The organism is Paenibacillus allorhizosphaerae, from assembly GCF_042659105.1.
In the GTDB taxonomy this organism is placed as follows: Bacteria; Bacillota; Bacilli; order Paenibacillales; family NBRC-103111; genus Paenibacillus_G; species Paenibacillus_G allorhizosphaerae.
This window is the reverse complement of the sequence record NZ_JBHSRV010000002.1, coordinates 746,139-976,824: the sequence shown is the minus strand read 5'-3', so window position 1 is coordinate 976,824 and position 230,686 is coordinate 746,139. Positions and strand designations below refer to the sequence as shown.

The 230,686-nt window shown below is 50.1% G+C and carries 211 protein-coding genes, 5 pseudogenes, 1 riboswitch and 1 other annotated feature (1 of these 218 running past the window's edge); of the genes and pseudogenes, 40 read left to right on the top strand and 176 right to left on the bottom strand.

The window, feature by feature from the left end:
• Positions 1-62: 62 nt before the first annotated feature.
• Both ACFQI7_RS13230 and ACFQI7_RS13225 read right to left on the bottom strand, forming a co-directional pair.
• On the bottom strand, positions 63-476 hold the full coding sequence (locus ACFQI7_RS13230) for an Imm26 family immunity protein (RefSeq protein ID WP_218103189.1): 414 nt from the start codon (positions 474-476) through the stop codon (positions 63-65).
• A 274-nt stretch (positions 477-750) separates the two neighbouring features.
• Positions 751-1,650: a LysR family transcriptional regulator gene (locus tag ACFQI7_RS13225; RefSeq protein ID WP_218103188.1), complete on the bottom strand. Its 900-nt coding sequence runs from the start codon at positions 1,648-1,650 to the stop codon at positions 751-753.
• A gap of 195 nt (positions 1,651-1,845) precedes the next feature.
• On the opposite strand from ACFQI7_RS13225, the gene ACFQI7_RS13220 reads away from it, so the two are divergent.
• Positions 1,846-2,313, top strand: coding sequence for a DinB family protein (locus tag ACFQI7_RS13220; RefSeq protein WP_218103187.1), 468 nt, complete (start codon positions 1,846-1,848; stop codon positions 2,311-2,313).
• An 868-nt stretch (positions 2,314-3,181) separates the two neighbouring features.
• On the opposite strand, the gene ACFQI7_RS13215 is transcribed toward ACFQI7_RS13220, so the two are convergent.
• The 10 genes from ACFQI7_RS13215 to ACFQI7_RS13170 form a co-directional block, all read right to left on the bottom strand.
• Complete coding sequence (locus ACFQI7_RS13215) at positions 3,182-3,688, bottom strand: isochorismatase family protein (RefSeq protein WP_268966868.1); 507 nt, start codon at positions 3,686-3,688, stop codon at positions 3,182-3,184.
• Positions 3,689-3,852: 164 nt separating this feature from the next.
• Positions 3,853-4,863, bottom strand: coding sequence for an alpha/beta hydrolase (locus tag ACFQI7_RS13210; RefSeq protein WP_218103185.1), 1,011 nt, complete (start codon positions 4,861-4,863; stop codon positions 3,853-3,855).
• A gap of 478 nt (positions 4,864-5,341) precedes the next feature.
• Positions 5,342-6,868 (bottom strand): endonuclease/exonuclease/phosphatase family protein, encoded by a 1,527-nt coding sequence (locus ACFQI7_RS13205; RefSeq protein ID WP_230415730.1) that lies wholly within the window; start codon positions 6,866-6,868, stop codon positions 5,342-5,344.
• Positions 6,869-6,877: 9 nt separating this feature from the next.
• Positions 6,878-7,177: an endonuclease/exonuclease/phosphatase family protein gene (locus ACFQI7_RS13200; protein ID WP_218103198.1), complete on the bottom strand. Its 300-nt coding sequence runs from the start codon at positions 7,175-7,177 to the stop codon at positions 6,878-6,880.
• Positions 7,178-8,593: 1,416 nt separating this feature from the next.
• Complete coding sequence (locus ACFQI7_RS13195; protein ID WP_218103184.1) at positions 8,594-10,375, bottom strand: VOC family protein; 1,782 nt, start codon at positions 10,373-10,375, stop codon at positions 8,594-8,596.
• A gap of 83 nt (positions 10,376-10,458) precedes the next feature.
• The gene (locus ACFQI7_RS13190; protein WP_218103183.1) at positions 10,459-12,177 is read right to left on the bottom strand and encodes an RNA polymerase sigma factor; all 1,719 of its coding nucleotides are present in this window, start codon (positions 12,175-12,177) and stop codon (positions 10,459-10,461) included.
• Between the two features lie 90 nt (positions 12,178-12,267).
• The gene (locus tag ACFQI7_RS13185; RefSeq protein ID WP_218103182.1) at positions 12,268-12,498 is read right to left on the bottom strand and encodes an isochorismatase family protein; all 231 of its coding nucleotides are present in this window, start codon (positions 12,496-12,498) and stop codon (positions 12,268-12,270) included.
• Between the two features lie 742 nt (positions 12,499-13,240).
• Positions 13,241-13,606 (bottom strand): DUF2185 domain-containing protein, encoded by a 366-nt coding sequence (locus ACFQI7_RS13180; protein WP_218103181.1) that lies wholly within the window; start codon positions 13,604-13,606, stop codon positions 13,241-13,243.
• Positions 13,607-13,836: 230 nt separating this feature from the next.
• Positions 13,837-13,932: a hypothetical protein gene (locus ACFQI7_RS13175; protein WP_329958303.1), complete on the bottom strand. Its 96-nt coding sequence runs from the start codon at positions 13,930-13,932 to the stop codon at positions 13,837-13,839.
• A gap of 556 nt (positions 13,933-14,488) precedes the next feature.
• A complete protein-coding gene (locus tag ACFQI7_RS13170; RefSeq protein WP_218103180.1) occupies positions 14,489-15,157 on the bottom strand; it encodes a Type 1 glutamine amidotransferase-like domain-containing protein in 669 nt (222 codons plus the stop codon).
• Positions 15,158-15,319: 162 nt separating this feature from the next.
• On the opposite strand from ACFQI7_RS13170, the gene ACFQI7_RS13165 reads away from it, so the two are divergent.
• Positions 15,320-15,670 (top strand): tyrosine-type recombinase/integrase, encoded by a 351-nt coding sequence (locus tag ACFQI7_RS13165; protein WP_329958304.1) that lies wholly within the window; start codon positions 15,320-15,322, stop codon positions 15,668-15,670.
• Here the strand turns inward: ACFQI7_RS13165 and ACFQI7_RS13160 are convergent.
• The 15 genes and pseudogenes from ACFQI7_RS13160 to ACFQI7_RS13090 all read right to left on the bottom strand — a co-directional run bounded on the left by ACFQI7_RS13160 (position 15,612) and on the right by ACFQI7_RS13090 (position 31,257).
• Complete coding sequence (locus ACFQI7_RS13160; protein WP_230415723.1) at positions 15,612-16,181, bottom strand: tyrosine-type recombinase/integrase; 570 nt, start codon at positions 16,179-16,181, stop codon at positions 15,612-15,614. The two genes, ACFQI7_RS13165 and ACFQI7_RS13160, sit on opposite strands and share 59 nt — an antisense overlap.
• An 84-nt stretch (positions 16,182-16,265) precedes the next feature.
• Positions 16,266-16,775, bottom strand: coding sequence for a hypothetical protein (locus tag ACFQI7_RS13155; RefSeq protein WP_218103179.1), 510 nt, complete (start codon positions 16,773-16,775; stop codon positions 16,266-16,268).
• Between the two features lie 265 nt (positions 16,776-17,040).
• Positions 17,041-17,607, bottom strand: coding sequence for a hypothetical protein (locus ACFQI7_RS13150; protein ID WP_218103178.1), 567 nt, complete (start codon positions 17,605-17,607; stop codon positions 17,041-17,043).
• A gap of 178 nt (positions 17,608-17,785) precedes the next feature.
• Positions 17,786-18,256 carry an effector binding domain-containing protein gene (locus tag ACFQI7_RS13145; RefSeq protein ID WP_218103177.1) on the bottom strand — a complete coding sequence of 157 codons (471 nt, stop codon included), beginning with the start codon at positions 18,254-18,256 and terminating at the stop codon, positions 17,786-17,788.
• A complete protein-coding gene (locus ACFQI7_RS13140) occupies positions 18,250-19,287 on the bottom strand; it encodes a VOC family protein (protein WP_218103176.1) in 1,038 nt (345 codons plus the stop codon). Before ACFQI7_RS13140 ends, ACFQI7_RS13145 begins: the two co-directional genes overlap by 7 nt.
• Positions 19,288-19,302: 15 nt before the next feature.
• Complete coding sequence (locus ACFQI7_RS13135) at positions 19,303-20,637, bottom strand: helix-turn-helix domain-containing protein (RefSeq protein WP_230415732.1); 1,335 nt, start codon at positions 20,635-20,637, stop codon at positions 19,303-19,305.
• Positions 20,638-21,451: 814 nt separating this feature from the next.
• On the bottom strand, positions 21,452-21,820 hold the full coding sequence (locus tag ACFQI7_RS13130) for a hypothetical protein (protein ID WP_218103174.1): 369 nt from the start codon (positions 21,818-21,820) through the stop codon (positions 21,452-21,454).
• A gap of 258 nt (positions 21,821-22,078) precedes the next feature.
• Positions 22,079-22,240 (bottom strand): annotated as a pseudogene (locus ACFQI7_RS13125) (sigma factor-like helix-turn-helix DNA-binding protein); the annotation flags it as partial.
• Positions 22,241-22,877: 637 nt separating this feature from the next.
• Positions 22,878-23,258: an IS66 family insertion sequence element accessory protein TnpB gene (tnpB, locus tag ACFQI7_RS13120; RefSeq protein WP_218103173.1), complete on the bottom strand. Its 381-nt coding sequence runs from the start codon at positions 23,256-23,258 to the stop codon at positions 22,878-22,880.
• On the bottom strand, positions 23,239-23,550 hold the full coding sequence (tnpA, locus tag ACFQI7_RS13115; protein ID WP_218103172.1) for an IS66 family insertion sequence element accessory protein TnpA: 312 nt from the start codon (positions 23,548-23,550) through the stop codon (positions 23,239-23,241). The genes tnpB and tnpA overlap by 20 nt, the downstream gene beginning before the upstream one ends.
• 284 nt (positions 23,551-23,834) lie before the next feature.
• A complete protein-coding gene (locus tag ACFQI7_RS13110; RefSeq protein WP_377516893.1) occupies positions 23,835-25,262 on the bottom strand; it encodes a TnsD family Tn7-like transposition protein in 1,428 nt (475 codons plus the stop codon).
• Positions 25,263-26,109: 847 nt separating this feature from the next.
• A complete protein-coding gene (locus ACFQI7_RS13105; RefSeq protein ID WP_218100415.1) occupies positions 26,110-27,792 on the bottom strand; it encodes an ATP-binding protein in 1,683 nt (560 codons plus the stop codon).
• A gap of 17 nt (positions 27,793-27,809) precedes the next feature.
• Positions 27,810-30,020 carry a Mu transposase C-terminal domain-containing protein gene (locus ACFQI7_RS13100; RefSeq protein WP_218100416.1) on the bottom strand — a complete coding sequence of 737 codons (2,211 nt, stop codon included), beginning with the start codon at positions 30,018-30,020 and terminating at the stop codon, positions 27,810-27,812.
• Positions 30,021-30,034: 14 nt separating this feature from the next.
• Positions 30,035-30,850 carry a TnsA endonuclease N-terminal domain-containing protein gene (locus ACFQI7_RS13095; RefSeq protein ID WP_218100417.1) on the bottom strand — a complete coding sequence of 272 codons (816 nt, stop codon included), beginning with the start codon at positions 30,848-30,850 and terminating at the stop codon, positions 30,035-30,037.
• A gap of 62 nt (positions 30,851-30,912) precedes the next feature.
• Complete coding sequence (locus tag ACFQI7_RS13090) at positions 30,913-31,257, bottom strand: hypothetical protein (protein ID WP_218100418.1); 345 nt, start codon at positions 31,255-31,257, stop codon at positions 30,913-30,915.
• A gap of 159 nt (positions 31,258-31,416) precedes the next feature.
• On the opposite strand from ACFQI7_RS13090, the gene ACFQI7_RS13085 reads away from it, so the two are divergent.
• Complete coding sequence (locus ACFQI7_RS13085; RefSeq protein ID WP_218100419.1) at positions 31,417-31,755, top strand: helix-turn-helix domain-containing protein; 339 nt, start codon at positions 31,417-31,419, stop codon at positions 31,753-31,755.
• A gap of 297 nt (positions 31,756-32,052) precedes the next feature.
• Here the strand turns inward: ACFQI7_RS13085 and ACFQI7_RS13080 are convergent, their stop codons facing one another.
• The 4 genes and pseudogenes from ACFQI7_RS13080 to ACFQI7_RS13065 form a co-directional block, all read right to left on the bottom strand.
• Positions 32,053-32,226, bottom strand: coding sequence for a Flp1 family type IVb pilin (locus ACFQI7_RS13080; RefSeq protein ID WP_218100420.1), 174 nt, complete (start codon positions 32,224-32,226; stop codon positions 32,053-32,055).
• 32 nt (positions 32,227-32,258) lie between these two features.
• A complete protein-coding gene (locus ACFQI7_RS13075) occupies positions 32,259-33,125 on the bottom strand; it encodes a type II secretion system F family protein (RefSeq protein ID WP_230415224.1) in 867 nt (288 codons plus the stop codon).
• 12 nt (positions 33,126-33,137) lie between these two features.
• Positions 33,138-33,962: a type II secretion system F family protein gene (locus tag ACFQI7_RS13070; protein WP_230415201.1), complete on the bottom strand. Its 825-nt coding sequence runs from the start codon at positions 33,960-33,962 to the stop codon at positions 33,138-33,140.
• Positions 33,963-34,032: 70 nt separating this feature from the next.
• A pseudogene (locus ACFQI7_RS13065) lies at positions 34,033-34,413 on the bottom strand (ATPase, T2SS/T4P/T4SS family); the annotation flags it as partial.
• Positions 34,414-34,789: 376 nt separating this feature from the next.
• On the opposite strand from ACFQI7_RS13065, the gene ACFQI7_RS13060 reads away from it, so the two are divergent.
• Positions 34,790-35,107 (top strand): NUMOD4 domain-containing protein, encoded by a 318-nt coding sequence (locus tag ACFQI7_RS13060; RefSeq protein ID WP_218100422.1) that lies wholly within the window; start codon positions 34,790-34,792, stop codon positions 35,105-35,107.
• Positions 35,108-35,790: 683 nt separating this feature from the next.
• Complete coding sequence (locus tag ACFQI7_RS13055) at positions 35,791-36,621, top strand: replication initiation factor domain-containing protein (RefSeq protein ID WP_218100423.1); 831 nt, start codon at positions 35,791-35,793, stop codon at positions 36,619-36,621.
• A gap of 163 nt (positions 36,622-36,784) precedes the next feature.
• On the opposite strand, the gene ACFQI7_RS13050 is transcribed toward ACFQI7_RS13055, so the two are convergent.
• From ACFQI7_RS13050 to ACFQI7_RS13020, 7 genes are all read right to left on the bottom strand, one after another.
• Entirely contained in the window at positions 36,785-37,162 is a 378-nt protein-coding gene (locus ACFQI7_RS13050; protein ID WP_218100424.1) for a hypothetical protein, read from the bottom strand.
• 103 nt (positions 37,163-37,265) lie between these two features.
• A complete protein-coding gene (locus ACFQI7_RS13045; RefSeq protein ID WP_218100425.1) occupies positions 37,266-37,907 on the bottom strand; it encodes a recombinase family protein in 642 nt (213 codons plus the stop codon).
• Positions 37,908-38,379: 472 nt separating this feature from the next.
• Positions 38,380-38,874, bottom strand: coding sequence for a DUF4411 family protein (locus ACFQI7_RS13040; RefSeq protein WP_218100426.1), 495 nt, complete (start codon positions 38,872-38,874; stop codon positions 38,380-38,382).
• 2 nt (positions 38,875-38,876) lie between these two features.
• Positions 38,877-40,025, bottom strand: coding sequence for an ImmA/IrrE family metallo-endopeptidase (locus tag ACFQI7_RS13035; RefSeq protein WP_218100427.1), 1,149 nt, complete (start codon positions 40,023-40,025; stop codon positions 38,877-38,879).
• A gap of 241 nt (positions 40,026-40,266) precedes the next feature.
• Positions 40,267-40,956, bottom strand: coding sequence for a hypothetical protein (locus tag ACFQI7_RS13030; RefSeq protein ID WP_218100428.1), 690 nt, complete (start codon positions 40,954-40,956; stop codon positions 40,267-40,269).
• 19 nt (positions 40,957-40,975) lie between these two features.
• Positions 40,976-41,908 (bottom strand): pPIWI-associating nuclease domain-containing protein, encoded by a 933-nt coding sequence (locus ACFQI7_RS13025; RefSeq protein WP_218100429.1) that lies wholly within the window; start codon positions 41,906-41,908, stop codon positions 40,976-40,978.
• Between the two features lie 373 nt (positions 41,909-42,281).
• Positions 42,282-42,998, bottom strand: a complete 717-nt coding sequence (locus ACFQI7_RS13020; RefSeq protein WP_218100430.1) for a stalk domain-containing protein — start codon at positions 42,996-42,998, stop codon at positions 42,282-42,284.
• A gap of 176 nt (positions 42,999-43,174) precedes the next feature.
• On the opposite strand from ACFQI7_RS13020, the gene ACFQI7_RS13015 reads away from it, so the two are divergent.
• The 7 genes from ACFQI7_RS13015 to ACFQI7_RS12985 all read left to right on the top strand — a co-directional run bounded on the left by ACFQI7_RS13015 (position 43,175) and on the right by ACFQI7_RS12985 (position 53,650).
• Positions 43,175-43,366: a helix-turn-helix domain-containing protein gene (locus ACFQI7_RS13015; protein ID WP_218100431.1), complete on the top strand. Its 192-nt coding sequence runs from the start codon at positions 43,175-43,177 to the stop codon at positions 43,364-43,366.
• Between the two features lie 250 nt (positions 43,367-43,616).
• The gene (locus ACFQI7_RS13010) at positions 43,617-43,808 is read left to right on the top strand and encodes a hypothetical protein (RefSeq protein ID WP_218100432.1); all 192 of its coding nucleotides are present in this window, start codon (positions 43,617-43,619) and stop codon (positions 43,806-43,808) included.
• Between the two features lie 86 nt (positions 43,809-43,894).
• Positions 43,895-45,334 (top strand): TOTE conflict system archaeo-eukaryotic primase domain-containing protein, encoded by a 1,440-nt coding sequence (locus ACFQI7_RS13005; RefSeq protein WP_218100433.1) that lies wholly within the window; start codon positions 43,895-43,897, stop codon positions 45,332-45,334.
• 613 nt (positions 45,335-45,947) lie between these two features.
• Positions 45,948-46,589, top strand: a complete 642-nt coding sequence (locus tag ACFQI7_RS13000; protein ID WP_218100434.1) for a hypothetical protein — start codon at positions 45,948-45,950, stop codon at positions 46,587-46,589.
• 39 nt (positions 46,590-46,628) lie between these two features.
• Positions 46,629-47,348: a hypothetical protein gene (locus tag ACFQI7_RS12995; protein ID WP_218100435.1), complete on the top strand. Its 720-nt coding sequence runs from the start codon at positions 46,629-46,631 to the stop codon at positions 47,346-47,348.
• Between the two features lie 743 nt (positions 47,349-48,091).
• Positions 48,092-51,313, top strand: coding sequence for a DUF4097 family beta strand repeat-containing protein (locus tag ACFQI7_RS12990; protein ID WP_218100436.1), 3,222 nt, complete (start codon positions 48,092-48,094; stop codon positions 51,311-51,313).
• 513 nt (positions 51,314-51,826) lie between these two features.
• Positions 51,827-53,650, top strand: coding sequence for a recombinase family protein (locus ACFQI7_RS12985; protein ID WP_218100437.1), 1,824 nt, complete (start codon positions 51,827-51,829; stop codon positions 53,648-53,650).
• Positions 53,651-53,881: 231 nt separating this feature from the next.
• Here ACFQI7_RS12985 and ACFQI7_RS12980 read toward each other — a convergent pair.
• The 13 genes and pseudogenes from ACFQI7_RS12980 to ACFQI7_RS12920 form a co-directional block, all read right to left on the bottom strand.
• A pseudogene (locus ACFQI7_RS12980) lies at positions 53,882-54,736 on the bottom strand (CpaF family protein); the annotation flags it as partial.
• On the bottom strand, positions 54,724-55,860 hold the full coding sequence (locus ACFQI7_RS12975) for a P-loop NTPase family protein (RefSeq protein WP_218100439.1): 1,137 nt from the start codon (positions 55,858-55,860) through the stop codon (positions 54,724-54,726). The pseudogene ACFQI7_RS12980 and the gene ACFQI7_RS12975, both read right to left, overlap by 13 nt.
• A 327-nt stretch (positions 55,861-56,187) precedes the next feature.
• On the bottom strand, positions 56,188-56,658 hold the full coding sequence (locus ACFQI7_RS12970) for a DinB family protein (RefSeq protein ID WP_218100440.1): 471 nt from the start codon (positions 56,656-56,658) through the stop codon (positions 56,188-56,190).
• 22 nt (positions 56,659-56,680) lie between these two features.
• Complete coding sequence (locus tag ACFQI7_RS12965; RefSeq protein ID WP_218100441.1) at positions 56,681-57,304, bottom strand: class I SAM-dependent methyltransferase; 624 nt, start codon at positions 57,302-57,304, stop codon at positions 56,681-56,683.
• 61 nt (positions 57,305-57,365) lie between these two features.
• Positions 57,366-58,406 carry an RlmE/FtsJ family methyltransferase gene (locus ACFQI7_RS12960; RefSeq protein ID WP_218100442.1) on the bottom strand — a complete coding sequence of 347 codons (1,041 nt, stop codon included), beginning with the start codon at positions 58,404-58,406 and terminating at the stop codon, positions 57,366-57,368.
• On the bottom strand, positions 58,406-59,179 hold the full coding sequence (locus ACFQI7_RS12955) for an ABC transporter ATP-binding protein (protein ID WP_218100443.1): 774 nt from the start codon (positions 59,177-59,179) through the stop codon (positions 58,406-58,408). The genes ACFQI7_RS12960 and ACFQI7_RS12955 overlap by 1 nt, the downstream gene beginning before the upstream one ends.
• Before the next feature lie 13 nt (positions 59,180-59,192).
• Complete coding sequence (locus tag ACFQI7_RS12950; RefSeq protein WP_218100444.1) at positions 59,193-59,534, bottom strand: cyclic-phosphate processing receiver domain-containing protein; 342 nt, start codon at positions 59,532-59,534, stop codon at positions 59,193-59,195.
• Entirely contained in the window at positions 59,531-60,379 is an 849-nt protein-coding gene (locus ACFQI7_RS12945; protein WP_218100445.1) for a deoxyribonuclease IV, read from the bottom strand. The genes ACFQI7_RS12950 and ACFQI7_RS12945 overlap by 4 nt, the downstream gene beginning before the upstream one ends.
• A 14-nt stretch (positions 60,380-60,393) precedes the next feature.
• Positions 60,394-61,203, bottom strand: a complete 810-nt coding sequence (locus ACFQI7_RS12940; protein WP_218100446.1) for an Fpg/Nei family DNA glycosylase — start codon at positions 61,201-61,203, stop codon at positions 60,394-60,396.
• Positions 61,204-61,258: 55 nt separating this feature from the next.
• On the bottom strand, positions 61,259-62,959 hold the full coding sequence (locus ACFQI7_RS12935; protein ID WP_218100447.1) for a ribonuclease H-like domain-containing protein: 1,701 nt from the start codon (positions 62,957-62,959) through the stop codon (positions 61,259-61,261).
• A complete protein-coding gene (locus ACFQI7_RS12930) occupies positions 62,956-63,126 on the bottom strand; it encodes a hypothetical protein (protein ID WP_218100448.1) in 171 nt (56 codons plus the stop codon). The genes ACFQI7_RS12935 and ACFQI7_RS12930 overlap by 4 nt, the downstream gene beginning before the upstream one ends.
• On the bottom strand, positions 63,123-65,369 hold the full coding sequence (locus ACFQI7_RS12925; protein ID WP_218100624.1) for a DEAD/DEAH box helicase: 2,247 nt from the start codon (positions 65,367-65,369) through the stop codon (positions 63,123-63,125). Before ACFQI7_RS12925 ends, ACFQI7_RS12930 begins: the two co-directional genes overlap by 4 nt.
• Positions 65,370-65,705: 336 nt before the next feature.
• Positions 65,706-65,921 carry a hypothetical protein gene (locus tag ACFQI7_RS12920; RefSeq protein ID WP_218100449.1) on the bottom strand — a complete coding sequence of 72 codons (216 nt, stop codon included), beginning with the start codon at positions 65,919-65,921 and terminating at the stop codon, positions 65,706-65,708.
• A gap of 182 nt (positions 65,922-66,103) precedes the next feature.
• On the opposite strand from ACFQI7_RS12920, the gene ACFQI7_RS12915 reads away from it, so the two are divergent.
• The gene (locus tag ACFQI7_RS12915; RefSeq protein WP_218100450.1) at positions 66,104-66,700 is read left to right on the top strand and encodes a nitroreductase family protein; all 597 of its coding nucleotides are present in this window, start codon (positions 66,104-66,106) and stop codon (positions 66,698-66,700) included.
• 79 nt (positions 66,701-66,779) lie between these two features.
• Here ACFQI7_RS12915 and ACFQI7_RS12910 read toward each other — a convergent pair whose 3' ends face one another.
• The 15 genes from ACFQI7_RS12910 to ACFQI7_RS12840 form a co-directional block, all read right to left on the bottom strand.
• The gene (locus ACFQI7_RS12910; protein WP_218100451.1) at positions 66,780-67,988 is read right to left on the bottom strand and encodes a hypothetical protein; all 1,209 of its coding nucleotides are present in this window, start codon (positions 67,986-67,988) and stop codon (positions 66,780-66,782) included.
• A gap of 170 nt (positions 67,989-68,158) precedes the next feature.
• Positions 68,159-68,770, bottom strand: a complete 612-nt coding sequence (locus tag ACFQI7_RS12905; protein ID WP_377516875.1) for a PulJ/GspJ family protein — start codon at positions 68,768-68,770, stop codon at positions 68,159-68,161.
• Position 68,771: 1 nt separating this feature from the next.
• The gene (locus ACFQI7_RS12900; RefSeq protein ID WP_218100453.1) at positions 68,772-69,170 is read right to left on the bottom strand and encodes a type IV pilus modification PilV family protein; all 399 of its coding nucleotides are present in this window, start codon (positions 69,168-69,170) and stop codon (positions 68,772-68,774) included.
• 18 nt (positions 69,171-69,188) lie between these two features.
• On the bottom strand, positions 69,189-69,809 hold the full coding sequence (locus ACFQI7_RS12895) for a copper amine oxidase N-terminal domain-containing protein (protein ID WP_218100454.1): 621 nt from the start codon (positions 69,807-69,809) through the stop codon (positions 69,189-69,191).
• Between the two features lie 30 nt (positions 69,810-69,839).
• A complete protein-coding gene (locus ACFQI7_RS12890) occupies positions 69,840-70,706 on the bottom strand; it encodes a hypothetical protein (protein WP_218100455.1) in 867 nt (288 codons plus the stop codon).
• Positions 70,707-70,713: 7 nt separating this feature from the next.
• A complete protein-coding gene (locus ACFQI7_RS12885; RefSeq protein ID WP_218100456.1) occupies positions 70,714-71,691 on the bottom strand; it encodes a hypothetical protein in 978 nt (325 codons plus the stop codon).
• A gap of 39 nt (positions 71,692-71,730) precedes the next feature.
• Positions 71,731-72,915: a type IV pilus biogenesis protein PilM gene (gene pilM / locus ACFQI7_RS12880; protein ID WP_218100457.1), complete on the bottom strand. Its 1,185-nt coding sequence runs from the start codon at positions 72,913-72,915 to the stop codon at positions 71,731-71,733.
• A 105-nt stretch (positions 72,916-73,020) separates the two neighbouring features.
• Complete coding sequence (locus tag ACFQI7_RS12875; RefSeq protein ID WP_218100458.1) at positions 73,021-73,785, bottom strand: prepilin peptidase; 765 nt, start codon at positions 73,783-73,785, stop codon at positions 73,021-73,023.
• Between the two features lie 72 nt (positions 73,786-73,857).
• On the bottom strand, positions 73,858-74,295 hold the full coding sequence (locus ACFQI7_RS12870; RefSeq protein WP_230415203.1) for a prepilin-type N-terminal cleavage/methylation domain-containing protein: 438 nt from the start codon (positions 74,293-74,295) through the stop codon (positions 73,858-73,860).
• Positions 74,296-74,351: 56 nt separating this feature from the next.
• On the bottom strand, positions 74,352-75,566 hold the full coding sequence (locus ACFQI7_RS12865; RefSeq protein ID WP_218100459.1) for a type II secretion system F family protein: 1,215 nt from the start codon (positions 75,564-75,566) through the stop codon (positions 74,352-74,354).
• Positions 75,567-75,593: 27 nt separating this feature from the next.
• A complete protein-coding gene (locus ACFQI7_RS12860; RefSeq protein WP_218100626.1) occupies positions 75,594-76,613 on the bottom strand; it encodes a type IV pilus twitching motility protein PilT in 1,020 nt (339 codons plus the stop codon).
• Between the two features lie 176 nt (positions 76,614-76,789).
• Positions 76,790-78,454, bottom strand: a complete 1,665-nt coding sequence (locus tag ACFQI7_RS12855; protein WP_218100460.1) for a GspE/PulE family protein — start codon at positions 78,452-78,454, stop codon at positions 76,790-76,792.
• Between the two features lie 58 nt (positions 78,455-78,512).
• Positions 78,513-78,594, bottom strand: a riboswitch (cyclic di-GMP riboswitch).
• Positions 78,595-78,767: 173 nt separating this feature from the next.
• Positions 78,768-79,469: an LrgB family protein gene (locus ACFQI7_RS12850; RefSeq protein WP_377516867.1), complete on the bottom strand. Its 702-nt coding sequence runs from the start codon at positions 79,467-79,469 to the stop codon at positions 78,768-78,770.
• A complete protein-coding gene (locus ACFQI7_RS12845) occupies positions 79,447-79,815 on the bottom strand; it encodes a CidA/LrgA family protein (RefSeq protein WP_218100461.1) in 369 nt (122 codons plus the stop codon). Before ACFQI7_RS12845 ends, ACFQI7_RS12850 begins: the two co-directional genes overlap by 23 nt.
• Before the next feature lie 8 nt (positions 79,816-79,823).
• Positions 79,824-80,744: a DNA-3-methyladenine glycosylase family protein gene (locus ACFQI7_RS12840; RefSeq protein ID WP_218100462.1), complete on the bottom strand. Its 921-nt coding sequence runs from the start codon at positions 80,742-80,744 to the stop codon at positions 79,824-79,826.
• A 116-nt stretch (positions 80,745-80,860) separates the two neighbouring features.
• Between ACFQI7_RS12840 and tlp the strand changes: the two genes are divergently transcribed.
• Positions 80,861-81,088 carry a small acid-soluble spore protein Tlp gene (tlp, locus tag ACFQI7_RS12835; protein WP_218100463.1) on the top strand — a complete coding sequence of 76 codons (228 nt, stop codon included), beginning with the start codon at positions 80,861-80,863 and terminating at the stop codon, positions 81,086-81,088.
• A gap of 71 nt (positions 81,089-81,159) precedes the next feature.
• Here the strand turns inward: tlp and rnz are convergent, their stop codons facing one another.
• Positions 81,160-82,104 (bottom strand): ribonuclease Z, encoded by a 945-nt coding sequence (gene rnz / locus ACFQI7_RS12830; protein ID WP_218100464.1) that lies wholly within the window; start codon positions 82,102-82,104, stop codon positions 81,160-81,162.
• A gap of 82 nt (positions 82,105-82,186) precedes the next feature.
• Positions 82,187-85,630 carry a methionine synthase gene (gene metH / locus ACFQI7_RS12825; protein ID WP_218100465.1) on the bottom strand — a complete coding sequence of 1,148 codons (3,444 nt, stop codon included), beginning with the start codon at positions 85,628-85,630 and terminating at the stop codon, positions 82,187-82,189.
• 390 nt (positions 85,631-86,020) lie between these two features.
• On the opposite strand from metH, the gene ACFQI7_RS12820 reads away from it, so the two are divergent.
• Entirely contained in the window at positions 86,021-86,563 is a 543-nt protein-coding gene (locus ACFQI7_RS12820; protein ID WP_218100466.1) for a 1,2-dihydroxy-3-keto-5-methylthiopentene dioxygenase, read from the top strand.
• A gap of 144 nt (positions 86,564-86,707) precedes the next feature.
• Here the strand turns inward: ACFQI7_RS12820 and ACFQI7_RS12815 are convergent, their stop codons facing one another.
• The 4 genes from ACFQI7_RS12815 to ACFQI7_RS12800 all read right to left on the bottom strand — a co-directional run bounded on the left by ACFQI7_RS12815 (position 86,708) and on the right by ACFQI7_RS12800 (position 88,889).
• On the bottom strand, positions 86,708-87,499 hold the full coding sequence (locus tag ACFQI7_RS12815) for an HAD family hydrolase (protein ID WP_218100467.1): 792 nt from the start codon (positions 87,497-87,499) through the stop codon (positions 86,708-86,710).
• Between the two features lie 47 nt (positions 87,500-87,546).
• A complete protein-coding gene (locus ACFQI7_RS12810) occupies positions 87,547-88,056 on the bottom strand; it encodes a hypothetical protein (RefSeq protein WP_218100468.1) in 510 nt (169 codons plus the stop codon).
• Between the two features lie 107 nt (positions 88,057-88,163).
• Positions 88,164-88,358, bottom strand: coding sequence for a DUF896 domain-containing protein (locus ACFQI7_RS12805; RefSeq protein ID WP_218100469.1), 195 nt, complete (start codon positions 88,356-88,358; stop codon positions 88,164-88,166).
• Between the two features lie 147 nt (positions 88,359-88,505).
• The gene (locus tag ACFQI7_RS12800) at positions 88,506-88,889 is read right to left on the bottom strand and encodes a LysM peptidoglycan-binding domain-containing protein (RefSeq protein WP_230415205.1); all 384 of its coding nucleotides are present in this window, start codon (positions 88,887-88,889) and stop codon (positions 88,506-88,508) included.
• A 147-nt stretch (positions 88,890-89,036) separates the two neighbouring features.
• On the opposite strand from ACFQI7_RS12800, the gene lexA reads away from it, so the two are divergent.
• Positions 89,037-89,657 carry a transcriptional repressor LexA gene (gene lexA / locus ACFQI7_RS12795; protein WP_218100470.1) on the top strand — a complete coding sequence of 207 codons (621 nt, stop codon included), beginning with the start codon at positions 89,037-89,039 and terminating at the stop codon, positions 89,655-89,657.
• 173 nt (positions 89,658-89,830) lie between these two features.
• Here lexA and glnA read toward each other — a convergent pair whose 3' ends face one another.
• The 6 genes from glnA to ACFQI7_RS12765 all read right to left on the bottom strand — a co-directional run bounded on the left by glnA (position 89,831) and on the right by ACFQI7_RS12765 (position 96,700).
• Positions 89,831-91,168 (bottom strand): type I glutamate--ammonia ligase, encoded by a 1,338-nt coding sequence (gene glnA / locus ACFQI7_RS12790; protein WP_218100471.1) that lies wholly within the window; start codon positions 91,166-91,168, stop codon positions 89,831-89,833.
• A gap of 89 nt (positions 91,169-91,257) precedes the next feature.
• The gene (locus ACFQI7_RS12785) at positions 91,258-91,671 is read right to left on the bottom strand and encodes a MerR family transcriptional regulator (protein WP_218100472.1); all 414 of its coding nucleotides are present in this window, start codon (positions 91,669-91,671) and stop codon (positions 91,258-91,260) included.
• A 205-nt stretch (positions 91,672-91,876) separates the two neighbouring features.
• Positions 91,877-93,139, bottom strand: coding sequence for a methionine gamma-lyase family protein (locus ACFQI7_RS12780; RefSeq protein WP_218100473.1), 1,263 nt, complete (start codon positions 93,137-93,139; stop codon positions 91,877-91,879).
• Positions 93,132-94,466, bottom strand: coding sequence for a GTPase HflX (gene hflX, locus ACFQI7_RS12775; RefSeq protein ID WP_218100474.1), 1,335 nt, complete (start codon positions 94,464-94,466; stop codon positions 93,132-93,134). Before hflX ends, ACFQI7_RS12780 begins: the two co-directional genes overlap by 8 nt.
• Positions 94,467-94,885: 419 nt before the next feature.
• The gene (locus ACFQI7_RS12770) at positions 94,886-95,866 is read right to left on the bottom strand and encodes an AAA family ATPase (RefSeq protein ID WP_218100475.1); all 981 of its coding nucleotides are present in this window, start codon (positions 95,864-95,866) and stop codon (positions 94,886-94,888) included.
• A gap of 126 nt (positions 95,867-95,992) precedes the next feature.
• Positions 95,993-96,700 (bottom strand): HAD family hydrolase, encoded by a 708-nt coding sequence (locus ACFQI7_RS12765; RefSeq protein WP_218100476.1) that lies wholly within the window; start codon positions 96,698-96,700, stop codon positions 95,993-95,995.
• 200 nt (positions 96,701-96,900) lie between these two features.
• Here ACFQI7_RS12765 and ACFQI7_RS12760 point away from each other — a divergent pair, with 200 nt between their 5' ends.
• Positions 96,901-97,782, top strand: a complete 882-nt coding sequence (locus tag ACFQI7_RS12760; RefSeq protein ID WP_268966838.1) for a LysR family transcriptional regulator — start codon at positions 96,901-96,903, stop codon at positions 97,780-97,782.
• A 24-nt stretch (positions 97,783-97,806) separates the two neighbouring features.
• Here ACFQI7_RS12760 and ACFQI7_RS12755 read toward each other — a convergent pair whose 3' ends face one another.
• Positions 97,807-98,355, bottom strand: a complete 549-nt coding sequence (locus ACFQI7_RS12755) for an AAA family ATPase (protein WP_218100478.1) — start codon at positions 98,353-98,355, stop codon at positions 97,807-97,809.
• A complete protein-coding gene (locus ACFQI7_RS12750; RefSeq protein ID WP_218100479.1) occupies positions 98,352-99,059 on the bottom strand; it encodes an HAD family hydrolase in 708 nt (235 codons plus the stop codon). Before ACFQI7_RS12750 ends, ACFQI7_RS12755 begins: the two co-directional genes overlap by 4 nt.
• A 157-nt stretch (positions 99,060-99,216) precedes the next feature.
• Here ACFQI7_RS12750 and ACFQI7_RS12745 point away from each other — a divergent pair, with 157 nt between their 5' ends.
• Together ACFQI7_RS12745 and ACFQI7_RS12740 are read left to right on the top strand one after the other, a co-directional pair.
• Complete coding sequence (locus ACFQI7_RS12745; protein WP_218100480.1) at positions 99,217-99,987, top strand: GNAT family N-acetyltransferase; 771 nt, start codon at positions 99,217-99,219, stop codon at positions 99,985-99,987.
• Positions 99,988-100,131: 144 nt separating this feature from the next.
• Entirely contained in the window at positions 100,132-101,001 is an 870-nt protein-coding gene (locus tag ACFQI7_RS12740) for an SDR family oxidoreductase (RefSeq protein WP_218100481.1), read from the top strand.
• Between the two features lie 82 nt (positions 101,002-101,083).
• Here ACFQI7_RS12740 and tatA read toward each other — a convergent pair whose 3' ends face one another.
• The 21 genes from tatA to ACFQI7_RS12635 form a co-directional block, all read right to left on the bottom strand.
• Positions 101,084-101,281 (bottom strand): twin-arginine translocase TatA/TatE family subunit, encoded by a 198-nt coding sequence (gene tatA, locus ACFQI7_RS12735; protein ID WP_218100482.1) that lies wholly within the window; start codon positions 101,279-101,281, stop codon positions 101,084-101,086.
• Between the two features lie 83 nt (positions 101,282-101,364).
• Entirely contained in the window at positions 101,365-102,024 is a 660-nt protein-coding gene (locus ACFQI7_RS12730; protein WP_218100483.1) for a SanA/YdcF family protein, read from the bottom strand.
• Positions 102,015-102,404, bottom strand: coding sequence for a VOC family protein (locus tag ACFQI7_RS12725; protein WP_218100484.1), 390 nt, complete (start codon positions 102,402-102,404; stop codon positions 102,015-102,017). The genes ACFQI7_RS12730 and ACFQI7_RS12725 overlap by 10 nt, the downstream gene beginning before the upstream one ends.
• A 44-nt stretch (positions 102,405-102,448) precedes the next feature.
• Positions 102,449-103,123: an alpha/beta hydrolase gene (locus ACFQI7_RS12720; RefSeq protein ID WP_230415207.1), complete on the bottom strand. Its 675-nt coding sequence runs from the start codon at positions 103,121-103,123 to the stop codon at positions 102,449-102,451.
• Positions 103,110-104,075 carry an ADP-ribosylglycohydrolase family protein gene (locus tag ACFQI7_RS12715; RefSeq protein WP_218100486.1) on the bottom strand — a complete coding sequence of 322 codons (966 nt, stop codon included), beginning with the start codon at positions 104,073-104,075 and terminating at the stop codon, positions 103,110-103,112. The genes ACFQI7_RS12720 and ACFQI7_RS12715 overlap by 14 nt, the downstream gene beginning before the upstream one ends.
• Positions 104,076-104,310: 235 nt before the next feature.
• A complete protein-coding gene (locus tag ACFQI7_RS12710; protein WP_218100487.1) occupies positions 104,311-105,021 on the bottom strand; it encodes a peptidylprolyl isomerase in 711 nt (236 codons plus the stop codon).
• An 86-nt stretch (positions 105,022-105,107) separates the two neighbouring features.
• Complete coding sequence (locus ACFQI7_RS12705) at positions 105,108-108,047, bottom strand: transglycosylase domain-containing protein (RefSeq protein ID WP_218100488.1); 2,940 nt, start codon at positions 108,045-108,047, stop codon at positions 105,108-105,110.
• 183 nt (positions 108,048-108,230) lie between these two features.
• The gene (gene hfq / locus ACFQI7_RS12700; protein ID WP_218100489.1) at positions 108,231-108,470 is read right to left on the bottom strand and encodes an RNA chaperone Hfq; all 240 of its coding nucleotides are present in this window, start codon (positions 108,468-108,470) and stop codon (positions 108,231-108,233) included.
• Between the two features lie 18 nt (positions 108,471-108,488).
• Positions 108,489-109,457: a tRNA (adenosine(37)-N6)-dimethylallyltransferase MiaA gene (miaA, locus tag ACFQI7_RS12695; RefSeq protein ID WP_218100490.1), complete on the bottom strand. Its 969-nt coding sequence runs from the start codon at positions 109,455-109,457 to the stop codon at positions 108,489-108,491.
• The gene (locus tag ACFQI7_RS12690; RefSeq protein ID WP_218100491.1) at positions 109,451-110,224 is read right to left on the bottom strand and encodes a class I SAM-dependent methyltransferase; all 774 of its coding nucleotides are present in this window, start codon (positions 110,222-110,224) and stop codon (positions 109,451-109,453) included. Before ACFQI7_RS12690 ends, miaA begins: the two co-directional genes overlap by 7 nt.
• Positions 110,225-112,252 carry a DNA mismatch repair endonuclease MutL gene (gene mutL, locus ACFQI7_RS12685; RefSeq protein WP_218100492.1) on the bottom strand — a complete coding sequence of 676 codons (2,028 nt, stop codon included), beginning with the start codon at positions 112,250-112,252 and terminating at the stop codon, positions 110,225-110,227.
• A gap of 17 nt (positions 112,253-112,269) precedes the next feature.
• On the bottom strand, positions 112,270-113,733 hold the full coding sequence (locus tag ACFQI7_RS12680) for a S41 family peptidase (protein ID WP_218100493.1): 1,464 nt from the start codon (positions 113,731-113,733) through the stop codon (positions 112,270-112,272).
• 28 nt (positions 113,734-113,761) lie between these two features.
• Complete coding sequence (gene mutS / locus ACFQI7_RS12675) at positions 113,762-116,560, bottom strand: DNA mismatch repair protein MutS (protein ID WP_218100494.1); 2,799 nt, start codon at positions 116,558-116,560, stop codon at positions 113,762-113,764.
• A 346-nt stretch (positions 116,561-116,906) separates the two neighbouring features.
• Positions 116,907-118,343, bottom strand: a complete 1,437-nt coding sequence (locus ACFQI7_RS12670; protein ID WP_218100495.1) for a putative amidoligase domain-containing protein — start codon at positions 118,341-118,343, stop codon at positions 116,907-116,909.
• Between the two features lie 108 nt (positions 118,344-118,451).
• Complete coding sequence (locus ACFQI7_RS12665; RefSeq protein WP_218100496.1) at positions 118,452-119,018, bottom strand: outer spore coat protein CotE; 567 nt, start codon at positions 119,016-119,018, stop codon at positions 118,452-118,454.
• Between the two features lie 125 nt (positions 119,019-119,143).
• Entirely contained in the window at positions 119,144-120,100 is a 957-nt protein-coding gene (locus ACFQI7_RS12660; protein WP_218100497.1) for an aromatic acid exporter family protein, read from the bottom strand.
• A 204-nt stretch (positions 120,101-120,304) separates the two neighbouring features.
• Positions 120,305-121,195 carry an ABC transporter permease gene (locus tag ACFQI7_RS12655; protein WP_218100498.1) on the bottom strand — a complete coding sequence of 297 codons (891 nt, stop codon included), beginning with the start codon at positions 121,193-121,195 and terminating at the stop codon, positions 120,305-120,307.
• Complete coding sequence (locus tag ACFQI7_RS12650; RefSeq protein WP_377516915.1) at positions 121,188-121,976, bottom strand: ABC transporter ATP-binding protein; 789 nt, start codon at positions 121,974-121,976, stop codon at positions 121,188-121,190. The genes ACFQI7_RS12655 and ACFQI7_RS12650 overlap by 8 nt, the downstream gene beginning before the upstream one ends.
• Before the next feature lie 84 nt (positions 121,977-122,060).
• Positions 122,061-123,086, bottom strand: a complete 1,026-nt coding sequence (locus ACFQI7_RS12645) for an ABC transporter substrate-binding protein (protein WP_218100500.1) — start codon at positions 123,084-123,086, stop codon at positions 122,061-122,063.
• A gap of 29 nt (positions 123,087-123,115) precedes the next feature.
• Positions 123,116-123,331 (bottom strand): hypothetical protein, encoded by a 216-nt coding sequence (locus tag ACFQI7_RS12640; protein ID WP_218100501.1) that lies wholly within the window; start codon positions 123,329-123,331, stop codon positions 123,116-123,118.
• Positions 123,332-123,424: 93 nt separating this feature from the next.
• On the bottom strand, positions 123,425-124,945 hold the full coding sequence (locus tag ACFQI7_RS12635) for a carboxypeptidase M32 (protein WP_218100502.1): 1,521 nt from the start codon (positions 124,943-124,945) through the stop codon (positions 123,425-123,427).
• Between the two features lie 107 nt (positions 124,946-125,052).
• Between ACFQI7_RS12635 and ACFQI7_RS12630 the strand changes: the two genes are divergently transcribed.
• The gene (locus ACFQI7_RS12630) at positions 125,053-125,391 is read left to right on the top strand and encodes an iron-sulfur cluster biosynthesis family protein (protein ID WP_218100503.1); all 339 of its coding nucleotides are present in this window, start codon (positions 125,053-125,055) and stop codon (positions 125,389-125,391) included.
• Positions 125,392-125,454: 63 nt separating this feature from the next.
• Here the strand turns inward: ACFQI7_RS12630 and ACFQI7_RS12625 are convergent, their stop codons facing one another.
• The 5 genes from ACFQI7_RS12625 to ACFQI7_RS12605 all read right to left on the bottom strand — a co-directional run bounded on the left by ACFQI7_RS12625 (position 125,455) and on the right by ACFQI7_RS12605 (position 129,668).
• The gene (locus ACFQI7_RS12625) at positions 125,455-126,015 is read right to left on the bottom strand and encodes a beta-class carbonic anhydrase (protein WP_218100504.1); all 561 of its coding nucleotides are present in this window, start codon (positions 126,013-126,015) and stop codon (positions 125,455-125,457) included.
• 138 nt (positions 126,016-126,153) lie between these two features.
• Positions 126,154-126,783 (bottom strand): hypothetical protein, encoded by a 630-nt coding sequence (locus tag ACFQI7_RS12620; RefSeq protein WP_218100505.1) that lies wholly within the window; start codon positions 126,781-126,783, stop codon positions 126,154-126,156.
• Between the two features lie 100 nt (positions 126,784-126,883).
• A complete protein-coding gene (locus ACFQI7_RS12615; RefSeq protein WP_218100506.1) occupies positions 126,884-128,323 on the bottom strand; it encodes a sensor histidine kinase in 1,440 nt (479 codons plus the stop codon).
• Positions 128,316-129,080, bottom strand: coding sequence for a response regulator transcription factor (locus ACFQI7_RS12610; RefSeq protein WP_218100507.1), 765 nt, complete (start codon positions 129,078-129,080; stop codon positions 128,316-128,318). The genes ACFQI7_RS12615 and ACFQI7_RS12610 overlap by 8 nt, the downstream gene beginning before the upstream one ends.
• 24 nt (positions 129,081-129,104) lie before the next feature.
• A complete protein-coding gene (locus ACFQI7_RS12605; RefSeq protein ID WP_218100508.1) occupies positions 129,105-129,668 on the bottom strand; it encodes a DUF309 domain-containing protein in 564 nt (187 codons plus the stop codon).
• Positions 129,669-129,830: 162 nt separating this feature from the next.
• Between ACFQI7_RS12605 and ACFQI7_RS12600 the strand changes: the two genes are divergently transcribed.
• From ACFQI7_RS12600 to ACFQI7_RS12590, 3 genes are all read left to right on the top strand, one after another.
• Positions 129,831-130,268, top strand: a complete 438-nt coding sequence (locus ACFQI7_RS12600; RefSeq protein WP_218100509.1) for a hypothetical protein — start codon at positions 129,831-129,833, stop codon at positions 130,266-130,268.
• Between the two features lie 32 nt (positions 130,269-130,300).
• A complete protein-coding gene (locus ACFQI7_RS12595) occupies positions 130,301-130,576 on the top strand; it encodes a YxcD family protein (RefSeq protein WP_218100510.1) in 276 nt (91 codons plus the stop codon).
• Between the two features lie 188 nt (positions 130,577-130,764).
• The gene (locus tag ACFQI7_RS12590; RefSeq protein ID WP_218100629.1) at positions 130,765-132,684 is read left to right on the top strand and encodes a glycosyl hydrolase family 18 protein; all 1,920 of its coding nucleotides are present in this window, start codon (positions 130,765-130,767) and stop codon (positions 132,682-132,684) included.
• A 79-nt stretch (positions 132,685-132,763) separates the two neighbouring features.
• Here the strand turns inward: ACFQI7_RS12590 and ACFQI7_RS12585 are convergent, their stop codons facing one another.
• From ACFQI7_RS12585 to ACFQI7_RS12510, 16 genes are all read right to left on the bottom strand, one after another.
• Positions 132,764-133,420: a YheC/YheD family protein gene (locus tag ACFQI7_RS12585; RefSeq protein ID WP_218100511.1), complete on the bottom strand. Its 657-nt coding sequence runs from the start codon at positions 133,418-133,420 to the stop codon at positions 132,764-132,766.
• Between the two features lie 256 nt (positions 133,421-133,676).
• Positions 133,677-135,575 (bottom strand): thioredoxin domain-containing protein, encoded by a 1,899-nt coding sequence (locus tag ACFQI7_RS12580; RefSeq protein ID WP_218100512.1) that lies wholly within the window; start codon positions 135,573-135,575, stop codon positions 133,677-133,679.
• A gap of 38 nt (positions 135,576-135,613) precedes the next feature.
• The gene (locus ACFQI7_RS12575) at positions 135,614-135,775 is read right to left on the bottom strand and encodes a DUF255 domain-containing protein (protein WP_218100513.1); all 162 of its coding nucleotides are present in this window, start codon (positions 135,773-135,775) and stop codon (positions 135,614-135,616) included.
• A gap of 354 nt (positions 135,776-136,129) precedes the next feature.
• Entirely contained in the window at positions 136,130-137,344 is a 1,215-nt protein-coding gene (locus tag ACFQI7_RS12570) for a GTP-binding protein (RefSeq protein ID WP_218100514.1), read from the bottom strand.
• Positions 137,345-137,756: 412 nt separating this feature from the next.
• A complete protein-coding gene (locus ACFQI7_RS12565) occupies positions 137,757-139,481 on the bottom strand; it encodes an adenine deaminase C-terminal domain-containing protein (RefSeq protein WP_218100515.1) in 1,725 nt (574 codons plus the stop codon).
• Between the two features lie 22 nt (positions 139,482-139,503).
• A complete protein-coding gene (locus ACFQI7_RS12560) occupies positions 139,504-140,565 on the bottom strand; it encodes an ABC transporter ATP-binding protein (RefSeq protein ID WP_218100516.1) in 1,062 nt (353 codons plus the stop codon).
• 15 nt (positions 140,566-140,580) lie between these two features.
• Positions 140,581-141,369 (bottom strand): ABC transporter permease, encoded by a 789-nt coding sequence (locus ACFQI7_RS12555; RefSeq protein ID WP_218100517.1) that lies wholly within the window; start codon positions 141,367-141,369, stop codon positions 140,581-140,583.
• A 5-nt stretch (positions 141,370-141,374) separates the two neighbouring features.
• On the bottom strand, positions 141,375-142,196 hold the full coding sequence (locus tag ACFQI7_RS12550) for an ABC transporter permease (protein ID WP_218100518.1): 822 nt from the start codon (positions 142,194-142,196) through the stop codon (positions 141,375-141,377).
• A 27-nt stretch (positions 142,197-142,223) separates the two neighbouring features.
• Complete coding sequence (locus tag ACFQI7_RS12545; RefSeq protein WP_218100519.1) at positions 142,224-143,153, bottom strand: nucleoside hydrolase; 930 nt, start codon at positions 143,151-143,153, stop codon at positions 142,224-142,226.
• Between the two features lie 80 nt (positions 143,154-143,233).
• Positions 143,234-144,319: an ABC transporter substrate-binding protein gene (locus tag ACFQI7_RS12540; RefSeq protein WP_218100520.1), complete on the bottom strand. Its 1,086-nt coding sequence runs from the start codon at positions 144,317-144,319 to the stop codon at positions 143,234-143,236.
• A 266-nt stretch (positions 144,320-144,585) separates the two neighbouring features.
• Positions 144,586-144,933 (bottom strand): DUF2294 domain-containing protein, encoded by a 348-nt coding sequence (locus ACFQI7_RS12535; protein WP_218100521.1) that lies wholly within the window; start codon positions 144,931-144,933, stop codon positions 144,586-144,588.
• Between the two features lie 447 nt (positions 144,934-145,380).
• Positions 145,381-145,695: a hypothetical protein gene (locus ACFQI7_RS12530; protein WP_218100522.1), complete on the bottom strand. Its 315-nt coding sequence runs from the start codon at positions 145,693-145,695 to the stop codon at positions 145,381-145,383.
• Positions 145,696-146,129: 434 nt separating this feature from the next.
• On the bottom strand, positions 146,130-146,534 hold the full coding sequence (locus tag ACFQI7_RS12525) for a CBS domain-containing protein (RefSeq protein ID WP_218100523.1): 405 nt from the start codon (positions 146,532-146,534) through the stop codon (positions 146,130-146,132).
• A 257-nt stretch (positions 146,535-146,791) separates the two neighbouring features.
• Entirely contained in the window at positions 146,792-148,012 is a 1,221-nt protein-coding gene (locus ACFQI7_RS12520; RefSeq protein ID WP_218100524.1) for an amidohydrolase, read from the bottom strand.
• A 28-nt stretch (positions 148,013-148,040) separates the two neighbouring features.
• Complete coding sequence (locus ACFQI7_RS12515) at positions 148,041-149,264, bottom strand: amidohydrolase (RefSeq protein ID WP_218100525.1); 1,224 nt, start codon at positions 149,262-149,264, stop codon at positions 148,041-148,043.
• Between the two features lie 34 nt (positions 149,265-149,298).
• Positions 149,299-149,901, bottom strand: a complete 603-nt coding sequence (locus ACFQI7_RS12510) for an ankyrin repeat domain-containing protein (RefSeq protein ID WP_218100631.1) — start codon at positions 149,899-149,901, stop codon at positions 149,299-149,301.
• A 243-nt stretch (positions 149,902-150,144) separates the two neighbouring features.
• Here ACFQI7_RS12510 and ACFQI7_RS12505 point away from each other — a divergent pair, with 243 nt between their 5' ends.
• Positions 150,145-151,026: a LysR family transcriptional regulator gene (locus ACFQI7_RS12505; protein WP_218100526.1), complete on the top strand. Its 882-nt coding sequence runs from the start codon at positions 150,145-150,147 to the stop codon at positions 151,024-151,026.
• 123 nt (positions 151,027-151,149) lie between these two features.
• On the opposite strand, the gene ACFQI7_RS12500 is transcribed toward ACFQI7_RS12505, so the two are convergent.
• The 3 genes from ACFQI7_RS12500 to ACFQI7_RS12490 form a co-directional block, all read right to left on the bottom strand.
• A complete protein-coding gene (locus ACFQI7_RS12500; RefSeq protein ID WP_218100527.1) occupies positions 151,150-151,533 on the bottom strand; it encodes a VOC family protein in 384 nt (127 codons plus the stop codon).
• 194 nt (positions 151,534-151,727) lie between these two features.
• Entirely contained in the window at positions 151,728-151,943 is a 216-nt protein-coding gene (locus tag ACFQI7_RS12495; RefSeq protein ID WP_218100528.1) for a hypothetical protein, read from the bottom strand.
• A gap of 46 nt (positions 151,944-151,989) precedes the next feature.
• Complete coding sequence (locus ACFQI7_RS12490) at positions 151,990-153,003, bottom strand: zinc-dependent alcohol dehydrogenase family protein (protein ID WP_218100529.1); 1,014 nt, start codon at positions 153,001-153,003, stop codon at positions 151,990-151,992.
• Positions 153,004-153,116: 113 nt separating this feature from the next.
• On the opposite strand from ACFQI7_RS12490, the gene ACFQI7_RS12485 reads away from it, so the two are divergent.
• Positions 153,117-153,515 (top strand): winged helix-turn-helix transcriptional regulator, encoded by a 399-nt coding sequence (locus ACFQI7_RS12485; RefSeq protein ID WP_218100530.1) that lies wholly within the window; start codon positions 153,117-153,119, stop codon positions 153,513-153,515.
• Between the two features lie 96 nt (positions 153,516-153,611).
• Here the strand turns inward: ACFQI7_RS12485 and ACFQI7_RS12480 are convergent, their stop codons facing one another.
• The 4 genes from ACFQI7_RS12480 to ACFQI7_RS12465 all read right to left on the bottom strand — a co-directional run bounded on the left by ACFQI7_RS12480 (position 153,612) and on the right by ACFQI7_RS12465 (position 158,863).
• Positions 153,612-157,037 (bottom strand): collagen binding domain-containing protein, encoded by a 3,426-nt coding sequence (locus ACFQI7_RS12480; protein ID WP_218100531.1) that lies wholly within the window; start codon positions 157,035-157,037, stop codon positions 153,612-153,614.
• 281 nt (positions 157,038-157,318) lie between these two features.
• Entirely contained in the window at positions 157,319-157,999 is a 681-nt protein-coding gene (locus ACFQI7_RS12475) for a class D sortase (RefSeq protein ID WP_218100633.1), read from the bottom strand.
• A 208-nt stretch (positions 158,000-158,207) separates the two neighbouring features.
• A complete protein-coding gene (locus tag ACFQI7_RS12470; RefSeq protein ID WP_218100634.1) occupies positions 158,208-158,522 on the bottom strand; it encodes a DMT family transporter in 315 nt (104 codons plus the stop codon).
• 2 nt (positions 158,523-158,524) lie between these two features.
• Entirely contained in the window at positions 158,525-158,863 is a 339-nt protein-coding gene (locus ACFQI7_RS12465) for a DMT family transporter (RefSeq protein WP_329958251.1), read from the bottom strand.
• 149 nt (positions 158,864-159,012) lie between these two features.
• Here ACFQI7_RS12465 and ACFQI7_RS12460 point away from each other — a divergent pair, with 149 nt between their 5' ends.
• Positions 159,013-159,867, top strand: coding sequence for a LysR family transcriptional regulator (locus ACFQI7_RS12460; protein ID WP_218100533.1), 855 nt, complete (start codon positions 159,013-159,015; stop codon positions 159,865-159,867).
• Between the two features lie 119 nt (positions 159,868-159,986).
• On the opposite strand, the gene ACFQI7_RS12455 is transcribed toward ACFQI7_RS12460, so the two are convergent.
• The 3 genes from ACFQI7_RS12455 to ACFQI7_RS12445 form a co-directional block, all read right to left on the bottom strand.
• The gene (locus ACFQI7_RS12455; RefSeq protein WP_218100534.1) at positions 159,987-160,592 is read right to left on the bottom strand and encodes a pentapeptide repeat-containing protein; all 606 of its coding nucleotides are present in this window, start codon (positions 160,590-160,592) and stop codon (positions 159,987-159,989) included.
• Between the two features lie 35 nt (positions 160,593-160,627).
• Positions 160,628-161,275 carry a pentapeptide repeat-containing protein gene (locus ACFQI7_RS12450; RefSeq protein ID WP_218100535.1) on the bottom strand — a complete coding sequence of 216 codons (648 nt, stop codon included), beginning with the start codon at positions 161,273-161,275 and terminating at the stop codon, positions 160,628-160,630.
• Between the two features lie 187 nt (positions 161,276-161,462).
• Entirely contained in the window at positions 161,463-162,116 is a 654-nt protein-coding gene (locus ACFQI7_RS12445; RefSeq protein WP_218100536.1) for a copper amine oxidase N-terminal domain-containing protein, read from the bottom strand.
• Positions 162,117-162,304: 188 nt separating this feature from the next.
• Between ACFQI7_RS12445 and ACFQI7_RS12440 the strand changes: the two genes are divergently transcribed.
• The 3 genes from ACFQI7_RS12440 to ACFQI7_RS12430 all read left to right on the top strand — a co-directional run bounded on the left by ACFQI7_RS12440 (position 162,305) and on the right by ACFQI7_RS12430 (position 165,229).
• A complete protein-coding gene (locus ACFQI7_RS12440) occupies positions 162,305-162,643 on the top strand; it encodes a hypothetical protein (RefSeq protein WP_218100537.1) in 339 nt (112 codons plus the stop codon).
• Between the two features lie 214 nt (positions 162,644-162,857).
• Complete coding sequence (locus ACFQI7_RS12435; RefSeq protein WP_218100538.1) at positions 162,858-164,237, top strand: FAD-dependent oxidoreductase; 1,380 nt, start codon at positions 162,858-162,860, stop codon at positions 164,235-164,237.
• On the top strand, positions 164,234-165,229 hold the full coding sequence (locus tag ACFQI7_RS12430; protein ID WP_218100539.1) for a glycoside hydrolase family 130 protein: 996 nt from the start codon (positions 164,234-164,236) through the stop codon (positions 165,227-165,229). Before ACFQI7_RS12435 ends, ACFQI7_RS12430 begins: the two co-directional genes overlap by 4 nt.
• 97 nt (positions 165,230-165,326) lie before the next feature.
• On the opposite strand, the gene ACFQI7_RS12425 is transcribed toward ACFQI7_RS12430, so the two are convergent.
• On the bottom strand, positions 165,327-166,367 hold the full coding sequence (locus tag ACFQI7_RS12425) for a LacI family DNA-binding transcriptional regulator (RefSeq protein WP_218100540.1): 1,041 nt from the start codon (positions 166,365-166,367) through the stop codon (positions 165,327-165,329).
• A gap of 165 nt (positions 166,368-166,532) precedes the next feature.
• Here ACFQI7_RS12425 and ACFQI7_RS12420 point away from each other — a divergent pair, with 165 nt between their 5' ends.
• Entirely contained in the window at positions 166,533-167,840 is a 1,308-nt protein-coding gene (locus ACFQI7_RS12420; protein ID WP_218100541.1) for an ABC transporter substrate-binding protein, read from the top strand.
• An 18-nt stretch (positions 167,841-167,858) separates the two neighbouring features.
• Entirely contained in the window at positions 167,859-168,479 is a 621-nt protein-coding gene (locus ACFQI7_RS12415; protein ID WP_218100542.1) for an SGNH/GDSL hydrolase family protein, read from the top strand.
• 133 nt (positions 168,480-168,612) lie between these two features.
• Here the strand turns inward: ACFQI7_RS12415 and ACFQI7_RS12410 are convergent, their stop codons facing one another.
• The 12 genes and pseudogenes from ACFQI7_RS12410 to speB (ACFQI7_RS12355) all read right to left on the bottom strand — a co-directional run bounded on the left by ACFQI7_RS12410 (position 168,613) and on the right by speB (ACFQI7_RS12355) (position 181,865).
• Positions 168,613-170,250, bottom strand: a complete 1,638-nt coding sequence (locus tag ACFQI7_RS12410) for a glycoside hydrolase family 55 protein (protein ID WP_218100543.1) — start codon at positions 170,248-170,250, stop codon at positions 168,613-168,615.
• A complete protein-coding gene (locus ACFQI7_RS12405; RefSeq protein WP_218100544.1) occupies positions 170,243-170,443 on the bottom strand; it encodes a hypothetical protein in 201 nt (66 codons plus the stop codon). Before ACFQI7_RS12405 ends, ACFQI7_RS12410 begins: the two co-directional genes overlap by 8 nt.
• A 337-nt stretch (positions 170,444-170,780) precedes the next feature.
• Positions 170,781-171,263: a class I tRNA ligase family protein gene (locus tag ACFQI7_RS12400; protein WP_377516912.1), complete on the bottom strand. Its 483-nt coding sequence runs from the start codon at positions 171,261-171,263 to the stop codon at positions 170,781-170,783.
• Between the two features lie 48 nt (positions 171,264-171,311).
• Positions 171,312-172,432 (bottom strand): annotated as a pseudogene (gene metG, locus ACFQI7_RS12395) (methionine--tRNA ligase); the annotation flags it as partial.
• Between the two features lie 71 nt (positions 172,433-172,503).
• Positions 172,504-172,766: a binding site (T-box leader), on the bottom strand.
• 131 nt (positions 172,767-172,897) lie between these two features.
• Positions 172,898-174,190: an MFS transporter gene (locus ACFQI7_RS12390; RefSeq protein ID WP_230415210.1), complete on the bottom strand. Its 1,293-nt coding sequence runs from the start codon at positions 174,188-174,190 to the stop codon at positions 172,898-172,900.
• 41 nt (positions 174,191-174,231) lie between these two features.
• On the bottom strand, positions 174,232-175,161 hold the full coding sequence (opp4C, locus tag ACFQI7_RS12385) for an oligopeptide ABC transporter permease (RefSeq protein WP_377516838.1): 930 nt from the start codon (positions 175,159-175,161) through the stop codon (positions 174,232-174,234).
• A gap of 26 nt (positions 175,162-175,187) precedes the next feature.
• Positions 175,188-176,138 carry an ABC transporter permease gene (locus ACFQI7_RS12380; RefSeq protein ID WP_218100545.1) on the bottom strand — a complete coding sequence of 317 codons (951 nt, stop codon included), beginning with the start codon at positions 176,136-176,138 and terminating at the stop codon, positions 175,188-175,190.
• A complete protein-coding gene (locus tag ACFQI7_RS12375; RefSeq protein ID WP_329958252.1) occupies positions 176,131-177,171 on the bottom strand; it encodes an ABC transporter ATP-binding protein in 1,041 nt (346 codons plus the stop codon). Before ACFQI7_RS12375 ends, ACFQI7_RS12380 begins: the two co-directional genes overlap by 8 nt.
• Positions 177,172-177,217: 46 nt before the next feature.
• Positions 177,218-178,189 (bottom strand): ABC transporter ATP-binding protein, encoded by a 972-nt coding sequence (locus ACFQI7_RS12370; protein WP_218100546.1) that lies wholly within the window; start codon positions 178,187-178,189, stop codon positions 177,218-177,220.
• Between the two features lie 21 nt (positions 178,190-178,210).
• Positions 178,211-179,824, bottom strand: a complete 1,614-nt coding sequence (locus tag ACFQI7_RS12365; protein ID WP_218100547.1) for an ABC transporter substrate-binding protein — start codon at positions 179,822-179,824, stop codon at positions 178,211-178,213.
• Positions 179,825-179,846: 22 nt separating this feature from the next.
• Complete coding sequence (gene speB, locus ACFQI7_RS12360; RefSeq protein ID WP_218100548.1) at positions 179,847-180,836, bottom strand: agmatinase; 990 nt, start codon at positions 180,834-180,836, stop codon at positions 179,847-179,849.
• A gap of 15 nt (positions 180,837-180,851) precedes the next feature.
• Positions 180,852-181,865 (bottom strand): agmatinase, encoded by a 1,014-nt coding sequence (speB, locus tag ACFQI7_RS12355; protein WP_230415212.1) that lies wholly within the window; start codon positions 181,863-181,865, stop codon positions 180,852-180,854.
• A gap of 323 nt (positions 181,866-182,188) precedes the next feature.
• Here speB (ACFQI7_RS12355) and ACFQI7_RS12350 point away from each other — a divergent pair, with 323 nt between their 5' ends.
• Together ACFQI7_RS12350 and ACFQI7_RS12345 are read left to right on the top strand one after the other, a co-directional pair.
• Positions 182,189-182,749, top strand: a complete 561-nt coding sequence (locus ACFQI7_RS12350) for an ANTAR domain-containing response regulator (protein ID WP_218100550.1) — start codon at positions 182,189-182,191, stop codon at positions 182,747-182,749.
• A 14-nt stretch (positions 182,750-182,763) separates the two neighbouring features.
• Positions 182,764-183,372: a transglutaminase-like domain-containing protein gene (locus ACFQI7_RS12345; protein WP_218100551.1), complete on the top strand. Its 609-nt coding sequence runs from the start codon at positions 182,764-182,766 to the stop codon at positions 183,370-183,372.
• A gap of 51 nt (positions 183,373-183,423) precedes the next feature.
• On the opposite strand, the gene ACFQI7_RS12340 is transcribed toward ACFQI7_RS12345, so the two are convergent.
• Together ACFQI7_RS12340 and ACFQI7_RS12335 are read right to left on the bottom strand one after the other, a co-directional pair.
• Positions 183,424-185,235, bottom strand: a complete 1,812-nt coding sequence (locus ACFQI7_RS12340) for a glycoside hydrolase family 97 protein (RefSeq protein WP_218100552.1) — start codon at positions 185,233-185,235, stop codon at positions 183,424-183,426.
• A gap of 60 nt (positions 185,236-185,295) precedes the next feature.
• Positions 185,296-186,186, bottom strand: a complete 891-nt coding sequence (locus tag ACFQI7_RS12335) for an AraC family transcriptional regulator (protein WP_218100553.1) — start codon at positions 186,184-186,186, stop codon at positions 185,296-185,298.
• 182 nt (positions 186,187-186,368) lie between these two features.
• On the opposite strand from ACFQI7_RS12335, the gene ACFQI7_RS12330 reads away from it, so the two are divergent.
• Together ACFQI7_RS12330 and ACFQI7_RS12325 are read left to right on the top strand one after the other, a co-directional pair.
• Positions 186,369-187,160 (top strand): phytanoyl-CoA dioxygenase family protein, encoded by a 792-nt coding sequence (locus ACFQI7_RS12330; protein WP_218100554.1) that lies wholly within the window; start codon positions 186,369-186,371, stop codon positions 187,158-187,160.
• Positions 187,161-187,399: 239 nt separating this feature from the next.
• Positions 187,400-188,716, top strand: coding sequence for an ABC transporter substrate-binding protein (locus ACFQI7_RS12325; protein ID WP_218100555.1), 1,317 nt, complete (start codon positions 187,400-187,402; stop codon positions 188,714-188,716).
• An 88-nt stretch (positions 188,717-188,804) separates the two neighbouring features.
• Here the strand turns inward: ACFQI7_RS12325 and ACFQI7_RS12320 are convergent, their stop codons facing one another.
• The 9 genes from ACFQI7_RS12320 to ACFQI7_RS12280 all read right to left on the bottom strand — a co-directional run bounded on the left by ACFQI7_RS12320 (position 188,805) and on the right by ACFQI7_RS12280 (position 199,227).
• The gene (locus tag ACFQI7_RS12320) at positions 188,805-190,136 is read right to left on the bottom strand and encodes an ABC transporter substrate-binding protein (protein WP_218100556.1); all 1,332 of its coding nucleotides are present in this window, start codon (positions 190,134-190,136) and stop codon (positions 188,805-188,807) included.
• 60 nt (positions 190,137-190,196) lie between these two features.
• The gene (locus ACFQI7_RS12315) at positions 190,197-191,024 is read right to left on the bottom strand and encodes an MBL fold metallo-hydrolase (protein WP_218100557.1); all 828 of its coding nucleotides are present in this window, start codon (positions 191,022-191,024) and stop codon (positions 190,197-190,199) included.
• 66 nt (positions 191,025-191,090) lie between these two features.
• Positions 191,091-192,254 (bottom strand): Gfo/Idh/MocA family protein, encoded by a 1,164-nt coding sequence (locus ACFQI7_RS12310; RefSeq protein ID WP_218100558.1) that lies wholly within the window; start codon positions 192,252-192,254, stop codon positions 191,091-191,093.
• 116 nt (positions 192,255-192,370) lie between these two features.
• Positions 192,371-193,420: a LacI family DNA-binding transcriptional regulator gene (locus tag ACFQI7_RS12305; protein WP_218100559.1), complete on the bottom strand. Its 1,050-nt coding sequence runs from the start codon at positions 193,418-193,420 to the stop codon at positions 192,371-192,373.
• Between the two features lie 358 nt (positions 193,421-193,778).
• Positions 193,779-194,330: a cysteine hydrolase family protein gene (locus tag ACFQI7_RS12300; protein ID WP_218100560.1), complete on the bottom strand. Its 552-nt coding sequence runs from the start codon at positions 194,328-194,330 to the stop codon at positions 193,779-193,781.
• Between the two features lie 48 nt (positions 194,331-194,378).
• On the bottom strand, positions 194,379-195,362 hold the full coding sequence (msrA, locus tag ACFQI7_RS12295; RefSeq protein ID WP_268966839.1) for a peptide-methionine (S)-S-oxide reductase MsrA: 984 nt from the start codon (positions 195,360-195,362) through the stop codon (positions 194,379-194,381).
• Between the two features lie 195 nt (positions 195,363-195,557).
• Positions 195,558-197,528: an ABC-F family ATP-binding cassette domain-containing protein gene (locus tag ACFQI7_RS12290; protein ID WP_218100562.1), complete on the bottom strand. Its 1,971-nt coding sequence runs from the start codon at positions 197,526-197,528 to the stop codon at positions 195,558-195,560.
• Between the two features lie 310 nt (positions 197,529-197,838).
• Entirely contained in the window at positions 197,839-198,834 is a 996-nt protein-coding gene (locus ACFQI7_RS12285; protein ID WP_218100563.1) for an aldose 1-epimerase, read from the bottom strand.
• A gap of 165 nt (positions 198,835-198,999) precedes the next feature.
• Positions 199,000-199,227, bottom strand: a complete 228-nt coding sequence (locus ACFQI7_RS12280) for an alpha/beta-type small acid-soluble spore protein (protein WP_218100564.1) — start codon at positions 199,225-199,227, stop codon at positions 199,000-199,002.
• A 211-nt stretch (positions 199,228-199,438) separates the two neighbouring features.
• Here ACFQI7_RS12280 and ACFQI7_RS12275 point away from each other — a divergent pair, with 211 nt between their 5' ends.
• Entirely contained in the window at positions 199,439-199,657 is a 219-nt protein-coding gene (locus ACFQI7_RS12275) for a hypothetical protein (RefSeq protein WP_218100565.1), read from the top strand.
• An 88-nt stretch (positions 199,658-199,745) separates the two neighbouring features.
• On the opposite strand, the gene ACFQI7_RS12270 is transcribed toward ACFQI7_RS12275, so the two are convergent.
• The 6 genes from ACFQI7_RS12270 to glgB form a co-directional block, all read right to left on the bottom strand.
• Entirely contained in the window at positions 199,746-200,603 is an 858-nt protein-coding gene (locus ACFQI7_RS12270; RefSeq protein WP_218100566.1) for an HAD hydrolase family protein, read from the bottom strand.
• Between the two features lie 26 nt (positions 200,604-200,629).
• Positions 200,630-200,818: a hypothetical protein gene (locus ACFQI7_RS12265; RefSeq protein ID WP_218100567.1), complete on the bottom strand. Its 189-nt coding sequence runs from the start codon at positions 200,816-200,818 to the stop codon at positions 200,630-200,632.
• A gap of 75 nt (positions 200,819-200,893) precedes the next feature.
• Positions 200,894-202,327: a glycogen synthase GlgA gene (glgA, locus tag ACFQI7_RS12260; protein WP_218100568.1), complete on the bottom strand. Its 1,434-nt coding sequence runs from the start codon at positions 202,325-202,327 to the stop codon at positions 200,894-200,896.
• A 78-nt stretch (positions 202,328-202,405) separates the two neighbouring features.
• Positions 202,406-203,506: a glucose-1-phosphate adenylyltransferase subunit GlgD gene (glgD, locus tag ACFQI7_RS12255; RefSeq protein ID WP_218100638.1), complete on the bottom strand. Its 1,101-nt coding sequence runs from the start codon at positions 203,504-203,506 to the stop codon at positions 202,406-202,408.
• 14 nt (positions 203,507-203,520) lie between these two features.
• Positions 203,521-204,690, bottom strand: coding sequence for a glucose-1-phosphate adenylyltransferase (locus ACFQI7_RS12250; protein WP_218100569.1), 1,170 nt, complete (start codon positions 204,688-204,690; stop codon positions 203,521-203,523).
• 22 nt (positions 204,691-204,712) lie between these two features.
• Entirely contained in the window at positions 204,713-206,629 is a 1,917-nt protein-coding gene (gene glgB, locus ACFQI7_RS12245; RefSeq protein WP_218100570.1) for a 1,4-alpha-glucan branching protein GlgB, read from the bottom strand.
• 263 nt (positions 206,630-206,892) lie between these two features.
• Between glgB and ACFQI7_RS12240 the strand changes: the two genes are divergently transcribed.
• Positions 206,893-208,026, top strand: coding sequence for a peptidylprolyl isomerase (locus ACFQI7_RS12240; protein WP_218100571.1), 1,134 nt, complete (start codon positions 206,893-206,895; stop codon positions 208,024-208,026).
• Between the two features lie 112 nt (positions 208,027-208,138).
• Here the strand turns inward: ACFQI7_RS12240 and ACFQI7_RS12235 are convergent.
• Both ACFQI7_RS12235 and ACFQI7_RS12230 read right to left on the bottom strand, forming a co-directional pair.
• Positions 208,139-208,737 (bottom strand): annotated as a pseudogene (locus tag ACFQI7_RS12235) (histidine phosphatase family protein).
• Between the two features lie 28 nt (positions 208,738-208,765).
• On the bottom strand, positions 208,766-210,199 hold the full coding sequence (locus tag ACFQI7_RS12230; RefSeq protein ID WP_230415214.1) for a serine hydrolase domain-containing protein: 1,434 nt from the start codon (positions 210,197-210,199) through the stop codon (positions 208,766-208,768).
• 231 nt (positions 210,200-210,430) lie between these two features.
• Here ACFQI7_RS12230 and ACFQI7_RS12225 point away from each other — a divergent pair, with 231 nt between their 5' ends.
• Complete coding sequence (locus tag ACFQI7_RS12225; protein ID WP_218100572.1) at positions 210,431-211,294, top strand: class I SAM-dependent methyltransferase; 864 nt, start codon at positions 210,431-210,433, stop codon at positions 211,292-211,294.
• A gap of 3 nt (positions 211,295-211,297) precedes the next feature.
• The gene (locus tag ACFQI7_RS12220) at positions 211,298-211,984 is read left to right on the top strand and encodes an RluA family pseudouridine synthase (RefSeq protein ID WP_218100573.1); all 687 of its coding nucleotides are present in this window, start codon (positions 211,298-211,300) and stop codon (positions 211,982-211,984) included.
• 202 nt (positions 211,985-212,186) lie between these two features.
• On the opposite strand, the gene ACFQI7_RS12215 is transcribed toward ACFQI7_RS12220, so the two are convergent.
• Both ACFQI7_RS12215 and ACFQI7_RS12210 read right to left on the bottom strand, forming a co-directional pair.
• Positions 212,187-212,270, bottom strand: a complete 84-nt coding sequence (locus ACFQI7_RS12215; protein ID WP_268966840.1) for a putative holin-like toxin — start codon at positions 212,268-212,270, stop codon at positions 212,187-212,189.
• Between the two features lie 128 nt (positions 212,271-212,398).
• Positions 212,399-212,812, bottom strand: coding sequence for a MarR family winged helix-turn-helix transcriptional regulator (locus ACFQI7_RS12210; protein WP_218100574.1), 414 nt, complete (start codon positions 212,810-212,812; stop codon positions 212,399-212,401).
• Between the two features lie 204 nt (positions 212,813-213,016).
• Between ACFQI7_RS12210 and ACFQI7_RS12205 the strand changes: the two genes are divergently transcribed.
• Positions 213,017-213,184 carry a hypothetical protein gene (locus ACFQI7_RS12205; RefSeq protein ID WP_218100575.1) on the top strand — a complete coding sequence of 56 codons (168 nt, stop codon included), beginning with the start codon at positions 213,017-213,019 and terminating at the stop codon, positions 213,182-213,184.
• On the opposite strand, the gene gyrA is transcribed toward ACFQI7_RS12205, so the two are convergent.
• The 10 genes from gyrA to ACFQI7_RS12155 form a co-directional block, all read right to left on the bottom strand.
• Positions 213,181-215,616: a DNA gyrase subunit A gene (gene gyrA / locus ACFQI7_RS12200; protein WP_218100576.1), complete on the bottom strand. Its 2,436-nt coding sequence runs from the start codon at positions 215,614-215,616 to the stop codon at positions 213,181-213,183. The genes ACFQI7_RS12205 and gyrA overlap by 4 nt on opposite strands.
• 15 nt (positions 215,617-215,631) lie before the next feature.
• Positions 215,632-217,605 carry a DNA topoisomerase IV subunit B gene (parE, locus tag ACFQI7_RS12195; protein WP_218100577.1) on the bottom strand — a complete coding sequence of 658 codons (1,974 nt, stop codon included), beginning with the start codon at positions 217,603-217,605 and terminating at the stop codon, positions 215,632-215,634.
• Positions 217,606-217,671: 66 nt separating this feature from the next.
• The gene (locus tag ACFQI7_RS12190) at positions 217,672-218,664 is read right to left on the bottom strand and encodes an ABC transporter permease (protein WP_218100578.1); all 993 of its coding nucleotides are present in this window, start codon (positions 218,662-218,664) and stop codon (positions 217,672-217,674) included.
• The gene (locus tag ACFQI7_RS12185; protein ID WP_230415216.1) at positions 218,657-219,649 is read right to left on the bottom strand and encodes an ABC transporter ATP-binding protein; all 993 of its coding nucleotides are present in this window, start codon (positions 219,647-219,649) and stop codon (positions 218,657-218,659) included. The genes ACFQI7_RS12190 and ACFQI7_RS12185 overlap by 8 nt, the downstream gene beginning before the upstream one ends.
• Before the next feature lie 38 nt (positions 219,650-219,687).
• Positions 219,688-220,512, bottom strand: a complete 825-nt coding sequence (locus ACFQI7_RS12180; protein ID WP_218100579.1) for a GDSL-type esterase/lipase family protein — start codon at positions 220,510-220,512, stop codon at positions 219,688-219,690.
• A 179-nt stretch (positions 220,513-220,691) separates the two neighbouring features.
• Entirely contained in the window at positions 220,692-222,104 is a 1,413-nt protein-coding gene (locus ACFQI7_RS12175) for a peptidoglycan DD-metalloendopeptidase family protein (RefSeq protein WP_218100580.1), read from the bottom strand.
• Positions 222,105-222,396: 292 nt separating this feature from the next.
• Positions 222,397-224,241: an ABC transporter ATP-binding protein gene (locus tag ACFQI7_RS12170; RefSeq protein ID WP_230415218.1), complete on the bottom strand. Its 1,845-nt coding sequence runs from the start codon at positions 224,239-224,241 to the stop codon at positions 222,397-222,399.
• Positions 224,238-226,109, bottom strand: coding sequence for an ABC transporter ATP-binding protein (locus ACFQI7_RS12165; RefSeq protein ID WP_218100581.1), 1,872 nt, complete (start codon positions 226,107-226,109; stop codon positions 224,238-224,240). The genes ACFQI7_RS12170 and ACFQI7_RS12165 overlap by 4 nt, the downstream gene beginning before the upstream one ends.
• Before the next feature lie 670 nt (positions 226,110-226,779).
• A complete protein-coding gene (locus ACFQI7_RS12160) occupies positions 226,780-230,445 on the bottom strand; it encodes a dynamin family protein (protein WP_218100582.1) in 3,666 nt (1,221 codons plus the stop codon).
• Between the two features lie 67 nt (positions 230,446-230,512).
• Positions 230,513-230,686 carry the 3' portion of an NAD/NADP transhydrogenase alpha subunit gene (locus tag ACFQI7_RS12155; protein WP_218100583.1) on the bottom strand. Its footprint extends 99 nt past the window's final position, so only the last 174 of its 273 coding nucleotides appear in the window; its start codon lies off the right edge, out of view; its stop codon occupies positions 230,513-230,515.

Genomic DNA, 230,686 nt, shown 5'->3' with positions numbered 1-230,686 from the left:
GCGACGGCAAACTGCTCCTGGATCACTGAACTATCTAACCCGTTAGTTCAGAAAACTAGGTTTTATTTATTCAATTCATGTAAAAATCGCTTTTCTACTGCAACATCCCCGAATATTCCGAAGGGCTGAGCACCATGAGTGTTGTCATCATTGGCCTCGTAAACTTCGTTGCCATCCACAATCATCAATTTTCCCGTAAAAGCATCATGTCTAATAAATTTTGGCTCTTCGTAATGGGGATTCACGGGCAAATTATCGATAATCTCCCATACCCCTTTCTTTAGTCCGGTATCTGTTGCCCAAACTGTCATAACCGGTCTAAGTTTACTAAAATCTGTTTTACCATTTATCTCAGTATTGAAAATTTCAATTAAAATTGATGGTCTATTTAACATAGTGATTCTTCCATAAGCAATGATTTCAGTTTTTTCAGTAGAGAACCTAAATACATCCCCAAGCTTATACTTTTTGCTCATTACTTAGAGGTCACCCTTCATTTTCTCAAATTGTTCATTACATCTATATTTTAACATAACTTACTGAAGGATTACTGGCCGTTACTTCAATAACATCAGAAAGGAGCAGCCCTAGCGGCAGTTCCATACTATCGTAACCCGTTACTTCAACAATTCCACTTTAAGTCCTTCCATATTTCTTCGCTAACTTTGTCAGAGCTCCAACTCCATTCAGGTGGAGTTTCAAACCTTCCATAATGTTGTCCTGCCTTGAAATAACCCAAGATTGTTGGTTTTACCTCCACATGCTTGTAATCGCATTCTCGATGTAGGCTTTCAAAGTCTTGATGAACAAGCGCATGGCGTATCCGACATATCTGTCTCTGCGGTAGATCAGACAAATGTCCAAAGAAGGCGTAGGATTCCTCAGATGCACGACTTTGATATTTGGATTACTAATGTTATGCAGCAGCATTCGCGGCAGTACGCATGTGCCAACTCCGCTCTGTACCATCTGGAGAATAGAGGGTAACGTTGTCATCACCATATGTGGCTTCAGAGTAAACCCGCTGTCCATACAAAAGCGGTCGATCAGCTTACGGTATTGATGGTCGGGTGGGAACATGACCATCTTCAAGGCATCCAGCCTGTTCAAGGGGATGAAGCACTCCGCGGCAAGGGGATCATTTATACTCACCGCCAGTGAGAACTCCTCTTGAAACAGGGGAATTGACGTGAGACGTCCATCGGTAACAGGTCCAATGGTTACGCCGACATCGATGCTTCGGTCCAGAACTTGTTCTGTTACTTTCATGGTTTCTAGAAGGGACAGCGAGATGGTGGGGTAGGTCTGGTGGAAGTTCAGTAGCAAGGCATTAAACAAGAGATCCGCGTCACCGGGTAAAACGCCGATGGATAGTGATCCGCCTTGCATCTGCTTCAAATCAGCAATGGCGTCGCTCGCTTGCTGCAGATGCCCGAACACGGCAGCACCATGTTCATGAAGAATCGATCCCGCTTCCGTAAGGACAATTGATTTTCCCACACGATCGAACAACAGTACTCCTAGTTCTTCTTCTAATCTCCTTATCTGCTGGCTAATGTTGGGTGGGCTGACTCCCATTTTTTCGGCTGCCCTCGTGAAGTGAAGCTCTTCACAAATCGCCATAAAATACTGTAGTTGTTTTAACTCCATTGCTAACCCTGCTTTCAATTGCAGTACTGAGTGCATGTCAAAGATTATTGTCATTCCCTCTCCATTTTCTGTCAATGAATAATCGTTAACTTATACTTAACGTTCCGGTAACACCTACTGCATTGATGGAAGGTTCCGTGAGACCTATACTAGGAACATATCAAGCGCTTCTCACTGCAAAGGGAGGGAATCAACATGTCTGAAATGATTATCAACACTGCAAAAACCGCACGTCATGTGTTGCTGCAGCAGGTGCAGGCTATCCCTGAGGAACTGTTCGACATTCAACCGGCAGGTTTCAACAATACAATCCGTTGGAATGTCGGCCATATGATTTATTGGATGGATATGTATTCTACCCTAGGCTTCGGCTCCCCGTCGGCCTTACCGGATTCGTATTGTACGCTGTTTAGCTCTGGAACAAAGCCACTAGACTGGACGTTTGCTCCTCCATCGAAGGAAGAGTTGGTCGAGATGTTAATGGCGCAGCTTTCCCGCCTATCCGAGGTGACACCTGAAATGCTTGGCGAGAAGCTTTCAACTCCGTTTGCCCTAGGACCGTTCCAATTCAACACATCGGGAGAGTTGTTAAACTTCAAACTGATTCACGAAGCTTTTCACCTTGGAACGATATCGAGCCAGTTAAAGGTCTTGTCACGCTAACAGCTTTCTGACTCGTGAATATTGCACTAGAAGGACAAGGAATCAGACTTTCATCGGGATTTTCAACCCATAACTTAAATATATTCCGAATAAACATCCTTGCCCTCTTTGTGAATGTGTTAAAAATCCTGTGTTAATATAATGAACTAACCTGCCCGTTACTTCAATGAACATCGAAGAGGAGCTGTCTTTGCGGCAGCTCCATACTATCGTTGCCCGTTAACTTAATGAAAGAACTGAGAGAACCTTATTTTTTTCCCAATCCTCTAGTAAGGCCCACGTAATCTCAGCTCTCGTATCGTAGAGCTTAATGACTTGAAATCATGTTTTATTCAATCTTAACTACGAAAGCGTATATGCCACTACGATTACTCCATTTTGAACGAATGGAGTAAATATAAGTACCTTTTTCTTTGGGAAGCTGAAACGTATTATTCTTTATTTCAATTGGATTCAGTTCTTTATCATCTTTCCATTCAGAAATGGTCATTTTTTCAGGTGTCTTGTTAAATTTTATTGATAAGATTGATTCGGGGGCAACTGATTTTGGCTTTTTATCTTTGACCAAGAACGGCGGAGCGGCAGCGTCCGAATGAACAGTTTTAATTAAAGACTTCCTGAAGTATGAACCAAGTGCATAAGTAATGTTTTCATCATTATATTGAGATTAGGCATTGGTCGCTTATCCCCTCAACCGACTAATAAGAACGAGAGTGCAAAAAGCATAATAATAAAACGCATAAATCCTCCCTCCTTCTTAATCGTTTTGACGATTTTGGCTTGGAAATTGTCGCATTATCCTGCCCGTTACTTCAATGAACATCAAGAAGGAGCTGTCCTTTTAGCAGCTCCACGCTATCGTTCTCCGTTAGTTGAGCAAAGCCCTCTTCAAATCGTACGATGTCGAGGTAAAACCAATATCGGTTTCATAAATTCTTAAAAACACAAACCTTAACCAACCACCTTCAGGATTTTTATCATCAACGGTGTCTGGAAATTCACTTGAATTTGTACAATCTCTCAACATGACAACCCGATAATTATGATGTCGAGCGCCTACGCAAGTATGGAATAGACACGATTTCAAATGGAAACCAACAGTGATTAACGTATCAATGTTCCATGTTTTTAGATAATAATCGAGCACAGTTCCATTGAATCCATCTTTATGCGATTTTGGAATAATTGCCTCATTATCGAGCGGTTGTATGAGCGGATTGAATGTAGGAATCAAAGGTTTCCAACTATTCTCAAGAAAGTCTAATCCATGAATCTTTGTTGTTACATCATTTGGTCCCCCAACCCCATAAATAGCGTTGAAAAAATAAACAATTTTCATGCCCGACTCCCTCGCGATGCTAAGTGCCGAGTTTATCTCGTTCTCTACAACATGTTAATCAGCCGATGATTCATCACAATCAACTAAAAGAAATGCTGTTCTTTCTGGAACGGTTTTAATTTGCAAGTTAGGATCGTTAAACATTAAAAGTATTAATGAGCCGCCACGTAGCGGCTCCTCGGCCATCTCCTTCACATCGATTACAGCTGGCGATCCAACCAACCGTAAGCTATTCGCCCGGATATTTCATGCTCGCCGTCGAACAAATCTAACGCTAACCGGTCGCGGTACCCGAGTAAAGCATAAACCTCTGCGAGCCTTTCGTAAGCCTTCCGTGTGCCGTGTTCGGGGAAAATGTGGTCTTGCTTACCCGCTTCAATAAGCAGAGGCCGCGGAGCGATCAGGCTGAGCACGTCCGGCATCTCCGCCGCCAGTGAAAGTCCCGGCACAAAGTTATATATACAATGGTGAATGGTTAACAAACTCGCTTGATACGTATTAGCGAATCCGCTGACAACCGCCGCCGAAATCCTCTCATCGATCGCTGCCGTATACGAGCAGACCAACCCTCCGCCAGAGATGCCCATGCAGCCGATGCGACTCGCATCGATATCGTTTCTTGTCAGTAAATAGTCAACGCATCGTATCGTTTCGTATACCCGATAACCAGCCATCGTTTTCCCCATTGCAAGCAAAAAGCTGGAAACCCGATTGCAGGAGTTGGCGTCCTTCGCGTTCTCCGTCAGCTTACGATCCCCGAATCCGAGCAGCTCCGGCGCGAAGACGAGAAATCCGCGATTGACGAGTTCAACGGCAAAATTTTTCTGATACCCGATATCGCCTGTTTTGACCGAGCTGTCAGGGTTCAGCCCAACGATATCCCTGCTCCCGTAGCCGTGTCCATGGCATGCAATAACAGCCCGTCGACGTTCGTTCCCAGTCTTGGGGATAAGCACATACAGTGGCATATGCAGCCGCTCAAATGTCTGAATTTGTATCCTTTGCCTTATATAAGTGCCACAATCCGTCGATTCCATCAGGACGGGAGACAGGTCGGCCGCTTTTTCCGGAAAGCCGCCCAACAATTCAACAAATCGGTGTTTGAAGCCTTCCTTCCATTTGTACCACTCAGCCTTCGAACTTCCCTTGAACGTTTCCGCGGGCTTTGTACTGTCGTACAAATACTGCAAGTATGAATCCGGATTCCACATAATGTTTCCCCTCCAAATAGAATCGACTTCAATGATGCACCTGAATTTCTTCCTTTAACTATAGCGATAACCTTGTCTTCTCATCCACAGACTCGCTACCCATTTCTCCCCATAGCCGGCCATCTTCTCAGCAGCTCCGCTTCATTTGATTATCTCAACTATCGTATCCCTTTAGTTAAATCTTGTTTTTGTTTTTTTGTTTTTTGATTAACCAAATAATGAAAAAAAGGAAATATAGTGATAATAAATACCGTAGTGGTAGCACCCAATAAAGTATTTATGATACGTGTGTAAATCCAAGAATGGTAAAAGTCCATGTATCCTTACATGGATACGATTTCTGTCACGACGATTTTTAAAGCCGAAGCTTGGCCGCGATACGATTGCAACATCAGAAGTTGCTTCTGCATCAAAAGAAAATACCCTATGAAACGGCGTTAGCATCGAGCTACGCACTCGCTTCATAGGGTTTCCCGTTTTAATTTTCGGTTCCGTTCCGTCGTCCTGTATTTGATATACCGGGCGTCGGCTTCTGATTCCCGGCCTGCTTTTGCATGATACTTGTCAAATGGAGTGGATCAGTATATGTTACGGATTCATTCGCTTTTACGTCCAGCATTCCTTTGTTGTACTGGGCTCCGATCAGATGGTACCCATCCTGCGACGTGATGCTTATGGCGCGGCCATTGGTTGCCACTCCGTTGAACCCTTGATTGGTGCCCGGCGTGAACACGGCGAGCAGCTGCTGCGGCCCAAACTCGGCTTCCGATAAACCATAATTCGCGCGGAATTGCTCAATGCCGAAGTTATAGCAGCAGGGCTGCTTTTTAATCCAGATCACCTTTGTTTCATTCGGCTGAATGACCGTTCCCGCGCCGGATTGATCTTCGGTGATCGTCCATTTGTTCGCTTTCGCTTTATCGAAAGGCGCTTCGGGATCGTAATAATAATATATTTTGTATCCTTCCAGGTCGATCGCTTTATTGCTGCTGTTATAGATTTCCACATAGTTATAGTTGCCCTTATCGTTCGAATTCGGCACGATTTCCGTAATCAGCAGCGCGGTCGATGTGGGCTGCTTGGCAACCGTCTCCTCTGCGGTCGATTTGCTTGTCTTTTGCAGCACCAGATCTACCATCACCGGGTAGTGGTCGCTCGGATATTGCCCGTACGTGTTGAATGTTACCGTTTCGCCGCGGACGACGTTGATTTTGCCGCGATTCAGAATCCAGTCGATGCGTCGCGAGCTACCTCCGCCGGTCGGGTCCGAATAATTATGGAACGTTCCAATCGAATCATTCACACGCTGGTGAGCAGACGCAAATGCATCCTGCATGGCGCCCTGTTCAGTAAAGATCTTGAATACGGCACCGCTGGCCGGCGTGTTAAAGTCGGCGGTCAGAATGACGGGAACCTCCGGATCGAATGCTTTCAGCCTGTCGATAATCAGCTGCGCGCTCTTTTGGCGGGAAGCTTCCGACGCATGATCAAGATGTGTGTTGACCATATAAAACGTCTTGCCCGTATGTATCTCCTGAAAACGAACCCACGTGACCATCCGCGGTATATTGTTGCCCCAGCTGACCGTACCGATCACATTCGGAGAATCCGACAGCCAGAAATGATCCTGCTCCATCGGCTTCAGACGTTCTTTATTGTAAAAGATCGCCATATGCTCGCCCAGTTTTCCGCCCTCGCGCCCAACGCCAATCCAGCTGTAGCCGGGCAAGTCCGCTTCGAGATCGGTGATCTGATTGTAGATCCCCTCCTGGGTTCCGATAACGTCCGGCTTTTCTGTCTGAATTAGCTGCTTCATGACGGGGCGCCGCTTCTCCCAAGGCTGAGCGTCAGTCGCGTTGGCCGTTCGTAAATTAAACGTCATGATCCGGAGCGAACCGGAAGCGTCCGATGCTTTCGCATGGTTCATGCACGCGGCGAGTAATAGACTGAATGCAAAGATGAAAGCAAACAAAGCCATGACGGGTTTACGGTTTTTTTTCAACATACTTACCTCCTAGCGTTTTACATTCGATAGTCCCAGTACGACGTCTAACATCACCGGGTAATGGTCGCTCGGGTATTCCCCATTGCGGTGATATGTAACCTTCTTACTGCACTTCACCGTCATATCGTCTCGAAATAAAATCCAGTCGATCGTAGGGGTTCCACCTCCCCTGTCGTTGTGGAAGGTACCCGTCTCACGGTTTAATCGTTCTTCTGCATCCAAGACGGTATCATTCATCTTTCCTTCCTCAGTAAGCCGCCGATAGGCTTCACTGTCCGCTGTCGTATTGAAGTCTAGTCGTTTCCACAGCTTTTGGAGCCTGGCTCATTTTGGAGTATCCGACAGCCAGAAATGGGATTCCTGCAGCGGCTTGAGGCACACGGTGCCGGCGCATTATAGAAAATCACCATGAATTCCCCTTGACTGCCACCATCCCGCCCTACGCCAATCCACTTTAAGATCAGACAGCCAACGAGGAGACCTTCCAGCGTCCCGATCATGTCGGGCTTTTCATTGTACCATCGATATGGCGATCATTGAACGTCATCACCCGCAGAGGCCGTACGCGATTCTCCAAAGTTTCTCTTCTTTCGCACTTCCTGATATTGCTGATCTGGTTGCATCCGATATACTGAGCGTCATCAATAATAATTCCCGATTTATCTCACTATTGAATCTTCTCAGCAATCCAACAATTCCAATTTGAATGCGCTTACATTTATCTATATACTATAAGATTCTTGCACAGGTGTAAATAAACGATAATATTAAATATATCAACTATTCTGCTATTATTTCGTGGGGAATCTCATAAAGTTCGATCAATACATACATACATTATACCAAACATGGGTTCCTATTTCTATGATTTCGTCTAACTTGAGTTTTACGTAATAGAAAATGAAATAGAAGGAGTGGTCACTTACCTCGGCAAATGTCGGATGACAAGAACCTTATCCCATTCCCGACAGACGAAAACCCATCGCTAGTTGCGATGGGTTTCAATGCATTTTACGTTCTTAAATTGTGAGCCTGGATACGTATTGATCGACGTAACTTCGTAAAGATATTTGTTTTTCTGTTTGAGGTTTTTCGAAATTTTTCATAGATACACTTAGTGGCGTGAACGAATTCATACTTCGCAATTCTTGCCTTACTCGTTTTGATTTGTTAGGACATTTTATGTCGTTAATTATTTTTTTCTAGCTCTATATTTCTTGATTTTTTTTTGTGACTATCTGGATAACCTGTGGCTCATATACATTGGATTTGTTTTAAAGATCATCATGGGGATACTATTTTCTATTATCCTTGTAACTTGATTCCAATCAGGAACACGGATTTGTTCGGATCCTTTTTTTGCAATTTCAAGCCATTGATAGAAATAATTTAAACACAAATCGGATGTGAATCGATTTACGACCCAATCAAACAATCTTCTGTTATCAAATTCATAAAGATTGGTATGGCTAAACAGCTTCTTTTTAAAGTTGTCGGTTATTGGTAATAAAAAAAGGAAGCACCAGCTCAAGCCTTTCGGCGAGAGATGGTGCTTCCATCTTTAATAAGCTCATAATACCCGAGCTAGCATTCAATGAATTAAAGTTAATGCAAGATATTGTTGTGTCCTACGATTTGGCGGCCGTCACCGTCTTCGATGATTTCAGAGCTCGCAAGAGCTGTTTCAGTACCGGTTATTTGCGAAACAACTGCGACCGCACCTCGCTATGCAAACGGCGTAACCGAAAGCGACTTCACATAAAGTACGGAGCCTCTGCCCGGGCCTACGCCGATTTTGCCGGACAAGCCGCTGTAGCTCCCTGGCCCAGAATACCACAAACTGCCGTTCACAAGGAGCCTGCTTTCCGTTGCATGCAGCTCCCAAGTAACCGTAACCCATTCATTCAGCGGAAGCGTTCCCGTTCCTTCCTTCCAGCTCTCCTGCTTCGTTGCGGGATCGAGTATTTCAATCGTACCGTCGCGGTCAAAGCCGTTCAATACGACGCGGCCTTGAGCGAAAGAAACGATCGCTTCACGCGGGTCGGTCATGACTTGCGCTTCAATACGCAGCGGTGCCGTGTAGATGCGCTGTGTCCATGCTTGCGTTTGTTCTGTCGTGCACGTGAGCCGGAGCCCTTCGTTCGTCAGCGTCGGGTAACATTGGGGTGCCGGCACCAAGATATCGCCGCCTTGGACTTGCAGTTCGGGATGCGGCCCCCGCGACGGCGGTAGCTCTCGCAGGGCAAAGCTGCGAACCGCGATCGCAGAACCTTTGCCGGCACTTATGCCGGCCGTTCCGATCAGATCGGCAAAGTGCCCGGGCTGGCGAAGTCGGAGCTCGCCGTTTACGCGAATTTCGGCATACGTTTCCTCGATCCGCCATGTAATCTCCGACCATACGCCCCGGTCTACCCGTCCGATGCCGGGGTAACCGAATTCCTCGTTGATCGACGGATGCTGGTACACAAGCTCCGAAGGCGATAGTTCCCAGTGATCCCAATTCAGGATCACTTTGCCGTGCTGCCCGTAGTACAGCTGAATATACGGGGATTCCGTATCCGTTCGGACCTCGGCCGATATTTCCAGCGGCGTTCTGTACAGCTTGCGCGTACGAGCCGCTCCCCGGTCCATCGGGCCGGTCAGCTCCATCACGCCCGCTTCCGTTCGGCCGATGGACGCCGCTCCCGACAGCAGCTCATCGCCACCGGAAATCGGGAGCGAAAAAGGCTCGTTTCCTGTTGCTCCGCCACCTTCGACGCGAACGCCGGGATCGCCCATAAGAACGATCACATGCCCGTCCGGATCGTACATATACAGCATCCCGTTACCCGGCCGATACGCCTTCACTGGATGAAGACGTATACCCCGCTCCACCGCGAACGTATGGGCGGCCGCTATGTTTTGGCTTCGAAATAGAACCCGGTTGTATTTCTCCGGCGCTTCAACCCGCTCCTGTTTCACGAAAATAAGCTTCGCCCCCTTCTGCATATCCAACACATACGTATCCTCCGTTATGGCGTCCTGCGGCGGCAGTCCGAACAGCTCCCGGTAAAACGCTACGGAAGCGGCAATATGCTCGGTCGGGATAAAGGCGGCGGTTACCCGGTTTTCCACGGCATGGCCCGGCGTCTTCCCGCTGCTTTCCCCTCCGGCGGCCGCTTGTCCGATCATCAGTACGTTGCCGTCCGGGTCCCGGAAAGGAAAGGCGTCATACCCTGCAATTCTCACGATCGGCCCGGCAATATCCGCCCCTATTTCCTGCAGAAAGCGGTAAGCCTCCTGCACGTCGGCGGCTGCGAGCATATACTGGGGATTCAGGTTCGGCATGAAATCGCGATGCTGGTCAAAATTTACCCAGGTGCCCCCTTCCATTTTCAAGCCGTACACTTTGATCCTAACCCCGGCGCGGTACGGCATGCCGAACAGCTTGCGGTAAAATTTAACCGTACGCACCATTTCCTTTACGTTCAAAAAAAACGATTCCAACACAAGCTCCGCTGCATTCATCGATCCCATTCCTCCACTCGATAATATGTCCTTCATCTGTCCAGATGCATGGGGCGCCCGTTTCTATCAAAGAAAAGGATCGTTTAAGTAAAAAATTTTGGGGCACGTTCATATTCCAAACCGATGATTCCCTCTGAAAACCGCTGCACCCACCCTTCCAATGCCGCTGCTGCATGCATCTCCGCATCTTTAGCTTGTTCAAGCAGCCTGATGGCGGCGGCGGCTTCGCCGGGGTCGAATGGGTTCCCGCAGTCCGGATATGAAAACCGTCGTGCAAGCGCATGCCAGCAATGTTCCGATCTTTCGTAATACGCCTGCGCCGCCTGCAGCGGCTGCAGCCATTCCGAGGCTCCTGATTTGCCAAACTTACTGATGAAATCCGCCTGAAGTTTGTCAAGGAACCGCGCGGCATGGTGCCGCGCTTCCAGTACGAGCAGCACATTCATCGCATGATCGAGCTTGTTTATAAACGCGCCGGTACGAAACGCTTCGATCCAGGCGTCGTATGCGCGAAGCCCCGATACATATCCACGCGTCTCTTTTTCTTCGCCCCGCATATGTGCAACCGCCGCCGAGAGCGACTGCACTACCGCTTTGCCGAGCAGCAGCTTGCCGTCTGGGGCTCTCATATCCGGATCAGGACCGGTAACGACTGCCGCAAAAAGCTCCGGCGAGCCGTTCAGCGTGCACAGCTCGGCATAAGCCAGCCTCCGGTTCGGCCCAGAAATATCGGCAACCGTCAATTGACGGACATCATCGTCATATCCGTAAATCATGCCGAATTCCGCAGCGCTTAAATTCCACCCCATCGAAGGATAGCCGTGCTCGAGCGATTGCTGAACGAGCCGGATCGCATTCGCAGCCGTCTCGACGTCAGGCACAACGCTGCCTGGCCGTCCTTCCGTTTTCACAGTGAACCCCAAATTACGCCATGACGATTTGACCATAGACGGCCAATCAAAGCCGGTAAACCCGCTCGGACCAAGATCCGGCGATATACATAAACGAAATGCATGGCCTGTCAATCCGGATATATCGGTTAAGCTATAGGTACGGCCATTCGGGATGAGATGCAGCATTTCGCATGTAATGGAAAGGAAGGAATGATAACAACCCCGATCCCAGCGCAGCGGCTGCCCCGGCAGCAGTATGCTCACGGGTTTGCCCGCAGCGCGCCGCTCACTCAAATACGGCTCAAGCTCCTGCTGTAATGTCTCCTGCTTCAACTTTGTTTTGGCGCGGGAGAGCAGGTTATAGACATTGCTTGGTTTGATCCTCATATTTTCCGAAATTTCCGCCGCCGATTTATGGCCGAAAATATGCTCCGTAAATACGATACGCTCCCGGTTTGTCAAGACGGACAGCAACGATGCGGTTTGCCGCAACAATTCCTGCCTTTCATGCAGCTCAGCAGGGTCCAAGTCGTAGGTAAGCCCGCGAGTATAGTCGCTATCGTGCGCGATCCAATCGCCTTCGTCTTCATGAGTTCCGTTCGGCTTCCCATGCAATGCGACAAACCGCCTTCGATTTTTTTCTTTCCGAAGCCGCATGAATGACTGGTTTCTAACGATGCGGTCAAGCCACGGAACAAATTTCTCCGGATCATTCAGACTGCGCAAATGCATGAACGTTTGCAGAAACGTCTCCTGAACTATATCTTCCGCTGTCGACGAATCGGAAACTATTGCGCGTGCAATCCCCATGACCCGCCGGCGGTGAAGCAACACCAGCTCGTCAAACGCTTCGCGGCTGCCAGATCGCGCTTGTTTGACTAAGCTGCTGACGATATTATCATTGTCCAATTTGTTCCTACCTCCAGCTGATTGCACCTTTCGAACGACCGCAGTCATTCGGGCGTTTACCAATCAATCCGTAAAAAAGCTCAATCCCCCTTATTTTACATTACATGCCAAAGTTTTCCCATCACAGAACAAAGCAATTTCCAATGCTCCCCCAGGTCTTGCGCTATGTTGTATATAGATGATTGGAGTTTTAGAAGAGCGAGCTCGCTCAATAAGTAATTTTATGTTTCGCAATAACCCATCGCTGTTATATACAGGATTGTTCTCGTTGAACATACCCACCTGTACATCAATTATCATTAACGCAACTTTACTATCCATTCGTGCCTCCATGAGCATACTGATTCAAATATGTAATTCTTCACCCATCAAACATTACCGTCTATTTCCAAAGTATCCTGCCCTTTAGCTGAGTGCCCCCACTTTACTTCGTCAAAAGACTCAGGTTCTTGTCGTCCGACAGCAGTAGTAAATTGCGAGGAAATACGTACAAAAAAAGAAGCGACTCTTTGAGTCGCCAAATTTGCACTGGTATTATTTCATAATCTAATCAAAATACACAAATTGATGTTGTTACTTGCCGTTGGGATAGAATTGAACCTCAAAAGAATTAGCCGTATCCTTATCATTAAAGAGAGTGGCTTCCGCATAAACAACAGTAATTAGTTCCCTCATTCCGCGACTCACCTGGTAGTTCATCCTAGAGAACATTCGTGTTCAAATAGTTTTTTCTTTGCGGCGAATTTCTGCAGATTTCGAAAACGAGTTATTCATGCCCCACCCCTCATTAAGATGATATGCTCGTATCACAACTCATTTTTCGATTTCATGTAAGTTATTGGAATTTGTGATTAATGATAGTGATTGTGTGATCAAGACAGCTCCGGAGATAGCCTCGATTCCCAAGGAATCCGCCATATGCCTGTTAACGTAACGAAGCCGCCGATCGAGCTGGCAGCTTCTTCCTGGTTGTTTATTGAGCTTCGTCTCCCTTAGCGAGCATTCGTGAGAAAACTAAATCGTACCGAGGGAGTTCAACGCTCTACGAATCATAACAATTTCTTCAGTCTTCTGGATTCTCCCACTCCTCATCAAGTTCAAACTTCCCATCTGTCCCTCGAATGTAGGCAGTACCTGGGGATGAATCCAAGAATGGGATTATTTCGGGATCGTAGTTACATATCGTATTTACCTGGTAAACGGTATGATTATTAGGGTTATCCATGTATTCCTGATCTTCATCCCCAGCCATAAATCGCCATCCACTATCGGGCCGCCCATTTTGATATGGCTCTTCTCTATACATGAAACCGACCTTACAGCCATCAACCGTTATTCGGTCCGTTGCAATGCAGCCCTCTTGGGAATCGATCAACTTTACAATCTGATTGGGTGAAAGGAAGTATTTCTTCTTGTCAGGCTCGAGCATTTGTGTGTCTCCTTTAGTTAGAAAATTACCATGCTGCTTTCAGCTATCGTATCCGGTCCTTCAATAAATTTGCTTATTCCCCGTACCAACCTGATAAAATTCCTGCTCTCTTTATTACTGCGATTCGCTCCTTGCGTCCTTCTAATTTCTGTATCATTTCTAATGCGGTTTCAATATTAGTGATTACGTATCCTGTTGTTTCATATCCTTTTGGCAATTCAACAATTCTTTTAATCCTTGCAATACCAACAAGCAAATGGGATTTTATCATTGCTTAATTCTATGCCTGCCTCTTCCAAAGCCTCTCTGTTCAGAGCTTCATCCAAGGACTCGTTATTATTCAGTCTACCTCCAATTTAAAACTTTCTCGCCTTTATCCCAGCCCATTAAAATATTGCCGTTGTCTAAAATTGGAACACAGTGAACTCCGCTGATTTTTTTGTCAGTCGGTATTTCCGAAATAAAGGTTAACAAAAAATCACCTCAGTCTATTCCTATTATAGTTCTACAAAATATATTGTCTCACATTATTGGATTAATTTGGGTGGCAGATTTCAGACGCTATTTCAACTATCCTGACAGTTATCGTGGAAACGGCAGCCGGTCGTTTGGCCAGCTGCCGTCGTGTCATGATTGAGCTAGCGTTCTCCGTTAGCTCAACAATTAATCAATCTCAAGTTCGTTCTCCAAATCGTTCAGGCAGAACGATAACCCCTAAAACAGCGGAATCATCTCGGTTCCAAAAAAGTGCTGGTTTGTACTCATCTTTTTTTCTAGTCCGGTAACCAATTAATCACAAACTCTTCTAAATTGCCTTCTTCCAGACTCATTAAGGTTCCACCAATCAAGCAAGTTATCTTATATGTTAACAGCGGAGTAATATCAGGGCGAAAAAAGTTTCCAATGCCCTTCGGAAACAACTTCGACTGCCCCGTCGATCACTTTGATGGCGGTCTGATCATCAATCGCATACGCCGGCCCCTGCATCCCGGCGGCCCATCTCTCTGCAGCAGCCATTGTGTTATGCGGCAGCATTTCGTGATCCAGATGCGGAAACATTGCAAAATCAACCAGTCCCAGCGTTTCATCGCCACCGTTAGGTGGAGTCCAGCCAACGAAGAATTCTCCGATGTTAGGTGCCATCACCATACTCCCGGCGCTCAGTCCCACATAGACTGCGTGCAGCGACGGCAAGAGGTCTGCCAGCCCCGATTGCCGCATCCAGTGGCACAGGTAAAGGGCGTCGCCGCCCGCCACAAGCAGGACGTCCGTCTCCCGGACCAGCGGCACCCAGCGGTCTTCGTCGATGCTTGGCAGCGCTGTGAGCTCCAGCACGCCGACGGACTTCCAGCCCAGGTCGACCATGGAATCCTCGGAATTCCCGCTGATGAACTGCCAGGCTTTGACGCCGGGGCCGACCCAGGGGTGTCCGTACATCGCGGTGGGGATGCACAGAGCGTTGGAGTCGGCGATCGGCTTGCCCAGAATGTCAACAAGCGCGTCGTGTATGCTTTTGTTATTGATGCCTCCAGATGTGAGCAGAAATTTCATAACTTCACTCCTTGTCTTTGTGTGCGTTTGTCTTTTATTCTTTAGACTTTTCAAACGAGAGCAGGTCGTCTAATTCGCGCTTGTAAACTTCGTAATTTCCCTAATGCCTAGGTGTTCGTCAAAATGATTGAACTATCCTGCCATTTAGTTGAATAGCGGCGGATCGCTAAAGGAGATTCCGCCGTTAAAACCACTAAAAAAATCGACGATACAATTCTCTCCTTCGCTCACCGCGGAGCTGAGCATAGATTTGCGTGGTCGAGGCTTTTTCATGACCCAGCAAAAGCCTTATTTGTAACGGATTCAAATCCAGTTAAGCGAATGGCCATCCCAACGCTCAGGTGGGCATTAAAGCGACTGGCAGAACGCGGAGCGGTCGAGGCAAATGTGTACCCCCATCGATTCCGTCATACCTATGCATGCCAGCTGCATGATAACGGAGCACCTTTAGATTTTATCCAAGGCCGCGACTGGCTAAATACTTCTTCAACCATACTTTACACTCCGTGGTGAAGTAAACTTCTCTCTGCTTAGAACCCTTCCCGTTTACAATGGCAGAGCAGTTCTCCCAGTTCAAATCCTCAATGTTTAACTTCTCAACCTCTCCAATACGACAGCCTGTGCTGTATAGAAACTCAAGCAACGCTCTTTCCCTTAGAGTCTGACATGAGATTTTTAGATGGATTACATCTTCCTCCATCAAAAACTTAGGAATCCGCTTATCCATTTTGGGCTCACGCAATTTGAGCGAAGGATTGTTAGGCAAATAGGTTTCTTCATATGCAAAACGGAATAGTGATCGCACAAAACGGATGCGGTGACCTAAGCTGCTTGGTTTTAAGCGATTGGACTGCTTAGCTAGGTATTCCTTCAGCAGATTCAATGTTATCTCAGATATATCTATATCCCCGAGATCCGTAACCAGCATCTTGAGCTGCAAAGCATAAGCTTTCAATGTATTTGGACTAAACCCTTGGATTCGCTTGTCCGCCTCATAATGACGCCAAAGTTCGCTTAAAATCATAATAAAACCTCCTATTAGAGCAATTAGTTCTAGTTTGCTTCTAATAGAAGGTTTTAGACTTATTGATTCAACTAGCGTAACCCTTTAGTTCAGCGGCAAAACCTTAAAACTTGCCTTGCTTGTTTCAAGTTCAAAATCTTTTTTATTATCCCCTTCACCAACTGAGAATCTAGCAATTGCTGACACTTCGTAATAACCAGGAGTTTCAAGTTTATATACATACTGCTCGGTTATCCTCCCTTGTCCTCGAAAAGGTCGAAATATTCCTACGTCATCCATAACGAATGTATTGACACCCTTGCCATACTTGTCAGTAATTTTGAAATAAAAAACACGTGATGCATGTAGAATGGTTAAATCTTTATCAGATAAATTCTTAAGTGTTGCCTCAACAACGAACTCTTCGTTTGATTTTATTTGACTTGGGACAGAAATTGTTGCAGTAAACGGGATTTTTTCTGGAGTGGGTACGGTCGGTTTATCTACTTGATCCTTGGGGATTACGTTATTTACAGTAAATTGTTCTTCAGAATGTGAAGACTGATTACATGCAACTAAACCCATCAAAGCGAAAACTAATAAAGTTAGTCTCATATTTACCACCCCAAACAAACAAACGTAAAAATTCGGGATATTGTTGCAAAATACTATTGATAAATCACTAAATAAACAGAATTGTTGAGCAAATCTGCCCGTTACTTCAAATGAAAATCGGCAGCCGATCGTGTGGCCGGCTGCCGTCGTGTCATGATTGAGCTATCGTATCCGTTAACGTATTAAAGCTGATTAGTTGCTCTCCCTTTTTCCGACACTTTTTAAAAATCTAAGGTTGCCGTTCTTAATCGATGGCCTCTTGCTATTAAAAAGCCAGCGACTGGGCAAACCGGACAATCTCCTCTTTCGTCAGCTGTTGATGTTCCCTTAGGTCATATTGGAAGCAGAAGCCATCCTTTTCCTCAGCCCATATCAATTGGTGCCGATGACGATCATATAGATAAGCCGCCGGACATTGATGAACCAGGAGCATTTCCTCCTCATGCTCGTCGATGCTCGGAACATGAATGCGGCTCGTGCTGGAGGCAAGCTGACTAACCAGAATCCGGCATTCAACTAAACGACCCTTAACCAGATAGTACAAGCTGCCCCCAACCAGATCGCTGCTTTTCCGCAGATCGCGTGTGACGATCGTGGCTCCGGTTTCTTCCGCCTCTTGATACATCTCCAGCATTTGATTCGTCGAAATCGGTTCGAAGCCATAGATCACTTCGATTTTTTTTGGCTGCAACCCCGGTGCAAGACGGATTCGTAAGGGATGGATCGTATCAAGAAGCTGCCGTAAGCTACCACTCCATCGCTCCCCGCTGTAGTTCGTTTCATTACGGATTTGTTTATTTGGCGGGTCCGTCATTGTTGTAGATCGTTTCACATAAATGCCCGTTACTTTAATGAACGAAGAGGAGCTTAACGTTCCTCGTTAGTTCAGCGACGAGCTGTTGGGAATATCGTGAAGTTCTTGTCATGTTCTTGTCAGCCAGTTTCGGACCCGCACACAAGCACACACGTCAAAGATACAACCACAGGCACATCTGACGGAAGAACCCCCTTTATTTGATCGGGGGCGAGTAACGGGCAAACCCTTCTCCCTTATCATTGTACCGTTCACAGATGAGGTACTTACGGCCCTCTGAGCTAACTTCCATACCACTTTCGCTGATATATTGATCTACGGCGCGACTTGCTGCGTCAAAATCCCCTTCTTTATTGGCAACTACAACACACTTCTGGGGAGGCAACGTGGTCCGGAAATACCACTCCGGGATGCCTTCGAATGATTCAACCTCCACACAAAGAATATAGGCATGCAGGTCGGCGCTCCCCTGCGTTTCCGCCTCCGGCCAGATTCCGTATTGAACGAAGGGATTCTTCACGGACGGCAAATGCTTCGCAGAAGACAGCAGCCCTTCTTTGGCATGGCGATATTTCCCGCTCATATCTTGCAAACTAATGCACGGTATGCCAATCAATTTCAATTCTCCATGTTCGACTACATAAGGCTGCATATCCTCCATCACCATCTCTGCACCCCACTTTTGGTTTTACGATTCATCGTTATTAACGGCGCCGGTACACGTTCCGGCTTGTAGCCGTCAAGCATCACTTGAGCGCTGTACCTGACATCCTGATTCACCCACAGGTAATGCCCATCGGGCGTGTAAAGCTTCAAATAACCGCCACAACCACCGAATTCGAGCTCCTCTTTCACGGTCCCGCCATTCTCCAGCACCCGTAGTGTCAGTGCTCCAATGTTCTTCGAATGCAACTCTAACGCATGCTTCGGACGGCCATCAAGAATCCAGTGCATGGGCTGCGGGTTCGCCGGATCCTCCTGTTTCACCAGCCGGATGGTGGGCTGATTCTTTTCACTGCTGTTCACCCCCATTATGATCGCGCCGTCTTCAGCCGTGAAACGCTGTAAGCCAAGCGCATTTTCGAAGAAAACGACCGTACTTGCAGGATCCGATACGTACATCTGAACGTTCCGGAAACCGGTAATGTTTGTTTCAAACGAATCGTTAATTTCGGCTTCGTTCCTCTCGTAAGCCCCGATCAGATGGCCTTCCGGGTCGAAGAAGGACATATAACCGTTGGTCGGTTCCACCAGAATCCCGGCACCAGCTTGGGACAGTCTCTCTTTCAACAGCGCCAGATCTTTGACGTATAAGGCCAAGTACTCTTGCAGACTCCCGTTTACCGTCCCATGCAGATGGCGGAATTCCATGGCCGGGGTTTCTAGGATGTGCAGACCCGGTCCGATTCTCGGTACCGTGCGTAAAAACGTGTTTCGTTCAATCGGTCTCTCCGGGTATTCCAGCTCCAATCCTAGCACGTTAACATAGAAATTGACCGTTTGGGCAAGTTTCCTGGCGGGCAACTGTACTAGGGTTACCAGATCGATCGCGTACTCCAGTCCGTTTGAGTGCAGAATGGGCTTATTTTGCTGCAGGCCCTCGCTGTTGCCGGTCTGGCCCTTAAGCACCTTGAAGGCCTGTGTTACCCGTTGTGGCTGATAGTTTTCTTCATGACCATTCTTTGCTAACTTTTTCAACTGTGTCACTCTCCTCTACGAGTTGGATTGGATAGGGATATATACTTTAACGATGGTCTCATGCTCCACATCACGTCCATCCGGTGTGTAATATTCCGCAAACCATTGCCGCTTTTCATCTAGCAAGTAGCTCCCGCTTGCAGCGATCCAACGATGCATATTTTCAAGTACGCCACCCAGCATTCCGTAGGTCCGGCTTATACAGCAGGCGTATGTGCTGAAACCGATCCGTTTCTCCTTTAGGCCGGTTAGTCCTTTTAACTCTCGGACACCGGTCAGAATCCCATTCTCCCACCAATAGTCGTCTGAATCCGCAGAATGGCCGTATGCATACGACATATAGTAGTTTCCGGTATTTGTAAGTCCAGTCACTTCTGCGCGCTTTTCGTACCAATCGATCAATCTTCGCTCGGCATCCGCCTGTGCCGCGGGTCCGTGTCCCCGGAAATAGCAGGCATGCACTTCAGCCAACTCCACGATTTCAATCGGTTTATAATCGAGCTTCCGCTGAACGGGAAGATAAAGGTTCATTCTGGTTACTTTGCCGTTATACGCTATGAATTCTTCCACATATTGATGGTTTCCGATTTCGAATGTACTTCTCGGGAGCCATTCAGACAGCAGCCGGTTCCATCCTTCTTGAACGGTCCTGGGAGGCGAAGCGGAAATCTTCCGTACGGCGTAGAGCCCCCCGTTGAACATCTCCTCAGTAAAATCCGGACTGTTGTCGATAAGCTTCCCCTCTTGAAGCTCAATCAGCACTTTGTAACCGTATCGAGGCTCGCCACCTTCATCGGGAACTTCCACATTATGACCGAATATCCGGACCCTTGACTTCACGTTCATCTTCGCCGCCAGAGCAGCAAGCTTTTCGCTTACAATACGGAAGCCCTCATTTTCCATTCCCTCTACCTGATCGGACAAATAAAGATAGGTGTGCATCCTCCCCGGCATAAACCGGACCACTTTGACGTCCGGGAAACGCTCCATCTGATCCCTGTCTTCCATATAAGCGACCTGCTCCTGAAGCTGAATCGGTTCAAAGCTGAAGAAAATATTTGCTTGTCGATAGGCAGCAGGTGTCAGTCCTACGATTTTCTTGAACACTTTGGCAAAAGCATGATAGGTTTCAAAACCGCTCATCCAAGCGATCTCTTCGACGGCGAGTTTTGAATTACGAAGGTGATTGGCGGAAACACTTATTCTCCGTTTACGGATATAATCTTTTATGGGATGCCCAGTAAGCGCATAAAAAACCCGGTACAACTGCGCAACCGAAATATATGCAACCTCTGCGAGTGAAGAAAGCTCAAACTCCTCCTCCAGACGCTCCTCGATGAGGTCAATCACCCTCTGGACTGAATCAGCGTAACTCAAGGTTCTCACCTGCCAAGAATTCGTTTGAAATTAAGTATAACAGAGGAAACCATATCCATTATGCTCAAAATTCTCAGAAATGTCGGTTCGTTCGCTCTCACCCATCTATCTATGCAAGAAAGCAGACCGTCGCTGCGATCTGCTACAAGACGTTTTTTATATTGTAAACTAGCCGTTAGTTGAGAAAGGTAGCCGTTCAACTAGCCGGCTGCCAGGGTGTTGTCTTATTAAGCTATCGTCTCCCGTTAGCTCAAACTTTCAGAACGAAGGCTATCGATCAGCGTAATTTCATTCACTTTTTTAACCGTTCCAATCGGATCATGTAAAGACCATTTTTCCTCATTTAATATCTTGTGAATAAATACTTAATAGCTCCTCTTGAACAGGTTTGACAACTGACTCAACGTGGAGAGTCTGCTTAGTTTTGAATCCCAGTATTTTCGTTTCTCTTCCTCACTCTGCACGGTCATCAGAAGGTATCTTTCTTGGACACTTATTAATTTTCTAAATGACTTGAGCTCTGATTTTCTCAAATATCCCCTTGCCGCGTACTCATCTAGTTTTTCTTGATCTATTTTTGCGCACTGAATTAATGTATCAGGGCCAAATAATCTCAGGACATCTGATGCTCGATAGCTCTCCGGTGTAGTTCGTAAAGAAAGTGTCCCTGTCTCCAGATAGATATTCCTTGAATGCTGAAAGCCTTCTGCACCTATTGCTTGTACACGTTCGTTGTCCCAAGCTAATCTTAAAGCCTCTTTTCTTTCATGCGACTCTCTCCAAACACTCACCTTTTTTTTAATGGCAAGCTAAAATAAGAATTATAAACGTCATTAGACAAAGAACAATCAACCCTTCCCAAATGATTCGGACTATATCGCACATACCTTTTCCCAGGAATGCAGAATCGCTTAAGTTCCGTTGCTTGTGCATTAGATAATAAATCCCCATCAATTGTTGTAGCTATTTCTGGCAGAAGGCCAAGATCGTAAAGGTGTTCGTTCAATTCTAACCGATTATACTCGTACGAATTGGAATATTGAAATTGTCCAACCACCCCTATGCTTGTCCAAACCATCCGTTTTCTATTTAGTGCCGATTGCTCTTCACGAATCATGTCTTTTATAATTTTTGCTCTTCCTTCCTGTTGTTTCAATTCCCAGTACAATCCAGACTGAATAAACCCCTCGATTCCGTGTATAGTCAAAATTGTTCGCAACCTTTCAATAAAAAACAATTAGATTATGAAACTAGTACTATTATTTACAAGTTAATAGAATTTAAACGTTGACTATATGATTGCAGTTGCAGTGGCAGTGTTATCCCCTGGCGGCGTTATTGGTAAAACAAACACCTCACAGAAGTTGCTTGTCCACCGACGATGAAAAAGAAAAAGAGGGGGTGCCCCTCTTTGCCGCTTCACTTTATAAAACTCATGATACAGCTTCATCAATGCCCGCTTCTCACTAAATCCGCGATACGATCTGCTGATCCCCGGCTCCTTCGCGATTTCCCTCTGCGTTCGCTCTTCACCACCGAGCTCGAGCCCAAATCGTCCCACTACAACTTTCTCCTTTGTTATAAGTTATTGCGTTTCATAATACGTTTATGGAACGTGCGTTCCAAATCTTCAAGAGTTTTTTACAACGTTAAATTTGGAAGCATGGGCAGCACAAGATGCGATCAGTACTTTTATTTTCTCTTTTTAAATCGTACGATGCAGTGTTCACGAAGATAATACCCGCCCTCAACTTTAATCGTTTCATCCGTTACCCCAAGTATCTTTCCATAATAATCGACTATACTTCCCATCAATATCTCGACTTTCGTTTGGTTCAGTACACACATTACCAAATGTTCCGTATTCATTAACGTTACCTCCTTTTTAAAGAAAATCAAAAAAAAGCACCATTAATCCAATCAAGCTTGGATTAACGGTGCTTCCGTTAGCTAAATATTACCATATTAATGATTTACCTGCAATCAAAAATCTAGCTTACATTGGCATCTCGACCAATTTACACTAATGCTCCATTGATATTATGCATGTTAAGGCAAGTGTGGTGATTTATATGTAATTTGCTGTTCCTGCTTTGCCGTCTTTTGTTTCAGTTCTTCGATTGTAGGTGAGATTTCCGCACGGTTTTCCATACCGTTTCATTTCGTTTGTTCTTGGCTTGGTTCCTGCATGCTTATATGACGAAATGGCGAATCTAAATCACGGTTTCCACCATAACTCTTGCGTGGGCTTGCTGCTGGCTAAGGGAAAGCCCGTCAAGCAGCCAGCGAAGCTCGCGAGAGGTGACCGTCACAACTTGTTCATTGCCGGTCGGCCACTGAAACGTGCCGTGTTCCAAACGACGGTAAAAAAGCCAGAAACCATTGACCTCCCAAAAGAGGAGCTTGAGTTTGTTACGCTCGCGATTGCAAAACACGATCAAGCTCGGAGAGAATGGATTCAGGCCATAACCTTCTTGGACAAGAGCAGCGAGTCCATCGATTGATTTACGCAAGTCCGTGGCGCCGACAGCCAGATAGACAGGGTGTGCGTATGAAAACGTCAGCATGATGAGGTTAAGGCTCCACCGCTTCACGTAGCAACTCCCGGTCGAATCCTTTTTGGAGGATGATGCTGGCATGCCCGACATGAATAACAAGCGAAGAAGGGGCAAGAGGAGCGTCGAGCTCCGTGACGGTAACCGGAATAAAGCGTGCCGAAGAAACGATGTCTGACGAGGCGATTTTTTTGAGTTTCCGTGTCCAATATTTCAATTGTTCCAAATTGACTTTATTGGCACTGCACCATGCTACCATCGTGAGTCCGCTGGCCTTATAAGCTTCAATGCGTTTCGCCCACTCGTTTTGACGTTGATCTCTTTTTGTCATGAGGCAACCTCCTCATTTAGGATGCCTTCATTTTCTCATGAGCTTGAGGCTGGTGGGGAGTATTTTTATGTTTACATATAAAAACTAGTTATAGCGAGAAGGAGAATCCCCCCAGAAATTTTCGTAGTTAGTTGGGAAATATTCAATAAATAATTCAGGCTTTGGTTCTCTACATTCTTCAAAGCCTACATAGGATAAATAAAGTGCCATCGTATTCCACGGACCATTTTCTCAAAATCAATACATAGATTCTGACCGAGAGGCTAGGGCGTCCCCCATTTAGTCTAGGCAGTTTTTTTCTGATGTTTAATCAATATATTTTTCACTGTTATCTCTGTAGTTTTTAGGATTCTAGCAGTTTCTTTATAACTTTTTACATTCGCATAAACTTGAAATAAAAGGTTAATCCAAGCAAACGAATTTCTTTCGGGTATTTGTATTTTTTTGTCTAGAATACGATTCCTTTTGTTTAATATTTGCGCTTTTTGGATCTCTTTCTCATAAAGTTTATATATTTCTTCTTCTTTCTTATCCCAAAGCCAACCTCTATCCCTTACGTAAATTCCATCTAAGTTTTGTAATGTTGCTCTATTGCATTTCTTCGTATAAGTATATCCACATTTTTCGCATTGGAATTTTCCATAAATTACATCTCTGAAACTATATCTTTGACATGCTTCTATGGAGTTTTGTTTATATTTTGAACATAACTCATTGAGACATTCCCAGGGCCCCTGGCCAAAAGGAATAAAAGGTTCAGTATCAGTAATTGTTTGATTTAGGAAATTACTCACTGAACCTGAAAAATAAATCATGAGTAAAATATGAATCAAGATATTATAATGATTACTTTGAAGATTAAAGTAGACTTGAGCAAATTTTCTATGTATCTGATTTATTTTTATCCCTAAAACTTCTAGATTTTTTTCTGAGAAAAAGTCAAAAAAATCTTGAATAAAACTTTTATTTTTTTGCATTAATCCATTTGGCGAAAAGTACCCTTTTTTTAAGGAATGGCCTCTATATCTTTGTCTAATCAATTCGATATTTATATCTTTTTCATTATAGATAAGAAATTTTGTATCATCTGCCACTTGATGTATCAATTTCTCTAGGGTTTCAGTGTATAAAGTGTGTTTTGTGAATGACGGTAGATAATGTTTATTACTACAATAAGGTGTTCCTAACAGTCTTCTATTATGATATAAAAAAGGTTGTTGACACTCTGGACACGATGATATTAGATATGTATGGTGATTAGGGCAAACCTGAACAAATTTATATTGATGAATTCTATGTACGTAAGATTCGCCAAATTTTTGATAATCTTCTAAAAGACACTGGGGACAATAACGAACTTGATTAGAAATCATATGCCTGAGTTGATCGCTACCAACTACAATCCTTCCTTTTGTCATACCAATATCTTCAATAATGTTGTGATATTCAGCAGCTAAGTAAAATGGTTTCATTAATGGTAAATAAGAATGTTCTTTGACTATTCTTTCTAAAGAATATGAGTGTTCGCCCAATATATTATTTAATAATATCAATAGATTTTTGGGAAGAATAAATCTATTTCTTACTGTTTTTACTTGAAATAATTTATTCATAATGTCTTTCATATGAGGCCTTCCGGATAACTTAAAATATCGGTGGATAATACTTCCAAAATCCTCATCGGGATAAGGGCACGGAAAAAAATTAAGCATTGGACATCTACCTCCCTACTATTCTTTCTTATATCCTCTTCATTTTTAAAAAATGCATTTTATTTAAAAATATTTTCATATTTGATTAGGTGAAAATCAAATTCACCTTCTAATTGCCTCCCTACTAATTTTGTTCACAGATTTGCCTTTATCAGGTCCATAAAAAGACCAATGGAAGTGAAAGTAAATGAACAATTTCGTGATATATTTATCAGTCGAACTGTGTTACTGATTTCTCACCACCTTGTCTTGGCGAAATTGCTAGAGAATACAAACGTTTCATAAGCTTCAATTGCAGACTGATGGTGGAACCAGGAGAACGTGCTAAAAGCCGTTCGATCGGACAAAGTGTAGAAAAAAAGGAAAGAAAGTGGTATCGTTTCTAAAAAAAACAGTTCTCTCGTTTTTTTATGAATCTATAGAGCTAGTAATTTCCGAACTCAAATAAATTATACTTGGGATTCAATGATCAACCGGGGGCTTAGTGTACGAGGCGCTAGTGTGCTAGCCTATTGCATTATCTGCTTTAAAACAAGCAGGATAGCACTTTAGAGCCCTTTTTGACCGGTTTCTCCGGGAGTATTCACTGAAATTCATCACTTCCTCACGATTAAAGAAATGATACGTAATACGGATATAGTAAAATTTTAATAAGTCTGAGACCGTATGATTGGAGTCGATTATAATTTCTGACTCATGAACTGTTAAATGCACGGCAGATCCTGTTTATGAAACAATCGTTTCATCGTTGTTTGGAAGTTACGAATTCATTACCCAGGGAGTAAAACCGAGCGAACGTGCAATCAGTTCGCCCAGATACAGAGCAGGGAAAAAGGGCATTGGCATTCTAAACTCCCCCTACTGGGACAATATCACCCGAAAGGTCAATTTTCTGGGATTCGTTTTCTTTCTTTGTTTTCTTAGCACCAGCCCTTAGTTTCTTATCTACTTGTAACTTTAATTTAGCATAAGTTTGAAGCGCCATGCTTTTTAACTCTGGCAGCAAGATATTTTTATGCTGTTCGATTAGAGCCCGTACAATGGTTTCAGCATGGTTCATAGGAACTTGTGCTTCCATTAACCATTTAACGGCTTCGTACGATAAGTCTATTACGTCTTTTTTTGTCCCTTCATTTTCGGGTTTATTAGCAAAAGTTAGATTTCTCTTGGCCATTTCTGCAAGTGCTTTATTGAAAAACTTATCGATATTGAAGTCCTTTACATAAATATCCTTTAACGACTCCAACGTTACATAGTCGTTAAGTTTAACTGCTTGCAGCACGGGCTTAAGAGCCCTAAGCTCGTTTTCGGCAACGTCTCGAATAATTTGCGGTGTTATTATCTCCACTCCGGAATTAATTGATCTCCATTGTGCAATCATAAATAATTTAATCGCAATGTCTGTAACCCCTTGGGAATATTCGTACATCGCTTCGTTAAGTGCAGAGCTTAATTCAACCGGATTACGAGTCCACTGATACTTCCAGAGTGTGCCCAAAAACAACTTCCAATCTATCCCGACTTCGGAATCATCCGGCGCATCTAAAGCTCTAAAATCCATACGCTCCCAAAAAATAACCCCGAAATGCTCACATGCTCTTCGCAGTTGCCGAAATTCCTTCGATAGCATGTCCCATGCCTTATTTGTCCCGATAAGGATTATCGGGATACCCAGCATGTTTTTTAACGTCACAAAGAAATTCAGCATGTCTTCTTCTTCATCTGTGTTTCCGCAAAGATGCTGGATTTCATCAATGATTAAGACACCTACCATATAAGTTGCACACATCTGAGCCATTTGAGGGATCATCTGGTCGATGGTTGCTCTATTCTTGACGAAAGTATCGTAGTGCTCTTCTCCTACCAACTCCTTCAAGATCTGAAAGAAGTGTAGACAAAGACTTCTGATTGAACCCTTCGAAGGACATTCCAGTTTCATCCAGACAATCTGCGTTGAGTTTATATTGAGACCCTTATATTGCCCGTGCCTGATAACCTGAGCAGGGTACATCGTCATTAAAATGTTGTTGATTGCCGTTGTCTTTCCCATTCCGGAAACCCCAATTAGCGATAGTCCACCTCCTGAGGTTTTGTACGACATTTTATCGAAGGAAACATTCTGCGAGTTTAACTTCTTAGTAACCTTATACACTTGCATAGCCTTCGCAACATTTTCCGCTCCTTCATTGCGTAAACGAACCCCATTTACCGTGAGAGGGTTACGATCCACATACCCATCACGAATGAGAATCGAAAGGCTTTGTTCAATCCTAAGGTGATTTTCCAGCGGTTGGACAAGTCGTGCTAAATCATAGATACAATGGATGCGAAGTGTTTCATTTTTCAAACGATCTCGTTCATGAAAACGCACTGTTTTGGTTAACTTTTTGATGACCGTTTGCATATTGTGAATAGGTTGCAATGCTTCAATTAGTAGGTTGTTACGGTATTTCTCTATCTCTGCCCTCCTATATAAGGCTTCGACATCTGCACCCTTTAAAAAGAATAAATTCTTTTCTATTGCTTCCATTTCACTTACCACCATCCTTAACTGGATTTCATTGCTTGTTCGGAAAGTAAAGCCATGAGGCGAGCATTTCCTATCGCTTTTTCCTCAGAAGCTTCCTGTTTGTTAATAGATGTTTCGGATAAAACGACATTATCGCCATTGATTTCGTTATCATCAAAAGAAACCTCTTCGTTGGGGTTGTTGTAGAAAAAATGCTCTTTTGCGCGGTTAAGCTCCTTCTCCATTGCTTTACGTTCCGCGATACCATTAATAGGTTTGGAATGGTTTGAACCTGCCGCTTGCTTAATTAACTTGGCCGTCTCAGTGATCTTGTCCCTATTATAACCCTTTACTGCTTCGGCCTGCTCCTCAGCTTCTTTATATACTTCATGCTCCAAATCGATTACTTCCAGAATGTGCAAAAACTCGTCCCACGTCTTTTCTTTTGCATTATGGTCAGGATCAATCATGACAAGCTCTTGGTAACCGATCCCGTTTTCACCTTTAAGGATAACTTTGTCCGTAAATCTTGGGTCATAAGCAATGTTCAATTGTTGCCCCATTCGCGGATTTCCATCAACAAACCATCCTTCACGTATAGCTTGATCACATTTATAGTGAATACCCTTAAATTTGATTCCAAGGTTTGTGATCCTTCCCGTTTCAGTCGGCAATAAATTTATTTTCAACACATCCTCTTGGAAAGTACGGAGACAATGGCCTCTTCTTTTCATTCCCCACAGCCATAAATCGCGAGGAATAGGTTTTATACCCTCGGCAATCATATGCTCATCTAACTCATATCCCTTCATCCAATGATCATTGTTGTGCCAGATTGCCAAATCGATCATGATTTCAGAAAATTCTCTTAGGGTAAGTACCGCTTTCGTTCTTGGGTCTGGATCTCCCCTACGGCGCATTTCCATAGAGACTTCACCTGGCAACCGGCTTATGGCCCCGACTTTATAAACATTGAAAAAGCTCTCCACTAAAGCTTTCCAATCTGCACGATAAGGAGCCATATATTCGATATCGACACCCAATAAATTTCGAAGTCCTGTATTTTTTTTGGTTAGCATTTCTCCTCGATCTGCAGTGAATTGTCTAGGAAGATAGACCGCCGGCCAGTCTTCTTCAGCAATTGGGATTCCGAGCTTACGGCAATACTCTACCTTTGAAGATCCAGTATTGTAAATCGCCATCGCTGCACCTAAATAGGACGGCCCCTCGAACCCGATATAAAGGCCAACAATGAAGTGACTAAACAAATCGATTACACTATAGATAACCGGTCGGCCAATTGGCAAAAATTCTCTGTAGCTGCTTGTCAAGTAGATATCAGCGATTGTTGCATCGATATGGAATACCGAGCCTGGTGCTAGAGCAGCTTTCGTTTGGTTCCCGATTTTTGCCCTTAGTTCGAGATTAAATCTTCGTTCTCCCACTAAAGCAAGGGAGTCGCCAATAAAATTAGAATTTTTAAATTTGTTAACGTAATAGCAAAACGTCTTAAACTCGGGTCTTTGCTCTCTAGGAAGAAGCACGGGTTTAATCCTACCGTTTCCCTCTTCATAAAGACTGATAAAAAAGGTTCGCAGCATTTTTTTGAACGATTCCCTCAGAGAAAGATTCTCTCTAAGGTGATATTTCCTGTAAGCAAACTTGAACTTCTTCAAAACATAATCATCCGTGTTTATTCCAACTTTCTCGGGTTCTAGTCTGGTAATTTTTCGTTTCCTGCCTCTTTTTGCTGTTAGATTTGTTGCTACTTTATCACTGCCTCGCCCACCGCAGTTATGGTAGTGATTAAGGAGACCGATCTTGATCTTTCCAGACCTCCAATATTTTTTTAAGCAACGATGAACTCTGGGCATGGAAAAACCCGTCTTATTCATGCAATCGGTTACCATCGGCCCCCGGTAATCGCTAACGTAGATGTAAGGCTCATTCTCCACTAATTCCTTTATAGCATTCCAAGCCTCGTCAATTTCCTCTTTACGATCATCAGGCAGAGATTCGTACGAAAACTTCTCCACTTCTGTTGAGAAATTCACGACTCGTGCTTCTTCAGAAAGAATTGCTGTTGATACATCTTCTACTAGCCTCATAACGGGAAAGTCTTCCGCATTCAGATTAATGACATATAAATAATCCTGATCGGGAGAGATATAAAGGATGCGCTCAAATTTGGAATTGTTGTCTTCGAACGGAGTCCACTGTAAAACTTGATTTACTGTGAGTACTTGCATGGGTTGATTGCCTCCTACCTCGGAAGTGTTATCTTGATAACGTTGCAGGGATGGATAACTTGCTCCATATTTGTGACCAGTTTCTTGTTTGCGATTAAATGCTTAACCATTGTCAAGCAAGTACTGGGCGGAACTTGAAAATATTCATCCAACGCATCAGTAAAATCAGCCAGCTTTTGCCTAGTCACCGGTAGATGCTTCAGAATCTTTTCCTTAATGTCTTGCAAAGTGTTCATCTCTATATTTGAAAACAATCCGAATAGGTCACGTGACTTATGAAGCCATTGTATATTTTGAACCATTGGTACCAAGATAGATTTTTCTGTTACGACATTCCAGTCCACATTTCTTCTCGACCAGTATATCTTTTCTATTAATTGCTTTTCTTTTGTACGTTGGTCCTTAAGGTCATCCTCATACTTAACTGACCTCGCTTTAATCTTTGAACCATGTGTAGTCTCGAACGTTGGCACAACGTCCGTTGTAATCACGATATCGACCCCAGTCCGTGTATCCTTCGGATGCTCAACACCCAGATCAGTTGCTATTGCCTGAGTTTCTTCTCGCGGCAGAAGAGGAAATTGTTCTCGAATATCGATAATGCTATCGCCCCATTCCAGGATGTAGAAATACGATGCTTCAAGGAAAGATAAAAAATGATGTTCCCTTCCTGTCTTCCACCCCCCTCGAATGCTGGATTTCCCCTTCGAAGGTACCTCATGAACGTATATCCAAGGGATATAGGATCGGCCTGTTCCGCTCCCTCGACCTTCGGCTATTCGCTTTGCGATCGTCTTCTCATCAATGGCATACTTAAATTTGGCCGGCATTTACTCACCCCATAAACTGGAAAATGGAATATTCAAAGATATTATCCCAATTTTTTGATTTACTATTCAGATCGATAGCGTTTTTTTCGAAACGGCTGTATACGACGTTTCTTTTCTACTTTTCTGATTTTTTTTAGTCTATTAATTTCCTCAAAATAAGCATGCCGAACTTCTTCAGAAACATTTATTGGATTATTTAATTCAGATGCCAAAAAGGCTTTATGCTTTTTTAAAATCAAAATGTATCTTTTGTCGTTTTTAAAATAGGCTACCCATACCAATTTGTTGATCTGACGATTCGCTGGATGAAACCACTGTTTTCGAATAGCCACCTTGCAAGAATAATACGAGGATTTAAAATAGATACCTTTAGGTGTAATGAAGGCTTTACTGAAGAATATGGCCATAAAAAATCCACCTCTTTGAACCGAATTATTAATCTATAATTCTAGTAATTTCCTAAATATATCATTTTATACTTATGGATAGTTATTTTCATTTTTTATACTTATAGGATCATGTTTCCGAACCTTTCTCTTGTCTACACTTGTTTTGAGGTGTTGTTCATGACAGGCGATATTTTAAAACTTGTGGGATCCCGCATACGTGACATTCGAAAAGAAAAGGATCTAACGCTAGAGAAATTCGGGGAGATATCGGGATTCCATTTTGCATATGTGGGGGCAGTTGAACGCGGAGAGAAAAACATCACGTTGTTAAATCTGGAGAAAATGGCAGAAGCCCTTGAAGTTGAAGTTCAAGAACTTTTTCGGTATGCGGATATTCAATTGGGGCCAACCAACAAGCAACGGGATTTACAGGAGATGGTTGATCTTCTAATTAAACAGTCGGACGAGGATATTGTTAAGGCTAAAATTATATTGCGTGAGATATTTAGAAAGTAAGGAACAAATACGATACATCGACAACAAAGGAAGCGCCTCCTCTTGAAGTGCTTCCTTTGTCATTGAATATAAAATTTATTTATAGTTTTTTTATACTACCTCAATTATTCCTTCATCATCTTTTTTTGCAAAGTCTAACTAATGGAATAAACATTTCGGAAACACCAGTAATAACAAGGGTTTGTTCTGGATTTGTTTACTTTTGTAAATATCACTAACGAGCTTTATTTTCCAATAACGAACTTTCTCGCTCACTAACGCATTTTATTTTCGACTAACAATTTTTATTTTCCATCATCAGTTGACTTCCGTATTCGCGTTATTAAACAAATCCCCCACCCATTTCATGATCCACTTTCGGAAAGCAATGGCAATAATAAGCAGCACGGCAATAATGAGTAATATTTCCAGCGTGCCGAGTCCGTCCTCTTCTTTCCAAAATCGTTTCCATCCTGCTTGAACCAGCGTCATTTCTCAAACACTCCTTTTTATCGTAACGTTCGTTAATTCATCACAAGCAGCGCGGGGGCGGCGATAATGACCATCACTGCAAAAAAGATGAGCACCATCGGGAATACCATTTTCGAAGACGCTTCCTCGCCGAGCGTTCGTGCCAAGGATTTGCGTTTTTCCCATAGCGTGACCGATAGTTCTTTTAACGAGATGATTAAATCCTCTCCTCCACGCTTATAGTTGAGCAGCAGTGTCGTTGTAAATAACGAGACCTCCGGCAAGCCACAACGTTTGCTGAAATCTTCCATGACCCTTGGGAACGAGGTGTTCATCTTCAGCGCGTATACGGCTGCATTCAACTCCTTTTGCAGCGGAGTCATTTCCGCCTCCTTCGTAGGTACCGTACGGACGAGCGCCTGAGCCACCGTCTCGCCCGCTCCGATCAATAACATCAGTTGATTTACGATTTCCGGAAGTTCGATCAGCATTTGTTGTTTTCTCCGCTTCAGCCGATCGAACGTTTGCTTATAGAGCAAAAACGGAAGAAGAAGCGCTATCAGCGCGCCATAAACGAGCACTTCAGCGTTCCCGTCCGCCGCGCCTCCAAGCGCAGTAAACAAGGAAAAGACACCGAACATCATGATCAGCATTTTAGCCAGGAACCATCTGGTGTAGGGAAGCGCTTGTTTGGCCCCGTACAAACCGACCATGAGATGGTGGATTTTCCCCACGGATGCAGTAAAGCGCTCAGCCAACCGGCATCGATCCGTCAGCCATAACGCAGCTGCGCTTAATAAGACGAAAGCGGTGCCCCGGAACAATTCCGGATGGCCTTTTATCCAGTCCAAGTAATGCCGGCGGCCGCACATGACGGCCATTCCCGCCGCTACCACCTCCAGCAACAACAGAACATTCATCCACAAACGGTGTCACACCTTTATGTCCATAATTTTTTGCGTTATGAAGAAGCTTGCCGCGAATACGACGAGTGCACCGGTCATGATGAGCGGACCGCCTCCGGTGTACAAAGGCTCCATATAATCCGGCGTGCTCCAGGCAAGCGCAGCCACGATTACCAGAGGCGCAGCGGTCAGCACTTTGGCTTCGAACCGCTTTTGTGCAAGTAACACTTTCGTCTCCTGCTCGATCTCCAGCTTCTCCTGCAGCAGCATCGCCGTACGGCGCACGACTTGCACAAGACTTCCGCCCAGCCGCTTGCATGTCACGAATACATCGGTAAACTGCTCGATTTCCGCGATTCCCGCTCTACGGCTGAAACCGATCATGCAAGCCTCCACCGTTTCTCCGTTCTCGATTTTGCGATTCATCACCTCAAGTTCTCGGATGATCATAACGCCGGAATCGGGATATAACAGACGAAGATCGTTTAAAGCCTCCTGCATCGCGGATTCTACGGATCTTCCGGCGCCAAGCGCCGACGATAGCGCTGCCAGCAGCTGTTTAAATTGCAATTTCACATTGTCTTTTTGCTTCCGAATTAACCCTTTGCGATATATGAACGGATAACCCGTTCCAATGAGGGCAAACACAATGACGGCTAGCGGGCGGTTGTAGAACACGTATGCAATGCCGCCCATCACCGCGGCTCCCCATAAAGCCGACCACAGCAGTTGGCTTACGGACATCGTGTAGCTGTTGTAATCGGGCAGCACCGCTTTTGACTCCGCTCCGCGTTTACCAGGGCGCAGCAGCATGGCTTCGTTGCGCAGCATGCCTATTACATTGGACTTCAAACGCCAACCTCCTTCCGCAAACTTCTCCGCGTTTATTCATCGCTGCATGGCAGCGAAAGCGATGCCTCGTTCATGCGAGCCCCGCCATTTCCAGCTTCCATACGCGCTGCATCGATTGTCCGGTCCGCCGCAATCCTCCTTCCACTTTCCCTTCAAGCGACGTCCCTGACTCAACAAAGCGGTACAACGAATTCAGCTGAATCTCGCCATCCTTCATCCCGGCAATTTCCGTTATTTCGGTCACGCGCCGCGAGCGGTCGCGCAACCGCTGAAGATGCACCATCACATCAATCGATGACGTAATCTGCTTGCGAACGACTTCCACCGGCAAATTGGCCGCCCCGCCCAGCACCATCGTTTCCAAACGGCTCAGCATATCTTTGACGGAGTTCGCATGGCCGGTAGACAAACTGCCGTCGTGTCCCGTGTTCATCGCCTGTAAAACGTCTATATAATAGGGCATATGGAAAGGTGTCTTTTCCGTATCGGCTACAAAAATTAAATCTAGTCCGATTACGATTTCTTCCATTCTTCAAGACGCCTAGAATCGTTTTGGTACCTATCCACTTCCAAATGCCAATAACGGCTTACAAGCCATTGTAGAGAGTCTGAGAGGGCGATCTATACAGCGCCTATAGCGTGATTCCTCTTCTCTAGTAAATTGTTCGAAATTGTTTTATTTTGCCAAGATAGGATAAAAAGTCATCATTTCATCTCTTTAGTGAGTGAGGCTGAAAACAGGATATACCGAAAACCTTTGCCAGACATGGTAAGGGCTATTTGTCGTTCCCTCCTCAACAATTCGACACAAAAGGAGATGCGTTATCATGACAAACAGCAAGGTAAATGAAAATCATAATGAGGATTTACAAGGTGAAGCATGGCTTCCAGTAACAAATTATGAGGGAATATACGAGGTATCAAATCATGGACGAATTAAGAGTCTTAGCAATAGTATTTCTCGTAAAGAAAAGATTCTGAGACAGCAACTACGCAATGGATATATGAGTGTTGAACTGTCTAAGAAAGATCAAAAGGCAAAGAAGTTCTTTGTTCATAGGTTAGTTGCAATAGCGTTTATTCCTAATCCGGAAAACAAAGAGCAATGCAATCATGAAAACGGTAATAATTGGATAATAGACTAGAAAACTTAAATTGGATGACTCCAAAAGAGAATATCGCTCACGCCCTAGCACATGGACTAATGCAGAAGAGTAACAAACCAATAGTTGCTACTCACATTGAGACAGGAGAACAAATTCAGTTTGAGTCACATACAGAAGTATCTAGGGAACTTGGCGTGAGTATGAACACTATCTATAACGTGCTACAAGGTAAAATATCACATGTTAATCGTTGGAAGTTAGAGCGTTCACAAGCTGGTTAATCGAGTCCCAAACAATCATTGGCAAAGTGCAATGTTAACATAGATTATCTTTCTTTAATCCTCAGACACGAACAATCGTGTTTGAGGATTTTGCTTGTTTTATATCACAAAATATAAGGAGTGATTGCATTGGCTGAGATTAAAGACAGAAGTATCTATATAACTAAGCGCAAGAGGAAACGAATCAGTGTCAAGTCAATCTCAGAGCGGATTGGCTGTGACGCTATTAGCATCAGTAAGTATGAACATGGTACAATCAATGCTATGTCACAGACTCATATTGATCTATATAAAAAAGTAATTGATAACGATATGTGAGCGAGAGCATTATGACAATTACGGTTAGTTTCCAGATTTCCGTAATATTAAGAGCAGCATACAACTGATAAGGCTAGACAATTATATAAATAAAAATTATAGAAATGATGTGACAATTTTCGCATGAATCAAAATGATCTAAACCTAAATGAACTGACCAATAGATTTTCAATTAAGAATGTAAGTATTGATAGGCTATATCTAGCTGTTGACAGCATGGGCATTGCTTCAAGATTGCAAAGAATGTTTCCTTTCAACCAATCCAGTCGTTATTACCGTAGCAAGTTCAGCAATAACGGCTTCACAATCTATGTTGACCCTATAGTAAGAAACATTCCGAAAGTAAAACTCATCATCAATACCAAACGTCATCGAAATGAACTGACTGAACCAATAAAAGAAGTCCTAGCACTAACAAAAGACTGGATTATTTCCGCTTTAGACATTGCATATGACTTCAATGTGAAAATGTCTAACACTTTCGTACTAGCTAGAGCAAATGCAATAAAGAATACATACGATAGAAATGTTTATTGGTTCAGCCGCAGGAATGACAGCAGATCATTGTTGTACGACAAGAAAAAGCAACTGGAAGAAAAGGGCAAAAAAGTAAATGACAACAACTGGATTAGATATGAGATTCGTCTATGCCCTAAAAGTAAGATGCCTTTGGTTAATATGGACTTTTCTTATCTTGAATCTTTGATTGATAAGCATATTTTCGTTCCAAGCTACTCTAAGCTAGAGAGTCTCAGTACAAACGACAAGGAAATTCTGCGTGATGTGAAGAGAAGAAAAAACTATGACTTCATTGGACTAGGAACAGCTTATCAAATAACAAATATAAAAAAGACACTTCGCTCGAACGGAGTGCCTTTCTATCAAATATTCGATTTAATGAAAGATCAAATGTTCAAACACATAATTGAAGCGATTAGAGTTGATTACCACTGACTAAATAAAATCAATCTTCCATTGAGAAAAGTGTCAGACATGAACTGACCAAGAGCATAGTAAAGTATTGAGGTTTTAGTTCTTACGACACAAAGAAATGCCTAACTTCTTTTGTGTTAGAAAAAGTCTCACGAGAGTTCAGCCTGTTGAATATACACCTATTTCATGTTTTGTTTCTTTTTCTTAAACCTAGATATCCAGTAATAGCTTCTAAAAAAGAGAGTGATACCACAAAAAAAGTTAAGAGTGTATAGTCATGTTCAAGTATGTTATTGATAAATTTATTATCAATAACAGTAAGAAACCCAAGAGTAAAATACTGAAGATATTTTGTGGTATTTAAGGCATAATCAATTGTATCAAGATTGATTGTATTACCCTTTATCTTTGTAGCTACGAAAACATTGTAAATAACCAAAATGAACGCATATGTAGTTAGAGTTTTTACTCCCAATCCACTACTTGTAACTACAAACAGGAATAACATAGTGATTATAACAGCGATACCTCTATAATACTTTTGTAACATACGTTTATTCATTTCATATCTCGCCCCCGTCTAATTGATGTATGAGATGGCATTATACGGACTCTATTACTCTCTGGTTAATATATCATGAGTTAGTTTTCAACTCTATAAGCACTTATAAGGATTGTTCGTATTCTTTGACCACTTTGTAGAAGTTAGACTTCTTCAACCCAATAGAAGTCATAAACGCTACCGCAGTCGTATTTCCTGCTTTCCATTCCGCATAACCTTTCGCAAACTTATCAGCGTCGATTGTGCTTAGGTCAGCTTTAGGTCTACCTAAATGCTTATTGCGTTGCTTAGCTGATGCAATACCTTCTGCTTGTCTAAGCTTGATACGTTCACGCTCCTCCTGTGCTTGCCATGCCATCAATTCAAAGATGATGTTACCGATACTGTCCATTAACTCTTTATTAGCACCATGCTCACTGTAGAACTTATCTAGCATTGGCATGTCTAGGATACGGACACGAACACCCATATCCTTATAGTAAGCCCATTCAGACTTGATGTCGTTTTTGTTGCGTCCTAGACGGTCTAGTGACTTAATGACCAGTGTATCACCAGTTCTCAAACATTGGTTACGCATGTATTGATATCCAATTCTATCCATATCCTTACCAGATGCTTCATCTTTAAATATGTTATTTGGAGAGATGCCTTGCTTCAACATCTCATCCATCTGCCGATCCAGTTTCTGAGACTTACTTGATACACGGATATAAGCGAAAACCTTGCTATTTGCTTGTTCACTCATTGTGTTTTTCCCTCCTCTTGGTCAACTTCTATATTTTCAATTTTAACACGATTGTCCGTAAAGGTCAAAATGCATACTACTTGTTTATGGACGTCCATAAACTATAAACCAATACCATTTTGAACGTCGATTATTGATTCCAAAATGGTGTACCTTTATGGACGGACAGAGCAACCAGTCACACCATTACTCATTGATGACTTTATCCCTTTTTACTAAAGGTCGTATATTCGTTTGATGTTGATTTTCGACCAAAAGAAAAACCGCCCTTGTTGAGCGGTTCATTCGATTCATTTAACTATCGTTTCTCGTTAGCGGAATGACTTGTATTTTTAACCTATAGTACGGTTCACCGTATCTAAGCACAAAGTAAAGTTCGATCATAAAATAAACATCTGTAAATAAGACAAAACCAAAATGGAGTGGTTTTTAAATTGTTGGTACTTAGAGCCAAACTATACACTAATAATAGCTAAAAACTAACCTGTAAACTTCGCAGCATTTCAAAAGTGTTTACATAATCAACATTAAACTTTCTACATACGACCGGGATTAGTATTCTCTTTCTCATTTCGGGATTGTATGCTTCATGTGTGACGAGCGTATATTTTTTAGATTTTGCATAGGCAATTAACCAGGCATCCGCATTTCGAGCAAATTCTTCTTTTGCACTGGGTGTAAATTGTGGATTACTATATGCCCACTGTTGTATTTCTGCATAATTATCAATTACATCTTGGGAGTCTGTTCTCTCAAAATAATATTTAAAGTTTTCAGCAGTCCATAAATGCAACCTATCTGCATTTTTCGGGTTAGGAGAAATAATCTCATCCTGAATCTTGTCAATACTGCGGATATTATTTTGGCTAGCATGGCTAACTAGGGATTTCCAAAAACTTGGTGCCAAATCAAAATCATAATACCCTCTATGTGCACTGATGAATACATTCGCATCTAATACATACAACTTTATACACCCCTTTCTCTCACTAAGGAAACAAAGTTCTCAAACGTTTTATTTCTTAATCCAGTTAATTTAAATGCATCAGTATATTGAATATTTCCTGTAAGGGTTTGATAAATAACTGCATTTGTAAAAGTGTTCCCTAGTCTGCTTATGGTTGTATTATAAAAATCGCCCCCGGAATTTGTTTTCGGCTGCTGATTTTTTAATTTTTTCAAATAATCATTGTAGAAGCTAAAAAACTCTTCTCTAGTAATGCAGTTTAATTCCAACGCCCTTCTTCCAATAACAATCGGACTGACCTTAAATATGTTGCTTAATGCTTCATAAATTACAGCATTGGGATAAAGAGATTTCCACTGTTTCAAAAATAACTCCTTTGGACATAACATTTCTGCCGCTGCTTCATTACATAATTTCTCAACATCTGCACTTTGGGTATTTAAAGGCGATGCCTCAACGACTGCACTTGAACCTAAGAGAATATGCGCTATTTCGTGTATAAGAGTGAAAATTTGAGCAGATTTTGTATCGGCTGCATTAATGAAAATCAAGGGTGCCATATTATCCACTAATACGAACCCTCTAAACTCCGAAACATCTAATGGACGATGAGTATTGACACCTACAATTCCATTTTGCATTACAATAATTCTATTCTTTTCACATCTTGAAGATAAAAATTTTAATGCATCGTGAAAAGTCTTATGTTGACGTGCCCAATCTTGTTGTAATCCTAATAGGTCGAAAATAGTATTTGCTAAATGAGCCGCATTAGAACCCCGATGAGAACCAACAAACTCTAGTTCTGTTCCAACATATTGCTCATAATAGTCTCGCATAAAGTCTTGCCTTCTCTGCATGATATGTAAAGTTTCTATCAGGTCAGGGCTTACTTGTCCGTTGTCGCCTTCCTCTAGTGTTCTGTAATGTGGAATTGGTAGCGTTTCTACAGGAGGTGCCATCAAGAAAAAATACCCTAAAGGAGTGGCTGTGGATGCAGCAAAATCTTCAAGTTGCTTAAATGTTGGTTGCTTTTCTCCTGTCAACCACTTATCTAAAAACTTAAATTTTTTGTGCAAGTTATTCCGTTGAACACTTCGATTATAAGCCCAAATTAGTAACTCCTTTTTGATCGGGACTCTTGTAGTCATAGTTCACCTCCCGCATACATTCAATTCTCTTTTGCAGCATTTACCTAGGACATTTTAACCATACCATGATTTGGGAATATTATGCTATAGTATCTTCATAAATTTTTTTCCCCCGTAACCTTCTTCCCTCAATCTACAGAAGACCTCTCTCCCTCAACTCATTGTCAAAAGGCATAAGTTTCGAATGAGAGTATTTAAAGGTGAGCAGGAGTTTCAGAATGTTGCCTTAATGGATAATGAATTAGTCGTGTTTAATGTAGCCTATTGCTGGAAGAAGGTTCACCTTACTGGGTGACAAATCATGATACAGTCCACAATGACTACACCAAAATTTTGTTGACCCAAAAGCTAAATGCACATAATCATCTTCGCTTTCTAGGAGTAAACCCATCGCAGGATTTTGTTTGTATTCCTTGTATTTCCTTAACCCTTCTTTATATGGGGTTTCGTTTTCAGCTAGGACAATCCAATTATGTTCGCATTCTCCATGCTTTTTGATTTCCCTGCTACACGGATAGGATACTGTGGTTGGTCTTGTATTTCCCACCCTGTAATATTCAAATTGATGCGGTTTCCCGATTGTAATCACAAGGACATCACCACAAATACAACTGCGATATAACTTGGTACCTTCGTCATAGTCGCTATTAATATACCAACCGCTGTGTGTTCTATCGTTGTGCTGTGAAACACATCTCCAACAAGTATGATTAACTTGCGTATTGATTAGGGTCTTCTTACATATAATGCATGTTCGTCCTGCAACCATGCGCTGATAATCAAGTTTTGTTTCATGTTGCCTAATCATTTTTGAGTCAATAGAAAAGCAATCTTTACATAGTGTATAGATGTCAGAGGTAGAGTCTATTTTCTCATGACATCTATCGCATCTCGTTTCAACTCTAAGTCCAAAAAAGCGTTTGATCTTCATGAAGTTGTCATCCCTCTAACTAAAAGTGTATATCTCTGTCAGGGTCTTCTCTGTCATCTTCCCCTGTTGCTTCCTCCATGTCGTGATCTGCCCAATCATCCTCTTCTTCCTCCTCTGAGTTGTCATAGAATTTGTCCGTATCAACGATGATGTCATCTGTCTCAATATTGATTTCCAAAGGATATTCGACATCAAGTTGGAGATTGATTTCGAATGGATAGGAATCACTAAATCTAACGCCATCCCCGCGTGCGTAGTCACCATCAGAGCCATATTGGTGTTCAATATCAACCGAACCACTTACTTGAACATCGATATGTTCATGATCGATTGACCGCACAACGATTTCGGTAATATCGCTTCCTTCGACAATATAATGCGTGGATAAGATGTCGACTTCAACCAACACATCATCAATTGTTGCTATGGAAATTGCTTTGTTCAAGGATTCTTCCAGTGCATCAGATACAATTCCTTTAAGTTCTTCAATCGTCTCGAAGAATCGCTTCACCACTAACAGTGTGTCTTCAACAAGCTTGTTCCCGCTCGCATGATCAATATTAAACGTACTTTCGTCGTAATGAACGTACTCACTGAGTTCGTCTACTACTTGATGGATTCTGTTCGTGATTAACACAAGATCAACTTCAAGAACGTCTGAGACAAACTCGTCAGACAGTCCCCCGCGAATCGCGTACTGCATTTTTTCCGTCCGCTTTGGAGTTGTTCTTTTTCCGTTATTGTCATCCCACCAACAACATTGTACAACTTCTTCATTTGGAGCCAAACGATCAACGATGTGGTTTACGAGTTCCCTAATCCCCAATGAGAAAAAAGAGAAACGAAGCGGGTTGGCTGTCGATGCCAGCACATCGAGCGATGCATTAAATGCCTTAACCTCCAACGTGCCTTTTAGGTACTTTTCAATAATCTTACTTAGATTATCTTCCATATTCGGGAATCATCCTTTTTACAGTTAATGTATATTTCGGCCCCTTCAAAGATTAACATAGCATTATTATAAACGATTGTGGATGATGTGCTAGTATTTTACAATATCAAAGCCAAGATAGGGCTATCGGATGTATGTAAGTGATGCACCGTGGGGGGGTGTTTTACAGTATTTAAGATTTCGTATTATGCATTTCTATAGCGTACACTACCCCACAGAAACACATTAATTATCTTTAACGATACGAAAGGTTAATTCAAAATAGTAGTATATTTCTTGCTGTTATTCACCTAAACTCTGTATCTTCTCGTAGAAGCGTTACCCTGTTAATAAAAAAACGAACTCTTTATGATGAGTTCGCTTTCTAATACTGCTAATATACAACGGCATCTGTAATGATAACTTTTTCAGTTGTAAAATTTACCCTCTTACTATCCGTAGTTCCATAGATATGTATATCCAAATAATCTACATCACCAATGGTCGATATCTCTACTTGTTTCAACTGATCTGATTCACTCACTGTAAATTTCTTTAATTCAACCTTGTTTTTCTGATCTGACACAACAATAGTAGCCGCGCTACCAACTACTCCAACTCTAAACGAAAGCTTTTGATACTTTGCATTTAATCTAAAGTTCATTGTGCTTGGTAGAATGTCATGCGGTTTTAACGAGTAAAATCCCTCGTTTATTCTTTCTCCATGAATCGAAAGAATATCTGCATCTCTTGAAGATACAGCAGTGGAACTACTGCCTACTCTAAATTTTACAAGCTTTTCCCCTTTCCCCTCATGCTCACCTAGCATAATTGTACTTGTTTTCTCATCATAATTTACTGAAACACCTAATGCTTGGCTTAAAGAACGAACAGGAAGATAAGAGTCGCCATTGTAAATTATTGGACTCAGCTTATTTCCATCACTATCTTTAGGAACGAATTGATTACCTTGGAGCTTGATGTTCATGGATTGATTAATATATGCCGTAATCTCCTTCAAATTGGAATCAGCCATTACCCCTGTAAAAGCCCCCATAGTGAATACAGAACTCAGCACAAGTGCTGATGCAATGATGGTTTTTCTGTTCATTCAGATTCTCCTAATTTTTAAGGTAAATATAATACCAAGTATTTAATAGATATCGTTCAATATAATACCATAAATATCGCATATATGATTATAGAAATCCGCTCTGCCAAAATCGCTTAACAAATTAAGGTCAAATCACTTAATTAGTTAAGAAGACATTTTGAGGAGGGATTTGAATGGAGTTAAATTTAAGTCTAAGACACTCATATCGCATACTACGCAATCAGAAAAAAATCAAATTAAAAGCCCTCGCTGAAATCATAGGAGTTTCTGTACCTATGTTATCAATGTACGAGAATGAAATTGTTAACCTACAAAAAGACAAAGAGCAAAAATATCGTTCATTCATAATAACACTAACCGAGTAATTAAGATTACAGTTTAACGTAGTAACCAGATTAATGTAAATTTCATGGCATTAACTACTATATGAAGTGAAGGTCTCTCCGAGAATCGGGGAGCGTAAAGTTAGTTAGACAAGAAATAATCATAGCAACAATTCACAAGCAATCATTGGGCTGTCCAATGTGACATAGATTATCTTCTCTTTAACCCCAAATACGAAAATCGTGCATGGGGTTTTTACTTTAATTTGTGAAGCCAAAGGAGCGAAATTAGATGAACGATAAGTTTTTCTTCTGTTACTCAACAAACATGCAAATGTTTTTGAAAAATAAAGGGTTCAGTTATATCTGCTGCGCTTATCACGCAAAAACAATGAGAAAGTTCTGGCAGTTCAAACTCAATAAAGCGTTACAGGCTGCGTTAGACGAATATCGTGAACAAGGATTTGAGTTAAAGCGGACTTAACAAGGTGACTTGTCGAGTCCTTTTCTCATGTAATTACATGCTGATAATTCAAAAAGACAATTGATAATTCAAAGGGGCGTTGATTAATGCAAAAGGAAGTAATCAAGAAACTAAGTGATTTATATATAGTTCAAAGAGGTAAATATCTGTCACAAAGTAAGAGAGGTACATGGCGTCATGTTACCGCAGGACATCCGAACCAGTACACCAAGAAAAAAGATATAAGGCTGTCAGATTGGCATTTAGAAAACCATTTGAATGGTAACTTTACCATCGGAACATTCGCAGGTGATTTCGGTAGTATCTTCATGTCATTTGACGTAGACTTTCATGACAATCAAATGGCTAAATGGATTACTTATAAGATCGCATATACACTTAATTCTTTTGGAATCGACCATCACATCAGCTTTAGCGGTTCAAAGGGTTATCACATTGATATATTCTTTGAAGATAAGATTACAGTAAAACATGCAAGGAAATTCTTTGACTATGTGATTGAGAAGTCAGATGTTAAACAACACACACAGGGGCAAGTAGAATTTCGCGTTAGTGAGAAACAAGGAATTAAACTGCCACTTGGAATCCATCAAGTAACAAAGAATTTTTGTGGCTTCTGTCGTGTCGTAGAGGGATTAAGAGTCATGAACAAAGAACAGAGTGAAAAGTATCTGTTGAAGATAACGCAGATACCAAGTACGCAAGTATTAAATGTTATCGAAATTGCTGAATCAGAATTAGATGAAATTGATACAAAGCAGTTCATTGAAGCACAAGATGCGATCAGCCCATTTGTACCACTGGCGAATCATGAACAGTCAGAAGATTACTCGATTTCGCGGGCGCAGAAGCTTCTAACAGAAGGATTACAAGTACAAGGTAGCCGACATAACTCAACATTTTTAATTTGTATGTATCTCAAATACTGTGGATACGAGCGAGACGATTGCAAAAACGAATTGTATGATTGGATGGACGCGCAAAACCCTGATTCATATACAACGAAGTTAAGCGATTGTTACAAGGACATTGATTTAATCGTTCGAGATGTTTATGAGAAGGATTATAATCTAAGCGGTGTTAACAAAGACTTGACAGTTAATCTAAACGAATTAAAATGGATTATTGATAAGTGTCCTCAGAAAAATCAGAAACTAATCACATATGCACTGCTGAAACACTCTAAACGCCATGCAAGTATGCAAGGCGTTTTTTATATGCCGTTTTCAATGATCGCATCAGCAACAGGTGTCGATGAGAAAACAGCAAGAAACCAAGTAAATAAGCTAATCAATTTAGGTGTCATCGAAGCTGTTGCACGCAACAGAAAGCCAGTAAGTGGAAAAGGATTGCAACGGCATAAACCTAATCTGTATCGCTTGAATATTGATGTTATTGTTGATGATTCAAATGTGTTGACGATTAATGAATCACACGATTTTAAGTCGTGCATGTTGTTCTTCTTCGACAATAAAGAATTAAGGAAATTGTTGCCAAGAAAACAATATGAGAGTTTGGTTGGCTGATTTGAATGTTACTTGTGCGTTGATGCTGTTTATGTAATCGACGCACAAGCTGACTGGTCAATCATTGGTTGATGCTTGTACTGATTGAGTACATAGTGCTTGCAATGCTTATAACCTTTTAAGTTCCAGATAGTAAAGAGAGAATTAATCTATTGTAGGTAATATCGTACAATGTTTACTGAACGCTATGAAATATCAAGAATCCTTTTTGAGTGATAGCCCGTAATCTCCCCCCATAGCGCAATAAAAACTATTCCCTTCCAAAATTCTTTCTGCTGATTCATGACTTCTCAATAAAATATAAATTCCATTTAGTTCCTAGTACAGTTCCCGCGGCAAGCACCTAGTCCTCTTAACGAACACAGGAGTGACCGATACAATCCTATATTGTTGTATGCGAAGAGAATGAAAAAGTCACTCAGGAGGAATCCTAGAGCATCTCACTTTGCCCTCCTTGATCAAAACTGCAACCTCAGAGTCTTCTCAATGTATACAACAATTAAATGTATCTCTATTAGTAAGCAATACTTTCTTTGGCACTTATTTACATAAAAGTAATCCCATGTTATTATCCTGCAAGTGCTTTTAATATCACCTTGGAGGTAACATCACGATGGAAAAGTACAGCAGATCAACCATTTCGCAAGCAAAGAGGAAAAGATTATTAAGAGAAGTACCTAATACTTTAAGGTGGTACCAACAAGAAGAGGTATTTAATCATTTCAAGAATGACTGCGCCTTAACTGGAAAGTACCAAAATCTTTGTAAAGATCATTTTATCCCAATTAGTTGGGGACGAACTGTACGTAAGTACGGTATTGGTGGCAATACATACGCAAACATTATCCCACTTGATCGCTCCATAAACTCATCTAAAGGTTCAATGAATCCATTTATATGGTTTGAACGATATGGTGAAAGACATGGCATCTCAATCGAGAAGTGGAATTATGCCGTTCAATACATTGCTGAAAAACACAGAATGACTACATTTTATTATATAAACAGAGTAAATGCCTGTTACATCGAAATTCTTGCGAAAAATTGGGTAGAAAAAATTAATTCGAGAATTGAGCCTGATGGCAACGTTCACCCCGTCTATATAAACAATGCTTTGAAGATGAACTTAAACATACCTGTTGTAATAGAACAGTTCGGAAGCGTTAAGACAAAAGAGATTTTTCAACTAAGCGAAACAATCGATCTAATAAAACAAAGTAAATCTTGGTTCGTGTCAAGATTAAATCAGAAGTGATAAAATTACAAATTCACCTACATGTAAAGGAGCGAGACTATGGCTGATAACAATGACGAGAGAAGGAAAAGGATACATGAGAATTTCGAAAGAATCTTACCCAAATTGTGGGATAAAGCTAGGGCAAACGAAGTCGAATTGAAATCCGAGTATCTTAGTCAACTTCAATCAAAACTCCTCAAAGCTATTCGAAGCCGTATACCCAAAGATGAACTTGGTTGGTGGCTAGACGGTAAAATAAGGATTGAAGACATAAATGAAGACAATCAAATAATCATCAGTTCTGATTCAGTATTAAATACCGCATGGTTGCAACTTAGGTACGATTTGCTAAAGAAAACAATTAAGTTTATCACAAATGCTGACTTTGAATTGTCATTTGTCACAAGACAGGAAATCTCTCCAAATCCACTTGAAGGGAAAAGCTATGAGGAACTATTTGAGATAGCGTTTGGTAAAAAGGAATTGGAACGACAAAAGATGCTACATGAAAAACGAATGCTAAAACCAGATTACGCTAAAGGGGAACTCAATATTTCCGAATGTGTTATGTGTGGTTGTGTTGAAGTACCTAATGTGGACATTGATATTGAACTTAAATCGAAAAACAAGCGGTTTAAATCAATAAAGACTCGCGGGGGGAAATGTGGCAACTGCTCAGAAGAATATTATGACATGAAGGATATGGATGCCATTGAAAAAATTGAAAAGTTATTAGATGAACTGTTTCCAGAGACTCATTCTCAGAATGAAGGGTAACCATGAGCTTTGGGATAAGATAAAGGGCAATAACGATGATGATTTTCGCGGCAGTAGCGGTAATTATGGATAACACATTTATTTACCCTATGAATTTGACTAGCAAACGCATGTTCATGAATCATAAATTAATAGTGAGAGGAAATGATTGCATGAAACGAAATAGAGTTAAGCTTACTGACACCAATGTTATTGATTACAAAAAATATATTGAGGCTAAACGTCCATTAGTCCGATCATCTTACAAAGTCAAAAGTCCAAAGCCTTTTCACTTGCAAGATGAAATTTATCGCAAGGGTAGCATGGACTCGATGAGGGAGGACATTTGAAAACCAATGTAATCTGCTTGTACAACAGTAACTCTTACTAAATAACCTATGGCATATTACCGATTTAGAATAACTTCACATTCCTTAATGACTTTTAGTAATGAACCACTCTCTGCATAGTCGGAGAGTTTTTATTTTTAACCATGGTATCACGACTTTGTGAAAGGAGGTAGCAGCCTTGAATGCTGATGAACTGCGCTCGACCTTATTATGTTTCAAGAAAAAATATGGAACTTCCATTACTTTTATTGCAAATGAATGCGGTGTTTCTAGGGAACATTTGAGTCGGTGGATCAATCGATCGGATTATATTGTGTCTGATGAATTAATGAGAAGAATTAATGCTTTCATTTCTAGGTAACTGGCCTGGGCATGAAACCATTTGAATTACCAAATAACGTAGGAGGTGCTTAAATGAGCAGTTTAATTGTGATTCAAAGTAAAGATTCCGTGTTTTTCGCCGCAGACTCTGCAACTTCAATATCCTTAGATGGGCAGTTGTATAGATTAAACACTCAGGCGACTAAGTTACATCATTTCGATAACTTGATTGTATTTTGTTCGGGAGATATGAACTTTTGTTATTCGCTAATGGATAAATTTGGGTTAACCCTTAATAGAAATGTTAATTCCCTACAACAACTTCTGGTAGAGTCTTACAACGGCGAAAAAGTGGAAATTCTAATTGCTGAATATAATGATGAACAGACGATTGTGCATCAATTATCACCTTATAACAATTTTGATCCAGTAATATACACCAATATTCCATTCGGTGGTCTAAACATCCTTACAGCAGGGGTAAAAACAGAAGAATCATATCAAATAGCTTGCGAAGCTTTATTCGAAGGAAATACTATTCCAAACATCTTTATTAGGGCATTCGATGAAATTTCATACGAAGCTGTTGGAGGAACATTAACAGTTTATAAAGTAAATAAATCTGGTGTAAGCAAGTATCTTGCACATAAAATTAATGAAAAACCAGACATAAAAACTATGACGGCCTCTCACTTGCTTGAATATTTCAGAAAAAATATCGTCGAAGCTGCCTTATTAGTTGGTGAAAGAATTTATGGCAAGGTTATAATGGGAACTAACCTCGCTATTGAAGATGAACATGGTATCGTAAAATGGCAAGGCTCCAAGGGTGAAATCTTCGATAGAAACGAAAAGCTCGTGATGAAGATGGGGCTTGTTTCAGACGATGGCGCAGCAAATGAATGTTTCGGTTTAGTCTCTTTCAACGACACCACAAAAGTAAGCCTAACTGACTGTAAAGGTATTGCGATTGAAAGAAAGAATCTCGACACAGATACGTTCCCTTCTGGTTGGGAAAAGGTTCTTTGGGCTAATACAGATGGAACGCTTTATACTCATGATTTAGTTGCTGAAAATATTAAGATCGTGAACAGTATTGGGAAAACAATTCTTGATGCTGAAAACAATTATCTCGACATTGGCGACTTTCAAACCATAGTCATGGACAACAAGTTTACAACTCTCGAAAAAATGCAAATAATCACTGAACTGTACAAGATAGAAGCAGGATACAAACGAATGATCGAACAGGCCAATCAGTATATGCGATCTGATAGAGATGCTGTGTTTGATACGTCAGCACAATTCTTCACGAAAGTTCCTAGTGAAATCGAACTGTACTCAACGTCACCCCTTACTGCTGCTTATAACGCATTGCTAACCTATATGGAACAGTTTATCAAGATTACAAACAAAGGCCCATTAACGATTGACATTAACGACCCATTAACAGAAATGACAAGTGTTATTGACGACAGAGCAGAGTTTATTTTGAAGTTCCAGAACTATTATGATGCCGAGAAGGATTTAAGAAATAAAATCGAAGATGCACAGTTCTATTCTGGCCTGAACATGGGGCAATTCTATAATAACATTGTTATTGGCAATCATGGTTTCATTGCTCTCCGAAACGATGGAAAGTACAGAGCATGGATGAATGCTACAGACGGCTTGGCGTTGCAAAAATGGGAGAATAACCATTGGACTAACAAAGTCTATGCTTCCATCGGAAACTCAACATATGAGGATGGTACTCTGATCGCGGAAGACTTGGTTGCTAAGCGTTTGCGAATTGAAACTAAGCAGGGTGGAGTATTGCTCGATGCTAATGCCCTTAACTTCGACTTCACTGTTTTGGATTCCATAATTCTTGATGATGTGATCTTGTCGACTGAAAAGATAACGTTAGCCAACCAGTACAAGAGCATAACAAAGCAATATACAACACTAATAGAACAAATAAAAAATAATGCATCAAATGTTTTCTATGACAGGGAATCATCATATTATGGACTGGATTATGCAAGAAATCAGTTGGTGGCCGCAGGGAAGGAACTAGATGATTCCTATAATACCCTGACAAATTACATGACTCCTGTATTTGCTGATATGAATGCGACAACAAATATTGTAAAAGACTTAAATTCAACTCGATCCATCTTTCATGCCAAATGGGAGGATTTTTATAAGGCATACGAAAATGCCAGAGTTAAACTTGCAGAGTTCCTAGAAAAAAGTTCGTTACAGTTGGGCAGGAATTACAATAACACAGTAATTGATGCTGAGAACGGTATTGTAGTTACCAGAAGCAACATGTTGAATAGAACAAAGCTTAATGCCACCGAAGGCATAAGCATCGAAAGAAACGTAGGATCAGCTTCGAATCCATCTTGGGAGAAAAAATTCTATGTCGGCTTGGACGGAAAACTATTTGCAGAAGACCTTGAAGCAATCAGGTTAAAGGTCATTTCTGATAACGGTGACATGTTAATTGATGGCAGTGAAAGAAAGTTGTATCTTAATAAATTCGATATCATCGGTGCCGGAGTAATTCGTTCTGAACATGTAATTACAAATACTATTACCGCGGCAGATGGTTATATTGCAAATTTGACTGTAAACCATCTTAAAACCTTAACTAAAGACGCTGATATTGGAGAGTATGTTGATTTCATTGATATTAAGGATAACGAGTCAAAGTGGGTAACAGGAAAAATTACATCTAAGACCCCCGCAACAGACTCTAATGGAAGGCTACTGTATTGGAAAGATGCTTCGCGTGAATACTTGACTAATGATATTTCTCCGTATGTGGCATACAGCTATGACATGGATTATGATGAGAAGTTAAAAATAGCTTTTCAAGGTTCTGGAATAGCATCATATCCATATAGCATTTGGGGTTCAGGAGATGGAAGCTTAATAAATACACCGGATTATCGAGATAGTGCGCGGGGCTATATTTATAAAACCCCTACAGAATTTCATTTTAGATATAATGCAAGCAATAGTGGTGATTTGAGAGAAATAAGGCTTCATGATTCTGGTTTAAACATTTCATCTCTTAATGAACGGGTTAGACTTTATGGCAAGGGAATCGATATACAGTCTGAGAACGGATCAATTCATCTACAACATTCATCAGGTTCTAGCATTTCGATTGACGAGTCTGGAAATACCATTCTATTAAAACACACAAGCGGAAGTACCTTTATCCTTGATGATTCAGGTTTAAATGCCGAAATAGATGGAGATATCAGCCTTAATGCTAAAGGAAATATTCAATTAAAAGGCTCTAGGATTGATCTAAATTAAGCTAATTCAAGCTTACTGGTCTAACCTTCCAAACAGAAGTTCAGATGGGTTTTAGGCCATTGAAAATACTACCCACGTAAGACTTCCTGATATAAAAAGTCACCCTCACCATTTTTGGGGCTTGGGTGACTCTCCTTGTTCATTCTACACCCTCCTGTATGGATGACGCTAACAGACATCTATCCCCTTCCTCAGACTCTCTATTTCGGCTCTTATGGCTTCGCTGCGGTAAGGCATGTTGGGTATCGTCTATGTTCTAAAATAAGCTACAATGGCGCTGAGCGGCCTGTAACAAGCGTTATGAGGTGGCTCATCAAGTTCAATGTGAAGCTTTTTATTCTAGCCCATTAATTGAACCTTGTTTTATTTTTGCTTAATCAAACGAGCTACGCCAAAAAATGTCATGATGAATTTCCCTTCTTAAAAAGAGGTTACACCACTTTATTAATAAATAAACTTCCGATATAATTCCTATTATATATACGTGTTTAAATATAAGTTAAGGGGTATTAAATGCTAGCGACTTTTTATGCAAGGGTAAGTTCTGACACAGAAGAACAAAAGAACTCTATTACATCACAGATTGACTTTTTCAAGGAGTATATAGAGAAACACCAATATCAAATCGTGTCCGACTGCGGAATATTTTGCAAACGTGATGGTTCTGCTGAAAAGACTTCTGGCTACTATGTTGATGAAGGATTTTCTGGTGCAAAATCGGCAAAGCATCGCAAAGCATTTCAACAAATGATTAAAGATGCGAAAGAAAGAAGATTTGACATTATATTCTGCAAAAATATCAGCCGCTTCGGCAGAAACGTACAAGAAATCCTAAAATACATTGGCGATCTCAAAGAAATCGGCGTAGGTGTTTTCTTTGAAGATGTGAACATCTATACACTCAATAATTCAGACGATGTAAAGATCACCATCTTTTCAGCGTTGGCGCAGGAAGAGTCAAGAGCGAAAAGTGTGAGCGTCCAATTTGGAAAAATGCAAGGGTACAAGAACGGTATTTGGGGTGGACGCGAACCATACGGCTACAACATCAATGAAGGTAAACTCATAATCAACGAACAAGAAGCAAAAATCGTGAAAGAAGTCTTTGACTTATATCTACATCAAAGTATGGGACTAAGAAACATAGCCAAATTGTTAAATGAACGAGGTGTACCAACCAAAAGCGGTAAGACGATTTTTGACCAAAGCCTTATTTCCAAGATACTTAAAAACGCAGTTTACACAGGTGAAATTCGCCTTCATCGAACGCAAAAGGTAGACATTAACAGAAACATTGTTAAGACAATACCAAGAAACGAACAAGTCGTTACACATGACGAATCCTTGCGAATTATTGACGACGAAACCTTTAGCCTCGCACAAATGGAGAAGGAAAAGCGTTTCGAGAAGTTTGGTGACTTCAAATACAGGAATGTCCTTGTCCAGAACGATGAAGGAGAAGAAGCGACAAAAAAAGTTCGAACTATCGTTAGAGGAGATAGCCGACACTCAAACAAACACTTGTTCTCGAACCTATTAAAGTGTGGTAACTGTGGCGGTAGCTTACGTAGAAAAGTACAGAAGAACCACAAAAACACTTTCATCTATTGGTTCTGCCGTAACAATGATAATTTTGGAAAATCCAAGTGCAAACATAGAAACCTGCAACATGAAGAAAAACTCATTGAGTATGTTAAGAATGAGATCACCGATTACAAGAACAGCCCAAAAACAGCTAAGTATTATCTAAATTCCATATTGAATACAAGGTTTAATACAACTAATCTGGAAGAACGAATCTCCAACATAAAGGCTGACATTGGTTTACTGAAAGAAGATCAGGAAGCCAACTTTTATCTGTTTGCGAGAAAGAAAATGGATGAGAAGCAATACGATGAACGAAGTCAAAGGATTGCCGACAAATTATATGATGCGGAATCAAAGCTAAATAGACTTTTGTACATCGAAGACGAAATTGCACAAACTAATCTAAAGTTTGAACAATTCACAAAATCCTTGAATGACGTTGACATAGACAACCTAACAAATGCAGTCCTGAGAAAGTTCATTGATCGAATCGTTGCAACCACTTTTGATGAACCATTTGAAGAAGGAGTTGACTTTGGTGAGAAGCATACTCTATCCATCGAGTTTAATTTCATGGGTGAGAATGTAAACGAACTACGCAGAACAAATTTCAAACAAAGATTAGCCAACGTCATTCATGATCAATCGGACGAACTCACAGATGAAAAACTAGAATCATTGGTAAAATATTCTAGTATTGAACCAAACCTATCAGATTTTGCAGAACTTGAACATGATGAATCTGAATGATACCCTCACGCCCAAAAAGAACAAGCGTTTTTAACAAAGTAATTTCCATTAATCTTAACTATAAAATCATCATGAAATTCAATTATCCCATCTTCTACAATATCGTAGAATGTGAGTCTAACAGGAACTTTGAAGTACATGTATCGAGCCAAATCATCATGCGCCAAAGGTTTTCTATATCGTCTCATATGTTCTCCTTTTAATATTGTCCTATTTTATAGATGTTGTATGCAGCATATCCAGTGCCTCCGCTCCCCTTACTTCCCCGACGATAATCCGGTTCGGGCGCATTCGCAGCGAGGAGCGAATCAAATCGCGAATCGTAATTTCCCCTTTCCCCTCGGTATTGGCGTTGCGCGTTTCCAAGCTGACTACATTCGGAACCCCGCGAATTTGCAGTTCAGCCGAATCTTCAATGGTGATAATCCGTTCGTCCGGAGGAATGTACTGCGCGAGCGCATTAAGGAACGTCGTTTTCCCCGAGCCTGTCCCCCCGCCGATAAAAATGTTGTACTTCGCCCGCACCAGCCGGATCAGTTGCGCCGCCGCTTCCTCCGTTAACGCCCCTTTTGCCGTCAAATCTTCGAGCGTCAGCGGATGCTCCGGGAATTTGCGGATCGTCATCGCCGGACCGTGCATAGCAATCGGCGGCAGCACAATGTTGACCCGCGAGCCGTCTTTCAGTCTGGCGTCAACGATGGGGCTGGACTCGTTCACCATTCGGTTCACTTTGGCGACGATCGCTTGGATCGTATCTTCCAGTTTCTCGTTGCTTTCAAAGCGAATATCGGTTTGCAGCACTTGGCCGTCTTTCTCGATAAAAATTTGGTCATACCTGTTGATCATAATTTCCGTAATCGAACGATCGTCCACAAGCGGCTGCAATACATCCAAGCCTCGGAAGGCATTGTACAGCTCCGTCACGAACTGCTGCTTCTGACCGGCGGTCAGAAAGGAAATACGGGAATAATCGAACACCTCCTGCTCGATGATTTCTATCAAGCTTTCGTCGGATAAAGAATGATTAAAATCGATGCTGTCGGTAATCCGCTGCTTCAACGCCTGTTTCGACTCTACGGACCACATGCGAGCGCCACCTCTTTTCCGCCTGAAACAAGCAGCTCGGCGGCCGCTTGCGCAAATGCGGAATTGTACATATGCTCCACACGCGTAAAAGCTTTCCACTCGGGAACATACGGAAGGATACCGTCTACGGTCAAGCCGAGGCAGTTAAAATCGTTCAAAGGATCTCCCGTTCGTTTGTTTTGTACGAAAATCCGTTTATTGTTCAACGCATCCGGAAGAGCAGGTATATCCCGTTTCCAACGTTCAAGCATCTCCTCCGTTTTTTGCAAATAAACGTAATCGTCAAGTAAGAGCCATATGACCCGGTCGGCCAATGTCAGCACGCCTTGCGTAACCTCGTTCGGAAATGAGTCAAGATCTACGACGAGCACGTCGTACATGCCAGCTGCCGCAATACCGCCGATCATCGCCTTCGCATCCGCACCGTCCATCTCCCTCCATTCCGCTGCATTGGCGGTCGGGGGGATATAATCGAATTTGAACGACGGATGCTTGAGCTTCCACTTTTCCAGCCTCCCTGCGATTTGCTGCGGATTCGTCTTCGCATAATAAAGCAGGCTGGAGAAGGCTTCCGAGGATGCTGCCCCTTCCGAAGGATACCATGCCCTCGACGGCAGCATCTCCAGACTCAAACAACCAGCCCGTTCCCCTTGGAGTGTCAGTTGCTGCGCCAAATGCACCGCCGTTAGCGTCTTGCCCGCGCCGCCTGTCGTTGAATATACCGCGACCACTTTCGTTCCCTTCATCCCTCGAAGCGGATCGGAAACGGAATATTCGTTATAATGGGCGATGACGGCCGATAACAGCTGATCCAGCGGCTGGTATTTGCACAGCACCGGGTATTCCAGCAACCCTTGACTTGCCTGTTGATTGCTAATGATTACAGTACAGCCCAACTTGATGCGGTATACTTCATCAGGCAATGGCAGCCACGACTCATGGATTAACAAAATGAAAGGCTCTTTCGTCTCCACGACAAAACGGATCCCTTGTTCAAATGACCTGAAACAGCGGATCGTAAACCGCGCCGCATAGTCTGAGGAACGAATATATGCGGAGAGCATGTCCCCAAAATACGCATCGGAGTCGAGCAGCAATAATGTCATTTTCGCTATAACGCACACTTCTCCTCTCCCATGTAAAATTAGTTTGCTGTTTATTCGTCAGCACCTAGAATGCCTGATCAGTTCACAATGGAACGCTTACGCATGATGCCCGTGCACTGCGCAAGCAGTCTGCCTCTCCCCCTCTCCACAGACGGTTTACAGTCGCAAAGCTTCTCCAATTCCACCTCCCGGGACAACAAAAAAAAGCACGCGCTATGAAAGAACATTACGTTCTGACACAGCGGTGCTTCCGCTTGCAAATTTACTATTTATTGTATTATAGCACATCTTTTGGAATGCGTAAATACGTTCTGCAAGTTAGCCGTTTTCCGGGGAACGGCACGTTCATCCGCGTTGGACGGCATAAGCGTGTTTGTTCCGTTCGATCTGCTTTATATGCCGGTCTACATGCTGGACGAACATTTGCACTATGTCTTGCAGCGTTTGTTCGCCTGCCGTATTATGAACTCCGGTTCGCTGCCACGCGTCATCGGATAAATTTTCAAGAATCGGGGTCATGGAAGCCCGCATTGCCCGGAACAAAAACAGGTACGTATACATATCGAGCGCTTGGTAATCGAGCCGTGAGGCCCATGCGTCAGGATAGAACTTAAGCAGCGACGGGTTATCCTCGGAAATGACGCGCTTCATTCGCTCAATAGCAATAAGTTCCGCATCGCAAAGATGAATGACCACTTCTTTAATGCTCCACTTGTCCGCTGTGGGTTTAAAGACGAGCTGCTCCTCGCATAAACCTTCCATCGCCGAAACTAGCCGATCGTAGCCTTCCGCATAGCTTTGAACTAAAGCTTCCATGTCCCCATCCATCTCCCTATCTTTATTTATTGCGAGCCGCCAATGTCCAAACGACTTTCGGTTTGTCGTAACGGTTCATCGTCTGCTCGTTCACAAGCATAATGTCCCAATCCCGAAACAATAACTCGAGTGCGGGTCGGTCAAAGAAACGTTTGCGCTTGCCGTCCCATTCGTAATAGTTCGGTTCGAGCAATGTGCCGCGGCCGGCGCCGTACTCGACGTCTTTCGTTGAGTTCACCCGACACAAAAGCATACCCGATGGGTTCAGCACTCTGCGAATTTCCGAAACGATCCTTTCCGTATCGGCCCAGCCGAAATAATGCAAGCTTAAATCGGCGATTACCGCATGTGCCGAGCCGCTCGCGAACGGAAGCGGATCAAGCAGATCGACCAGCCGCGTATCCGCTGCCGGCGCAATCTCTTTCACACGTTTCAACGCCTCCGGGGAAAGATCGCAGGCGATTACGGAAAAGCCTCGTTCTGTCAAATAGAGCGTATCGTTGCCGGCGCCACAGCCCAAATCGATTACAGGTGTGTCCTTCGATTGCGCCAGCTCCGCTAAAAACGGTTCTAGCCACAAATCGTATTGGACCTGCCTCGAATTTATATTCCGGTAAATGGAGTCCCAGAACTGTCCCTCAGCCACTCGTTTATCTCCTCCCAACGCCAAGCGGCTTTGTTTCAAATTATGAAACAAAGCCTCCGGCTTATTGTTCCGATCGAATCATAAAGAGCGTCAGCTCGTCGCGGTTATGAAACAGCTGTTTGGCTTGCTGCAGCTCAAGTCCCGGCGATAAATCCTGAATGGCTTCGCGAAGCGACTGGAACGCCTTCTTGTGCATCAGCTTCACCGTAATGACAGCCGTGCCTCCGGGCTGAAGCGCATACAGCAGCCCTTTGACGAGCTTCGCCATTTGCCGGTGACCCCAGCTCATATCGCAGACGAGCAGATCGAACGCGCCGCTGGCAAACGTAACATCGCCGGCATTTTTTTGCAGCCACGTCAGCTTGGGATCACGCAGAAGCGTCGGATCCAGCTTTGCCGGATCGACAGCCGTCACATGCAAGCCTCTTTCGAGCAGCAGAGAGGTCCAGCCTCCCGGCGCCGCACCGATATCCAGCGCGGAACGATACTGCGCGAAATCGAGTCCGAATGCGGCTTCCGCTTCGAGCAGCTTGAACTTGGCCCGCGATATTTGACCATCTTCCCGGCGAAATCGAATCGCGCCTCCGGACCAATCGGACAAATTGTCCTGCGGCTTCGAAACGCCTGCAAACAGTTTCCCGTCCGTCAAGAACACGGAAAGGATGCGGTCCGCTTCCTTAACGACGGGGATGGCGGCAAAGTCCGAGTCCAGCACTCGATCCAGCTCCTGTTTGAGCTCGGAGGGGCTGCATTCCCCCGTATACTGCTCCGCCTTGCGGATCTGGACGGCCATTCGCACACCGGCCCACGACTCGCCTGCAGCGCCAAGCCGGTCACCGATCCATTGCAATGCTTCCCGGTCGGAGCCTTGCCAATCGCGCTCGATATCTACAGGCTGCATATGCCGAAGAAATACGGGCTGCCGCTCCTGCAGCTTATCGATTGCTTCCTGATTACCGATGGTCGAAAACGTGAACATAAAGATTTCGTTAGGCACAAGCCATTGAAAAGCAACGGGAGCTTCAACCAAGCGGCGGATTTCCTCCTGCGCCTGCTGAGCAAACCCTCGATTCGACGTACCGATAAATGCGGCTCCGCTCATTACAGCACCTTAATCCAAGGCCGGTCGTTGAACCATTCCAGTCGAATCGGCACCTGATACGCTTGATATAAATTTTGTTCGGTCAGTACTTCGTGCTTCGGACCGGAAGCAATAATTCGCCCTTGTTCAATAAGGACGACATGGCTGAACATCGGCATAATTTCTTCAATGTGATGCGTAACGTAAATTACGGTCATTTGCTGTTGTCCGAGCTCATTGATGTTTTCCAGCAGACGCTCGCGTTCATACAGATCAAGCCCAGAGCAAGGCTCGTCCATAATGAGAATGGAAGGCCGGGTCATAAGCGAACGGGCAAGCATCACTTTTTTGCGTTCCCCTTGGGACAGCGTCCCGAGTGGCTGGGATGCCAGATGACCGAGCCTTACGCTTTCGAGCATGCCGACCGCCTTCTCCTTAACGCCTGCCGGAATTTCTTCGTAAAAGCGAAGAAAACCGAACTCCCCGGTGGCGACAACTTCCCATACGGAATCGCCCGGGTTCAGCTTCTCATAAAGCGATTGGCTGATATAGCCGATTTTTTTGCGGACTTCCCTCACATCGCATTGCCCGTACACGTTGCCTAAGACGGTCACTTGACCTTTGCTCGGGAATTGATAACCGTTCATCATCTCGAGAATCGTCGTTTTACCGGAACCGTTCCTCCCGAGAATGACCCAATGTTCCCCTTCCCGTACTTCCAGATGTACATCGGATAATATATGACGTTCTTCCCTTATAAAATCAATTGCATTGAGCGACAACACCTGTGACATTGTTAGCACCAGCCTATTCTTGATCGGATTCAGCAACTTCCATGAGGATTTCGGCAGGCATCGGCCCGTTAAATAATGCAGTATGATCCGGCTTGCCCGGATAAAGTGCCTGATACATCGTTTGCCTTCCTCCGCTGCTCGAAGTATGAAAATAAATGCGTTTCGGATAATTCCCGGAAGAAACGATATAATTCGCTACACTCATGCCGTTCGGCTGTCCCCAGCCCAAATCGTAGTCGAGCGACAATACATCCACTTCGAATGCCTTCAGCAGCATAACGCATTCTTCCGCATTACGCGCATGCACAAATCCTTTCGGGCAAGCGCGGTAATCATCCAAGTAAATATGAATCAATGCAGCATCAGCTCCTTAACCCTGCCGATTTCGGGGGCGTGCGACGATCCTTGCGGCACCGGCGTTTCGAGCACAAGCGGCAATTCCCGAAGCTGCCGGAGCCGGCTTGAGCGCAGCAAGGAAGCAAATCTGGCTTCGCCGATTTCTCCTTGTCCTATCATGGCATGCCTGTCTTTGCACGCGCCGCCGGAATATACGGAATCGTTCAGATGGATCGCGCGGAGCGCCTGTAAATAACCGAGCTCATCCGCCTTCCGCTCCAGCCGCTCCCAAGCCCTTTCCGTGGTAGACCACAAACCGGATGCGAAGGCATGGCACGTATCGAGGCAAAAGCCGATCAACTGCGGATAGGCGCACAAACTCCGAATCTGAACAAGCTCTTCGAGCGTCGTGCCCATTGCCGAACCTTCACCTGCCTGGTTTTCGATCAGCACCATGGCCCGGCCCGCATAACCCGAGAGCGTTTCATTTAAACATTGTATAATATTTTTGTATCCTTGTAACGGGTCTGTCCCTTTATATTTGCCAAAATGAACGACAATGCCCACGGAACCGCAGGCGTCCGCAATATCCAGATCGTTGCGCAGCGATGCGACGGTCGCTTCGCGCAGCGCTCCTTCTCCCACCGCAAGATTGGTCGGATACGGTGTATGAGCGATACTGAGCAGACCATGCTCCCGGCAAAACGCTGCGCAACTCTCCGCATCATGACGGTTAAACGCTTTGATGGACAAGCTCCGCGGATTTTTGGGGAAATATTGAAAAGAAGCCGCACCCAAGTTCACCGCGGTTTTCGCCGCTTCCAAATATCCTCCCCGAATGCTGATATGGCAGCCGATCTGCATACCGGAACGCTCCTTTACTGCTGGCAATGAAGACAGCAGAACGATTTTTTGGAGGAAACCTCCTGCCTCGCGATCGGGTTCCCGCACCGTTCGCACGGCTCCCCTTCCCGGTCGTACACCCGGCAGCGCTCGTCAAATCCTCCAGTCAGCGTATCGCCGGCGAACAATGGCATTTCCATATAGCCCCCAAAACGAGTCGCCTCCGTAAGCAGCTCTTTCATGGATACGTACAGCGTTGCAAAATCATGCGCCGATAACGACGATGTGCGGCGAGCAGGCAGCAGCCCGGCATGAAAGCAAATTTCGTCACTGTAGCAGTTTCCGATTCCGGCAAGCACGCTTTGATCGACAAGGCTGTTTTTGAGCGTACTGTTTTTAAGGCGAAGACGATCGGCCATCCGCTCAGGGGTGAGCTGCGGATCATACGGCTCCGGTCCTAGCTTCGAAAAGAGGGTCCCGAGTTCCTCCTCATCGTGAAGGTGTAAATAACCGAGACGAAGCCCGATGAAAAACAAATGCTCTTCTCCGAAGGAAAGTCTGACTTGTACGGATCGATCCGGTTTATCCTCCAGTCTTCCATAAAACATCATGCCGCCAAGCATCAGGTGCAGCACAAGCACCCGTCGGTTCGTCAAATGAAACAACAAATGCTTCGCCCTTCGGTCAATCCGGCTCACCGCCTGCCCTACGACCTCCCGGCGAAACTGCTCCGGCGAGACGTTGATCGATTTCTCCCGGTCGATCTCCACTGCCGCAATCGTTCTGCCGATCATTCGTCCGCTTAACAAACCGCGGTAATTTTCCATTTCAGGAAGCTCTGGCATGCGTATTCCCCCTCCAGCATTATTCATCACACTGGATTCCCATATACGGCACGTTTTATACGCTTTGTTCCAGCGGCAGCGCCAGCTGCTCCGCCTTCATTTTCTCCCGCCTGCTTGAACTGGAGCGTGCTAGGGGCGGGGGCGGCTCCGCTTTCCGGGAAGATCCGCCCGATGCCGCCTTGCGCTTCAGACGCTCGATCCGTTTGCGAAGCGCGTCCGCTTCCTTGCCCGCGTCCGTCTCCTTCGCACCGCCTCTTGCGGTTGTTTCACCCGCCCTGCCGCGGCTTGCGCCCGGCTTCCCTTTGCCGCTACTCTTCAACGCTTCGCGCTGCCATAGTTTATCCAGCGCCACAATCGCGTACTTCAGCGCCGTCTCCCACTGCTTCTCCCGATGCTCGTAATGCATCGACAGCTCGATGTAGGGCTCAAGCGACGCGATGCTGAGCTCACCCTTGCGTTCGATGTACCGCTGCCACAGGCGGCACGCTTCGGCATAGCGTCCGAGACGCTTGAAATACTGGGCAAGCGGCAGCCAAAATGCGCTGCCTTCCGCCGTCTCCGCATCAAGACCGCTCGCAAGCGCCGCTCCACCGATGCCTTCTGCGTCCGCACTGTAAGGCATTCCCGCGACGACCGAGTCTCCGTTCACATCGCTTAACGTATCCACGCGCCCCGGCCGATCCCTATCGCCGAAGCAATCCGCCGCTTCGTCGTCTTCTTCGCCGTACAGCAGCGCTTCGTTCAATGCGTCCATTGCACCTTCCGCCGCCTCGCGCATTCCCACCTTATCGAGCCATAGCCCCATTCGGAACCATTCCTCATAGCCGTACGGCCGAACATCCCGCCAATCGATCCGGCCGCTCAGGACGCCGGCGAAATGCACCGCAAGGCCGGCAAGCGACAATATGTCCAGTTCATTATGGACAAACACGCCATGCAGCACGGAAGGCTCTTTTTCCGCCAAGTACTGGAAATAGAGCGCCGGGGCAAGCGATCCGGGCACATCGTCCTCCCTGTGCACCATCAAGCGCTCTTCTTCCACGTTGCCAAGCCGGCACGACGACAGCGTATGCTTCCACAAGCTGCGCGAAGGGTACAAGAAGTCAATATGACCCTCCGGCTCGGCTTGGAGCGTCATGCGGTTCATAATATAGCGATTTTTCACGATCGGCCAGTCGAACGATTTACCGTTGTACGAAATGACAACCGGATGCCGCTCGAGCTTCTCCTGAAGGTAGGCGAGCATCGCGATCTCCTCGCCCGGATGCCGGATGAGCATTTGCTCCACCGTATAATCGCCGCCTTGATAAAATCCGATGCCCACCATGAATGGAATGTTGCCCGTGCCTAGTCCAAGCCCGGTTGTCTCCGTATCGATAAACAGCAAACGCTCATGGAAACCATCCACATCGATCCGGTCCGAACCAAGCGATGCTTCCGTTTCCTGCCTTCCACCTCCGGGTGAATACAATGAGCGTAGATGCATCGCTTCTCTTTGCAGATCCGACAGCTGATATTTCCCGTGCCGGAATCCGGCGGCATACGTTCGTCTGCGCAGCACAAACGATCCCCATTCCGTCGTTTCCATCCATCCGCCGACAGCCTGCCATTCGTTGGGCGCGGCGGTCACAGGCTCGTGTACGGCAGATTGCCCTGCTTCCGCGCCTATCTCCGTAGGGTCGCCATCGTGGACTTCCGGCAGCGGCGCACGCTCCGCCTTCTTATGGCGCAGCAGCTTTTCTCTTAGCGAGCTCATCGCGCCCCCTCCAATTGCCGAACCGCGGCGGCTTCGTCGTCAATCGCCATCGGGTTAGAGCTGGTATGGTGCTCCTTTTCCGGCAAAAGGATCGGTCCGGAGCCGATATGTTCATTCGCGCGGAGCCTGATTTTATTTAATGCGGGCATAAAATCATGACTTTTCATACGACCTCCAACAGTTCGACGCTTTTTTGTTTTGCGCTTAGTCCCTCTATTTCTGTACCGATACACGAAGGGCAGCCATCTTCGCATGGACATTTTCGAATTAAATTTCTTGCTGCTGCTTTGATCTCATCTATACGTTTATATACGTCTTGGGCTAATCCAATGCCGCCGGGGTAATGGTCATATATGAATATCGTCGGCAGCTGCGTATGTTCGGCTCTGATTTGCGAAACGACGTGTATGTCGCTGCGGTCGCACATCACATGTATGGGAACAATATGCCTTAATACATTGGAAATGCCTAAAAGCAGTTGTTCCAGCGTTTTCGTACCTATTGCCGGGTCAACCTCTTTTAACTCGATCCAGGTTGCGCTGGTGTGTAATTCTTCCTCCGGTAAATAAATCGGTCCGTATCCGATATTTTCAAATGTGGTTAATTTAATTTTTTTAAAAAGCGTTGGCATGGCATTGACTACGACGTCTCCAAAATGTATTGAAGTCATGCGCCGGTTCTCCGTCTTGTCTATGTCAAGTACTTTAAGCTTTACAGCCAAGTTTGCGTCCGTGTAATATTCTACGTCAACTTCCCGTACATAGGCCTTTTTATGATCCCAATCCAGCTTCTCAACTTGGAATTGTACTCCTTCATGCAAATAGATCGCCTCGTCATGCAGTAAGGTCATGGCGCTGAAACGATCCATTTCTCCAATAATTTTTACATTGGCAATGTCAGACTGGTCCACAATAACGACATTCTCTTGTGCAGCGGAACGCAAACTTACCTCGCTTGCGGGGAAAGACTGATTCGCCCAGTAAAACGTATCGCCTGCATGATGCAGTACCTTTTCTTCTACCAAATATTCCAAAATATCCTGTATTTCCAGTGGCCCGAATGGTTCTCCCTTTTTTAAAGGAAGTTCGTAGGCCGCACACCGTAAATGATCAACTAAAATAATGAGATTTTCCGGGTTAATTCTTGCGGATTCCGGGGACCGATCAAAAAAGTATTCCGGATTTTGGACGATATACTGGTCAATCGGCGTATTGCTTGCTACCATAAGTACCAAAGCTTCCCCATGCCGCCTTCCGGCCCGGCCCGCTTGTTGCCATGTACTTGCTACGCTGCCGGGATAGCCGGTCATTACGCAAACTTGCAGCTGTCCTATATCAACGCCCAGTTCCAGAGCGTTCGTACTTACAACGCCTAATATTTCCCCGTTCCTTAATCCACGCTCAATTTCCCGCCGCTGTTGCGGTAAGTAGCCGCCCCGGTAGCCCCGTATCGATTTGGCCCCAATATCGTTTTTAACCAATTCCTGTAAATGACTTAAAATAATCTCTACTCTGACCCGGCTTCGGGCAAAAACGATTGTCTGTATTTTGTTGGACAAAAATTGTTTGGCTAAGTGGTTTACCTCAACGGTAGCGCTCTTTCGAATGTTTAACGCCTTATTCACAATCGGCGGGTTATAAAAGACAAAATGCTTCCTTCCTCTTGGCGCGCCGTTATCGTCTATTAATCGCATCCGGTTCCCGGTAAGCTGTTCCGCTAATTCCTTCGGATTTGCTATCGTCGCCGAAGTGCAGATGAATAGTGGATTACTGCCATAAAACTTGCAGATTCGTTTCAGCCTGCGTATCACGTTGGCTACATGGCTGCCAAATACGCCCCTGTACGTATGCAATTCGTCAATGACTATGTATTTTAGATTGCTAAATAAGCTTACCCATTTCGTATGATGGGGGAGAATTGCAGCGTGTAACATATCAGGGTTGGTAATGACGATATGTCCTACAGTTCTTACAAGCTGCCTTATGGATGGGGAAGTATCGCCATCATAGGTGAAGCTTTTTATGTCAATTCCCATTTCGGTAATGATTTCATTTAATTCGCTTTTTTGGTCTTGCGCCAGAGCCTTTGTCGGAAATAGATAGAGCGCGCGGCTGCCGTCGTCTTCGGCAATCGCCTGCAGTACAGGAAGGTTATAGCACAGCGTCTTGCCCGAAGCGGTCGGGGTTACAGCTACAATATTTTCGCTGTTACGTATCGTTTCATAAGCTGTATATTGGTGCGTGTATAACTGTTCAATTCCTCTTTTGCTTAATGCATCTTTAATTCGCGGGTCTACGCTTTCCGGCATAGGTCTTGTTTTTGCTGCTTGCGGTTCAACCTCATGCCAATTTACTATATTTTCATTTCCTTTTAATTCCTGTATCAGATTCGATATCGATTTTTTTCCAATCATTATTTGTCCACCCCGTTACAGAACGATCGTTCACCTATGATTAACAACTATATCGCTTTCACTTGTTCGCTCAGCTTTCATCGATGGACGAAACTTTGCCGGTTAATCGGCTCATCAGCATAAGTCCTTGTTCTCGCCTTATAATATCTTTATTATATCGAATGCATGTTCGGCCTTCAACCCAAATATAAGACCTGATCGGATGTAACTCCAAATCAGGTCTATTAGGTTCCCGCCTACATCGAAACTTGAAGGAATGAGACAGACAAGCAGGCAGAAACTTCGGCGAAATTGTCAGTTCCTGCGCTTGCCCGGGAAATGTCGCTATCCCATCTATATGTGATCCGGAAAATCGTCGTAATCGAAACGAAAGCCGCCCCGGTCATGCATGGTATCGGTTGTATACGCTATTAGGGCCATATCGGCGCGCGCCTGCAGTTTGGACAGCACCTCGTAATACGGATCTGCCTTTGATTCGTCTTGTTGAGTCCTTATCGCAATACGTAAAGCCTGGTCTATCAAAGCGATATCTTGACTAGTGAAATCCATGCCCTCATCCCTCCCTAGTAAAATGAGCCACAGTCTTTATACGGAATCTATTATTGCCCGCTTGCAACCGGTTCATACGGCCTAATGGCTTGCATTTCCGAGGTTAACTTTTCTTTTTATAGCCGCAAATGGTACATTAGAAAAGTCTGGAGATGAAATATACATAAAAGGAGAAACCAATCATGAATCCATCCGCACAGCCTACTGCAGAAGTACAATCCGCTCGCGTACCGGAGCACGAGGTCAGCCCGCTCATTCTAAATCGGTGGTCTCCTCGCTCCTTCCTGGAACGGGACATCCCCGAAGAAGATCTGCTCGCCCTGTTCGAAGCGGCCCGTTGGGCGCCATCCGCAAGCAACGAGCAATCGTGGCGCTTTATTTTGGCCCGCAAGCCGGAAGATCGGGCGATCTTCTATGAGTTCATCAATCCCAGCAACCGCGTATGGTGCGAAAAAGCGCCCGCTCTCGCCCTCGTTCTCTCCAAAAAAACGAACGCGCAAGGTCAATTTCACGCCTTTCATGCATTCGATACCGGCACGGCCACCGGCTTGCTTGCGCTTGAAGCGACCAGACGCGGCCTGAACACGCACTCCATGGGAGGCTTTGATCGCGATAAAGCCCGCAGCATTCTCGGCATTTCGGACGAATTCGATCTGCATTCCGTCATCGCTATCGGCTACCGGGGGCCCAAAGAAGTACTGCCGGAAGCGTTACAGGCTCGCGAGCAGCCGTCTACCCGCCGGCCGCTCAGCGAAATATTATTTGAAGGCAAGATGTAATAAAGTAAAACAAAAAAAGCGTTCAAGCTTCCGTTTCATGCAAGCTTGAACGCTTTGCTTCCATATGAAGCGACGAATATTATTGCCTCGACGGATTCCACACGGCTCCGCCATTTCCATTGCCGGTACCCCCGCCGCTTCCTTCATTTATGATTAGAGAACTTGTAGCGCCACCCGTGTTGATTGTCGAATTATTTCCGTTGATGGTGAAGCTACCTCCGGCAGCTATGGAACCCCCGGCCCTTAAATCGACGTTGTTATTCGAGAGGAAGTTGTTTTGAATAAATATATCCCCAGCCGAAGCCGTTATACTGGAATTGTTATTTACCGTGATCGCTCCAGTTAACATGTCTGACGCAACATTCAATGTCGTATTATTGTTGACCACAAAATTGTTTTTGATAACAAGTTTACCGGCTGAAACGGGAGTATTGTTATTGAAGGTGATACTGCCAGCATACATCATATTAGGCGCCGTTATTTCCACACTGTTATTGCCTGTGAGTGTACCTTTTACCAATAAGTTACCATACGAATTTTCTGACCTGTTTAATGTAATATCGGAGTTGTTGCCGTTGATCATCATATTGTTTTTTACAATTAAATCGCCTGTAATATTCACCGATGCTGTATTATTGAACGTTACATTCTCGAATATTAGTACAACGGGTCTCGAAGATGTTCCAAAGTTGAAAGTTACATTATTATCCAACGTGACATCCTGCGCCATCTTGATAATTACCGGATTTTTTGTACTGGAACTTACGGCTTTTGCAATATCATTCTCGTTTCTGCATGTGCAAAGCACTGCATTTTTCTCAAGGCTTTCGATGGATGCGTTAACATGACTTTCGTACAATGAAATCGTGTCCCCAATCGCCGTTTGCAGCCCATTGTTTTTCGTAATATTAACATTGCTCGGAACTCCGGAAGCGGAGCCTTGGACATATATTCCTTCAGGAGAAACGGGAACCGGTCTTCTTTGGTTCGGATCCGTTGTGATGATCGTCCCTACCGGCGCAGTAGCATTAATGGTGTAAGTAATCGTTTTTGTTCTCGCGGCACTGCCCGCACCGACGGAAACGGAGATCGTGACGGCATACGCATTATTGGCCGGACCCGTTTTGGTCAACTGATACAAAACAGGCGTTCCCTCCGGAAGCTTGTAGTCCTTCACACCGAATCCGGGATAGCCGGTCAGGAACTGGTCGCGGTTGCCGGATACGTACGTATCAAGATAGCCGATGAACGACTCCATCCCGCTAACCGCAAGGTTGGTCGCGATCACGTTGTTATTGTCCGCAACGTTCGTGGCCGAATCGGTGGACGTCAAAAAAATGACAGTCGACCCGACAACCGTCAGTACGAGTGAAACCATAATCACATACATTATGGCTGCAGCGCCGCGCTCATTTTTAACCGCGTTCAAAGAATAACGACCTCCCGGACAGGCAGCGCCTATTTCGATGTACTGTCTACCATCAGCTTGACGCTCGTGCTTTCCGCATTCGGTACGACGCTCCTTGTGCCTCCCAGCGACACCTTTTGGTATTGAAACACGATGTCGATTGTAATCAGCTCGCCGTTTTTCAAAGGAACGGCCGGAACGGATGCGCCGCCGGCTTGTTTATAAGCGATGGATGAGACCGCTTTGTTGAGCGTAACCGGATTGGTGTATAGAGACCGGTTTGTCCTAATCGAAATCGATCCGTTCGCAAATTGTGCTGCATCGTTGGCCGGATCGCCGTCGTTGCTGAAATCGTATATCACAAGCGTACGTCCCGCGCTATCGAACACCGCCGATTTGTACCCCGTACCCGTTTTGTACCTGAGCTCGCTATTGCCCGCATAATAGACGGCTTGCGTCGAATCCGCTAATTGCATAGAGAGCGTAGTCATCGTGTACTTCATCGCGGAACGGTCTGTGAACGACTGGGAATTGGAGTTAGACAGATGCAATATCGACGATAGAAGCATGGCCGCGACACCAAGCAGCATCGTTCCGATGGTGATGGAAGCTAGCAATTCGATCAACGTGAGACCTTTTTCATTACGGAAATATCTGATCATATTAACTCCATGAGACGGTAACCGTTAGTATTTTGGGGACCGATTGGATCAGCACGACCGCTTGAAGCGAAATATGATGCGCTAAAAATGCCGATGTTGAATAATTGCCGGCATTCGTCATATCCGAGAGCTGGTATATTACCTTATAACCCGTAACGGCAGGATTCGAGGGTAATGCGTTATTGGCGCGAATGAACAGTCTTGCTTTGTTCAACTGATCTTCCGCAACGAGCCTGGCGTCGACCAACTGCGAGGATTTGCCGTTCGACAAGATGGAGTAGCCGGAAATGTTCATAAACGATATGACCAATATTCCCAGGATGACCATGGCTGCCATGACTTCGATCAAAGACAGTCCTTTTTCGTTATGGAGCGCTTTAATACTCTCGCTTCTCATCATGAACCGCAACCTTCGCCATTATTTGTTGTTGCTGCCAGCCGTCTTCTGCTGGAGCAAATCGTTGATCCTGGAAGCGTTCGTTTTAAAGATCGACCAAGCCAAGTAATACTCATCCAAGTTTTTCGACTGCCATCCGCTGCGCAGCATTTCCGTCGCTGCCATCAGCTTCTCGAACGCCGAAGACAGTTCTTCGTCCTTCATATCTTTGGCAATGCTATTCAGACGTGAAAACCGTTCGATCGTCTTCTTCATTCCATCGGTGTTATTGGACTTGATCTGTTCAAGCAGGTCGCTCATGGTTTGATTGTATTCGAACGTTATGTACTGATACACGCCCTGTTGGGAACTCGCAAACAGCTCGTTGCTTTTATCGACAAAAAAGTCCATATTCACGGAACGGGTTGCATCATCCCACGACACGGTCGCGCCAAGCAGCTCGGATAAATTTTTGATCGGCACGTAGACGGAACCGTTATAAATGATCGAATCTTTGGAAAGCGGCGCCGACTGCCCGTTCATCTTGATTTGAATGCGGTCGAAGTATACTTCTATCGTTTGGTAACGTCCTTCCGCCCAAGCCATGCCGCTTACAGCCAGCATCGATAATATCGATAACGAAATGATGTACTTCCGTTTCATTGTTTCTCCTCCGTGCTGTGGATCTCTAGCTCAAGGCTTGCCGACGGCCGAGTCCAGCATCTTCAAATATTGGTCGTCAGGAACGACCGGACTTTGCTTCGGTTCGAATGTGCTCGTCGGAATCGCGGGCAAATCGGGAAAAATCCCGGCATATTGACCCGCATGGTATATCAAGAGGGTCATGCCGATCTGGACAAGCGGCTCCCCGGGTTCTTTGGAACCTTTCGAATTCACCGTCTTTCCGGTCGGGTCCATCTGCCAATCCGTCACTGTCATAACGCGCTCAAGCTGATACACTTTATTAAAAAAATCAACGACCTGCGCATACGTGCCCGTCCCGTTCAATGTAATTTTCGTTTCCTGAAATCCGATATCGGGCGTTGCCGGCGCGGCAGCTTTCGCTTGCAACGAATTTGAAGGGGAGCCCGCCCCAGGCGGCTGTGCAGATTGAGTGCCCTGCACAGCGTTTGACCCGTTCAACGATGGAGCGCTCATCTTTAATTGGCCGTTCAGAATAGCATTCAACTCGTCGACCGGCTGTTTGTTTTTGTCTTCCCCAAACCGAATCGATGAAAGTACGATGCCGGACTTTTGCTCAAGCTCTCTGAGGCTTACGATAAAGCGGGATATTTCTTCTTTTGTCGGGACTTGCCGTACCAGTCTTTCGATATCCTGATCCGTCGCTTTGGCAGGGACCGGGCTTCCCTCGATCAAGGCCAGCTCTCTCTGCACTTGATTGTAATTCGCATTGTAAACGAACTCTTGCTGGAGCAGCGGCATTAGTTTATATGAAACGATCATCCCGTTCATAATGATTCCGGCACTTACGGCCAGCGCAAGGTAGAAGCCCGGGCGGTTCAACTTCGAAATTTGCTGCTTCCATTCCTCGGTTTTCATAAGCTCCCTACTTACTTTTAGAAAGTTGTTTAAGCGTCAATTGTATAGACACGTTATAATAAGTGACCGTCGAAGCAATTTCAGGCGGTTCCCCTGCTTTGACTTGATTCGTTTGCATCGAAGGGGTATTCCTTTTCAATTCCGTTCCCTCTTTGATTTGCGTCTTTTTCAGCTCTTCCAACGACTTCTGGGCCGCCTCCAGCTCCTGCTTGCTGAAAGGACTGTTTTCTGACATGCCGTCTTTACCGGCAATGCTCCCGGTTTGGAATGGTTTGTCAGGCAGATCCAGTTGAAACTGCTGCTTCGATGCTTGCCGGTTAATGAGCCAGTTTAGTTCGTTCAACAGCTCATCCGATTTGCTTGCAGCCGGTTTTTGGCCGTTCTCGATCGATTGGACATACTCGTCGGGCGTTACCACCTTTTGCGCGGAATTGGCAGCGGGCGGCTCTGACGGTTGGGAGGCCCCAGGAACGGTCAATCCCGGCGTCACCGCGGAGAGGGGATCGGAAGAGGCCGCATCTTGCTTTGCCGTGGAGAACGGATCTTTCTCCTGTTTATTGATTTCGGCCACTTGAACGGTTTCGAATAAGCCGGACTGTTGAAGCGCGGTGACATATTCGGCGGCCAGCTTCCAATCGGCAAACTCCATTTGGAGCGTCATCTTCTCGCGCTCTTTTACGCCCATCGTTACGACTCGCGCCGTAGGCGGTACATTTTTGGACAAAAGCTCGAAAACCGGAATCCAGTTTCTGCGGTTCTCTATCAATTTGGAAAAATCGGCATACATTTTATTGTAATATTCCGTCCGTGGATCGACTTGCCTTAAGGCGTTCAACTGCTCAATCCGCTTTTGCATTTGATCGATTTGGGTCAACTGCATATCCACGTTTCCGTGATAACGAACAACAAAGGTGGAGATAAGTACGGCGGCCAATAGGGAAACACCGATGATTCCTGCAAGAAGCGGAGCGAACGCTTTCTCCAAGTAGGGCTTCCTTGGTATTAAGTTAATATCTCGCAATACTTATCTCTCCCTGAGCGCCAATCCGATGGGGACGGAATAGGATGTCGTTTCTCCTTGAAGGTTATGCTCTGGAACCCATGCGGCATAATCGAGCATGTTCACTTGCATGCCGAGTCTCTGCTCCAAATGATCGCTAATGTCGGAAAGTTTCGGAGCGTCACCGGATAACATGATCAAATGAAACTCATGGTCCCTATTATTCAAAGTGTACCGGTAAAAATTGATCAATCGTTCAAGTTCATGCGACAAATCGTTGCAGGACGTATGAAAATCGTCTTCGATTCGGTCCGGGAATAAAAGCAGCAAATCCTCGACCGCCTCTGACGCACGCTTCGCTTCTCCCCCGCCAAATCCCAGCGATACGCTGCGCGTAATTTTCAGTTGACCCTCGTGAAAAATGCTAATGTCGGTAGCGCTCTCGTTCACGTCGACTAGCAAGAACGGCTTTTTCACGCCTTCGCTATATGTAAGTTCTATCAATCGAAATAACGATAGAGCTTTAATTTCCACGCTCGCAGGCACCAAACCGGATGACTCGGCTACGGTGACGTATTCATCGATCAAATCGCGGGGAGCAGCTACCAGCATAACGTCGCAATGCGATTGCTCCTTCAGTGCCGAATCAACAACATCGCTTTCCGCTAAAGAAAAAGCATTCGCGATCTCTTTTGACGCAGCCGACTCCTTCATAGTTAGATCGTTGGATTTCATTTTTCTTTTATTGTCTTGCTTTGCGAACCGTTGAAGCGAACGCTTTCGGTTATGGACGCCATTCAGTTTGCAAAAATCGTAATAAGGCTCATCAAAAGGCAAATGTATATTATGCTTGACCTCAAAGTCGACCACTTTTTTCAATTCCGATTCCGGGATATCCGGCAATTTCAAAAAACGGACCATAACCGCTTGGCCCGAAGCGACCATATGCACTTTCCTGCGTTTCCAACCATTCTTTGCGACCATCCCTTGAAGCGTTAAGATCACACGTGGCATATCTTGTATTCTGCCGTCCACAACCGTTCCTGCCGGGAGCCTTTCAGCGGACCAATTGGAAATTTCCGGCGGATTGCCCGATTGTTTCTTCAGCTCGACCATTTTGATCTGCTGGTCCGTAATTTCGATACCTAAGGAGGAGCTTGACCGATGAAAAAGTTCTTTTACGGAAAATTTAAGTTTCTCCAGAACCATGTGCCCACTCCTTTGCTTGTTGAACAATCATTAACTCATTCATTTTACCACATATATCGTTGACGGAATATGACGATTTATGTCGAATGATTCCATATCAGGGCATCATCCCATCATCCATTCCATATACCAATCGATGACCTGATTGCCCCACAAATACATCAGCATGGCAGCAATCGCAATGAACGGCCCGAAAGGAACCGAATGTTTTTTTTGCAGGCGATGAAGTGCGAACAGCACGATGCCGTACAAGGTGCCTAATAAGCTGGCGACGAACAGCGTCAGCAAAGTAAGCTTCATGCCGAGAACAAGACCGAGGAAAGCAAAAAGCTTAATGTCTCCCCCACCCATCCCGCCTTTGCTTAGTATCGCCATGATCCATAATAGTCCAGAGCCTGTGAAAAAAGCAATCGCATAATCCCAAAGTGGCAACGGATGAATCCAAAGACGAAGTACGACGGCGAGAATCATCCCGGCAAAAACGATTTTATCGGGAATAAGCATGCTCTTTAGATCGGTAATGACGATCGCGGTCAATATCGCAGCGAGCAGAAATCCTGTGAACAGTTCAGGTGTCCACCCCAACTGCCAATAAATTAAGATAAATAAGGCAGCGATTGCCGCTTCCCCGGCCGGATATACCCACGATATGCTCGCGCTGCAATAGCGGCATTTTCCTCGAAGAAACAAGTAACTGAGGAGAGGAATCAAGTCCAGCGGCTTTAAACTGTTATTGCAGTGAACGCAATGCGAGGGCGGGAAAGCAACCGATTCGTTTTTCAAGCTGCGGATGGCGACGACGTTCATAAAACTTCCGATCAGAAGACCAAACAGAACGACGAACGGGAAATATAACGAATAATAATCCATAGGAACCTCTTCGATGGGTATGATGGAGACAAAGGTAACTCTTGCGAGTTACCTTTGTTATGGGGCTATTGGTTATGGTGTTGTAGAAATTTCAGTAGCCGTTGTATCCCAACCCTTGCCGGCAGTGTACTTAACAGGAATTTCTTTATAAGTAGTAGACGTGTCTGCGGATTGTTTTCTCGGAGTTGCTCTCAAGTACCCTTGGTCTACTAACGCATCAACAGTCACTTTAGATTCACCAGCAGCTACAAATGTCAGGCCATTTACAGCTGATCCGTCGGACTTTTTCCCGTCCCCATCCGGATCTAGGTCTGTCATGTAACGAATAGCAGTTTCGCGAAGCAAGCTTTCGGATTCTTTGTCCGCATTCAGTTTCGAGCTTTTAATGACGCCGCCGATCGACGGAATGGCAATCGCTGCGATAACCCCCAAAATAACGATAACTGCAAGCAGTTCAACTAACGTAAGACCTTTTTGATTTTTCATCAGTTTCCATTTCTTTGTTAACATACGAAACTCTCCCTCTCTGTGAAATATGTATAGTAATTTAGGATTACTACCAAATGTTATTTATTCAGCCCGTCCATGAGCGTAAAGGTCGGCAGCATGATGGCTAGTACTATGCCGCCTACGATGCCTGACAGGAGAATGATCATCAGCGGTTCGAGCAGCGCCTTCAAACGGTCCGCCGTCGCATCGACTTCCGCTTCGTAAAAGTCGGCGACTTTATCCAGCATGGCGTCCAACGTCCCGGTTTTTTCCCCGATGGCCATCATTTGCACGACCATAGGCGGAAAAAGCCAACTGTTCTGGAACGGCTCGGCAACGGAGCTCCCGCTTCGCAGCCCTTCCCTCGATTCCCTGATCAAGCTGCCGATCGCTTCATTGCCTACGACCGTGGAAACGATTGTCATCGCATGGAGCATCGGAATTGCGGCTGCGTACAAAGAACTGAACGTGCGACTGAATCTGGCGATCGATTGCTTATGCGCAAGCTTGCCGAATACGGGCATTTTCAAGCGGACGTAGTCCCATATGTAGAGGCCTCCGGGCGTTTTCTTCAAAGTACTGATTGCAATTACGGGGCCGACTAGAAACAGCGGAATCAAGTACCAGAACGCACGAATGAAATCGCTGATATGGACAACGATTCTCGTCGGCAAGGGCAGCTGAATGCCCATCGCTTGAAAGTTCGTTATGTAGCGTGGAACGACGAATGTCATCATGAGCGTTACGACCATTATCGTCATGATCCCCATCATGATCGGATAAATCATCGCCGATTTCACTTTCTCCCGGGTGTAATGTTCCTTTTCATAAAACACGGCGAGCCTTTCCAGCATTTCATCCAGATTGCCGCTCGCCTCCCCGGCGCTTACCATACTCGTGAATACCGGATTAAATACGGTAGGATGATGACCGATCGCAACGGACAGCTGCGTACCGCCTTGCATTTCCTCGGCAACCTGCTGCAGCACTTTTTTGAACGGCTTGCTTTCCGTTTGCCGGGATAAAATGTTGAACGATTCCACCATATTGACGCCTGCTTTGTACATCGTGGACAGCTGACGGCAAAACACGGTGAAATGAGCCGTCTTGACCCGCGGGCCGCCAATGGTTATTTCTTTATGTAAAATGCTGGCGCTTTGATTGACAAGCTTCTGAACCCAAAGCCCCCGCCCTTTCAATTCTTCCATCGCATGAACGAATGTCTGGGCTTCCAGGGTGCCTTTGGAGAAGTTGCCGTAATCGTCGACTGCCTTATAGATGAACTTGGGCATGCATTTCAACTCCGTAATAAGGATGTGCTACAATTCGGCAAATCCAAAGAGCGCTTCTCGAGCAGCATCCATCGTAATGATCCGCTGCCCCACCAGTTCTCTGAGCGCCATCTCCATCGTCTGCATCCCTTGGGCTTTGCCGGTTTGCATGACGGAACGAATCTGGTGCACCTTCTCGGAGCGGATGAGGTTCGCGATTGCGGGCGTGCTGACGAGCACTTCGATGGCGGCTACCCGACCTTGACCGTCAGCCGTCGGCAGCAGACGCTGCGACATGACGCCGAGCAGCACGGATGCAAGCTGTACGCGGATTTGCTGCTGCGATTCCGGAGGGAACACGTCGATAATGCGGTCAATCGTTTGCGGCGCATCGGCCGTATGCAGCGTACCGAGCACGAGATGACCCGTTTCCGCAGCCGTAATGGCCGTGCCGATCGTCTCCAGATCGCGCATCTCCCCCACCAGAATAACGTCGGGATCTTGGCGTAGTGCAGCGCGCAAACCTGTGGAGAAGGACGCGGTGTCGATACCGATCTCCCGCTGATTGACAATACATGATTTATGCTCGTGTACAAATTCAATCGGATCTTCCAGCGTTATAATATGATTGCGGCGCGTTCGGTTAATATAATCCACAATGGAAGCGAGCGTTGTCGACTTCCCGCTGCCCGTCGGCCCGGTTACGAGCAAAAGTCCCTGAGGCTTCCTGGCAAACTGCTCCGCCATTTCCGGAAGATTAAGGTCGTCGATTCGCGGAACGGTCGCCGGGATCAGGCGAATCGTCAAGCTCAAGTTCCCTTTCTGATGAAACGCGTTGATCCGAAACCGGGACGCATTCTCGATGCCGTATGAAAAGTCAAGATCGCCCTTTGTCATGAACAACTGATATTGTTCCTCAGTCATTAGCTCCTTGGCCATATTCGTGGTCATTTCCGGACTCAAGACGTGGCTGGCTGCAGGTCTGAGGTGACCATGGATACGAAACATTGGCGGCGAATGGACCGTTATATGGATATCCGAAGCTTTGTGCTCCATCGCAAGCCTCATATAGTCCAATAAACTCAAAGAAGTCCCTCCAACCCATTCATCTTAGGTATTTTGACCTGTTATCTTATCAGCATTATACTATATTATTTAATAATAGTATATGTGGGTATAGGTTATTAGGACTAGTTTTTCTTAAAAATTACACCTTTAGTCCTATTTAAAACAACTGTTTTCTCTTACTCGAAACCGGACACCCGGAAAATTTCGGACATCGTCGTTTGTCCGGCGGCTACTTTGCCCAATCCGTCCACGATTAACGGAACCAAACCTTGCTTGATCGCATGTGACCTATAATCGCTATCCGATCGTTTTTGCAAAATCATCGAGCGCAGCGTGTTGTCCACATATACGATTTCGTGTATCGCAAGTCTGCCTTTGAAACCGGTACGTCCGCATTCTCCGCAGCCGCTGCCTTTTTTCATCGCGGGATTGCGGAAACCGTACTCATCCAGCAGCTTTCGCTCGGCTTCGGTAGGTTGGTGATCCGTCATGCAGTAAGGACACACTCTGCGGACCAGCCGCTGAGCGACGATACAGCTGATGGATGAAGACACGAGGAACGGCTCAACCCCCATATCGATCAAGCGGGTAATTGCATTGACTGCACTGTTCGTATGCAGCGTACTCAACACCAGGTGCCCTGTCATCGCCGCCCGAACTGCGATTTCCGCCGTCTCTAGATCGCGGATTTCCCCGACCATCACCACATTCGGATCTTGCCGCAAAATTGCCCGCAACCCGCGGGCAAAAGTTAACCCCGTCGTCAAATTCACTTGCACCTGATTGATACCTTGCAGCTTATATTCAACCGGATCTTCCACGGTAACGATGTTGACGTTTTCCTGATTCAGACGCGACAGCGCCGAGTAGAGCGTCGTCGTTTTCCCGCTTCCCGTAGGTCCCGTAATAAGCACGACACCGTGCGGATTTTGAATCCCCTTGAGAAACAACGGAAGGTTGTGGTCGGACAAGCCGAGCTTTTCCAGCTCCTCCAGCGTGCTGTCGAGATCTAGTACGCGCATGACAATCTTTTCGCCGTGAATCGTAGGCAACGTAGAGATGCGGATGTCCACTTTGCGAAAATCGATTTCCATCTCCACTCGACCGTCTTGCGGCTGCCGCCTCTCCGCTACGTTCAGATTTGCCATAATTTTGATCCGCGCCACGATCACGCTTTGCATATGCGCCGGCAGCGTCCGCTCCGTTCGCATCAAACCGTCCACCCGGTAACGAATCCGCAAGCTGTCTTCCTGCGGATCAATATGGATATCGCTTGCGCCGATTTGCACCGCTTGAATAATGATTTGATTCACCGTCTTCACGACAGGCGAATCTTCCTCCCCAGCCGGAAGCTTTGCTTCCTCCTGCTCCCGGTTTTGCAATATTTGACTGATCTGATCAACCGATTCCTGCAGTCCATAATAACGTTTGATCGCACGCTGCAGCTCGTCCCGAGCGGCAATATAAGGCTCAATACGCAAGCCCGTGCTCATCCGCAGCTCGTCAATCGCAAAATAATCAAGCGGATCGGCCATGGCGAGAATCAACTTATTGTTCTCCAGACGAACAGGCAATACTTGATGCTGCAGCGCCAGCCGCTGTGAAATCATATTGATCACTTTCGGGTCAATCTTTTGTCGGTACAGCTGAATGTGCGGGATGCCGAGCTGGAATTCCAGCACTTCGATAAGCTGCTGTTCGGTGAGGTAATTGCGCTTGATCAAAAATTCGCCGAGTCTCATCTTCGTTTCCCGCTGTTCCTGTAACGCCGTCGCCAGTTGTTCTTGTGTGAGCAAGCCGGCATCAACCAATAGATCGCCTATTTTTTTGCGGGGAGCCATATCGAACATCCCTCGTTTCGATTATCGTTGAACAAGCAAAAAAGACCTAACTGCATAGATCGTCAGGTCGGTTGCACTACTGGCTCGCGGCGGTCCAAGTGCCCAATTAAGAACAGCCGGTCATAGCTTCTTCTGATTATGTATTATGGGATTCGTAATCATATTTAAGCATATCGGCTCATTTTCCGTCAAATATTATTTTCATCTTTCTTCTCGATAATTCGACAAATCGATGAACATTATATGGCGCGTAAAAATGATTCCCTCTGTTTGCGAAACAGGCCAAAGAAATGAACATGTTTGAGAACAATGATTAATGCAGCCAAACGTATAACGGAATAAATAAAAATGAAGTAATAATGGCCGCCGCCCCCATGGCAAAGCCGCTGACGCTGCCAGCCAGCTCGGAGTCGCGAATAATGCGGGCCGTGCCGATGCCATGTGCCGCCGTACCGATCGCCGTACCTATCGAGATGTCGTCGCGAACGCCCGCGAGGCGCAGCAGTCCCGGTCCGAGCATGCTGCCGATCAACCCGGTCAGCACCGTAAGCACCGCCGTCAGCTCGGGAATCCCTCCGGCCTGCCGGGATATTTCCAGCGCGATCGGCGATGTGACCGACTTGGGCATCATCGTCACCATCAGCTCCCGGTTTCCGCCCAAACACCACACGAGCGCTGCCGACAATACAATGGCGCAGACGGATCCAACCGATATGCCGGTTAGTATAGAGATCGCATTTTGCCGAATGCGTCGTGCATTTTTGTATAGCGGCACGCCTAGCGCTACGGTCGCCGGTCCAAGCAAAAAGACGATGTATTCGCCGCCCGTTTGATATACTTCATAGGGCACATGCAAAAGCAGCAAAATGATAACGATGATTGCGGAACAAATCAGCAGCGGATGAAGCGCCTTCCACCTGCGCTGCAAACCTAGTGCCGCGGCGTAAGCCGCAACGGTCAATGTAATGCCGAATAAGGGCTGACCGGTAATGTCAGAGAGGGTCACTTCCTTCACTCCTCTCCTTATGCTGCGCAGCCCGCGTAAGCTTCGCCATCCATCCCGAAATCAGCAGAACGCCGAACGTACTTGCAAACAAGCTGACCAGGATCGGAACGGCTTCCCGGCCGATCAGTCCGAAAAAGACCATCGTACCTACGACGATCGGAGCAAACAGCAGCAGCATATGTTTGATCAAAAATTGGCTCGCTTCCTCGACCCACTCCAATTTGACGATTCGGAGAAACAAGCATAGCGTAAACAGAATTAACCCGATTACATTCGCTGGAAGCGGAATTTGCAGTCCGCTGTGCAGCAATGTTCCTAAAAAATAAAAGCCGAGCAGGATCGCAAAGCCGACCATCGGTCATGTCACGCCCTTTCCGAGTCATGCAGACTTTCCCATAAATATAGCGAAGCATAGCTGCTCCACGGCGTCCATGACGCTCCGATCCGGCGCACTTCCTCTTCCTTCGGCTGCTCAGATCGTCCGTACAGCTTTTTGAGCGCATTCCTTAAACCGATATCCGCCGCCGGCAGCAGATCGGTTCGACCCATTCCGAAAAGCAAAAAGCATTCCACCGACCACCGCCCTATGCCCCGCAGCCGGGTAAGCCGTTCCATGATCTCTTCGTTGTCCATCGCGAAGAGCGCTTGCAAATCGACGGTGCCCGATACGATCGCTCTCGCCCAATCGATCACATATTCCGCTTTGCGGCGGCTGAACTGCAATGTCTGAAGCTGCTCGTATTCCAGGCTCGCCACTTCTTCGGGCGAGGGGAACACCGGGTAGATGACGCCCTTATGCTCCAGCGGCTGAGCAGCGGCTCCCATCAACCTCCGATTCAGTTCGGAGGCAAAAGCCAAATTCAGCTGCTGTCCGATAACGGTCTTGCACATGCATTCGAACAAATCGGCCTCCAGCAGCAGATGAAGACCGCGAAACCGTGCGCAGATCGCGGACCATTCATCACCTAGCGCTTCCATATGCTCATAGAACGGATTTAATTCCACCTCAGCGGACAGCATGCGGCCGAGCAGCCGTTCCAGCTCCAGCTTCTCTGCTTCTCCCAACTTGCCACCGCCTGCAACGTCAACTTTCAGCTCAGGCTTTTCAATCGTGCCTATGGAGTCAATCCGCACAAGCAGAGGGGAAGAGGCTTTTGCAAGCCGAACGGTTCGGACCAGGGCATAGTCTTCCATCCGGTACAGCTCATGCTTCACGCCCTGCAGCCGTCGCACCATCTTTGTAAAATCATATGGAGGCCTCGGCGATAAACGTATCGATGTCATACGAACTCCTTTCATACCGCAATTCGGCTTTTCGCTTGTATATTTTTGGCGCTGCCGTGGCATTGTATATCTGGTGCATCATTGCACCGATCATCCCAAAGGAGCTGAATTCTCTCATGGCTAAACCGGATAACCGGGCGGATAACGTAGAGCATTTGCAAAAGAACATCAATCACACGATCGGCAATATGGAAGAAGCCGAGGAATACTTGGCAGAGCATGCAGACGAAATCAGTCCGCAGGAAAAACAGCAGATTGAAGCCAAAAACGAACGCCGCGAACAAAGTTTGCAGTCGTTTCGCTCGGAAATCAAAGACGAATCGAGCCATCAACAACAATCGTAATCCAAGGTATGTTCGGAAAAGCAGCCTCCTCCCTGACCACGGGAAGGAGGCTATTTATGATGCTCGCATTGCTAGGTTTGCCGTCTGCGCCCTGGAATCTCGTAACGATAATGATCGTGCGCCAAGTACGTTTCCATATGAATTTGCTTTGCCTCGGCCACCAATTGCTCAGCCTGTTCCCCTTGATACCGCGAGGAGATGTGGGTAAGGATCAGCGCCTTTGCCCCGGCTTCCTTGGCCGCGCGTGCGGCATCCATTGCGGTGGAATGGTAGTACTTTACGGCCAGCTCTTTCCGCTGCTCCGCAAACGTAGCTTCATGCACCAGCACCTCCGCATTATTCGCAAGCAGCAGCACATTGTCGCAAGGCTGGGTATCGCCGAGAATAGTTATTACCCGTTCGGCATACGAAGGGCCGATAAACTGCTCGGCAGACAATTCCGTTCCGTCCGCTAGCTTGACAGGCTCTCCCCGCTTAATTTTCCCGTAGATAGGCCCTGATTCGATCCCAAGCTGCTTCAGCTTGACCGTGTCGAGCTTGCCGGCTTGCGGCTTCTCCACGATGCGATAGCCGTAACTGTCGACCCGGTGTACGAGCGGCGCGATACGGATCTGAAACTGATCATCCTCGAACAAAATATGAGCATCCGGTTCCGAAAATTCATGAACCGTCAGTTCGTAAGTCAGGTGCGCGTCGCTCACCTGGAGCGCCGTATCGACAAACGCTTTGATTCCCTTCGGACCGTAGATCGTAAAAGGCGTATCGCCGCCTTGATAGGACCGGCTCGTCAACAATCCAGGCAGCCCGTAAATGTGATCTCCGTGCAGATGGGTAATGAACAGCTTCTCCAGCTTGCCAATTTTTACAGGCGCTCTCAGCACTTGATGCTGCGTGCCTTCCCCGCAATCGAACATCCAGTAAACGTTCCGCTCCGCGAGCAGGTTCAGCATGACCGAGGTGACGTTCCGTTCCTTCGAAGGCATGCCTGCGCCCGTTCCCAAAAAATATAGCTCCAAGCTCCATCGACTCCGTTCAACTTAGTTCCGTATGTAAGGAAAAGGATGGAGCGCTTCATAGCTCCACCCTATATAGCATACCCTACATTTTCTCGACATTAAAATATCGTGCCTGCGGATGCGCAAATACGATTGCCGAAACGGATGCTTCCGGCTCCATCATGCTGCCTTCCGTGAGCGTTATGCCGATATCTTCCGGCTTCATCAGCGCGAACAACTGCTGCTGATCGTCCAGATTCGGACAAGCCGGGTAACCGAACGAGAACCGCTGGCCGCGATACTTGGCGCCGAACCGCTCCTGCATCGTCATTTCCGCAGGGTCCGGGAAGCCCCATACATCACGCATCATATGGTGAACGCGCTCCGCGAACGCTTCGGCCGTCTCCAGCGCCGCCGCTTGCAGCGCATGGGAACGGAGGTAATCGCCTTTATCGCGCCATTCGGCCGCGCGATCGCTGATCCCTTGCCCCGCCGTAACGACCAGGAAGCCGATGTAATCCATCTCGCCGCTATCCACCGGTTTCAAGTAATCGGCCAAACAAAGGTAAGGCTCAGTGCCTTGACGCGGGAACGAGAAGGTTTGCAGCACTTTGCCGTGATCTTGCGGGTCGTAGACGATCACATCGTTATCTTTGGACTGCGCCGGGAAGAACCGGTACATGCCTTGCGCTTTAATGATGCCGTCCCGCTGCGCTTCAGCCAATATGCCGTCCACCGTCTCTTTGAGCTGCACCGCTTTCGGATCTTTTTCCTCCAACAGTTGGCTGACTTTGCCTTTGAGGCCGAGATGGTGGCCGAGCAGCATTTGCATGTTAATGTACGGGATCAGATGCGAAATCGGATAATCGCGCAGTACATGCCGCTCCGTATCCGGCGGCACCTGCACCGGAACCGTTCGGTCGACCTCGGACGATTTCACCCGGGTCAGCTCCGGCAGCGGCGCTTCTTTCCGTCCCGACTCCATCACGTCGGATTCGATGCTTTCGCGCAGCTCTTTGATGAGCAGCTCACGCTGCTTCGGATCGCTCAGCTTGTTGGCGATGTCGAGCCCGTCCATCGCATCTTTCGCGTACAGCACCGCACCGTCATATTCCGGAGCGATCCGCGTCTTCGTGAACTTCCGCGTCAGAGCAGCTCCACCGACGAGAATCGGCACATCAATACCCGCCGATTTCAAATCTTGCGCCGTAATGACCATCTGCTGCGCGGATTTGACGAGCAATCCGGACAAGCCGATGGCATCGGGCTTCTCCTTGCGGTAAGCGTCGATCAGTTGCTCCGGCGGAACTTTGATGCCCAAGTTTACGATTTTATAGCCGTTGTTGGACAAAATGATCTCTACCAGGTTTTTCCCGATATCATGAACGTCGCCCTTCACGGTCGCCAGCATGATTTTCCCTTTCACCGCGCTGTCCGCTTTCTCCATGTGCGGCTCCAGGTGAGCGACGGAGGCTTTCATGACTTCGGCGCTTTGCAGCACTTCGGCTACGATCAGCTCATTGTTATTGAACAACCGGCCAACTTCTTCCATCCCTTTCATCAATGGTCCGTTAATGATATCGAGCGGTGCATACTTGTTCAGCGCTTCGTCAAGATCGGCGAACAATCCTTCCTTCGTCCCCTCTACAACATAGGAAGCAAGCCGCTCTTCCAAGGACAAATTCGAAATTTTTTCTTTCTTCTCGACCTTTTTCTCGCGGAAATGAGCAACGAATTCGGCCAACGTCTCATCGTTTGTTTCGTAAATCAGTCGTTCTGCCAAACGGCGCTCTTCGTCCGGAATCGAGGCGTACCGTTCCAGCGTTTCCGTGTTCACGATCGCATAATCAAGTCCGGCTTTGGTGCAGTGATACAAGTATACGGCGTTGAGCACTTCGCGGCCGGCCGGCGGTAATCCGAAGGAAACGTTGCTCAGCCCGAGAATCGTTCCGCATTCCGGCATCGCTTCTTTAATCAAACGAATCCCTTCGATCGTTTGGTTAGCCGAACCGATATACTGCTGGTCCCCCGTGCCGACCGGGAACACGAGCGGGTCAAAAATAATGTCGCTCGGCTTCATTCCGTATTTATGAACGAGCAAATCGTACGAACGTTTTGCTACTTCCAGCTTATCTTTGGCTGTAATCGCCTGACCGCGCTCATCGATCGTACCGACAACCGACGCGGCCCCGTATTTATGAATGAGAGGCACGACTTTCTCGAACTTCTCTTCCCCGTCTTCCAGGTTGATCGAGTTGATGATTGCTTTTCCCTGGGAATATTTCAGACCGAGTTCGATGACATTGTAGTCCGTGGAGTCCAGCATGAGCGGGACCTTCACCTTTTTCACAACGAGCTCCAAAAATTGCTTCATATCGCTCATTTCATCGCGGTCCGGATCCTGCAGACAGACGTCGACCACGGATGCGCCGCCCTTTACTTGAGCCCGGGCAATTTCGGAAGCTTCTTCGTATTTGCCTTCGGCAATCAGTCTTTTGAATTTGCGGGAACCGAGTACGTTCGTTCTCTCCCCAACCATGTAAGGTCGGTTCGCATCCTCGATGTACACTGTTTCAATTCCTGACACGGCAGTCGGATGCGTTCCCGTTTGCGGACGCGGCTTGTAAGCGCTCAGCGTCTCGGCCATAGCCCGAATATGGGACGGCGTCGTACCGCAGCAGCCACCGGCAATATTGATCCATCCTTGCTCGGCAAATCCAGCAAGCTTCTTCGCAAGCGATTCCGGCGATTCATGGTATTGTCCGTTCTCGTCCGGGAGTCCGGCATTAGGATAGCAGCTGACAGCCGTACCTGCGATATCGGACAGCGTCCGAATGTGGTCGCGCATAAATTCCGGTCCGGTAGCGCAGTTCAGTCCGATCGAGATCGGCTCCAAATGCTCCAACGAAACATAGAATGACTCGATGTTTTGTCCGGCGAGCGTCGTTCCCATCGGTTCGATCGTTCCCGAGATCATAAGCGGCAGTTTCTTTCCAGCGGTTTCAAACGCATTGCGTACGCCGATACTTCCAGCTTTAACATTCAGCGTATCTTGCGATGTCTCAAGCAGCAGCGCGTCAACCCCCGCCTCAATCAGCGCAAGCGCTTGCTCGTAGTAACTGTCTACGAGCTCATCGAACGTTACACCGCCTGTGACGGAAAGTGTCTTTGTCGTCGGTCCCATCGCCCCGGCGACATACCGCGGCCATTCCGGCGTGCTATATTTTTCGGCAGCTTCAATCGCAAGCTTGGCGGCCGCGAGATTGAGCTCTTTGGCCCGATCCTGCAGATCGTACTCCGCCAAAACGACACTGGTCGCGCCGAACGTATTCGTTTCTACAATATCAGCGCCAGCGGCGAAATAGGCTTCATGAATTTTGCGAATAACATCCGGCCGCGTAATGACCAGGTATTCGTTACAACCGTCCAGCTCTTCCCCGCCGAAATCTTGCTCCGTCAAGTTCTCCTGCTGGATCATGGTGCCCATCGCACCGTCCAAAATCATAATTTTGTTCAGCAGTTGTTCTTTTAATGATGGCTTTGTCATCGGTGTTCCCCTTCCGTCGCATAACAGTCAACATGGCGTTCCCAGTTCGGACCGCATTGTCGCTCTCTATATCATGATGGGAACAAATCCCCCAAAAGTGTGAAGATATTCTCTGAAGTGCGTACCAATTTGCTTTCGGGGGAGCCCCCATATCGTCCTCGCATCATTTCCAAAATGACAAAAAAGCGCGAAAATTCACGATTAGGTCAAGCCTTAGTGTACCAGAAAGGGGACATGATGAAAAGCAATCAAAATAAATTTTCATGAAATATTCTGTGTTTTCTTATCGGTTTTATTACGTTTACTCCATCGACAGGAAGCGGGCCTTGAGCTATAATACAGATTAGGAGTGAATTCCATTACTTATCCGCGATGAAAGAGGGATGTAACATGGCAGAAATTCGGATTCGCAACACCAATGAGCGAATTACAGGCGAAGCGAACGTGAAAGCATTTTTGGATAAACAAGAAGTACTATATGAGCATTGGAACGCTTCCAAACTTCCGGCTCCACTTCAAAATAAGTTTCTGCTAAACGACGAGGAAAAATCCGGAATTTTGGCTACATACGACGAAGAGATTCGCGATTTGGCACAGCGCCGCGGATACAAAACGTGGGATATTATCGCGCTGTCCGATGCCACGCCGAATTTGGACGAACTGCTGAAAAAGTTCGAGCAGGTTCACACGCATACCGAGGATGAAGTTCGCGCCATCACGGCTGGAAAAGGAATTTTTATCATTAAAGGTTCGGAAGATGTCGGATATTTCGACGTAGAGCTTGAAGCTGGCGACGTCATTTCCGTTCCGGAGAACAAACCGCATTTCTTCACCTTGATGGAAAACCGTCAAATCGTAGCAGTGCGTCTGTTTATCGAAACCGAAGGCTGGATTGCTCATCCGTTCGCCGATGCTTCTTTCCAGAAAGCGTAACAACCCAAACAATCTACAGCTAATATAACGTTTCCCAAATGAAGAGCTCCTACGCTCTTGGTTGGGCAGTAAATAAGAAAAGCTTCTGATCATAAAAAATATAAAAAGCCCGCAGCCATTCATTCGACTGCGGGCCTTCTCATTTTATGAAATTTGATCGATGACGCCTTGAATTTCCCGCAAGCTGGCGATTTCGTACGCCGGCTCGATGTCCGTCCGCGGTAAGTCGTGTCGGTTAATCCACATATTGCGCATGCCGACGGTGTTGGACCCGAGAATATCGGTAGTCAGCTTGTCCCCGATCATAACACCTTCTTCTGGCCCGATCCCTAGCAGACTCATTGCATGTTCGAATATCGACGCAGCAGGCTTACCCTCTCCGAATTCACCGGAAATTACAATGTGATCGAAATAAGGCTCAAGCTGTGGCACGCCGGCCAACTTTTCCTTCTGAAGGTCAGGCGAACCGTTCGTAAGCAGCAGCAGCTTGTACTTCCCTTTCAATTGATCCAGCACCTCGAACGTTTCCTCATACACGATCGGACGATTGCGGCGTTCGGCGGGAAACATCTCGGCCAAACGACTTCCAAGCTGTTCATCGTCGACACCAAGCGCTTTCAATCCGCGGGTCCAAGACTGTTGGCGGTAGCCGGGAGCCAGCGCTTGCAGCTTACGGAACTGCTCCTGCTTGCCTTCCGTGAAATTCGCCCACAGCCCTTCAAAAGGATTAATCCCGATCATTTTCGTAAAAGGAAATGTTTCATAAGATTCATACAGCGCTCTCGCTTCCCGCCGAACAGCATCTTCCAAAGCATCAGGATCGAGCGTATAACGTTTGGCAGCTTCCTGACATGTCGCCCGGAAAGCTTCTTTGACGCTCCGCTCGTCCCACAATAATGTATCATCCAAATCGAACAGTACCGCTTTAATCGTCATCCTGATCTCTTCTCCCCCGAAATTGTCCATTCAGTCCAAATTAAGTACTATTCTTCTTTTAAAGTAACGTTATTTTTAGCGGCAAATTCCTTCATCTTCCCGTTCAGCTCGTCCATCTGGAACCGGTTGTACACACGGGTAAATACCCAACGGTTTCCCTTGGGCTTGATTTGTACGACTACGGCGTCTTTACCGATCGTTATTTCGTTAATCTGAGACGCTTCTACTGTCCGGTCTCCGCCAAAACGACGCGAGGTAAGAGCATTCTTCCCAATCTTAATGAAAGGCCGCCGCACCCAATAAATAAGCACCGCGAGAAAAATATAGCTCGCTCCCGTAATCCAGTATAAATTCCCCTGCCCTGCCAGGCCGCGGAAAGAAATTAAACAAAATACTCCCGTAGCCATCAATAGCATTGGCAAAAACCAGCTTCGCCCTTTAAAAGTAACGGAGCCGTCGGACTGCATCTCCGAAATCCTCGGTTGCCCGCTCTTCTTCCTACTTTTGTTAACCGTCTTTGTGTTCTTTTGGACCATTCGTTCCCACTTGCGCGACATAGTTTAACCCCTTATGCATTCATTTACAGTATACCGTACGGATGAATCGAACAATCGTGCTATTGCGGCGGCATCAGTCCCCGCATCGTTCCACACTAGCTTCGACTTTATTTCGTTTCATCACCGTCAACGAATTTTATATTTTCCAAGTGTGAGCGTAAGGAAGATTTAAAGGAATCAATGTACTTTTTGCGAAGCGCATTCCGCTCCTCCAGCTCATCATCGGTCAACCCCTCGGCTTTCGCTTTCCGGGCCAATTCGTTAATTCTTCTCACGGTTTCATCGTGTTCCGATTCCTTCATGACGTTCCTCCCGACTTCTGTCAAAACATTATGCATACGCATGGCCACCAGTAATCGAAATACGGGACCTATATCATTAATACTTTGACATTATGGGAAGCGGTTGTCAAGAGAGCGGCCAAAGGGTAAACATCAGCAGCGGCGGGACTATTTGCCCGGCGGAAGAATAAGTTTCTGTCCGACTTGCAATTTCGTATTGTTCAATCCGTTCAACTTCTTAATGCTGTACACGTAATCCCGAACGTCTTCCCCTTTGGCTGCATGATCTTGAGCAATGCTCCACAGCGTATCCCCTTGCTCGACGTAGACGGTCGCACGTTTGGCGGATGCCGTCGAGGCGTAGGCATCTTCGTTGCCCAAGAAGGCTGAAGCCAGCCCACTCACGGATAATAGCGCAAGCATCAGCAAGCCGATAATCACGAAGCGTCGGAGCGTTCGCCCCCTGTTCTTCCTATATAAACCCGCGCGTTGCGGAGCGTATTGAGTATTGCTGCGATTATAACGATTGAGTACTTGTACATTCTGAACCATGAATCTCATCCCCCAAACATTTGTTCTGGTATTAAGATAACACGAACAAATGTTTGTGTCAACATGATTTTTCGAACTTATGTTTGTACGAACTCCGGTTCTGTGCTATACTTCTAAGTAATGATTACCAAAAATGGAGTGATTCGAATGAGCAAGATTTCCAATCGTCAGCAGGCGATCCTGGATTTCATCAAGAACGAGGTTAGAGACAAAGGATACCCTCCATCCGTAAGAGAAATCGGCGAAGCCGTCGGACTGGCTTCCAGTTCGACCGTTCACGGGCATCTGGAGCGCCTGGAGAAAAAGGGGCTCATTCGCCGCGACCCGACCAAGCCGAGAGCGATCGAAATTCTCGACGGCAGCGAGGGCGACGGAGCGTTCGCCGTTTCCGTGGCGAGAGTGCCGCTCATCGGACGGGTAACCGCCGGTACGCCGATTACGGCGACAGAGAACATCGAAGACTATTTCCCGCTGCCGGCGCATTATGTTGGTGATCATAACGTTTTTATGCTCAGCGTAATCGGTGAAAGTATGATTGAAGCAGGAATCCATAACGGAGATTATGTGATTGTGCGGCAGCAGCAAACCGCGGATAACGGGGAAATTGTCGTAGCGATGACCGAAGAGGACGAGGCGACGGTAAAGACGTTCTACAAGGAGCGCGACCATATTCGCCTTCAACCCGAGAACCCGACGATGGAACCGATCCGTCTCAAGCATGTGACGATCCTCGGCAAAGTAATCGGCGTATTCCGCAACATCCATTAAAATCAATCCCTTTTGCAAACGCTATGTTTCAGCGGAGGCAATAGGGATTTTTTCTTTACCTGGCAGCTGGCGGGTGATCTGGGCGGATGCGAGGAAACGCGGAAACAATGAAAAAACGTCCGTTCCGGGAATTTGCGTTTTCCCCGAACGGACGTTTCTCATAGAAACGATGTTTAATACAGCGTCAAGTATTGCTCCCGCTCCCAGGCATGCACCTGCGTGCGGTAGATGTCCCACTCGATTTCCTTCAGCTCGTAGAAATGAGCGAGCGCGTGTTCGCCAAGCGCATCGCAGATTACGTCGTCGCGAAGCAGCTCGTCGAGCGCTTGTTTCAAATCGACCGGCAGGCTCGGGATGCCTTGCTCTTCCCGCTCCTCTTCGGTCATCACGTAAATGTTGCGATCCGTCGGAGGCGGCAGCTGCGTCTTGTTCTTGATGCCGTCCAGTCCGGCTTTCAGCATGACCGCCAGCGCCAGGTACGGGTTGGCCGCAGGGTCCGGATTTCGCACTTCTACGCGTGTGCTGAGTCCTCTCGACGCCGGAATCCGGATCATCGGACTGCGGTTGCTAGCCGACCATGCGACATAGCAAGGCGCTTCGTAGCCCGGCACAAGACGTTTGTAAGAATTGACCGTCGGATTCGTAATCGCAGCAAACGCACGCGCATGCTTCAAAATACCGGCCATATAATAACGGGCTGTCGCACTGAGACCGAGCTTGTCGTTCTCATCGTAGAACGCGTTCTCCTTGCCGCTGAACAGAGACTGGTGGCAGTGCATCCCCGAACCGTTTACGCCAAAGAGCGGCTTCGGCATGAAAGAGGCATGCAGACCGTGCTGTCTGGCAATCGTCTTGACGACGAGTTTGAACGTCTGGATCTGGTCCGCCGCTTTTACGGCGCTCTCATACTTAAAATCGATCTCGTGCTGTCCCGGCGCCACTTCGTGGTGGGACGCTTCGATTTCAAAGCCCATTTCTTCCAGCGTCAGTACGATTTCCCTCCGGCAGTTTTCCCCGAGGTCAGTCGGAGCGAGGTCGAAATATCCGCCCTGATCGTTCAACTCCATCGTCGGATTGCCCTTCTCGTCGGTTTTAAACAAGAAAAACTCCGGTTCCGGACCGACGTTCATCGCCGTAAAGCCCATTTCCTCGGCTTCCTTCAGCGCGGTTTTCAATATCCCGCGCGGGTCGCCAGGGAACGGTCTTCCATCAGGCAAATAAATGTCGCAAATCAAGCGGGCTACCCGATCTTCCGTCACCCACGGAAACACTACCCAAGTATCCAAGTCGGGGTATAAGTACATATCGGATTCCTCAATGCGGACATACCCCTCGATCGAAGAGCCGTCGAACATCATTTTGTTATCAAGCGCCTTCTCCAGCTGGCTGACGGGAATTTCTACGTTCTTGATCGTTCCGAGCAAATCGGTGAATTGCAAGCGGATGAACCGGACATTCTGTTCTTTGGCAGTTCGAAGAATATCTTCTTTGGTGTATTTGTTAACGGTCATTGTGAAATCTCCTCCTTAAACGGGTGTCACATTGTTACAAAGCGTGTCCGATCCGTGCGAAAAAAGACGCCGGACTGCTCCGGTAAGCCTTACTTTCTGAAAAAGCGGGAAAGCTCGCCTTGAATCAGCGACACTTGATTCGGACGTTTGCCGCCGCCGAGAAGCTGCTGTTTGAGCATCTTATGCAGCTGCGTATCCGTCATTTCTCTGCGCTTCACTTCCGAATGCTCGTTGATGACTGTCGCCTCTTCGGAGTCTTTGGAAACGGGCAGCAAAACCTGCTTGATTCCCGCGATGTTTACGCCCTTCTCGATCAAATCCTTGATCTCGAGCAAACGTTCCACATCGTTGAAAGAATACAAGCGCTGATTGCCGCCTGTCCGGGCGGGGATAATGAGCTCGTGCTGCTCATAGTAACGAATTTGTCTGGCGGTCAAGTCCGTCAGCTTCATCACGATCCCGATCGGGAAAAGCGCCATATTTCTGCGGATATCATCAGTCATGACCATCACTCCTAAACACATGAACCTGACCTTATTGTAACCTCGATCACAAAACGTGTCAAGTTGTGTTAGGTTTATGCCATATGTCAGCATTTTTTACAGAAAGCGCTTTTCTGTACAGTCCGCCCGCATGGGTCATCCATGCGGCAATGTCGATCGTTCACGCATCAGCATCGCTTGCTGCGCAACTCAGAAATGTACGGCATCAATTGTCTTCCAGATGCAACAAGCCGCGGTCGATCATGTTTTGTATCGCGGTGAGCACGCCCATCTTGCAATGGGAGTACGTCAAGCCTCCTTGCATATAAGCGATATAAGGCTCACGGATCGGCGCATCGGCGGACAACTCCAGACTTCCTCCCTGGATGAACGTACCGGCCGCCATAATGACTGGGTGCTCATAGCCCGGCATATCCCAAGGCTCTGGCACCACATGTGAATCGACCGCCGCCGCTTGCTGAATCCCTTGAACGAAGGCGATCAAATGTTCCGGTCCGCTAAACCGGATCGCCTGGATCAAATCCGTCCGCGGATCATCCCAGCGCGGATGCGTAACGAAACCGAGCCGCTCGAAGACCGAGGCGGCGAATACCGAGCCTTTCACGGCTTGTCCGACCAGATGCGGGGCCAAAAATAATCCTTGGTATATCGAGCGCGTCGTTCCCAGCATTGCGCCGACCTCCCCGCCGATGCCCGGAGCGGTCAATCGATACGATGCGAGCTCAACATATTTAGCTTTACCAACGATGTAACCGCCGGTGGCAGCCAATCCGCCGCCCGGATTTTTGATCAGCGAGCCGGCCATCAGGTCGACGCCGGCTTCCGTAGGCTCCGTCAGCTCCGTAAATTCGCCGTAACAGTTATCGACGAACACGATCACATCGGGCTTGATCTCCTTGACGAACCGGACCATTTCAGCGATTTGCGCGACGGTGAAGGACGGACGCCACGAATAGCCGCGGGACCGCTGAATACCGATAACCCGCGTGCTGGAGCTAATGCAGCGGGCAATGCTCTCGTAATCCGGCGATCCATCGTCTAGAAGCGCGACCTCGCCATAGCGGATTCCAAAGTCCTGCAGCGAACCGAGTCCGTCGCCCGGTTTGCCGATTACCTTGTGCAGCGTATCGTACGGTCGGCCCGTAATCATAAGCAGCTCGTCCCCCGGCCGCAGCACGCCGAACAATGCGGTACCGATCGTATGCGTGCCCGAGACGAAATGCGGCCGCACCAGCGCCGTCTCCGCGCCGAAGATGTCCGCATACACCAGATCAAGCACCTCGCGGCCCCGGTCGTTGTAGCCGTAGCCCGTCGACCCGGCAAAATGGTAATCGCTGACTTTATGTTTTTGGAATGCGCGAATCACCTTCCATTGATTGCGATCGACAATCCGGTCGATTTCTTTCCGTTTCCCCTCAATTTGAAGCTCGGCCTGATCCATCAGGCCGAGCACCTGTTCCTTAAACATGTTCTGTCGTCTCTCCTCCGGCTTCTCCCTGCGCAAGCCTCGCCGAATCGTATGCGGCGAGCATATATCCGATTTTATCAAATTCCTTGTTGTTCAAGCGAACTTTAAAGAGCATATCGCTTCCGTCAACCTCGTTCTCCAGCACTTCGCCTACCCGATAAACGAGCGAGATCATATCGCCTTTATCGGCCGGGATGCGGAAGGTGCGGCTATCGCTCATCAGCTTGCGTTCGAGCAGTGCTCTCACCTGGTCCAAATGCGCTTCGTTGTAAGCGGATATCCGAAGAAATTCCCCTTCCGTGGAAAGCATCTCCGCCTGCCCCGGCGGGCACAGGTCGATTTTGTTGAACAGCGTGACGCGCTCCTTCCCGTGCGCTCCAAGCTCCTCCAGCACCTGATCGACAACCTTCATCTGCGTCGGCATCATTTCCGAAGCGCTGTCCACTACATGCAGGATGAGGTCAGCTTCATTGGCTTCCTCCAGCGTGGCGCGAAACGCGGCAACGAGATCATGCGGCAAGTTTTGAATAAATCCGACCGTGTCGGTGAGCACGATATCCGCTCCGCCTGGCAGCTTGAGCGCACGTGAAGTCGGGTCCAACGTGGCAAACAGCTGGTTTTCTACAAAAACATCCGTTTTCGTCAGCTGCTTCAGCATCGTCGATTTGCCTGCATTCGTATAGCCGACCAGGGCGACCTGATAGACGCCCGTTTCCTTGCGCCGCTCACGATGCAAGTTGCGGTGCCGCACAACCTCCTGCAGTTGGCGCTTCAATTCGCTGATGCGGTTGCGAATGTGCCTCCGGTCCGTTTCAAGCTTCGATTCCCCCGGACCTCGTGTACCGATCCCGCCGCCCAGCCGGGACAAGTTTTTGCCGTGGCCGGACAGCCGCGGCAGCAAATAGCTGAGCTGCGCCAGCTCGACCTGGATAATCCCCTCACGCGTCTTGGCGCGCTGGGCGAAGATGTCCAAGATGAGCTGCGTTCGGTCGATAATTTTCACATCCAGAAACTGTTCCAGGTTTCTCACCTGCGCCCCGGACAGCTCTTGATCGAAAATGGCGGTGTTCGCGCCCGTCTCGCCGAGCAAGGTCTTAAGCTCCTCCGCCTTGCCTTTGCCGATAAACCATTTCGAATCGGCATATTCCTTATTTTGGGTCAACATCCCCGTAACGTCAACCTGCGCCGTTTCCGCCAAGCTGATCAGCTCGGCAAGCGAATAATCCGCATCATAAGCGTCCTGTTTTTTCAGCTCCGGCGTCACCAGACTGACCAGAACGGCGCGATCCCGGGTATCCGGTGTAACTTCATGCGTCGTTGATTTCATAACTATTTCATCGTCTCCTTTGACGTTATTCATTCGATTAAGGCATTACCAAATTCTATACAACTTCGGCTCCGTCTTCAAGGAATACAACTTCTTTAATTAATTTCCCCACAATACCGTTACTATTTTTGAGTCGCCATATGATCTGGTACGAACATCTTCCAATACAGCATGGCTTTGATATTTATAATAATCAACCAATGCAGATTAGTATTTACGAAATTCCATTTTATTGATGCGAAGCAGTAAATTCAATACTGGAACATGCGTAGAAGTATAACCTCAGCAAACTTATTAAACAACCTGGTAGAACAATGAAGTTATTTGATCCCCTAAAATAATGCAGCCTTAGTCCGTGGAAATTCGAACGAACCAAGGCCGCTGAATATATTTTTTATGAAATCGCAAACATAACCGACTCAATAAAAACTTGAAATGTTGTGTGATTTTAAGTTCACCGATTCCTCATGTATAATAAAATCCTCGCTAGTAAGATTCATAAGATCTTTTTTAGCAGGTTTTAATGGCTTTCTTATTAACCGTACAGCTTGATACCGGATCGCTTTCTCGATGATATTCCTGACGTACCTTGCATTACTGAAGTTTAAATTTAAATGTTTTTCATACTGTAAATGTTCTTTGACTTTATGAATCGCATCGGGAAGAATGTTGTACTCTCGCTCGTTAGCCATTTTGTTGGCGATTTTGATCAACTGATCGATCGAGTAATCCGGAAAATCAACCTGGATTGGAAATCTCGAAGGCAGCCCCGGATTGGTTTGCAGGAAATTTTCTATTTCGAGCGGATAACCCGCCAGTATGAGAACAAAATCGTTTTTATGGTCTTCCATTGCTTTTACTAAACAATCAATACACTCTTTGCCAAAATCTTTTTCCCCGCCGCGGGCCAAGCTGTATGCCTCGTCGATAAACAGAATTCCGCCGAGCGCTTTTTTAACTAACTCTCTTGTCTTTAATGCAGTATGTCCTATGTATTCCCCAACAAGATCGGCTCTTTCAACTTCGATCAGATGTCCCTTGGAAAGCACTCCCATCGACTTAAACAATTTACCCACGATTCTTGCAACCGTCGTTTTCCCTGTTCCGGGGTTCCCTTTGAATATCATATGGTAAACATTGGAACCTACATGAAGTCCTTCTTGAATTCGAAATTGTTTGATCTGAAGCATGGCATAAATCTGAAACACTAATTCCTTTACTTCTTCCAACCCAATCATATCGTCCAGTTCTTTGAAAATGTCGGAAAATGCTTCCATATATTGAGACATCTCTTTATTTTGAGCATTGTTACTCTCGACGTGAGTTGGTTCGGGAGATGATTTAAATATAACATTAATCTGGCGATTTCGAGTCGTAATTTGACGCGTATCTTCACTCACCTTTTTGTCACCCTCCCCTTGTCATACTTATATATTTATGTGAAATCCAAGGGAAACATGTTGTTTATATATTTTGTACCGATTGTGTCTTTTTTCTTTGTCTGTAGTATATTCAAACGGCAAAACTCAAAATTTCGCCTTCTCTTGGTTAAAGGAAAGGTACAACGGAGCAAGCTCGGAAAGCTCCGTAATGACCGCGTCCGGCCGAACGTCCAGCGTAACGTCCCACTGGCGTACGCCTTGTTTCCATACGGCAAATAAACCGGCTTGAAAGGCACCGTACACATCGTTGCGCGGATGATCTCCGACATACCATGCATCGGACGGATTCACGCCAAGCTCCTCCAGCGCCATTGTGAAAATCGCCGCATCCGGCTTCTTGCATCCCGCTCCCTCCGACACCACGATGCTGTGGAACGATTCGCGAATGCCGAGTATATCGATTTTGGCCTGCTGCACTTGCGACTGACCGTTCGTAACAAGCCCGAGCCGCAAGCCTTGACTCCGGAAAAAATGAAGCGTCTCCCGCATTCCGTACTCGGGTTGAGCACAGACAGGGTAAACCCGCCGCCAATAATCCGCATAATGCTCCTCCGACGGCGCGCCGCGCCACCGAAGCTGAAGAACCAATTCTTGATATACGTCCCGCTTGGCCCGATAACCGCCTTGATCCGCTTCGCGAACGATATGACGAATGCGTTCCGAATCCTGCAGTCCGAACGAATGGCCGTAATCCCGGATCAAACGGTCAATAAAAACGTCCAGCGCCCTTCTCCGGTTCATCAGCGTTTCATCCAAATCGAACAATACGGCTCGAATCATACCTTTACTCATCGTCCGTTCCTCCCCATCGCAACTACCCCGTTGTACACCCTGCGTACGGCGACAAAAGCAAGTTCGCAACATGATCGGATCGCAAAACATAATCCGCAGCGATCGCTTCCTTCGTGGTGTCAAACCCATTATAATAGGGGGATCATTATAGATATAATCGATATTATCAATACCATCGATAGAGAGGAACCATATCAAATATGATCTCGTTGGAGCTTTACAAAGTGTTTCACGAAACTGCCCGCGCCGGAAATATCAGCAAAGCGGCGGAACAGCTTTTTATTACGCAGCCCAGCGTTTCATATGCAATCAAACAGCTCGAGGAACAGCTCGGTACCGCACTCTTTGTCCGCAAGCCGAAAGGTGTTGAGCTGACCCCGGAAGGCCGCGCACTGCTCGATTACGTACAGCCGGCGCTCACGCTGCTGCTCGAGGGTGAACGGCTTATGGCCCGATACCACAGTCTGGATACGGGAGAAATTCGCATCGGCGGCAGCGAAGTGCTCATTAAGCATTACTTACTGCCTGCCATCGAATCGTTCCACGGCCATTACCCGGGGATTCGATTCCGTTTCGTCCACGGCAAGACGCAAGATATCGCAGGCCGTCTGGAAGAAGGCAGCATCGACATCGGATTGATCCATTTGCCGCTGCCCGCCCCATCCTTGCAAATTCATAACGAGTGGCAGGCGGAGCCGATCTTTATTGGCAGCGGCAGGGATGGCCGGCGGTATTCGCAGCCGCAGGATCCGGCCGAGCTGTTCAAACTCCCGATGATATTGCTGTCGCCGGGAAGCAGCACGCGTAGATTTGTCGAAGAAGAAGCGCGGGCGTACAGGATCGACATCGTGCCGGAGATGGAAGTGGGCAGCATCGAGCTGATCAAGGAGATGGTGCGGGTCGGGTTTGGCATCGCCATTTTGCACAAAAATTTGGCCGAGGCGGAGCTGGCGGCAGGCAGCATACTGGAAATTCCGCTAACCCGTCCGCTGGCGAGGCGAACCATCGCTCTCGTATCTCCGGCCAAACGCGAATTGTCGGCTGCGGCATCCGTTTTTATAGACCGGATCAAAAAACTGTGAGCGGGCTCGCAAGCACCCGCTCCGCTATCCTGAAAACACACGATCGTTTTCATTCCATGTATTCAAAAATGATTCCGCCTCCGAATCCGAGCGTAGGATAATGACTTTCTTCTCGGGAGACAGCGCCATAAGCTTGCTAATTCGCTCTCCCAGTCGACGCCCGCTTTGTTTCGGAAAACGCCAAATGAACACGAGAAACCGCAGAAATTCCCAGCGGAATCGTTCGACGCAGCCTTCGCCCATATCCGACCGAACTTTGCCGAAATGACTTATTTGTCTTTTGACGGCCCGCCACGCACAGAGCCAGTTTGGCTTTTGCAGCCAAATGATCGTATCCGCCGTTTGCAACCGTATATCGAGCGTTCGGCCGTAGTTGCCGTCGATGATCCATTGCGGTTCCGATACCAATGCGTGCAGCAGCGCATCCCACTCCTCCTTCGGCGTTTCCACCCAATTCGGCTTCCAGTAGAGCGCATCCAAGTGAAACAAAGGCAATCCCGTGGCTTCGGCCAGCTTTTTGCTTAAGGTGGACTTACCGGAGCCCGGGGAACCGATCAAGATGACTTTGTTCACAGCGAATCCGCTCCCGGGGACGTTTGCGATAAAGTCGTAGAAGAAGCTTCGCTCAAGCGGCGGACGACTTCCTGCAGCGGAAGCTGCGCCATGGAATCAAGACGCATATCGTACTCGCCGAACGTGAGCAGTGCCGTAACGGCGTTCGGGACGGTGACGCAGAACATCCCGGCGCGTTTCGCCGCCAGCGTTCCGTTCGGGGAATCCTCAAATGCGATCGCCTCGTGCGGCTGCACGTCCAAAATCGCAAGCGCCCGCAAATACAACTCCGGGTCCGGTTTCACCCTTGTTACCATATCCCGCGTGCAAAGACATTCAAAATATTCGAGAAGCCCGTACCTATTCAAATATTTGGTCACCCATTCATTCGTGGAGCTCGACGCCAGACCGATCCGCAGCCCCATCTCTTTCCCCTGCGTCAAATATTGCCTCACGCCGGGGCGCACATCCGTGTGCTGCATCTTTTGCTCGTGCAGCTCGCGCCGCAGCTTCCTGGCGGCTTCCCGGTCGTAGGCGGCTCCGAGCAGCGTTTCAAGATGCTGATACGGGTCGAACGCTTCCGGCCCCGTTCCGATGCAAGTCCCCCATACATCAAGCGTCAGCTCGCATCCGTGAGCGCGGTACATTTCCTGAAAAGACTCGAATTCCGGCGTCTCCGTGTCCAATATGAGTCCGTCAAAATCAAAAACGATGGCTTTGATCATGTCATTCGGCTCCTTCCATCCAACTATCTTAGTATCGTACTATGAAGACGGACTATTGGGTAGGAATATTTTACATAAAAGCCGATGGCCGCATTGAATGTTTACAAGTTTTGATGTATATTTATTCATATTTATGCATAAAAGAGGGTGGAATCATTTGCATGACAAGTCGTTTTACTCATTCATCGATCGTCTGGGCCTCGGGACATGGCCTGCACAAGAAACGGAATTATGCGGTTCCTGGCTGCTGCGCGCCTCGGAAGGCGTAACGAAGCGGGCCAACAGCGTCTGGACCGGGGACGGCAGCGGCATTTGGAATCCGGCTGACATGCGCCGGGAGCAGGTGGAACGATTTTATAAGTCCCGGGAGCTGCCTGTCCGGTATCATATTAGCGATGCCTCGCCTGACGGTCTGGATGCATGGCTCGACTCGCAGGGCTACGTCATTGAAGTTCCGTGCCTCATCATGACGGCCGATGCTGCCGAAATGGCTAAGCTTGCGTACCGGACCGGGAGTGAACGGTTCCGCGCCGAAATCCTCCCTGCTCCCGACGAAGACTGGATGCAATCCTTTATCGCGCTGGAAGGACATAAGCCGGAGCTGCTATCGTTTTACCGCCGTTTGTTCGATCGAATTACGCTTCCGTCCGGCTTTGTAAAAATAAAGGACGAGGCCGACGTTGTTGCCGTAGGAACGAGCGTCGTAGAGAACGGCTGGGCCGGTTTCACCAATGTGGTCGTCCATCCGGAGCGGCGAGGCCTTGGCATCGGCAAGCGGCTCGTTCGCGAATTGGCCGCATGGAGTGGCCGGCAAGGTGCGGAGAGGCTGTATCTTCAAGTCATCGCAGACAACGAGCCGGCGGTCAGACTGTACCGCTCTGCCGGTTTCACCGACAGCTTCACATACCATTACCGCACCAAATTCTAAGCATAACGTTAGTTGTAAAAATGTTCCACGATACGCCGTATCGTTTGAGCGCATCCTAAAAAGGTTAAATGTACCGTGTACCGCTTATTTTTCCAAGCAAGGTCAAACACGGGCATCGTACCTACACGAAGGAGCGTGAAAGCAATGACCACAACCACGATGGAAAAACAAACGTTTCCGCCCCAGCATCAGCAGCAGCAGCCCGGAATCGAGTCGCAAATGAACCCGCGGCCCGTTTTCGAAGACAGCAAGTACAAAGCAGCCGGCAAGCTGAAGGATAAAGCGGCGATCATCACCGGCGGCGACAGCGGAATCGGCAGGGCTGTCGCGGTAACTTATGCCAAAGAAGGCGCCGATGTGGCGATCGTTTATTTGAACGAGCACGAGGACGCACAGGAAACGAAGCGGCAGGTTGAGGAAGAAGGCCGCAAATGCATTTTGCTTACGGGCGATATCGGCACGGAAACGCTCTGCAAGCAAGCGGTAGAAGAAGCGGTCAAGCAGCTCGGAAAGCTGGACATTCTCGTCAATAATGCGGCGGAGCAGCATCCCCAGAAGCGGATAGAGGATATTACCGCCGCCCAACTGGAGAAAACGTTCCGCACCAACATCTTTTCTTACTTTTATATGACGCAGGCTGCTCTGCCGCATCTGATGCAGGGCAGCGCCATCATCAATACCGCTTCGATCACGGCATATGAAGGCAATGACCAGCTGATCGATTATTCCGCAACCAAAGGGGCAATCGTAACATTCACCCGCTCCTTGTCGCAGCAGCTGATCGGCCGCGGCATTCGCGTCAACGGCGTGGCGCCGGGACCGATCTGGACGCCGCTCATCCCATCGACGTTCGATCAGCAGCAGGTTGCGAATTTCGGCTCGACTACGCCGATGAAACGGGCCGGCCAGCCGGAGGAACTGGCGCCGAGCTACGTATTTCTTGCCTGTGACGATTCATCGTACATGGCCGGACAAATTTTACACGTCAACGGCGGCACGATTGTGAACGGCTAACGGGGACATACCGGCAAAAAAAAACCTTCTCCAGGCCGATTTATGGGCTGGGAGAAGGGATTTGTCGTCTTGAGCGATCCGATCAGGCTTTTTTCTCATCCTGCGTTTTTCCGGTCTCGTCTTTCTCTTCGGAACGGAGACCTCTTGTCGATTCTTTAAATTCGCTGAGCGTCCGTCCAAAAGCTCTTCCCAGCTCAGGGAGCTTTGAGGGTCCGAATAGCAGCAGTACAACGAGAACAATAAGAATGAGTCCGCCGATGCCGATATTTCCGAAAGGCAATGTGTCCAACTCCTTTTTTTAAACGAACGGTAGTATTACCACTCATTATATCAGCTAGTACGCCGGTTGGAAACAGCAATCTATCAGGCCGATTCCTTTCCGAAAGCGAGCCCGAGCTTGTCCCACTGCCACTTGGCAAGCGCCAGCGTCTCCCTGCTCTTATGCCACGTCATCATCAGCACTTCCGAATCCATCGGCGCAACCGCAGGCTCTTGATACCCGAGAAATCGCGCCATATCGAGCGCGCGAACCGCATGGTAGCGGTGGGTGATGATCACGGCGGACACGAAATGACGCTGCTGCATGATCGCTTGGCTGAGTTTCATGTTCTCGTATGTACTGGTCGCATGATTTTCAAGAAAAATCGCTTTCTCCGGAATGCCCTTTTCCATTAAATAATTTCGCATCCCTTCCGCTTCGGTTAATTCCGAATCTTTGCGGTCGTAGCCCCCGGATACGATGATATTCCGAATCTTGCCGGACCTGTACAATTCAACGGCACGGTTCAGCCTTTCCTTCAGTGCCGGACTTGGCGTCGTTTGCCATAGGGCGGCTCCAAGCACGATGCCCACGTCTTGCGGGGGCAGCTTCGGCTGATCCAGCGTAGCCATCTTCCACTGCACGACGGCAACCCATGCGAAAGCGGCAATCAGCGCGATGGTCGTTATTTTCCATACCGCCTTCGCAAACGTTAGAATACGGCCGCCTCGTTTCCGCTGTCGATTGCTTTTCATCAGTGCCATACATTCATCCGTCCATGCAGCGATCCGGTAAACAGTTCGAGCTGCGTCCCGTCCGGATCGAGAAAGTTGACGCTCCACCCGCCGCCGCGCGCTATCGGACCTCGGACGATCGGCACTCCTGCCTCTAGAAGCTTGTCCGCGGCCGCCGGAAAGTCCGCTTCGGCAATGGAAAATGCAACGTGATCCACACCGCGCGGCGAGCCGGACGGCGGATCCAACGTCCGCTCCACAAGGCAAATCCATGCGCTTCCCCATTCCAAATATGCATCGAGCCGCCCGCGGTGAACCAGCTTCATCCCAAGCGTATCTTGATAAAACGACAGCGATGCCGGTATCTCCGACACGCGAATCGTGACATGATTGAATCCCGTTACCTTCATTTCCCCAGCTCTCCCATGATCCAATTCAACGATTACAAAATCCGTTACGGGCAGTTCAAAAACCGCTCCACTTCGGCAAACAGCTCCGGAGCTTCCCGATCCAAACATATCATATGACGGGACTGGGGGAACATGCGGAGCTCCCGTTCGCCTTTCAATCGCTTGTAAATATAGCGCCCGCTCCGCGGATGGACGATCGGGTCCTGCGCTCCCTGGACGATCAAGGTCGGCACTTGAATGCGCGGCAGCTCGCGCTTTTTCGTATGCCGGGCCAGCTTCAGAAATTCGACGGTCGCTTGCGGCGGAACGTTCTTCGCCCTGCCCAGGTTCGCCCAATCGCGGATCAGGAGCAGCGATGCCATATAGGCGAGCAAACGGACCGGGCTGATATAGATCGCGGCGGCATTCAACAGGACGAGCCGTCGAATCGGAAACCGGTTGGCGAGGCAGGCGGCGATCAGCCCGCCCATCGAGAAGCCGATCACATCGACCGACGCGCAATCCTTCGTCAACTGATGCGCCTCCCATGAAGCGCTGTCCAGCCAATCGTGGAACGTGACGCCGCCAAGCACAGCCAAGTCTTGATCGTGTCCCGGCAGAACGGGAGTCCGGCACTGCATCCCCAGTGTTTGTTCAAGGTGTTCGGCAAGCGGCATCAGCTCGTAAGGCCCTCCCGTAAACCCATGAAGCAGCAAACAGCCTCGATTATGCGATTCCATGATGATTAGCATCCTCCTGTGCCCGTTCGAATAATCGTAAAGCGTACCGTTCGATGCGCTCCCGGTCGACAAGCGCTGCCAGCCAAGGGGACGGAATGGACGGAACGCCGTAATACGCCCCCGCGAGCTGGCCGTAAATGGCGCCTGTCGTATCGGCGTCTTCCCCCAGGTTCACTGCGAGTAGAGCGCCTTCCGCAAAGTCTTCGCTCAGCGCGAATGCCCACAGTGCAGCTTCCAGCGATTTCACTACATAGCCCGAACCCCGTATTTCCGGGGGCTGACGCCGTTTGAACGAGCCCGAAGCGATGTCGCCGATCTCCGGCACGAGCGGCCGCCTATCCCAAAAGCCCGGAGATGGCGTATAATACGGGCTCAGCAGCTGTTCCTTGGACTCGCCGTTAAGAGCTCCGACGATTAAGCCGCCGTAGTAACGGCACGCGTCGACGGCAAGCACGGAACCGTGCGTCGTCAGCGAGCTGTCGCCGGCGCGCATCATCGCTTCGGCCGGGTCGGCCGCATAATACATCGGCACCGGAGCGAGCCGCATCAGTGAGCCGTTGCCCGACGCCATCCGGCTCATGGAGCCGCTGAACGGTTCTCCCGTTTGTTCAAACCGGAGCAGCGCTTCGCGAACCGTGTTGCCGATATCGAAGCAGTCCCCCGTACTGCTAAGGTAGCCTTCGCGGAACCAGCGCACATATCGCTGCATTTGATCGCGAGGGTGGAAACGGCCGGTCTCGAGCAGGCTTTCCGCCAAACAGAGCGCCATGGACGTATCGTCGGTCCATTGGCCCGGTGCCAACCCGAACGGTCCCCCTCCCTTCATATCGGCAATCGGCTCAAAAGAACCCGGTGCGCTGAATTCCAGCGTAGTGCCCAGCGCATCGCCTGCCGCCAAACCGAGTAAACAGCCCAAATATCGATCGGAAGATCGCCCGACAGCTTGCGTCATCTACAATCGCTCCTCTCATCATTAGACGAGGCAAAGATCCGTATCGTTCCCTTCACCCCGACAACGTTATGCCATCATATGATGTGAACCCGCAGATAAGACATTGAAAAAACAGCGTGGCTCCCCACGCTGCTTTGATGAATTTGAAAGAACGGACGTTGTGCAATATCAAGAAAAACTTCCGCTACAACACGGGTGTATCTTCGTGAAAGGGACATCGCTCGTAAATTTTTTCTTACTTCTCCGTAATCTCGATCGACTGAATCGTCACTTTCTCCGTTGGCACGCTCGGCGTAGGCTCGCTGCCTTTCTTCACCGGCGTTGCGGCGATTTTCTGAACGACGTCCATGCCTTCCGTCACTTTACCGAAAATCGTATAGTTCGGATTTTGGTTCAGCACCGCCGTACTGTCCGGTCCAGTGCAAATGAAAAACTGGCTGCCGTTCGTATTCGGTCCCGCATTGGCCATCGCCACAATGCCCGGCTCATACTTGTAAGGCGTTTTCAGCTCATCCTCGAATTTGTATCCCGGACCCCCGGTTCCACTCCCTTGCGGATCGCCGGTTTGAATCATGAACGATTGGATGATCCGGTGGAACGTAATGTCATTATAGAAGCCTTCTCTTGAGAGGAACACGAAGTTGTTCACCGTTTTCGGCGCTTCTTTGGCAAAAAGCTCGATGGTAAACGTCCCTTTCGAGGTCGTTACCTTCGCAGTGTACGCTTTCTTCTGATCGATCTTCATCTCCGGCGGCGAGGTCCATGATTTTTTGGCCGTCTGCCCCGGCTGCGCACCTGCCTGTCCGGAAGGCTGGCTGCCGTTTTGTGTGTTCCCCTGACCTGCGGGGGTTGGAGCCGGTTTCGTTCCGCAACCGGTCATAATGGCCGCGAGCAGTGCCGCTGTACCGACCCACACCGCCGTCTTCCAAAGAAATGTCGATTTCATTCGTTCGTCATCAACTCCATCTGCGTCGTTTATAGTGTCATTAGCTCAGTTCATATTATACTATGCTATGCCAAAAATATGAAATCTTAGCGGATTCCCGGCGCAAGCGGCGTCGAGCTGCCCGCTCCGTCGGAGAATACGCGCTCGCCGCCGTTTGCGGCATTGCCGGAGGCGCCGCCGGGGATAGCCCCGACGTTGTTTCCGGCGCCTGTACCGTTTTGTCCCGTCCCGCTGCTTACGCCGGGCTGCGTCGATCCGCCTTGTCCCGGCTGGCCCGTTCCTGTGCCTGTACCCGGCTGTGTCGTCCCGCCTTGCCCCGGTTGGCCGGTTCCTGTCCCCGTGCCGGGCTGCGTCGTCCCGCCTTGTCCAGGTTGGCCGGTTCCTGTGCCCGTACCGGGCTGCGTCGTGCCTCCCTGTCCCGGCTGGCCCGTTCCTGTGCCCGTGCCGGGCTGCGTCGTGCCGCCCTGCCCCGGCTGGCCGGTTCCTGTCCCCGTGCCAGGCTGCGTCGTGCCTCCCTGTCCTGGTTGGCCGGTTCCTGTCCCTATGCCGGGCTGCGTCGTCCCGCCTTGTCCCGGCTGGCCCGTTCCGGTACCCGGCTGTGTCGTCCCGCCTTGCCCCGGTCGGCCCGTTCCGTTACCGCTACCCGGCTGGGTAGTACCGCCTTGCCCTGGTTGGCCGGTGCCGTTGCCAGCACCGCCGGGCTGCGTAATACCTCCTTGTCCAGGCAGACCCGTTCCATTACCTGTACCCGGCTGTGGATTCAACGGGTCCGGATGACCCGAGTCCGCGCTTACCGTTACCGTAACGGTATTCGATCGAGCTCCCGCGACGTTGCTGACCGTGTTAACCGGCACCACCGCATACTGGTACGTGTCCGGCTGGATCGCCGAAATATCGTTCACTTCCGTTGAAGTCGTCGAAAGCAGCGGCTCGCTCGGGAATTCCGCGGTCTTGCTGTCTTTGCGGAATAGCTGGTAATTGACGTTGTCGCCGATGGCCGACCAGCTCAGCTTCACCGTTCTGCTTTCCTTGACGTATTCGCCTTTCAGATCTGCGATCGTCTTTGGCGGCGCTCCGAGATCGGGCACGCCATCCGGCTTGACGAATGCCGTCATCGGCGTTTTGGCAAGCGCCTTTTGCATCACTTCCTTGAAAATGACCGCCGCGCCGCCGCTGCTCATGGAGACATAATGCTTCGAATCGGTTTTGTCGAAGCCCATCCATACGGCCGCGGTCCATTCCGGCGTGTAACCGACGAACCACAGGTCGCGGTTGTACTTTTCCAATCCTTTAATATCGAGCTGCGTCGAGCCGGTTTTCCCGGCGACCGGCCGGTCGAACTTCGCCGCCGTTCCCGTCCCGCCCGGTTCTACGACGCCCTGGAGCAGCTGCGTCATGTACCAGGCGGTTTTCGCACTCATGACCGACTTCTTATCGCTTTTAAAAGCGGCCCGAAGGCTGCCGTCCGAATTTTCAATTTTGCTGATCGCATGAGCTTCGTTCATATTCCCATTATTGGGGAAGGCGCTATATGCTTGCGCCATCTGCAGTGTTGTAACCCCTTTGGTCAATCCGCCGAGCGCGATGGCAAGGTTATTATCGTTCTTGTCGAGCTCGATGCCGAGTTTCTTCAGAAAAGCGATGCCTTTGTTAACGCCGATCTCATTGAGCAAAGCGACGGCCGGCGCGTTGATCGACTTTTTAACTGCCTCGAACATGCTAACTTGGCCGCGATAAACACCATCGTAGTTTCTCGGACTGTAGCCGTTATAGCTTTTTTGCTCGTCCGGCAGCATGCTGTAAGGTGTGTAGTTTCCGGACTCCAGCGCTGGCGCGTAGGCGACGATCGTTTTAAAGGACGATCCCGGCTGTCTCGGCTGCTGCACGGCCCGGTTCAATCCGCGCGCCACATAGTCCCTGCCGCCGATCATGGCCACAATCCCGCCGTCCTTATTGTCCAGAATAACCATGCTGCTCTGCATTTTTTGCTCCGGCCCGTCTTTCTGGAACAGCTTGTCGTTCGCATACGTCTGTTCCATAATTTTCTGTGCGTCTGGGTTGAGCGAAGTATAAATTTTATATCCGCCGCGCATCAAGTCGTCTTCTTCGATGTTGTACTTATTTTGCGCTTCCCGCAGCACATAATCGACGTAGGTTTGGTATTGGTCTTTGGTCGCCCCTTGCTGCGGCACGTAATCGACCGCCGCCGCTTCCGCGCGTTCGGCCTCGGTAATATAGCCTTGGTCGGCCATCAGCTTCAGCACCACGCCGCGCCGATCTTTCGATTTTTCGGGATTGGAGATCGGGTTGTACGTGCTCGGCGCTTTCGGTATCGCAGCGAGCGTCGCCATTTGCCAAAGCTTCAGCTGATTCAAATCGGAGATGCCGAAATATTTTTTGGAAGCCGCTTTTACCCCATAAGCACGGTTCCCGAAGAAGATCCGGTTCAAATACTTTTCCAAAATATCATCCTTCGAATATCTTTCCTCGAGCGCCACGGCAATCGACATTTCCGTCGCTTTGCGGAAAAACGTTTTATCCGCCGACAGGAATACGTTTTTTGCCAGCTGCTGCGTGATCGTACTTCCGCCTTCCACCATGCTGCGGGCTACGACGTCTTTGACAAGGGCGCGGCCGATGCCGAGAAAATCGATGCCCGCGTGCTCTTCGAAACGCTTATCCTCCGTTGCGATAAAGGCATCGCGCAGCTTCTTCGGAATTTCCGCCGCCGTGACGCTCTCCCGGTTTTCCGCCGCGAGCACCGCCACTTCTTTGCCGCTCACATCGTAGATCAGCGACGCTTCGTCCAGATCGAGCTTGTCGATGTTCTGAGTCAAAATGCGGCCGCCGTTAATAATGATGAATATATATACGCCCATCGCACAAATGGCAGCGACCGCCGCACTGACGAACGCCCACGCAAACACCTTTCCTGCAGTAATTTTTTTCTTTTTTCGTTTTCCGGATTTCGGCTTTGTCGTTTGCTTGGTTGGTTGTGCTGACGCATTACGGTTTGTTCCCGCCATATCCGACTCCCTCTCTCTTGTCTATTTGCCTTTGTCCGCAAGCGATGACGCGTCAAGGCTCTTCTAAACAAAGAACAACCCTTCAGATGTCGGGTTGCCCTTTGGAATTGTATTCAATTAGACGAACCGAAAGTACGAAAAGTTGCTTGCCCCGTATCAATGAGGCAGAAGTACCGGTCCCGATTACTCGGTGCTGCTCTCCTGCTGCATTAAGGAAACGGCGCGCTGCGGCGTGAACGTCGAGATCGCGTGCTTGTAAACCATCTGCTGACGGCCCTCGCTGTCGATGATAATCGTAAAATTATCGAAAGCGCGGATCACACCGCGAATCTGAAACCCGTTCGTCAAATAAACGGTGACCGGGATGCTGTCCTTGCGCAGTTGATTCAAAAAAGTGTCTTGAATATTGATCGATTTGTTCATCAATGGGCCCCCTTGGTATTAGTTACGGACAAGTGTCAGCTTTCCTGCTATTATAGCACGAATCTTTTCCAGTTGGGTAGAAATATTTGCCATTTCACTTACGTCAATCCACTCGATATCCGCCATGTGGCGGAACCAGGAAAGCTGTCTTTTTGCAAAATGCCGCGTGCTTTTCTTCAGCATCTCGATGGCTTCCGCCAAGGGATAAGCTCCCTCCAAATATCCGGCGATCTCCTTGTAGCCAAGACCCTGCATGGAGACCAAGTCCTTGGTATAGCCACCCTCAAGCAATGCCCGTACCTCTTCCACCAAACCTTCTTCCACCATTTGATCGATTCGTTCTTCAATACGTTTATATAGTAAAGCTCTATCCATTGTCAACCCGACGATACATAATTCGTAAGGTGTTTCCTTTTTTTGTACCTTCAGACGCTCGGACAGCTTTTCACCGGTCAGATGATATATTTCAAGCGCCCGGATAATGCGTCTTTGATCGTTCGGATGAAGCCGTTCCGCCGACTCGGGGTCGATCCGCCGAAGGCGATCATGCAGCGCTTCGGCCCCTTCGGTCTCGGCAAATATGCGCTGCTCCTCGCGAAACGCTTCGTCCGAACCGCTTTCGCTGAATTGATACCGGTAACATACCGATTCTACGTACAGGCCGGTGCCCCCGACGATAAAAGGCAGCTTCCCGCGCGAGGCGATATCCTCGATCAAACGGGCGCAGCGCTCCTGGAATTCCGCCACCGAAAATGGTTCATCCGGATCATGAATATCGATCAAATGATGCGGTACCCGCGCCCGTTCCTCCAGCGTTGCCTTGGCCGTGCCGATGTCCATCTTCCGGTACACCTGCATCGAATCGCCGGAAATGATTTCCGCACGATATTCCTCCGCCAACGCCAGGCTCAGTTTCGTCTTGCCGACGGCGGTCGGTCCGACCAGTACGAGCAGAGGGGTTCTGCCGTTCTCCGTCTTTGTCAGCATCGTATCACTCCGTAAGCAATTTTGGTCGAGGGACGGCGGGCCATGTCAAAACCGAGACGTTCGAACTCCGGACTGTCGCGGTGTTCCTTCAGGACGACCGCTTTGCAGGCCGCCCGCCTCGCCTCGGTGACCGCTTCCGCCGTTAGCGCCCGTTCGTCCGCCAACCCGCGGATCGCTTGAATCGACGCGGATTCCGTAATCGGCTTGCGGAACATCGGATCGAAATAGACGATGTCGACGCTCCGGTCTGGCAGGCTGCGGAGATAGTCCGAATGGTCCATGCAGATGACCTCGATGCGCCGCATCGCTTCGTTCAAGCCGGTCACCTCCGAATTATAGGCCTGAAGTCCTTGCTTCAGCAAAAAGGCCGGTATCCGCGAGCTTTCCAGCGCTGTCACGCTGCCTTCCGAACCGACGGCAAAGGAAAAGACGATCGAATCGGAACCGAGCCCGGCCGTGCAGTCGACGATGGCATCTCCCGCGCGTACACCCGCCAGTTCAAGCAGCGTGTCCGGTTCTCCGTTCAACAGCCGTTTTACGCGGACAGCCGCCGTGCTCGGATGGAAAAATAAAGGCTGCCGCCGTTCATGGTGATATTCGATCCGTTCTTTGGAAATCAGAAGAATGTCTTCATCCCCATAACGTGCACGAAGCTGTGCGAACGTCATTTGCTTGCGCGGGAGGAACCGGCCTCCGAGCGATAGCGCAAGCCGTCTCGCTTCCATGGTTTGCTCTTCTCCCGGGTCGTAGGAGGTTGTGACGAACAATCACATCACCCGCTTAAACATTTTTTCAAGCTCGTAGGTCGAGAAGCTGACGACAATCGGTCTGCCATGCGGGCATGTGTAAGGATTGCGGCAAGCGGCAAGGCGGTCGAGCAGCGTCTCGATTTCGAGCGTGCCGATTTTTTGATTCGCTTTGATCGAAGCCTTGCAGGAGCACATGATGGCCGCTTTTTCCCGGAGCTTGGCGATGTCGACCTGTTTCTTCTCGGAGAGCAGCCATTCGATCATTTCTTCGACGAGCGCCTGCTCTTCCCCCTTCGGCAGCCAGTGCGGGTAGGCACGTACTAGAAAGGATGAACCGCCGAACGGCTCCAGAAACACGCCGGCCTGCTCCAGCTGCGGCAGCTTCTCGGCCAGTTTGACCGCCTCGATGGATGTATATTCCAGCGTCAGTGGTACGAGCAGCTCCTGGCTCGCTTGCGCCGGCTTGCCGAACATATCGAAATAATGCTCGTAGTTGATCCGCTCGTGCGCAGCATGCTGATCGATCAGGAACAACCCTTCCACGTTCTGCGCAACGATGTATGTACCGTGCATCTGCCCAATCGGATGAAGCTTCGGAAACGCCGGGAGCGCCGGCGGCGCGTCCGCAGGCAGTGGGGCCAGCGTGCGCAGCAGCGCCTCCGAAGCAGCCGCCGTCTCGCGCAGCGTGCGCTCGTCCTGCCGCCGCTGCGCAGATTCTTGCGGGCTCTGCCGCTGCGGCGGGCTCGAGGCCGACTCGCGCCACGGAGACGGCTCGCGCCATGCTTCGGGCTGCGGTTGCCGCGGCGAAGCGGGCAGCCCGCGCTGCGCATCGGCGCCGGCCTGCGGCTGCTCCGCCGACGATTCGCGTCGCGAAGTAGCGGCCGCATCGCCGGCGGCGTAAGCGGAACGCGCTTCGCCGTACAGCGCCTCTCGCCCTGCGGCGGCTTCCCCCGCAGGCGAAGCCGCTTGCGGGTCCTGCGGCCGGTACAGCTCGAGCTGCTCCTGCACGACCGCTTCGCGCGGACGCCGCTCCGTCTGCCCCGCCGACGGAATCAGCCGCTGTGCGCCCAGCACCGAACGCACCTCGCGCTCGATGAGCTGCATCAACTCGGGCTCCTTGCTGAAGCGCACCTCCAGCTTCGCCGGATGCACGTTGACGTCCAGCAGCGTCGGATCCATCTCGAGATGCAGCACCGCAAGCGGAAACCGGTTGATCGGCAGCAGCGTGTGATAGCCCTGCAGCAAAGCATTCACGACCGTAAAATTGCGGATATATCTGCCGTTAATGACGGTGGAGATGCCGTTGCGGTTGGCTCGGGTCAGCTCCGGCTTTCCGATATAGCCGGACAGCCGGTAATCGAGCGACTCCCCGCGGATCGGCAGCATGCTTCTGGCCGCGGCCGTGCCGTAAACGCCGGCGATGACCTGCAGCAGATCGCCGCTCCCGAGTGTCTGGATGAGCGTGTTCCCGTTATGCTTCAGCGTAAAGGCGATCCCCGGATGGGAGAGCGCGAGCCTGTACATATAATCGGTGACGTGACCAAGCTCGGTCTGAATCGTCTTCATATATTTGAGCCGCGCAGGCGTATTGTAGAACAGCTCCCTGACCGCGATATCCGTTCCCCGCGGAACGGCCGCGTCAGCCTTGGCCTTCACACTGCCGCCCTCGATGACGAATTTGGTGCCGAGTCCGCTCGTATCCGGCGAAGTCAGGCATTCCACCTTGGCGACCGCCGCGATACTGGGCAGCGCTTCCCCGCGGAAGCCGAGCGTCCGGATAGCGAACAAATCGTGGGCGCTCGCGATTTTGCTCGTCGCATGCCGGAAAAACGCGGTCTCGCAATCGTCCGGGTCCATCCCGGATCCGTTGTCCGCTACGCGGATCAGCGCGAGTCCGCCTTCCTCGATCGTCACGTCGATCCGCGTGCTCCCCGCATCCACCGCGTTTTCCACCAGCTCCTTCACGACGGAGGAAGGTCTTTCCACCACTTCGCCCGCCGCGATCTGATTGGCGATATGCTCATCTAAAATGTTTATTTTACCCATATTCCGGGCTCCTTACTCTATTGCTTTTTTACCGAAATGGTGAGCTTGCTGCCGTCGTCCTGCCACTTCACGTTTCCGAACACTTCGGCGATGCTGTCGATCGCTACAAAGCCGGTGCCGTTCTGATTCAAATATTCCGCCGCATCGGAGCCGTACACGGCTTTCCCTTGCTCCGATACGATTTCAACCGACCGCGTCTCGTCGTTCCACGTCACTTCCGCGCCTGCCAATGCGGCGGTGGAACGGGCCGGTACGAACACTTTGCCGTTTTGCCGAATGACATCGAACGGTTCGACGATCGAAGCTCCGTTCAATGTCAACACTTTGCGATCGAACGTCAGTTCGAACGACTCGCTGCCGGCCATCCGAAGCGCCGTCACGAGCTGGGCGAGGTCGCCTTCCACTTTGCGGTCCGGCTCCAGCCCCACTTTGTTCACTTTGCGCAGCTTCGGTGTCAAATATTCTTCGATGGTCACCTTAAGCGCGCCGCCCGCCTTGAGCGGATACAAGGTTTGCACGCTGCCTTTGCCATACGTTTTCGTACCGATCACTTTGATTACGCCATAGTCCTGCAATGCGCCGGTCAAAACTTCGGAGGCGCTGGCGCTGTACTCGTTGACGAGGAAATAAATCGGGAACGGCTGCGTCGTTCCGTCCTTGAACGATACCGGATCATCCACATTGTTGCGGTCGCGCGTATGAATCAGCACGCCTTCCTTCACGAACAGCTTGACCATGTTCAAAGCCGAATCCAGCAACCCTCCGGGATTGTCGCGCAAATCGACAACCAGGCTCTTGATGCCCTGCCCTTTTAGCGCATTCAACTCTTGAGCCAGCTTCTCGTCCGAATCGCTGGAGAAGCTGGCGATTTGAATGTAGCCGATCCCCGGTTCAAACAGCTTGCGCACGACCGTCGGGAGCTGTATTCTTTGGCGCTTCACTTTCAAATCTTTCGTTTCTTCTCCACGCAGTACGCGGATCGAAACGACGGTGCCTTCTTCGCCTAATATTTTCTCGGTCACGTCATTCACTTTTTTCCCTGTCACCGACACGCCTTCGACTTCAATGATTTTATCGCCGACCTGTACCCCTGCTTCCTTCGCTGGCGAGCCGTCGAACACTTCCGCCACGTATACCGCATCCGGTTCTTCGCCGACCCGCACGCCGATGCCGACGTACTGGTTTTCCACCGAGTTTTCGAAGCCTTTCAGCTCTTCCGGCGAAAAATATTGCGTATACGGGTCTTGCAGCGAGCCGACCATCGCTTTGATGCCCGTCTCGGCAAGCTTACCGGCGGAAGGCGCGCTAACATGGTTTTTCTCCAACAGATCAAGCACTTCCTTTAATTGATCCGCAGTGGCCGTACTGGCGGCTTCCGCTGCCCATACGGGGGACGCCGCCGGAATCAGCAGCGTCATCGACAACAAGCTGGCAGCCGTTGTTTTCCAAAACCGGGTCGAACGCAATTTTTTTGGACTCATCGTAAGTTCCTCTTCTCTTCTAAGTTCATTACTGCTGCGACAGCTGTTTTTTCAGTTCGTATAAAAAGTTCATCGCCGTCATCGGCGTCATGTTCATTAAATCGGCGGTGCGGAGCAGTCCCAATATTTTGTCCGCTGCCGGATCTTTCTTCGCCGGTTTTTCCAAAGAAGCGGCCTTTGCTCCGTCATCCAGCACAAAAAGGCTTAGCTGCTCGACCGCCTGCTGCCGGCCGGAGCTTTGAACCGCTCGCTCGACAGGAGGCACGTCGCCGTTGGAACTCGGCGCTGACCCGTATTCGATTCCCGGTTCGCTTATCCGTTCCGGCTCCGAGGCAGTCGCGATCTCGCCCGCTTGAAGGGCATTCTCAGCGGATGCTTGCCTCGATGCGGTCGAAGCCGCAGCCGTCTCCTGCCGCCCCTGCTGCCATTCCGCTCTCGCTTCAAAAGCGTGCAGCAGCTCGTACGAGCGATCGATGATTCCTTCGGGCAGACCGGCGATTTGCGCGCAGTAAATGCCGTAGCTCGTGCTGGCCGCCCCACGGATCAACCGCCTCAAGAACGTAACCTGCTGGCCGCTTTCCTTGACCGCCATGCAGTAATTGCGCAAATCCCGCAAGCTTTCCTCCAGATGCGCCAACTCGTGAAAATGCGTCGATACGAGCGTCTTGCAGCCGATCCGGTCATGCAAATACTCGATGACCGCCTGCGCGATCGCCATCCCTTCGCCGGTCGAAGTGCCGCGTCCCAGCTCGTCGATAATGACCAAACTGCGCGACGTCGCTTTCTCGGTCATGATCTGGATATCCATCATCTCGACCATAAACGTGCTTTGACCGCCGATCAGATCGTCCGCTGCGCCGATGCGGGTGAAGATGCGGTCGATGAGCGGAACTTTTGCCCGCTTGGCAGGCACGAAGCAGCCGATCTGCGCCATAAGACAAATGATCGCAACTTGGCGCATGTACGTGCTTTTTCCCGCCATGTTCGGGCCGGTGATGAGCAGCATGCTCCCGGCTTCTCGCGACAGCTCGGTTTCGTTGGCGATAAAGACGCTGTCTTCGAGCACCGCTTCCACGACCGGATGGCGGCCTTCCTCGACCTGCAGCTCGTAAAAATCGCCGACCTCCGGCTTTGTGAACCGGTTCGCCGCACTGACGTGCGCAAGCGACTGGTACACATCCGCCGTTGCGATCAGCTCCGCCAACGTTTGAAGTCTCGATATATGCGCACCCAGCCTGTCCCTCAGCTCGACGAACAGCTTGTGCTCCAGGTCGACCATGCCCTCCTCCGCCTCGAGGATGAGCGCTTCCTTCTCCTTCAGCTCCGGCGTGACGAACCGCTCCGCGTTGGCCAACGTCTGCTTGCGCTCGTACCTTCCTTCCTCCAGCGACCCCAGGTTGGACTTCGTCACTTCGATAAAGTAACCGAACACTTTGTTGTAGCCGATCTTCAGCGACTTGATGCCCGTCCGCTCCCGCTCCTGCTTCTCCAGCTCCGCGAGCCACTGCTTGCCGTTCGCGCTCGCTTCGCGAAGCTGGTCGAGGCGGGCGTTGAAGCCCGCCCGGATCATGCCCCCGTCCCGGACGGAGACGGGGGGCTCGTCCACGATGGCGTCCGCGATCGACGCCATCAAGTCCTGGCACGGATCGATCCGTGCCGCCAGCTTCGCCAGCGTGGCGGAGCCGCTGGACTCGCACAGCTGCTGCAGCAGAGGCACCTGCTGCAGCGAGCGCATCAGCGCGACCAGGTCGCGCGCGCTTGCGCTGCCGTAGGCGATGCGCGCCGTGAGCCGCTCCAGGTCGTACACTTCCTTCAGCGACGTTCGAAGCTCGTCGCGGACGATCAGCTGGTGGTACAGTCGGTCCACCGCTTCGAGCCGCTCCGCAATGTGCGTTGCGTTCATCAGCGGCTTCTCGATCCATCGCCGCAACAGCCGCCCGCCCATGGCGGTCACCGTCTTGTCGAGCAGCCAGAGCAGCGAGCCTTTCTTCGACCGGTCGCGGACCGTTTCCACGAGCTCCAGATTGCGCCGGCTGAAAGGATCCATTACCATATATTGCGTCGGCTCGTATACCCGGATCTGCTTGATATGTGACAGGGAACGCTTTTGCGTCTCCTGCAAGTAACCCATCAGAAGCGATAGCGTCTCGCGCCCGCCTTCCGGCAAACCGGCCAGCTGCGAATCCGAGAAGTGACCTTCGGCCGGCAAGCCTTCATTCGCCTTGCGGCCGTCTCTCGGCGTCATAACCGCCGAACGCAGCCACGCCGCCGATCCGCTGCGGATTTGCTCCAGCAGCGCCGGGCTGCCGAGTATTTCCGACGGGCTGTACACGTTCAGCTCGTCCAGCAGCAGCTCGAATGAACCATCAAGACGCGTGACGTATAATTCCCCCGTCGATATGTCGCACGCAGCCAGTCCATACGCCTCGCCGGACAGCACGACCGCTGCGATATAATTGTTCGCCTCGCTGAGAGAGCGGGCGTCCATCACCGTTCCCGGCGTGACGATTCGCACCACTTCCCGCCGTACGACGCCTTTCGCTTCGGAAGGATCCTCCACCTGTTCGCAGATCGCTACCTTGTATCCTTTTTCTACCAACCGGGCGACATAGTTTTCCGCGGAATGATAGGGCACCCCGCACATCGGGATCCGCTCCTCCATTCCGCCCTCCCTGCCGGTCAGCGTAATCTCCAGCTCCCGCGCCGCCTGTACCGCATCGTCGAAAAACATTTCATAAAAATCGCCAAGACGGAAAAATAAAAAAGCGTCCTGCACCTCCGCCTTGATGGCAAGGTACTGCTCGATCATCGGCGTGTATTTGGCCATGCTTCATCCTCCAACGCTTATGCTGACGTTCAGCAATCCATGCGATCGTACAATCATTCCGTCGAACCGAGCCTATCGAACTACGAATCTCTTGCTCGAGGGTTTCATAGATTTGCAGACAAAAAAATAGATAGAATATAAGGTTTATTCATCCTTGCTATGTATATGCCTTCATATGAGGATACCGGGGTTGGCAGCTCGTGCTTTGACATATCCGGGCAGCCTGCATTTGCGGCAGGACGAAGCATCATCCGCTTATCCGCTTGCTGCAAGGCGCGCCCGGCCCGGTTCGCACAAAGGCATTGCCATCCCATTATATCACGATTTTTTGGAGAACACCCGTTTTCTATGTAAAGGGAGTAATTTTCCATTTCGGCCGAATATCGTCCAGCTCTTTCCAAGGCCGCATTTGCAGCATCCGTCTTCGCAGCGGCAGCAAATACGATTCGTACTTCGCATAGCCGGGAACTTTCTCCAAATCTTTCCATAACGATTGCAGCATCGGGCGAATGCGCGCCTTGTCGCCGCCGTAATACGCTTTGAGGACCTCCGCATCGGCAAGCGGCCGAAGGTTCAGCAAGCGGTAATGCTCGGCCGTTACTTTGGCCAGCGCCAATACGCCTTTGGCAATGTCGGGAGACACCATCCAGCTCGGCAGGACGCGATACTCGAAACCGCCGTGCCGCTGCCGCCGAAAATCGCCGAGAAACCCGTACTTCGGCTTGCGCATGCCGGTCGTCCCGTCTTCCAACAGCGTGAGCGGAAGCGCGATGTAATTGTCGAGGACGCGCAGCAGACGGCTGCACAGCTCGATGCCGCTGAAATGAATGTGTCCGCCGAGCGGGAACCCGCGAACGGGCATGCCGCCGGCCACCCAGCGCACTTCCGGGTCGCCGATCCGCTTGGCCGCAATCTGCATCGTGCGGTGCAGATTCACGACGAGCTCGCGAATATCAGTGCTCGGCTTGGGCCGCAGCTCGGCGAGCGGAAATATTTTGCGCCGGCTCGGAAGCACAATTGCGTCACAGCCGAACGCCCCTTCCTTCTCCGCATAATTCGAAGCGAATGTCACCTTGCCCCGGCTATTCAGGAGCAGAAATTCAGGGTCCGCGCCGAGCATGACATCGCTTTGCCCAAGCTCGGCTTCTTCGGACAGCGTCACGTCGAACCGATTCATCGCGTCTGCGAACAGACCTACAAGCCGCGGCGTGAGCTTCGGCTCGGCTTCGACGGCGAGCACGACGACCACCCCGCCGGAACGGGCGCCTAACCGAACGATGCCGTAATCGAGCCCGAGGGCATACACCGCCTTCACCGCCTCCCGCATGGCGCGGGCTGCGTAAAAGCTCGGCTGGTCCGTCCCGATTTCCGTAAATTCGCGAGGTTCCCCTTCAGGCGTGCGAACGCCGGGTTTCGTCTTATGACCAAGAAACACGCCGCTGGCCCGATGGAACAGCGTCAGCGCCTGCAAGTGAAACACGGGCACGATGAATTCGTGGGACCATCGATCCGCGAACCGTTTTGCGCCGGTTTCATCCCAGCCGCATTCGATGCCGTGAAGCGTGAGCAGTTCCGCAGCCCGCTTCTTGTTCCGGGCGAGCAAAATGCTTCGGATCGGCTGCAGCACTTCGGCGTGGCCGCGGTCGGGATGATACGCCCCCCAGTGAATGATGGTTCCGCTCTTCTCTATTTCCTCCGGAACCTGGGCGCCGTGCGGAAACAGCAGTTTCGCAAGCAGCGGCTCCATCGCCGGCTCGCCCGAATGAAGCAGGAAAGCGCGCATAGTGATCCCCTTTCGCCCATTTTTACCGGGACAACTTTTTTGCACAAAAAAGAGGGCTGACGCCCTCTGCCGAAATGCAACCGCCCGACATATACTGAAAGCAAGAAATCAGTTCAGTTCATCGTCCAGCAGATCCGGATCGAGATCTTCGAAATCGCCGTCGCCCTCGTTGTCGAAGTCCACGTGTTTGTCGTCATCGTCATCGCAGCCGTTTGCGCACACCACTACGCATACTTTCGTTTCAGCGATCATTTCCACCTTGAACTCGCGTTCTACGCGGATCACTACGCTATCTCCGTGGGAAGAGATGTTAGCCTCCACGCAGTTCGGTTCTTGAGTGGCGACGGCCGACACTTCCGCTGTCGACGACTTATGTTTCTTATCGAGGTAGTGTAACGGCACAGCCTCTACGTAAGAAATCGTTTCTTTCGCGACATCCGTTTTGGTGTTCCGGTCGTAGGAATACCAAATATTAATGTCGTAAGTACCTACTACTTCCACACTTTCTCCCGACTTCACCGCATCATATTGGTTGTTGATAATCCAAGCACCCAAAATACTGGTCGGAGCGTGTGGCGGAGTTACTGTGTTGGTTACTTGCGAAAATTTACGTCCTTTGCCACAGACAGCCTTCGTATAGATCTCTCTGCACTGCAAATCTTTATCTAATGACATCCTGTTAACCTCCTCCATACAATCATTCATTACATTTGTATGCAGGACATTCGTCTAGTGTGATAACTTTTTTCAAATATGAAGGCGTAATAAAAAGATTATCAGAATCAAGCCATCTGCCAGCGTTATGATCGTCCCGTTACGGGACGTTTTTGACTTTTCGCCACAGCCAGATACGCCTTCAGTTCCACTATGAGCTGCAGCAGCGCGGCGCGCACCTCGAACTCGTCGCGAGTCGCAGGCAGCGGCATCGTTTTGAAACCAGACTCAAGCTCCGTCAATTTTCTCTCGCTTCTCCCCGTATAATGCGCGATTCTCACATCGATGCTAAGCGCTTCGAATACCGCAGCCAAACTTTCCCCGTGCGGTAGCGTCGTAAACACTTGCGCGACGAGCTGCACCATCCGTTCGATCGAATCCATCTGCTGCTTGCGCATATAAAAGTAAACGGCCCACTGCGTCTGGCCGCCGCGCAAACTGTTTTCGCCGAGACGTTGGACCGATGCCGACGCTTTTTCCAGCACGCCTTCGGCTTCCAGCAGCTCCGCGCCGCTCCACACGTACTCCGTATCGCGCAAGTTCAGGGCAATCTCCGCAAAAATGCGAGAAAACAGCTCCTCCGTCTTCTCTCGGTATTCCTGCAATTGCTTGTCTTCCTTCGGCATGTACAGCAGATTGATTCCCGTCGCCGTTCCCAATCCGATCAAGAGCAGCGCCACTTCATTTAGTAGAAGCTCGAGTTCCACCCGACCGGCAGCAAACAAATGAAACATGACAACCGAGCCTGTGACGACGCCATCCTTCAGGCGAAGACGGTTGAGTACCGGATAAAGCAGCAGGATGTACAAGCCGATCACCCAAACGTGAAACCCTACCGCCCAAAAAAGCGTCGCGGCCAGCAGCAGTCCGAGCAGTGAAGCGGCGATCCGCTGAAATGACGTGCGTAATCCTTTTTTCTTCGTCACATCGACGCCCAGAATGGCAAGAAGACCGGCTGAAAGCGGCGACAATAGCCCTGCGGCATAACAAATATAAATAGAAACGATAACGGCCACCGCCGTTTTGATGACGCGGATTCCCATGCAAGTTCCTCGCTTTAGATCAGTGCTGTGCTGTTGATACGATGTCCCCTATATTACCTTTTTCCTTTCCTGTCGACAACTGCTCGTAATATAAAGGTTTGGTAAAAAAGCCGGTTACACGCAGCCATCCTTTTTTGTAAGCGATGCGTACAGAAAAAGGCCAGCCGGTATATCGGCTGACCGTGAACGCTCCGTTTTCTAGAATTAATCGCGCTTCCCTATCAACTTCCCTTCCAAATAAGCAACCCCCTGATACATTAGCGTGGCGGCGATGGCAATTATAAATACGCTGCCGATGACCAGCGTGAAGTTAAATACTTGAAAGCCGTATATGATCAAATAGCCGAGGCCTTCCTTGGAAACGAGAAATTCGCCGACGATGACGCCGACCCAGGCTAGACCGACGTTTACTTTCAGCGTCGATACGATAGTCGGATAGGACGCCGGCAATATCGCCTTCGTAAAAATCGCCCGGCGGCTGCCTCCGAATATGCGAATTACTTTCTGCTGGTTCGGATCGACTTCTCTAAAGCTCGTGTATACGTTAAGAATCGTAATAATGACGGTGATCGACAGCGTCGTCGCGATGATCGAGAGCAGCCCGGGACCGAGCGCCACAATAAAGAGCGGGCCCAGCGCGACCTTCGGCAGGCTGTTCGCTACGACGAGATACGGATCCAGCACGCGGGATAAAAAGGGGGACAGCCAAATGAATGCGGCAATCGCGGTACCCAGCAGCGTGCCGAGCAAAAAGCCGGCGATCGTCTCCAGCACCGTCACCCATATATGAAGGAACAACGAGCCGTCCGCCACTTTCGTATACAGCAGTTGAAATATGCGGCTCGGGGAGCTGAACAGCAGACCGTCGATCCATTTCATGCGTCCGGCGACTTCCCATACCCCCAAAAATAAAACAAGCAGCACAATTTGTGTGATCCGGACGTAGACGCTCATTCGTCGTTCTTTTCGGCGAAAATCGGCAAAGACCGATTCAGCCAACCGATTGCCTGCGTTTTTTTCCGCTGCAGCTCTCGCCAACTCGGCCGATCCGCTTTCGTGCTTGCGCCGTTCTTCTTCTATCACCCGTTTATCCATATGAAGCCCCCTCCTTCCCATCGATCTCTTCGAAATACCCCCATAGCTTGCGGAACAGCGGGTGGAATCCTTCCTGTTCTCTGGCATCAAGCGGCAGCGCCTTGCGGATTGCCTCCGGAACCTCCACCTCGGTCATAATTCGACCCGGATTCGGCTGCATCATCACGATCCGGTCGCTCATGGCAATCGCTTCGCTAATATCGTGGGTGACCAGTACGGCCGTCTTGTTCCTGATCTTGAGCGTCTCCACGACGAGATCTTCGAGCTGCAGCTTCGTTTGGTAATCCAGCGCGGAGAACGGCTCGTCGAGCAGCAATATTTCCGGTTCCGTCGCCAGTGTCCGTACCAAAGCCACTCGCTGCCGCATACCGCCGGACAGATGATGCGGATACCGGTCCGCATGCTTTGCCAGCCCCATCTCCCCGAGCAGTTCCATGACATAGGTTTTCGTCGAATCGTTCAACCGTCCCATAAGCTCGAGTCCGAGCGATGCGTTCTCATAAATGGTCCGCCACGGGAACAAATAATCTTGCTGCAGCATGTATCCTACATTCGGCGTCGGCCTCGCGATCGCTTCGCCGAGCACCGTTACTTTTCCGGCTGACGGCGCCATCAGTCCGCTAATAAGCGAGAGCAGCGTCGTTTTGCCGCAGCCGCTCGGCCCGATCAAAGAGACGAAGTCTCCTTTGTCCACGGTCAATCCGACATCTTGCAGCGCCAAAAATGCCCCCTTGGCGCTGACATACACTTGAGAAACGCCTTCCAGTTGCAGCGCAGGCACATTCACCTTCATCCCTCCTTGTGCGTGTAGACAACAAAAGGCGCAAGGCTTGTGCAGCCTCCCTTGCGCCCGGTGGTTGTTACGTCACTTCACGTTTTGCTTCGCTTTTTCGGCGAATTGGTTGTTTACGAGCGCTTTGTAATCCGCGCGCTTCTTCAGTTCTCCGGCCGCTTCCATCACGTTTTGCAGATTGTTCCATTCCTGCTCGTCAACGATGCCGTCCGTCGCAAACGTGCCTTGATCTTTATATCGTTTCACGACGTTGCGGATGACGTCTTTATCCGTATCCTGGAAATACGGAGCGATCGCATCGGAAATTTCCTCAACACTGCTTTTTTGCACCCAGTTTTGCGCCTTTTGCACGGCATTGGCGAACTTCTGGATCGTGCCGCTGTTCTTATCCATAAAACTTTTCTTCGCCATGAAAACCGTATAAGGCAGTTTGCCGCTTTCCACTCCGAAGGAGGCGATAACGAAACCTTTGCCCTGCTTCTCAATCATCGTCGCTTGCGGCTCGAACAGCTGCACATATTCGCCGGTGCCGGAAGCAAACGCCGTCGGGATGTTGGCAAAGTCGACGTTCTGAATCAGGTTCAAATCTTTTTGCGGGTTGATGTTGTATTTTTTCAGCGTGAATTCCCCCGCCATTTGCGGCATGCCGCCTTTTCTTTGCCCCAGGAACGTCGTGCCCTTCAACTGATTCCAATCAAACTTGCCCTGCACGGGCTTGCGTGACACGAGAAACGTACCGTCGGTTTGCGTCAGCTGCGAAAAGTTGATGACTGGATCGTCGCTTCCTTGCTGCGACACGTATATCGACGTTTCGGAGCCGACGAGCGCCACATCGATGCCTCCGGACAGCAGCGTGGTCATCGTTTTGTCTCCGCCGGGCGTCGTCGTCAGCTCAATGTCCAGACCCTCTTCTTTGAAAAATCCTTTGGAAATCGCCGCATACTGCGGTGCATAGAAGATCGATCGCGTAACTTCCCCGATCCGCACCTTCGTTACATCTCCCGTGTTTTTCGGGCCGCAGCCCGTCAGCGTCACTGCCACAGCAAGGCTTATTGCCAACGTGCCGGCCAGACGCCTTCTCCAGTTCCTTCTCCACATAGGCCAGTCCCTCCATCGCCGATTTACGGTTAATATCTTGGAGCTGCAGCCGCCGCAGCCGCTTTGTCCGGCGCGGGAGCTGCCGCATAGTTAGGATAGTCTATGCATTTGCCCACCTGTTGGTGACTCCCATGCCCCTGTCCCCCTGCTCCTGTCCACGTTTCCGCTCCCGTGCGCGCTGTGTTCGATATTGCCGTTTCGACGCACAAAAAGCCGGCCGAAAAGCGCGGCCGACCGAAATGCACGAAAAAAAAGCCCTCCTGGGGAACGTAACGCTTTGCACGTTCTTAACGGCATTAAGCGATGTGTTTCCCTAGAAAGGCTTGTGTGTCTTGAGACTACAACTTATAGATATCCGAATACTTCTCGGTCAAATATTCCACGAGGTAATCCGGGTTCAGCTCCTCGCCCGTTACCTGCAGTACGATTTCGGACGGCGTGAGCAGTTTGCCGTATTGGTAAATTTTATCGGACAGCCAGTTTTTGATCGGAAGGAGATTGCCCGCCGCGACGAGTCCGTCGAAATCGCCGAGCTCCCGCTTGATCGTCCGCATGAACTGGGCCGCGTACATATTGCCGAGCGCGTAAGACGGGAAATATCCGAACGCCCCGCCGGACCAGTGTACGTCCTGCAGTACGCCCTCGCCGTTATGGGACGGCGTCACGCCGAGATATTCCTTGTATTTCTCATTCCATACTTCCGGCAGGTCGGCCACTTTCACGGCGCCGCTGAACAGCGCCTTCTCGATCTCATAGCGCACCATGATGTGCAGATTGTACGTGAGCTCATCGGCTTCGATCCGGATGAGCGACGGCTTCACTTCATTGGTAGCGCGGTAAAACTGCTCAACCGTAGCGCCGTCGAACTGCCCGGAGTAGTTACGCTGTAAATCACCGAAATAGCGGCTCCAGAACGGGCGGCTGCGGCCGATCATATTTTCCCAGAAGCGGGATTGCGATTCGTGAATACCCATCGACGTTCCGGTGCAGAGCGGCGTACCGATCAAGTTCGCCGAAATGTTTTGTTCATACAGGGCATGACCGCCTTCGTGAATCGTGCCGAACAGCGCGCTGTTGACGTCGTCCGGCAAATAGCGGGTCGTAATCCGCACGTCGCCCGGGTTCAGTCCCGTGGCGAACGGATGCACCGTTTCATCCAGTCGGCCCGCCTCGAAATCGTATCCCATCTGTTCCAATATGTATAGGCTGAATTTCTTCTGCTTGGCAACATCGAACTGCTGTCTCAGGATGCTCGTATCCGGTTTGTGCGTCGATGCTTCGATGGCCGCGAGCAGCGGGACCGCCTTTTCTCTCAGCGCGCCGAACACTTGATCCAGCTTCTCGACCGTCATTCCCGGCTCGTACATATCCAGGAGCGTATTGTATTTATGTCCTTCATAGCCCCACAGCTCGATGAACTCATGATTCATGGCCACGATTTTCTCAAGAAACGGCTGAAAACTGGCATAATCCGCATTGTGTTTCGCGTCCTCCCAAGCGGATTCCGACTGGGAAGTCAGCACGACGTATTCCTGATACTTTTCCGGAGGTATTTTTTTGCTGCGGTCGTACTCCTTCTTGCATTCGCTGACGATTCTTCGCTCCGTCCGGTCCAGCTTCTCGTGCACCTGCGGATCGTTGAAGTAGTCGAGAAACGCTCCCATCCGCTCCGAGACCGACATCTTGAACAGCTCGCCCGATAGTTCACCGACCACTTCGGACCGCTGTGCGATGCCTTTCTTCGGGGCCCCCGTGCGCATATCCCAATAAATCAACCCGACGGCTTCCTCATAACTTTTCATCTTTTTCAGATATTGCTTGAACTCGCTCCGATTCGTCTCCAAATTTGCAGTTGTCATAGGCATTCCCCTTTCGTCAACATATACTTTGATGATACTTCGTCTTGAAAATAGAAGCAAATTTACGAAAAGTACGGTATCATAGGTTGAAAAGGAGTGTGAAAGAAATGCATATCCGCTTTTCCGAAGAAGCCGTTCAGCACATCACGCGCGAACTTTCACGCGGCGGGAACGGATGGGTCAAACTCGTGTACGACTCCGAAGGTTGCGGCTGCGCCGTCAGCGGCGTCCCCACATTCTGGCTCGTGGATGAACCGGGAAACCATGACATCATCGTTCAAGAAGAGCCGTTTCACGTGTGTTTGGACAGGAAACACGAGGTGTTTTTTGAAGAAAACATGTCCGCCGACTACAAACCCGGTGAGCTCTGCTTCGTGCTGAAGAGCAGCGGCCAAATATATAACGCCCGCATGAAGCTGGTGGATCGCCGCAGTGCCCGCGTTTAAATGGCGCAAAAAAAAGGACTTCCTGTACAGGAGGTCCTTTTCGTTCATGTGAGGATGTTACATTTACTCGTAGCCTTCGTCGACGATATCCAGCCGCCCGGTAGCCGGGTCGATGACAAGCCCGTGAACCGGGATTTTCGGAACGAGCGGATGATTTCGAATCAGACTGACGCTGCTGCGGATACTCTCCGATACGTCGTCAAACCCCCGAAGCCAACGTTCGATATGGAGGCCGGAATGCTCGAGGATCGTTAACGTCTCCTCTTCAATGCCTCTTTCGAGAAATTTGTCCTTCATCTTCTGAGGATTGATGCTGCTCATTCCGCAATCATAATGACCGATGACCAGTACTTCTTCTGCACCCAGCTCATAGATCGCGACGATGATACTGCGCATGATCCCTCCGAATGCCGTCGAGACTACGCCTCCGGCCGATTTGATCATCTTGACGTCTCCATTCTTGATGTTCATGCTCGCCGGAAGAAGCTCGATCAACCGCGTATCCATGCAAGTGAGGATAACGAATTTTTTATCCGGAAATTTGGACGTTAAGTACGGCTCGAATTTTTGCTGCTCCACAAAGGAACGATTGAATGTAATAATTTCTTCTAATAATTTTCCCACAGCGGTTTCTCCCTTATCTCGAATTGTAGATTCTCTTGTACTTCAGCCATGTTCTATTATTCTATTGTATATTTTTCGTAACATGGGTTCAATACATCCGCTTTACTTTCCCAGAAAAGTTTGACCGGTGCGCCAATATTAAGGAGCCAGCTTCGATTCCAGCAGCTCGATCAGCATCTTCTCGACGCTCTTCCCGCCGTTTGGCGCAAGACTGCCTTCCTTATTATCTCTGCCTCCGGTGTTGTCGGCCGCGGACTCCGCTTCTTGTCCCCGTTCCGCTCTACGCCGCCGTTCAAATTCCTCGATTTTGCGCTCGAGCTCCTCCGGGGAGATATGCTCGTGGGGAGGAGGCGGCGGCGGGTTCATGCCGAGGCGAGGCAGGCGCTTGATGATTTCATCGTAATAGTGCTTTTGCTCGGTCGTCAGCATCTCTACGATCTTGGCTTGATCGGATTGCGTCAGTTCTCCGCTGATGCTGTTTTTCCGAACAAGCGGAAGCATTTCCTCTGCCTGATCGCGTGTGAAGCCTAGTCCTTCTTTCCGGTCAATTTGCAGCAGGTCTTTGAAAAACAGCACCATCTGCCGTTCGTTCAGACTGAGCAGGTCGCCGTCCGGCCGCCGCTTCTGCACGTCAGCCGGCTTATTCGGCGATGTCGCGGCTTGTGCCGAAGAAACATCCGGAGTGGACGAAGCGTGTCCCGCCGTTCCGCAGCCGCTAATAACGATCAAGATTGAGCAGTATGCCGTCAACGTGATGCATTTGGACACCCTGCCACCCCCCGTCCGGAAATGATCCGTACCGCATATACGGACAGCTTACCGAAATTCTTTGATCAAACTGTGAGGGTTTTGTAAAAATAATGTAAAATTAATTCAATACGCGGGGAAATGTAATCCGAAACGAAGTTCCTTTATCCGGCGCGCTATCGACCGTGATCGTTCCCTTCATCCCGCCGACCAAATGTTTCACGATCGTGAGCCCCAGCCCGGTGCCGTCAGAAGCATGCGTGCGGGAATGCTCCGCCTTGTAGAACCGGTCCCAAATGCGCTGCAGCTCTGCTTCGTTCATCCCGATGCCGGTATCCCGCACCTCGATGATCGCATGCTCTGCATCTGCGGTCAGCTTCACGGTAATGGTTCCGTCCGCCGGCGTAAACCGTATGGCGTTATAGATCAGGTTCAGCATGATTTGTGAGAACCGGTCTGGATCGAGCTCACATACGACGGCGGCTTGAGCGGCCGCGTCCGGGTAGATGGAGTATAACTGAAGCCCCTTTTCCAAAGCCGGCGTGCGCACAATGTCCAGCACCTCGGCAATTTTTTCCTGAAGCACCAACGGTCGGGTGCGGAATACGTCCATCCCGTTCTCGATGCTGGCCAGATCGAGCAAATCCGTTACCAGCCGCTGCAATCGCTGCACTTCATGATCGCAAATCTGAAGGTAATGGGCATATTTCGCTTCCGGAATAACCCGATCGTTCATCGCTACGATCAACCCCCGCAGCGTAGTCAGCGGCGATCGCAGCTCGTGCGAGACATTGGCCAAAAATTCCTGCCGCGTATCCTCCCACTGCTCGAGCTGATCCACCATGAAGTTGAAGCTGCGTGCCAGCTCCCCGACTTCGTCATTGGACGAGATCGGTACCCGCGTCGTGAAATCGCCGTTGGCGACTTCCAGCGCCGCGGTATTCATCTGCTGCAGCGGTCCGGCCAGCTTGCGGGACAAGCTGTATAGGATGACACCGACGGCAATGAGGGAAAAGAGCAGCGGCACGACGATATTCCATCGCACCGCAGTGATGGCTTCGCTGATTTCCAGCGCCGGTATGTTCATGATGAGCACAATCGGCTGATCGTTGAACGTAGCCGGCGTATAGTAAGTAAGCAGCCCTTCACCGGCGCGAATGCTATATTTGTACTTACCTGCGACAAAACCGCTATTGCCTTTCAGTCCGTCAATGAACCACGGGTCCATCGATTTGGGAATTGTGGTGTTCTCCCGTTCCGAGGACCCGTTCATGATTTGGCCCTTGGAATCGACGAGCCACACCGAGCCGTTAACGCCGCGGGCGACGATGCGAATTCCGAAACGAAGCTCCCTTGTCGAAATCGTGCCTTCCTGATACGAAGGCAGCATCTTAATCACCTCAGCGGCGCGCGACACCAACAGTTCTTTCCTATCTTTATAGAAGAAATCGGTAAAGTAATAATTCCAGAATACGGCAAGTCCTACGAATAATAAAATGCAGGTCGCAAGAAACGATAAGAAGATCTGGATGTACAAGCTGCGCATCCATCTTCTAATCATCGCGCTTCACCTCGAAGGAATAACCGATGCCCCATAGCGTCTGAATCGTCCAGCCATCGTGGCTGCCGAGCTTTTTACGCAAGTTTTTGACGTGTGCATCCACGGTCCGCGTGCCTCCGCTGAAATCGAACTGCCAGACGTAGCCGAGCAAGTCCTCACGCGTGTATACCCGTGAAGGGCTGGTTGCGAGAAAATGAAGCAGCTCGATTTCTTTGGGCGTTAGATCGACCCGCACGCCGTCCAGCGTCACCTTGTACTGCTCCAAATCGATTCTTAAATTTCGGATATGCAGCGTCTTCGGCTTCGTTTCCGCCATTGCAGCAGGCGCAGGCGCGGGCGCAGTATTTTGCAACATCGTTCGCCGAAGCACCGCTTTAATGCGTGCCACCAGTTCGTTCGGATCAAACGGCTTTACGACATAATCGTCCACGCCGAGATTGAATCCGCGCAGTTTATCGATGGACTCCCCTTTCGCCGTTAAAAAAATGACCGGCGTCATCCCTTTCGCCCCAGGCAGCTGGCGGATTTGGCTGCACAGCTCGAAGCCGGAAATATCGGGCAGCATTACGTCCAGCAATACCAGGTTCGGCTCGTCCGATTTGATCGCCTCCATGACTCCGTTCCCTCTATTCATAATGAGAGGCTCGTATCCGGCGTGTTCCAAATAAAGCCGGATGACTTCCGCAATATGCGGCTCGTCTTCGACGACTACGATCTTTACAGGCTTTCCGACAAAGCCCGGCGCATTGTTGCTCAACCGTTTCTCCTCCTGCCAACTCACTTACTCGCGGGTGATATCTTCGTTGTTACGCGACCCTGTCCGCTGCCGCAGTTTTTGCAGCCTTTGCCGTTCCCGCTCCGCTATCACTTCACTTCGGTCGCGCAGCTTGTGCTTGTCCAGCAAAAAGGCGTCGGTAAGGTTGCTAGGCTGCAGCCAAACCGCTTTCATCGCGGCACACGACTCGCGGCAAGCTTTTTCCAGCATCGCGTCACTCAGCGGGATATCGATATCTGTGTATTCGAACGAATCCGCTCTCTCCAACGCGGCCAACCGGTTAACGAGCCGGATGCGAAACGCTTGCGCTTCTATGCCGAGTCTTTCCAGATGCTCGTCCCGAAGATGAGTTAATGCGCTTCGCAGCATTTTCTCGCCGCCGCGCAAGTTTCCACGCCGCTGGTGGTAGAACGAGACCGCCGCTTGGATCAGTCCTTCGAGCGTTTGCCGGAACGGATGGCCCGGATTGGACTTCCAATAGTCCTCCATCACTTCATGGCATTCGAAATAATCCCGCGGACCATGGAAATAGGCGAGAAACTGTATATAGGCTTCGGGATATGCCCTCATGACGAATTTCCCCTCTTTTTTAGAATACGATGACCTGTCGCCAAGATTTCTATTACTATTGTAACAATTTCGTTTAAAATCTGAAACCATTGACTACATTATACGTAGTAACGAAGATAAGATAAATATAAATTCATATTCAAACTGGGAGGATCAACAAACATGTTTAAAAAATTGTCTCTATTATTGATGGCTTGTACGATCGCATTTTCGTTCACGGTACCGCATCAGGCGGACGCTGCTTACAAGTCTTCGAGAAAAAGCTTCAACACGGGAACGACGACGCAAACGCCGAATAGCGGCGCAAACAAAAGCGAACCGGCCGCTTCCACGAAGACGCCGAACTCCGCAACGACGCAGGCTCCGGCACAGAAACCCGGATTTTTCGGCGGCGCTGGCGGCTTTATGAAGGGCATGATGATCGGCGGCTTGGCCGGCCTTCTGTTCGGCGGCTTGTTCGGCGGCATGGGCTTTCTCGGCGATATGCTCGGTCTGATTATCAACGTGCTTGCCATTGTCGTCCTGATCGCGGTCATCCGCAAAGTGTTCGTTTACTTCCGGGATCGCCGCAAGATGGATCAAGAGCCTCGCAGATACTAATATATAATTAAGGAAAATGAGGGTTGCAGCATATGAGATTGTCCGAGCAAGAAATCATCAATGCCATTTGCCTGCATGTTGCAGAGCGCAAGCAGCTTCATCCGACCCAGGTCGAAGTGGAATTGATGTGGGATGAGGATTTGGGCTTTTCGGCGGAAGTGCATGCCGACGGGCGCAGTCAAATTTTTATTGCGGCCAACATGCTGGAAGCCATCGAACGTTATTTGTTGAAAGAGCACAACATGCGCGTATTCCGTGATCAAATCAGGCTAAGCCTCGAGGATGAGATCGTCGCGGATATCGCTTAACGATTGGGCAAGTTGGAACGCCTCCGAAGCGGTGCTTCGGAGGTTTTTTTGTGCCACCGTTTCTATGATTCTATTATTTTCCTTCGCAACTTAAAAGCCCCACTTGACGTTTAATAGAGTAGATGCATTGGAGCTTCGTTCCGAATGCAACCGATTCATACTTCAAGGAAAGAGGCTGATGCATATTGATGCGCAAGACCCTGCTTACTTTATCCGTTCTGGCGCTGTTCCTGTCTTCGGCAGGCTCGGCGGTTGCAGCCGATAAAACGTCCAAGTACCGGGTGTATCAGGACAACCACATTTTGTATGAGACGTCCGACTATAAGGCTGCCGAATCGTATGCCCGCCAGTTCACCTCAAGCCACGTAGAAGAAATCGGCACGCGCAAGTGGCTTTGGAACAACTATCCGCGCTATAAAGTGTATCAGAACGGAAACAGCAGCTCCCAGTGGGAATTCGCATCGCTCGATCAAGCAATTCGCGAAGCCGCCAAATGGGGCCATGCCAGCGTGCGTGATCTGCAATCCGGCGGATGGGTATGGAACAATTACCCAACTTATCGCGTCTATCAAGGCGAAATTACGCTCGATTCCTGGGAGTTTCTGACGCTTTCAGAAGCCACAACCGAAGCGCGCAAATGGTCGAATGCCCATATTATTAGCCTGAACGACCATCGTTGGGTATGGGACAACATCAGCGCGTCCATGAAAGAAGAACTGCGCAGCGGCAGTAAAATCTATCAAGTGTATCAAGACGATTATACGCTGGAAGATTGGAAGTTCGCTTCACTGGAGGACGCCGTACTCGAATCGCTCAAGTGGGGCGGTTCGGAAGTCGTCAATACGGAATCGAAGCAGGTCGTCCTGTCGAATGCGAAGCGTTTTGCAGTGTACCAGTACGATAACTTTTTGAATTCCTTCCTCAGTTTGAACGACGCCATCGCATACGCCAATCAGTATAGCCATACGAAAATTTTAGCTTCGCCCGAAGGTGGCGGTCAGTACCGGATCATATGGAATAATTATCCTTATTATCAAGTCTTCCAGAATGAAAAATGGATTTCGGATTTCTCTACGATCAACAACGCCCTGAACTATGCAATGGGTTATTCCAATGCTTCCATAAGGCTGTATGACAACGGCAACATCATATGGGACAACTTGCGGAAGCTGCAGTTCTGGGGCTGGAACGGAAGCTCCAGTGACAGTACCGTTCGCGCGCACGTGAACAATACGACCGGACTCGATGTCGTCTCGCCGACATACTTTCAATTAGCCGACCGCGACGGCAACATGACCGATACATCCAACAAGGACACGGTCGCCTGGTTGAAAAATCAAGGCTACTCGGTTCATCCGCTCGTGAACAATCAGTTCGATTCGGCATTGACCTCGGCCTTCCTGGCCTCACCGCAGGCCCGGACCAATTTCATCGAAGCGCTCGTGAACAAAGGCGCTGCGCTTGGCGTGGATGGCCTGAATATCGACTTTGAAAGTTTGAACGGAAAAGACCGCGCCGTCTTCACCGCATTCATGCAGGAGCTGACGCAAGCCGCTCATAGCAAAGGCTTGACCGTATCCATCGATCTGCCACGGGGCAGCGTCAAATGGAATGCTCAAACCGCGTTCGATCACGAGAAGCTCGGTCAAATGGTGGATTACATTATTACGATGACCTATGATCAGTATTGGCAAGGCAGTACGGAGCCCGGATCGGTTGCCGGACTGTCCTGGGTGGAAGAAGGCGTGAAAGAGTTTTTGTCCTACGGCATCCCGCGCGATAAATTGATTATGGGCATCCCGTTCTATGTACGCGAATGGAAAGTCGATTCCAGCGGCGGGCTCGTAAACACCCGCGCGCTGCTCATGAAAGACTTGCCTGAACTGATCGATTCCAAGAAAGCAACCCTCACCTGGGATGCCCAGTTCGATCAGTACAAAGTGGAGTATAAGCAGGACGGGTACACGAATGTATTTTGGCTGGAAACCGAAGATACCGTTAAAGCTCGCCTTGAAATTGCCAAGAAGTACGACCTTGCCGGAGTCGCGGCATGGCGCCTCGGATACGATCCGTCCTCGCTGTGGAACATGATGCTTCAGCAAAAATAATATGTTCATAATGCAACGAATTGCACGCCTCCAAACGCTTTTTCACGAGAACAAGCGGTTTGGAGGTTTTTTTTCAAGATCATTGCGGACTGGTATTCACTTCGAACATCCATATTTCCCCTGAAGTATCCAGCCCATAGTCGAAACCCAACTGTGTAATGCCGGGAAATTTCTTTTTCAGTATTTTGGCGGACTTGCGGCTGAGTTTAACCATTTTGCGCTTCTTCCGTTGCGGATTGATGTTCAGCGAACGACGGATCGCATCGCTAGACTTTAGCAGGTCGCCGCCTTGACAAATATTGGTTACAAAATAGCCTTTTCTTGCAAGTTTTGCAACAACGGCCGTTACTTTCCACTTATCGCCTTTTTGTACAAGCTTCACACGGTAATCGACCGGTCTGCCGTCAATCGAAGCTAACTCAATGGTCCGCTGCAAGATGTACTCGCGTTTCCGCTGCAGCCGCTGCAGTGCGCGTAACAATTTGGAGAACTTGCCGGTTTTCTTTTTTTTCCCTTTATAACGCATCTTATAGCCGTAGTCCTTGCGTGTAATCTTCACGATCCCGTGACCTCCGGCACTGCTGCACGGCTTGGCAACGACGCTGCCATATTTGGCAAGCATCTCTTTCAATGCCTCGGAACTGAACTTACGCGTCTCCGGGATCACTTTCGCTATGCGACTGCTCTCAAGCAGCGCCTTCGTCTTCTTCCATTTGCTTGCTACCGTTCTCGACATCCATGATCATCCTCCTTCCATGGCAAAGAAACATGTAGTTCCCTTGTACAGTATGCATTTGTCCGTCTCGATTCCCGTATGTTCGTCCCGGTCACGGAAATAAAACAAGCCAAACTTATGACCACCGCTCCTGTGGGCAGCAAAAAAAGTCGTCCTCCCTTGGCGCTCCGCGCCATGGAAGGACGACTCATTTGGTTATGTTGATTTATGGGAATAACCATTGCCCGGTTACTTGCTTATTTACTTGCTGCGTTCCTTAAACTTCCGGCTGCAATAACTCGCGAAGCTCCTCCACATCGCTTACCGGCGATTGGCATGCAAAATTCTCGCATACATATGCCGTCGCCCGGCCTCCAAGCGGCAGCTTATCTTGGGCAAGCGGTATCAACCGGGCTACATCCGCAGCATCGTCCCCCTTCGGGTTCAGGATGATAATCGCCTGCGGCAAAAATGCACGCTGCACTTCCCGGATCATCTCCTGCGTGTCCGTTTTGGCCGGATCTCCCGCGATGACGATTTCCGCCGGCGCGCCGAGCGCAAATTCGAGCGCCATCAGGAACAAAGCGTGACCGGACGGATACCGTTCGACCGATCCGGCGAACGCTTTGAGCTGCAGCTCCGCCTTCTGCGCTAGCGCCGCGTTGTAGGTGTAACGGGCAAGCTTGTGCATATTGAGCGCCGCCGCGGAATTGCCTGAAGGCATGGCGCCGTCATATATTTCTTTGGGCCGGGTGAACAGCTGCTCCCCGTCATGTCCATAGAAGAACAGCCCGCCCTTCTCGTCATCCCAGAACAGCCGCAGCATCTCTTCGTTCAGTTGAACCGCCTGCTCCAGCAGCTGCCAATCGAACGTCGCTTCATACAGTTCGATCAAGCCCCAGACCAGAAACGCGTAATCGTCCACATAGCCGAGATACGCCGCTTCCCCGTCCCGGTAACGCGCAAGCAGCCGGCCGTCTTCCCTGCGAAGCTTGTTCAGCACGAAGTGTACCGCTTTTCGCGCCGCCGTCGCGTATTCCGGCTTTTGCAGCGCCTTGGCCGCTTTGGCTAACGCCATAATCATCAGCCCGTTCCAGGACGTTAAGATTTTATCGTCCTTATGCGGATGGATTCGCTTCTCCCGGTGCTCGAACAGCTTCTGTCTCGATGCCTCCAGCCGCTGCTTCATGGACTGCAGATCCATCTGTTTTAAACGCGCCATCGACTCGACCGTAGCGTCGATCAAATTCGGAATGCTGTGGCCTTCAAAATTGCCGTCAGCGGTAATATCGTAAACGTCGCAATACAGCTCGCCTTCTTCTTCGCCGAGCACTTGCTTCACTTCGTCCGGCGTCCAGACGTAGAATTTGCCTTCCTCGCCTTCGGAGTCGGCATCCTCCGCCGAGTAGAAGCCCCCGTCCGGATCGGTCATATCTCGCAGCACGTAGGTAATGATCTGCTCCGCAACTTCGGCGTAGCGCTCTTTCCCCGTCGCCTGGAACGCTTCAATATAAGTCATGGCGAGCAGCGCATTATCGTACAGCATCTTCTCGAAATGCGGCACAAGCCATCGCTCATCGGTCGAATAGCGGGCGAAGCCGAAACCGACATGATCGAAGATTCCGCCGCGGTGCATTGCATCGAGCGACTTCTCCACCATCGCAAGCGCTTTCTCGTTGCCCGTACGTTTCCAATAGCGTAATAAGTAAGACAAATTGTGCGAAGTCGGGAACTTCGGCGCACCCCCGAACCCGCCGAACGCAGCATCGAACATGCTGTCATACATGCTGTAGGCTTGCTCAAGCAATGCGTCCGACAGTTCCCCTTCCAGGTTCGCGATCAACCGCTTCTGCGTCTCCTCAACAACCTGCTCGCCGATCTGGGCCACCCTGTTCGGGTCGTCCTTCCATTTCCCCGCAATTTGCGGGAGAATATCCATCAAGCCGGGACGGCCGAATTTACGTCCTTTCGGAAAGTAAGTGCCGGCGAAAAACGGTTTCTTCTCCGGCGTCATAATGATGGTGAGCGGCCATCCGCCCTGCCCCGTCATCGCCTGACAGACGGACATGTATAAGTTGTCTACATCCGGGCGCTCCTCCCGGTCTACCTTAATGGCGATGTAATCCCGGTTCAGCAGCTCCGCGACTTCTTCGTTCTCGAACGATTCTCTTTCCATGACGTGACACCAATGGCAAGTTCTCAAAGTATCCAACGTCAGCTATACCCAATAGATAAGAAAATAGGCTTATTATCGCGTTTGGCGATTTCAAAAGCCTCATCCGACCAAGAAAACCAGTCAACCGGATTATAAGCATGTTGCAGCAAGTAAGGTGACTTTTCCTTGGCTAATCTATTGGGTCTACTATTCATTGTCATGGGGCACCACCTCCTTGTTCACTGGATTTTTTTGCTATATATCGAGTTTAGCATACCCAGGAAAAAAGAAAAACTCATACCGTTTATGCATGAGTTCCATCATGATTGCCGAAGTTTTTGCGGGCATCTCTGTACTCCACACGATCATTGTCGGGTCAAAAATACCGGGACAAACACCTGTTCTCAGGACGATAATGTCGGGGGTGGAATGATTCAAAATTAATTTAAAAGAACAATGGATTGTACCCATCATGCCAAAAACCGAGTTTCTTTCCTCCTTGCTCGGCTTCACGATCGGCATTATGTTCCCCGCTTGCGAGTGTGGGATCGTTCCGATCACGCGGTTAAGTAAAATTATCGGGCAAAAAGCTTCGGCTGCTCCGGATTCGTATTCGGCAGTTCGTCTTGAAGCCGGCTCCAATCCTCTTTCATCTCTTCATCGGTCAACAGGCAGGAATCGAGCGTTTCCGCAATGCGCTGCGGCTGCAGATCGATTCCGATGAATACGATCTGACTGATCCGGTCTCCGAATTCAGGATGCCATTTGGAACCGATCTCCGGGTTATCCTTCATCATCTGTACTTTCTCTGCTTCCGGCAGTGCGGCGACCCACAAGCCGGCAGGTCCGAATTGAATCGATGGACCGGCTTGGCTTAAGCTTTGCGCCATGTCATTTCTGGTTGCGAGCCATACCATCCCTTTCGCCCGCACGATTTCGGCCGGCCATTCCTCCATCCAGCAGGTGAGCCGTTCCGTATGAAACGGCTTGCTGCGTTCATATACAAACGAAGAGATGCCATACTCGTCGGTTTCTGGTGTATGATACTCTTTATTCAGCTCCTGAATCCAGCCAGCCGACTCGCTCGCTTGTTCGAAATTGAAGTAACCGGTATTCAAAATTTGTTTCGGATCGACCGCCCCGAACTCGGAACGAATCAGCTTCGCTCTTGGCTGCAGCGTTCGAAGCACCTGTTCCAGCTCACGGAGGTCATCCTCTTCAACCATGTCACACTTGTTCAAAATGAGAACGTCGCAAAACTCGATCTGGCTGATCAGCAACTCGACCACATCGCGCGTGTCGTCTTCATGAGCCGCTTCCTGGCGTTCGAGCAAGCTTTCACCCGAAGAAAAATCATGCCAGAAGCGGTAAGCATCAACAACGGTTACCATGCAGTCGAGCCGGCAAAAAGCGGAAAGATCGATCCCCTGCTCCTCGTCCATGTAGCTAAACGTTTGCGCGACCGGAACCGGCTCCCCTACGCCGGTCGATTCGATCAGGATGTAATCGAACCGGTTTTCTTTGGCGAGCCGTTCCACTTCTCTCAGCAAATCCTCGCGAAGCGTACAGCAAATGCACCCGTTCGACATTTCCACCAGCTTCTCTTCCGTTCTCGAAAGCCCGCCGCCCGACTTGACGAGCTCGGCGTCGATGTTGACCTCGCTTAAATCGTTGACAATGACTGCGACCTTCAAGCCTTGCCGGTTATTCAATACATGATTGAGCAGCGTTGTTTTACCGGCCCCCAAATATCCACTTAAGACGGTGACTGGTATTTTTGTTGAATTCATCAATCGGCCTCCTAAAAGTAATTATTACGATTACGTTCCATTTAAAAACCGAACACGTAGTTCGGTTTTTATTTTTATAAGTAATTATTACTATTAATGAGATTGTACCGACTTCGTCTAGCTCTGTCAAGAACAGTTTCAAAAGCGCACGTCAAAGAAGCAGGATTCCGGCAATCCATTTGTCTAGAATGGAATTGTTTATGACAATGCCTTCTATGGAATCTACTTCGGACATTTGAAGGATGAACTAGAATATATTGATTGTACGAGCATTGAGCAATTATCAATAGACATTAAAGAAGATGACCCCAAATGAATATCGGAGTCACCTTCTGACAGCATAAGTTATACTTTATAATACGCCCGCATCACGAATCACAGTTCAATGTCTTTCATATCAAGTCCTATTCAATCAAATAGCCCGAACAAGCAGAGGAATGACCTTCCCTTTATTCACATCGATCAAGCCGTGATCGGTAAGCTTGAGCGCCGGACTAACCGCCAGGGAGTGGGTGCTGAGCGACATAATCGGATTATAATGACGATAGCCTAACGATTTCATGGCATCGAGCAGCTTCTCTACTTCTTCGGCCGTTTGTTCGAGTGGCTCCTCGGTAAGGATGCCGCCTACTGGCAGCCGCAGACCGGCCAGCACCTCTCCCCCGTCGACTGCACAAAAGCCGCCTTGATTCGCGATCACCCAGTTGGCCGCGAGCATCATATCCGCCTCGTTATGGCCGACGACCAGCAGGTTATGATTATCGTGCGAGTATGTCGTGGCCACCGCACCGCGCTTGATGGTATCTCCGCCGATGAGGCCGTAGGCGCGATTGCCGCTTTTCCCATAACGCTCGAACGTGGCCAGCAGACCGTAGCCGCTCTCCTGCCATATCAGCTGCCCGCCGCGAACCTCGACTTCGACCTGATGCTCCTCAATGAACGTCGAGCCGTCCTTCACCATCATGACACGGCCCATATACCGTCCGTCCGGACCATTGTTCGTCTCAGCCGCGACCTGAAAATCGGTTTCGGTAAGCTCCGCCAGTTTTACGCTTTCGTAAAAATGCTGTGGGAAAGCCCGCTCGTTTGCTTTCGGCTTGTAAGGCTCGATCACGTCATACACCTTGCTGCCGCGCTTATACACTTGTTCTATCGTCAGATCCCGGATATCGGAAACAAGCATGAAATCGGCAATCTTCCCCGGTGCGATAGCTCCCCGGTCATGCATGCGCATTCTCCGGGCCGGCGTAAATGTGCCGGCATAAATCGCCATTTCCGGTTCCATGCCCATGCGGATCGCCTTGCGCACGATATGGTTCAGATGGCCGCGCCGCTGGAACGAATCGGGCATCACATCGTCGGTTACGAAGCAGAAATGCTCGGAAACGTCGTGCAGGATCAAATAATCCATCACTTCCGAGGTCATCGATTTTTCCTGGATCTCAATGAACATGCCGGCGGCGATCCGGGCTTCCATCCCCTCGATCGTTTGATGGGTGTGGTCAGAATCTACTCCGCTGAAGATCATTTGATGCAGGTCCAGATCGAGCAGCTTCGGAACATGGCCCTCAATGATCAACTGCGGGTAGCTCTCTCGAATGTGTTTCAGAATTTGGTTCGTCTTGCAGTCCGGATCGGTGATCACATCCACATAGTTCATGATCTCCCCGAGACAAATGATGCGCTCCGTGCGCAGCAGCTCGTTCATGTCTTCGATCTCGATCGAGCCGCCCGTCGTTTCCATCGACGTCGCCGGTACCGAGCTCGGAATGGCGTAGAACATATCCGCCACGCAGTTCCGGCTCGCCTTGATCATTTCGTTTACCCCTTCCAGGCCGAACACATTGGCCATTTCATGAGGCTCCGGAACAATCGTGGTGACGCCGTTCCGAATGAGCGCATGGGAGAACGCTTCAGGCGTAATCATCGAGCTTTCGATATGAAGATGAATGTCGATGAGGCCAGGGATCATGTAACGGCCTTGACCATCGATGACGTCTCCCGCTTCAAAGCTTTCGGCCCCCATCTTGCCGATATATAAAAATTTCCCGTCCAGCACAGCCGCGTTGCCGGGCATAAACCGCTTGAAATAGCTGTTATAAATCAGGACGTTCTCGATCAATAAATCCACGCGCATGCTGTCTGCACCTCCAAGTAAGCTACTCCACCAAAATCAACTTCTCCAAGGGAAAATGAACGCGTACCTCTTGGCCGCTCACATAAGGCTGTTCCATTTCTTTGTTTGCGGTAAAATCCCCGAGCTCCGTTTCGACGACGTACTGGTAGCTTCGACCGAGGAAGGTACTTACCTTCACGCGGCCGGTCAGTACATTCGGTCCCGCCGTCAATTCTTCGGGCGTGCCCAGCTTCAGATCGTCCGGGCGCATAGCCCCCTTTAAGCCCTTTTGCGCTCCCCGGCCAGCTCCTTGGACGGCGCGGAAGGAGTGACCTCCCGCTTGAAGCTCAATCTCTTCGCCGTTTTCTTGCCTGCGGTCAAAAGAAATAAAATTGTTAAAGCCGATGAAGCGAGCCACGAACTCGGTTTTCGGGTACTTGAATATTACGGACGGCCGGTCGAGCTGCTCAATAATGCCTTTATTCATGATGGCGACCTGATCGGAGATCGAGAAGCATTCCTCCTGATCATGGGATACGTACACGGTCGTAATGCCCAGCTCCTGTTGAATGCGGCGGATTTCCACGCGCATATTGACGCGCAGATTGGCGTCGAGATTGCTGAGCGGCTCGTCGAAGAGGAGCAGATCCGGCTCGATCACGAGCGCCCGGGCAATGGCGACGCGCTGTCTTTGACCCCCCGAAAGCTCCTTCGGATACCGCTTCTCGAAGCCGGACAAGTTGACGGTGTCCAGCATGCTGCGAACGCGGCGGTCGATGTCCGCCCCGTTTACCTTCCGCAAACGAAGGCCGAACGCTACATTGTCGTAAACGGACAAGTGCGGGAACAGCGCGTAGCTCTGGAACACGAAGCCAAAATTACGCTTATTAACCGGCACGCGCGTATAATCTTTTCCGTTAAGCGCGAACTTGCCTTCTTTCGCCTCGAGGAAGCCGGCGATCAGGCGCAGCGTCGTCGTTTTGCCGCAGCCGCTCGGGCCGAGCAGCGAAATCAGGCTTCCTTTTTCGACGGACAGGTTGAAATCTTTCAAAATATATTGCTGATCATAGGCTACAGCTATATTTTCCAAGGTTAGCATGGCCATGGATGCAAGCCTCCATTATCGTTTGGTAAAGTAAGAAAACCCCATCAGACGCTCGATCAAGAACATCAATACCGCGGTAAAAAGCATAAGCAGCACGGAGATGGCGGCCACCGTCGGATCAAAGTTGTTTTCAACGTAAAGCAGCATTTGGATCGGAAACGTGCTGACCCCCGGACCGGTCATGAACACGGAAATATCGACGTTGTTGAACGATTCCAGGAAAGCGATCAGCACAGCCGCAATAATGCCCGATTTGATATTCGGCAGCACGACCGTGAAGAACGTCTTCAGCCTACCCGCTCCGAGACTGAGCGATGCTTCCTCCACGGCAAAATCGAAGTTGGCCAGGCTCGAGGCGATGACCCGGATAATAAACGGCAGCATGATGACGGTATGCCCGAGCAGCAGCGCCGCGTATATCGGCAGATGATAGGTGATGATGACATACTTCAGCATCGTAAACCCGAGCACAATGCCCGGGATCAGCACCGGCGAAATAAAGATCGCGTTCAGCGCCTCCTTCCCCCGGAAGTGAAACCGGCTTAAAGCATAGGCAGCCGGCAGCCCGAGCAGCAGCGCCAGCAAATTGCCCGCCAACGACACGACGATGGAAGTAATAAAAGACGTCTTGAACATCGTGACTTCGAAAATATGATGATACCACTTGAGCGAAAAGCCTTGCGGCGGGAATTTCAGCGCGCTTCCCGGCTCGAACGAGGCGAAGGCGATAATCACCAGCGGTCCAAGCAAAAACATGTATATAAGAAGTGTAAACAGGCCGAGCCCACGGTTCTTCTCCTGCATGCCTTCTACCCCTTCGGATTTAATTTGTTGGCCAGCTTATTCATCAGCGCGATGATGATGAATGTGATCGCCATCATGATCGTAGCGACGACCGAGGCCAAGTACCAATCGTTTAACGTGATCGCGTTCTGGTACAGAAACGTAGATATCACCCGCTGCTTGCCGCCGAGCAAGGCCGGAGTCGTGTAAGCCGTGAGACTTCCGACGAACACGAGAATGCCCCCGATGATCAGCCCCGGGACACTGAGCGGAATGATGACTTTGCAGAACGCCGAGAACCGGCTCGCGCCCAAGCTTTCCGCCGCCTTGAGCAAGTCGGGATCGATATTTTCCATGACGCCGACAAGAGTAATAATAATGAGCGGCAGGAATAAATGGACAAGTCCGATCATCATTGCCGTTGGCGTATATAGAATGTTAAGCGGCTCCTGAATGAGCCCGATCGATAATAGCGTATTATTCAGCAGTCCCTTTTTCCCCAAGATGATCGTCCAGCTAAACGAGCGAACGACGGAGCTTGTCAGCAGCGGGAAAATAGCGAGCGCCAGCAGCAGTGCCTTTTGCCGCGGGCTTCGTCTGGAAATGTAATACGCTGTAGGAAACCCAAGCACCATACACAGCACTGTCGTTACTAAGCTGACACGCAGGGTGGTCCATAATATTTTCAGAAAATACGGATCTTTAAAAAAATGAAAATAGCCTTCAGCCGTGAGCCGGCCCTCATGGTAAAAGGTCGAGCCTACCGTCAGGAGAATCGGTATCACCATGAATGCGGCCAAGAACAGCAGCCCCGGCACAAGCAATATAGCCAAATACGATTTCTTCATGTCACTGCTCTCCTGTTCCTTTAGTCGCTAGCCGCGCAAAACGCTTGTAAAAAGCCGGAGAAATTCGTCCGCCGCCACGTCCAAACAAACGTGAACGTTAGCCTCCCGCGACAACCGGTTTTGGAAGTCGCATACCGTTTGTCCGTCGCATAGCTCGCTTCGCGTCTCGACATCGACATAGTATTGCTTAGTGACGACTAGCTCCCGATTCAGCGCCACGCCTACCGCGAGCGGGTCGTGCAGCGCACAGGCGCGAACCCCGTTTCGCTCATAATAGCGCTGCATATAATCGGCCGTGCTTTCTCGAACATAATGTGCAAGAGGCGAATCCCCCAAGGAAGCGATATGCTCCTCCGTAAGCAGCGCTTTGCGGGTCACATCCAAACCGACGAGCGTGAGGGAGGAAAACCCCGCCTTGAATACAAGCTTAGCCGCTTCCGGATCGACATACATGTTATACTCCGCCGTCGGCGTCACATTGCCGAAGCTTTGAACGACGCCGCCCATCACGACGACCTCTTTCACTTGCCCAACGAGTTCCGGGTATCTCATAATGGCAAGGGCCAGATTGGTTAGCGGCGCGGTCATGACTAGTGTCACTTCCCCGGGATGTCGACGTATTTGGTCTATAATAAAATCGACCGCATGCCCGTCCTCCGGCTGCTTATGCACGGACATGTCCTTTAGCGCCCCGCCCAAGCCGTCCTTCCCGTGCACCCGATGCTCGAAATAGGTGCTCCGCAGCATCGGCCGATCAGCTCCTTTGAAGACGGGGATATGCTCCGCTCCGGCCAACTGCAATATTTTGCACGTATTGACCGTCGCCTGCTCCAACGAAACATTGCCGTTTACCGTCGTAACGCCGAGAATGTCCATCTCGCCGCTGCGAATCGCAAGCAGCATGCCGAGCGCATCATCCACCCCCGTGTCCACATCGAGAATGACCTTCTTGTTCATCCGTTCGCACCCCCTATGGCGGTAAAGAAACAAGGGTACATGCCGCAACATATACCCTTGTCCCTTCCTATCGCCGCGTCTTATTGCGTTACTTCACGGTTGAAGCGATCGATCCATTTTTTCAAGTTGGCGTTGACGAACTTCATGTCCAGCTTATTCAGCTTGGCGATGGTTTCCTTGCCGTACGTAATGCCCGTCGCTTCTTCCGGCGTCAGCGTCAGCGTCGTATTGACCGGAGAATCGACTTTGGCCTTTGCCGACTTCTCTTGAACGGTTTTGCTCAAATGCCAGTTGATAAAGTCTTCCGCCAACTGCTTGTTTTTGCTGCCTTTGACGATATTGACCGTGTTCATGATCGCATAGCCGCCTTCTTGCGGCGTAATGAACTTCGTTTCCGGCACGGCTGCCTTCAAATCCTTCACGTACATTTCCATAATCGGTCCTGCAGCGATCTCGCCTTGCGAGAACATATTCACGAATTCGGACGTTTGGCTGTAATATTTCACGACGCCGGGGTTCAGCGCCTTCAGCTTTGCCATCGCCTGGTCCTCATTGAACGTCGTGTTTCCGGCTACACGGGAAGCCGCATCGAGCATCATCGGGCCGGTGGTCGATGTAATATTCGGCATCGTCAATTTCTTGGCGAGTTCCGGGCTCCAAAGATCGTTCCACGACTTGATCTCCTTGCCTCCGGTAGCTTTTGGGTTATAGGCGATCCCGAGTTGTCCGATCGTATAAGCCGGACCGTAATCTTCGCCGAGCGGAGCCTTGGCCACTTCGTAAATATCTTTCAAGTTCGGGATGCGGCTGCGGTCGATTTTCTCGAACATGCCGGCCTCGATCCCTTGCTGTGCATAGTAATCGGATAAATAAATCAAATCTACGGATGAGCCGCCCTGTTTCACTTTGTTCAGACGATCCGCATTGTTCCCTGCCTCGACGACGATCTGGACATTATGCTCCTTCTCGAATGGCGCATACACTTCCTTTTTAAAGAAGTCGTCGGAGAAGCCCCAAGTGGAGATGACCAGCTTCGTCGGTTGGCCTTTTGGCGCTTCGGTCGACGCGCCGGCATTCCCCTGTTCTTTTGCTCCGCCGCCGCATCCGGTGGCAACAAGCCCCAGAATCGTTAAAGAGGCCAAGCCTTGTACCCATCGTTTTTTCATCTTTTTTGTTCCTCCCCAATTTTGTTCATGATCTATAATAGTGAATCGTGAATCCGCAGCCGTTTTTTGATACCAGTTATTATCCGTATCGGCTCCTAAACTATACATTTTCCCCATGGATTTCCAAGAAAACAGAAAAGTGCCCTTGTTTTAGAAAAAAATCTTCTAAACAAGAGCACTTTTCGTTGTAAACAACGTAAAGAGTCATCCGTTTCGCCTATCCGGTTTCCTCTTAAGATAAATCAAAAGAGAAACGCCGATTCCATTTATTCATTTTCATGAAGAATAACATTCGTTATCGCCCATTGGGTGGCAGGATCATAATCCCTCAACACCGCTTCAATGGACAAGCCCAACTCTTGCTCCAGCCTCTCGCGGACTTTCCTCTTGTAGATCGAGGACATGTAATAATCCACTTCATACTTCAAAGTAGGAACCTCACCCTCGAGCGCAGTGGAACGCGGCGACCTGCGATGCTTGGCATGAACTGTAATCATATGGTGATCGATGAACACCTTCAGCATCGTCGTACCGAAACCGAACAGCTCTTTCGCGATCTCATTGTAGATGTGACTTAGCTTCTTCCTGTTCTCGTTAGAGTCGATCAGGGGCATGAGTTCACCTTCCGGCATAATGTAAACCGAAATTTATAATCTAGCATAACCATATTACATAAGATTATTAAAGAAATCAAGCGATAGTTCGGCTTTTGGATAGGAAAATGAGAGATTTATACAGATAAGCAAGCTGGATGACGCAGATTTACGAAATATACAGGATTTGTATAACATTTCAATCCAGAATTGGAAAAGAGAACAAAGCCGTTCCATTTATAGTCTTATAATACTTTAATCACGGAAGCTATGGACGCTTCTTCCAAACAAAAAAACTCTTGCCAGTAGCACCAGCAAAAAGTTTATACACTCACGCGAACATCCCCTTAATGGCATGTGGAATCATGTGTACAATGCAAACTACACACATAATCCATGTATCGGCAAAGGTTGCTCGTAATAAAGAAGCCGGAGGGCTGGAATAGTTCGCCATACGTTTATTCGCTTTTACTTAATAATGTCTATCTTAAACACGTTGTCTAATTTCCCGGCTTTATCAAGTCTTTTCTTTAAAGGAACTTTTATATCTCGCTCTAATTCTCTAAAAAAGATATTTATATCGCAATTTACGTTCTCCAAAAGAACTTTCAAGATACCTTCTGCTCTTATATCCTGATTCATATCAACCGGTACCGAAACATTCACTGCATAATGTTTCACTAAAGTATTCAAATATCTTGTGAATATTTCGATTAATTCGTCGTTATTGAAATTTTCAATTGCGCTTTGCCCTTTAGTCGTAAATTTCAAATTTACTCTCAATTTAAATTTCCCCCATCTAGTTTGAACCAATTTAATGTGTACCTGTTTGTAAATAAAAAATTCACACATTGGAAAAAGTTCATCATAAAAATGAGACTCTTTTCAACATGTGAATTGGTTTCATAATATATGAAATCAATCATACCACAGTCAATTCAAAAATTCAAGGATCGACTGCGCCCTATCTTCTTGGTTGAATACGGTTTGAACCCGCTTTATACCATACTTACTTATCATGCCTTATACATCAAACCTGATTCGATCGGCAAGATCCGGAACGACGCTCTATAGATCCTTCGGATTCAGGTATAATAGTCCATATTTTATTGTGATTGCACTAACAATTATAGGAATGGATGACGACTAATCGTTTCCTCCACCCAAAGGAGTGCCCGGCTTTAATCGTCAGCCTGGTCCAGGCGATTTGTCAATGATCAGTCGGTAATATTGCTAGTGTAGTACTCAATGATGTTTTTGCGGCGGATGATTCCGATAAAGATTTGGTTATCGTCCACAACGGGAACAAAGTTCTGATCTGCAGCCAGTTCAAGCATATCCTCCAAATACGCATTGATCGATACGCATTCATTATGAACACGGCGTTTAATTTCATGCACTTTGACGGTATCCAGGTTTTCAAAGCTCAATCCGGCCGTATACTTCATCTTCCACAAAAGATCTCCTTCGGAAAGCGTACCAACGTATTTCCCTTCTCCGTCAATAACAGGAATGGCGGTGTATTGGGTTTGCTCCAGCTTTTCCAGTGCCTCCTGCATGTTGGCGGACGAGATGATATAAGCCACTTTGTCCTTGGGGAATAAAAAATCACATATTTGCATCGGTCAGTACTCCCTTCTTCGGAAAATATGGTTCAAGTGTAGCATACCCCCGGAAAAAAAGAAAAAATATGCCGCAAATGCTATAAACAGCAAGTGCATCATCATATAAAATGTGCAAAATCAATATATTTAAGTCCTCTATTCACCAAAATCCTCAACTGCTTCGGAGCGAGCCATTGCATCGGCCGCGATAAAGGCAGCGACGCCTCGCTGAAAAAGCCGCTCCGTCGAGCGGCTTCAAGGGCGACTGCCCCCGGTTACAACGAACCCGAAACGATGGTTCCTTTGAACATCGTAGCCGCTCGTTTCGATCTTCTGGCAACCGCTTCGGCAGAACAGGAGGCTTCAACGAAAACGAAGTCGGCATCGTCCCCTGCCCGCGGCCACATTTGTTCTCCTTCGGGACTCAGCGGGGTTTTGCCGCCGGTAATATAGCGGAGCGCTTGCGCTAATGACCGTTCGTCTACCCAACCGGATATTTCCGCCAAACGGCCGGCACGTTCCAAAAGATCTCCGTTGCCGAACGGTGACCAAACATCGAATATATTATCGCAACCGACGGCGACCGATACTCCTTTTTTGTGCAGCAAGCCAACTGGCGGAAACTTCCGGTCAATCGGCACGCTGGTAACGACGGTCATTCCTGCGTCCGCCAAAACCGCCGCTACAGTTTCCGCCTGCGACGAAGTGATATCCCCAAGCCCATATGCATGGCTGATCGCAACTTTCCCTTGCATACGGGCTTCTTTTGTCAGCTGCGCCAATCTTTTCATGGTGAAAATACTGAGATGATCCGCATCATGCAAGTGCAAATCGATCCCCGCATGTGCTTCAGCCGCCAGTTGAACCATTTCTTGTAAAGAGGTTTCCATATCTCCATCCACGGTAGCCGGGTCAACGCCTCCAACCAAGCCGGCTCCCTGCCGGAGAGCTTCCCTAACGAGATCTTTGGCCTTCGTACGCAATAAACCGTGCTGCGGAAACGCAACGATCTCATAAGTTAATTTTCCTTCAAACGATTGCAGAGCTTTTTGAACTTCTTCCAGATTCCTTAGTCCAACCTCGGGATAAATATCCACATGCGTTCGGATATGAGTGACGCCGGCTTGCAAATACAGCTCCAACAGCTTTTGCGCCCGCTCTTGCGTAGTCGTCTCCAAAGAAAGTAAAACTTCTTTCTCTATATCGAGCCGTTCAAAAATGCTTCGAGCCGGCGTTACCGAACGCCATCGGTCGCCAAGCAGCGTTTTATCCAAGTGACAATGCTTTTCTATAAACGATGGAAGGACTAACAGCCGTTTCCCATCTATTTTGGGCAAATCGTCGGCAACGGTTTGATCGGAAGATACCACCTTCGCCACTTTCCCGTCCAGTATACATAAGTGGAAACATTCCGTTTTTGTCCCTGTAACGACGCCGTTATCTTTACGATAGCCGGTTTCCAAAAGAGCATTCGTCAGCCAAAATGCAGCGCACATCGATGATCCGTCCTTTCTGTATCCGTAATTAAAGGGCTCCGGCAACAAGCTTTCCTTGATACAACACAGCAGCTCTTCTCGCTCGCCTGGCAACTGCCTCGGCCGAACAACTCGCATCGACGAAAACGAGATCGGCCTCGTCTCCCGCGTTGGGCCAAATACGCTTTCCTTCTTCATTCAGAGGGGTTATGCCGCCGGTAATAAACCCTAGGGCTTGTCCAAGCGAACGCTCGTCGCTTAAACGAAACCGTTCCGCCAATGTTCCTGCTTTCTCCAGACTATCTCCTTTGCCGAAAGGCGACCAGTGATCCGTAATGCTGTCGTCGCCAAGAGATACTTCCACTCCTTGTTCCCGCAAGAGAGGAATCGGTATCGTCCTGCCTATCGGAACAGACGACGTAATCGATATTCCCCGATGAGCCAGCAGTTCCGCAACTTCTCTCGCTTCTTCTGGCGGGATATCGGCCAAGGCGAAGGCATGGCTTATCGTAACTCTTCCTTGCCATCCCGCTTCCTCCGTTAGCGATGCCAGCCGTTTAAAAGTAAATATCCCAAGATGACCCGGGTCATGGATATGAAGGTCAACGTCTGCATTCGCTTCTACGGCAAGTTCCATGACTGCTTGCAGCGACTTCTCGATATTTTCATCAATGGTGGCCGGATCCACGCCACCGACTAATGAGGCTCCGCGGCGCAGTGCTTCTCTGACGAGTGGCACGGCATGGCTGCGCAATAATCCGTGCTGCGGGAAAGCGACGATTTCGACGGAAGCCTTTCCTTGATAAGCTTCCACTGCTCGCAGCGTTGCTTCCAGATTGCTGAGTCCAATGACAGGATCGACATTGCAATGCGTGCGTACGTGCGTCGAACCTGAATGCAGCAGCAAGTCCAGCAACGCTGCGGCTCGTTGTTCGGCAACAGGCAGTAAACGGGGAAGCAGCTCCCGCTCTTCTTCCAACCTAGTCATGATTCCGTTGGTTGCCGCCGTCGGCGCTTTCCACGGGCCTCCATAGTACGTTTTATCGAGATGAATGTGCATATCTCTAAAGGAAGGGAGCATTAAATAGTTTTGTGCGTTCCGCTTGGGCAAACGAGTGTCCAAAGGTTCGTCCGCTCCGACAATTTCGATGATTTTCCCCTTTTCAATGCGTACATGGAACTGTCCTGTTTCCGTTCTTGTAAGGGCACCGTCATCGTAGCGGTAACCAGTTTCTAATGTCACATTGGTAAGCCAGTAAGCTTGATCGTTCACGATCTTGTCCTCCTGCCACACAAGATTTCCACATTCATTTCGGCAGCGATGCCCCGGCTTTTTTTAATAACCCTTCCATCTCTTTGAAGCCGCGTTGTTGTGCATGCTTTAAGGGAGTGATTCCTTCTTTGTCGGCGATATTTACGTTCGCTCCATGGTCCACTAGCAGCTGCACGATTTGTTGATGCGCCTCCCCTCCATTGCCTAAAATGACCGCTTCGAGCAGAGCCGTCCAATGCAAATTGTTGATATGATTGACATCGATATCCGAACGAGTCAAGAGCTCCTTCACGACATCGACATGTCCGCGTTCCGAAGCCGGAATCAGCGCCGTGCCCCCGTATCGGTTCGTAAGTTTCGTATCCGCACCTGCATCAATCGCGAGCTTTACGATTTCCAGCAGCCCTTCCGCGCCGGCATACAGGAGTACATTGTTCAGGTTGTTATCGCGAATGTTAATGTCCGCTCCCTTTTGGATCAGCGCCTTTACCGTAGCTGATTTATTGTTGTAAGTCGCGGCCATTGCGGCCGTTCTTCCGCGTAGATCGCCAGAATTGATGTCCGCTCCGGCTTCAAGCAGCTTCAGAACGGTTTCCGTATCGCCTTTCTCCGCCGCGATAATCAATTGTTCGTTCATCTTGTTCACCTTCACCTTCTTTTCTTCTTTCGTTTCTGTTTCCGTCGGTACGTTTGGCAAAGAAATAGGACTCGAGTGGCACGCGGCTAACAAGACAACAGCGAAAATCATAAAGTGACGGTACATGATCAAGCTCCTTTTTCCTTCTATATATTTATGCTAACATGGAGATAGGCTATATGAAAATTATTAATAAAATAAGGTTTAGTAATGTTTTTGATATATAAAGGAGTGGTTTTGACGTTGGACATCAGACAACTGCGATATTTCATAGCGATAGTGGAGGAAAAGAAAATTTCCGCTGCCGCGAAAAGACTTCATATGTCGCAACCACCGTTAAGTCAACAATTAAAGGCAATGGAGGAGGAGCTTGGCTCTCCATTAGTGGAGAGAAGCGGAAAGTATTTAGAAATAACGGAAGCCGGGAAAACTCTGTATAAATATGCCTTAAAGATGGACCAATGGATGGAAGAGGCCAAAATGGAAGTGAAGGAAGTCGGTAACGGAGTAAACGGAAGACTAACGATCGGTGTCAATACATTATCGGCCGTCGAGCTGCCGGAACTTCTACGTCAATTTCAACAACAATACCCCAAGGTGACTTATAAAATTCAACAAAATGAATCGTCCCATCTTTGCAAATTAGTCAGAGACCGCGCTATAGAGCTGGCGATTATTCGATTGCCGCTCGAGTTGAACTCTTTTTCCGTTCTCCATCTTTATACGGAGCCGTTCTACTTTATTACATCCAAGCAGAGGCACTCGATCGATCGCGAATTGTCGCTTGCAGACATTAGCAACGACCCGCTTATTTTGCCGAGTACCGAAGGGTTAGGCGTGCATTATTTAATATCGGAAGCATTCTCCCGGCTCCAATTGCAGCCCAATATGATCGGCGAATGTTCCGACATCACGCTGTTGATGGATTTGATCTCATCTGATTTTGCCGCATCGATTGTTCCGGAGACGGTGCTTTCGCGGCATAAAGAGTATTCCATACACGCTAGTAAAATTTCTAGTACCGAATTGTCGGCCCCGGTCGGTTTAATCTGGCTGAAGCATCATTACTTATCTGCGGCTGCACAGAATTTTGTCGAATTATATAAAAAGAAGATGGTACAATAAACGATGGTTCCAACGTAAAAAAGCAGCCCCGTGAGAGACCGCTACAAAGTCGGAAATAGCAATGTATAAGAAGAGAGGTAAATCAAAGAAATCACGTCGTACGTTATTGATGTAACGTGAAAGCTATGAATCGTACGCCGAATCAAATTCGATGATATTATTGTCCACATCAAGAATATAAATTTGGGCAAACCCGGCCACGCTTTGCGGTCTCGCTTCATAAGGGATGCCCGCTTTTTCCAGCCATTCGATCGTGCCTTTGTAGCTCTTAACCCAGATGGCAAAATGTCCGTCAACCGAATCGATCTGACCGTTGCGCAGCGTTTCGCCTTGCGTGTGTTCAAGCAAATGAAGCTGCTGGTTTCCAACGGCATACCAGATTCCTTTGGATTTAAAAGGCGGCCGTTCAATCTCCTGAAATTGAAGCAATTCCGAATAAAATTGTCTAGCCTTCTCCAGATCCCTAACCGCTATACTTACATGATGCAATCGTTCAAATTCGATCATTGCTCACCTCTCCTTATACAATCGTCTTCCGCAACCCACCTCAACCATACTATTCCTCATTCTCAACAAGTCGCGAGCTTCATTTACTTCAATATCCCCCCTTTTCCATATAAAGTCAAGATTTCTCCCCATTCCCCTCATATAAATCTTCTTTTTCATTTAGGAAATAAAGTTTATAATGATGAAAGAAATTTTTACTTTCGACTGGATTTTTTCTGGGAGGACGGTTTGGCGGCGATAAAATAGGCATTGACGGCGGCTGTGTGTATGGATAACAGCTCAATTGCCTGGAGATTGGCGAGAACGGGCAATATACGACGCACTTTATTAAAAAGATACTCGCAAATTGGCCCGAAGGAAGTCGCTTTGCCGGCTTCTTCCTTCGGGCTGGAAATGGCCGCGATAAGCATCCGTTCACGCCAAATTTGGCTTCAGACTTGTTCCCGAATGCTCGCTTCAAAATGTGATGCAAATCTTGCCGAAATACGACCCCTTTGCGAGGTAGTACAGTGCATCTACAGCGGACTCGAAAGGAAACACGGAGTCAATGACCGGACGGAGCTGGCTTTGCTTCATCGCACGATTCATCGCTTCAAACATGTCGCGGCTGCCAACATTGATCGCTTGAAGCCGCGCTTTTCTTATGATTGCGGGAATGATATCGAACCCTTCCACACGATACCCTGATAGAACGCCGACCATACTGATCTGTCCCCCCACCTTCAACGCAGAGATCGACCGGTTTAATGTGGCTGAACCCCCAAGATCGACGATATGGTCCGCACCGCGTCCGTCCGTCCGTTCAAGAATGACTTGATCCCACGCCGGATGATCCTTATAATTAATGCCGCAATCCGCGCCAAGCTGCAGCGCCCGTTTTATTTTTTCATCGCTGCTGGAGGTTACGATGACCGTCGCCCCATGAAGCTTGGCAAACTGAAGCGCGAACAACGAAACGCCGCCGGTTCCTTGCACGACTACAGTATCTCCCGCTTTCACTTTCCCCTCTTCGACGACAGCATGCCATGCCGTGACCCCTGCGCAAGGGAGCGTCGCGGCTTCTTCATCGGTCAAATAATCAGGGACATGAATGAGCCCGTTCTCGTGAAGCACCGTGTACTCCGCCAGCAGCCCTTGCAGCGGACTTCCGAGCGTACTCGCCCAATTGGCTTGCGTCGGCTCTCCGGAAATCCAGCTTTGCGTAAAAATACCGCTCACCCGGTCGCCAAGCTTGAATCTGGATACGCGATCGCCAACGGCGACGACTTCGCCCACACCGTCTGATAAGGGAATGAACGGCATCTTTTGATCGGGTTTATAAAATCCGTCGATGACACCGAGATCTCTGGAATTGAGAGAAACCGCACGCATTTGGATAAGCACTTCTTCGGGACCGGGAACTGGAACGGGACGTTCCGCCGCTTTTAGTTGATCAAGTCCAAAACCGTCTTGCAATTCGTATGTTTTCATGTATAACCTCTCCTATTCAATGGTATAGTCATACAATAATACACTTGCTATAATTAAGTAAGTAGGAACTTTAGAGTGTCCTGGGAACCACAAAGTGCATAGGGGGTTACGTAATGACAACGCCTGGCTTGAAAAAAACACCCGACATCTCCATTGCCGTTTGCGGCTACAGCAAGACGCTTGAAATCATTTCGAACAAATGGACGGTACTCGTCATTTACGCTTTGGAGGATGGAGCGATTCGCTACGGGGAGATGGGAAGACGCATTGACGGCATCTCCAAAAAGATGCTAACGCAAACGCTCCGGCAGTTGGAACGTGACGGCCTGGTCCAGCGTCATTTGACGCCTGCAATTCCTCCGATCGTTTCATATTCGTTGACCCCGCTTGGCGAAACATTGCTTAAACCGTTGAGAGAGTTGAATGATTGGACGAAAGTTCATTACACACAAGTCGAAACGGCTCGGCAGGAATACGATCAAACGTATTCCGCATCCACCGAAAACCATTAAGTGCAGGCTTTCTTGCCACTGTGCGCACAAGAGCATACGATGAAAAAGCAAAAAAACAGCCCCTTCTTCGATCGAAGACAAGGGGCTGTTGCCTATTTACTTGATTGACAAAAACTTTTTTCTCCATACGACGCCGAGCAGAATCAGGCAAATCCCGGCGATTTGCATAGCTAATGGGCTGTCTTCGCCTGTCTTGGGCAATCTTTCTCCGGTTGGAACGTTATCGGGCGCACTGCCGGACGGCGTTGCTCCATCGGAGCTTGGGCTGTCTTGCGGTGTGATGACCACTTCGTCAGGCGGTTGCCCGGCTTCCGGCTTTTCGCCGGAAGGCGTCCCCGGTGTCGGAATCTCGATCGCCGGCGTATCCGGGTTTGGCGTAACAGATCCCGGATTGTTCGGAGTCGGCGTGCCCGGTGCTGCAGGGCTTTGTCCGGGTGTACCGGGAGTGGACTCCCCTGGCGTTGACGGACCCGACCCCGGTGTGCCTGATCCGGGTGAATCCGTATCCGGTGTTTCGGAGTCCGGCGTATCGGTTCCTGGCGTATCCGTTCCCGGATTATCGGTGCCTGGATTGCCGCCCGGGTTACCGCCCCCGGATTTCTTGTTCGTAACATTCAAAGCGACGCCTGCGGTTGAATTGATCGTCACGGGATACTCCTTCGAATCGAGAACATACCCCGCCGGCGCCGTGACTTCTTTCAGCACATAGCTGCCCGACAATAAATTTTTGAATTCCGCCGTACCCGCCGAGCTCGTCGTCAACGTGTTAATCCATATGCGGTCCGGTCCTGCCTGACGGTACAAGCTGAAGACTGCGCCTTCCAGCTTCACGGATGCATTCGCTTCATCCATTTTCTTTACCGTTAATGTGCCTCGAGTTCCGCTGCCGGTACCCGAACCGCTGGATACGCCGACGATAATGTCTTTGGTTGTCGGTACAATGACGGTTTGGACATTGGTTCCGCTGAATCGAACCGTATTGCTCACATGATCTCCGTTGTTCGCCACAATAAGCGATTGATATTCCAGTATGTAGGCGGAACGGATTTCTTTCAGAAAGCTCAAGACAAACGTCTGGCTGCCGGTATCATCGGTTTGGATTTGCAAACGGTAGTCCACATCTTTGGTTAATTCGGGACCGGATTTGCTCACATCTCCGCCGGAAGTAACCGCCGTCGGGTACAGATGGAACGATTCGGGAATCAAAACCTGATTGCCGCTCGGCGTATCGGTCAGCTTCGCATCCTGTACAAACGACTGTCCCCGGTTCACGGCGATGCTCCAGTCAATTCTGTCCCCGGTTTGCTTGCCGTCCTTGAACACATACTCCCCGCCATGCGGAATGGTAACCGATCCTTTCAAATCTTTGGATACCGGGCTCACGCCATCGAATACGTTCGCGGTATTGGTAACGATATTTTCAATGACCTGGCCTTCCAAACTTGTTGCGAACTCAAGCCAATAAGGCGCTTGAATTTTATTGTTGAATTGTACGATCAGTTCAGTGCCGTTTTGGCTCACGCTATAACCGGAAGCCGCTACTTCTGCGCCTTTGCTTCCACCGCCGTCCGGAGCGACGATCATGTTGTACACTTTGACGCTACCCGGAACTAGCGTTTGGCCTTTCAGTAAGTTGTCGACGATGCGGGCATTCGCCAGTTCTTTCCCGTTATAGTTGATCCCGACGGCCCATAGTAGCTGCTTCGATGCAGCGTTGTAACTGCCGAACTTAAAGCCGTTGTTTTTGGTCTCGTTGTTTGGATCGAACGAAGCCGTCACTTCTTTTGAGCCGCCATCCCAGTCCATTTTTGCCGTATTCAGAAAGCTGGTCTTCCCGGCGGCAAGCCAGTCCACATTGAAATACGTTTTGTAGGTGACGGCGTACGTAGCGGAAGTGACGGAGTTGTTATTCAATTTGATGACGAATCCGTCCGTAACCGCCGACGGGTTCGAGGCCCGGTAGACGACGTCGTACACGGAGGATGCCACGCTCTGCGAAGTGATGCTGAGCGAGCCCGGAACGAGAGTCAGACCGCCGTTCGTAAACGTGTCGGTAAGTACGATATTGTTCATCGGGTACTGATCTTCGTTAAGTCGAATCGTCCAGCTTACGGTCTTATTCTGATAGTCTACGGCTCCCCTGCTTTTATTGACGATCATTTGAATAACGTTTTGGGAATTCGTATCGGAATAAGTCGCGGAAGTGACCGTATTCGTTATTTTGCCGTTCTCGTATACACGATCGGTTGCTTTCGTTTTGTACACGATTTTGTATGCGGAAGTGACGTCGCGCGTGAAACTTAGCGTGAATCCTTTTTTCCCTGCACCGGCAGCCGGCAACCAGTTGTAATCCACGCCTGCGGTAAGCGGCGAACCTGCGGTTTCCTTCCCGGACGAATCGAGTGCCATCGGATACACCGCGAGCGAACCCGGCACCAGCTCATGGAGCGCATCGAATTGATCCGTAAGCGATGCGTCCGCTTGAGGGATCCGTTTTTCATCGTAGTTATACAAGATGGCCCAGGTGATCGTCTGCGTCTTCGCATCGTAACCGGTTACAGCTTTCTTCAAGTGGCTTCCGCGCTGGACGTTGACCGTCGCGGAGGAACGGATCTCCGGCACATTGTCGCCTTTGAACACGGCCTCATTCGTAAACGTCGATAGGCTGGAATCGACAATTTCGGTCGAAAACTCAATTCGATATGCGCCGCTGATCGTTTCGTTTTTGAATTTGACCGTGAGCTCGCCTGCATTAAGCGCAGCCTCATATTGATCGCCGCTAAGCGGATCTCCTCGCAGCACGGACCCGTCCAGATTCACTTGCAGCCGGTAGACGGCTGCGGTCACGGGAGTCGCCATCGTCAATCCGGCCGGAAGCCGGTCGGCGACCGTCGCGTTCTTCACCGTTTCCAATGTCTTGTTAACGTCAACCGTCCAATGAATGCGATCCGCATTGTAGCCTTGCGGAATACCGCTCTTCTCAACGGAAGACTTCACGCTCGGCTTGAAATGAAGCGTGATCGTATAGCCGTTGCGAATCGGAAAATAAATTTGCTGCTCCGTACTTCCTTGAATCGTCTGTTTGTCGAATTGGGTGTGAAAGGTAAGCGTGCCATGGACATCATCATTTTCGACTTTCTCGTTGAACACCATCGTGACTTGGCGAGAGGACGCTTCGACCTGGAACGTGCCGACGCTGCTGCCGTCATCTTTTTTCAGTTCAGCGCTAATATCATTATAAAGCTTGAACTGGACGGGCAGCCAAAACGTGTAGACGGCGCCGCTCTTGTAACCATGGCCGTTCGGAAGCTCCCAAGTATAGTCCAGCGTGACGCTTGCGCCTTGCTCGTAAACGGGATCCGTCACCGTATTCCCGTTCGCATCCTTCACGGTCAACGTCACACCGGTCAAGATGTTCTCGCTGATCTGCTGACCGGTGCTTGCATGAGACAATAGCGCTCCATAAAAGCTTTGAATGAAAAGCACAAGCGCTATGACCACAAGACTTGTTTTTTTGTTCAAAATCTTGCTCCTCCGTTCCTTCTCAGCATGGCAACAACCGCTGGAACAGGCGTTTGCTCCTTTTGGTTCATCTGCTTTGTTATATTCACTCCTTTCGCAATTAACAATGTTACAATTTGTATCACAATACATAATGTATCATAAAGCATTTATTTATACAACCTCTGAGTCACACGACCCATACTTGACCGGAAAAAACCTTCAAAGATGGGATGCTGCGGCGTTTCCAGCATTCCCCCGGTGCAGTTACATGACGTTTCACGGGTTGCCCTATACGAAATTCAGCTTTGTTTTTCTACGATCTTCCCTTTGATAATGAGACGATGTGTAGCATTCTGTAGAGGATGGCATGTAATCAACGTAATTACCCGGTCTTTGCCGTTTCCTTTCAATACCCATACTTCTTCGGGTAAGACGTATAGCTTCTCCTGGACTTCGTACTCGTAACGCTTGCTTCGAGTATTCACTTTGATCCGGTCCCCTACGTCGACCTCGTCCAACCGGTTAAAATTTTTTCCGTACGTTAAGTTCCTGTGTCCTGCAATCGCATAGTTACCGATATCACCGGCTTTGCCGGTGTTGGCCATGCTGGCTACGGACAATTGCAAATTTTTCTCCGTCGCATTCGTTAAAACCGGCAGCTTCAAATCAATTTTGTCAATCACCAGCAGTGCTTCCGCCTGATCAGGCACGCTTTCTGTCAGAGTTTTCGTTTCCACATGCAAAGGCGCCGCCTGAACGGGCTTAGCTTCGGCTGCCTCCGCTACGGAAATGCTCGGAGCGGGAACGTCTGCCTCAATGTTCTCCTCCAAAGTTACGTTATCCAACCGCAGTAAGCTTTGCTGCCACTCGGCGAGTATTTGCTGCTGCCGGTAACTGTCATAACGGTCCTTGAGCGTCGGATATACCAATAAAATCGTGCCGACAACGATACATAACAGGAATGGAATTTGCCTTGCCATTTTCTTCACCGCGCTTCTCCTCCTTCTCCACAGATCGCAATAGCACAAGCACACAAATTAAACTTATTATATGACGAACGACGAGTGCCGTCTATGCAGGCAAAAGACTCGCATCGTATTGTTTCAATGTACACAGCAGTCGTACAAAAGAAAAAACTCATATCTGAACTGATATGAGCGGAACGGAGTGATTCAATGTGAGAAGGAATCATGAAATCCATTTGAGACCGACGGTCGAAGCGATAATGAGCCCGATATACGCAATGCGTTTCCTCTCCCTTGGCTCGCCGAATGCAATCATCCCGAGCAGCGCGCTGCTCACCGTGCCGATTCCCGTCCAAATCGCATAGGCGGTCCCCATAGAAATTTCCGACATCGCGAACGTAAGCAGTGAGAAGCTTAAGCCAAACGCGATCACAAGAAACAAGTAAGAGGTCCAGTGCCGATAGGTTGTAACGCGCTTTATCGCAACGACGCCCAACATTTCACACAAACCGGCGGCAATCAAGGCAACCCAAGCCATTTTCATTCACCCCTCTTTGCTTCGATTTCCCGCGTGACATTTTTGAGCCCGATGACGCCCGCTACCAGCGTGGCAACGAATAACAGTTTAAGCGGGTCGGCCGGCTCCCCGAAAAATACCATTTCCGCAATGACGGTTCCGCCGGTACCAAGACCTGTAAATACCGCATACACCGTACCGATCGGCAGTTTTGCTGCCGCATCGAGCAGCACTTTGAAGCTGAATATAATGACGGCCAGCGTGATAAACCAATGCCACCATGCGGTTGCGTGGCTTAAGCCGGCTACCCAGACGACCTCGAATACGCCGGCCAGCATAAGAACCCACCATTCCTTTTGCACTGCCATCCCCCCAGACGAAATTATCTTAAGATCCGCTGCATCCCGGCAACGATCCTCGTCTTTGGCTATTGTACAATAAATAACGCATATAGTATAATGATTGAAATTCATCGATATATCATTATTTTTGATACCATTGAGGTGAGGCCATGGAATTAACGGATCTTAAAGTATTTGTGACCGTCGCGGAAGAGGGCAGCGTGTCGCGCGCAGCCGAACGCCTTGAGTATGTGCAGTCCAATGTAACGGCCCGAATCCGCAAACTGGAGTCCGAGATAGGAGTCGCTTTGTTTTTCAGGCATCCGAAAGGCGTGACGTTGACGGATAAAGGAATCGTCTTTCGCGAATACGCGCTCTCGATCTTGAACTTGTCCGAGGAATCGCTCCGGGCCGTCCGGGAGAAATCGTATCCGAGCGGACCGCTCTCGATCGGCGTCGTGGAAACCGTTACATGCGGCAATTTTATGAATGCTTTATCCGCGTTCCAAAACCGGTATCCTGACGTTACGCTTTCCTTGATTACCGGGGCTTCATCGGAGCTTCTATCCATGGTGCTCGCCAATCAATTGGACGGAGCTTTCGTCACCGGCGGGATGGCTTCGTCGAAGCTCGTTTCCGAGTACGAGATGCGCGATGAACTGGTGCTGCTTACCACCAATCAAGAGGAGGCATATCCGGATTTATCCAATACGAAATGGGCGGTTTCTCCGAAAGGCTGCCCTTTCCGAACCGTTCTGGAACAATGGCTCCATAGAGAAGGCATCGCGTTCGACAATATGATAGAAATCGGCTCGTTGGAAACCCTCCTGAGCTGCGTACGTGCCGGGCTTGCCTCCACCTTGCTGCCGACATCCGTGTTGACCGGAGATTATCAGTCGCTTGCGGCTTACCCCATCCCGGAAAAGTTCCGATTTACGAACACAAATCTTGTGCGGCGCAAAGACCGGTTTTACGGCAAAGCTTTTGCCGCCTTCGCCGAAATGATCAACCAAAGCGGGCTGTAGGCTTTCATCCAGAACGATCAATTATCAACGTTCTAAGAAGGTGGGTAACACCAAAAAAAACCGGACTTTTCACAAGCCCGGTCTTACGTTACCCTATAAAACGATACCTTTTATGCAGATTAATCGATTTTTGCCCCGAACGAACGCAAAAATACAATCGCTTGAACGGCGTCCATCCGCACTCCCTTGACCTCAATGGAACGAAAGTCGATACCGTCCACAACGGCTCCGCGCAAATCGGCTCCCTGCAGCTTCGCTTTCGATAATTGCGCCCGAGTAAGATCAGCATTGCGCAAATCGGCTTTTTCCAGATTGGAGCCTGACAAATCCGCCTCGAGAAATCGGATGCCCCGTAAGTTTTGCTTGGATAGCTGCGTCTGGCGGAGGTTCGTATAAGACCAATCCCCTTGATGCAGCGTGGCTCCATCGAGCTGCGCTTTCGAGAAGTCCGAGCCGGTCATCTTGCATTCGTTGAATTTGGAAACGAACAAGTTCGCTTCATGGAACGTGCAGTTCATAAAGGCGGATTCCGTATGAATCGATGCGTTCAATTGAGCGCCGCGAAAATCGCATTCCACGAATCTGCACGCAGTCGTCGTAATCTCCTCCAACGAAGCGCCGTTAAACCGGCAGCGGTGAAAGGTGCAGCGAGTCAGCTCTCCGAATCTTAAATCTTTGTGCGTGAAATCAACGTTTTCATAGTTTTGATCGATGTATTGATACATAAGTTCTCCTCGCTTTTTCGTATTTCTCTAACCGGCTACTCTTTAATGGCAAGACCGAATTGCTTGGCAAATACGGACGCCTGCTCCCGGGAAATGACGCACCCCTGCAAATCGGCGAGCCCGGCGCCCAAGGCGTCGAATTCGCAGTCGCTCAAATCGATGCCTTCCAGCTTTACGCCGGTCATCTGAGCGCGATCCATATTGGAACGGCTGAAATACACTTTTTGAAACGCCGCATTATAAAAATCCGCGCTGCAGAGCGAGCATTCCTGAAACAGCGCTTGTTTGGCATTGGAAAAACGAAACGTCGCGTAATCGGCGATGCAGCGGTGAAACTGAACATTTCGAAAGGTGGCTCCCGTCAAGTCGACCCCGATCATTTTGCAATCGTAAAATGCCGTCCGATGGATGATCGCATCATGAAAAATGACGTTGGACAAGTCGCATCGTTCGAACACGATGTCGGTCAGTTCCAGATCGGTAAGCGATGTTTCCGTGAATGTTACATTTTGAAAGACGATCTTGTCGAACGAAACTTTTCCGGCCGTCTGGCTGTCAATGGTGCAGTCACATATGATGCCCAGGCTGAATTCATCTTCCGGCTGCAGATGATAGGCCGGCTGCGTAATGTTCGCCAACGTTTTCGGAAGTTTGGGCGCTTCGATTATTTTTTTACTACTCATCGGCAGCCTCCATATATAGAAACTTCGTAAGATCCAGATAATCACATTCCTCATTATACATGAACAAAAAGATCAAAAAAAAGATCGATTACGAGCCCGCTTTAACTCGTCATCGATCTACTATTATTCATAACGGAATAATTGGATTTTCCCGAACATGATGCCCTTTCAAACATGCTTTTAACGGTTACGGCAAGACGACGATGCCGCCCAAGTTTTCCGAACCGCTGCCGCTTTGCAGACCGGTAATGAGCCATTTGCCGTCCTTCATGCCCAGCGTTACTTTCACGGAGCCTTCTCCCGCGCTGCCCGTAGACGTCTTTAATTGGAATACGATATCGTAGCTTGCCGCCGCCCCATTACCGTCTTCAACACCGCCTGTCACCTTAAAGCTGTCAACCCACGGACTGGACAAGCCGGTGACCCAATGCATCTCTTCATACGATTTGAGGGTTTGAGTTTGAATATCGGACGACAACAGCGCATATTGAACGGCACCGTTTCGGTTTTTAACCGCTTCAGCCCATGCTTCAACCGCCTTGTCGGCGGAAGATGGAATGATCGCACTCCGCAGCAAATCGATTTGCGATAGTAACGACGCCCGATCCGCGTAATCAACGGTAACCATTTGCTCCTTTTCGTTCCATTTCACGTCGGCCCCCGTCGCTTCGGCAACCGCGCGAATCGGTACCATCGTATTCCCTTCGATAATTTGTGGGGGCACTTCGGTTGCGATCGAATTTCCGTTAACAACGAGCTTGACTGCGTTCGCGGAATATGCGGCACCGCAGAACAGCACCAGGGCAATCATCGAGCTTGGTACAACCATCCACTTTTTCACCTTGGAACACCTCGTTAGTAAGATTTCCTTTCCTATCAAACAGACGATACCGCAGCATTAAAGGTTTCAATTCATGGAAATCAGGCGAATGGAAATGATCCCCACTTGCATGAAATTACGAAAGCCCAAGCACGTTTAAACAAACATCATATGTAAATAATGAGGGGTGATAGTGAAAGGAGAGTCCGATGACTTACACGAATATTGCCACTTTTCTGCTTTTAACAAGTGTCGTTTATGTGACCATGCTATTTACCATTCGAGAGTTATTGTTGTCAAAATTACTGCCTTATGCCAAAAAAGCGATAATGAAGAGCGGAAATCAAAATTTATACGTAAAAGATGCTTCGCTCAAAAAAGTAACCAATCACCCCGAGAAATCTTCGTTAACCGCAATGATCGCCATGTGCACCGTGGTCGACGGAACTTCGCAAAACGCAGTGGCTCTCGTGGAATTTGTATTCACGGAAACGAAACAAATTAAAGTTTGCCATACCGAGCTGATCACCGAACCCGTTGCCAGGTAATAGGTGATCGGCTTTTGCTCTTACGCTAGCTCCCTCCCCTTACCTTTTAAGCCCTTCGCCCCTTCTTATGTCCATATTCGATCGCATTCTTGATGAGGTAACTATCCTTTGAGCGCGTACTTTTTATTGATAACATCAACTAATTTACAACTAAACAACAGCTTGTCCTTGTAATATACTTACAATCAAATCCAATAACAAAGGAGGTTATCCGTTGAAAACGATCAGTTTACCGGCGGAGTCGATCCCCATCAGCAAACAGGCGGATGTCGTCGTCATCGGGGGCGGCCCGTCCGGCATCGCCGCAGCGATAGCGTCGGCGCGTAACGGCGCGAAGACGCTGCTCATCGAACAGCGGGGCTATCTCGGCGGAATGGGTACCGTCTCGCTTGTCCCGGCATTTTGCCCTTTTACGGACAAAGAAAAACCGGTGATTCGCGGAATCGGCTTGGAACTGCTGGAACAGATGAAGCAAAATTGCAGTGCCGAATACCAGCGTATGTACCGCAGCAGCCTGGATTGGGTGCCGATCGACCCGGAAGTGCTGAAGCGGGTTTATGACGAAGCGGTGCTTGCTTGTGGTGTCGAGCTGCTCTATCACACGTTCGTCGGCCAAATCGTAAAAAGCGACGATGATCACCATGTTCATACGATCGTCGTCTTGAACAAATCCGGACGCTCCGCCATCGAAGCGAAATATGTGATCGATGCGACCGGAGATGCGGACATTGCCGCCCTTGCCGGCGCCCCGTTTCAAAAGGGGGGATCGGCAGGAGAAATGCAGCCGGGTACGATGTGTTATTTGGTCACGAATGCAGACCGCAAGGCGTTCACCCGCTATTTGAAGGAAAGCGGCGATTCGGGGCAAATTCATTTGGCGGTCGAGAAAGCGCAGCAAGCGGGCGACCTGCCGGCGGGCAGAAAGAAAGTATCGGGATTCGCCTGGCTGTCGGACCATCTGGTCGGCGTCAACTTCGGTCACGTCTTCGGCGTGGACGGGACGAAAGCCGAAGATTTGACGAAAGGCGCGGTTGAAGGCCGAAGGCTCGCAAAAATACAAGTGGATTTTTTACGCCGTTATGTGCCGGGATTCGAACATGCTCATTTGACGGCGACCGGCGAACAGATCGGCATCCGCGAGACGCGTCGCATTGTAGGGGACTATATTTTGACCGAGGACGATTTCGTGAATACGCGAAGCTTTGCCGACGATATTGCCCGCAACGCCTATTTTATCGATGTGCATTTGGCGACGAGCGGCGATCAAATGAGCATTTACCGTCTGCCTCCCGGCCATTCGCATGGCGTTCCGTACCGCTGTCTGCTGCCCAAAGGGCTCGACAACGTATGGGTCGCCGGCCGCTCCGCATCCGCGGACCGCATCGTGCAAAGCTCGCTCCGCGTTATGCCGAACTGTTTTGCGATGGGGCAAGCCGCAGGAACCGCCGCCGCGCTTGCCGCCGAACATTCGATGACAAGCCGAGATGTCCCCATTGGCCGGCTTCAAGAGCGGCTCGTACGCCAGGGCGCATGGCTCGGAGATCGCGTTTGGGACGGCGAGACGCCAATCCATCAAGAAGGAGTGCGCTTATGACTGAATTGATTACGCTGACATCCAGCCCTATGATCCGGCGTCATCCGGACAATCCGATCTTGTCGGCAAAAGATGTGCCCTATGCCCCCGCGCTCGTCTTTAATGCTGGCGTGACGAAGTATGAGGGCAAATATGTTATGGTGTTTCGCAACGACTACGGAAGCGTGCAAGAGCAGACGCTGCTGCACTCCAGCACAACCAACCTCGGTCTCGCGTACAGCGACGACGGCATTCACTGGGACGTGCAGCCGTTTCCTTGCTGGCACTGGCATGACGAGGAAGTCATCCGCGTATACGATCCGCGCCTGACGGTGCTGGAAGGCAAAGTGTATATGTGCTTTGCCGTCGATACGCAGCACGGCGTCCGTGGAGGCATTGCCGCAACGGAAGATTTCAGCAATTTCGATGTACTCAGCATGAGCGTGCCGGATAACCGCAATATGGTTTTGTTTCCCGAGCGGATCGGCGGCAACTACGTGCGGCTGGAGCGGCCCTTTCCGGTTTATAGCCGCGGGAAGCATCGATTCGACACATGGATTTCCGACTCGCCGAACTTGACGCATTGGGGCAATTCGAAGCTCGTGCTCGGCGTGGAGCACGTGCCTTACGCCAACGACAAGATAGGGCCTGCGGCACCGCCGATCAAGACCAAGCACGGCTGGCTGACGACGTTCCACGCCGTAGACATCGATGCCGCGAGAGGCAAAAACGGCTGGGAAGCGGCTTGGAAAAAGCGGTACTGCGCAGGCATCATGCTGCTGGATTTGGAGAACCCGGACAAAATCGTCGGTTTATACAAGGAGCCGCTGCTGGCGCCGGAAGCGGCTTACGAGGTCGACGGCGGCTTCCGCAATCATGTCATTTTTCCGGGCGGTATGATTCTCGAGGAGGACGGCGAAGTGAAGCTGTATTACGGTGCCGCCGATACGGTCGAATGCCTCGCAACGGCGCATGTCGACGATTTGGTCCGACTTTGCCTCGGCAGCAATTGATGTACGAACGAATAGCGGCTGTACACCGTATTCCGTGATCGAGGTTCTTCTCTTGCGTCACTCGGAACCGGAACATCCGCTATTCGGCTGCAATTCACTATATCAGTTTCTTTACCGTATCGCCTTCAAAGAAAGGTCCTTGCAAGCGAATATGTTCATAGGGAAGATGCGCGTTGGCGAGACGCCACAGCATCCGGTCGGCGGCACGGTACCCGGTCTCCTTCATCAGCAGAACGGGGTGCGTGATGCCGGGGATAAAGCTGCTGTGGACATGGTCCAGCCGGATCAAAGAAACGTCTTGCGGGACTTGATACCCCGTCTCGCTCAATGCGTAATAAATCCAGGCAAGACTCATTTCCGTCGCACATAACAGCGCGGTCGGCTTCATCCGCTCCATATGCCGCTTGAATGTATCTACCCATTCGACCTGGTTGTCCGGCATATGGATCAGGTGATCCTCTTCGCGGACCGGCAAGCCCTCCTGCTTCATCGCTTCCACAAACGCCAGCCAGCGCTGCTTGTATCCGCGGGTCCGGTCCACATCTCCGAAATAGAGCAAGTCGCGATGACCGTTCTTAGTCAAATAGTGCACCGACTGCCGCGTTGCATCGTGGACGTCCCAGATCACGCTGTCGACCTTCGCTCCGACGGGCGGAAAGTTGAGCAAAATTTTCGGCATCTTGAGCTCGAGCAATAAAGCTTCCAACGGCCGGGGAATAAGCGCGGTGATGAACAAGCCGTCCGCATACGGCAGCCCTTCCAGTTCCATCCAGCTTGGGAAGCTTTGCGCAGGCAGCGAGTCCGGCATAAAGGCCAAATCGATTTTATGACCCAATTCAAACATACGCTCCTTGAGCCCCTGGAACAGCAGTTGAATGGAGGGACTGGAGGAAATGTCTGAGGAAGTAATGACAAGAAACCGCCGCTGTTTGACCGAGAGGCGCGGGATCCCTTCGTAGATCAAGCTGTTCTCCTGGTCTTTGGTCAAATAGCCCAGTTGATGCGCCAGCTGGAGTACTTCTTTTCGCGTCTCCTCCGACATGCCCGGCAGTCCGCGCAATGCTTTCGACACCGTATAGACGCTTAAACCCAATTGTTTGGCTAGAAGAGACAACGTTACTTTCTTTTTGCGAGGCATCAATAAGGTCCTTTCGCTTATATATTCAACAAAAACACAACTATAATTTATTGTATTTTCATTGTAACATAAACCATGCAGGCAGAAGAAGACGTTACTTCAATTCAGCATAATGTAAGCGTCATCATTTATTGAATTAAAAAGTCGGGAAACGGGGGTTCACGTATGGTAAACAAGTATAGTAAAGCCGTGGCTTCGCTGCTGATCTTATCGCTCATTGCGCTCGGCTGCAGTAACGGACAGGAACCGGCACCGAAGACTGAAGAAACGGGGAACAAAAGCAAAGAACCGATCACTTTAACGATATTCAGCGGTCAACCCGGCGCACTCAATTTTGATAATATAGGGATGATGGACGCACTCAAAAAGAAATTCCCTCACATAACGTTCAATCTCATTCTCCGTGACCAAAAAAATATGGACTACAAGGATCTCATCGCCGCCGGTACGCTGCCCGACATCATTTACGAATCGGCTAGCTTTACGGTAGACCGCATTATGCAGAATGGGTTTCATTACGATTTGCAGGAGCTCGTTAAAAAATATAACTTCAACCTGCAGCAAATCGAGCCCAGCGTTCTCGCGCAAACGCAAAACGCCAACAGCGAGGGCAAACTGTACGGGCTTCCGTTTACGATGAACCGATATGCCTTGTTTTACAATAAAGATATATTCGATAAGTTTGGCGTCCCGTATCCGAAAGACGGCATGACATGGGATGAAATCTATGAATTGGCGAAAAAAGTGACGCGCATCGAGCAAGGTACGACGTATATGGGCTTCACCGCAACGCCGAACAATTTAATGCTGAACAATCAGCTCTCGCTCAGCCCGCTGGATACGAAAGAGGATAAAGCGGTCGTCAATTCGGACGGATGGAAAACATTGTTCGAAAATTTGAAACAGTTCTACGAAATTCCCGATAATGCGCTCGTCCCTTCGTCCGAGACGGCCAAAGGCAATATTGCGATGGCTCTGGAAAGTCATCCGCTCATGATCGGCTGGGCCAGGTCGAACCCGAATTTAAATTGGGATATCGTTTCGCTGCCGAGTTTGAAGGATAAGCCGGGCATCGGGTTAAAGCCGGCGACGCTCGCCTTGTTTATCGCGCAAACGTCCAAATATAAGGATGAGGCGTTCGAGGTCGTTTCATATCTCGTTTCCGAAGAAGTCCAGACGATGCTTTCCAAGCAGGGCGTGGGCACTCCGCTGGTGAATCCCGCCGTAAAAAAAGCGTTCGGTCAAGACGTGCCGGAAATGAAAGGAAAAAATGCGGGCGCTTTCTATTATTACAAAGATGCCCCGCCCTCTCCGCTGCGAGGCGCTAACTTAACGAACGTCAACGTAGATTTCGGCAAAACGTTCAGCGATATGATCAATAATAAAACCGACACCAACACGGTGCTCCGACAGTTTGAAGAAGAGATAAATCAGGCGATCGCAACGGCGAAGCTGGATAAAGCGAAAAAATGAGGAGGCGCGGATCAAGCCATGCACCAATCGTCCAAATGGCGCGGCAAAAGCTGGGGAACGCTCGGCGACAGCATTACGGCCGCGAATATGTATCAGCCGATCGTTAGCGAGGCGCTGGGCTTTGCCCGAACGGTCAACTACGGCCAAAGCGGCTGCCCGGTCACCGCTGGCGGAGACCGGGATTACGGAGCGACGGTCCATATGGCCCGAAAAATGGATTTCACGCTCGACTGCGTGACGGTATTTGCCGGGGTGAATGACTACCGGTTGGCCAAACCGCTGGGCAATCGGCGCCGGCGGGATGACGTGCACACGTTTCACGGCGCTTATGCGACGTTAATCGAATCGATATTAACGAACAATCCGGACTGCCGGCTTAATCTTTGGACCCCGCTCCATCGCGATAAGGACGGCTTCGATATTTACCGTGCCAACGAAGCGGGGCACCGGCTGGTGGACTATGTCGAAGCAGTTCGCGAACTCGCAGCCGAATATGCGTTACCCGTACTCGACCTATATGCCGAAAGCGGCTTTAACAAGCTGACGCTGCCGTTTCTGACCTCGGACGGACTGCATCCGAACGAGGCCGGCCATCGCCGGATCGCTTCAATGGCCGTAAGTTTCTTGGAACGATTATAACGTGAAGCAAACAAGAAGCAGAGGAATTCCGCCGCATGGCGTGAATTCCCCTGCTTCTGACCGTTCACATGGACGGATTTCTCCAGTCCGCAAGTGTGGGGTGCGAAAGCCCGTAATGCGGTGGCCGATCCGCTTACTCTTTCAACTTGAACCCGCGTTTAGCCAGCTGATCTGCGTATAATGACTGAGGCAGTAACGTATCGCCCTGCCCAACCCCCTCCACGAAATCTTCCGGCAACGAATTGTCGCCTGCCGGCACTTTTGTTAGTACGCCGGATGCCGGCCCTTTCGTGCCGATCACATACCCGTGTCCGAATTGCTTCGACTCGACGATAAACGATTTTCCTTTCATATATTTCACCCCGTTGGTATTCCAGAACACCGATTGGGTTGTCGTTTGACCGTGGAGCGTCGTGCCGTAAGGACGGTACTTGGCTTCGAACAGATCGCCGTCCGCCGTCATGTTGTCGAACAAATTGGCCATGCTCAAGTGCATGTGAAAATCGCTGGCCAGCCGCGGATCTTGCGACGAGCTGCGATACAGCACGTTGCCGCTGGTCCACATGCTTTTGAAGTCAAAGCCGTGCCGCGAATGGACCGCCTTGCTGCCGATGACCAGGTTGTCGCTTCCAGCCATAATGAATCCGTAACCGTTGCCGCCTTCGCCTTTGTATTGCGGATTTTGCACAGTGCTGTTGCGTATCGTAATCGAACGGGATTTATATAATTCCACCGCATCGGATAACGTGTGAATGTCGTCTTTATTTTCCTTCGGCCGATACGACTCGACCTCGTTCATCCACGAGTTCAGCGCATGGCGGAACTGCACCATCTTCGAGCCGTGCACCTCGTAAGCGCCTGTACCGGCCTTATCGAAATCGAGATCGCCCCAGCCATCCTTCGGATTTTGCCGCATGCCGATCGACAATCGCTCGATACCGACCTCTTCAATCGACGGGGCCACTTTGTACACAGAGGCATGATCGCGAAGCTTGAGCGGATACCGGGTCGGGATGTCGACCGTGATCGTCCCGGCTTTGGCGTCGACCGCCACGATCTGCCTGTAGAAGGTCGGGCCCTTCAGACTGTCGTTCCATTTGCCGGACATACCGTGTTCGGCGATGAACGCGCCGGTCGCCTCCGATTGTATGACGACATATTCGCCTTTTTTCAGCCCGTCGACGGAACTAACCGGAATGGTCCGGGTCGGCTCCATTACATCCTGAGTCAGAAGTATTTTTTTGCCGGCCGGTTTGTGCCAATCACCGCCTGCCGCCGGAAAGACGGAGATGACCCGCTTGTTCCGCATCGAAGTTTCATCGTTGCGGATGAAGGTCGATTGCGCGCCTTCACCGCGCAGCACGACGCCGCTATGCCGGATGCAAAGCGCGCACTCTCGGCCTTTGTCTGGCCGGACGCCGTACGTGCCTGCCGGCAATAGCACAACGCCGCCTCCAGCGGCTCCCGCCTGGTCAATCGCCTTTTGAATGGCCGCCGTCGAATCGTTTTGTCCGGTCGGATCGGCGCCGAAGGTCACCGCATTGTATGTTTTGCCCGGCGGGTTGGAAGGAATCGGAGTCTCGCCCATGCGATAGCCGGCGTAAGAGAAGTCATGCAGAAACCGTCCTTCCGCATCCTTAACGCCCGGCTTCCAGTCTTTCGGATACAGCGCGCTTCGCCACCCGTTCTCTTCAGCGGTCTTTGCCGAGCAGGAAGTAAAAATAACGGCAAACAACAATGCGAGCGGAACCATCTTCTTCATTTTATACATCCGCATATCCTCCATCACGTATCGTCTTTTTCCATACGACGCCAGGCCCTTTCGGATCGACTAAAAAATGCAGGTACAAATCGTTGCCTTTGCGCGTCGCCAAAATATCATTATATTGGAGCAGATCGGAAACGGATTCCGCCTGATGAAACGACTCTTTGAACGTCCGATGCCAGCGCACGATAAGCTTCAATGTACGAACATCCCGTAACTTTTTTCTAAAAACCAGTCCCTCTCCTCATGGAAGCGCGGTATCATCCATCGTATCCCCCTTTTTCAATTCGGTGATATTCATTAAAACTGCATATGTATGCGCTTTCCAATACTCGCGCTCTTTTGCGTTCCTTACGCCATTGTACCAGCATTTAACTGCGGAATATATATGCAATCTCGACCTTTTGTGCCCATTATGAAAAAGGCCCGGTTCGTAAAACGAAGAAGCCTTCCGGGCCCGATCACATAAAACACTTCGTTCTCTGCCCATCGTAACGAACTGACGCGCAGCGACAGAAGCTTCAACTCCCAACATGTCAATGCTCACGCTCTCCCCCTCTCCCCAATGCTTTTGTTTCCTCTTCGATCCTACTGAGGTCAATACGTTCAAATAACAATTCCAGCTTGTGAACGGTACGGCCTGCTGGAACATCCGTCCAATGCCAGCCCGGCTCGCCGAGCGACAGAAACGTTCTTATTTTATCGCAGGAAAACGGAAGGAACGGATGAAGCAGTTGAGCAAAGTTCGCAATGATTTGTACGCAAGTGAACAACGTATGCGCGCAAGCTTCCCGGTTTTGTTTCACCTGAATCCACGGCTTTTGTTCATCGAAATACTTGTTGGCCCGCCGCACGTGAGCGAATATCAGCTCCAGCGCTTCCTTCAAATGCCCGTCTTCGATCAAGACTCCGGCCTTGCGGTACAGTTCGGTCAGAGCGCTCTTCCAATCCTCGTTCATGCTCCCCGCAGGAACGCGGCTTTCGAACGATTTGCCGGCAAACGCGAGGCTGCGGTTCACGAAGTTGCCGAAGGCGCCGAGCAGTTCTCCGTTGTGGCTGTGAATGAATTCCCTCCACGAAAAATCAGTATCCGCTTCTCCGGGCCGTTCGCGATCAGAAAATACCGGATCGAATCCGGTTCGTACCGGCTCAGCATATACGGCAGCCAAACCGCCCAGTTTCGGCTCGTAGAGAATTTCTTCCCTTCCAGCGTCATATATTCGCAAGAAATGATCCGATCAGGCAGATGCAGGCCCCCTGCCCCAAGCAGAAATGCGGGCCAAATGAGCGTGTGAAAAGGCACATTGTCTTTGCCGTGCACGTAATAAGCGGTAATATCCCTCTCCCCATCGAGCCAAAAAGGCTCCCATCGGCCGCCCGTCTCCGACGCCCACTGCTTGCTAGCCGACAAGTAGCCGCTGACCGCTTCGATCCATACATAAATTTTTTTATGCTCGAATCCCGGCAAAGGTACGTCTACGCCCCATGATAAATCCCGGGTGGCCGCCCGATCGCGCAGCCCTTCCTCCAAATAGCGCCTCGTAAGCTGAACGGCGTTTTCCCTCCAGCCCGCAGCTGCCTGGCTTGCATACCCGGCCAGTTCATTCTGAAATCGGGAAAGCGCAAAGTAATAATGCTCCGTCGGCCGTTCGACCGGCGGGTTGCCGCAAATGCCGCATGTTCGCTCGAGCAAGTCGGCAGGATCAAGAAGCGTCGAGCAGTGATCGCACTGATCGCCTCGCGCCTGCTTTGCGCACACGGGACATATGCCTTCCACATAACGGTCCGGCAAAAAGCGCGCATCCGTTTCGCAATACGTCTGCTGCACGGTTCTCGAATACAAATAGCCTTGCTCCAGCAGCTTTCGAAACAGTTCCTGCACGACCTCATGATGGAAGCGCTGATCTGTACGGGTATACAAATCGTACGTAAACCCTAACTGCTTAAAACCGTCGGCAAATTCGCGGTGATAGTGGCCGGCGATATGACCCGGTTCCACCCCCTCGCGGATGGCCTGCACCGCAACCGGCGTGCCGTGGCAATCGCTCCCTGATACGTACAATACGTTGTCCCCTTTCGCCCGAAAGTAGCGGGCTAACACGTCTCCCGGCAGCAAGCTCGCCACCCGCCCAAGATGCAGTGAACCGTTCGCATAAGGCCATGCCCCGCCGATAAAAATATTCGCCATTCGAACCGCCTCCTCCGATTGATAGCAAAGCTGAAACGCAAAAAGAAAAACAAAAAAAACTCCAATCCCGACTAAGGGACGAGAGTTTTCGCTCACGTGGTACCACCCAAATTTATTCATGCCTCGCGGCATTCACCTCTTCAGGTACGACGCTTTTATGCGTGATACCCTAGCACAGTAACGGGTGCAGGTTCCGTCGCAGCCTACAACCGGATGAGGTTTCGGTGCGCGGCTCGGAGACCATATTCCCAAGGGTATTCTTTGCTCCTTTTCACCGGCCGGAGCTCTCTGTAAAAGAAGTCGCCAAGGTACTCTTTCTCTTCACAGCTTTTATAAACGGATTCAATTTATTGGCAATTATACGGTTTCAAATATGCGGTGTCAAGCACAATCGCCTCGAGATCGTCCAACAGGCGATGCACCCCTCCCACACGTCTACTGCAAACTTTCACCGAATGCCGATTGCTATTGCGATATTGTGCTTAACTTCGCTTTCGGGACCGGGTCGGGATCTTTGTTCATATTCGCATGAATGTAAAACATAAGCAGCGCAGCAATGGAAGCCATCGTGCCGAAAAAGAATACGGAGGAAATCCCCCATAAGTCGTACGCATGCCCGAACACCAGCGGCCCGATCATTCGGCCCATATTGGCAAAGCCGCCGGCAAGCCCCATATAGAATGGCGAATGGACGCCCGCTTTTTCGGAAAAGAACGTCGGAATCGCCGGCAGCAGCATCATTTCGCCTAACGTGGCCAGCACCATGCCGATCGCCAAATACGCATAATGTTCGTGGAAAAACAAAATGAACGAAAACGCCGATACGGTAAACAGCGCGCTGACTAGCATTTGCCAGACGATATCTTTGGCAAACCGCCTTTTGATCCAGCTCGTAAGCGGCTGGCCGGCCAATATGACGATGCCGTTAATCGTCCAGAGCAAGCTGTAATATTTAAGATCCATTCCTTTTTCGTCGATATACGGCGCCACGCCGTTCGCCCATTGGGTAAACGATAGCCAGAAAAACATCGACCCGGCCGAAATAAACAAGTACAGCCGCACATTTCGCAGCAGCTGCCACCGGTTCATTTGCACAAGCACGGGGTGCCGGCTCTCGTTTCGCGGCTCAGAAGAGCTTTCTTTGTCCGTCTCCTCCAAGCCGGTCGCTTTCGTATCCACTTCTTTCATAAACGCGAGCAGAAACACGGTAAACAGCAGCGTGGAGCTTGCCGTCAGCATGTACGTCAGCGAGAAGGAAATCGAAGCGACGAAGCCGCCAACCATCGCACCGATCGACAAACCGACGTTATTGCACACGTACATGACATTGTACAGCTTACGGCGGTGTTCCTTCCAGCGGAAGCCGACGTACGCGTTCATGGACGGCATGCTGATGCCGTTCGCGAAGCCGAGCAAGCATACAAGCATCAAGTAAAGCGACCATTGCTGCGTAAACGCGATGGCAAACATCGTACAGGAGGAGACGAAGAACGAACCGGCAATCATCCGTTTGGGACCGATGCGGTAATATAAATTTCCGCCGGTAAATTCACCGAGAATGCCGCACAGCGCTTGATATAAAATGACGAGTCCCGCTTCGCCGTACGATTTGCCCATTACGTTATGAACGTACAGCGTCGTCAGCGGCCACATGACCGCCTTGCCAGTCGAATTGACGAAGCTGGCCGCCAGAAAAAAAAGCGCGTCGCGGGGCAAAGCCCGAAACAGCGGAATGCTTACTAAAGAGAGACGATTCACGTTAATCACCAGTTTGCATTAGATTTGGTCGGGAACGACGCCTAGACATTCAATTTTTTCGGATCCATGGCATCGCGAATCCCGTCGCCGATAAAATTGATGGACAATACCGATATGATAATGACGAGACCCGGCGGAATCCACAGCCACGGCTGGCTCGTCAGCGCCGTGATCGATTGGGCCGCACCCAGCATATTCCCCCAGCTTGCCGTCGGCGGCTGGACGCCCATGCCGAGAAAACTAAGCGACGATTCCGACAAGATCGCCGCTGCCGCTCCGAACGTTGCATTCACCAGAATCGGCCCCATCGCGTTAGGGAGAATGTGGCCGAATATGAGCCGGGGCGTACTGAGCCCGAGCGCGACGCCCGCTTTCACGAACTCGGTCTGCCTGAGCGACAGCACGCTGCCCCGCACCAGCCGCGCCACCGGAGGCCAGCCGAGCAGTGCGAGCACGATAATAATATTGGATAATCCCGTGCCGAGCACGGTTACGAGCACCAGGATGACCATGAGCGTCGGGAAGGACATGACGACGTCGATCACCCGGTTGATGACCATATCGACCCATCCGCCCAGATAGCCGGCGACGGCGCCGATGATAGTACCCACTATAACATAAATCGCGACCGCCAACACCCCTACCGACAAAGATACGCGAGTCGCATAAATCAGCCGGCTGAGCACATCCCGACCCACCTGATCCGTTCCGAGCCAATGCTGCGCCGACGGAGCCGCGGAAAACGCGCCGCCGATTGCATTCGGATCGTATGGAGCGATAAGCGGTGCGAATATCCCGGTCAGCACGAGCACTACGAACGAAACGAGTCCGGCTACGGCCATCTTGTGTTTCAGGAACCGACTGGCCACCATTTTGGCGTAGCTGTCGGATTCGAATACTTCGCCTTTGGGCGAAAGCAGCGCCGGGATCACTTCCGGAGCGGTCATTTCCTTCTGCAAATCCATGGACATACGGCAACTCTCCCTCCTTTGCTTTTTTAGCTGTATTTGATGCGCGGATCGACGACGGCATACATGACGTCCGACCACAGATTGGCCGCAAGCACCGTCAATGCCGCCAGCATGTTAACGCCCATCAGGAGCGGGAAATCGCGCGACAAAATCGCTTGAATCGTCAGCTGCCCCATCCCGTTCCATTGGAAGATGCTTTCCGTTATGACCGCCCCGCCGATCAGAATCGGAATATCGAGACCGGCGATCGTAATGACGGGGATCAGGGCGTTTTTAAGCGCATGCTTGTTGACTACGAAAAATTCGCGAATTCCTTTTGCGCGGGCCGTACGCAAGTAGTCCTGATTCAGCACTTCCAGTACGCTGGAACGAACATAGCGGACCATTCCCCCGGCGATCGAAGTGCCGAGCGTTACCGTCGGCAGTACCAGATGCAGCGCCTGATCCCAGAAACCTCCGTCGCCGCCGACGGTATTCATCCCTCCGGTCGGCAAGATGCCGACCATCACGCCGAAGACGTAAATCAGACCAAGCCCCAGAAAAAAACTCGGAATCGATACGCCGAGAAACGACCCAGCCGACATGAAATAATCGAATTTGGAGTTTGCTTTCACCGCGCAGTAGATGCCGATCGGGATGGAAATCAAATATCCGAACGCAATCGCGCAGCCCATCAAGATCAGCGTCGGCATGAGCCGTTCCCCAATCAACTGCACGACAGGCTGAAAGGAGCTGAACGAATGCCCGAGATCGCCTTGCACCAAATTCGCCAGCCATTTGACGTAGCGGATCATGAACGGATCGTTGAGACCGAGCGCTTCCCTTCGGACCTGCTTATCCGCTTCGGAAACGTCCGGATTCACATACATATCGACAGGGTCTCCCGGAGCCAAGTTGATAAGGATGAAATTCAAAAAAGTAACCCCGAGCAGCACGGGAATGGCGATCATTATTCGGCGGACGATGTAATTAACCACAGGCAGTCCCTCCCATCGATTGCGGCGTCTCCTCGGCAAGCGGAAAATGACAGGCGACCAAATGCTCGCCTCCGGTCAGCATCGGCTCCCGCTCCCGGCAAATCGACTGCGCCACCTTGCAGCGCGTATGAAACCGGCAGCCCGCCGGGGGTGAAGCGGGACTCGGCACATCGCCCGTAAGGACGGTGCGGTCCGCGTATCGCAGACGGGGGTTCGGTACGGGGTACGCCTCCAGCAGCGCATTCGTGTACGGGTGCCTCGGCATGGCAAACAGCCGTTTTGTCGGCGCAAGCTCGACGATTTTGCCCAAATACATGACAGCGATGCGGTCGCTCATATATTTGACCGAGCCGAGGCCGTGGCCGATAAACAAATACGTGAGGCGAAACGAACGCTGCAGCTCTTTAAGCAAGTTCAATATTTGCGCCTGGATCGATACGTCAAGCGCCGATACCGGCTCGTCGCAAACGATCAGCCTCGGACGCAATCCGACCGCTCTAGCAATGCCGATCCGCTGGCGCTGCCCGCCGGAAAATTCATGCGGATATTTCCCGAGGCTTTGCGGCGAAAGCCCGACAATTTCCATCAGCTCCGACGCCCGCTTGACCGCTTCCGCATCGTTAAGCCCCGACAATACCTTCAGCGGTTCGGTCAGCAGCTCGACAATGCGCTTGCGGGGATTCAGCGAAGAATATGGGTCCTGGAAAATCATCTGCAGGTCGCTGCGCATCGATCGCATTTGCGACTGGGTAAGCTGAGCCAGATTGCGGCCCTGGAACATGACGCTGCCTTCCGTCAAATCTTCAAGCTTCAGTATGCTCCGGCCGAGTGTCGATTTGCCGCAGCCGGATTCGCCGACAAGACCGACGGTTTCGCCGGGGTACACATCCAGGTCGATGCCGTCGACCGCTTTGATGTGACCGACCGTTCTGGAGAACACCCCTTTCTTAATCGGATAATATTTTTTGATCCCTTCCAGCTGCAGCAACGGCTTTAAGCCCGGCGTTTCGTCAATCTTCGTCGTCAGCATCATTCATCCCCTCTTCCCGTCCGGTTTGACGTTCATGCTATGAACCGTTCTATGCGCTCGCTTCTTCGGCGAACCAACAGCGAACCATGTGACCTTTGCCGGTCTCCTTGAGCGGCGGGGCTTCCATGCAGCGTTCGGCCGCCAGCGGGCACCGGGCTTGATAGCGGCAGCCTTGCGGCATATCCCGCAAGGAAGGAACGGCGCCCGGTATGGACTGCAGCTCCTCATCCTCGATTTCAATATGCGGGATGGATTGCATCAAGCCTGCCGTATATGGATGCATCGGGCGGTCGAACAACTCCTGCACCTCGGCTTCCTCCACGACCTGTCCGGCATACATGACCATGACGCGGTCCGCCATTTCGGCTACAACGCCGAGATCATGGGTGATCAGCATGATGGCAGTCCCGTGCTCGCTGCGAATTTTTTTCATCAAATCGAGAATTTGCGCTTGAATCGTAACGTCCAGCGCGGTCGTCGGTTCGTCCGCGACGAGCAGCTTCGGATTACAAGCGAGCGCCATGGCGATCATGACACGCTGCTTCATTCCTCCGGACAGCGTATGCGGGTACTGATCCATCACCCCTTCCGCCCGCGGAAAACCGACTTCCTTAAGCAGACGGACCGCATGGTTCCATGCTTCCTTTCGGCCTAGCCGCAAGTGGAGCCGGATCGGCTCCGTAAGCTGGTTGCCGATTGTGTATACGGGATTGAGCGACGACATCGGATCCTGGAACACCATGGCGATGTCTTTCCCCCGGTAAGCGTTAAGCTCACGGTCCGATAAAGACGCAAGGTCTTTCCCTTGAAATACGATCGAGCCGTTGTTCATGTAGCCATTGCGTCCAAGCAGCCGGAGAATCGACAGCGACGTCACGCTTTTCCCACAGCCCGATTCGCCGACGATGCAGAGCGTTTCCCCCTCTTTCAGCGTAAAGCTGACATCGTCGACCGGGGTGACCTCGCCCTGCTCGGTCCGATAGGACGTTTTTAGATGCCGCACTTCCAGAAGATGGTTCATCGCTTTATCCCCCAATCCGCATCATTTTCGCGTCCACCCATTCACATCGTAATGCATGCCGTCCATCACGCCGCCCTTTCCGTCCACGCTTTTGGCAACGGCCATCAAATTGTATTCGGAGAAAATCGTAATGAGCGGCACTTCTTCTTGAATCATATTTTGCAGTTCGGAATAAATGGTGAAACGCTTCTCCTTATCGGTCTCATTCATACCGAGATTGAACAGCTCGTCGACACGCTTGTTCTTGAACCGCATGTCGTTCAAAGCGGCTGTGGAGCGATATACGTTCGCCGGACCGTCAGGGTCCATGATGCTGCCGAAGCTGCTGAGCGCCAGATCGAAATCGCCTTTGACCAGCCGCGATACGGTCGTCGGAAAATCGAAATTGACCTGCTTGACTTTCAGCCCGATCGCCTGAAAGTTTTGCTGAATGATGTTGCCTGCCATCTCGCGGGTTTTGTCGCCGGTCGGAACGATCAGCTCGATCGTCTTGTTCATATCGAATCCGGCTTCCTTGAGCAGCTGCTTCGCTTTCTCGGGCTCGTACCCGTAGCTTTTCACATTTTTATCGTGATAAGGGTGGGAGTTCGAATAAGGCCCGTTCTGAAGCTCGCCGGCGCTCGGCATCAGCTGGTCTACGATCATTTTCCGGTCGATGGCGTAAGCGAGCGCCTGCCTGACTCTTTTATCCGGGAACCGTTCCGTATTGATTTCAACGGAGTTGTATCGGCGGGTCGGCTGCTCTTCCGTGCGCAAATTCGGGAACGTCTTGACCGTCTTCCATTCCGAGGCCGGGATGTTGCCGGTTCCTTGCGCCGCATTCATGTCCAGCTCGCCGGATTGCAGCTGAGCGACAATGTTGGCGGCCGGCATAATTTTGATAAACACCTTTTGAATTTTCGGCGCACCGCGGTAGTACGATTCATTGGCCGCAAGCTCGACATACGATTTATTTTCATACTTGACGAATTTATAGGCGCCTGAAGTGACATTCGGATTTCGCCAGAACGATTGCTGGTTCAACTGGGCCGGATCGACGTTTTCCAAAATATGCTTCGGTACGATCAAAACATCCGAAAACCGTTCGTAAATGAGATTCGGATCTACCGGCTTGCTCGTCTTGATCTCCAGATGCTTGTCGTCGACGACTTTTACCGAGCTGAGTTTCGTTTCGCCTTCCGGCAGCATTCCTTTCTCGTTCAAGCCCGCGAGGGCAAATATCGCGCTGCGCTGCGTCGTGACCGTCTTGGGACTCGCGATCAGGTTCAGCGTAAATTCCACGTCTTGCGCAGTCACCGGCTTGCCGTCTGTCCAGTTCGCTTTCGGATGAATGGCAATGCTAAACGTTTGGTTATCACTGGTTTTGAACGACTCGGCCAACATCATCTTGTACTCCAGCGGACCGACCGTCTTGACGAGCGAATCGAAGAAATACCGGTAGGTGAAAACGGCCCCGCTCGAACCGCTCCCGTCCGAGTCAATCGGATTGAACATTAACGGGGGATTCGTGATCCCGACAGTTAATTGGCTGGCGCTTGCCTGACTTGCTTCCTTAGGCTTTGAAGCGCTGCAGCCGGCGACGAATAATGCGCCGATGAGTGTAACGACGGTAAGCTTTCTATAGATTCCCCTCATGTTCACGCCCCCCCTTGCTTTATTATCGAACCGATCCGGCTGGAATCGCGCTCCCTTTGGACGGAATGCCGTCCAGGCGCCGTTTTACGGCGAGCAGGCAAACGAATTCGAACGCGATGTTGGCGGCATGCAGCGCGGTAATGTGGCTCGGATCGCGGTCCGGCAGCACTTCCACCAGATCGAAGCCGATGAAGTTGATGCCCGCCAGCCCCCTGAGCATGCGCTGCGCCTCGTATGTCGTAAAGCCGCCGACCTCCGGCGTACCGGTTCCCGGCGCGTAGGTCGGGTCAAGGAAGTCGATATCGAAGGTGAGGAAAACCGGCCTGTCGCCGACTTTTTGCTTCACTTTGGCGCAAAGTTCCTCGATCGTTAAGTCGCGGACATCGTCGGTTGTCAGCACCTCGAAGCCCATCGCTCTCGCGTCGTCGAGGCCGTTCGGTTTGAACGTGCTTCCGCGCATCCCCATCTGAATCGAATGCTCCGCATCGATTAAGCCTTCGTCCACCGCGTAGCTGAATACACAGCCGTGCGACCACATGCGCTCCGGGTCCTGTGCTCTTCCCGTATCGGAGTGCGAATCGAAATGGACGAGGCAAACCGGACCGTATTTCTTGGCGGCGGCTCGCAAGTGAGGCAGCGAGATCGAATGGTCGCCGCCGAGTAGAATCGGTACGATGCCCGCTTCGAACACAGGCGTCAGCTGCTCCTCGATAACCCGGTACGACTGCTCGATATAGCCGGGATGCACCCGCAAATCGCCGTAGTCGATGCCGGATAAATACTCGGATATATCGATTTTATGCACGGGCGAGATCGGACGAATCCGCTGTGACATCGTGCGAATGGAAGACGGTCCGAACCGCGCTCCGATGGCGTAGCTGACGCCGGTGTCGAACGGAACGCCGATGACGGCAAAATCGACATGCTCCAGCGTTTGAACGTGCGGAAGATGCATAAACGTATGAATCCCGGAATATAAAGGTTTTCCCATTTCGATTTGCGGACGATACATATTAGCCACTCCTTCTTATTGTTTGGAATTGTGCTGCGATGATTGCGAAGCCAAGACTGGGCTGCCGGCAGCCGGGATACCTTCGATCCGGCGCCTTGCCGCGAGCAGAGCAACGAACTCAAAAGCGATATTGGCGGCGTGCAGCGCCGTGATGCCGCTGGAATCGCGGTCCGGCAGCACTTCGACAAGGTCGAAGCCGATGAAGTTGATGCCGGCCAATCCCCGCAGCATGCGCTGCGCTTCGTACGTCGTAAACCCGCCGACTTCCGGCGTGCCGGTACCCGGCGCAAAGGCCGGATCGAGGAAATCGATGTCGAAGGTCAGAAATACGGGCCGATCGCCGACTTTTTGCTTCACTTTGGCACACAGCTCCAAAGCGGAGAGCGCCTTTACGTCGTCGGTCGTCAGCACCTCGAAGCCCATGGCTCTCGCTTCGTCGAGGCTGTTCGCCCGATAGGTGCTGCCGCGCATCCCCATCTGGATCGAATGCTCCGCATCGATCAACCCTTCGTCTACCGCGTAGCTGAATACCGCGCCGTGCGACCACATGCGCTGAGGATCCTGGCCTCTGCCCGTATCGGAATGCGAATCGAAGTGTACGAGGCATACAGGGCCGTGCTTTTTGGCAGCCGCTCTCAGATGCGGCAGCGAGATCGAGTGATCGCCCCCAAGCAGAATCGGAACGATGCCGGCTTTGAATATTGGCGTCAGCTGCTCTTCGATAATCCGATACGACTGCTCGATATAGCCCGGGTATACTTTCAAATCGCCGTAATCGATGCCCGATAGGTACTCGGACGTATTGATCTTATGGCTCCGGGATATCGGCATAACCCGCTGCGACATCATACGAATGGCCGAAGGTCCGAAACGTGCGCCGACGGCATAGCTCACGCCCGTGTCGAACGGCACGCCGATCACGGCGTAATCAACATGTTCCAAAGTCTGGACGTGCGGAAGATGCATAAACGTATGAATGCCGGCAAACTGTGGCTTTCCTGTGCCTACTTCGATTTGTGGTCGGTACAAACGATTCACTCCCTTGCTTCTCGATTGTGATAAGACAAAATAATTGCGAAAAAGACAAAGAGGGCCGCTCTTAATTGAATAAGAAGCGGCCCCATTGCCTCTACAAATCATCGCTGTTGACGATTTGTCATTTGCAGTTGTTTGATTTGTATTATAATGCAGATATTTCTTCAATGTCAATATATATGACATTAAAAATATGTTTTTATGAATTTCGCAATTTTTATGTCACATTACATAACATTTATATTGAGTTTTTGAAAGTACAGGGTTATTATTTTACATATACCTATCTTACAATTTGACTCCGAGAGGATGATATTATGAAAATACTTCACGTTCATGATATTCCGACAACAAAATGCAGAGTGGAAGTTAGGTTGAAAGATCTGGGTTTTCAGGTAAAATCAGTAGATGCGGCGGCTATGGCCACGGTAAAGCACACGCGATTCGATATTCTTGTGCTTGATGTTCCTGCCTGCCGATTGAAGCAATGGCTATACGAAGCGAATCATCATTTCATCCTTCCGTATTTCTGGTGGTGCGAGGAACGAAAACCGGCAACCTCGGCACCTCACGAGAAGCTTGACGGCATGCTTTGCTGCGGAATGAACGATAACGAGCTGCATTGGTCCATCCTGCTTGGCATCAAGAACGGACAAAGACGGCTTCATTTGGAACGCGAGTATTTGTTTTTGTCCAAAAAGCTCGAAGAACGCAAATTGGTCGACCACGCCAAAATCATTCTTAGTAAAATAAACAATGTGAGCGAAACGCGGGCTTACGAGATGATGCGCACGCAAGCGATGAACGAACGAAAGAAACTGATCGACGTCGCTGCATCCGTGCTGCAAGCAAGCCGCTTAACGGCAAAAGAAGGATAAGGGAGGCTAACGGAATGCGGCTGTACTGCGAAAGCAATGACCGGTTCGACTATTTGATCGAGACCGAGGAGATCGACTATCGGCACCCGCTGATCGAACAAGCGGTCACTGCGCTTCGGACCGATTCCATGACGGAGACGGAAAAAGTGAAAACGACGTTTGAATTCGTGCGCGACGAAATTTCCCACTCCTGGGACCTCCAAAGCAAGCGGATTACGAGAACCGCTTCGGAAGCAATGCAGCACAAGGAAGGGATCTGCTACGCCAAATCCAACTTGCTTGCGGCGCTGCTGCGAGTGCAAGGCATCCCGACCGGCTTTTGCTACCAAAGACTGACGATCGGCGACACGCCGGATACCGGCTATTGCATTCATGCGTTGAACGGCGTTTACTTGTCGGCCGAACAAAAGTGGATTCGGTTGGATGCCCGGGGCAATAAAGCGGGAGTGCAGGCGGAGTTTGACGTAAACGCGGAAAAGCTTGCTTTTCCGGTTCGACCCCAATATGGCGAACGAGACTACCCTGTTATCTACACAAGACCAAACAACAAAACGATGAAAGCTCTCCAGCGAAACTCCGACTGCTTGTACATGTATTTGCATGACCTGCCGAAGGAACTGTGAAGGAACTGCGGGCAAGACCCGGAGTTCCTTTTTGCTTTTCACCGCGAACGCTTATACCGGCATCAGATGAACGGCCTGACCTCCGCATGACAGCAGGTTCGCCTGGAGACACGACTCCGAATCGACGGTCAAACGCCGAATGGCGACTCGCCTGCCATCTCCTGTCCCGTGATCATCCTCGTAGATCGTAGCGGAATACGATCTGTTCTTTTCCAGCATGGACAATGGGACGGCAAGCGTTCGAGGCTGCTCATTCGTAATGGTGCCGATGAACCATTCCTCGCCTTTCCTTCGGGCAATAGCCACAAACTCGCCTATGCTGCCGAGCGGCGCTTTCGTATCGTCCCATACGGTATGCACGCATTCAAGAAACTCCACCTCCGGCTCGCCGCCGTAATCGGAAGGGCTGTCGTACCAGAACACGAATTGGAGCGGGCTGTATACGATGACGCTCATCGCTAGCTGGTGCGCGCGCGTATTTTTCAGCCGGTTCGTGTAGTAGCATATCGTATAATCTCCCGGCCCGCCCGGGAACCTTGTAAACGGCAGCGTGCAGTTGTGCGCTGCCGTAGGAAAATGCTCATTCCCGCGTATTCCTTCCACCGTCAGCAAATTCGGATACGTTCTTGCATACCCGGTCGGGCGGTAGTAATCATGAATATCGACCATGAGCCGATGCTCGGCGCATTTGCGCACCGCCTCCAGCAGCCACTCCGTCCATTCCTGCGGCCCTTCGTTGACGAAACCGAACTTGATCCCCTTCACGCCCCAGCTGCTGTATAGCGGCAAAAGCGTATCAAGCTGCCGTTCCAGGTGGCGTCGGTTCACATATAGCCATACCCCGATTCCGTGTTCGGCGGCATACGCAATCACCTCCGGCAAGTTCAGCTCATCCCAATCCGGCCTCTTCCGCTGCGGATCGACCGAAACGGTCGTCGCATCTTCCCGGTCGTTCGTTTCGCTTCCGTACCACCCCGCATCGAACTCGATATACTGCAGACGATGCGCTTTGGCAAACTGAACGCAAGCTTTGCCGCCCCGGGTAGTCAGCGTCGTTTCCCGAATGGCTTTTCCGGGCCGAATCCATGTGGTATCTTCCAGCGCGCAAGGGCGATTCAAATGGAGTACCAGATCGCTGCGTTCCGTCAAATCGCCGGGACGTTCACCGACAATCAGCAGCCTCCACGGTGTATCGAAAGGCGCCTCCCCCTTTGTCGGCCCGGCAAGCGAAGCACGCAATAGATCCGGACGGCGCTCGTCTTTTGCCAGCAGCATCTTGGCATGATGATTCATCCCGGCTTCGTGCACACAGGCATAACGGCCGTTCGTACATGCGACGGTCAGCGGCCGCTCCGTCCGCTTCTCCAGCTCTCGCACACGAATCGGATGATACACATCCTCGGGCCAATATTCCGCGTAAACCGTACTGTCCGGCGCGAAAGCAAATTGCGTAAGCTCGTCTTCGATCACAAATGCGCGAAACCCGTCCTGCTCCGGAATGTGGTATTGCAGTGCGACGCCTTCATTATATGCTCGAAACCGGAGCGTCAGATTGCGGCCTCCCTCTTGCGCCTCTTTCAGCGCAACGATCATTTCCGTGAAATGGTCGACAACGCTGCTCCGTTCCCCGTACACCGGCTGCCAGCACTCGTGAAACGTTCGCGTCTGCACATCCAGCACCGTAAAGTCGCGGCATAGCGGAGCCGCATCGCGAAGCACGAGTCCAAGCATAGAATCTTCCACGAGAGGCTGCCCCTGGTACGCAACCCGATAAAACATCGCGTTCCCGCCATCTTCCGCCTGCTCGATTGCAAAAGTGAGGATCACTAGGTTGTCGGGTGAAGCCACGATCCATTCGTTCATTGCAATTCACATCTCCTTATCTAACGAAATGTTTGAACAGCCAACCCCTAATTCGATGCGTTATCCTGAGGTGCGGAATTTCGTACGGTACTGTCCCGGCGTCATGCCCGTCATTTGCTTGAATGCCTTATTAAAATGGCTCAAGTCGTTAAAGCCTACCTCCTGTGCGATATGGATGATTTTATCGCCGGAATGGCGGAGCAGTTCGCACGAGACGCCGATCCGCACTTCGTTGCGAAACTCCGTGAACGTTTTCCCGGCGTACTGCTTGAACTTGGCGGTAAAAGCCGCAGCGCTCATGCCGCACATCTGGTATATTTGCTCCATCATGATCGGCTGCGCGTAATGAAGCTTCGTGAATTCGCACACCCATTCCATCACGGTTTTCTCGTCCCGCCCGGAAGTAAAAGGCTCGGACATGCGTTTCTCGTAACAGCGGCTTAAGAAGATGAACAGCTCCATCAGCATCGCTTTGATGCACAGCCGGTAACCGAGCTCTTTCTTACTGAACTCACCCACGATCCGATCCAGCACAAACTTGGTCTCCAGCCCTTCGTTAACGGACAGCTTCAAATGATACTGAAAATCCGAAGGAACGCGGAGCAGCGGCTCCAGATAGAAAAACCGGATAAACGGCGTGACCTGCGACAGTTGGCGAAGCTCCGCTTCGAGCAGCTCCGGAAGAAACAGCACATTGTACACTGCCATCGGCACGCTGCCCGTTACCCGGTAACCGTGCTCCACCTGCGGCTCAATGACAAAAAAATCGCCTCTGGCGATCGGATAGGATTCCCCTCTGTATATGTGCTCTCCTTCCCCTTCGGCAACGAACACGCATTCAATGAATTCATGCTTATGCGGCGCGATCGCGTTCGTACGGAACGTGTAAGGCGTAATATGGAATGGAAAATCCGGACTTTCCAGAAAATGCTCTTTCGTGTAATAAATCATCGCGCTCCCTCCGGCAACGACCCGTACAAGGAATTTTATTCCTATTGTAGCACCCGCAGTAGCCGAACGGTCAAGAAAATAAACTAGGTTTTACAGCAAATCCGCCAAGTCTCGGGTTCCGATACATGATATGTTTGGATCAAGCTCAAATTATTTATTTTTGAAAGGAAGAGATGATGGCATTGACGGAAAAGACGGGGCAGTGGATCACGCAGGAAAAAGTGGATTTTTATAAGGAAAACGGTTTTGTGCAAGTCGATAACGTGCTTACAGCGGAGGAATTGGAGGAGCTGCGGGCTTGCGCGGATGAAGCGATGGCCTGGCAGACGGGACTTTCCGTCAAGACGGACCAGGACGGGGGCACTTATTACAAAGTGTTGAACCAAAAAGTGAACGTATGGCGGGATCACGGCGGGATGGCCAAATATTCGCTCCACCCGCGGCTTGCATCAATGGCGATGCGCTTGACCGAGGCGAGCGGAATCCGTTTGTTCCATGATCATTTGCTTTGGAAAATGCCGGGCGATTCCAAGCCGACTCCATGGCATCAGGATACGGTCAAATGGCCGATGAATGAAACGGGAGCTCTCTCGATTTGGCTAACGCTTGACGACGTTGACGAGCGAAACGGCTGCATGATGTTCATCCCCAAATCGCATACGGCCGGCAAGCTGAAAAATATAAGCTTGACGAATCCCGTCGACATCTTCGAGTATGTCAAAGGAACGGAGCTGGAGAAGCAGCAGCCCGTCGTCGTGCCGCTCAAGGCAGGGAGCTGCACGTTCCACGACGGACTGACGTTTCACTATGCTCACGCCAACCGGACCGATAAGCCGCGCCGGGTGCTGGCCATCATCTACATGAAAGACGGCACGACATACAACGGTACCGGCCATGTGATTACGAACGAGCAAGGTCTGGTAGCCGGCGAGCCGATTCGCGGGCCGCTGTTTCCGCTGCTCGCCAAAGTCTAGAGCTTAGTCGTAGCTTGGCGGTTATACAACAATGATCCGACATCTACTGCCTGCACCGAAAAGACGGCTGACTCGAAGCCAGATTCGGACTGCAGGCGCAAGGGCAGCTGATTGAGCCGATCAATAACTGCCCTTCCTTTTACCGCAATCTTTGAAGCCTTCGATCTGCAATCGAATGATTATCAAGTATATTCTTACGATGCAAGCTTTCCAACGGAAAGCTCTATGGAGGGATCTCGGTGGTATCCAAGAATCGTATCCTCGTCATTTTGCTCGCGCCTGTCATGCTATCCGCAACCGCCTGCAGCGGCGGAGCTTCAACACCCCAAAATGAAACCGCTTCCGATTTAAAAGCACAATCAAACGAACCGGCGGAGCTGGTCGTGTTCGGCAATCCGGCGGATCCCGAGAACGTATTCAATACCCGCATCGGAGACGCTGTCAGAAAGAAGTTTCCGAATTATACGATCAAGTACGTCCCCAAAACCAAGGACACAACAATGGATTCCCTGATTGCTTCCGGCAGTCCGATCGATCTGATCTACGACTCGGTCGGCGGTGCCGCAGGCAGCGTCATTGAAACCGGCTCCGAATTCGATATTTCCGACCTGACGAAAAAGCATCAGCTCGATTTAACCCGGTTCGACCCCGGACAACTGGATGCCGTAAAACAATTCGGCGGCTTGTACGGACTACCTATTCATTCCGGCGGCCTGGTCACGTATATCAACAAAGACATATTCGATAAATTCGGCATTCCGTATCCGAAGGAAGGTATGACATGGGATGAAGCGATCGATCTCGGCAATAAATTGACCCGCAATGAGAGCGGAACCCAGTACATCGGTCTCGGCCTTTCGATCAGCCATGCGGTAGGCATGAGCTCGTTGTCGCTGCCCTATGTCGATAAAAAAACGGAAAAAGCGGCGATTAACAACGATAATTTTAAAAAGCTCATGGAAACGCTTGTCGTGAAACCATCCCAAGCGGACGGCTATAAAGAAACGATCGCCTCCTTAAAGCGTACGTTCAACAACGATGATTTCATGAAGACCCGAACGATGGCGATGTTTATTATGAACTACGGCCTTCAGGATCAAACTTCCTTCAACGAGTTTCAGTGGGATATGGCGCCGCTGCCGGTCTTCAAAGAAAATCCTACGGTAGGCACGCAGCCGTATCCGGGCATATTGTTTGTCAGCAAAACGAGCAAATACAAGGATCAGGCGGTCGAAGTACTGAAATATTTGACCTCGGACGAATACCAGCTCGATCTGTCGAAGCGCGGCTTCATTCCCGTGCTAAAAGACGAGAAAATCAAAAAAGCGTTCGGCCAAAGTTTGCCTTATAAAGATAAAAACATCGTCAATGCCGTCTTTTCCAAATCGCTTGCGCCGACCGCTCCCAAAACAAAATACGACGGCGCTGTCAATGGCGCGCTCGGTAAACAGTATGTGAAGATGGTTACCGGGGAGGTGGATGTGAACAGCGCGCTTCGCGCAGCCGAAGAAGAAGGAAACAAAGGGATCGAATCGGCCAAAGCGAGCAAAAAGTAATCGTCATGCGAAGACGGCGGCTCGAGCTCGAGAGCGCCGTCTTTGTACGTTAATATTCGCGTATCCGATCCTCGAACCTTCGGCGTTTTTACTTTGCCAATTGAGCGACTTGCTTGTCGATATCTTCTTCCGTTTCGCGAATGACCGTATTTACGTCTTTCCCTTTGTAAAGATCAAGCGAATGGTTATACGCGATGCCGAGTGCGTTTCCATCGTATATCGTCGGGTTTTTGGGCCAATTTTGCTTGTTGTAAAATGCGGCTTTCACATTTTTCCCTTTCGTATAAGGCAAATCCGCGGAGAAAGCATCCATCGTTTCCTTCGTCAAGAGCACCGGTCCCCCGCCGTTTCGCGAAATCACCAGCTGCGTCTCTTCGGATAATGCCGTTGCGACGACCTTGAACGCCGCATCCAATACTTTGCTGTTCGGATTCATGAATAAGCTGGAGCCGCCGGCAGCTTGCGCCGTTTTGGGATATCCCTCGAACACCGGATATGCCGTCATGTCCCAATTCATGTTGGGCACGGTCTGAAGGCCTGCGGGAATCAGATTGGGCACGCCGATCATGGCTACATTTTGCGTTTTGTAAAAATCCTCATTATGCCACCTAGTGATCTTGTCCTTATCCTGCGGGAAGCGATTGCCGGGTATGGCGATCAGCTGGCTTAGCAAATCGTACGCCATTCTCCACTCCTTGGTGGAAAGATTCGCTTTGCCGGTTTTCGGGTCAAAATAATCCCGCGTAATGCCTCCGGCCAGAAAGTGAACGCTGTTATGGTCGAACCCGATGTATTGGGTGCCGTTATCGTTTCGGGTCAACCTTTTCGCCAATGAGACGATCTCCGTGAAGGTAACGCCGTCTTTCGGATAAGGGACGCCGAATTTATCGAAGATGTCTTTGTTATAGAACAGCGCGATGAAGTTGGTAGAATACGGGAGCGAGAAAATTTCTCCGTTTTTGCCAAACGTCTTGACGTAATTGATTGTACTTTGATCATACTTGCTGAGATCCATGTTGTACTTTTTAATCATCGGAGTCATGTCGTAGTTAAATCCAAGGTCGGTGATTCCTTTAGCCGTCCCGATATCGCTGATGACGATGTCCGGAACTTGACCCGCGACAATCATTTCCTCCAACTTCTTCGTACCGTTCGTTCCGGGCTTCACAATTTCCAAATCAATATTGGGATACTTTTTTTTCAGAGGCTGAATGAGGAGCTTATTCCAATAATCATCGGATAACTCTTGCCAATAGGAGTATGCGACCACTTTGGCCGGTTCCGAAGATTCCGGTACTTTTTCTTTATTTGCTTCAGGTAGTGCAGAAGTGCCTGTGTTATTGCTGCTGCAAGCCGATAGCAAGGATGTTAATACGAAAACCGGAATAAGCGACGATGCCGTTCTTTTCATATACCCCATTCCATATCCCTCCACGTATTTATTCCAAAGTGCCGGTGTGACTCGCAATTACTTTTACTGCTAAGACGCAGAAACTTCAATGACAAGACCGTCATATGCGCAAAGGACGCCCATTCCCTGCAATATACGTTCCGTCTCCTCGTGCGGCCCGACGCTTTGATGGGAAAAATGGGTGGCGATCGTAACGGTACGGTCGGACACGGCTCCAAGTTCCCGCAGCTTATCGAGCATGAGCTTATGATCGGCGAAATTCAAATGCTCCCTGCCTGACGGGCGGCTGCCGATGGTCGCCTCCATGACGACGGCGTCGAAACGCCATCCCTTGAAATCGTCCCATACGTGATCCGCATACATTCCGGTATCCGAAGCGTACAATATCGATACGTGTCCGTCGGAGACGATATAATTCATCGCATCGCCGATGGCGGAATTATGCGTTGCCGCAATCGATTGTATCGCATATGGCGGCAGCTGCAGACGGCGGCCGGGAAGAAACGGCACCCGCTTGATACCCGCTTCTTTGTCCCTCCCCCCGGAAAGCTCCCATTTCGTGAGCACGGACGGACCGGCGACCATCGTCATCTCTGGGAGCTCGGTTTCGAGCCGGAACGGCTTCGCCCTCATCCTCAAGTTCGTTGCATCGAAATGGTCCAGATGGCTGTGGGTCATCAATAGATACTCGACCTCAATCAATGAAATTCCTTGCGCTGCACAGGACGCGAAAATGTCGGGGCCCAAATCAATCAGCAAATTGTTATTGATGAGCACGCTTTGCCGTTTACGGATGTTGGTCCCCCCGTGTGCCCGGGCATGATCGCACGTGGCACAGCCGCAAAACGGCGATGGAATCCCTTCGGCTGCCGCTGTTCCAAGAAAGGTGATCTTCATTTCATTTCCCTCCCGAATTGGTTGGATTGGTCCGCTTCTGCCACTTGCCCGCTTCTTCCGGTTACTTTAAAAGGATTGCGCTGCAACGCTCTCTTGCAGCGGCTTGATCGTCATCACCTGCCCGCCGGATCGCATCGATTCCGCAGCGGCGCATCCGACGGCAACGCTCATCCGTCCGTCACCGGGCGAAGCGATCGGTTCCTTGCCGTGAACGATCATATCGATGAAATCGTCGCAAATTTTCGGGTCCGCTCCGTTATGGGAGCCTTGGGCCGTTTTAATTTCATAGATGCGGTCGGACATGTCGCGCCACGTGCCCGAGCGCCTTGATTTGACGTATACCCTGTTCTCGGGCTCCGAGTTCTCGATCCTCCCTTCCGTCCCGATAATCGTGTAGTTCCTTTGATAATCCGGTGTAAAATGGCACTGCATATATGACGCTTTAACCCCTCCTTCGAGCTCCATAATGAGCGTGCTGTTATCCTCCACGTCGATTTCCTCGCGAAAGGCACACTGCATCAGCGGACCGAATCTGGCTTCGGGACAACGGTCTTTCTCCGCACATTCCGGACAGGTCAAATCGTTCGGTTGATTCCCGCCAAAATAGTCAACCCCGCCGAAAGCGGAAACTTTCCGTGTATACCGTCCGGCCAGCCAGTGGATGATATCGAAGTCATGCGAGCCCTTCTGCAAGAGCAGCGAGGTCGTATTGCGGGAACTCCCATGCCAGCTGTGGTAGTAATAGTCGCTGCCTAGACCGACAAAATGCCGCACCCAGATCGCCTTCACTTCCCCGATTTCACCGGAATCGATAATTTCCTTCATCGTGCGGTACATATTCATATACCGCATGTTGAACCCCATCATAAGCTTCTTCCCGGAGCGCGCCCAAGCCTCCAGAATCCGATCGCAGCCTTCGACGGATATCGCCAGCGGCTTCTCGCAGTACACGTGTTTTCCCGCTTGCAGCGCCGCTACCGCATGTTCTTCGTGGCAGCGGTCCGGCGACATGACGACGATCGCATCGATATCTTGTCGCTCCAGCAGCTCTCTGTAATCCAAAGTCACATCCGCATCCGGATTGATCTTGCTCCGGAACTTCTCCAGGCGGCTCGGGTCGATATCCGCGCCCGCAACGACAATGGATCTCCCTTCCGGCTGATGCCAGTATTTCGTCGTCACGCCTGCTCGCCAACCAAGACCGATTACGCCGATTCTCACTTGTTCCATGGCATAACAGCTCCTCTTTTTTATTTGGGCCCAAATTATCTGTGTTTTTGGCTAAAGCTTAAAAAAAATGGATACTAGCGGCATAACGCCGCCACTATCGCTTATAACACCGGGACTTAACCGTTGTTTCTGACATAATCCGAAGACTGCCGGATCAGCAGTTCAAACGGCATAAACAGCTTAAACGGAAGCGGGTGGCTGTCCGTAATTTGATCGACCATCACTTTGGCCGCCATCAAGCCCATTTCGAATTTGGGCACATGCACGGTTGACAACGGCGGTGAAGTAAACTGAGATACCTCAATGTCGTCCAGTCCAACGAAAGCGATGTCTTCAGGGATATGGAGGCCCCGCTCGACGACAGCGCGCATAGCCGATATGGCCATCATGTCACTGGCGGCAAATACGGCCGTCGGCCACAGGGAACGATCTTCTTGCAGGAGCTCGGCCATGCGTCCGTAGCTTGCATTCACGTCCCATCCGGCGTTGATGATCAGGCGCGGATCTGCTTCCAGCCCCGCTTCCTGCAGAGCGTACCGGTAGCCGCGATACCGCTTCTCGCGTTCGATATCCCCGGTTAACCCGGCTCCTCCAATAAACCCGATTTTGCGATGCCCTTGATCCAGCAAATGCCGGACTGCGGATTTTGCCGCTTGAACCCGGTCGTAGGTAATAACGGGAACGAACGGATCGGTAATGTCGATGCCGACAACGACGGGAATCACTTTCTTAATGTACGCGTACAGATCGGACGGAATCCCTTCGACGATAACCATCCCGTCCAATTTGGTCTCCACCAGCTTGCCCATTGCGGATTCGCTCTGCATTTCCTCCAGCGTATGCACAAATGCAAGCGAGTAGTTCAGCTCGGCCAGCTTCTTCTCAATCCCCGCCAAAATCGGGGAAAAATACGGATGGTTGTACTTGTGCTGAGGTGCGGAAACAATGCAGCCGATTTGCCGCGAAGGCTGGTCGGCGTCCTTCTCGCTTTTCCGGGCAAGCTGCCGGGCGGTTTCGTTCGGCTCGTAGCCAAGTTCCTTGATCGCGTTCCAAATCTTCGATTTCGTTTCCTGGCTAATATGACGCGAGGAATCGTTATTGATGACACGGGAAACAGTAGAGATTGAAACTCCCACATGCTGCGCGATGTCCTTTAACTTAGGCATCTTTCTCTAATGCTCCTTTAACCTGTAGTCGATCGTCTGATGCACAATTTGCCCCAAACGTTTTCCACAACCATCTTACTGCCGACACCCAAAAGTTGTCAACGCTTTTTTCCACCATCTTCCACGAAAGATTGCCGTGCTAACAATTCCTGACCGGAGCGTCCGAAGGTGAGTCACTCACTAATCCCCATCGGTTGTGGCCCGAGGCAATTCATGGCACGAAAAAGAACCCCCAATCTTGAACGTGTCAAGATTCAGGGGTTCCGTAGGGGTTCGACCGGCCGCTTCGCAGCGGCGATACGCGCGCTTCTGGGATTCGCGTGCGAGGCAACATAATTTGAAGGGCAAGCCGGCATCGTTACGCTTCGCGATGCTCCCCGACCACTTCCGCTCCGAGCACGCTGCGGAAATGCCCGAGCGCCCATACATGTCCCGTTTCATTGAAGCTGGCGACCGCGTCCGCATGCACGATGACCGAAAACCCTTTGTTGTATGCGTCAACGGCCGTATGGAGTACGCAAATATCGGTGCACACGCCGACGAGGTGCAGTTCCTGTATGCCGCGTGCGCGGAGCTGCAGCTCCAAATCCGTACCGCAAAAGGCGCTGTATCTCGTTTTATCCATCCAGTAAATACGGTCCCGGTTTGCCTGATATACCTCATCCAGTTTGCCGTAAAGCTGCCTTCCAGCCGTACCGCGAATGTTGTGCGGCGGGAACAGCCGATGCTCGGGATGATACAAGTCCTCGTCGTCATGCAGGTCGACGGCCATCACTACGTATTCGCCATCGTTGACGAACTGCTCCGTTAACGACGATATACGGTCCTCGATATCGATCGCCGGCTGGCCGCAAGGAAGCCGTCCCTCCACAAAATCGAACGTATAATCAATCACGATGAGCGCCTTCATCCGGATCACCATCCTGTTCTTTATCGTACCATCGTTTTTCAGACAACTTCAGCTCCGCCGCTCGAATAAATGCCGGAACTCCCCGTAGCCTTCCTTCTCCAAATCTTCTTTCGCAATGAACCGCAGAGCGGCGGAATTAATGCAGTAGCGAAGCCCTCCGGGGGCCGGGCCGTCATGGAACAAATGACCCAAATGAGAATCGCCTTCCTTGCTGCGCACTTCCGTGCGGACCATCATGTGGGAGAGATCGGTTTTCTCCTTGATATGGTTGGAAAGCAGCGGCTTGGTGAAGCTGGGCCAGCCGCATCCGGCATCGTATTTATCCAGCGAGCTGAACAACGGCTCTCCCGATACGACGTCGACATAAATTCCTTCTTGATCATGATTCCAGTATTCTCCCGTGAACGGCCGTTCGGTTCCATTCTTCTGTGTAATTTCGTATTGGATCGGCGTCAGTTTGCTTTTTAACGCATTCAAATCTTTTTTCACCGACCAATGCTTTTCGATAAATGCGTCGCGGCCCGAGCCTTTCCGGTACATTTTGTAACGCAGCGGCTGTTTCACGTGATAGTCCTGATGGTATTCTTCCGCGGGGTAAAACGTCGCCGCCGGCAAGATCGGCGTGACGATCGGCTGTGCAAATCTCCCGCTTTGCGCAAGCCGTTCCTTCGACGCTTCCGCCAAAAGGCGCTGCTCTTCCGTATGATAAAAAATCGCGGTCCGGTACGACGAACCTCGGTCGTGGAACTGTCCGCCCGCATCGGTCGGATCGATTTGCTGCCAATAAATATCAAGCAGCTTCTCGTAAGGAAATACGTCAGGATCGAACACGATCTGAACGGCTTCCGTATGGCCGGTCGTATCGGAGCACACTTCCTTATACGTCGGATTTTCCGTATGTCCTCCGGTATAGCCCGATGTCACGCTTACGATTCCGGGCATTTCCTCGAACGGGGAGACCATGCACCAGAAACACCCGCCCGCAAATGTGGCAATCTCTCTTTTACTTCCATCGCTTTCGTTGTGACTCACCTTGATCGCCTCCGGTTTTGAATGATTAGCCATATTTTATCAAAGTACGGCGGCAAACACCATTTTTGGCGCTGCCGGTTCGACTCGCCGAGCGGTTTGACGGCATTTGCACGTAAACGCGCGCGATCCCTGGCGCGGTTTTTCGCTGCGAAGCAGTCGGTCAAACCGGCGACGCCGGACCCGAAGGGAGCTGCTTCAGGTTTCTTCCTCCAGCTGCATCCACTGCTCGTACAACCGATCCAGTCTGGCTTGCACCGCTTCCCGTTCAGACCAAAACGCCGTCAGTTCCGCGCCGGCCGATGAATCGGCTATATCCTGCAGCGATGCATCGATCGCCGACAAGCGGCTTTCTTCCTGCGCAATCGACAGCTCCAGCTGCTCGCGTTGACGTTGCTCCCTTCGAGCATTATCGGCTCCGGCCGTCTTATCGCCGCGCTGTCGTTGCGAGGATGTTTGTCCGCTGTTCGCGGCGGCAGGCAAGGCACTGGACCGGGAGCCCATTTGGGCGGCGCTTTGACCCACCGCTTGCGACCGCAGCTCTGCGCTTTTCTCTTTATACGCATCGAAGTCCCCCAGGAACACGGTAATTTTCCCGCGATCCAGCTCCCAAATTTTATGAGCCAGCCGGTTAATGAAGTAGCGGTCGTGCGTTACGGCGAGCACCGTTCCCTGGAACTCTGCGAGCGACTCTTCCAGCGCTTCTCGCGATGCAATATCCATATGATTCGTCGGCTCGTCAAGAATGAGCAGATTCGGCTTGCACAGCACGAGCAGGGCAAGCCTTAACCGCGTCCATTCGCCTCCCGACAGCGAGCTGACCGATTTGAATACGTCGGCTCCATAGAACATATAGGATGCCAAACAAGAACGCGCCTCCCCTTCTTCCATCCCCGCTTCCTCACGGAAATAATCGAGCACGGATTTTTTGCGGTCGGGCGGATATTGCTGCTGGGCCAAATAACCGACTTCTACGCGTGCGCCCATTTCGACCGTGCCTTCGTCTGCCTGCTCTTCCCCGAGAATAAGCTTTAGCAGCGTCGTTTTGCCCGACCCGTTACCGCCGATGAGCATCACCTTTTCTCCGTATTCCAGCATTCCGGTCGCTTGGTTCAATATCGTGACCGCTCCGTACTTCTTGCTCACGTCCTCAAATCGGATTACGCGGCGTCCCGAACGGTCCGAAAGCTTCAACTCGAATTCCGCTACCTTGGGGTCCATGACCGGCCGTTTGAGCTTTTCCATCCGATCCAGCGCCTTCTGCATGGAAGCCGCCCTGCGGAAAAACTTCTCATAGCCGCCGATGCGTCCCCATTCGATCAACTGTTTGATCGCTTCTTTCATCTTGTGGATCTTCTTTTGCTGCTCTTGATAGTCGGCGAACTGCCGCAGCAGTTTCTCCTCTTTCTCCTTTACATAGCCGGAGTAATCCGTATGGAACGTGCACGATTCGCCGTCTTCCAACTCCACGATTTTGGTCACCACGCGGTCGAGAAAATAACGGTCGTGGGATACGATCAGACATGCACCTTCGTACTTGTTCAAAAACTGCTCAAGCCATTCGACGCCGATCAAATCCAAATGATTCGTAGGCTCGTCGAGAAGCAGCAAATCCGGCTTGCCGATCAGTTGTGATGCAAGTGCGATCTTCGTCTTCTCCCCGCCCGACAGCGAAGCGTAGCGCCTCTCGTACATGCTGCGGTCGATTTGAAGCCCTGTCGCAACCTTGTCGATGCCGGCGTCGAGCTCGTAGCCTCCCCCGCGTTCATACTGCTCCTGCAGCTGCGCGTACAGCTTCAAACACGGCTCCAGCCGTTCGGGATCTCCCGCGATTTCCGGAGTCGACATTTGCTGCTCGAGCTCCGTCATGTCGGTGCGGCAAACGATCATATCGCGATAACCGGAAGCCAGCACCTCATAGACGGTACACTCCTCCCATTCGATCGGGATTTGCGCCAAATAGCCGATTCGCGTGTCTTTGCGCGTCGTGAGCTGCCCATCATCCGGTTTGTCGAGCTTGGCAATGAGCTGCAGCAGCGTCGATTTGCCGCTTCCGTTGCGACCGATGAGACCGACGTGCTCGCCTTCGTGAATTTCAAACGTAACATCGTCCAACACGAGCTGCGTACCGTTATACTTCTTTATATTTTGACCGTGAATAAGTAACATCCGGGATCCTCCTTGTGATCGAAAGACCCTATCCAGGCATACAAAAAGGCCGTAGAGAAAATTCCCTACGGCCTTCGGAACGTTCCGATGCGGTTAAGGTAGGAATCTTTTCGTGAGTGGTGAATTTATATGGTTAAAAATGGACAGACCTCTGGCGTCTTCCGCAAAACCATGAACGATGCCAGCCATCGCAATAGGCAATTGGCTAACACGGTTATTCACCAACTCTCGATTCATCCTACCTCACCCCCATTCATTTACATTAATGTAAACTTATCATGCCACGAGTCGTTTGGCAAGTTTATCCTCTTTACGCTTCAATCGTATACAGTCTGGACGATGCTTCCCAGATCGCCCCCGGTTCCAGCGCGTGTAAGCCGATCTCCTCCGCCGGCAGCTGCACGTTCGGCGCATTGACAAGATTTACCTGCGGTTCTGGACAGAAGAAACGGCCGCCGGCGTTGTTGTTCCAAATCATCCACTGTTTGTACGCCGTGCCTACGTCGTATACGAGTTTCACGTTCAGACGGGTATCGGTCAACTCCATACGATTCCTTCCGTTCTGAGGCACCGCCGTATAGTGGTTGTCCATCGCTTCAAAATAAGGCGACACGCCGCCCCGCTGCATCCGTTCTTCCTCCGGCTTCAGCGGCTGGAACCGGCCTGTCGGCAGCATGCGACCGCTAAGTTCCCAGCGCTGTCCGATCGTCATCGTGAACATGCAATCGGATGCCGTGCTTCCTTCTGCAAACGGCGCGTTGATCGACGTATGGAATGCGAGCAGGCAAGGCATCGCATCCTTTCCGTCATTGCGGATCGTGACCTGCTGCTGTAAACCGGCGGCGCTGAGCGTATAGTGCAGGCGGATCGTAAACGCATGAGGAAAGTACGCGTACACCGGATGGCTTTCCGTTACTTGCTGCACCAGTGTGACCCGCGCTTCCGTCTCGCTGTTCGAGCGGCTTTCGACGGCCCAAGGAATATAATGCAAAAAGCCGTGCAAATGATTGCCCGTGCTCGGTTCATTGACGGGGAACGAGTACACTTTGCCGTTCCAAGGGAACTTCCCGTCCTCGTAACGGTTCGGCGGAAACAGCACCGGAATCCCGTGAATGACCGGTTTGGCCTTAAAGGACTCCATTTCCTCCGCAGTCGGTTCATGCAAAAACCGGTATTGTTTGACTGTGTCTCGAAAAGCGATGAGATTGGCTCCGATTTCCGGGAGAACGGCAGCCTCGTATGGGCCGGCCTCAAGCCAGACGGCTTTTTCTCCTTGGTACAAACCTTCGTGTGTATTCGCTGCCATAAGCTCCTCCTGTGCTAATTACGGTATGGTTGGTTATCGACAGTAATCACTTTACCAGAAGCAGGAAGAGTTGAATAGTATAAATGATGAAGTTGACGGTAATTCGGAAGCGGCAAAAAGCCGGGAGACGAATATCTCCCGGCTTTCGCGCGCTTATAAAGCAGCTTATCTGAGTCTGTTTCCAGAAAGTTGTTGTTCTGCGATTTGAACCAGGCGGCGAGTGATGTGGCCCCCGATTGCACCGGTATCGCGTGTAGCCATGAAACCGTAGTATCCGTCTTGCGGAATTTGAATGCCCAATTCTTGTGCGACTTCATACTTCAGTTGCTCCAACGCTGCATTTGCTTGAGGTACCACCAATTGGTTGCTGGAGCGAGATTGACCTGTTGCCATTAAGTATGACCTCCTAAGTTGGGTTTGAAAGCACTTTATCGAGTGCTGTAAAAGTATTATGTACGGGGCCTCCCGTTCTTATGCGGTCTGGCATGAAAAAATTTCACAAGACATTATCGATTGTTTCATAATCCGTCAAGGCGTGCATATACTCTATTCGTCCCAGTTTTTTGGGGCATACGGACAACACGAAAGGATAGGTGGTCATGGCATGTGGGAAAGCGTGTGGAAAAAAGAAACGTTGGAAATTCAAATGAACCCGGAACGCAAATCGATTATGCTGCAAATGTCGGAAGGAACGGAAACCGCCGCGCCGATGCATGTGCAATTGAATCAATCCGAACTTTTTGAGCTGCTGCATACGTTCTTGAATATTAACCGCTCTTTCAACAAAGAAACGATGTACTACGATGATGCAAGCCGTGTATGATCGTACATAACGGCAAATCAAGCCTTGGGGCGCGATCCCAAGGCCTGAACATTCCCCTCTATCGTAACGCCAAGAACGGATAGGCCTCTCACACGGACAAGCGGTTCTTCTCATCGAACAATTCGCGTTCGACATCGCAAGCTACGCCGTCTTCGTCGTTGCTGGCCACGATCCGGTCAGCCATCTCGCGAAGAACCGGATGCGCGTTAGCAACGGCCACCCTGCAGCCTGCAGCTTCGTAAAGGCCGATGTCGTTCAAATTGTCACCGTATACGATAATACGCTCCGGACAAGCCCCCACGTGCCGAGCCCATAGCTTCAGTCCTTCCCGCTTATTGGCCTTCGGATCGCTAAACTCCAGAAAATAATGATCGCGTATATAGCGATCCGGCATCATATTAAGGTGCACTTCGGCTCCGAGCCGTTCCGCTGCAGCCTTGCGCAGAGGTTCAAGCTCCCGCTCGAGTCCAATATAGGTCAGCATCAGCGTACGCATCCCGGGCAGCGGCGTCAGCACCGGCTGCTCCCGGAATCGCGGATCCCCTTCCCTGCTGGCAAGAAACTGCTTGTCGCCGTCCCGTGTCATCGGTTCGTGCAGCACGATTTCTCTCGCTTCCTCGTCGAGCCCGAACCATAACGGGACGATGCCGTGCCGCCGTCCAATCTCTATGATTCGAAGCGCTATCGCGGTATCGAGAAAATGGCCGTCGAGCACCTTACAGTTCACCGGATCATAAAGCAGTGCTCCGTTATATAGCACGACGGGATGATTCCACGGCACGGAGGCAACCACCTTCATCGAACTGGTATAACTGCGTGCTGTTGCATAACTGATCACATGCCCTTCCTTGAGCGCGCGGGTCAACAGGTTTTGCGAGTAAGCGGACAGCGTCGCGTCCGATCGAAGCAGCGTGCCGTCCAAATCGGTTAAGACATATTTGCGCATCGAATCACCTTCCTCTTCAATGAACTTTACGATGGGTCTTCCGGCTCCGCTTCCCATTCGATATGCAAATTCCGATTGGCCCAGTCGCGCACAATGATTTCTACGGCGTTCTCTTTCTCCTCGTCCGTCAGTTCCTCCATTTTCATATCGGCTACGTCCACATCGGCTTCCTTCACGAGTTCTCCCGCTACCGACAGCTTGATCCGTATCTTCATGCCGCTTGCCTCCTTTCAAAGGAAAAAACCAACATCCGTTCAGGATATCGGTTTCCTTTAACAGCTTTCCTGCCATTATATCCTAGTAACCAGTCTATCGTACAGGTCGGCATATTGCTGAGCCGATTTGCGCCAGCTGAAATCTTTTTTCTTCATGTTCGCTACAAGATTGTCCCAAACAGCCGGCTCATGATACAAGCGGACCGCTCTTTGAATCGTATGGAGCATGTCGTGCCCGTTATAGTTGGTAAAGCTGAAGCCGGTGCCTTCGCCGGTCGCCTCATTATACGGCGCAACGGTATCCTTCAAGCCTCCGGTTTCCCGTACGATCGGTACGCTGCGGTACCGCATCGCAATCAGCTGGCCGATGCCGCATGGCTCGAAGAGCGAAGGCATCAAAAAAAGATCGGAACCGGCATAGATTTGCCGGGCAAGCGCCTCGTCGAACGAAATGTTCGCGGACAGTTTGTCCGGGTATTGGTCCGCCGCCCAGCGGAACAGCTGCTCGAATTGCGGCTCCCCCGTGCCCAGCACGACCCATTGCGCATCCAGCGCCATCAGCTCCGCGACGACGCGGTCGATTAAGGCGATGCCCTTTTGATCGACCAGACGGGTGACAAGCGCAATCAGCGGGATCTCCTTGCTGACCGGGAGACCGAGCCGCTCCTGCAGCTTCAGCTTGTTCAGCTGTTTCTTGGCGAGCGAGTCGCGGTAATGGATTTCGACATGCGCATCGGTCATCGGGTCGAACGCTTCGTAATCCAGTCCGTTAATAATCCCTTGCAGCCGGTGCTGCTGACTGCGCAGCAGTCCATCCAGGTATTCGCCGTAATACGGCGTCTGAATTTCTTCCGCATAAGTCGGGCTGACGGTCGTGATAAAGTCGGAGTACAGCAGGCCGCCCTTCATAAAGCTTGCTCCGCCGTGCAGCTCAAGCGCATATCCGCTGAAATGCTCCTCCCCGAGCGCGAAAAAATCCTGGAACTGCTCCTTGGCGAACACGCCCTGGTATTTTAAATTATGTACCGTCATGACCGTTCGGATATGCGCATAAGCCGGCAGATAGCTGAAGTGCGCCCGGTGTAGCACCGGAATCATGCCGGCCTGCCAATCGTGGCAATGAATCACGTCAGGTATGAAGTCGAGATACTGCATCGAATCGAGCACCGCCCGGCAAAAGAAAGCAAACCGTTCCGCATCGTCGCCGTATCCGTAACATCCTTTGCGGCCAAAATAAAACTCATTGTCGATGAAATAAAATATAATGCCGCCCATCTCCAGCTTCAATACGCCGCAGTACAATTTTCTCCAGCCCAGTTGCAGCTCAAAATCAGTTACCGGCTCCATGCGTTCCTTGAAATGATGAGGAATGTCTTCGTACTTCGGCAATATAACGCGCACATCCACTCCAAGCTTGGCGAGTTCCTTGGGCAACGAGCCGATCACATCGGCGAGCCCTCCCGTCTTCACAACCGGTACGGCTTCTGACGCGGCAAATAACACTTTCATGGCTTCCATCCACTCCTTTATATATTGACGCGACCCGCCATCTTTTGCATACAAGGGTACAGGCACGTCATTTTACCATTAAATGACTTTGGTTTTGGAAGCGATAAACGGTGCTTGCTTGTCTCCCGTGAGCACACGGCCTCTGTTGATAAACACGTCTTTGTCCAGGATCGCGTTCTCGATAATGACATTCTCGTCGATTTCGCAGTTTTGCAAGATGATGCTGTTTTTCACATAAGCGCCCTTGCGGATTTTCACGCCCCGGAACAATATGCTGTTCTCGACTTTCCCTTCGATCACGCATCCGTTGGCGATCAGCGAATTGCGGGCGTGCGCATGCTCCGCATAACGGGCCGGCGGTTCGTCCTTGACCTTGGTGTAGATCAGATGCTTCTGGAAAAACAGCTCGCGCCAAATTTTCGGATTGAGCAGCTGCATGCTGTGTTTATAATAGCTTTGGATCGTATTTACAATGCCAGTATGGCCTACGTGTTGGTATCCATAAACGCCGAGCTTGTCGATATTTTTCATAATGCCGTCCCGCACCAGATGATCGTATCCTTGGGCTAGGCATGTCTCGACCATGTCCAGCAGCAGCTCCTTGCTCATGACGTACATCTCCATCGAGATATTGTCCGTGCGCAGCCGTCCCGAATGATCTTCGATCACCGTGACTTGCCCGTCCTCTTTGACGGCCATGCGCCGGAATTTGGCGAGCTCCTCGTCATCGGATTTTTTGTAGACGACGGTCACGTCGGCTTTTTTCTCCAGATGATAGTCCAGCACGGCGTTGAAGTCGATATTGCACACGAGATGGCTGCGCGTAATGACGACATATTCCTCGCGTCCGCGGTAGAAGTAGTCCCGGTGGCTGTAAAATTGGAACAGGTCGCCGCGGGCCATCCCCGTCTTCTCGTGCAGCACCGCCGGCAGCAGGAACAATCCGCCGCGCTTGCGGTCAAGATCCCATTCCTTCCCGGGCCCGAGGTGATCCATCAGCGACCGGTATTTGTGCTCCGTGAATACGGCGACGTTCTCGATTCCAGAGTTCACCATACTCGATAATGTGAAATCGATCAGTCTGTACCGCGATCCGAACGGAACCGACGCGACGCAGCGATTATAGGTCAGCTCTTCCAAATCTTCCGGCTCATTCACCAAGTTGATCACGCCCATCATACGCTTCATAAGACTCACCCTTTCGCCGATGCCATAGTGTCTTTGCCGATTCGCTCGTTGCTGCCGATCAAAATAATGTCCTGACCGGCTCCGCTGTCCGGATCTCCAATAACGCTGCCGTCTTCCACCACCGTGCCTTCTCCGATAATCGCCTTATGGATGATGACGTTGCTGCCGATCGTTACATTCGGCATAATGACCGAATCCTTGATCAAGCTGCCTTCGCCTACCGTCACGCCGTAGAACAGTACGGAATGATCGACTTCGCCGAACACGCAGCAGCCTTCATTGACGAGGGAACGACGGATTTGCGCGGTAGATGCGATATATTGACCCGGCTGGCACGGATTCACCGAATAGATACGCCATTCGCTGTCGTTCAAATTGAATTCCGGCTTTTCTTCGAGCAAATCCATATTGGCTTCCCACAAACTTTGAATCGTGCCGACGTCTTTCCAATAGCCGGCGAATGGGTAAGCGTACATGTTCCGCTGATCTCTCAGCATGCCGGGAATCAAATCTTTGCCGAAATCTTTACTCGATTCCAGATTCGCTTCATCCTCGATCAAGCACTGCTTCAGCGCTTTCCAATCGAATATATAAATACCCATTGAAGCCAGATTGCTCTTCGGCTCTTTCGGTTTCTCTTCAAATTCGGTAATCCGTTCTTCCTCATCGACGCTCATGATGCCGAACCGGCTCGCCTCCTCCCATTTGACGGGAATGACGGCAATCGTAACATCCGCCCCTTTCTTTTTGTGAAAGTCGAGCATGAGATCGTAGTTCATTTTGTAGATGTGGTCGCCCGAAATAATGAGCACGTATTCGGGGTCGTATTGCTCGATGAACGAAATGTTGCGGTAGATCGCATTCGCTGTTCCTTTGTACCAGTCTCCCCCGCTCTGTTCCATAAACGGCGGAAGCACGGTCACGCCGCCGTGTTTGCGATCCAAATCCCACGGGGCTCCAATCCCGATATATGTATTCAGCACGAGCGGCTGGTATTGCGTCAGCACGCCGACCGTATCGATTCCGGAGTTAGTGCAGTTGCTTAAAGTAAAGTCGATGATCCGGTACTTTCCGCCGAAGTGAACTGCCGGTTTTGCCAGTTTGTTCGTCAATAGCCCTAACCGTCTTCCTTCGCCACCTGCGAGCAGCATGGCCACACACTCTTTTTTACGCATCGGCTTCTCTACCCTTCTGTCACTATTGGGTTGTGCTGTTACGATGAATATTGATAGGTTTGAAAAAAACGGTTGCGAGCGGCGGCACCGCGATCTGCAAACTGAACGGCTGATTGTGACATGGCCGATTAATCGCCTTCAACATGCCGGCGTTCAGCTGGCCGGAGCCGCCGTATTCCCCTGCGTCGCTGTTCAGCAGTTCGACATAATCGCCTGCAAACGGTACGCCGATCCGGTACTTTTCATGGAATACCGGAGTAAAATTGCTTACGACGATCAAGTGGTCTTCCGGTTTGGACGACTTCCTCATAAAGGTGACGATGCTTTGCTTATGATCGTGCGGGTCGATCCAGGAAAAGCCTTCCGGCCGGTGATCCAGCTCCCAGAGCGAAGCTTCCCGCAAATAGACCCGGTTCAAATCGCGAACAAACCGGTGCATGCTGCGATGGCTGTCATATCCGAGCAGCTCCCAGTCGAGGTCCTCCAAATCCTTCCACTCGTCAAATTGCCCGAACTCGCCGCCCATAAAGAGCAGCTTTTTCCCCGGGTGCCCCATCATATACCCGTAGAGCGTCCGCAGACCGGCAAACTTTTGCCAATAGTCCCCGGGCATTTTGTTCAGCAGCGATTTCTTGCCGTGCACCACTTCATCATGGGAAAGCGGGAGCACGTAGTTTTCAGAGTACGTGTACATGAAGCTGAAGGTCAGCAGCTGATGACGGCTGTGCCGAAAATACGGATCCAATTCCATATATTTCAACATATCGTTCATCCAGCCCATGTTCCATTTGTAATTGAAACCGAGACCTCCTTCATGCACGGGCGCCGTTACGAGCGGCCAATCGGTGGAATCCTCCGCCATCATCAGCGCATCGGGGAAGTAGCGGAATACCGTATGGTTCAGCTTCTTGATGAAATCGATCGCCTCGAGATTCTCGTCCCCTCCACGGGCGTTTTTCACCCATTGCTCGCGCGGCTTGCCGAAATTCAGGAACAGCATGCTGGCAACGGCATCGACGCGCAATCCGTCAATATGGTAGCGGTCGAGCCAGAAGAGCGCATTGGAGATCAGAAAGCTGACGACTTCCGGCTTGGTATAATCAAAGGACAATGTCCCCCATTCGGTTTTTTCCGCTATCGCCGGATCGTTGTATTCGTACAGCGGTTTCCCGTCGAACTGCCGCAGCCCATGCTCGTCTTTGACAAAATGACCCGGCACCCAGTCCATGATGACGCCGATGCCTTCACTATGGCAGCGGTCCACGAAATACATGAAGTCGCCGGGCGTCCCGAAACGGCTTGTTACGGAGTAATATCCGGTAGCCTGGTAGCCCCATGAACGGTCATACGGATGTTCAGCCAAAGGCAGCAGCTCGATGTGCGTGTAGCCCATTTCCTTCACGTAGGCGACAAGCTCCACGGCCAGTTCCCGGTAGGTTCGGCAGCTTCCGTCCGACTTCTTCTTCCACGTCCCCAGATGCACCTCATAAATGTTCATCGGCGAGCGATAAACCGAGCGGCCTCTTTTTTGCGCTTGCCATGCCTGATCCGTCCATTCGTAGCCTTCCAGCGAAACGACCCGGGATGCCGTCCCCGGCTTCAGCTCCGACCAGAACGCATATGGATCGGCTTTGTACAGCAACGTGCCGGAGGCGGTGACGATTTCGTACTTGTAGTACTCCCCTTCGCGCACCCCGGGCACGAAAAGAAACCATACCCCCCATGTACTAATCTTCTGCATCGGGTGCGCCGTTCCGTCCCAGCAGTTAAAATCGCCCACCACCCGGACCTGACTGGCGTGCGGCGCCCATACGGCGAAACGAACGCCCGCTACTCCGCCGATGTCGGCCGGATGTGCGCCGAGCATACGGTAGCTCTGGAACAAATTGCCCTCATGGAACAAAAACAAGTCCTCCGGGCCGGGGATTAAGCTGTTCACGACCGATTCATCCCCTCTTTGTTTGATTTTTGAGCCTATATAACAGAAATACTACATCGCGCTTTAAATTCCTCTCTGCCGCATGCATTTTTCACATGTCTTCTTTTGACTGATCACGTCGAATTTCGTAAATACATTTTATGGAAAAAGCAGGATTTTACCTGTCCACGGAGAATTGATTGTAGCATGCGTCATTCGCCGGTCAACCGGATGAGGATGAGAACACATAACCAAAGTGCAGGAAGAGAGGAACAAAGAATACAATGAACGATAAAGTGAAAGGGCTTGTACTCGGTTTATCGCTGGGCGTAATGATGACAGGGTCGATCGCCTTTGCGAGCGGGACACAGATTGAAGTATATTTCCAAAATCTGAAATATATGTTCGACGGCGTGGAGAAAAAACCGACAGAAGAACAAGGGGCCGGATTCATCTACAACGGAACGACGTACGTTCCGCTTCGCTTCGTCAGCGAGGCGCTCGGCAAGGAAGTCGGCTATGATGCCGATACCGAAACAATCTGGGTAGGCAAGAAACCGAATGCGATCGTAGCCGCTTATCAAGGCGGGCAAGTCACGCAAGAGGAGCTGGATACGTATATCAAGCTGAACCGCTTTGTCCAATCTTCGGTTGTTGGAAATACGCAGGATCAACGGTTCATGGACATGGCGCTGCGGCATCTGATCGGCTACCGCATTCTGGACAGCCGATTGACCGACGAGATGAAAGACGCGGTAACGAAAGAGACGGACAAGCAGTTGGAGCAAATCAAACAATACCTTCTGCTGACGCGCGGCAGCGACGATCTGTCGTCGCTCCTCGCGAAGGAAGGATTTACCGTGGAAGACCTGCGCGGCTTCGTCCGGCTGTATGTCGGAGGCAATCAAGTGCTGACTTCAGGGATAACGGATTTGGAGATCCGGAATGTATACGTCGATCAAGCAACCCATCTGGAGCTGCTGTCCGCATCGGTCCGCCACATCTTGATCGGCTTCTCCGATCCGAACGGCAACCAGCGCTCCAAGGAAGATACGCTCAAGCTCGCTCAAGATTTAAAGGCGAGACTGGATAAAGGCGAAGATTTTGCGCAGCTGGCAAAGCAGTTTTCCGAAGACCCGGGCTCCAAGGATAACGGGGGGCTTTATGAGGATGCGATGGTCAGAGATTGGGTGGAACCGTTCAAAAATGCGGTAAAGCAGCTTAAACTGAATGAAATCAGCAAACCGGTAGAAACCGAGTTCGGTTATCACGTCATTCGCGTCGAATCGTTGAGGACCCTTCACATCGAAGAAGCGAAGGATGAAATTGTTCAGGGTTTGGTCAACGAGCACTACAACAAATTCATGAATGACGAGTTGCCGGGACTTATCGAGAAAATCGAGCTGTCGAAGAAGTAATATGTCGTTGATCGACTCTGCCGTTTCGGATACGGAGTGCGAGCACATATGTTCATTAGGGGCGGGCCATGGAGGCCGCCCCTTTCGCATTTTATATGATACCGCCGTCGCTTTATCGTAACGCGTCCATATGAGAAGTATTGTTCAGGAAATGGACTCTTCGCTCGTTTGGCTTCATTTCCACCAAGTGAATGGCCGTGTCTCCGTTGTTAAAATAAAAATCCTTATTAACCGGCATTTTAAAAAAGGAGCGGAGCAGGCAGTTGATCACCCTCCATGAGATACGATGGCAATGCGTTCATGATTGGCGGAACTGACAATTTTAGAAAATACGGCTTCGATCCTCATGCGAAACTCGATGGCCGATTCCCCGTTCTCGATCCGTTCGTGAAGTTTTAACTTTCGAGGCAAGGGATACTTCTTTGCTTCTTCGAAAGACAGACCTGCCAAAATGCCATTGTTTAGCTCCATTAAATCGTCTTCATACTGAACCGGACATTTCACCTTATCCGCAACGATGGCAGCCGTTTCGCTTGCTCTTCTCAGCGTACTGGCCCAAATCAATTGTGGCGGGAATTCGCTAAGTACTCTCTCCGCCAGCAAAGCCGCTTGTTTGCGGCCGAGTTCGGTCAGCGGGAAATCCGCTCTTCCTTCATGCACATTCAATACGTCCGCTTCCGATTGCCCGTGTCGAATGAAAAGAATTTGCATCTCCAACCCTCCGTCATTCCGAAAAATGTTATATCCTTCTTCCTTGCAATCGGATAGGTATGTCCGATTTAATCGCTTCCGTCACTTGAACATCCACCAGATCATCGGTAAATGTACATTTTATCTTGAGCGTGTATGGCGTCTCGATAAACCGCCACTCCATCTCAAAGATGTCGGCGGCACTCCACATCCCGCTCGCGGCAACGGCGAACGAATGGTCTCGCAGTTCCATGCTGCCGCTCGCCCAATAACCGATCCCGCAGCTGACGAAATGCTCCCCTTGGGGATTCCACAAGGTCATCTCGCATGTATCCCCCGCAAACCGGATCGAGGCGGCATAAAGGTGCAGCTCATTAGCGGAAAAATCGTACCGGTAGCCGGATACCCGTTCTGCCGCAGAAGTTACCGGTCGGTTCGAGTCCAAAGGAGCGTAGGCTATGGAATCCATTCTGCTTGTCAATTCGCTAAAATGTGCATCATCATGAGGCAGCGGGTTATCCTGCATACCGGGCAGCAGATGCTCCCATATCAGGTCAAGCACCTCTTGAATCTCCTTGACCCCGGCCGTTACGGCAATGACCGCTTCCTGGTCCGGCATTACGATGCAAAGTTGCCCTTGGGCCCCGTCAGCCCTGAAAGCTCCATGCCGGCACGGCCAAAAGTGATAGCCATATCCCTGGTAGTCCCGTTTTTTTCTCCCCGTTGAAATATGCAACGACGTCGCTTCGCGAATCCAGCCTTCAGACAGCAGCTGCTTGCCGTTCCACCGGCCTTTCTGAAGATACAGTTGCCCAAAACGGGCTAAGTGTTCCGTCTTCAACCAAAGTCCGGAGCCTCCAAGATGAATGCCGTCAGGACAAGACTCCCACTTCGCTCCCTCGATCCCAAGCGGTTCGAACAACCTTGGCGCCAAGTAATCAAGCAAGTGTAAGCCCGTCACTTCTTGAACGATGGCCGAAAGCAAATAACTAGCGCAGCTGTTATACGCAAAATGAGTTCCCGGTTCATGCTCGATCGGCACATCCAAAAAATCTTGCACCCAGTTCCCTTTTTCCCGAGTCCGGCTGTTCCAGCATCGGCGAACCGCCATATTCGTTTGTCCGGTCGACATCGTTAGCAGATGTTCTACGCGTAGTAAGCGTAATCGATCGTCGCTCTCCGTGCTCCGTTCTCCCAATATAGATAGTACCAAGTCGTCGACAGCCAGCAGTCCTTCGTCCACAGCAAAGCCTACTGCCGTTGAAACAAAGCTTTTGCTCAAGGAGAACAGCATACGCGGAATCTCCGAATCATAGGGAGCCCATTGCGCTTCGGCAACCACTTGTCCGTATCGAAGCAGCATAAAGCAGTGCAGACCGATTTGCCTGGAATCCGCTTCTTTCAAAAATGCCGAAACGGAGGACGGCAAAATACCGACGGTTTCCGGCCTGCATCGGGGAAAAACAAATGATGAATGCGACATGAACATTCGCTCCTCAGGATGGATCTCTAAATAATAAATGAATATTAGACACTTCTGCCGGCCGGCTTTATAACTTTATCCCTTTTTTACCAAATTGTGTAGACTATATTTTTTTTAACATCCGTCTGCCTCTGTTTTCACGTATCAGCCGATTTGTGGTATCCGATCGTCAAATCGTGTAGAATGTTTAAGAACCAAGAAACATTTACCGACAAAGGATGGTCCCTATTTATGTTTGCAGCACAGGATTGGAAAGATTACGAGCTGATTGATACCGGAGGCGGCGAAAAACTGGAACGATGGGGCAGCATCGTGCTGAGACGCCCCGATCCGCAAATCATTTGGCCGCTGCTGAAAGAAACCGGCGACTGGCGCGAAGCGGATGCACATTACCACCGCAGCTCCAGCGGCGGCGGCAGCTGGGAATATAAGAAGGAAATCCCGGAACGATGGACGATCTCCTATAAAGGTTTATCGTTTCATATTAAGCCGACGAGTTTCAAGCACACGGGCCTGTTCCCGGAACAGGCCGTGAACTGGAGTTGGATGATCGACAAAATCCGCAGTGCCGGCAGGCCGATTCGGGTTCTGAACTTATTCGCGTACACCGGTGGCGCATCCGTAGCCTGCGCTTCGGCCGGCGCTGAAGTGTGTCACGTCGATGCATCCAAAGGCGTAGTCACTTGGGCCAAGGAAAACTTGCAGCTTTCCGCCCTTGGCGATCGTCCGGTCCGGTTCATTACCGATGACGTATTCAAGTTCGTGCAGCGCGAGCAGCGCCGCGGCAGCAAATACGATGCGATTATTATGGACCCGCCGTCGTACGGACGCGGTCCGAACGGAGAAACATGGAAGCTGGAAACGAATTTGTATCCGTTCGTCGAGTCGTGCATGGAAATACTGACGGACAAGCCGTTGTTTTTCCTGATCAACTCTTATACAACGGGTATATCGGCTACCGTTTTGAAAAACATACTTTCCTTGTCCATAGGCCGCAAGTACGGCGGAACGATTAGCTGCGGCGAAATCGGACTGCCGATCACCGCTTCCAAGCTGTCGCTGCCGTGCGGCATTCTGGGGCGTTGGGAGGCGTAGCATATGGCCGGCGCTTCCCCTTCCATCCCGGTCCTGTACGAGGATAATCACATTATCGTCGTCGTCAAGCCTCCGAATGTGCCGACCCAGGAAGACGACTCGCAAGACCCCGATATGCTGTCGCTGATCAAGGCGGACTTGAAAGTACGTCATAACAAGCCCGGCAACGTCTACCTCGGTCTCGTTCACCGGCTGGATCGTCCGGTCGGCGGCGTCATGGTATTCGCCAAAACGTCCAAAGCGGCTTCACGATTGTCGGATGCCGTACGTACACGCGAAATTCGCAAGAAATATACGGCGATCGTTCACGGCAAGCTGAAGGAGCCGCAAGGAAGTCTGAGGCATTATTTGCTGAAAGATTCGAAGACGAACACCGTTTCCGTCGTGCCGGCCGGCAAACCGAGTGCAAAGGAAGCGCTGCTCGACTACAGCGTAACCGGTCATGCCGACGGCTTATCCCGCGTGCAGATCGAGCTGCACACCGGCCGGCCGCACCAGATTCGCGTGCAATTCGCCACGATCGGCTGTCCGCTTGTCGGCGACCAGCGGTATGGGGGGCAGCATGCGACGCCCGGGCAGCAGATTGCGCTCTGGTCTACGGAGCTCGGCTTCGCCCATCCGGTGACCAAAGAGGAGCTGCGCTTCACATCCGCTCCGCCTAGAAGCTATCCGTGGATTTTGTGGGACTAGAGATTATGCGCTCGCCTGAAAAAACGCAATCGCCGACTTTTCAATAACGGTGCAAATATGTTATGATGAAATTACAAACGTTCACGAAACGAAGAAACCGCAGATGTTGGCGCATCCGCGGTTTCCGTACAATAGATTGCCTTCAAGGCGATCGGCATAAGGAACGCTGCAGACCTCCTGGCTTGTTGGGCTCAAGGGAGGTCTACTTTTTTTTCAAGTAGGAAAGCAAGGCGATGATAAACATGCCAAACATGAACATGACCGTCAACGCATCCCTGACTTCCATGGCAACACCTCCTTTCCAGGAGACGTGCCAACCACCCTTGGGGGCCGATTCTATTGCCTCTTTATCATACCATAATTTTCTATGCATGAGAACATATATTCGCATTTCGCGAATATAGTCCTATTTCATTAAGCGTTCGCTACTTTTCCCAGCAAATAGACGAGCAATTGTTGATTATGCGATGAAATCCGGCTTAAATACGATTGCAAAAACTGTTCGCGAATGGCGATCCCGCGTTCGCACTCGTGCCTTCCTTTGCCCGTCACCAGCACCCAAACGATACGTCGATCTTTCTCGTCCCGTTCCCTTGCGATCAGCTCGCTCTTCTCCATCCGGTCCAGCAGCGTCGTGATAGCGGCAGGCGTCGTATCCAAATGATCAATGAAATCCGAAGGCTTCATCTTCTCTTTGCCGGAGTACATAAGAAGCTCCAGTACTTTCAACTGACCTTCCGTAAGCGTTGGCGCAAGCTCGGTCTCCATGTGCGTGCGCAAATCCTTGGACAATTTCCACCATAGCTTGGCAAATTCCTGGGTAATCATAGCACCACTCCCGTGAAATATCCAATGTTTTCCCTTATTATAGCATTCTTGCAAGCGCAATAAAAGGTTAATAGCATGAATATTTTAGGACATGAAGCGATAAAATGATGTACCTTTTGACGAGCTTCAACATATATTGCAACCATGATCGTCGCCTAGCGGCGGAGCTTGTCATATCGTGAATCGGCAAAGGAGAGACAGCTTATGGATGAATGGAAAATGAAAATCGGCGAGCTGGCGCTTCAAAAAGGAATTATAAACGACCCAAACTGGCTCGAAAAGTTGGACGATTCGATGCCGGTATGGGCCGTTCTTGAAATGCTGCTCGGGCTTATGGAGAAGCTGGAAACGAACTACTCCAGCTATGATTAAACGAACTTCATCAAATCGATGACACTCTCGTTTTTGTTGAGGGAAACCACTTGTTTCCCCGTCGACTTGCGATCGTCTATCGGCGTCTGCTCGGTCGAGAACGTAACCCGCTCTCCGGTACTGAGCACTGCCGCAATATCGAACGGCTCTTTCACCGCATACGCACGCACAAGCTTGGTGCCGTTCGGCTTCACCCGTTTGCCTTCTTTGAACTCAAACGTAATGATGCCTTTGCCGCCGCGCCCTTGCACAGGGTAGTCGACCACTAGCGATCGCTTGGCGTAGCCGTGATCGGAGATCACGACGACTTCCCCTTCATCGCCGTCGATCCAATCGGCCGCGACGACTTCGTCGTCGTCTTTCAATTGGATCCCGCGGACGCCTCCAGCGGCACGTCCCATCGGGTTGACTTCGTCTTCCTTGAAGCGGATCGACATGCCCTGCTTGGTCACCAGCAGCAAATCTTTGCCACCGGTGCTCAGCAGCACGTTCAGCACGGCATCCTGCTCGGCTACTTTGCAGGCGACGATACCGATCGAACGGTTCGTTGCATACTCCTTCAATTCGGTGCGCTTCACTTGACCTTTGCGGGTTACGAATACAAGCGATTTGCCCGCCTCCTCGAAATCTTTAACGGGGATGACATCGACGATCCGGTCGTCTTTCGGAATCGGAATGACGTTGACGATTGCCGTACCGTTGTCTTTCCACTTATACTCCGGAATCTGATGCACGGGCAGCAGGAAGTACTGTCCTTTTTGCGTGAAAATAAGCAAATTCTCGAGCGTATTGACATCGAACAAGTGACGCAGGTAGTCGCCTTCCTTGAGCCCCGTTTTATCAATCTCGCCGCCGGAACGGATGAAGGACAACTTGCCTGTACGTTTGATGTACCCGTCGTTCGACAGCGTAACGAATACATCCTCAGCGGTAACCATCACTTCCAGATTGACCTTCAGCTCTTCTACCTCATCCTGAATATCGGAACGGCGGTTAATGCCGTATTTTTCGCGAATTTGGGAGATCTCCTCTTTGATGACGGCGAGCAGCTTTTTCTCGCTTCCCAATATACCTTGAAGATACGACACCGTCTTTTGAACTTCCTTCAGCTCTTTCTCGAGCGAATGAATTTCCAGATTGGTCAAGCGGTACAATTGAAGCGTCAAGATCGCATCGGCCTGCCGTTCGGTAAATCCGAATTTCTCGACCAAGTTGTTCTGCGCGTCCTGACGGTTTTTGGAAGCCTTGATCGTTGCGATAACTTCGTCTAGAATGTTGAGCGCCTTCACCAAGCCTTCCAGCACGTGAGCGCGGTCAAGCGCTTTTTCCAGCTCGTACTGGGAGCGGTGTGTGACCACTTCTTTCTGATGCGCGATATACGCCCCGAGCATCTCGATCAGTCCTAGCTGCTTCGGCGTCTTGTTCACGATGGCAACCATGTTGAAATTATATGCGACCTGGAGGTCGGTCTTTTTGAGCAAATACGCCAATATCCCTTGCGCGTCCGCCTCCTTCTTCAATTCAACGACGATCCGCAGCCCTTCGCGTCCGCTCTCGTCGCGCACTTCGGTAATGCCTTCGATTTTTTTCTCCAGGCGAATGTTTTCCATTGCCGTCACAAGTCGCGATTTGACGACCTGATACGGGATTTCGGTAATGACGATCTGTTGACGTCCGCCGCGCATATCTTCGATCGCCGTACGCCCCCGCAAATAAATGCGGCCGCGCCCTGTACGGTAAGCCTCGCGGATGCCCTCCGAGCCCATAATGATGCCGCCGGTCGGAAAATCCGGTCCGCGGACGATGCCCATCAAGTCCTCCAGCGTCGACTCGGGACGGTCGATGAAGGCAATGCACGCATCGATGACCTCGCGCAAGCTATGCGGCGGAATCTCTGTCGCAAAACCGGAAGAAATGCCGCTGACGCCGTTGACGAGCAGGTTCGGAAAACGGGACGGAAGCACGACCGGCTCCTTCGTCGAATTGTCGAAGTTATCTTTGAACTGCACGGTGCGCTTCTCGATATCCCGCAGCAGCTCCATCGCAATCTCAGACAGCCGCGCTTCCGTATAACGCATCGCCGCCGCAGGGTCGTCGTCGAGCGAACCCCAGTTGCCGTGACCGTCGATCAGCACATGGCCCATTTTCCACGGCTGCGCCATCCGCACCATGCCGTCATAGATGGAAGCATCGCCGTGAGGATGGTAGTTGCCCATGACGTCCCCGACGGTTTTGGCCGATTTGCGGTACGGCTTGTCCGGCGTGTTGCCGGAGTCGTACATGGCGTACAAAATACGCCGTTGTACGGGCTTTAATCCGTCGCGAACATCCGGGATCGCGCGGTCTTGAATAATATATTTGGAATACCGGCCGAATCGGTCTCCGACAACCTCTTCGAGAAAGGCCGGCAAAAATTTTTCTGGTATACTCAAGCGTAAGGCCCCCCGTTATTCTTCGTATTCGGTGAAGTCCACATTCTCGATGATCCAGCGCTTGCGCGGATCCACTTTGTCTCCCATCAGCGTGGACACGCGGCGCTCGGCTTTCGCCGCATCCTCGATTTGCACCTTCAGCAAGGTGCGCGTAGCCGGATCCATCGTCGTTTCCCACAACTGATCCGGATTCATTTCGCCGAGACCTTTGTACCGCTGAAGCTCGATGTTCTTGCCGAGTTCTTTGGTTAAGGCATTCAGCTGCTCGTCGGTCCAGGCGTATCGAATCGAGCTGTTCTTGCCTGCCTTCTTCGTCACTTTAAACAGCGGCGGCTGAGCGATATATACTTTGCCCGCATCGATGAGCGGCTTCATGTACCGGTAGAAAAACGTCAGCAGCAGCACCTGAATGTGGGCACCGTCGGTGTCGGCGTCGGTCATAATAATAATTTTCGCATAATTGCTCTCCGATTCGTCAAACTCCGGTCCGACCCCCGCTCCGATTGCGGCGATGATCGCCTTGTACTCGTCATTTTTCATGATGTCGAGCAGCTTGGCCTTCTCCGGATTCATCGGCTTGCCCTTCAGCGGCAAAATCGCCTGATGCCTAGAATCGCGCCCTTGCTTGGCGGAGCCGCCGGCCGAATCCCCTTCCACGATGAACAGCTCGTTGCGCGTGTAGTCCTTCGACTGCGCCGGCGTCAGCTTGCCGCCGAGGTTCGAGCTCTCGCTCTTTCCTTTCTTGCCGCTGCGCACTTCTTCCCGCGCTTTGCGCGCCGCTTCGCGGGCTTTGGCCGACTGGATCGCTTTCTTCATGACCAGCTGAGCCACTTGCGGGTTCTCTTCGAGGAACACGGCCATCTTATCGGACACGACGGAATCCACCGCGCTGCGGGCCGAAGCGCTCCCGAGCTGATCTTTCGTCTGGCCGACGAATTCGACTTCGCCCATCTTGATGTTGATGACCGCCATCATGCCTTCGCGCAAATCTTGGCCGTCGAGGTTTTTCTCCTTTTCCTTGAGCATGCCGCTCTTGCGCGCATACTCGTTCATGACGCGCGTGTAAGCCGTCTTGAAGCCGGTTTCGTGCGTCCCGCCTCCGCGCGTCGGAATGGAGTTGACGAACGAAACGAGCGTTTCGGTATAACCGTCGTTATACTGCAGCGCCACTTCGACCTCGATCTCGTCCTTCTCAGCGACAAAATGAATGACGTCGTGTAAAACCGCCTTGTCCTCGTTCAAAAATTGAACGAACTGGCTCGCGCCGCCCTCGTATTGAAACTCCTCTTTCTTGTCAGCACGCTCGTCGGTGAGCGTCACTTTCAGACCGGAGTTCAAAAAAGCGATTTCCTGCAGACGTTCGTACAGGGTATCGAAATTAATCGTCGTTCCGCTTTGAAATACCCGCTTGTCGGGCTTAAACGTTACTTTCGTACCGGTTTTGCGCGTCGTGCCTGTTACTTCAAGCCCCGTCACCGGTTCGCCGACATGCTCTTTTCCCTGCTCGTCGACCCAATACTCGAAGCGTTGGCGGTGAATTTTACCTTCGCGGTATATGTCCACTTCCAGCCATTCCGACAGCGCGTTCGTGACGGATGCGCCGACGCCATGCAGACCGCCGGATTTTTTGTACCCTCCGCCGCCGAACTTGCCTCCCGCATGCAAAATCGTAAAGACGACCTGCGGCGTCGGGATGCCGGTTTTATGCATGCCCGTAGGAATACCGCGGCCATTATCGTACACCGTGATCGATTGGTCTTTGTGTATCGTGACGTCGATTTGCGAGCAAAATTTGGCCAAATGCTCATCAACGGCGTTGTCTACAATTTCCCACACAAGATGATGAAGCCCTGAAGCGCTCGTGCTGCCTATGTACATCCCCGGCCGTTTGCGGACCGCCACGAGCCCTTCCAGTACTTGTATATCGTCTGCGCCATAATCCTGCGGCGCCGCTATCGTATTACCAAAAATATCGAGTTGTTCCGCCAAAATTGCAGCCTCCCTAAACGCGTAAGTCATCCATTCAGCTAAAATGCATTATAACATTTGAACGGATTAGTTCAACACATCTTTTTTCGTAAACACGGTAAAAGAGATCAATACCGAAACGATTCCCCACACGGTCAGCACAGCCAGGGAGAACGGCAAATTCATGCCTTTGATCGGCGGAAGCGCCCCGGTCAAATAATCGGTCAGCTTCAAATTGACCATAAATAAATATTTAGCCGTCTCCCAGGAAGAGACCATATTGGTTAAGATCGAGCCCGAAATGAGCACCGCGAGCATGATCCCCATCCCGGCCGCCGTGCTTCGAACAAGCACTGAGAACATGAGCGTCATGACGCCGACGATCAGGGCCGCATACCAGACGAGTCCCAATTCCATTATTAAATAAAGCCACTGTGCCACTGGGCGAACGTTCGAAAAATCGACTTCCGTTCCGCTTACCTGGAATCCGAAAAATACGGGCATATCCCATCCGCCATAACCGAACACAATCCCCGAGATGAGATAGCATAGCAGGCCGGTTGCCAGAACGATGAAAGAAACAAACAGCATGATCGTAATCAGTTTGCTCAGCAGCACCTTCCATCGCCGGACAGGCCTTGTCAGCAGCAGCTTGATCGTCCCCGACGTATGCTCGCCGGATACGAGATCGGATGCTACGACCATAACCATGAGCGGGATAAAAAGACCGACCGCGTTTTTCACAAACTCTCTTGTAAAGGTTACCCCGTTCGGTGAAGCCGGATTCACATCTTTATCCAAATAGTACTGCGCGAGCTTCACTTCCACCCGCCGCCATTGCTTCCACTCCTCCGGCATGCGGTTGCTGCCGATACTTCGCGTATAATCGACAATTTTCTGCCGCTGCTCCGCGCGCCAATCGGTTGTCCCGAACTGCTTCTGATTGTTTTGCGTCACTTTCATCTGCGCATACGTAAACATCGGAATAATTGCGGCAAGGATGAGCAGAACGACGAGCAGCCGGCGTTTTTTCACGAGTTTGATGCATTCGTTCTTGACGAGCGGGTACAGACTAACCAATGCGCTCACCCTCCGTCAGCTTCAAAAATAAGTCCTCCAAGGTCGGGTGTTTCAGCTCGATCCCATACAATTGCACGCCGCAATCGACCATCCGGCCTGACAGCGCCGGAATCCGTTCCGGATTCATCTCGGTAACGATACGGTCCGCGGCAAGCTCCCCCGGCCGTGCTTCTCCCGTATTCGCCTGCTCCGTCTCGCCCAGCGACAGCACTTTAACATCCTCCTCCGCATGCAGGATCGAAAGCGCGGGCTCTGCAGGCAGCACACGCCAGACGACGGTACTGACGGATTCGTCGATCAACGCCGATACTTCCCCTACGCGGATCACTTCGCCATGACTAATAATCGCCACCCGGTCGCACATTTGCTGAATTTCGCTGAGCAGATGGCTGGAGACGAACAAACTGAGTCCTTGTTCGGCCAGCCGTCGTATAAATTCGCGCAATTCCTTAATGCCCTGCGGGTCCAGTCCGTTGGTCGGCTCGTCCAGTATGAGCAGCTTCGGGTCGTTCAGCAGCGCTTGGGCGATGCCGAGCCGCTGCCGCATGCCGAGCGAATACGTCTTGACTTTATCGTGTATGCGATGATCCATCCCTACGATCTCGACCACTTCGTGTATGCGCTCTTCGGTAATCCCCGGCAGCATCCGGGCAAAATGCTCAAGATTTTCCCACCCGCTCAAGTACGGGTACAATTCCGGATTTTCGACGATGCAGCCCACGTATTGAAGCGCTTCATCGTGCTCCTTCTGCACGTCATAGCCGCAGATGGCAATCGATCCTTCGGTCGGACGGATCAGATCGACGAGCATGCGGATCGTCGTCGTCTTGCCAGAGCCGTTCGGCCCGAGAAACCCGAAGATTTCACCGGCTTTTACGTCGAATGAAATGCCTTTAATGATGAGCCGTTTGCCGATTTGTTTCTTTACGTTTTGCACCGATAAAACGATCTCCGCGTCTCTCCCTTTTGCGGCCGCTTGTCCCACGATTCCAGTCCCCCTTACACCTATTCATGCGACGGCATTTATTGCAGTACATCGGCGATCCGCTGCGCCATTCGTTCATATCCGTATTGATTCGGATGAAAATGATCGCTGTACAAATATTTGTTCAAGTTCAGTTCGAACAAATCATATGTCGGCACCACCGTAATGTTCGGATATTTGTTCGCAAGCTCGAATGCCGCCATATTCCACCGCTGTACGATCGGCCCGCCGGCACGGTTCGCATCCAAATCCAGAAACGGATGGTACAGCCCGACATACAGGATCTTCGCTTTCGGATTCGCTTTGGATACGCGGTCGAATATTTGCTCGAGCCGCTTTGCCGCTTCCGGGATTCGCGTCGCAGCCGCGGCGGGATTAAAACCTTCGCCGTTCTGGGAGCCGAATAAATCGGCGCCGCCTTCGAACAGGTCGTTGCCGCCGATCGTAATGAGCACGAGGTCGGCTTCCCCGATCGATTTCGCAATGTCTTTCTTCGCTTCCCAGTCCTTCAGCAAGTCTGCCGTACGGAATCCGGGAATGGCGAAATTGTTGTACACGAACACCGGCTTTCCCAGCTGTTTTTCAAGCTTATCCCGAAGCTGCCCGATATAGCCTTTGCCCGTTAAATCGCCGGTTCCTGCCGTTAACGAATCGCCCAAAGCTACGATCCGGATACGATCTTTGGCTGCCCATGCGTCCTCTCCCCGATGTTCTTCCGGCGTTTGCGGGGCCGGCGCTTCTGTAGCGACCGGCTTCGGAAACATGATCTGGTTGATTGCATAAACGAAGCCCAACACGCATAATAACGTGGACAGCAACGCGGTAATGCCGACGACACGCCATAACCCTTTTGTCGAAAACATGTCATTTCCCCCTGCACTCCAAGAGCCCGTCGTAAAGTATTCGTCCGATCTTCCGAAATTTGCACGTATGGACAAGTTCACTTTTTAGAGTAGCGGTTTGTCGCGCTTTTTGCAAATCAACGGCGCACATGGAGAAGCCCCGGCGGACGTTGTCTGCCGGGGTCTGTATGTATATCGGTTTACAGCCGTACGTATTTCATCGGATTTTGCTGCTCCCCGCTTTTGATGATTTCGAAATGCAAATGGACGCCGGTCGCATTGCCGGTGCTGCCCATCGTTCCGATTTTTTCGCCTTTGCTGACCGTCTCGCCCTTTCTCACGTCGAGCTTGCTTAAATGGCCGTACAACGTCTCAAAGCCGTTCTGGTGATCGATAATAATACAGTTGCCGTAACCGGACTTGACGCCGGCAAAGACGACCTTGCCGTGATCGGACGCCAGGATCGCGCGCTGCTCCGAAACGAGGTCTGTCCCATTGTGGTTCGTCCCCCAACGCAAGCCGAATTCGCTCGTGATTTTGGCTCTTAGAACCGGTGACGCGAACGTTCCGGTGCCTACGCCCGGAATGACTTTCGTCCCTTGGCGGACGACCGTCTGCACCGGCTCTTCAAGCATCGTTTCGTTCAGCGTGTTCATTTCTTCCGTTTGTCCGTTCACCTTGACCGTTTCATAAGTGACCTTCTTGAGGCCCGGCTTGCCTTGCGATTTGATTTGGATCACGCCGGACTTTAGCTCGCTGTCTTTCTCGTAAACGATGCCGCTCGGAACTTTAACTTCCTCCGTTCGCGTCTCTACCGTCTTTACCGCAAGCAGCGGCTGCAACACGGTTAAATTGAGCGTTTCGCCGATTTTGATCAAATCGTTTTTGATCGACGGGTTATTGTCGTAAATCACTTGCGGGGCAATGCCGAATTTTTGCGCGATAATAGAAATGCAGTCGCCCTTTTCCACCTTATATTCGACCGGCTTTACATCTCCGGTTATGATTCGGTTCAGCACCGTTTCGGCCGATTCGATTTTTCCCGGCGCAGTGACGGTCTCGGCCACTTGTACGTCCTGTACGAACCCATAGGCCGTCGTCATTTCTGCATTGACAACGTTTGCACTGGCCGCCGACAACGTGGAAGCTTCTTTCCTTTTCTCCATATAAGGCACTTTGACGCGTTCGAGCAGCGAGGCCGCGTCTTCGGTATCCTTCACAACGCCTACCGTATTTCCGTCAATACGGATTTCCGCCGCGAAAACCGCAATCATAATTTTGTTATTCAATTCGGCAAGAACCGCATCGTTGTCCAATGCGCCTTGAAAAGCCGTATTGTCTACAAAACGCAGTTCCTCCAAGTTAGAAGTCACTCGGGATCCGTCGTACTGCAGGGAATATTCCGCGTATTTCGAAATTTTCCACCGCTTCACGAGCTCCGGGTCGCTTACCGTGCCAAGCAGCTGATCGTCCAAAAACACATCATACCTCGTCGTTACCTGCGCCTTTACGAACAAACGCCCCGAAACCAAGACCGCCACAATCACGGTAAAGGCTAACAGCCATTGAATGACACCTTGCGTTTTTATTCCAGCGCGTCCGCCATCCTTCAATGTCCTTTTCCTCCCAGCTTATGGATGTTTTGGTTTCCACCGTATGCCCTTGGGGCATCGCGGCACCGCCATACCTTTTCATGTATATGTGGGGTTCGGGACGATATCACTTTTAAAAAATAAGAAAACGTTATACGAGAAGTTCAACGGACGGAACACGGTTGCAGCGAAGATTTAACTTTTTAAAGTGACCTTTGTGCTCAGCGCGGGCGGAACGTAAAAAGTTAAATCGGAGCACTAAAAAACCTCCTCCGTTTCGCATTCGCGAACCAAAGGAGGCGTTCACTTCTCGTTAGCCCGTTTCTTTTAGAAAACGGTACTGCGCCTGAATCAGACCGTGGTAAATTCCTTTGTGATCCAGCAGTTCCTGATGATTTCCCTGCTCCATAATATGACCGTGGTCAAGAACCAGAATGTGATCCGCGTGACGAATGGTCGACAGCCGGTGCGCAATGATGAATGAAGTGCGTCCGGCCAGCAGCGTTTTCAGCGCTTCCTGAATTTTCAGCTCGGTCTCGGTATCGATGCTCGCCGTCGCTTCGTCCAAAATAAGGATGCGGGGATCGGCGAGCAGCGCCCGCGCAAACGATAGCAGCTGCCGCTGCCCCATGGACAGCACATTGCCCCGCTCCTGCACTTCGGTATCGTAGCCTTGGGGCAAATTGACGATAAAATCATGGGCGCGAGCCGCTTTGGCCGCCGCTTCAATCTCCTCATCCGTCGCGTCGAGCCTTCCGAACCGGATATTATCGCGAATCGTTCCAGAGAAAATGAATGTATCCTGCAGCACGATGCCGACCTGCGAACGAAGGCTGGAAATCGTCACATCCCGAATATCGTGGCCATCGATCGAAATGCTGCCGCCCGTCACATCGTAGAACCGGCACAGTAAATTGATGATCGTGCTTTTGCCTGATCCTGTATGGCCGACCAGCGCGATCGATTGACCGGCTTTCACGCTCAAATCAATTTTGTTCAGCGCATGCCTGCCTGGCTCGTATTCGAACTCCACCTGCTTGAATTCGATATCGCCGCGAATATTCGGCAAATCGATTGCCTGCTCCTTTTCTCCTACGTTCGGCTTTTCATCGATGAATTCGAAAATCCGCTCCGACGAAGCCATGGCGATCAGCATTTGCGAATACATTTGGCCGAGCCGGTTGATCGGTTCCCAGAAATGACCGATATAGGTCGCAAACGCAACAAGAAGGCCGATCGATATTTCTCCCGATTGAATCAAATGCGCTCCGAACCAAAACAAAATACAGTAGCCGACCGCTCCCGTCACTTCGATAATCGGCCCAAACGATTGGTTTAATGTAGAAGCGCGGTTCCAGTGGTAGTGGTTGTCTTTGTTCATTTCGTCGAAAAATGCGATGTTTTCCTTTTCTTGTGTGAACGCCTGCGTCACCTTGATGCCCTGGATGCATTCGTTCAGGTGCGAGTTGATGCGCGCCGTCCGAATTTGCACCACTTGCCAGGCGCGGCGAATTTTCACCCGCAGCTTCGTGGAAATGACGAACATGATTGGAACGGTTACGATGATCGCGAGTCCCAGCTTCCAATTGTACAACAGCAATATTACGATAATTCCCGCAAGCTGCACGCAGTCGATCATCAGGTTGACGACCCCGTTCGTAAACAAATCTTGCAGCGAGTTGACGTAGTTCGTGACGCGGACCAGGATCGATCCTGCCGGGCGCTTGTCGAAGAAACGGAACGACAGACGCTGGATGTGGCTGAACAAATCGTGCCGCAAATCGTAAATAACGCGCTGACCGATCATATTCGTATAACGGATCCGGTACGTATTGGCCGCCCATTGAATAATATACAGCGTCAACATCGCGCCGACGCACAATAGCAGCCCGTTCCGATCTCCGTTCTTCAGCGCATGGTCGATCGCATAAGCGATCAGCAGCGGATTCAGCAGCTTTGTCATCGCGCCGACGACCATCATAATCAGGATGATCGGGATGATCTGCTTGGCATAAGGCTTCATATAATGGCTAAGCCGTTGGACCTGAACCATATCGAATCCTTTGTCAAGCTCCTCGTCGTCCTGGTAGACGAACCGGGATTGCAGTTCCTTATCGGACTGCCGATCGCCGGCATGTTTTTCTTTTTGCGCGCTCAATGTACTAACCCCCTGACCTTCGCTTGCGATGTGACTGCGATTTCCTCGGCCGCTTGAACGATTTCCTCATCCATTCGGCGGCTCGACGGATGACGCCTTGCAATCGCGTCTCCGGATTCCGCGGAACCGGTTTCGTCCGGCTGATCCGCGAACTGAATTTTGTACGTTTCCAGGTACGGGCCTTCCTGCTTCATTAATTCCGCGTGCGTTCCCCGCTGAACGATTGTGCCTTCGTCAAGAACGATGATTTCATCGGCATGTTTCAAGGAGGAAATCCGGTGTGCGATGATGAACGTCGTTCGGCCCGCCATGACTTCCTCGAAGCCCTGCTGAATCTCGTGTTCCGTCTCCATATCGACGGCGCTCGTTGCATCGTCGAGAATTAAAATTTTCGGGTTTTTGAGCAGCGCACGCGCAATCGCGATCCGCTGTTTCTGACCGCCCGAGAGACCGAGACCCCTTTCGCCGACAACCGTATCGTAGCCCATCGGCAGCTCCATAATAAAATCATGCGCCTTCGCAAGTTTAGCCGCTTTGACGATCTCTTCCATGGATACGCTTTTTACGCCGTAAGCGATGTTGTTGCGAATCGTCGACGAGAACAGGAACGTTTCCTGAAAAACGATAGCCATCTGACGCCGCAAGCTGTCGAGCGTGACGTCACGAATGTCCGTCCCGTCCAGCGTAATGCGCCCTTCCTTGACGTTGTACGCGCGCAGCAGCAGCTGAATGACCGTCGATTTGCCCGATCCCGTTCCTCCGAGAAGTCCGATGACCGAGCCTTTTGGCGCATCCAGCTGAAAGTTGGTCAAGGCCGGCTGTTTTTCGGTGTAAGCGAACGTTACGTTTTCAAACCGGACATGTCCTTGCACCTGTTCCGGCTTCAGCTCCTGCGCATTGTCCTTATTTTTCACGTGAACATATTGATGCAAAAGCTCCAGCAGCCGTTCGCCCGCCGCCTTCGATTGGGTGAAGTTATTGATATGAAAACCGATGCCCCACATCGGTCCGATAATGTACCAGATCAAGCTGAAAAACGCGACGAGCGACCCCAGTGAAATGGACCCGCCGATAACCATCAAACCTCCGACGCAAAGGAGCATGACAACGCTCATATTGGCGAACAGCTCCATGAGCGGAAAGTAACGGGCCCAAATGCCGGACGTCGTCACGTTATTCGATTGATAATCTTCGTTTCGGTTCGAAAATTTTTCAATTTCGTGCGGCTCGCGGGCAAACGATTTGACCGTTCGAACGCCGGTGATATTCTCTTGAACCGCGGTCGTCATTGAACTCATCGATTTGCGGATCGAACGGAAGGCCGGATGAATTTTCCCTTCAAAGCGGATCGCCGTGAACACCAGAAACGGCATGAACACCATCGTGAGCAGCGTCAGCTTCCAATTGATCGAGAACATCATCATGATGCCGAACGTAAACATCATGAATACGTTCAAAATTTGCACGAAGCCGAAGCCGATGAAGTCTCGCACCGCCTGCAGATCGGCCGTCAAACGGGACATCAGGTCGCCCGTTCGAGCTTGGTCATAATATTGAAAGGATAAGTATTGCAGTTTCTCGTAAAGTTTGTTGCGCAAATTGTAGGCAACTTGGTTGCCCAGTCTTGAACTCGAAGCGCCATGCATAAATTGAAACGACGCTTTGACCGTCATGACGCATACGACACCAAGCGCCAAATACGGAACTTTCTCAAACTGATTTTTGGTGATGACTTCGTCAATCAAGTAGCGAAGCAGGTTCGGATATACGAGCCCGAGCGCCGTTGCCGTCATCAAACAAAAAATCGAAAAAAACAAAAACCTTCGTTCCGGCCAATAAAACTCCTTTAACTGTCGAAAAACATTCATGGAGACCCTCCTTCTCCGGACTCTGCCGTCTTGAACGCGTCACAGAGCCGCCTTCCTGTATATGCAACGTTGTTTGTTCCACGGTTGCATACGCTTACGAGGCGTATGCAATCCCGCTCTCGACCCGCCGATTCACCCGCTCGCAGGCCGTAAAAGCAAAAATGGCTTTCGAAGCGGGTCGAGCCGCCGCGAAAGCGTTTCAGCTATGCTTTGAAGTGTAGCATCCCCTTCCGGGACCGGCAACAAGTGGAAATTCCATAATCTTCTTTAATACTTAAAATTCCATCAAATCGTCACATTTTTGAAGCTGAGTCTATCTTTTTCGTGAAAAAGGTACGAAATCTTACGATTGTAAACCCTTTCACCAAATAAGAAAAGATCCTCACCGAAACCCAGTCGATGAAGATCCGATCGTGTCTTGCCAAAACTGTATTTTCACTCGAAAAGTCCACAAAGATCCCGTGCTAGCGAAATAATTGCCTGCGATTCTAAAAAAAGAAATACTGCTCATCGAAGCGGAACTATACGAACAAGCGCTTGCTCCAAAGTACGGTGGCCGGATAGGGTGAATATCGTTGGCGATGGAGCAACTATGTTATATCGCTCCGCGATTTCAGATTGATACAAAAAAGCGGGGTTCACCAGTCCCCGCCGTTCCTTCCCATCCCGCTTACGCTTCGTTATTCTCGATAAATCGCAGCAAACGATCATGCTTTTGGGCCAGCTCGCTCAGATCAATCTTCATCTCCAGCGCATCGATCAGCCCTTCGGCATGTTCCTCCAGCGCCAGCGTCATCCGCTCCGTAACCATGCGATATGCATCCCGCAGTTGGTCCGCATAAGCCGCCCCAAGCGCTGCCGCTTGCTCCTCGGCAAACCGCGTCATCGGCTCGTTCAGCCTTGCCTCGAGCTCGGTCCGAAGCTTTTGCTTCCCGTCCCCTTCAAAAAACTGCTTCGCATTTTTGAAGAAGCCGGACAGCCATTTGGCTCCGATGTCTTCCGCCGGCAGCGAGCCTTCGAGTTCGGGCGTTCGCAGCTTGAACGGTTCAAAGCCAGCGTCTTCGAAAGACGGGATGCGATCACGGATCGCATCGGCTAACTGCCGGGCGGCACGCTCCGCCAGCTTGTTGATTTTGTTCTCGACTCGCAGCGTCGTTGCAAGCACTTCCTGCGTCAGATCGAAGGAAATCATCCGCCTAAGATCTTCCCAAGCGGACACCAGCACCATTTTCGTATCCCGCGTATCTTCCCTGAAGACGGAAGGATTGAACGCCAGATTGAACAAATCTCCGAATCGGTACGCCGTCCGCTGCTTCACATAATAGAGCAGCTCTTGAATTTCTTTGGCAAGCTCCCGCAGGTCGGCTTCCGGCTCAAACGCGGCAAGATCGGTTTTGGCCGACGCCAGCTTCTCCGAAAGCTCGCGCGACTGGCGGCTCCGCTCGTCGGCGTCCGCCTTCGCTCCTTCCATCCAATGCCGTAGTACGCCCGCCGCTCGGCGAATGTCGGAAAGCCCTGCGTCGATCGCCATTCGGGGCAGCTCCTCGAACGTAAAGCGTACGAACTGCCGTTCGAATGGCAATATGCCGGACTGTGCCATGGTTTGCCGATCGTGACTGATCTTCCCTTCCAGCGCATAGTAGCTGGACAGCGGATAAATACGCGGATTGCGGATGCCGTGCTGCAGCAGGTTGCTTTCCAAATGGCCGACCACGCCTGCCAGTTCCTCTTCCGAAGCGGCCAGGTCCGCAGCATTGACGATAAAAAACATTTTATCGAGCTCGAAACTGTCTTTTACCCGCCCCAGCTGCAGCAAAAATTGTTTGTCCGCATGCGAGAACGCATGGTTGTAATACGTAACGAACAAGATCGCATCAGCGTTCTTGATATAATCGAAGGCGACGCCGGTGTGCCGCGCATTGATCGAATCCGCGCCTGGCGTATCGACCAGCACGACCCCCTGATCCGTAAGCGGATTGGCGTAATACAGTTCAATGAGCTCAACGAAGCACGAACGGGTCTCATCGGCGGCATAATCGCCAAATTCCTCCGCGCTCACTTTCAGTTCCTGTCCCAGACTCGGACTCATGGCGTCCCAGCCTTTTTCCACCGCTTTGAGGAACGCGTAATGGGGTTTGCCTTTGCCCGGCACGTGCTCCGCTTTCAGCTGCGATATCGCGTCGACGGCTTGCTCCAGCGTACCGGCGGCAGCGCCGAGCACTTCAAGCGAATAGAGCACATCGGACTCAAGACGTTCCCTGCTTTTCATTTTGACTTTGGCCGTGCCGTGCGGCCAACCGGCCTCCGGCTCCGGCGGCATGATTTTGTTGATCGCCGCCGTCGTCGGGTTGGGCGATACGGGAAGCACCCGCTCGCCGATCAGCGCGTTGGCAAATGAAGATTTGCCCGCGCTGAAGGCGCCGAACAGCGCGACCGTAAAGCGGTTGTGCTCCAGCCGCTGCGCCTTCTCCCGCAAGGAGCGGCGGATCGTCTGCAGCGCGGCGACGCCTGCGAGCTCCTCCGCAGCGGCGGTGAGCCGCGCCGCGGAGGAGCGCAGCCGCCGGCGGTGGTCGCCCGCGGCAAGCGCCGGCGCGCCGTCGTCGGCGCTTGCCGTGCCCGGCGCGATCCGCGCGAGCGCTTCGCGCAGGTCGTGCGCTGCGGGCGCGGGAGTGCCGGCCGCAGCGGCCGCGGGCGCCGCCTCCGGCGCAGGCAGCGCAGGCGCGACCGCGGCCGGCAGCTGCGCTTGCAGCGCGGTGCCGTAGGCGGCCTCGGCCTGCGCGAGCCGCTCGAGCTCGCGCAGGCTGCCAAGCCGCGCCTCGAGGGCCGCGAGTTCGCGCCGCAGCGCGTCCCGGCGCGGCGCCAGCGCTGCATCCAGCGACGCAAGCAGGGAGTCGAGCGCCGCGAACGCTTCCTTGCGGTACAGCGACTTCGCTTCCGCAGCAATTTGCTTCGAATAATTCAGCGTATATTCATTCCCGAACACAGCAGCTTCGTTCACTTGAGCGGCCAGCCATGTCGGCGAAATTTCACCACGAATGCTATCCGCCGCTTCCGTCACGGCAGCTTGCGGAAGGCCTTGCCCTTCGAGCCCCGCCTTAACCGCCTGCTGTACATGCCGCGCCAACTGCGTCTCGACCTGCGACGCAAAATCTTTGTGGAACGCGGCCAGCCGCTGCTCCACTTCCGTTGCCGTCTTCGCGGCGGAACCGAACCAGCCGACCTTGAAGCCCGGCCGGCGGCTTTCCAAATAGACGTGCGCGAGATCCCGCGTCACAGCCGGGGTGACGTTCGCGTTGTCGAGCACCGACGCGACCGATTTGCGCACCGCCTGATCCAGTTCCTGCGGCAGTGCGGCAAGACGCGCCAGCTCCGCGCTCACCTGCAAATAAGCTTCCTGTGCCGCTTCAGTGCCCTCGTCGGCGGCAAGCTTCGCGCGCAGCGCTTCCTTGGCCGGCTCATTCGCCTCGGCCATCTTGGCGGCATGCGCCGCAGCCAAAGCGCGGGCCGACTTCTCCAGGCTTAGCCGCACAAGCGGCTCACGCAGCTCGATCAGCCGTCCGAGCAGCCAGTCGAGCTTGTGCCACTCGCTCGCCGGATGATCCGGCACCCGCACCGAAGTGTAAAGGATGCCGTCGGGACGAACATGCCAGTTCGCGAAAGCCTCGCGAACACCGACCTGGTATTTCTCGAACGGCAGCTCTTGTTCCCGGTGCTTATCTACCATGTTGACGATCAAATAAAGCGGTTTGCCCCATTCCGTCATTTTTTTCGTAAAGGACAAATTGATTTCCGATTGAACATGGTTATAATCCATGACGTAAAATACGACATCGGCCAAATGCAGCGCCGATTCCGTCGCAAGCTGATGCGCATCGTCCGTCGAATCGATTCCCGGCGTATCCAAAAGCGCAGCGGCCTCGCCAAGAAATGGAATCGGATAACGGATTTCCACCGTTTCAATTGATTCCCCGTTGCGGCAGTGCTCGGCCAGCTCCTCCAGCGGCACCTGCTCCACCTTCGCTTCCGAGTACTGTCCTTCGCCAAGCCGATGAACGACCTGCGCACCCGCTTTCCCATTCACGATGCTGACGATATTTGCGCTTGTCGGAATCGGACTGGACGGCAGCAGCGGATGGCCGCACAGCCGGTTAATCAGACTTGATTTTCCTGCGGAGAAATGCCCGCAAAACGCAATCGAGAGCCGTCCGCTCTCCGCCTTCGTCAGCAGTTGCCGAAGCTTCCTCCCATTTTCCGCGTCACCGGCCTGCTCAACTTGAACGAGCAGCGCCTGCACCGCTTCGACGGTTTGTTCCCCCATTGCCATTACGCTCTTCATCCTTCTCCCTACCCCTGACTGCTCTATATGAAAAATATAAAAAGAAAAAACCGAATCGCTTCGGTTTTTAGTGTACCATACTTTCCGCTTCCGGGATAAAAATTTCGAATACGTCGCGATGCTGCAAAATCGTAATATCACGGTCGCGCACTTTCATCACGACGACTTCAGGACGCTGCTTCATGCGGTTCAAATAGTTTTCCGGCACGCTTCCGGATTCCGAAACGGTAATGCCTTCCAC

What these genes read in the sequence shown, in the direction of transcription:
- ACFQI7_RS12605 (WP_218100508.1), bottom strand. Translation starts at nt 129,668, where the DNA reads ATGAGGGCATATCCCGAAGCCTATATACAGTTTCTCGCCTATTTCCAT.
- ACFQI7_RS12590 (WP_218100629.1), top strand. Translation starts at nt 130,765, where the DNA reads ATGCGCAAGACCCTGCTTACTTTATCCGTTCTGGCGCTGTTCCTGTCT.
- ACFQI7_RS12575 (WP_218100513.1), bottom strand. Translation starts at nt 135,775, where the DNA reads ATGACAATGAATAGTAGACCCAATAGATTAGCCAAGGAAAAGTCACCT.
- ACFQI7_RS13100 (WP_218100416.1), bottom strand. Translation starts at nt 30,020, where the DNA reads ATGCAAGTACTCACAGTAAATCAAGTTTTACAGTGGACTCCGTTCGAA.
- ACFQI7_RS13110 (WP_377516893.1), bottom strand. Translation starts at nt 25,262, where the DNA reads ATGCTTAATTTTTTTCCGTGCCCTTATCCCGATGAGGATTTTGGAAGT.
- ACFQI7_RS12865 (WP_218100459.1), bottom strand. Translation starts at nt 75,566, where the DNA reads ATGCCCAAGTTCATCTATAAGGCAGTCGACGATTACGGCAACTTCTCC.
- ACFQI7_RS13155 (WP_218103179.1), bottom strand. Translation starts at nt 16,775, where the DNA reads ATGAGACTAACTTTATTAGTTTTCGCTTTGATGGGTTTAGTTGCATGT.
- ACFQI7_RS12730 (WP_218100483.1), bottom strand. Translation starts at nt 102,024, where the DNA reads ATGGCACTGATGAAAAGCAATCGACAGCGGAAACGAGGCGGCCGTATT.
- ACFQI7_RS12550 (WP_218100518.1), bottom strand. Translation starts at nt 142,196, where the DNA reads ATGAAGAAATCGTATTTGGCTATATTGCTTGTGCCGGGGCTGCTGTTC.
- ACFQI7_RS12935 (WP_218100447.1), bottom strand. Translation starts at nt 62,959, where the DNA reads ATGAGCTCGCTAAGAGAAAAGCTGCTGCGCCATAAGAAGGCGGAGCGT.
- ACFQI7_RS12895 (WP_218100454.1), bottom strand. Translation starts at nt 69,809, where the DNA reads ATGAAACGGAAGTACATCATTTCGTTATCGATATTATCGATGCTGGCT.
- opp4C (WP_377516838.1), bottom strand. Translation starts at nt 175,161, where the DNA reads ATGTCCATGGATTTGCAGAAGGAAATGACCGCTCCGGAAGTGATCCCG.
- ACFQI7_RS12800 (WP_230415205.1), bottom strand. Translation starts at nt 88,889, where the DNA reads ATGGTTCAGAATGTACAAGTACTCAATCGTTATAATCGCAGCAATACT.
- ACFQI7_RS12160 (WP_218100582.1), bottom strand. Translation starts at nt 230,445, where the DNA reads ATGAAGAGCGTAATGGCAATGGGGGAACAAACCGTCGAAGCGGTGCAG.
- ACFQI7_RS12240 (WP_218100571.1), top strand. Translation starts at nt 206,893, where the DNA reads ATGAACGATAAAGTGAAAGGGCTTGTACTCGGTTTATCGCTGGGCGTA.
- ACFQI7_RS12740 (WP_218100481.1), top strand. Translation starts at nt 100,132, where the DNA reads ATGACCACAACCACGATGGAAAAACAAACGTTTCCGCCCCAGCATCAG.
- ACFQI7_RS13030 (WP_218100428.1), bottom strand. Translation starts at nt 40,956, where the DNA reads ATGAAGATCAAACGCTTTTTTGGACTTAGAGTTGAAACGAGATGCGAT.
- ACFQI7_RS12645 (WP_218100500.1), bottom strand. Translation starts at nt 123,086, where the DNA reads ATGTGGAGAAGGAACTGGAGAAGGCGTCTGGCCGGCACGTTGGCAATA.
- ACFQI7_RS12285 (WP_218100563.1), bottom strand. Translation starts at nt 198,834, where the DNA reads ATGGCAGCGAATACACACGAAGGTTTGTACCAAGGAGAAAAAGCCGTC.
- ACFQI7_RS12430 (WP_218100539.1), top strand. Translation starts at nt 164,234, where the DNA reads ATGACTGAATTGATTACGCTGACATCCAGCCCTATGATCCGGCGTCAT.
- ACFQI7_RS12860 (WP_218100626.1), bottom strand. Translation starts at nt 76,613, where the DNA reads ATGAGGCTTGCGATGGAGCACAAAGCTTCGGATATCCATATAACGGTC.
- miaA (WP_218100490.1), bottom strand. Translation starts at nt 109,457, where the DNA reads ATGCTGACAAAGACGGAGAACGGCAGAACCCCTCTGCTCGTACTGGTC.
- ACFQI7_RS12815 (WP_218100467.1), bottom strand. Translation starts at nt 87,499, where the DNA reads ATGACGATTAAAGCGGTACTGTTCGATTTGGATGATACATTATTGTGG.
- ACFQI7_RS12725 (WP_218100484.1), bottom strand. Translation starts at nt 102,404, where the DNA reads ATGAAGGTAACGGGATTCAATCATGTCACGATTCGCGTGTCGGAGATA.
- ACFQI7_RS12315 (WP_218100557.1), bottom strand. Translation starts at nt 191,024, where the DNA reads ATGAAGATCACCTTTCTTGGAACAGCGGCAGCCGAAGGGATTCCATCG.
- ACFQI7_RS12875 (WP_218100458.1), bottom strand. Translation starts at nt 73,785, where the DNA reads ATGGATTATTATTCGTTATATTTCCCGTTCGTCGTTCTGTTTGGTCTT.
- ACFQI7_RS12990 (WP_218100436.1), top strand. Translation starts at nt 48,092, where the DNA reads ATGAGCAGTTTAATTGTGATTCAAAGTAAAGATTCCGTGTTTTTCGCC.
- ACFQI7_RS12580 (WP_218100512.1), bottom strand. Translation starts at nt 135,575, where the DNA reads ATGGAAAGAGAATCGTTCGAGAACGAAGAAGTCGCGGAGCTGCTGAAC.
- pilM (WP_218100457.1), bottom strand. Translation starts at nt 72,915, where the DNA reads ATGGTTCTGGAGAAACTTAAATTTTCCGTAAAAGAACTTTTTCATCGG.
- ACFQI7_RS12680 (WP_218100493.1), bottom strand. Translation starts at nt 113,733, where the DNA reads ATGAGTCCAAAAAAATTGCGTTCGACCCGGTTTTGGAAAACAACGGCT.
- ACFQI7_RS12225 (WP_218100572.1), top strand. Translation starts at nt 210,431, where the DNA reads ATGTTTGCAGCACAGGATTGGAAAGATTACGAGCTGATTGATACCGGA.
- ACFQI7_RS12960 (WP_218100442.1), bottom strand. Translation starts at nt 58,406, where the DNA reads ATGAGCGGAGCCGCATTTATCGGTACGTCGAATCGAGGGTTTGCTCAG.
- ACFQI7_RS13005 (WP_218100433.1), top strand. Translation starts at nt 43,895, where the DNA reads ATGCAAAAGGAAGTAATCAAGAAACTAAGTGATTTATATATAGTTCAA.
- ACFQI7_RS13170 (WP_218103180.1), bottom strand. Translation starts at nt 15,157, where the DNA reads ATGAAATTTCTGCTCACATCTGGAGGCATCAATAACAAAAGCATACAC.
- ACFQI7_RS13025 (WP_218100429.1), bottom strand. Translation starts at nt 41,908, where the DNA reads ATGGAAGATAATCTAAGTAAGATTATTGAAAAGTACCTAAAAGGCACG.
- tnpA (WP_218103172.1), bottom strand. Translation starts at nt 23,550, where the DNA reads ATGACAAAAAGAGATCAACGTCAAAACGAGTGGGCGAAACGCATTGAA.
- ACFQI7_RS12955 (WP_218100443.1), bottom strand. Translation starts at nt 59,179, where the DNA reads ATGTCACAGGTGTTGTCGCTCAATGCAATTGATTTTATAAGGGAAGAA.
- ACFQI7_RS12460 (WP_218100533.1), top strand. Translation starts at nt 159,013, where the DNA reads ATGGAATTAACGGATCTTAAAGTATTTGTGACCGTCGCGGAAGAGGGC.
- ACFQI7_RS12485 (WP_218100530.1), top strand. Translation starts at nt 153,117, where the DNA reads ATGACAACGCCTGGCTTGAAAAAAACACCCGACATCTCCATTGCCGTT.
- ACFQI7_RS12995 (WP_218100435.1), top strand. Translation starts at nt 46,629, where the DNA reads ATGGCTGATAACAATGACGAGAGAAGGAAAAGGATACATGAGAATTTC.
- hfq (WP_218100489.1), bottom strand. Translation starts at nt 108,470, where the DNA reads ATGAACAAATCGATCAATATTCAAGACACTTTTTTGAATCAACTGCGC.
- ACFQI7_RS13075 (WP_230415224.1), bottom strand. Translation starts at nt 33,125, where the DNA reads ATGAATGTTCTGTTGTTGCTGGAGGTGGTAGCGGCGGGAATGGCCGTC.
- metH (WP_218100465.1), bottom strand. Translation starts at nt 85,630, where the DNA reads ATGACAAAGCCATCATTAAAAGAACAACTGCTGAACAAAATTATGATT.
- ACFQI7_RS12870 (WP_230415203.1), bottom strand. Translation starts at nt 74,295, where the DNA reads ATGTTAACAAAGAAATGGAAACTGATGAAAAATCAAAAAGGTCTTACG.
- ACFQI7_RS12780 (WP_218100473.1), bottom strand. Translation starts at nt 93,139, where the DNA reads ATGTTTAAGGAACAGGTGCTCGGCCTGATGGATCAGGCCGAGCTTCAA.
- ACFQI7_RS12540 (WP_218100520.1), bottom strand. Translation starts at nt 144,319, where the DNA reads ATGAAAAAACGATGGGTACAAGGCTTGGCCTCTTTAACGATTCTGGGG.
- ACFQI7_RS12490 (WP_218100529.1), bottom strand. Translation starts at nt 153,003, where the DNA reads ATGAAAACATACGAATTGCAAGACGGTTTTGGACTTGATCAACTAAAA.
- ACFQI7_RS12805 (WP_218100469.1), bottom strand. Translation starts at nt 88,358, where the DNA reads ATGAAGGAATCGGAACACGATGAAACCGTGAGAAGAATTAACGAATTG.
- ACFQI7_RS12320 (WP_218100556.1), bottom strand. Translation starts at nt 190,136, where the DNA reads ATGGGGTATATGAAAAGAACGGCATCGTCGCTTATTCCGGTTTTCGTA.
- ACFQI7_RS12715 (WP_218100486.1), bottom strand. Translation starts at nt 104,075, where the DNA reads ATGACGCAAGCTGTCGGGCGATCTTCCGATCGATATTTGGGCTGTTTA.
- ACFQI7_RS12370 (WP_218100546.1), bottom strand. Translation starts at nt 178,189, where the DNA reads ATGAACCATCTTCTGGAAGTGCGGCATCTAAAAACGTCCTATCGGACC.
- ACFQI7_RS12205 (WP_218100575.1), top strand. Translation starts at nt 213,017, where the DNA reads ATGGATGAATGGAAAATGAAAATCGGCGAGCTGGCGCTTCAAAAAGGA.
- ACFQI7_RS12415 (WP_218100542.1), top strand. Translation starts at nt 167,859, where the DNA reads ATGCACCAATCGTCCAAATGGCGCGGCAAAAGCTGGGGAACGCTCGGC.
- ACFQI7_RS12630 (WP_218100503.1), top strand. Translation starts at nt 125,053, where the DNA reads ATGCATATCCGCTTTTCCGAAGAAGCCGTTCAGCACATCACGCGCGAA.
- ACFQI7_RS13015 (WP_218100431.1), top strand. Translation starts at nt 43,175, where the DNA reads ATGGAGTTAAATTTAAGTCTAAGACACTCATATCGCATACTACGCAAT.
- ACFQI7_RS12705 (WP_218100488.1), bottom strand. Translation starts at nt 108,047, where the DNA reads ATGGCGGGAACAAACCGTAATGCGTCAGCACAACCAACCAAGCAAACG.
- ACFQI7_RS12785 (WP_218100472.1), bottom strand. Translation starts at nt 91,671, where the DNA reads ATGACTGATGATATCCGCAGAAATATGGCGCTTTTCCCGATCGGGATC.
- ACFQI7_RS13090 (WP_218100418.1), bottom strand. Translation starts at nt 31,257, where the DNA reads ATGGCCATATTCTTCAGTAAAGCCTTCATTACACCTAAAGGTATCTAT.
- ACFQI7_RS12655 (WP_218100498.1), bottom strand. Translation starts at nt 121,195, where the DNA reads ATGGATAAACGGGTGATAGAAGAAGAACGGCGCAAGCACGAAAGCGGA.
- ACFQI7_RS12970 (WP_218100440.1), bottom strand. Translation starts at nt 56,658, where the DNA reads ATGGAAGCTTTAGTTCAAAGCTATGCGGAAGGCTACGATCGGCTAGTT.
- ACFQI7_RS12615 (WP_218100506.1), bottom strand. Translation starts at nt 128,323, where the DNA reads ATGATTAGAAGATGGATGCGCAGCTTGTACATCCAGATCTTCTTATCG.
- ACFQI7_RS12495 (WP_218100528.1), bottom strand. Translation starts at nt 151,943, where the DNA reads ATGCTTATCGCGGCCATTTCCAGCCCGAAGGAAGAAGCCGGCAAAGCG.
- ACFQI7_RS12165 (WP_218100581.1), bottom strand. Translation starts at nt 226,109, where the DNA reads ATGAATGTTTTTCGACAGTTAAAGGAGTTTTATTGGCCGGAACGAAGG.
- ACFQI7_RS12890 (WP_218100455.1), bottom strand. Translation starts at nt 70,706, where the DNA reads ATGAAAACCGAGGAATGGAAGCAGCAAATTTCGAAGTTGAACCGCCCG.
- ACFQI7_RS12665 (WP_218100496.1), bottom strand. Translation starts at nt 119,018, where the DNA reads ATGTCATTAGATAAAGATTTGCAGTGCAGAGAGATCTATACGAAGGCT.
- ACFQI7_RS12265 (WP_218100567.1), bottom strand. Translation starts at nt 200,818, where the DNA reads ATGAAGATACGGATCAAGCTGTCGGTAGCGGGAGAACTCGTGAAGGAA.
- ACFQI7_RS13020 (WP_218100430.1), bottom strand. Translation starts at nt 42,998, where the DNA reads ATGAACAGAAAAACCATCATTGCATCAGCACTTGTGCTGAGTTCTGTA.
- ACFQI7_RS13220 (WP_218103187.1), top strand. Translation starts at nt 1,846, where the DNA reads ATGTCTGAAATGATTATCAACACTGCAAAAACCGCACGTCATGTGTTG.
- mutS (WP_218100494.1), bottom strand. Translation starts at nt 116,560, where the DNA reads ATGGCCAAATACACGCCGATGATCGAGCAGTACCTTGCCATCAAGGCG.
- ACFQI7_RS12210 (WP_218100574.1), bottom strand. Translation starts at nt 212,812, where the DNA reads ATGATTACCCAGGAATTTGCCAAGCTATGGTGGAAATTGTCCAAGGAT.
- ACFQI7_RS12420 (WP_218100541.1), top strand. Translation starts at nt 166,533, where the DNA reads ATGGTAAACAAGTATAGTAAAGCCGTGGCTTCGCTGCTGATCTTATCG.
- ACFQI7_RS12230 (WP_230415214.1), bottom strand. Translation starts at nt 210,199, where the DNA reads ATGTCGCATTCATCATTTGTTTTTCCCCGATGCAGGCCGGAAACCGTC.
- ACFQI7_RS12545 (WP_218100519.1), bottom strand. Translation starts at nt 143,153, where the DNA reads ATGAACAAGAAGGTCATTCTCGATGTGGACACGGGGGTGGATGATGCG.
- ACFQI7_RS12305 (WP_218100559.1), bottom strand. Translation starts at nt 193,420, where the DNA reads ATGCCTAAGTTAAAGGACATCGCGCAGCATGTGGGAGTTTCAATCTCT.
- ACFQI7_RS13160 (WP_230415723.1), bottom strand. Translation starts at nt 16,181, where the DNA reads ATGATTTTAAGCGAACTTTGGCGTCATTATGAGGCGGACAAGCGAATC.
- ACFQI7_RS13210 (WP_218103185.1), bottom strand. Translation starts at nt 4,863, where the DNA reads ATGTGGAATCCGGATTCATACTTGCAGTATTTGTACGACAGTACAAAG.
- ACFQI7_RS13010 (WP_218100432.1), top strand. Translation starts at nt 43,617, where the DNA reads ATGAACGATAAGTTTTTCTTCTGTTACTCAACAAACATGCAAATGTTT.
- ACFQI7_RS12570 (WP_218100514.1), bottom strand. Translation starts at nt 137,344, where the DNA reads ATGAATTCAACAAAAATACCAGTCACCGTCTTAAGTGGATATTTGGGG.
- ACFQI7_RS12855 (WP_218100460.1), bottom strand. Translation starts at nt 78,454, where the DNA reads ATGGCTCCCCGCAAAAAAATAGGCGATCTATTGGTTGATGCCGGCTTG.
- ACFQI7_RS12425 (WP_218100540.1), bottom strand. Translation starts at nt 166,367, where the DNA reads ATGCCTCGCAAAAAGAAAGTAACGTTGTCTCTTCTAGCCAAACAATTG.
- ACFQI7_RS13045 (WP_218100425.1), bottom strand. Translation starts at nt 37,907, where the DNA reads ATGAGTGAACAAGCAAATAGCAAGGTTTTCGCTTATATCCGTGTATCA.
- ACFQI7_RS13195 (WP_218103184.1), bottom strand. Translation starts at nt 10,375, where the DNA reads ATGAATGCAGCGGAGCTTGTGTTGGAATCGTTTTTTTTGAACGTAAAG.
- ACFQI7_RS12820 (WP_218100466.1), top strand. Translation starts at nt 86,021, where the DNA reads ATGGCAGAAATTCGGATTCGCAACACCAATGAGCGAATTACAGGCGAA.
- ACFQI7_RS12765 (WP_218100476.1), bottom strand. Translation starts at nt 96,700, where the DNA reads ATGAGTAAAGGTATGATTCGAGCCGTATTGTTCGATTTGGATGAAACG.
- ACFQI7_RS12535 (WP_218100521.1), bottom strand. Translation starts at nt 144,933, where the DNA reads ATGCCCCTGATCGACTCTAACGAGAACAGGAAGAAGCTAAGTCACATC.
- ACFQI7_RS13180 (WP_218103181.1), bottom strand. Translation starts at nt 13,606, where the DNA reads ATGCTCGAGCCTGACAAGAAGAAATACTTCCTTTCACCCAATCAGATT.
- ACFQI7_RS12565 (WP_218100515.1), bottom strand. Translation starts at nt 139,481, where the DNA reads ATGCGCGTGGATTTATTGATCGAGAACGTCCTGATTTATAACAGCTAT.
- ACFQI7_RS12345 (WP_218100551.1), top strand. Translation starts at nt 182,764, where the DNA reads ATGCGGCTGTACTGCGAAAGCAATGACCGGTTCGACTATTTGATCGAG.
- ACFQI7_RS12710 (WP_218100487.1), bottom strand. Translation starts at nt 105,021, where the DNA reads ATGAAATCGACATTTCTTTGGAAGACGGCGGTGTGGGTCGGTACAGCG.
- ACFQI7_RS12945 (WP_218100445.1), bottom strand. Translation starts at nt 60,379, where the DNA reads ATGCAGATCGGCTGCCATATCAGCATTCGGGGAGGATATTTGGAAGCG.
- ACFQI7_RS12555 (WP_218100517.1), bottom strand. Translation starts at nt 141,369, where the DNA reads ATGCAGGAGAAGAACCGTGGGCTCGGCCTGTTTACACTTCTTATATAC.
- ACFQI7_RS12300 (WP_218100560.1), bottom strand. Translation starts at nt 194,330, where the DNA reads ATGAAGGCGCTCATCGTGATTGATTATACGTTCGATTTTGTGGAGGGA.
- ACFQI7_RS13055 (WP_218100423.1), top strand. Translation starts at nt 35,791, where the DNA reads ATGAATCAAAATGATCTAAACCTAAATGAACTGACCAATAGATTTTCA.
- ACFQI7_RS12510 (WP_218100631.1), bottom strand. Translation starts at nt 149,901, where the DNA reads ATGAACGAACAATTGATTATCGCGGCGGAGAAAGGCGATACGGAAACC.
- tlp (WP_218100463.1), top strand. Translation starts at nt 80,861, where the DNA reads ATGGCTAAACCGGATAACCGGGCGGATAACGTAGAGCATTTGCAAAAG.
- ACFQI7_RS12280 (WP_218100564.1), bottom strand. Translation starts at nt 199,227, where the DNA reads ATGGCAACAGGTCAATCTCGCTCCAGCAACCAATTGGTGGTACCTCAA.
- speB (WP_218100548.1), bottom strand. Translation starts at nt 180,836, where the DNA reads ATGTATCGTCCGCAAATCGAAATGGGAAAACCTTTATATTCCGGGATT.
- ACFQI7_RS12180 (WP_218100579.1), bottom strand. Translation starts at nt 220,512, where the DNA reads ATGTTTTCGACAAAAGGGTTATGGCGTGTCGTCGGCATTACCGCGTTG.
- ACFQI7_RS12350 (WP_218100550.1), top strand. Translation starts at nt 182,189, where the DNA reads ATGAAAATACTTCACGTTCATGATATTCCGACAACAAAATGCAGAGTG.
- ACFQI7_RS12920 (WP_218100449.1), bottom strand. Translation starts at nt 65,921, where the DNA reads ATGGATTTCACTAGTCAAGATATCGCTTTGATAGACCAGGCTTTACGT.
- ACFQI7_RS12475 (WP_218100633.1), bottom strand. Translation starts at nt 157,999, where the DNA reads ATGGCAAGGCAAATTCCATTCCTGTTATGTATCGTTGTCGGCACGATT.
- ACFQI7_RS12450 (WP_218100535.1), bottom strand. Translation starts at nt 161,275, where the DNA reads ATGAGTAGTAAAAAAATAATCGAAGCGCCCAAACTTCCGAAAACGTTG.
- ACFQI7_RS12595 (WP_218100510.1), top strand. Translation starts at nt 130,301, where the DNA reads ATGAGATTGTCCGAGCAAGAAATCATCAATGCCATTTGCCTGCATGTT.
- ACFQI7_RS12845 (WP_218100461.1), bottom strand. Translation starts at nt 79,815, where the DNA reads ATGGTCGGCTTTGCGATCCTGCTCGGCTTTTATTTTTTAGGAACATTG.
- ACFQI7_RS13095 (WP_218100417.1), bottom strand. Translation starts at nt 30,850, where the DNA reads ATGCCGGCCAAATTTAAGTATGCCATTGATGAGAAGACGATCGCAAAG.
- ACFQI7_RS13050 (WP_218100424.1), bottom strand. Translation starts at nt 37,162, where the DNA reads ATGAATAAACGTATGTTACAAAAGTATTATAGAGGTATCGCTGTTATA.
- lexA (WP_218100470.1), top strand. Translation starts at nt 89,037, where the DNA reads ATGAGCAAGATTTCCAATCGTCAGCAGGCGATCCTGGATTTCATCAAG.
- ACFQI7_RS12810 (WP_218100468.1), bottom strand. Translation starts at nt 88,056, where the DNA reads ATGTCGCGCAAGTGGGAACGAATGGTCCAAAAGAACACAAAGACGGTT.
- ACFQI7_RS13105 (WP_218100415.1), bottom strand. Translation starts at nt 27,792, where the DNA reads ATGGAAGCAATAGAAAAGAATTTATTCTTTTTAAAGGGTGCAGATGTC.
- ACFQI7_RS12365 (WP_218100547.1), bottom strand. Translation starts at nt 179,824, where the DNA reads ATGAGGGGAATCTATAGAAAGCTTACCGTCGTTACACTCATCGGCGCA.
- ACFQI7_RS12290 (WP_218100562.1), bottom strand. Translation starts at nt 197,528, where the DNA reads ATGTTACTTATTCACGGTCAAAATATAAAGAAGTATAACGGTACGCAG.
- ACFQI7_RS12600 (WP_218100509.1), top strand. Translation starts at nt 129,831, where the DNA reads ATGTTTAAAAAATTGTCTCTATTATTGATGGCTTGTACGATCGCATTT.
- ACFQI7_RS13000 (WP_218100434.1), top strand. Translation starts at nt 45,948, where the DNA reads ATGGAAAAGTACAGCAGATCAACCATTTCGCAAGCAAAGAGGAAAAGA.
- ACFQI7_RS13060 (WP_218100422.1), top strand. Translation starts at nt 34,790, where the DNA reads ATGACAAACAGCAAGGTAAATGAAAATCATAATGAGGATTTACAAGGT.
- ACFQI7_RS13205 (WP_230415730.1), bottom strand. Translation starts at nt 6,868, where the DNA reads ATGTTGAAAAAAAACCGTAAACCCGTCATGGCTTTGTTTGCTTTCATC.
- ACFQI7_RS12900 (WP_218100453.1), bottom strand. Translation starts at nt 69,170, where the DNA reads ATGATGAGAAGCGAGAGTATTAAAGCGCTCCATAACGAAAAAGGACTG.
- hflX (WP_218100474.1), bottom strand. Translation starts at nt 94,466, where the DNA reads ATGAAATCAACGACGCATGAAGTTACACCGGATACCCGGGATCGCGCC.
- ACFQI7_RS13225 (WP_218103188.1), bottom strand. Translation starts at nt 1,650, where the DNA reads ATGGAGTTAAAACAACTACAGTATTTTATGGCGATTTGTGAAGAGCTT.
- ACFQI7_RS12275 (WP_218100565.1), top strand. Translation starts at nt 199,439, where the DNA reads ATGTGGGAAAGCGTGTGGAAAAAAGAAACGTTGGAAATTCAAATGAAC.
- mutL (WP_218100492.1), bottom strand. Translation starts at nt 112,252, where the DNA reads ATGGGTAAAATAAACATTTTAGATGAGCATATCGCCAATCAGATCGCG.
- ACFQI7_RS12930 (WP_218100448.1), bottom strand. Translation starts at nt 63,126, where the DNA reads ATGAAAAGTCATGATTTTATGCCCGCATTAAATAAAATCAGGCTCCGC.
- ACFQI7_RS12500 (WP_218100527.1), bottom strand. Translation starts at nt 151,533, where the DNA reads ATGATCGAATTTGAACGATTGCATCATGTAAGTATAGCGGTTAGGGAT.
- ACFQI7_RS13230 (WP_218103189.1), bottom strand. Translation starts at nt 476, where the DNA reads ATGAGCAAAAAGTATAAGCTTGGGGATGTATTTAGGTTCTCTACTGAA.
- ACFQI7_RS12840 (WP_218100462.1), bottom strand. Translation starts at nt 80,744, where the DNA reads ATGACATCGATACGTTTATCGCCGAGGCCTCCATATGATTTTACAAAG.
- ACFQI7_RS12750 (WP_218100479.1), bottom strand. Translation starts at nt 99,059, where the DNA reads ATGATCAAAGCCATCGTTTTTGATTTTGACGGACTCATATTGGACACG.
- ACFQI7_RS12270 (WP_218100566.1), bottom strand. Translation starts at nt 200,603, where the DNA reads ATGCGCAAATATGTCTTAACCGATTTGGACGGCACGCTGCTTCGATCG.
- ACFQI7_RS12905 (WP_377516875.1), bottom strand. Translation starts at nt 68,770, where the DNA reads ATGATCAGATATTTCCGTAATGAAAAAGGTCTCACGTTGATCGAATTG.
- ACFQI7_RS13145 (WP_218103177.1), bottom strand. Translation starts at nt 18,256, where the DNA reads ATGGTGATGGAGGATATGCAGCCTTATGTAGTCGAACATGGAGAATTG.
- ACFQI7_RS12660 (WP_218100497.1), bottom strand. Translation starts at nt 120,100, where the DNA reads ATGGGAATCCGCGTCATCAAAACGGCGGTGGCCGTTATCGTTTCTATT.
- ACFQI7_RS12310 (WP_218100558.1), bottom strand. Translation starts at nt 192,254, where the DNA reads ATGGAACAAGTGAGAATCGGCGTAATCGGTCTTGGTTGGCGAGCAGGC.
- ACFQI7_RS13035 (WP_218100427.1), bottom strand. Translation starts at nt 40,025, where the DNA reads ATGACTACAAGAGTCCCGATCAAAAAGGAGTTACTAATTTGGGCTTAT.
- ACFQI7_RS12520 (WP_218100524.1), bottom strand. Translation starts at nt 148,012, where the DNA reads ATGTGCGCTGCATTTTGGCTGACGAATGCTCTTTTGGAAACCGGCTAT.
- ACFQI7_RS12340 (WP_218100552.1), bottom strand. Translation starts at nt 185,235, where the DNA reads ATGAACGAATGGATCGTGGCTTCACCCGACAACCTAGTGATCCTCACT.
- ACFQI7_RS12635 (WP_218100502.1), bottom strand. Translation starts at nt 124,945, where the DNA reads ATGACAACTGCAAATTTGGAGACGAATCGGAGCGAGTTCAAGCAATAT.
- ACFQI7_RS12455 (WP_218100534.1), bottom strand. Translation starts at nt 160,592, where the DNA reads ATGTATCAATACATCGATCAAAACTATGAAAACGTTGATTTCACGCAC.
- ACFQI7_RS12375 (WP_329958252.1), bottom strand. Translation starts at nt 177,171, where the DNA reads ATGATGCTGACGACGAAGATTGACGAAACGCCGGGCTTAAAGCCGTTG.
- ACFQI7_RS12940 (WP_218100446.1), bottom strand. Translation starts at nt 61,203, where the DNA reads ATGCCAGAGCTTCCTGAAATGGAAAATTACCGCGGTTTGTTAAGCGGA.
- ACFQI7_RS12410 (WP_218100543.1), bottom strand. Translation starts at nt 170,250, where the DNA reads ATGTATAAAATGAAGAAGATGGTTCCGCTCGCATTGTTGTTTGCCGTT.
- ACFQI7_RS12215 (WP_268966840.1), bottom strand. Translation starts at nt 212,270, where the DNA reads ATGGAAGTCAGGGATGCGTTGACGGTCATGTTCATGTTTGGCATGTTT.
- ACFQI7_RS12470 (WP_218100634.1), bottom strand. Translation starts at nt 158,522, where the DNA reads ATGGCTTGGGTTGCCTTGATTGCCGCCGGTTTGTGTGAAATGTTGGGC.
- ACFQI7_RS12250 (WP_218100569.1), bottom strand. Translation starts at nt 204,690, where the DNA reads ATGCGTAAAAAAGAGTGTGTGGCCATGCTGCTCGCAGGTGGCGAAGGA.
- ACFQI7_RS13080 (WP_218100420.1), bottom strand. Translation starts at nt 32,226, where the DNA reads ATGACGCTGGTTCAAGCAGGATGGAAACGATTTTGGAAAGAAGAGGAC.
- ACFQI7_RS12670 (WP_218100495.1), bottom strand. Translation starts at nt 118,343, where the DNA reads ATGCGCGCTTTCCTGCTTCATTCGGGCGAGCCGGCGATGGAGCCGCTG.
- ACFQI7_RS12220 (WP_218100573.1), top strand. Translation starts at nt 211,298, where the DNA reads ATGGCCGGCGCTTCCCCTTCCATCCCGGTCCTGTACGAGGATAATCAC.
- ACFQI7_RS12985 (WP_218100437.1), top strand. Translation starts at nt 51,827, where the DNA reads ATGCTAGCGACTTTTTATGCAAGGGTAAGTTCTGACACAGAAGAACAA.
- ACFQI7_RS12335 (WP_218100553.1), bottom strand. Translation starts at nt 186,186, where the DNA reads ATGATTTATTACACGAAAGAGCATTTTCTGGAAAGTCCGGATTTTCCA.
- glgD (WP_218100638.1), bottom strand. Translation starts at nt 203,506, where the DNA reads ATGATGGGCGTGATCAACTTGGTGAATGAGCCGGAAGATTTGGAAGAG.
- ACFQI7_RS12525 (WP_218100523.1), bottom strand. Translation starts at nt 146,534, where the DNA reads ATGCAAATATGTGATTTTTTATTCCCCAAGGACAAAGTGGCTTATATC.
- ACFQI7_RS12585 (WP_218100511.1), bottom strand. Translation starts at nt 133,420, where the DNA reads ATGTCGAGAACGGTAGCAAGCAAATGGAAGAAGACGAAGGCGCTGCTT.
- ACFQI7_RS12560 (WP_218100516.1), bottom strand. Translation starts at nt 140,565, where the DNA reads ATGGCCATGCTAACCTTGGAAAATATAGCTGTAGCCTATGATCAGCAA.
- glgA (WP_218100568.1), bottom strand. Translation starts at nt 202,327, where the DNA reads ATGAAAGTGTTATTTGCCGCGTCAGAAGCCGTACCGGTTGTGAAGACG.
- ACFQI7_RS13185 (WP_218103182.1), bottom strand. Translation starts at nt 12,498, where the DNA reads ATGGATAGTAAAGTTGCGTTAATGATAATTGATGTACAGGTGGGTATG.
- ACFQI7_RS13085 (WP_218100419.1), top strand. Translation starts at nt 31,417, where the DNA reads ATGACAGGCGATATTTTAAAACTTGTGGGATCCCGCATACGTGACATT.
- ACFQI7_RS12915 (WP_218100450.1), top strand. Translation starts at nt 66,104, where the DNA reads ATGAATCCATCCGCACAGCCTACTGCAGAAGTACAATCCGCTCGCGTA.
- ACFQI7_RS12720 (WP_230415207.1), bottom strand. Translation starts at nt 103,123, where the DNA reads ATGGAATCGCATAATCGAGGCTGTTTGCTGCTTCATGGGTTTACGGGA.
- ACFQI7_RS12760 (WP_268966838.1), top strand. Translation starts at nt 96,901, where the DNA reads ATGATCTCGTTGGAGCTTTACAAAGTGTTTCACGAAACTGCCCGCGCC.
- ACFQI7_RS12440 (WP_218100537.1), top strand. Translation starts at nt 162,305, where the DNA reads ATGACTTACACGAATATTGCCACTTTTCTGCTTTTAACAAGTGTCGTT.
- glnA (WP_218100471.1), bottom strand. Translation starts at nt 91,168, where the DNA reads ATGACCGTTAACAAATACACCAAAGAAGATATTCTTCGAACTGCCAAA.